Here is a 230,686-nt window from a genome sequence, read left to right as displayed (position 1 = left end):
GGGCGGCATGTATTTGGTTGAGAAGCCAGAAGATGTCGACAAGATGGTAGTGAAAGATCCAAGTCACTTGCACTATGTTAGCCAAACAACATTATCAGTAGACGAAACGGCTGATGTGATTGAAAGGCTGCGTGAAGTCTTCCCTGAAATCCAAGGCCCACGTAAAGACGATATTTGCTATGCAACCCAAAACCGTCAAGACGCGGTGCGCGAAATGGCTGAAACGGTCGATGTGATGATCGTGGTGGGCTCTAAGAATTCATCAAACTCAAACCGCTTGCGTGAATTAGCAGAAAAACTGGGGACACCAGGTTATTTAACCGACTGCCCAGAAGATGTGAATCCAGCATGGTTTGATGGTCAGAATAAAGTGGGTGTGACTGCGGGTGCATCGGCGCCTGAAGAGTTGGTGAATCAGATCATTGAACGCATTCAAGCGCTGACCCAAGCAAGCGTTGAAGAGCTATCTGGCCGAGAAGAAAATATGTTCTTTGAAGTGCCGCGTGAGCTGCAGGTAAAAAATATTACCGATTAATCGTAGTTTGATCTTACTGGACAAGCGATGAATAAATGAAAGCCCGAGCTATATAAAATATAACTCGGGCTTTTTGATCGTGATGCTAGTGAAAAGAGTCGTTAGTTCTGCTTGGCAATACCGCCCATATCCACTTTCTTCACTTTCTCGCGTACAGACTGAATTGCAAAATACAGCACTGGCGTCAGGATAGTGCCTACCACGACAGCCAAAGTCATGCCGCCAAAGACCGCATTGCCCAAGGCGCGTCGACTTCCTGCACCTGCACCACTGGCGACCACTAATGGCATTACACCTAATACAAACGAGAAGCCTGTCATGAGCACGGCACGGAAACGTAATCGTGCAGCTTTTACGGCAGAATCACGAATTGACAGACCCACTTCTTCGCGCTGCATTTTGGCAAACTCGACGATCAAAATGGCGTTCTTACTGGCTAGGCCTATCAGCAGGACTAAGCCGATTTGGGTGTAAAGATTGACATCACTGCCGAGTACCCACACAAACAAGAAGGCACCTAGAATCGCAATCGGTACTGAGAAAATGACTCCCAGTGGTACGGTCCAACTTTCGTATTGCGCCACTAAAAATAAGTAAGTAAAGACTAATGCCAGCGAGAAGATCAAAGGGGCTAAGTTACCTGCTTTGATTTCTTGATAGGTCATTCCTGTCCACGAGAAACTATAGCCATCGGGTAGACTTTCGGCCGCTCGCTCCATTGCTGCCACCGCTTCACCGGAACTAAAGCCAGGCACAGGGATCGCATTGATGGTGGCTGAGTTATAGAGGTTGTAACGGTCAACAACATCAGGACCCAACGATGGACGGGTGCTCACCAAGGTACTTAACGGTACCATTTGACCGCCAGTGCCACGGACATAGAAGTGTTGAATGCCTGCTTCGTTGGATCGATATTCCGTTTCTGCCTGCATCATGACACGGAAGTTTTTACCAAACTTGGTGAAGTCATTGACATACATTCCTCCTAACTGGGTTTGCAGGGTGAAGAAGATCTCATTAAGTGGTACCCCAAGCACCTTAGCTTTTTCACGGTCAATATCAGCAAAAATCTGCGGTACCTCAGCGGTGAAATTACTAAAGGCAAAGGCGATTTCGGGCTGCTCATTGGCTTTAATGATAAAGCCCCGCATGACAGAGGCGAGTTCTTGTGCTGAGCGCCCTCGGTTGTCTTGCAGGACAAACTCAACCCCTGCCACGCTACCGACACCAGGCAGTGGTGGTAGGGCGAAAGCTTGGGCGACCCCTTCAGGCAATTGATTATATTTCTGCTGAAGACGGGCGATGATTTGGTTTTGGTGCAAGTTTGGATCGCTGCGTTCTTCCCAGGTATCCAAACTCACAATCAATAGACCACTGTTAGATTTAAGTGAGCCAGATAAAATACTAAATCCACTGGCGTGAATGACGTTAGCCACACCTTCTTCATTACGGGTGATATCAACCAACTCCGCCATCACCTGCTCGGTACGATTAAGCGAAGAACCATCGGGCAGCGACACATCCACCATGAATGATTTTTTATCTTCGTCTGGAATGAAGCCACTTGGTAAGACTTTGGCTAAGAGACCTGTCCCTGCCAGCATCACCACAAACAGTACGCTGACGATCACCACGCGGCGGATCATAGTCGCGACCACGTTAGTATAGCGCTCGGTGATCTTGTCAAAAATACGGTTAAAAGCCGCATGGAAACCTTTTTCATGCTTTTTCGGTGGCTTAAGCAGTGAAGCACATAGCGCAGGCGAGAGGGTCAAAGCATTAATCGATGAAATCAGTACCGAGATACAAATGGTGATCGAAAATTGCGCATACATTTGCCCTGTAATACCCGGCATGACAGCGGTTGGTGCAAATACCGCTAACAGCACCAGCGTGGTTGCGATAACCGGGCCCGTGACTTCATCCATTGCTTTTAACGTAGCATCACGAGGACTTAGCCCTTCATCTTCCATGAGGCGGGTTACGTTTTCGATCACCACAATGGCATCATCGACCACGATCCCGATAGCGAGAATTAAGGCGAATAGCGAAACGGTATTGATGGTCATGCCGAAAATCAGCAAGAACACAAAAGTACCGACTAAAGATACGGGGATCGCAATGGCGGGAATTAAGGTTGAACGAAAATCTTGTAAGAAAATAAAGACGACTAAAACAACCAATACCACAGAGATAAAGAGGGTTTGTACGACCTCGTTAATTGAGGTTTCAACAAATTCAGTGGTGTCGTATAGCACCTTTTGTTCGAGATCTTCAGGGAAGCTCGACGCCAGTCGAACCATAGTGTCGCGAACACCTTGTGCCACTTCGAGTGCATTGGCATCTGGTGATTGATAAATCGCAATAATGGCGGAAGGTTGGCCATTAAGCTTGCCTTGAGCATCGTAAGTTTGTGAACCCAATTCAACCCGTGCGACGTCTTTGACGCGAAGCTTTCGACCATCTTGGGTGGCACGGATGATGATGTTCTTAAACTCATCGGCATCCACTAATCGGCCTTGGGTTTGTAGCGTGTACTGGAACTGTTGTTCGGGTGGTGTTGGTGATGCACCGATGCGACCCGCAGCAACTTGAATGTTTTGCTCTTTAATGGCTGCCAGCACATCTTGTGGGGTAACCCCTAGCGGCGCCATTTTATCTGGGTCAAGCCATATCCGCATGGCGTAGTCGAGTGAACCGATAATGTTCACTTTACTGACGCCAGGTACACGCGCTAACTCATCTTTCAGATTTAGGCTGGCATAGTTGGTAATGTAAAGTGCGTCGTAGCTGTCTTTAGGGGAGAACAGGTTCACCACCATCAAGATGCTGGAAGATTGCTTTTCTACTGCAATACCTTCACGTTTTACCTCTTCGGGTAAGCGTGAGGTAGCTTTTTGTACCCGATTTTGGACTTGGACTTGGGCATCATCAGCATTGGTACCAACAGCAAAGGTCACGGTAAGGTTATAGCTGCCGTCATTGGAGGATTTCGATGACATGTAGATCATGTTTTCGACCCCGTTGACCTCGCTTTCAACCACTTGGGCGACGGTGGCCTTGACCACTTCGGCATTGGCACCCGGGTAACTGGTACTCACACTAATACTGGGTGGCGCAACTTCAGGAAATTCTGCTACTGGTAAAACAGGAATGGCAAGCAAGCCGCAGAGTGTCAAAACAATCGCGATGACAAATGCGAACTTGGGCCGATAAACAAAAAAGCGACTGATCATAGCTGCTCTCCTTTACTGCTGATCGGCAAATGGTTTGATCTGTTGCACTTGAGGTTTCACCTCTGCACCAACACGCACTCGCTGTAAGCCTTGAATGATCACACGCTCATTAGGCATTAGGCCTGCATCAATGACCCAATAAATGCCTTGGCGGGTATGCACTTCTAGGTCGCGACGCTCCACAATGTTGTCGTTGTTCACGACCATTGCAAAGCGACCTTTTTGATCTTCTTGTACGGCAACTTGCGGGATCAATAAAGCCTCAATCGGATCAGATGAAGCAATGATGATATTCCCAAATTGGCCTGGTTGAAGGACGTGGTCTGGGTTAGGGAAGCTCGCTCGGATTTGTACTGTACCTGTGGTTGGATCAACGCGGTTATCAATAAAGTCAATTTTACCTTGTTGGTCATACAGGCTTTTGTTCGAAAGTTCTAAGCTAAGAGAGAGTTCATTTAAAGCGGGGACTTGGCCTGATTTTCTCAGTTCGTAGGCATCCAGAATTTGGGTTTCACTGGCATTAAAGATAACGTGCATCGGCTCTTGCTGCACCAGTGTTGCGAGTACCCCAGTTGATGGGTTAATTAAATCACCAATCGAGACATTCGAAGCCCCAATACGACCATCAATTGGGGCAAGAATTTGGGTGTAACCTTGATTTAGTTTTGCTGCATCCAGTGCTGCCTCAGCCTGAGCGACAGAGGCTTCTGCTGTGATTTTAGCTGTGGTGATTTCATCAAAATCGACGGCACTAATACTGCCTTTAGGAAGTAGTCTTTTACCGCGCTTATAGTTGATCAGTGAGACTTCATATTTGGCTTTTGCTTGTTTTAGTGCCGCTTCTTTTTGGCGCACTTCAGCAGCAAACGGTTTTGGGTCAAGCTCAAACAGCAAAGTCCCTTTCTTAACGTAATCCCCTTCATGAAATGGACGCGCCATTAAATAGCCTTCGACTCTAGCCTGCAAGGAAACATCTTCTACCGCTTCAATGCGGCCACTAAATTGGGTTGAAGGATTAATTTGTTGCTTGGAGATGGTTTCGACGATAACGCTAGGTGGTGGTGGCGCGACTTGCTGTTTGGCGGTTTCTTCACAGCCATTAAGTAAGCCAATGGACAGCAAAATAGCGGCACAAGTTGTGCTGTGTTTTAGAACCCATGTCATGATTTAACATCCTGTTTTCCAAATATAACATCAGTTGATTATGCGGACATTATTATTAACAGTAAATAAATTGCTTCTAATAACGAGAGTTGCTGTAACTTTTTTGTCGGGGTAGAGTGGTTTGTTATAACTTTTAGGCAAATAAGTGGAGTAAGCATGGTACGTATCGCGATAGCTGGCGCAGCTGGGCGCATGGGGCGTAATTTAATTAAAGCCGTTGAAGCATCAGAGTTTGCCACCTTAGGTGCGGCAAGCGAACGTCCAGAATCAAGCATGATAGGCGTCGATGCTGGCGAGTTAGCCGGTATTGGTAAGTGCGGTGTGGCTGTGGTTGATGATCTTGCTGCCGTTGCTGATGATTTTGATGTGGTGATTGATTTCACCGCTCCAGCACCAACATTAGTGAACTTGGCTCTGTGCCAGAAATATACGAAGCGTATTGTGATTGGTACAACAGGCTTTACTGAAGAAGAGCGCCAGACGATTGATGAAGCGGCGAAATCATTAGGGGTCGTGATGGCGCCTAATTACAGTGTTGGCGTTAACCTTGTCTTTAAGTTGCTTGAAAAAGCAGCCAAAGTCATGGGTGATTACTGTGATATTGAAGTGATTGAAGCGCACCATCGTCATAAAGTGGATGCCCCATCAGGCACTGCGATTGGTATGGGTGAGGCGATTGCGGGGGCGATGGGTAATAAGTTGAGTGATGTTGCGGTATATGCGCGTGAAGGGATCACGGGTGAGCGTAGCCGTGATGAAATTGGCTTTGCGACGATTCGGGCTGGCGATATTGTGGGTGAGCACACTGCGATGTTTGCCGATATTGGCGAACGAGTTGAAATCACGCACAAAGCGACGGATCGTATGACGTTTGCCAATGGTGCTGTGCGTGCTGCGTCTTGGTTAGCTCAACAATCGGCGGGTTTTTATACTATGCAAGATGTTCTTGGGCTTGATGAGCTGTAAGTAAGCATAAGCATTGTTTATGCATCACGCTTTGTTGATGCATAAACTAACACTTTTGACATGACCATTATCAATAATATTTTATCTTCGTTTCTCTCCTATCAAAAACACCACTTAACTTTAAATAAAGTAGCACTTGTCTGAAATTTAGGTTTAAACTTGCAAAAGTGGATCTATTCTTCTGGTTTATAATCGTTTGCTTATGGATTTGTCTTTATTAATCTCTGGTTACATTTTGGCAAACGATAAAATGAGATCGCCCACAACTTTAATGTGACAAATAATAGAGTTATCACTGTGTTTTGATGCTTTCGCTCAGTTTTGCTCCTCTGTTTGTTATAGTTTGCAGTTATTTTAAGGGTTTTATTGACAGAAAAATAAGCGCTCTATAGAATACGCGGAATTTGTCAAAAATCAGCTTTCGGCGGTTCTTGGCACAGTATTGAATGGGTAGTTGCAAATTTATCTGTTTTAAGTGCATTTTTATATTTTTTGGAGGTTGTCTTGAGCAAATCTGCGCTGTTAGTCCTTGAAGATGGGACAGTGTTCCGCGGCGTGTCCATTGGGGCAGATGGTTCGGCCGTTGGTGAAGTCGTTTTCAATACCTCGATGACGGGGTATCAAGAAATTCTCACTGACCCTTCTTATTCTCAACAGATAGTTACTCTTACTTACCCTCATATTGGCAACACCGGAACCAATTCCGAAGACGAAGAATCTACCGCGATCCATGCGCAAGGCCTGATAATTCGTGACCTCCCTCTTATTGCTTCAAACTTCCGCAGTGAACAAACCCTTTCTGATTACTTAAAATCACAAAACATTGTTGGTATCGCAGATATTGATACCCGTAAGCTGACGCGTATCTTGCGTGAAAAAGGTGCGCAAAATGGTTGTGTGATTGCGGGTAATAATCTAGATGAAGCGTTAGCACTGGCGAAAGCAAAAGAGTTCCCAGGTCTGAAAGGCATGGACTTAGCAAAAGAAGTGACTACGTCAGAATCTTACTTATGGAAACAAGGTTCTTGGACGCTAACGGGTGGATTACCTGAAGCGAAAGACGATAGCGAGTTGCCATACCATGTAGTGGCTTACGATTTCGGTGCAAAACGTAATATCTTACGCATGCTGGTTGACCGCGGTTGTCGTTTAACCGTCGTGCCTGCACAAACGTCTGCAGAAGAAGTGCTAGCACTTAACCCTGATGGCGTGTTTCTTTCAAATGGCCCTGGCGATCCAGAGCCATGTACTTATGCAATTGAAGCAACTAAGACTTTCCTTGAAAAAGGCCTACCAGTATTTGGTATCTGTCTTGGCCACCAAATTCTTGCTCTGGCAAGTGGCGCACAAACAGTAAAAATGAAATTTGGTCACCACGGTGCAAACCACCCAGTGAAAGACCTTGACCGTGATGTTGTGATGATCACAGCACAAAACCACGGTTTTGCCGTAGATGAAGCAAGTTTGCCTGAATACCTACGTGCAACTCACAAATCATTGTTTGATGGCTCACTACAAGGTATTCATCGTACAGACAAGCCAGCGTTTAGCTTCCAAGGTCACCCTGAAGCAAGCCCTGGCCCTCACGATGCAGCACCTTTGTTTGACCACTTTATTGAATTGCTAAAAAAGCACAGCGCCTAAGTTCGGAGTAGTAAAAGATGCCAAAACGTAATGATATTAAAAGTATTCTGATTCTAGGTGCTGGCCCGATTGTTATCGGTCAGGCTTGTGAATTTGACTACTCAGGTGCACAAGCGTGTAAAGCACTTCGTGAAGAAGGCTACCGTGTCATCCTAGTTAACTCGAATCCTGCAACAATCATGACTGACCCAGACATGGCTGATGCGACTTACATTGAACCTATTCACTGGGAAGTGGTTCGTAAGATTATTGAAAAAGAACGTCCAGATGCTGTGCTACCAACTATGGGTGGCCAAACAGCATTGAACTGTGCACTTGATTTAGAAAAGCACGGTGTACTGGAAGAGTTCGACGTAGAAATGATTGGTGCAACGGCTGATGCGATTGATAAAGCAGAAGATCGTTCTCGCTTTGATAAAGCAATGAAGTCAATTGGCCTTGAGTGTCCAACGGCTGATACCGCGAAAACAATGGAAGAAGCTTACAAAGTTTTAGACATGGTTGGCTTTCCTTGTATTATTCGCCCATCGTTCACTATGGGTGGTACGGGCGGTGGTATCGCGTACAACAAAGAAGAGTTTGACGAAATTTGTCGTCGCGGCTTAGACCTTTCGCCAACTAACGAGTTACTGATTGATGAGTCGTTAATTGGTTGGAAAGAGTACGAGATGGAAGTGGTTCGTGATAAAAACGACAACTGTATCATTGTATGTACGATTGAAAACTTTGACCCTATGGGTATTCACACTGGTGACTCAATCACAGTGGCACCTGCACAAACACTAACAGACAAAGAATACCAGTTGATGCGTAATGCATCGCTAGCGGTACTGCGTGAAATTGGTGTTGAAACGGGTGGTTCAAACGTACAGTTTGGTATCAATCCGAAAGATGGCCGCATGGTTATCATCGAGATGAACCCGCGTGTATCTCGCTCTTCAGCGTTAGCGTCGAAAGCGACAGGTTTCCCGATTGCAAAAATTGCGGCAAAACTAGCGGTTGGTTTCACCCTTGATGAGCTAATGAATGACATCACAGGTGGCGCAACACCTGCATCATTCGAACCAACAATCGATTACGTAGTAACGAAGATCCCTCGCTTTAACTTCGAGAAATTTGCAGGCGCGAATGACCGCCTAACCACGCAAATGAAGTCAGTGGGTGAAGTGATGGCGATTGGTCGTAACCAACAAGAATCACTACAAAAAGCACTTCGTGGCCTAGAAGTTGGCGCGAATGGTTTTGATGAAATGGTTGATCTAGATGCGCCAGACGCACTAACGACTATTCGTCACGAACTAAAAGATGCAGGCGCTGAGCGTATTTGGTACATCGCGGATGCCTTCCGCGCGGGTATGTCTGTTGATGGCGTGTTCAACCTAACCAATGTTGACCGTTGGTTCCTAGTACAAATCGAAGACTTAGTAAAAGCAGAACAAGCGGTTAAAGATGGTGGTTTTGCAGGCCTGAACGAAACGGTACTGCGCCAACTTAAGCGTAAAGGTTTTGCCGATGCTCGCCTTGCTAAACTACTGGGGGTAGCGGAAAGTGAGATTCGCCGTCTACGTGACCAGTACGACATCCACCCAGTATACAAGCGAGTTGATACCTGTGCGGCGGAATTCTCGTCTGACACGGCGTACATGTACTCATCATACGATGACGAGTGTGAAGCAAACCCGACAGCCAAAGATAAAATCATGATCCTAGGTGGCGGTCCAAACCGTATCGGCCAAGGTATTGAATTTGATTACTGTTGTGTACATGCATCACTTGCACTACGCGAAGACGGTTACGAAACCATTATGGTTAACTGTAACCCAGAGACAGTATCGACAGATTACGATACCTCTGACCGTCTATACTTCGAGCCAGTAACGCTGGAAGATGTCTTGGCTATCGCACGCGTTGAAAAGCCAAAAGGCGTAATTGTTCAGTACGGCGGCCAAACACCACTTAAACTGGCGCGCGCACTTGAGGCGGCAGGTGTACCAATTATCGGTACTAGCCCGGATGCCATCGACCGTGCGGAAGACCGTGAACGTTTCCAAGCGGCAGTAGAGCGTCTAGGCCTGCTTCAGCCTGAAAATGCGACAGTAACAACAATGGAGCAAGCGATTGAAAAGTCAAAAGATATCGGCTTCCCATTGGTTGTTCGCCCTTCTTATGTACTGGGTGGTCGTGCGATGGAAATCGTATACGATGAGCAAGACTTACGTCGCTACTTCAATGAAGCGGTTAGCGTATCGAATGAATCCCCCGTGCTTCTTGACCGCTTCCTAGATGACGCAGTTGAAGTGGATGTGGATGCGATTTGTGATGGTGAGCGCGTTGTTATCGGCGGCATCATGGAGCACATTGAACAAGCAGGCGTTCACTCAGGTGACTCAGCATGTTCACTGCCTGCTTATACGCTAAGTCAAGAAATCCAAGATGTGATGCGTCAGCAAGTTGAGAAACTAGCCTTTGAACTTGGTGTTCGCGGCCTGATGAATACCCAGTTTGCGGTTAAGGATAACGAAGTTTACCTTATCGAAGTGAACCCACGCGCAGCGCGTACCGTACCGTTTGTATCGAAAGCAACAGGTGCACCTCTTGCGAAAATTGCTGCACGTGTAATGGCGGGTCAGTCTCTTGAGTCACAAGGCTTTACCAAAGAGATTATTCCACCTTACTACTCGGTTAAAGAAGTGGTGCTGCCGTTCAATAAATTCCCTGGTGTTGACCCACTGTTAGGTCCAGAAATGCGCTCTACTGGTGAGGTGATGGGCGTGGGTGATACCTTCGCAGAAGCATTCGCCAAAGCAGAATTGGGTTGTAGCAAAGAGAAACAAGCAAGCGGTCGCGCGCTACTGTCTGTTCGTGAAAATGACAAACAGCGCGTGGTGGATCTAGCGTCTAAGCTAATCAAATTGGGCTACGAGCTAGATGCAACTCACGGTACTGCGGTTATTCTAGGCGAAGCGGGCATTAACCCTCGCCTAGTAAACAAAGTACATGAAGGCCGTCCTCACATTCTTGATCGTATCAAGAACAATGAATACACCTACATTGTGAATACAGCAGAAGGCCGTCAAGCGATTGAAGACTCAAAAGTACTTCGTCGTGGTGCATTAGCTGAGAAAGTGAACTACACCACAACGTTAAACGCGGCGTTCGCAACCTGCATGGCATGGACTGCAGATGACCGTAACAAGGTTACATCAGTTCAAGAATTACACGCGCGTATTAACAACGCGTAATTATGCCTGCGCATTAGCGTGAACATGTAAAAAACAAGCCCGCCGCGATGGCGGGCTTTTGTTTATCTGCATAGAAAATAGGATGGCTAGAGGCTTTATTCTACTTGGGTGCGCTATGACAAGTACTAGAAATATTTTGTGGCAAATTATTGGCTTAAATACCTTGCACGCATGAGTGAATCCCGTAGAATTACCACGTCGCACTACTGCGGCATTTTTTGGAGACGTAAATGAACGATACCGACCATCCCCCGAGTATGAAGGTGGAAAATCAAACCCGCTAACGGTGTCGGTCTCCTATTGTCCGGATCTTAGTAGGTTCGGAACGCATGTCTATTGCTATTAAGCCTACTTAATACGCAACCAATGTTTTTCCTCGATTTTCTTCCTTATATCTCAATGTTGAATTTGTCAGATAGCTGATAGTGCTTACGTGTGCCTTTTTATTGAATACAAATAAAAAGCATGGCGCAGCAATAGACTGATGAAACGATAAAGAACAGCCCTTAATTGTGGTTATCCACCGAGTGCGCCACGCAGTAACTGTCTCGTTTTGCTACGGCATAACGACTGATAGCTCGGGTTATTTATGGTGTTCATCAAGGTATCGCTGTACGTACTGGGCGTTAGCTAGGTTAATTCTGGTGGTCGTTACTGTTGGCTGAGTGACTGTTGTGCACTCAGTGCTTGCCAATCGGGAGATTCGCTATGGCGGTAATGAACTGTGCAGTGCAAACTGCAAACGAACAACTAGCACATAATGATGTGCTAGCAGCAAAAAATGCATTTTTGAAATACAACGCGCAAGAACAAGCGAAGTTATTGGTTGTTATGCCCATTTCTGAAGCCATTGCAGTATTACATGAATGCCCTCTGAGACACGTGCAATGCTTACTTGATCGCTTAGATGAGATGAATGAAGAAAAGCGCATGCGTCATTTGGCCAATGGCCTTGGCCTTATTTGTTCTGAAGCGGAACCTGCGGGACATTATTTACAAAACAGTGTGATGTCTCACGTACGTGAGCGTATCGGTTGGATTGTGAGTCTGGCCCTTTTGGGGATAGTTTCTGGCCTGATCATTTCGCATTACGAAGATACCCTCAGTCAGCTAGTGCTTTTGGCTATCTACATGCCGGTGATTGCGGCTGCAGGTGGTAACACGGGGTCGCAAGCTGCAACCTTGGTGGTACGAGCCTTAGCGATGGAAGAGATACGGTGTAAAGACTGGCTGGCCGTATTGTGGAAAGAATTTCGGGTTTCATTGGTTATCGCAGGTGTATTAGCTGGGGTGATCATCGCTCGCGTGATGTTGTTTAGTGATAGCTCGACATTACCTTTTGGGATTAATTTAGATGATATTGCGATTGCTATTGGTATGGCAATTTCAATTCAGGTTGTCATTTCGACCAGTATTGGTGGGGTATTACCTATGATTGCGCGCGCATGCCGATTGGACCCTGCTGTCTTGGTTAGTCCGGTACTGGCCTCTGTGGTTGATATTACCGGTATGATGATTTACTTCACGACAGTGAATTGGATGCTAGGGCTTGCTTAGCGTTTTGCTTCCATTATTACACTGCTCGTATCGAGTCTAACTGCTATCGATAAGCCCCAGAGTGAGATGCTCTGGGGCTTTTTCTTTACTGCGTGTTCTGCGGTTTTACAGCAAGTGTGTTGGTGTCTGCATAGTACAAGGTCTCATAGAAGGCTTTTTCAAACCGAGTAATAGCGGGGGTAATCGGCTTATCGTCCAATGGTTTAATCGGGTGATAGTTATTGATCAGCTGGATCACGATCAGTGACTGGCCGGATGCTGTTTTAAGCACGCCTGCAAGATTGTAAGCCCCGTATAGTGAGCCACTTTTTGCCGTTAAATTACCAGCCAATGGCAGTTTTCGTAAGCTGGGGCGGTAGCGCAAGGTACCACTTTTATTGGCAACGGGTAGGGCCGCTAAAAGGCCGAGTTGTTGATCGTGCGCAATCAAGTAATTCATGACATCGAGCAGTTGTTCCGCGGTTAAGCGGTTATTACGCGATAGGCCAGAGCCATCGACTAAGACGGCATTGTTAAGATCGATCCCTGCTTCATCGTTTAAAATCGCTTTAATCGCAGCAGTGCCGTTGGCGAAATTACCGGGTTGCTGGAAGTAGTAATGCCCCAGTGTTTTTGTCAGATTATCGGCAATAAGGTTGTCGGAATCTTTGAGCATGATGGCTAACAGTTCAGGCAATGGCGCGGATTGATGGCGAGCGATGCGTTGGCCATGATGGTTGTCACTATGCTTGATCTCCCCCGTGAACCGAATGCCTAAACGTTTGAGTTCAGCTAACAACACCTGCTGGGTGAAGGCTTTAGTATCTTGGACCGCAAAATTAAGAGGCAACGGCTTTTCGCGTTGTAATAGACAGCCATTTAATTGATAGCGGTTATCGGGTTGAGCATAAAGCTCTAAATCGCAAAATTGCGCTTTTTGCTGTGCTTTAGAAACAACGTGAGCCTGAGTTGTGACGGTAATAGGCTGGTGAGAAGGTACATTTACTCGAGTTAGTTGCCCTTCATGATTATTGCTATAAATAGCACCTTGCACACAGTTATGTTCAAGGCTGATGCTACTAGATGGCGCACTGTAGCAAACCCCTAAAATGTCCCACGGCCAGCCGACAGCACGCTCGTAGCCATTAAAAATACTGCCATCAAGGTAAATATTACCCTCTATGCGAGTAATGCCCTGCAGTTTCACTTTTCTCAGCAAAGCCGTGAGATCTTTTCGACTAAACAAAGGATCGCCGCTAAAGCGAATGATGAGATCTTGCTTACCATCTTTCGGTCCTAATTCTATATCGGTATTGAAGCTAAAATCTGAGGGGAGATAGAGTTTGGCCGCTAATGCAGTTAATAATTTTTGGGTGCTGGCTGGCGAGCGAAGTTGCTGCGGATTTTGTTGCCACATTATCGTCGGGCTTTTTTGTGGCGGTACGCCATGCTGCGCCACAATCACGCTGCTGCTATTGCCCGACGGTAAGAGAGCGAGCGCTTGAGTGATGTCCGCGTGCAAAGAGTTATCTGTTGTCGCTATGACTTGGTGAGAGAAAGTCGCAGCAAGCAGTAGGCATAAAGTGCGTTTTGAAAGCAGAGAGAGAGTCATGATACAGGCTTGAAGTGAAAGCATTTATTGCATCATAGCTGAATTATTTACCAGAATGTCAGAGTAATGGTTAATAAAACAAAAAAACGCAGACCGAAGTCTGCGTTTATCAGCATATTGCGCTTTTAATCCAAACGGGATTAGAAGTCGTAACGTGCACCGAATACGATTTCGTCTTTGTTACGCTCTTTCTTACCATTAACTTCAGTCTTAGCACGGTCTAGCTTGTAAGACGCGTAAGTACGGAAGTTGTTAGTGAAGAAGTAAGTTGCGTCAACAGCGTATGCGTTCACAGCTGCTTCTGCATTATCAACGTTACGTGGTTTTAGGTAGTTGAAAGTACCAGAGAATACTAGCTTGTCTAGTGTGTACTTAGCCGCAACTTCGTAGCCACGTGCTTTGTTAGAACCTTGACGAGCATCTTGGTAAAGACCTGCGAAGTAGAAATCACTGATTTCGTAAGAAACCGCAGCGAAAGCTTGCTTGTTAGCTTTATCAGTTTTTTCTGAGCCAGTTTCTTGTTGTGCGTAGCCTGCACCGAAACGTAGACCCATGTCTAGTGCGTAAGTAGCACCTAGCGCGTAACCGTCGTTTTTCTTCTCGCCTTCTTTAGCGTCTTTAAAACGGTAGTTAGCTTTAACTACTAGGTTGTCGAAAGAACCTGTGTACGCAAGGCTGTTAGACGCGCGGTCAGCCGCTTCGATTTTCTCACCAGCACCGTTACCGTGGAAAGCCATGATATCAGTGAAGTCAGTGATCATGCCTAGTGTACCGTCGATTTTACCGTACACTACTTGACCGTAGTCAGAACCAATACCAGCGTAAAGCTTACGGTTTTCGTCATCACCTTTGTTACCTTTGAATTCACGCTCAAAGAAACCAAGACCGTATACAGAATCAGTGATGTCTGATTTAGCGCCGATGTTTACACGTGTACGTGTTTTATCAGTTACTACGCTATCTTTAAGCGCTGCACGTGCTTCGATACGACCGCCAATTGCTAGGCTTGAAGTTTCGTCTGAGTATACTTCTGCCGCTTGTGCTGCACCAGAAAGAGTCGCTGCTGCTACTGCTAGAGCAATCAGGTTCTTGTTCATTGCTGAATCCTTTTAAAATATTTTTTTATTTGATGCACTTCAATATGTAAATGCATGGCGTTCTTTTTACTGGTTATAGGGAGCTAGCGTTAGTAAAAAAAGCTAAAAAAAATGTTTTTAGTGAAGAGTGGTTTGACGTGCTATCATGATTAGTCATTACTAAACAATAACTTAGTTGCTATACTGGAAGTTCAGTCAAAAATGTATTTTTTAGTATGTTTTAGAAAAATAACGTAAAGGTGTTGTGGTTATTTTCGTTTTCTTGTGACTCAAAATGTGACCATTCCAGCATTATTTTGTTGTTTAATCAGATATGTGGCGATTGATTATTTGATATGAGAACAAAAGCATCTAGATACAGCAATAGGTGACCTATCGATGATATTTGTTTAAAATAGACAACAATCTTTTGTGAATTAATGACACTCAGGTCGTTACTGAGTGGCTTTTATTTGTCTGAAATGCGCGGCATGAAGACATGAGGAAGTTGAAATGGATAAAGTACCAATGACAGTTAGCGGCGAAAAAAAGCTGCGTGAAGAACTGGATGTATTAATGAAGCGTCGCCCGATTATTTCGCAAGCGATTGGTGAGGCCCGTGAACTGGGTGACCTTAAAGAAAACGCAGAATATCATGCCGCTCGTGAAGAGCAGGGTATCTGTGAAGCGCAGATCCGCGATATCGAATACAAGTTGTCTGTGGCACAGGTGATTGATGTGACCAAAATGACCAACACGGGTAAAGTGATTTTCGGTACAACCGTTCATTTGATTGATGTTGAAACTGAAGATGAAGTGACTTACCAAATTGTTGGTGATGATGAAGCGAACATTAAAGCGGGCCGCATTTCTGTGAACTCGCCAATTGCGCGTGGTTTAATTGGCAAAGAAGAAGGTGATGAAGTGGTTATTTCTACACCTGGCGGCCAAAAAGAATTTGAAATCGAAAAGGTAGAGTACATTTAATCGCCGATTTTGAATTGGCGTGTGCTATTAATGTGTTAGAGAATGTAACTTTTTCGTTTTGCTAAAAGACAAAAAAGGCCGCATCGGCGGCCTTTTTTATTTGCGTGGAAGCTCGATTTTGCGCGCTTCGCTTTGGCGGTAAAGAACAAGCGTTTTACCAATTACTTGAACTTTTTCTGCTTTAGTTTCACGAACAATTGCATCTACGATCAATACTTTAGTTTCGCGATCTTCAGTTGCAACCTTCACTTTAATTAATTCGTGATGGTCAAGTGCAAGTTCGATCTCTGCCAGTACGGCTTCAGTTAAGCCGTTTGCACCCATAAGTACAACTGGTTTTAGGTTGTGAGCAAGGCCTTTTAGGAATTGCTTTTGTTTGGTGCTTAGATTCATGACGACTCTATTTTTTATTACTAGGGTTGAAAACGAGGTATTCTAACGCCATCTAGTCGAGAAGACTAATTTGTTTAGTGTGCATCGTGGTTAAATCGCAATGTATACTTAATAAGTAGCCAAACTCATTAGCTAAATCATGAGTAGAAAAAAATAATCTGGTAGCTCCAGACGTTGGCGGAAAGAACATTTTGATGATAAATATGTTCAGGAAGCATAAAAGAAAGGCTATCGCTCCCGTGTAATCTTCAATAGAAGAAATTCAAAACAAAGATAAACGGCTGAAACAGGGCATGACAGTTGTCGTTTTTTGCGCGGCACCTAGTGGTTGTTACAGTATGCGGCTGAAATTGTTGGTGATAGCGGGCAAGTGATTGCTTGTGACACCTTACCAATGGATTCACTGCTTAGTGTGAGTTTCTTATAGGGTGATTTTCGTGAAGAATCGGTACTTGATGCACTGTTAGAATACATTCAACCTGATATGGTTGATGTAGTGATGTCTGATATGGCACCCAATATGAGTGACACTTAGCATCAGATAAGCCTAGAGCTATGTATCTTGTTGAACTAGCATTAGATATGTGTCGACAGGTACTTGCGCCGAATAGCTGTTTTGCGGTAAAAGTTTTCCAAGGTGAAGGCTTCGACCAATATTTAGCTGAAATTCGTAGCATGTTCAAAGTGGTCAAAATTCGGAAACCTGACTCATCGCGAGATCGCTCGCATGAAGTCTACATAGTAGCTACAGGTTAAAAACTGTAGTAGTCTACATTCATCTATTAGTTATCGCGAGGTTAACACCTTGAGTGACATGGCAAAAAACTTGATTTTGTGGCTAGTTATCGCAGTTGTACTGATGTCTGTTTTTCAGAGTTTCGGTCCAGGGGATAATGCAGGCCGTCAAGTCGACTATACAACCTTTGTCCGTGAAATCGGTCAGGATCAGATTAGGGAAGTGCGATTCAATGATCGTGAAATCACTGTTTTCAAACGTGATAACACCCGATACCTTACATACCTGCCTGTATATCAAGATCAGAAGCTGTTAGACGACCTTATTAACGCAAATGTTAAAGTAATGGGTACACCACCTGAAGAGCCAAGCCTACTGGCTTCAATCTTCATCTCATGGTTCCCAATGCTTCTACTTATTGGTGTTTGGATATTCTTTATGCGTCAGATGCAGGGCGGCGGTGGCAAAGGTGCCATGTCGTTCGGTAAATCAAAAGCGCGCATGATGAGTGAAGACCAAATCAAAACCACGTTTGCTGACGTTGCTGGTTGTGACGAAGCGAAAGAAGACGTGAAAGAGTTGGTGGATTACTTACGTGATCCTAGCCGCTTCCAAAAATTGGGCGGTAAAATTCCAACGGGTGTTTTGATGGTTGGTCCTCCTGGTACAGGTAAAACGTTATTAGCGAAAGCCATTGCGGGTGAAGCTAAAGTACCTTTCTTTACAATCTCTGGTTCTGACTTTGTTGAAATGTTCGTTGGTGTGGGTGCATCCCGTGTTCGCGACATGTTTGAACAAGCGAAGAAAGCAGCACCTTGTATTATCTTCATCGATGAAATCGATGCAGTTGGTCGCCAACGTGGCGCAGGTGTAGGTGGTGGTCACGATGAACGTGAACAAACCCTAAACCAAATGCTGGTTGAAATGGATGGTTTTGAAGGTAACGAAGGTATCATCGTTATCGCGGCAACAAACCGCCCAGACGTACTTGACCCTGCACTACTTCGTCCTGGTCGTTTTGACCGTCAAGTAGTGGTTGGTCTACCAGACGTACGCGGTCGTGAACAGATCCTTAAAGTTCACATGCGTAAAGTACCGTTAGATAATGATGTCGAGCCTGCACTGATTGCACGTGGTACACCAGGTTTCTCTGGTGCTGACCTTGCTAACCTTGTTAACGAAGCGGCATTGTTTGCAGCTCGCGGTAACAAGCGCACTGTGTCTATGGTTGAATTTGAACTGGCGAAAGACAAAATCATGATGGGCGCAGAGCGTAAATCTATGGTGATGTCAGAAGAACAGAAAGAATCAACAGCATACCATGAAGCGGGTCACGCGATTATTGGTCGCTTAGTACCGGATCACGATCCAGTGTACAAAGTGTCGATTATTCCACGTGGACGTGCATTGGGTGTAACCATGTACTTGCCAGAGCAAGATCGTGTGAGCCACTCGCGTGAGTTCCTAGAATCTATGCTTTCAAGCCTTTACGGCGGCCGTTTAGCAGAAGAGCTAATCTACGGTGTTGATAAAGTGTCGACAGGTGCATCAAACGATATTGAACGTGCAACTGATATCGCACGTAAGATGGTTACTCAGTGGGGCTTCTCAGACAAAATGGGTCCTATTCTGTATGCAGAAGATGAAGGTGAAGTATTCCTTGGTCGCTCTGTAACGCAGACTAAGCATATGTCTGACGATACCGCACGCGCAATCGACAGTGAAGTACGTGCCGTTATCGACCGTAACTACGAGCGAGCGCGCGAAATTCTGTCGCAAAATATGGATATCATGCATGCAATGAAAGATGCACTGATGAAGTATGAAACGATTGATGCAGGCCAAATTGATGACTTGATGGATCGTAAAGCCGTTATCCGAGCGCCAAAAGGCTGGGGTGATACTGACGATACCTTAAAAGCATCAGATGAAGCGCCAAAAGCTGAATCAGCAAAAGCTGAAGATCAGTCAGAAGCAAAAGCTGATGACAACACTTCAGGTGTAGCGGATGAACCAGCACAAAAAACTAACGAAGATGATAAGCCTCAAGCATAACCTTGAGAGTTGATCGTAAAAACCCCGACAAGTTCGGGGTTTTTGTTTATCTGGATACCGACTTTTCAGCCTGGTAGAAATGGAAGATAGCCCATGATTTTGACAAGCAAAGACAAGTGCCTTGATTTGTCTTTTTCCCATGCGATGGGGATCTTAAATGTCACCCCAGATTCTTTTTCTGATGGTGGCCGCTTTAATCAATTTGATCATGCGATGCGCCATGTTGAAAACATGCTCGCAGCTGGTGTCAGTATTATTGATATTGGTGGTGAATCAACCCGCCCTGGTGCGGCGGATGTCTCGCTGGCTGAAGAGCTTGATCGTGTCGTGCCAGTGATTGAAGCGATTCGTGAGCGGTTTGATTGCTGGATCTCGATTGATACTAGCAAGGCGCAAGTGATGACAGCGGCGGTCAATGCTGGGGCTGATCTCATTAATGATGTTCGTGCATTGCAAGAGCCCGGCGCGCTTGCTGCGGCTGCCGCGGCAAATGTCCCTGTGTGCTTAATGCATATGCAAGGGCAACCACGTACAATGCAGCACCAACCAAGCTACGAAAACCTAATGACAGATGTCAGTCGTTTTCTAGCAGAACGTATTCAGGCGTGCGAACAAGCTGGTATTGCGAAAAATCAGCTATTGCTTGACCCTGGGTATGGTTTTGGCAAGACAATTGAGCATAATTATCAGTTGCTTGCACATTTAGAACAATTTCACCAATTCGGTTTACCTCTGCTTGTTGGCATGTCGCGTAAATCGATGGTTTTCAAATTATTAGATAAAAAACCTGCAGAATGCGTTGCTGGTAGCTTGGCATGTGCCGCTATTGCCGCAATGAAAGGTGCACAAATTATTCGAGTACACGACGTAGAAGAAACTGTTGATGTGCTTAAAGTGTGCCAAATGACAAAAATGCAGATGAATCAACGCTAGGAGCGAAAAATGGCTGAACGTAAGTATTTTGGTACCGATGGGATCCGTGGTCTTGTTGGCGAAGGCGCAATTACACCTGAGTTCGTATTAAAACTCGGTTGGGCGGCAGGTCGCGTATTATCACAACAAGGCACGAAAAAAGTCCTTATTGGTAAAGATACCCGTATTTCTGGCTACATGTTGGAATCTGCACTGGAAGCTGGTTTAGCCGCTGCAGGCCTACAAGCGGCGTTTACTGGCCCAATGCCAACGCCTGCGGTTGCTTACTTAACGCGTACTTTCCGTGCGGAAGCAGGTATCGTGATTTCTGCCTCGCACAACCCATACTATGATAACGGCATTAAGTTCTTCTCTGCGCAGGGTACTAAACTGCCAGATGCTATTGAATTAGCGATTGAAGCTGAATTAGATAAGCCGCTTACTTGCGTTGAATCAGCGCAGCTTGGTAAAGCATACCGAATTGATGACGCTGCGGGTCGCTATATCGAATTCTGTAAAGGGACTTTCCCATCTAAGTATGATTTGTCTAACTACAAGATTGTCGTGGATTGTGCACACGGTGCTACCTACCACATCGCTCCTGCTGTGTTTAAAGAACTTGGCGCAGAAGTGGTTACTTTAGGTTGCGAACCAAACGGTACCAACATTAACCATGAAGTGGGTGCAACGGATATTCGTGCACTGCAAGCTAAAGTGTTAGAAGAAAAAGCAGACTTTGGTATTGCATTAGATGGTGATGGCGACCGTGTGATCATGGTCGATGAAGAAGGCAATAAAGTTGATGGTGACCAAATTGCTTATATCATTGCCCGTGATGCGCTACGCCGTGGCGAACTAAAAGGTGGTGTAGTGGGTACGCTAATGACGAACCTAGGGATGGAAGTCGCGCTTAAAAACCTAGGTATTCCTTTTGTTCGCGCCAATGTGGGTGACCGCTACGTGATGGAAGAGCTGCAAAAGCACGATTGGCTGATCGGTGCTGAAAACTCAGGTCACGTTATTCTTCTTGATAAAGTGACCACGGGTGATGGCATTGTAGCGGGTCTGCAGGTTATGTCTTCTATCGTCGGTAGCAAGATGTCGCTTAAAGAGCTGTCTGATGGTATGACGATGTTCCCACAAGTACTGGAGAATGTTCGTTTTAAAGGTGAATCTAACCCACTAGAATCTGACGCTGTTATTGCTGCAACCAAAGCGGTGGAAGCTAAATTGGGTGAGGCTGGCCGTGTTTTATTACGTAAATCTGGCACAGAGCCTTTAATTCGCGTTATGGTCGAAGGTGAAAATGCGGAATTAGTACAAGCCTCTGCATTAGAAATCGCGCGTGCTGTGGAAGAAAACTGTTAACTGCTAGCAAGTTAACTGAGGGTGTTTCTGTAAACAGAGTGGCTGTTTGCAGAAACATCAAATAAAGCGTTAAGCTGTGAATCTCACTTTTGCTTATTTGTTGTGCAAGTGATGCATAATCGTGGGAAATCATCATTTTTTACTTGTCAGTCTTAGCTGCATTCGCTAGTATCTCTCCGCTCCCTTGTTGAGGGTGACTGCTGGTGTTGCTTTGCAAGGCTAGTTTAACCATATGGACCATAGGTGGAACCCATGTACGAAATTCTACTTGTGATTTATCTGTTGGCTGCACTTGGTGTTATTGGCCTAGTTTTGGTTCAACAAGGTAAAGGCGCAGATATGGGAGCCTCATTCGGGGCCGGTGCTTCTGGAACATTGTTCGGCGCTGGTGGCTCTGGAAACTTTTTAACTCGAATGACAGCAGTTTGTGCAACGATATTTTTCGTTATTAGTCTTGTTCTTGGTAACCTAAGCGCAAAACAATCTGCAGAAAAAAGCGGCTGGGAAGACCTAAGCGCGCCTGCAACTGAACAAGTTGTAGAAAAAACTGAGAATGCACCTGTAAACAGCGACATTCCTCAGTAATAAAGATTTAGCCGAGATGGTGAAATTGGTAGACACGCTAGCATGAGGTGCTAGTGCCGCAAGGTGTAGGGGTTCAAGTCCCCTTCTCGGCACCATTATTCTGGTTACTTGAAATAGTAACATCTGACGCGTATAATCGCCCTCAGATTCGGACGCGGGATGGAGCAGCATGGTAGCTCGTCGGGCTCATAACCCGAAGGTCGTTGGTTCAAATCCAGCTCCCGCAACCACTTTTCCGAAAATCAACTATTCTTACGAAAGGTTGTTTTTCTATCACAGCAGCGCTGTGATATCAGGGTCCAGTAATAAAAAACCCCGTATTCGGGGTTTTTTATTATCTGAAACATGACCATTCAGGTATTTACTGGGCTTTATGCCCTTTTTTTGTTTCCAGGGGGTTGTTTTGACAGCTTTAGAGATGCAATTAACCGAATTGCTTGAAGCACCAGTTGTTGCTTTGGGTTATGAGCTTGTTGGCTTGGAGTTTATTCGAGCTGGCGAGCATTCTACATTGCGTGTATTCATAGACCATGAAAACGGCATTTTTGTAGAGGACTGTGCGGAAGTTAGCCGTCAGATCAGCGCAGTAATGGACGTAGAAGATCCAATTACTATCGCTTACAACTTAGAAGTGTCTTCCCCTGGTATGGAAAGGCCGCTTTTTAAAGTTGCACATTACCAACAATTTATTGGCCACGAGGTCAGCCTGGTATTGAAGATGGCGATGGGTAACCGTCGTAAGTGGAAAGGTGACATCATTTCTGTTGAGGGTGAATTAGTCACTCTTAAAGTAGACGGTAATGATGAAACGTTTGCACTAAGCAATATTTCCAAGGCCAACCTGGTTCCAAAATTCTAACCGCTAAATTGGGGCATTAGAAATGAACAAAGAAATCTTGGCTGTCGTAGAAGCGGTATCCAACGAAAAAGCTGTTCCTCGTGAGCGTATCTTTGAAGCGCTTGAAATCGCACTAGCGACAGCAACAAAGAAAAAGCATGAAGCTGAAATCGAAGTTCGTGTAGAAATCGACCGTAAAACCGGTGAATTCGAAACGTTCCGTCGCTGGAAAGCAGTAGAAGAAGTGACTCAACCTACGCTTGAGATCACTTTAGAAGCGGCACAGTTTGACGATGAAACCATTCAGCTAGATGATTACGTTGAAGACGAAATCGAATCTGTAACGTTTGACCGTATTACGACCCAAACAGCGAAGCAAGTTATCGTACAAAAAGTACGTGAAGCTGAGCGCGCACAAATCGTTGAGCAATTCGTAGATAACGAAGGCGAACTGATTACTGGTGTTGTTAAGAAAGTTAACCGTGATGCAGTGATCGTTGACCTTGGTAACAACGCAGAAGCTGTTATCCAACGTGAAGATCAACTTCCTCGTGAAAATTTTCGCTCTGGTGACCGTGTTCGTGCACTACTGTACGCAGTACGCCCAGAAGCGCGTGGTTTCCAACTGTTCATGACGCGCTCTAAGTCAGAGATGCTATCTGAACTATTCCGCATTGAAGTGCCGGAAATCGCTGAAGAAGTGATTGAACTAATGGGCGCAGCACGCGATCCAGGTTCTCGCGCAAAAATCGCGGTTAAAACTAACGACAAGCGTATTGACCCAGTGGGTGCTTGTGTTGGTATGCGTGGCGCACGTGTTCAAGCTGTCTCTAGCGAACTAGGCGGTGAGCGTATCGATATCGTACTGTGGGATGAAAACCCTGCACAATACGTTATCAATGCAATGGCACCTGCAGAAGTTAGCTCTATCATCGTAGATGAAGACAACCACACTATGGACATTGCGGTTGAGCAGGATAACCTAGCTCAAGCGATTGGTCGTAGCGGTCAAAACGTACGTCTAGCATCTCAACTGACTGGTTGGGAACTAAACGTAATGACTGTTGCTGATCTACAGAAGAAACACCAAGAAGAAGCACAAGAGTCAATTGAAGCTTTCACTAAGCACCTTGATATCGACGCTGACTTTGCAACCGTTCTTGTTGAAGAAGGTTTCACAACGCTAGAAGAGATTGCTTACGTACCAGTAAGTGAACTACTTGATGTTGACGGCCTAGACGAAGAAACAGTTGAAGCTCTACGTGGTCGTGCGAAAGAAGCACTTACAACACTTGCTCTTGCGCAAGAAGAATCTTTAGATGGTGTTGAGCCAGCAGAAGATCTACTTGGCTTAGAGGGTCTTGAGCGTGAGATGGCGTTCAAACTAGCGGCGAAAGGTGTCGTGACACTGGAAGACCTAGCGGACCAAGGTACAGACGATTTGCTTGATATCGAAGGACTGGACGAAGTAAGTGCGGGTGCGCTGATCATGGCTGCTCGTAACATCTGCTGGTTCAGCGACGAAGCTTAAAACTTACTAGCAAGGGAGGCGCAACATGTCAGAGGTTACAGTTAAAGCATTAGCCGAGGAGATTGGTACACCAATCGATCGACTGCTTCAACAGTTTGCCGACGCTGGTATCAGCAAGAAAGCTGAAGATAGTGTTAATCAAAACGAAAAACAGGATCTACTTTCGCACCTGAAAAAGGAACACGGCGGAAGTGGTGATGATGCTGCTCCAACTCGCTTAACTTTGCAACGCAAGACTCGTAGCACACTTAGTGTGTCTGGTACGGGTGGTAAGAACAAAAATGTTCAGGTTGAGGTGCGCAAAAAGCGCACCTTTGTAAAACGTTCTGCTCTTGAAGAAGAGCAGCGTACCGCTGATGAAGCAGCTAACCGCGAAGCGGAAGAAGCAGCACAGCGTCAAGCGCAAGAACAAGCCCAACGCGAGGCAGAAGAGCAAGCGAAACGTGACGCTGAAGAAAAAGCGAAACGTGACGCTGAAGAGAAGCGTTTAGCTGAAGAAAAGGCGAAGCGTGAGGCAGACCAAAAAGCGACACAAGAAACCAAGGGTACGGTTGAAAGTGAAGCTGAAATTAAGCGCAAAGCCGAAGAAAAGGCAAAACGCGCCGCCGCTGATGAACAGGCTAAGAAAGAAGCTGAGGCGCTACAACGTCGCCGGGAAGAGGAAGCCAAGCGTAAAGCCGAAGAAGAGAGTCAGCGTCAGCTAGAAGAGGCACGCAAGATGGCAGAACAAAACGAAAAAAACTGGTCAAACACTGATCAGGCAACAGCAAACATGGAAAAATCTGATTACCACGTGACAACATCTACTCACGCTCGCGCTGCAGAAGATGAAGCTGACCGTAAAGAAGAAGGCGGTCGTCGTAAGAAGAAGAAACCAGCTGCAAAATCTGATGACCGTAACAAAGGTCGCGGTGGTCGTAACCAACGCGGTGGTCGTGGTGGTCGCAACAACAAACCACAAGTTAATGCACCTACGTCAATGCAACAAGGCTTTGATAAGTCAGCAACTGTTGCTAAATCTGACGTAGTGATTGGCGAAACAATCGTAGTATCTGAACTGGCTAACAAAATGTCAGTGAAAGCGACCGAAATCATCAAAGCGATGATGAAAATGGGCGCTATGGTTACGATTAACCAAGTTATCGACCAAGAAACAGCACAACTAGTTGCTGAAGAAATGGGTCACAAAGTTATCATTCGTAAAGAGAATGAGCTTGAAGAAGCGCTAATGTCAGATCGTGAAGATACGGCTGAAGCAGTTTCTCGTGCACCTGTTGTTACTATCATGGGTCACGTTGACCACGGTAAAACATCAACACTAGATTACATCCGTAAAGCGCACGTAGCTTCTGGCGAAGCTGGTGGTATTACACAGCACATCGGTGCATACCACGTAGAAACTGGCAACGGTATGATCACTTTCCTTGATACTCCTGGACACGCCGCGTTTACCGCAATGCGTGCTCGTGGTGCTCAAGCGACAGATATCGTTGTACTTGTTGTTGCTGCAGACGATGGTGTAATGCCACAAACAATCGAAGCGATTCAGCACGCAAAAGCGGCTGGTGTACCTCTGATTGTTGCTGTGAACAAGATCGATAAAGAAGATGCTAACCCAGACAACGTGAAGAACGAGCTGGCACAGTACGATGTTATCCCTGAAGAGTGGGGCGGTGAGAACATGTTTGTTCACATCTCTGCGAAACAAGGTACTAACATTGATGGTCTTCTAGAAGCAATCTTGCTTCAGTCTGAAATTCTTGAACTGAAAGCAGTTGAAGAAGGCATGGCGAGCGGTGTTGTTGTTGAATCACGCCTAGATAAAGGCCGTGGTCCAGTTGCAACTGTACTTGTTCAATCAGGTACGCTACGTAAGGGCGATATCGTTCTTTGTGGTCTAGAGCACGGCCGTGTTCGTGCTATGCGTGATGAACTAGGTAAAGACATCGAATCTGCGGGTCCTTCGATCCCAGTTGAGATCCTAGGTCTTTCAGGCGTTCCAGCATCGGGTGACGAAGCGACTGTTGTACGTGATGAGCGTAAAGCACGTGAAGTTGCACTTTACCGTCAAGGTAAATTCCGTGATGTTAAACTAGCACGTCAACAGAAAGCTAAGCTAGAGAACATGTTCTCTAACATGACTGCGGGCGATGTTGCTGAACTGAACGTAGTACTGAAAGCTGACGTACAAGGTTCTATCGAAGCAATCGCTGATTCACTTCTTAAACTGTCTACAGATGAAGTTAAAGTGAACGTTGTTGGTTCTGGTGTTGGTGGTATCACAGAAACTGATGCAGTACTTGCAGCAGCATCTAACGCTATCATCCTTGGTTTCAACGTACGTGCTGATGTTCCAGCGCGCCGTATGATCGAGAACGAAAACCTAGACCTACGTTACTACTCAATCATTTACCAATTGATTGACGAAGTTAAAGCAGCGATGGGCGGTATGCTTGCTCCTGAATTCCGTCAGGAAATCATCGGTCTTGCTGAAGTTCGCGATGTATTTAAGTCACCTAAGATCGGCGCAATCGCGGGTTCTATGGTTACTGAAGGTACAATTAAGCGTAACAACCCTATCCGCGTTCTACGTGATAACGTTGTAATCTACGAAGGTGAGCTAGAATCACTTCGTCGTTTCAAAGATGACGTTAACGAAGTTAAGAACGGCTACGAGTGTGGTATCGGCGTTAAGAACTACAACGATGTTCGCGTTGGTGACCAAATCGAAGTATTCGAGATTGTTGAAATTCAACGTACCCTTGACTAATAATCAGGTTGTTGATTTTTAAAAACATTCCAATGGGGAGCTTCGGCTCCCCATTCTTTCAACAGAGCATTCTTCATAGAAGAGTCCTCTTTTAGCGAGAGATAGCAAAATGGCAAAAGAGTTCAGCCGTACCCAGCGTGTAGCGCAACAGCTGCAAAAAGAGCTGGCGGTTATCCTGCAACGTGAGCTTAAAGACCCACGTATTGGTATGACAACCATTTCAAGCGTGGACGTTTCACGTGACATGGGTTATGCAAAAATTTACGTTACTTTCCTGACGATTGGTGAGCAAACACCAGAAGGCAGCCTAGAAGTACTACGTGAAATGGCACCGTATATTCGTTCGCTACTTGGTAAGCAGATCCGTCTACGTGTAACGCCAGAATTGACGTTCATCTACGACCAATCGCTAACGGAAGGTATGCGTATTTCTAACCTTGTATCGCAAGCAGTACGCGATGATGAAGATCGTCACGTAGACGAAGAAACAGGTTCAGAAAACAGCGCAGAAAAGGGCGAGGAATAATCTATGGCACGTCGTCGTAAAGGTCGTCCTATTGATGGAGTTATTTTACTCGACAAGCCAACGGGTATTTCTTCCAATGACACGCTGCAAAAAGTAAAGCGTATCTTCTTTGCGCAAAAAGCGGGTCACACCGGGGCGCTTGATCCACTAGCAACAGGCATGCTGCCAATTTGCTTTGGTGAAGCGACCAAGTTTTCTCAGTTCCTATTGGATTCTGACAAACGCTATCGTGTGATTGCTAAGCTCGGTGAGCGTACCGATACCTCAGACTCTGATGGTGAAGTAGTTCAGACGCGCGAAGTAAAGGTCGATCGTGGTCAACTTGAGCGCTGTATTGCTAAGTTCCGCGGTACAACCGATCAAATACCATCGATGTATTCAGCACTGAAATACCAAGGCCGTAAACTCTACGAGTATGCGCGTGAAGGTATTGAAGTACCGCGCGAGTCACGCAAAATCACTGTTTACTCAGTGGACTTGCTGCGCTTTAGCGACAATGAAGTTGAGATGGAATTGCACGTTTCCAAGGGCACTTACATTCGCACGATTGTCGATGACCTTGGCGAAATGCTTGGCTGTGGTGCGCACGTGACTTACCTTCGCCGTACGGGTGTTGCTAAGTATCCGATGGAACGTGTTGTGACGCTTGAGCAACTGCAAGCCTTGCTTGATCAGGCAAAAGAACAAGATATCGCCCCTGGTGATTTACTTGATCCTTTGCTTCTGCCAACGGATACCGCAGTACAGGACTTACCTGAAGTAAACATTACCCCAGCATCGGCGGTATATATTCTTAACGGTAATCCAGTACAAGCCGGCCCAGTACCAGCAGAAGGTACGATTGTTCGTATTACTGTGGCTGAAGCGCGTGAATTCATTGGTGTCGGTATTATCGATGCTGACGGCATGCTCGCGCCAAAGCGTGTTATGGCCAATCAACAAGCAGAATAAGCCCTGTTGTTGACCCTTGAAGATAGATAAAAGAGCGATTACTTAGGTAGTCGCTCTTTTTGCTTGTAGTCGGTAAAAGTGCCACGTATAATTCGCGGCTTGGGTGCGGCTGAATCAGAGATTGGCTGCACAAATTTTAAATTTAATGTATTAGGATAAAGTTATGTCTCTGAATGCAGAAACTAAAGCAGCAATCGTTGCTGAATACGCACAATGTGAAAACGACACTGGTTCTCCAGAGGTTCAAGTTGCTCTTCTAACAGCGCAAATCAACCACCTGCAAGGCCACTTTGCTGATCACAAACACGATCACCACAGCCGTCGCGGTCTACTACGTATGGTTTCTCGTCGTCGTAAACTTCTAGATTACCTAAAAGGTAAAAACCTAGATCGTTACCAAGACCTAATCAAGCGTCTAGGCCTACGTCGCTAAGATTGCTTATCAGAAAGGAGCCTATTGGCTCCTTTCTTTTTATGTTTCTTTGTTTATCACTTCCTCAATTGCAACGAAAGCGCTGACTTGTTGTCTTACATTTGGTTCTTTCTTAGTGTGTTTAAGTGACACGGCATAAGAAGCAAACACCCCAAGCTTTACAGTAATAACACGGTCGTTTTCGTCGACCATTAGGTCGCGGCTAATAACAGCTCTTTTCGATGCATGGCAGCAAGGCCTGAGCATCCAGGTTAAAGAGAACTGTCATTAGTCGCGATACGTGAAATTATCGTAAAGTGGGTTTCATCACATGACGCTTTTATTTATGTCGGATATACTTACCGACGAAAATAGAAAGCGGAATAAATTAAGGAAATTCACGTGAATCCTATCGTAAAGACTTTCCAGTACGGTAACCACACGGTTACTATCGAAACTGGTGTAATTGCACGTCAAGCTACTGCTGCTGTAATGGTTAGCATGGATGATACTTCTGTATTCGTATCTGTAGTTGGTAAGAAAACAGCGGTTGAAGGTCAAGACTTCTTCCCACTAACTGTTAACTACCAAGAGCGTACTTACGCTGCAGGTAAAATCCCTGGTGGTTTCTTCAAGCGTGAAGGCCGTCCATCAGAAGGCGAAACACTAACAGCTCGCCTGATTGACCGTCCAATTCGTCCGCTATTCCCAGATGATTTCAAAAACGAAGTACAAGTAATTGCTACGGTTGTTTCTATCAATCCAGACGTTAACCCAGATATCGTGACTATGATCGGTACGTCTGCGGCACTAGCTATCTCTGGTATTCCGTTCAACGGCCCTATCGGTGCAGCACGTGTTGGTTATGTTAATGACCAGTTCGTACTAAACCCAAGCAACACTGAACTAGAAGAAAGCCGTCTAGACCTAGTAGTTGCTGGTACTGAAGGCGCAGTATTGATGGTTGAGTCAGAAGCTGACCGTCTATCTGAAGAACAAATGCTACAAGCTGTTGTATTTGGTCACGACCAACAACAAACAGTTATCAATGCTATCAAAGAGTTCGCAGCAGAAGTTGCGACTCCAGCATGGGATTGGACTGCACCTGTAGTTAACACTGAGCTTAAAGCACTGGTTGCTGATAAAGCTGAAGCACGTCTAGCGACGGCTTACCAAATCACAGAAAAGATGGCGCGTTACGAGCAAGTTGGCGCAATCAAATCTGACGTAGTTGAATCACTACTAGCAGAAAACGAAGCACTAGATGAGCGCGAAATCCGCGACATGCTTGGTTCTCTAGAGAAGAACGTTGTACGTAGCCGCATCATCGCGGGTAACCCACGTATCGATGGTCGTGAAAAAGACATGGTTCGTGCGCTAGACGTACGCACTGGTGTACTTCCACGTACTCACGGTTCTTCACTATTTACACGTGGTGAAACTCAGGCGCTTGTTACTGCAACGCTTGGTACACAACGTGATGCACAAATCATCGATAGCCTAATGGGTGAGAAGAAAGATCACTTCCTTCTACACTACAACTTCCCTCCATACTGTGTAGGTGAAACGGGTTTTGTTGGTTCGCCTAAGCGTCGTGAAATTGGTCACGGTAAACTGGCTAAGCGTGGTATCGCTGCAGTAATGCCTTCTGTTGATGAATTCCCATACACAGTACGTGTTGTATCGGAAATCACTGAATCTAACGGTTCATCTTCAATGGCTTCTGTATGTGGTACTTCTCTAGCACTTATGGATGCTGGTGTGCCAATCAAAGCATCTGTTGCGGGTATCGCAATGGGTCTTGTGAAAGAAGGCGACGATTTCGTTGTTCTTTCTGACATCCTAGGCGACGAAGATCACCTTGGCGACATGGACTTTAAAGTAGCAGGTACTGACGACGGTATCACTGCACTTCAAATGGACATCAAGATCGAAGGTATCACCAAAGAGATCATGCAAATTGCGCTTAACCAAGCTAAAGGTGCACGTAAGCACATCCTTAGCGTAATGGATGAAGCAATTGGTTCTCACCGTGACGATATTTCTGAGTTTGCTCCACGCATTCACACAATGAAGATCAACTCAGATAAGATCAAAGACGTTATCGGTAAAGGTGGTGCAGTTATCCGTGCACTTACTGAAGAAACTGGTACTACGATCGAGATCGAAGACGACGGCACAATCAAGATTGCTGCAACTGAAGGTACAGCTGCGAAAGAAGCGATTCGTCGCATCGAAGAAATCACAGCAGACGTTGAAGTTGGTCGCATCTACACTGGTAAAGTAATGCGTATCGTAGATTTCGGTGCATTCGTATCAGTCATTGGCGCGAAAGAAGGTCTAGTACACATTTCTCAAATCGCTCAAGAGCGTGTAGAGAAAGTGACAGATCACCTTGAAATGGGTCAAGAAGTTCAAGTGAAAGTACTTGAAATCGACCGCCAAGGCCGTATCCGTCTAAGCATGAAAGAAGCAGTAGAAGCACCAGCGGCTCCTGCACAAGACGAACAGCCACAAGGCTAAGTCTGAATCATGTGACAAAAGGGGCTAATTAGCCCCTTTTTTATTGCGTGTCATTTATGACATTTTGATTGAGTCGTACTGACTCAAATCCGTATTATACTTGGTGGACTGGTTTATCTTGGCGTTATATCTGTCGTGAAAAGCGCATTTAGGCTATTGTAATAACGGTCAACTTAATTAAGATCAGCTGCTTAGCTAATGTAGATTATGAATAGGTGGTTGCTATAGGCACCACAACGACTGCCGAGACGTCCCTTGTTTTTAGGTTATTGTTTTCAGGCTATTGTATTCAGTCACCTCATCTATCTCAGGGAGAATGGTATTGATTGCTAACAGGTTAAAGCTAGCATGTCTTGCAGCCGTAATGATGCTAACGGGTTGTGCAACATCGACAAAAACGATGTGGACACATCCCCCGATGGCTATTCCCTTGCAGCCGACAATTCAACAGCAAATTCAATTAGCACGCATCGATCAATTGATGAAGCGTGATGATTTAGATAACGATACGCTGGCGCAGATGTTTTATGAGCGCGGCTTACTGAACGACAGTTTAGGTTTACGTGATTTAGCTCGGCTAGACTTTAATCAGTCGTTGGCGATGCGTCCGAACCAACCTGATGTGTTTAACATTTTAGGCGTTTATTTCACTCAAGGTGCCCATTTTGATGCGGCCTATGAAGCCTTCGACTCAACGTTAGAGCTTAACTTCCAACACCCGTTTGCTCAGCGTAATCGTGGTATTGCACTCTATTACGGTGGTCGTTTAGATCTGGCGCATGAAGATTTGCTTGTGCATTATCAGCAAAATGTTAACGATCCTTATCGTGTTATTTGGCTGTACTTAGTCGATGTAGAGCGCACGCCAGAGCAAGCGTTAGAGAAGCTAAGATTGCGCTACGATGCTAGTGATAAGCAAGACTGGGGTTGGCTGATGGTGCGTATGTACTTAGGTGATATCAGCGAAAGTGATTATCTGAAAGAGATCGCTAACGGCAGTGAAAGTAACGATCAACTGGCTGAACGTTTAACCGAAGGGTACTTCTACCTGGCTAAACGCTACCAGCAAGAAGAGAACTATTCTGCGGCGCTGATGCTATACAAGCTAACTTTAGCAGGTAACGTCTACGAATTTGTCGAACATCGCTTTGCGTTGTTAGAAACGGGTCGTGTGCTATCACAATACCAAGCGCAGCAACAAGCTGCATTGCAGGCACAAACGAATAAATAAACACAGTGATCTCATCGATCAAAAAAAGCCGCGAATTTTAAGTTCGCGGCTTTTTTATGCGTATCACTCCGTCACCAACTAGGAGGTGAGCGCAATATCGAGATTAACTTTCGATATTTAACCCCGCCACATTATGCCAATAGCCATTACAGTGGTGGCCATCTTTGAGTGGGTGACGCGTTTGGCCTTGCTCGTTATGCTTAAATGCAGTGACGAGTTCGAGTGTATCGACACCCTGTGGACTCAAACGTACCACATCAACAATATCGTGCATGGTTTTCAAATCGTTGATCAAGTTATAGCAGTAGCCTGATTGAGTTTGAATACCGTTTAGGTTAAACACGCTTTGGCCTTCTTGGCTGTGTACCTGAATACCGGTTGGGTATTTGATACAGCAGGTTTCACAGTCATCTTTGGCTTTATCTTCAGCACGGGCGGTAAAGCAACGGGCAGAGTAAGCCAAAGGTAAGTAGCCATAGCTGAACACTTCGGTTTCAAACTGACCACGAATGCCCAGCTTTTCACAATCAATTAATACATTCTGTAGCCATTCACGTGACAGTTCGACGGGCATACACCAACGTACCATGCCCTGCTTCAAGAACAGGTTCAGTGTTTGAGCGTTGTAGCAGTTCACTGCCGCCCCGACGACAAAAGGCACCTTACTTTGGTGCGCTAATTGAATCGCTGACACGTCGTTAGCTTCAATGATGAAATCACCGTTATCAACATACTTTTTCATGATGTTGACTTCACTAGGTGCTTCTAGCAATGCCATGGTGGATAGCACCACTTGCTTGCCTGAATCAGCCAGATCTTTGGCAATGTCAAACCAATGGGCAGGCTTCATCTCACGGCGCTTCGAGCACACGCTTTCGCCAAGATAAATAATGTCGCTATCAGACTCTTTAGCTTGCTGATAAAACGCTTCAACGTCGGTTTTAGGCCAAAAATAAAGTAGTGGGCCAAGAGAGTATTTCATTCGTTGGCTCCTTTATTGCCATTTACGGTGGTAAGCACCCAGTGTGGTTTGTTTGCCTTCAGAAACATTGCCTAAGCAAGCATTCCAAGCGGGTTCCACGCTGTAGCCTTCTGGGTTGGCTTTATAGCGATCAATCGCCGCGCGCCAAGTGCGGGTTACTTGCTCAACGTAGGCAGGGCTACGTTGACGGCCTTCAATCTTCACTGAAGCAATATTGGCTTTGAATAACTCAGGTAAAATCTCTAGCGTGTTTAAGCTGGTCGGCTCTTCTAACGCATGGTAACGACGGTTTTCACCACTGATATTGACATCAAAACGGCCTTTACACAGAGTCGGGTAGCCCGCGTTTTCGCCTTCAGCGTATTGATCAATCAGAATGTTATTAAGGCGAGATTCTAGGCCCGTTGCGGTTTCTTGCCAGCGCACGTATTTTGCTGGAGAACACGCGCCCACGGTATTAGGTGATTCACCTGTCATGTACGACGACAGGTAGCAGCGGCCTTCAGACATAATACATAGGCTACCAAAAGCAAACACTTCAAGATCCATATCGGTATTACGAGCGAGTTGCTTAACTTGATGGATCGACAATACGCGGGGTAACACGACACGCTTTACATTGAAGTTATTTTTATAAAAATCAATGGCGGCGGTATTGGTTGCAGATGCCTGCACTGAAAGGTGTAACTCAAGATCTGGGTATTGGGTTGCTGCGTATTCAAGTACCGCGATATCAGCCACAATTAGCGCATCGACGCCCATCGCTGCCGCGTTATCTACCGCTTTGGTCCAACGGTTGAAGCCGTCAGGGTGGGCGAAGGTATTAAGGGCAACATGCAGTTTCTTGTCGTGATCGCGCACGTACTCAACCGCTTTTTCTAATTTACGTCCTGTAAAGTTTAAACCAGCGAAGTGGCGGGCATTTGTATCGTCTTTAAAGCCGATGTAGACCGCATCTGCGCCATTATCGATGGCGGTTTTCAAGGCTGGAAGGTTACCAGCGGGGCAAAGCAGCTCCATATTATATTTATCTACCAGTGCTTGATGAATGAAGGTATATCAAGGCATACCATAAATACCCACAAAGTATTAATGGTTGTTGCTCAATATATGTTTTCAATTTTGATAGGCGAAATACTAGGGGGCTTAGCCTGCCTAAGTTTTGATTTCAGGCAGGTTTTTATTGATTTAGGACAATTTTTTGTGCGAATACAGGTGCGGATTATGCACTCTGACGGCTATTTTTCACTAAAACGGCTTCTAGCTCATGCTTTGGCTGTGGGCGGAAAAAGTGGAAACCTTGAATCGAGTCACAGTTAAGGTTTGATAATAGCGTTGCTTGCTGGTGGGTTTCGACGCCTTCGGCCACCACACTCATATTGAGTGATTTACCTAAATTAATGATGTTTTCAATTAAGGTCACTTGTTTGGGCACGGTTTCAATGTCTTTAATAAAGGCGCGATCGACTTTGAGTTCGTCAAGTGGGAAACGGGCTAAATAAGACAGTGACGAGTAGCCAGTACCAAAGTCATCAATAGAGAGAGCAAAGCCCAGCTTTTTGATCGCTTTTAGCATTTGAATGGCGTGCTCACCATCTGTCATCATTGCACTTTCGGTCAGCTCAAACGTAATGTCACTGGGATTGATCCCTGTGCTCTTACGTAATTTATCGATAAATAAAATTAGGTTTGGGTTACCAAATTGCTGGGGGGATAAATTAATCGCCACACGGCCTTGTAACAGCCCCTGTTTTTTCCACTCGCGCACTGTGGTGAAGACCTCACGCATCACCACACGCCCTAGCTGTTCAATCAAACCAGAACGCTCAGCGACTGGGATAAATTGAGCTGGGCTGATATAGCCTTCGACAGGGTGTTTCCAGCGTACTAAAGCTTCGGCACCGTCGATGGAAAAGTCTTTGGCGTTGACTTTCGGTTGATACCAGACTTCTAGCCCGTTTTTTTGCAGCGCTTTTTGCAGTTCGATTTCAAGCCATAGACGCATTCGCGCCTCTTTATTCATGCTTTCATCAAACTTGACGAAACGGTTACGACCACGGTTTTTGGCTTCGTACATTGCGGTATCGGCATTTTGCAGCAAAATGCGCGCATCATTACCGTTACCTGGGTAGTTCACTAGGCCAATAGAGCAGGCGATGTGTTTACTAAAGTGATGCAGGTTAAATGGCTGGCTCACCAGCGCGATGATTTGCTGTGACAGTAAATCACCAATACGTTCGTGCTCGGGGTTGAGCAGTAAGATACCAAACTCATCGCCACCGAGGTGGCCGATGATGGCATCATCAGGCAGCAGTTGTTTTAGCCGTTGGGCGATTTCTTGCAATACCCGATCACCAATATGGTGACCCAGTGAATCGTTAATGTTCTTGAAGTTATCGACATCGAGGTACAGCATCACCAAGGGGGTATTTGCGGTGATATTTTGTTCTAGTTTACGGGTAAAACCATGGCGGTTATATAGGCCAGTCAGTGCATCGGTTTGGACTAATTGGTCGATTTGTCCTTGCGGTAATCGGTTGTTGGTCGGGGTACGCAACAGCGCCAATTTAGCGGGTGAACCCAGCATGGTGACATCAGACAGTGACAATAAAAAGGTCGTGTCTTGTGTCGCTTCAGGGCCGATGTAGCAACGGCGAGACTCACTCGTTGGTTGATGGTTGAGCTGAGTGCCCAGAACACGCTGACTTTGGAAATCAAAAATAATGCGGCCAAGATCTTCCCCTAACAGATCTTTGGCAGAGCTAAACCCCAGCATAGTGGCAGCCCGTTGGTTGGCTGACAGCACGATACTGTTTTCAATCATGCAAATGCCATCGCTGCTACTTTCATGTAGCTGATTGAGTTGGTGCTCTAACTCTTCAAGGGATTTCACCAGCACTTGGCGCTCAGAGGTATCGGCAGAGTGCAGCACGATATATTGCACCTTCCCCGCATCGTCACGCAGTGGGGTGAGGCTAAAGTGCATCGAGGTATCGTGGCGATTGTCGTTGAGCACCACTTCACCTTCTACCGATTCACCATTAAAGGCTCGTTGGTAGTATGGCTGAAGCGTTTGGTAATAGGTGTGGCCTAAGATGTCTTTATCGCAGCAACCAACGAGTTCTTCACGGGTATAACCACTGAGTTCGCAGTAGCGATTATTCACAACAAGGTAGTTGTGCTCTTGATCGAGAACGGCAAAAAGAAACGGACTGTTGTCTGTTAGCAGTGGAAACCAATAAGTAAGCTGCTCTGTTGGCATCGTTCTGACGTCACCTATTTTGTTTGATTGGTTTAATGTTTCACAAGAGGTATAAGAAATGTGAAAAATAGGGCTCATTATACCTGCGGCTAGAAGTGAGCGCTAAACTTTCCCTTTGTAGAAGCCTTTTTTTTGACTCAAGGCATGATATTTATCAATCGGCCTGCTTACAATGATGATCAAACTTCGGGGAGGTTAACCTTTCTCCAACCCATATAGACATAAGTATAAATAGGAAACACATCGGTGATTGCTCAAATTCGTAAACACATGGTTCAGCATGGCCCAGCTTTGTTACGCATTCCTGCGAAGGTAATGCCTTTTGCAGTACAACAAAAAATGATGCTAGAAGGTTTGTCTCTAGTATTTAAAGAAGCATTGGACGATGGTGACTTTGAGTTTTTAGAAGATCGCTGGTTAAAAGTGGAAGTTCGAGATTTAGGTCTGCAGTGGTTTATCAGTTTCCAAAACGAGAAACTGGTGGTGTCTCAACATGTTGAGCAAGAAGACGTCAGCTTTAGCGGTGAATGTAACGATTTAGTGTTAATTGCTGCTCGTAAGGAAGACCCAGATACATTATTCTTCCAGCGTCGTCTTCGCATTGAAGGGGATACAGAATTAGGTTTGGAAGTGAAGAACTTGATGGATAGCATCGATCTTGACGCACTGCCAAAACCGTTAACATTTTTCCTGCAGCAGTCGGCAGACTTCATTCAACAAGGAATGAAAGATGCGGCGGCTGAGCAAGAGGTAGTGAATGCTCATTAGAACCGAGGCGCCCGTTGATATTCTTCCTGTCGACCGTTTATTGAAAAAAACGTTTGAGACAGACGCCGAAGCAAATCTTGTCATGGCGTTACGTGAAAATGGTAATCGTACATTGTCACTGGTGGCATGTAATGATGATGGTGAAGTTGTTGGCCACCTTTGTTTGAGCCCGGTAACGGTCGATGGCCAAGATAATGGCTGGCAAGGGTTAGCACCATTAACGATTTCGCCTGAATATCAGCGCCAAGGTATTGGGCTTGCATTGTTAGACGAAGCAAAAAATATTCTGGCTGAGCTGGGCTACCCAGTGGTTGTGGTATTAGGGGATCCTAATTATTACCAACGAGTTGGCTTTACCACCGCGGCTGATAAAGGTCTAAATTGCCGTTGGGACGTACCAGTAGAAGCATTTATGGTGATTGAATTATTGCCTGATACGTTAGCTGGCCATCAAGGCATAGTGGAATACAGCGCTGAGTTTGCAGCTTTGTAATCATAAGCTGGTTTTAACCTTGCACATCAACAAAACCACCTGCGGGTGGTTTTGTTTTATCATTAGCCAGAGAGTGCGAATTCACCTTGGTGGTGTTCGCTGAATTTGGTAGCATTGCCGCCCTTAATGGCAGCGGATAAGAGTAGAGTAGGCATGAAGCAACGAGATATTCAGGTGTTGCAAGAAATGGGGCTGACATATTGGCAGATCCGTAAGCCAGAATGTTTTCCTGCGCTTGAAGTGCCTGTCATCAACTTACCTGATGAGTGCAAGCTGCTTTTTATTACCGCAGAGACACTTACCGACCAGGATGCTTGGCTATTTGGCCGCATTTTGAAAAGTATGAAACTCACGCCAGAACAAGCATTAATGTTGCCACCAAGTGCATTAGAGCAACTTGGTCAGCATCAACTGGTATGGTGTTGGATCGCGGGCTGTACAATCGCCGCCCCTGTTGGGGTACAAGCGCTTCAGTCTGCGGCAATTTCAACTATGCATACGAATCCCGCAGCTAAAAAAGCCCTATGGCAGCAGATCTGTTCTTATGACAATTAATATCGTTTCGTTAGATACACAACATCTTGATGCCGTATGGCACATTGAGCAGGCTGCTCATGCCTTTCCTTGGGCGGAATCTATGGTTCGTGCCGAGCCGAGTAAGCGAGCCTATAATCTCGCCTTACTGGTTGATAATACGCTGGTGGGCTATTGTTTTGGCCAGCTGGTCGCAGGTGAAGCGACCTTGCTTAATATTGCAATTGATCCGCAAGCACAAGGTAAAGGCTATGGTAAAACCTTGCTTGATGGCTTTATGTCGCAGATGCGTGAGCAGGGTGCTGAAGATATCTGGCTTGAAGTCCGTGCCAGCAATACCCGCGCTTCACAATTGTACGAAGCACTGGGTTTTAATGAAATCAATCGACGCGAAGGGTACTACCCCGCAGAGAATGGTCGCGAAGACGCATTAATCATGACCTACATGGTAATGTAATCGGATCTTACGCGGGGTTATGACTGTTTCTTTGTGATGACTTTGCGTATAATTCCGCCACTTTTCTGCGCGATACGCGTTTTTCATTTTTGCATACCATGAGGTCGAGATGTAATTACCGAGGTCTGTTAATTATAACTCCCTGCTGTGCAGACAAATTATTCTAATTTTCGGGTGAATCATTGGGCTTAGCTCACATGGCTCACCGGTCAGTGAAATCTCTAACAGGATTATCAACGCTTATGTCTTTTCTACAAGAAGTGGGTAAACGCCGTACGTTTGCTATCATTTCTCACCCCGATGCGGGTAAAACAACAATCACTGAAAAAGTATTGTTATTCGGAAACGCGATTCAAAAAGCAGGTACAGTAAAAGGCCGTGGTTCTAACCAGCATGCTAAGTCTGACTGGATGGAAATGGAAAAAGAACGTGGTATCTCGGTAACAACATCCGTGATGCAGTTCCCATACAACGATTGCCTAGTAAACCTACTCGATACCCCTGGACACGAAGATTTCTCGGAAGATACTTACCGTACGCTTACCGCGGTTGACTCATGTCTAATGGTTATCGATGCCGCGAAAGGTGTCGAGGATCGTACCCGTAAGCTAATGGAAGTTACGCGTCTGCGTGATACGCCGATTGTCACCTTCATGAACAAATTGGACCGTGATGTTCGCGACCCAATGGAAGTGCTCGATGAAGTAGAAAGCGAGCTAGGTATGGCTTGTGCACCTATTTCATGGCCGATTGGTTGTGGTAAAGAATTTAAAGGTGTTTACCATATTCACCGCGATGAAACGATCTTGTATGAATCTGGCCACGGTCATGAAATTCAAGAAGTACGGATCATTAAAGGCCTAGACAACCCAGAGCTAAACGCAGCAGTGGGTGATGATCTAGCAGAAAGCGTGCGTGAAGAAATCGAACTCGTTGTTGGCGCATGCCCTGAGTTTGACCACGACCTGTTCCTAGCCGGTGAGCTAACGCCAGTCTACTTTGGTACTGCATTGGGTAACTTCGGTGTTGACCACATGCTAGACGGTCTTACTAAGTGGGCACCCGCGCCACAAACGCGTAAAGCGAACGAGCGTGATGTTGAAGCAAAAGAAGAGAAGTTCTCTGGCTTTGTATTCAAAATTCAAGCAAACATGGATCCTAAGCACCGTGACCGTATCGCCTTTATGCGTATTGTGTCGGGTACTTACAACCAAGGCATGAAAATGAACCACGTACGTACTGGCAAAAATGTCAGCATTTCGGACGCGGTAACTTTCATGGCGGGTGACCGTTCACGTGCAGAGCAAGCCTTTGCTGGTGATATTATTGGTTTGCACAACCACGGTACGATCCAAATTGGTGATACCTTTACGCAAGGCGAGAACCTGAAGTTTGCGGGTATTCCTAACTTTGCGCCTGAACTGTTCCGTCGTATTCGCCTAAAAGATCCACTGAAGCAAAAGCAATTGCTAAAAGGCCTAGTACAGCTTTCTGAAGAAGGTGCGGTACAGGTATTCCGTCCGCTACAAAACAACGACCTGATCGTTGGTGCGGTTGGTGTGCTGCAGTTTGATGTGGTGGTTGCGCGCTTGAAAGCAGAATACAACGTAGAAGCGATCTACGAAGGTGTTAACGTAGCAACGGCACGTTGGATTGAGTGTGATGACGTGAAGAAGTTAGAAGACTTCAAACGTAAGAACCAACAAAACCTCGCGCTAGATGGTGGTGATAACCTGAGTTACATCGCACCGACCATGGTTAACCTTAACCTGGCTCGTGAGCGTTTCCCAGAGGTTGATTTCCGCGCGACTCGCGAACACTAATCACGGTATTCTGGGCAATAAATTGCTAAAGCCGTCACTGATGTGACGGCTTTTTTTGTATCTGATAAAGGGAGGTATATAGTTGACGTAAATATGCAACTCGTTTGCTTTGCCTGGAGGCAATCATGGACGTGGCAAGTGTGGTAAAAATTAATGAACAACCCGCGCTAGCGAAAGAACAAGATATCTATTCATGGCCGGGTAAAGCCTATCCGTTAGGGGCATCGGTCAAGAAAGCTGGGGTGAATTTTAGCTTATACTCTAAGCATGCTACTCAAGTGGTACTACATCTATTTCATCACCGTAACGACAGCGAACCTTTCCTTTCTTTCGACCTCGATCCTTCTATTCATAAACGCGGCCATTACTGGTTTGTGTTTATTGCCAATATTAGCCATGGCCAAGTGTATGCCTTTCAAGTGGATGGTCCTTGGCAACCCGATAAAGGGCTGCGCTTTGATAAAGACAAAGTGCTGATCGACCCTTACAGCCACGCGATTTGTTTTAGTGATAATTACCAGCGCCAACGCGCCATTGACGCAGGCTCTAACATGGATGCTTGCATCAAAAGTGTGGTGGTTGATCATCAGACATTTGACTGGCAAGACAGTCAATCGCCGCGCCATTCGTTAACCGATACCGTGATCTATGAGATGCATGTGGCAGGGTTTACTCAGCACCCTAATTCAGGCGTAGCGCAAGCTAAGCGCGGCACCTATGCCGGTATTATCGAGAAAATTCCGTACTTGAAATCGCTTGGTGTCACTGCTGTTGAGTTGATGCCCATCCAGCAGTTTGATATTTCGGATGCCCCTGAGGGGCGTGATAATTATTGGGGCTATAGCCCGATTAATTTTTTCGCAGTGCATGCGGGTTACAGTATTGAACAAGATCCTTTAGCGGCCATTCATGAATTTAAGCTGTTAGTCCGCGAGCTACATAAAGCGGGGATCGAAGTGATCTTGGACGTGGTGTTCAACCACACCGCAGAAGGGGACGAAAATGGCCCGACCTTTTGTTTTAAAGGGCTGCAGAACCGCACTTATTATCTGACCGACAAAGAAACGGGTAAATACGCCAACTATAGCGGGTGTGGTAACACTTGTAATGCTAACCACAGCGTGTTGCGTCGGATGATCATTGATGCGCTCCATTTTTGGGTCACTGAAATGAAAGTGGATGGCTTCCGCTTTGATTTAGCCTCGGTGTTGGCGAGAGACAGCGACGGTAATCCCATGAAGCAGCCGCCGTTATTGTGGTCTATCGATTCCGATCCGATTCTAAGCAGCACCAAGATCATTGCAGAAGCGTGGGATGCAGCGGGTTTGTATCAAGTTGGTTCTTTTATTGGCGATCGTTGGAATGAATGGAACGGTAAGTACCGTGATGATGTACGTGCGTTTTGGCGCGGAGATGCCAATTGTATTAGTCGCTTTGCCTCTCGTATTTTAGGTTCACCCGATATTTACGGTAGTCAGCACCATTCCCCGCACCGTTCGGTGAACTTTATTTGTGCCCATGACGGCTTCACCTTGAATGATCTGGTGAGTTACAACGAAAAACATAATTGGGCTAACGGAGAAGATAACCGTGATGGTGATAACCATAATCTTTCGTGTAATTACGGTGTTGAAGGCCCAACCGATATTGCTGAGATTGAAAGCCTGCGTCATCGCCAATGTAAAAATATGCTGGCCACCCTGTTTCTGTCGTTAGGAACCCCGATGATTAATATGGGCGATGAAGTACGACGGACCCAGCAGGGCAACAATAATGCGTATTGTCAAAATAACGAGTTGAGTTGGTTTGATTGGACGCTGGTGGACAAGCATCCCGACTTACACCGCTTTGTGGCCTTATTGAGTCAACTGCGTAGCGCTGAGCCAACGCTTGAATGGAACATGCACCGTTCGTTGAATTCAGTGCTCGATTCAGTCGAAATATGCTGGCACGGTGTCGTACCGAACCAGCCAGATTGGGGGGAGCGTTCTCACTCGCTGGCCCTAACGGTTATCCACCCGCTGACTAATGATGAGCTATATATAGTGTGTAATGCGTACTGGGATCCACTGGAATTTATGGTTCCCGATTGTGATCAAAGCGATTGGCACTTAGTGATAGATACTTCAGCAGAAAGCCCCCATGATATTTATGCTATTGATGATGCGCCATGTTATCCGCACAATAGCATTTTAGTGAAAGGTCGAAGCATGGTGGTGATGGTTGCTAAAACGTCAGAGTAACCGTGTATGAGCCCAGCGGAAGTACCAATAGGAAGTAAAGGCTATGCTGCAACAAATAAAGCGGGGAATAGGGCGTGTAATTGCGCGTTATGATAACTGGTGCCAGCACATAGGGCTAACAGCGGAGAACCGTCGTTGCTGTGCGCCAGTGCGATATGATCATCATGATCCTCGCCACCCTAATTATGACAAGTGTGGCAAGCGTGATGATGTCGAGGCGAGTTGTAAACAATCTGTGCCTTGTGCCAAGGGGAAACCATGGTGCTGATTGATAGCCATTGCCATTTTGACTTTGCGCCCTTTACTCAAGATCCCGCCCACTTTCTTACCTTGGCGCAGCAACAGGGCGTTAAGAAGCTCATCGTGCCTGCGGTAGGCCAACGTAATTGGCAGCAAGTAACTAAGCTAGCGGCGCAGTTTTCTGACATTTACTTTGCCCTAGGGTTGCACCCCTTTTTTAGCGCTGAGCACAGCGACGATGCCTTAGGTTTACTTGATGTGGCTTTGAAGGAGCAACAAAATAATCACCAGTGCGTAGCGATAGGCGAATGCGGGCTAGACTTTGCCGTTGCCGATAAAGCCAGTGATCCTCAAGCGCAGCGTCAGCAGCAACAATTTTGGCTAGCCGCACAGCTAAAATTAGCGAATAAGTATCAGTTACCCGTGATACTGCATTGTCGGAAAGCTTTCCCTGAACTACTGAAATTATTGAGACAAAATCCACCCAAACGTGGTGGCGTGTATCACGCTTTTAGTGGCAGTTATCAGCAAGCAACTCAGCTACTTGATCTAGGTATCAAAATTGGGGTAGGCGGAACGATTACCTATAGTCGAGCGCATAAAACTCGCACTACAATGACTAAGTTGCCATTGGCAGCGTTACTGCTAGAAACTGATTCACCCGATATGCCCGTTGCTGGCTTTCAAGGACAGCCAAATCGTCCTGATCGTTTACGCAATGTATTGCAAAGCTTAGCTGCTCTCAGAACGGAATCTGAACAAGAAATAGCAAGGGAAACGAGCTTAACCACTGCTGAACTTTTCGCCATTCCTCTGTGAGTTAGATCTCAAAAGACAAACGTTTGCGTTAACCGATTGCGCAAATTGCCAGAGTCAGTGTGATCGCTGTCACGCTTAGCGTTAAACTTTCACATCCTTTCCTTAGAAAGTGTGAAGTTGGCATTACTTTATCAGCCCTAGCATCAGTATAATGCGCCCAACTCATTTATGAGCCTAATTGTCGAGACGCCCAATTTAACTAAAGGATGCCATAAACCATGAGCCTGTTTATGAGCCTGGTTGGGATGGCGGTATTGCTTGCAATCGCAGTACTGTTATCGGACAACCGCAAAGCTATTAATCTACGTACTGTTGGTGGCGCTTTTGCCATTCAATTCTTGTTAGGTGCATTTGTTCTGTATGTACCTGTTGGTCGTGATGTGCTTTACGGCATGTCACAAGCTGTAGCTAATGTAATTGGTTACGGTAATGACGGTATTAACTTCCTATTCGGTGGTTTAACGTCAGACAAAATGTTTGAAGTGTTCGGTGGCGGCGGTTTCGTATTCGCATTGCGTGTACTACCAGTTATCGTATTCTTCTCTGCATTGATCAGCGTACTTTACTACCTAGGTGTGATGCAGATTGTTATCAACGCACTAGGCGGTGGCTTACAGAAAGCACTAGGTACTTCTCGTGCGGAATCTATGTCTGCAACAGCGAACATCTTCGTTGGTCAAACGGAAGCACCATTGGTGATTCGTCCGTTCGTTCCTAAAATGACGCAATCTGAGCTGTTTGCCGTAATGTGTGGTGGTCTAGCATCTGTAGCGGGTGGTGTACTAGCCGGTTACGCATCAATGGGTGTACCACTAGAATACCTAATCGCAGCATCTTTCATGGCTGCACCAGGTGGTCTACTGTTTGCTAAAATCATCAAACCTGAAACTGAAGAGCCAATTGAGCAACTAGCTGGCGATGATGCACACGGTGATGATAAACCAGCTAACGTGATTGACGCAGCAGCGGCAGGCGCATCTTCTGGTATGCAACTAGCACTTAACGTAGGTGCAATGCTATTAGCATTCATCGGTTTGATTGCACTAATCAACGGTATGCTAGGTGGCATCGGTGGTTGGTTCGGTATGCCTGAACTAACACTAGAGCTTATTCTTGGTTACGTATTCTCTCCACTAGCATTCCTAATCGGTGTGCCATGGGAAGAAGCAACCATCGCTGGTTCTTTCATCGGTCAGAAACTGGTAGTGAACGAATTCGTTGCTTACCTAAACTTTGCCCCTTACCTAGGTGAAGCGGCTGAAGTGGTTCTTTCTGAGAAAACTAAAGCAATCATCTCATTCGCTCTATGTGGTTTTGCTAACCTTTCATCGGTAGCAATCCTACTAGGTGGCCTTGGTGGTCTTGCACCAAGCCGTCGTCATGACATCGCGCGTTTCGGTATGAAAGCCGTAGCTGCAGGTACATTATCTAACCTAATGTCTGCAACAATTGCTGGTCTATTCGTGACTATCAACGCAATGTAATACGACACCTCGTCGAATTGAAAAACGCCACGGCCTTGCTGTGGCGTTTTTGTCTCTGCTGATTTGCTACCTACCTCATTACAAGGCTTGTTTGCGATGCCCCAGCTTCTTTGTTTGGTTCTTTCCTGACTTCTCTTTTTGTTGTTTATTCTTTTCCATCCCCTATTGTCGACCTCCTATTTCGAATGAATAATTTCGTGTGTTTTATTCTTTCAACAATATTGGTAAAAACCACGATAAGGCTCAAAGTTAAAGCCATAAAATCGATTGCGTTCCCTTTTATGGTTATTCACTTTGCTAACATTAGTTGCATGAACAAGGTCGGATAAAGCGAGATAAGGTCTACACTCATAGTTGAATTTCACAGCGAAAGAGAGCTGTTATGGGTGAAGTATTATTATCTATCTTTGCTGGTTTTATTGTCGGTATGTTGTTTTCAGCGATAAAGCTACCCATCCCGGCGCCACCAGTATTATCTGGGGTGATGGGGATTGTGGGAGTCTACCTAGGTGGGATCTCGTATCAATGGATAATTGAACGATTTTTCACAGGGTGATGGTTAAGTTGTTTGTTTCAAGTTATTGAAAATAAACGGTTTGGTTTGAGTTTTGTAGGTAAACATATTGTCTACCCCTGGAAACACGACTTTGATGGTGGCATGAATCTTACCTTGGTATGATGGGGTTATCATCCGAATGCGATGAGTGCTTTAACAGCATTCCCCAACGTGATGGGAGATGTCACGTTTATGCTGTGAATGGCAAAAGCAAGGTACACCCTCTACCTTGCGCGGTGAAAAAGGATGTCGATTGAGTGCAATAATGAGATTGCCTCGATTCTTCAAGGAGCAAGTCCGCTCAGTGAGCAGCTCACGCTGTGTGAGCTGTTTGACTTAGTATTGATAATTGGACTCTGGAGATAGTCATGAGCGAATTAAAAACTGCTGCACTACGCGCACTAAAACTAATGGATCTTACCACTCTTAACGACGACGACACTGATGCAAAAGTGATCGAACTTTGTAAGAACGCGAAGACAGCCGTAGGCAACACAGCAGCAGTATGTATTTACCCACGTTTTATCCCAGCTGCTAAAAAGCAACTACGTGAGCAAGGTACACCTGATGTACGCATCGCAACAGTTACTAACTTCCCACACGGTAACGACGATATTGAAATTGCAGTAGCTGAAACAAAAGCAGCTGTTGCATACGGTGCAGACGAAGTGGATGTTGTATTCCCATACCGTGCACTGATCGCAGGCAACGAAGAAGTTGGCTTCGAGCTAGTTAAACAATGTAAAGCAGCATGTGGCGATATCTTACTGAAAGTAATTATCGAAACAGGTGAACTGAAAGAAGAAGCGCTAATCATTAAAGCGTCTGAAATCTCTATCAAAGCCGGTGCTGATTTCATCAAAACATCAACAGGTAAAGTGCCTGTAAACGCAACGCCAGAATCAGCAGAAATCATGCTGAACGTGATTAAAAACATGGGCGTAGCAAAAACTGTTGGCTTCAAGCCTGCAGGTGGTGTGCGTACAGCTGAAGACGCACAAACATACCTAGCAATGGCAGATCGCCTACTAGGTGCTGAGTGGGCTGACAACATGCACTACCGCTTTGGTGCATCAAGCCTACTAGCAAATCTGCTTCACACGTTAGGTGAAGGCGAAAAAGCTGCTGAAGGCGGCTACTAAGCCTGAACAATAAGGTGGCGTAAACCGCCACCTTTATTCCCCATACTTTGCCAAGGCTAGATGCTTATTCGTAAGCGTCCGACCTCTTACACTCAAAATACAGCAAAGTATGTACCCTACACCCAAGCTAACAGGGGCAGATAATGTACTTACCTCAAGAAATCATTCGTAAAAAACGCGATAACGTTATTCTAACGTCAGACGAAATTAACTTCTTTATTCAAGGCATTGCAAAAGAGACCGTATCTGAAGGTCAGATCGCTGCGTTTGCGATGGCTATTTACTTCAACGACATGACCATGGACGAGCGTGTAGCACTAACCTGTGCAATGCGTGATTCAGGCATGGTGATTGATTGGAGTCACATGGACTTCGGCGGTCCAATCGTTGATAAGCACTCAACGGGCGGCGTGGGCGATGTAACCTCACTAATGCTAGGCGCTATGGTAGCGGCATGTGGCGGCTTTGTTCCTATGATCTCTGGTCGTGGCTTGGGTCACACTGGCGGTACACTGGATAAGCTAGAAGCGATCCCTGGTTACAACATTACTCCAACCAATGATGTGTTTGGTAAAGTGACCAAAGAAGCTGGTGTGGCGATTATCGGCCAGACTGGCGACTTAGCACCAGCGGATAAGCGTGTATACGCAACCCGTGACGTGACGGCAACGGTTGATAATATCTCATTGATCACTGCCTCTATCTTGTCGAAGAAATTAGCAGCAGGTCTAGGTTCGTTAATCATGGACGTAAAAGTAGGTTCTGGTGCATTCATGCCAACTTACGACGCGTCTGAAGAGCTTGCAAAATCTATCGTCGCGGTAGCAAATGGTGCGGGTACGCGTACTACAGCATTGCTAACCGACATGAACCAAGTGTTGGCTTCAACAGCAGGTAATGCGTTAGAAGTGCGCGAAGCAGTGCAATTCTTAACCGGTGAATACCGTAACCCTCGCTTGTTTGAAGTGACCATGGCACTGTGTGCTGAAATGTTATTAATTAGTGGTTTAGCAAGCGACTTAGAGCAAGCGCGTACTAAGCTACAAGCAGTACTTGATAATGGCCAAGCCGCAGAGCGCTTTGGCAAAATGGTAGCCGGTCTTGGTGGCCCTGTAGATTTCATGGAAAACTACAACAACTACCTCGACACAGCAGAAATCGTGAAACCTGTGTTTGCTGACGCAGCACAACTTGCGGGCGCAACGAACTTTGCAACAGCAATGGATACACGTGGTTTGGGTATGGCTGTTGTTGGCATGGGCGGTGGTCGCCGTGTTGCTAGCGACACTATCGACTACGCAGTAGGCCTGAGCGATATGATCCGTCTAGGTGACGAAGTTTACGCTGATACCCCACTTGCTATGGTACATGCACGTAGCGAAGCACAGTGGGAAGAAGCAGCGAAAGCCGTTCGCCAAGCGATCAATGTGTCTGAGCAAAAACCAGAAGCTACCCCAGAAGTTTACCGTCGCGTTCGCGCGGAAGATGTTTAATTCGGAGTCAATATGAAACGTTCAATAATCCTAGTACTAGATTCATTCGGTATTGGTGCCACAGAAGATGCCGTCGATTTCGGTGATGTAGGCGCAAACACCATGGGTCACATTGCACAAGCTTGTGCACGCGGTGAAGCGGATAACGGTGAACGTAGTGGTCCTCTACACTTGCCTAACCTAAATAAACTGGGTTTGGGTAAAGCATGTGAAGAATCTTCAGGTTACTTCCCTGAAGGTTTGGATGCGAAGGTAGAAATCACTGGCGCTTACGGCCATGCGAAAGAGTTGTCTTCGGGTAAAGATACCCCGTCAGGCCACTGGGAAATCGCTGGCGTACCTGTTCTGTTTGATTGGGGTTACTTTACCGATCACAGCAACAGCTTCCCGCAAGAGTTACTAGATAGCATTGTTGAACGTGCCAACCTACCGGGTTACCTAGGTAACTGCCATGCATCAGGTACACAAGTACTGGATGACTTGGGTGAAGAGCACATGAAAACGGGCAAGCCTATTTTCTATACCTCGGCTGACTCGGTATTCCAAATTGCATGTCACGAAGAAACATACGGTTTAGATAACTTACTAGAACTATGTCAAATCGTGCGTGAAGAGTTGGAAGACTACAACATTGGTCGTGTTATTGCGCGTCCATTCGTTGGTGCAGGCAAAGGACAATTTGAACGTACGGGTAACCGTCGTGATCTGTCTGTTGAGCCACCAGCGCCAACGTTCTTACAAAAACTGGTTGAAGAGAAAAACGGTGACGTGATTTCAATCGGTAAGATCTCTGATATTTACGCAGGCTGCGGTATCACCAAAAAAGTGAAAGCAACAGGTATTCCAGATCTGTTTGACGCAACGCTTGAGCAAATTAAACAAGCGGGCGACAACAGCTTAGTATTCACTAACTTCGTCGATTTCGATTCAGCATACGGCCACCGCCGTAATGTTGCAGGCTATGCCGCGGCGCTAGAATACTTTGATAAGCGTCTACCTGAGGTGCTTGAACTACTGCAAGAAGACGATGTACTTATCTTAACGGCGGATCACGGTTGTGATCCAACGTGGGAAGGTACCGACCATACGCGTGAGCATATCCCTGTGATTGTTGCTGGTCCTAAAGTACCAGCTGGTTCGCTGGGTCGCCGTGAGACATTTGCCGATATTGGTCAAAGCCTTGCCGCGCACCACGGCCTTTCAGATATGGATTACGGTAAGTCTTTCTTGTAATGCAAAAAGACGGTTAATACTGAATCGCACGAGCTTGTAAGTACACAGATCAAAGTCAAATCGCTGTTTCTGGTTATGATGAATAAGAGGCAGAAACAGCGATCACTAATTATGATTTATCAACGAGTGCAATCCAAACGGACCCTTGTTGAAACGAAAAGGAAATAACCATGGCTACTCCACATATTAATGCTGAAATGGGTGATTTTGCAGACGTAGTACTAATGCCGGGTGACCCGCTACGCGCAAAATACATCGCAGAAACGTTCTTAGACGATGCCAAAGAAGTATGTAACGTTCGTAGCATGCTAGGTTTCACGGGTACCTACAAAGGCCGTAAGATCTCTGTAATGGGCCACGGTATGGGTATCCCATCGTGCTCAATTTACGCAACTGAGCTAATCAAAGATTTCGGCGTGAAGAAAATCATCCGTGTTGGTAGCTGTGGCGCGGTACGTGACGATGTAAACCTACGTGATGTTGTTATCGGTATGGGCGCATCGACAGATTCTAAAGTAAACCGTATTCGTTTTGGCGATCACGATTTTGCAGCACTAGCAGACTACGGCATGGTACAAAATGCCGTAGACGCAGCGAAAGCAAAAGGCGTTGACGTTAAAGTCGGTAACATTTTCTCGGCTGACTTATTCTACAACCCAGATTTCAGTTTCTTCCAAACAATGAAGAAATACGGCATCGTCGGTGTTGAAATGGAAGCGGCAGGTATCTACGGCCTAGCGGCTGAGTTTGGTGCGAAAGCACTGACTATCTGTACCGTATCTGATCACATCCTACGTGGTGAAGCGACAACATCTGAAGAGCGTCAACTAACGTTCAACGACATGATGGAAATCGCACTAGAGTCTGTACTTCTAGGTGATGCTGAATAAGTGTAATAGCCTTTAGGCATTACCTTTAAGCGATAAAAAAGACGACTACGAGTCGTCTTTTTTTTTACTTATTTGCGAGCGATTTAGATTTATATCAGCGCGCGGAAATGGAATTAATCTTTGGCGTTAGCTGTTAGTAAATAAGGGAAATGCCAAATATCTTTACGACGACCAAAGGTAAAGGCTAGCAAGAAACCGATAAAGAGTGCAGCTATCACCAGCCCGCGCACCGTGTTGGTCATGCTTTCAATTTGGCTATTGGCATTTTCAACCAGTTTGCCATGTTCAAGCGTAATACGTAAAAAACCGATGATTTGCTCACCAGACAGAATCGGTTCGATCACTTGCTGACGACCATAACTGGCAACGGCCAGCGGGGTGGATAGCCCTGTGACTTGCTCAATAGGCATCGACTCTTCGGTACGAGCAACGGTGAGCCCTTTGAGATCGTAAATGGTCGCATCTAGAATCAGCGGCTCTTGTGACAAACGCTGTACCAGCACTTGTAGCTTATCTTGGTTTTTATCTATCACATCGCTTGATGCGGTTTCAGCCGCTTGGCGCACTAAAATACGCGACAGTGTTTGGGTTTGTTCACTGAGCATTTGATAGTTACGATTATTGAGCTGCGAGCCGTACTCCAGCATCGCGACAATACCACCAAAACAGGCTAATAAGACAAAGACTTGCCAGAAGCGTTTGAGTCGCGCGGTTTTAAATTTCATCATAGTTCATGTCTTCCAAAAAACGCCCCAAGTGCATTGTCTTGTACTGTTGTTGTTCTCGTGCCTGCACGGGGGATTACTGAGTCGATTACCGAGCCTGTTGCATCGTATCCATCATTTTTGCCATAGTAGGGCGATGGCTTATTCTATGGTGTTCAGGTAGTTTGATGGTGCAGGGCAGTATACCAGTGTTTCTCTCAAGCGGTAAAAAACTCGATAATCCTCTTGTTAAAACGCTAGAGTAATAGAAGCGCCTCGCCATAAAATGATTTATGGCGACTCGGTATCACAGCTAGGTATCACTGCGGTACCACGGCTAAATATTACGAGTGTTTATACTCATGGCTGTTTCAGCCAACACCATGAGTATAACTACTTCAACAAGGATGATGAATTTTGCTGCGCATTAGAAAACACACATTGCTACAACAGCGATTTCCCGAAATTATTGCTATGCCGAACTTAGTGAAGCAAAAAGCCGCGACCTTGATTTATGGCCGCGCAGTCACACCGACCCAACTCGATGAAATCGGCGAGCAAGCAAATGAAATATTAGAGGTGGTCGCTGCTTGGAAAGTGGGTCATTACGATGCGGTATTGGTGAGTAACCCTTTGCAGCCGACATTATTGCAAGCCATCATAGACCATTCGCTCGATACCGTCGCAACTTCAGATTTACCGGATCTGTCTGAACCGGGTCTCGTGTTGATGGACATGGATTCCACAGCGATAGAGATCGAATGTATCGACGAAATCGCGAAACTGGCCGGGGTCGGTGAAGAAGTGGCAGCAGTAACCGAACGCGCTATGCAAGGGGAGTTAGACTTTGAAGCGAGTTTGCGCCAGCGGGTAGCTACGCTTAAAGGCGCAGATGAAGCGATTTTAGCGCAAGTCCGTGAGCACTTACCTATGATGCCCGAGCTCCGTCAGTTGGTGGCAAGCCTTCAACATTACGGCTGGAAAGTGGCGATTGCATCTGGCGGCTTTACTTATTTTTCTGATCACCTCAAAGATGAACTGGATTTAGTCCATGCCCACGCCAATACCTTGGACATTGTCGATGGTAAGTTAACAGGCAAAGTGTTGGGTGAGGTGGTGGATGCCCAAACCAAAGCGGATGTATTGGTTGAGCTGGCCGAGCATTTCGACATTCCGTATCACAATACGGTGGCGGTAGGTGATGGCGCCAATGATTTAGTCATGATGAGCACAGCAGGTCTAGGGATTGCGTACCATGCTAAACCGAAAGTGGAAGCTGAAGCGGATTCTGCCATTCGATTTGCCGATTTAGGTGGGGTGCTGTGTATTTTATCTGCATCGCTGATGCCACAAGGGATCCGTTGGTGATCCGCTCTTTTTAGACAACCCGTAACCGCAAATACGGGTAGCAAGAGATAAAACAACGCCAGTCACTGACTGGCGTTGTTGTTTGTTATGTGCAGTAGATTAATGGTGTCGTTAGCTTAATTCTAATCGCACTAAGACTTCGTCGGTGACATCGTAGATCTCGCCACAGCCAATCAAGGAGGTAAATTCAACCTCTAAGGCGCGTGCTCGGTGTAAAGTGAGCCGTGCTAATTCACCGAGCTCTTCACCGGTTAATGCCGTTAATGGATTCAGTACAGGCACGGCGGTAACGCGAATCGCGAAAAATTCCCCCTTGGCGCGAGCTTGCTGAATGAAACGGATACGGTGCTCAACGTTAATGAATTCTTCCACTAATTTGCTGCACATGCGCTCGACAACCCCGCCTTCGCGTTTAACCCACAAGTATATTTCATGGATGTAAGGGGCTTTCACTTCTACGGGGCGCATGGTTTCTGACAGCATCTTATTAACCCGATTTTGGAAAATCGGAGCGACAGAGAAAAGCGGGTTATTGGTTAACTGACTAAACAATTTAGGCAGTGGTGCCAGTGGGAAATTACAGCCAAGGGCTTTGATCTTGGCTTTATGATCGATCTTCTCAGCAAAATAAGGGGTGCTGTTTAATCGTGTTAGCAGCATTTGGTGCATGGCGAGTAAGAGCTCACCTTCAGGTAAGGACTCTTTGCACACTCGTAACCGCGCTTCATTATTTTTGATCAAGTGGCGCAGGAAGTTTTCACCGCGAGCGGCATCCCTACCACTGCCAGTGGTAAGCTGAATATTACACCGGTTTGGGCTGACACGTACCACGCGATAAGGCATGCAGTGTAAAGGGGCATTACGGTCGATTTTTTGCAAATCGTTGAACCGAATATTAACCAAATCATCCCGTTTTAAAGCGACAGGCTCGCTAAGTTGCAAGTTTAAACCGCGGGTTGAAAAGTCGATTGAAATCCCCACTTTTTTACCAAGCGTCGCATGAGTAAGCTCTAATGGGGTTTTAAACAGGTAACGCTCTTCACTGCGTTGGGGTTTAGGATCGAAATAAATCCCTTGCGCCTTAGCAATAGGATTGCGCGGGTGGCGAAACACTTGAAGTGCATTAGAGCTGAGCTGTGGCTTCGCAGGTAATAGGTAGTCGGCTTTAGCTTCTTGGTGGGTTAAGTCTTGTAAAATACCAATATGGGTCAGCGATTTTAACTGCTCTTGCATCTCTGGCGCGAGAGATTGTAAGTAATTTAAGTCCTCTTCGCCTAATGGGTGTACTGTTACTTTGGTGACCCGCCAGCTTGGGCGTGATGCGCCAATATGCCAAAACAAACGACGCTGTTCTTGGCTCATTTCAGGCAGCGCGGCAGAGTAAAAGTGTGTTTTGTTTTCGTGCTCGTGGGTAAAGCTATACAGTAAAGTACTGCATTGTTTTAGCCCTGCTTTGCCCAGTATCGCCATCCGATTTTCAGACAGTAGGTGATTAATAACAGATTGATTACGTTCATCATGCCAGTAATCCCAAATATGGCGGTTGTGATCCGTTAGCAAACCGTATTTCAGTTCACTGCCCGCAAAGAACAGCGGTATGTTGGCGGTGTGCTTCAAATAGCAGTGCTCGTAGCCAATGGTGCGGGTTTGGATCACCTTGTCTTCATGATCGTTACGGGAGCGATTCGGGTTTGCCGCTTGATAGCGCTCGAGTGCCGATTGGATACCTTCACTGTCTGATAGGGCGAGTAACCGTAGCCACTTGTAGCTGTCGTTATCTGGGTTATCGTCGATGCCTAATACCCGATAGGTGATTTCGGCATTTTTACGTAGATCGGGAAAGCTCTCGGCAATCTCAGGAAAAGTCACCTTGATGGTTTGACCGAGGTGGTAGTTAAACGCCGATGGTACTTTAATTTTGGCACCAGAGCAGGAAATATCAGACGTCATGCCGTGCACGCTTTGCCCAAGCGGTAAGCTTAAGTTAACCGGTGTAGACACTTGAGTCCGTTTTTCTCCACGCGTTAAGTAATGACCAAAGCGAATGGCATCGACGCTGAATTGAGCGTCGTGGCTAGTACTGGGGGCTGGTGTGGCATTGGGGCTAAATTTGCCTTGCTTGTGCAATACCCGAAAATTATTACGGGTATTCACTAATGCTTCGTAGACACCGACGCGGTATTGGTTACCGTATTGCTTATAGCGTTTGTGATAAGTATTGATGGCGACGTCATCAAGATAGTGTTTTAACCCATCCAGCGTATACTCACGGCATTCACCGTTGACGCGTCCACGCAGATCGACCGCTTTATGGCATCGCGCCATAACCCGGTTTAATTCCAATTTAATTTGTAAGCGCGTTGGCCCTGTTTCATCTTGAGTCATCATTTGGAAAACGTGATCAAAATCGCTGCTATCGTAAACAGGGATGAGTTGCTCAATCAGTCCTTTATAATCGTCTAGCTGCATGGGTTCTTCTGATAGTGTACGTCTTAAGATATTATCTGTATTTTGGCGTAAAAGTTTAGCCAAGAAAGGCAATAATTTGACAAAAAAGCCATTTTATTATGCTTTTTGCGAATGATGAATAAAATAGTAATAAAACTAGGGTAAAAAATGGCCAAAACAAAGCGTGCTTATGTATGTAGTGACTGTGGCGCTGACTTTCCAAGGTGGCAAGGACAATGCAGTGCTTGTGCTGCATGGAATACCATAACTGAGTTCACGATTCCGAAAACGAAAGCCGCAGTCGGTGTGGCAAGTGCAGCGAATAGTTATGCAGGTGCATCAACCAAGGTACAAAAGCTATCGGACGTTAAGGCAACAGATGTACCACGTTATAGCTCTGGCATCAGTGAGCTAGATCGTGTGCTCGGTGGCGGCATTGTGCCAGGCTCAGTTTTATTACTGTGTGGTGATCCCGGCGCGGGTAAATCAACGCTATTGCTGCAAAGCATAGGGGCGGTGGCTGAGCATAAATCAGCGTTATATGTATCAGGTGAGGAATCGATCAATCAGATCTCGCAACGTGCGGTGCGTTTGAAAACCCCTAACCTAGATAAAATCAACGTGGTTGCTGAAACGTCAGTCGAACAGATTTTAAACTTGGTTGCGCAGCAAAAAGCTGACTTTGTGATCATCGATTCGATCCAAACTATGACAGTGGCCCACAACGAGTCTGCTGCGGGTAGTCCAAGCCAAGTGAAAGAGTCGGCAGCGGCATTAACGCGTTACGCCAAAACCGAAGGTGTGACCTTCTTAATTATCGGCCACATCAACAAAGATTCGAATGTGGCAGGCCCGATGCAGCTGATCCACATTGTGGATGGCTTGTTTGCCTTATCGTCGACCTCTGACGAAAAGTTCCGCGTATTGCGTACTTCGAAAAACCGTTTTGGTGCCGATTCAGAATCGTGCTTTTTTGCCATGACCGAACAAGGCATGAAGCAAGTTAAAAATCCGTCGGCGATTTTCTTGAGTCGTTCTGATAAAAACCATGCGGGCTCAACCTGTACTACCTTATGGGAAGGGACACGGCCGCTGCTGGTGGAAATTCAAGCCTTGTGTAATACCTCGGTCACGGAAAACCCACGTCGCTTATCGGTAGGTTACGATCATAACCGTCTCGCCATGTCGATTGCGGTATTAGCGCGTCATGGTGGGGTGATGCTGACTGACATGGATATCTTCGTTAACTGTGTTGGCGGGATCAAGATTGAAGAAACCTCAGCCGATTTAGCGGTGCTGTTAGCGATTTTCTCTAGCTTTAAAAACGCACCTATTCCGCAAGATGTCTTAGTGTTTGGTGAAATTGGCTTGAACGCCGATATTCGCCCAGCCGCTAATGGGGTCGAGCGTATTCGTGAGGCGGCTAAACAAGGCTTTACCCGTGCGATTGTGCCAAAAGCCAATGCCAGTCGCCAAGTGAACGGCATTGAAATCATCGCGGTTGAAGATCTGCAAGAAGCGCTGGCGGCCTTTGATCGCGTCAGCTGATTGTGTGAGTTGAATGTTCCGGTATTTCGAATGCCAACAAAAAAGCGAGTATTTTTATACTCGCTTTTTTAATGGTTACGTTAGGCTGTGTAACGGCAAGCCAAGCTATAGTTGGCGCTGCTCCAATTGACGAGGTGCGGTATTGGCCGTTTTGATGGTCGACTCAAGCGACGGCGCTTGGGTAAGTTGCACTTGCATCGCGACCACGTTATTGATCATCTCGAGCATAGTAGCCCACTGCACCGATTTTTCTTTTTCAAATAACGAATCAAAGTTCTCTGGTGTCCACATCACAAAATTACGTGGATTAAGTGCGCGGCCCAAAAAGCGAATTTCGTAATGCAGGTGCGGGCCAGTGGATAAGCCAGAGTTACCCGTCCATCCTAATAAATCCCCTTTGCGAACAAACTGACCGCGTTTTACATTGAATTTCTTCATGTGGGAATAGGTCGACATAAAGCCAAAAGAGTGATTCAACTTGATGAAGTTGCCAGAACCTTTGTTACTCGGGCGGACGTTTTCAATCACCCCATCTGCTGGGGCATAGATAGGCGTGCCAATGTTAGCGGCAAAATCGAGCCCATTATGGCGTTTACGCTTGCCAGTAACAGGATGAATGCGGGTGCCAAAGCCTGATGACATCCGAATGTTAGGGGTTGGACTGCCGTTAGGGATCAGGCGAAATAAGGTGCCGCGCACCGCCGAGCTGATCGCAGCACTGTCGACGCGCTGTTCTAGCGGTACATGGCTATTTTCTGCCTGTAAACCAAGGATCGCTTCTACGTCATCAATTCGCTGTTCTAGCATCATGAGTTCGTTTTTCTTGTCTTCAAGCTCTTGGCTTAACACCAGGTTAGTGGCGTTTTCTTCCGACAGGGAATCACTGAGTTGTTCGGCTTGAACATTCAATTGGGTCAGCTGGACGTTGGAGACTTGGTTTTGTTGGTAAAGTTGGTAAATGTTTAAGCTACCGTAGCCCAACATACCGCCTAAAAATAAAACTAAAAAAGCCGCGTAGCGTTTTTTAAATCGGTTGATCAGATAATGGGATGTCCCACGACGGTGGGACACCGAGATACAAATAGTGTCAGACATGATGATTCGTTACAGTTAAGTGTTAGGTAAATCCGTGAGGTGTTCGAGTTCGCGATGTAACAGTTCATCAGTGCCGACGTTCAATTCGACGAGGCGTTTTAAATGACTAGCGCTATCGATATCGATGTGGTGGATATTCATACGAAGGTAATCTTCACAGTTATCCACTAATTGAGTTTCCATGCTCAATTCAATATCACACTCATGTAAACAAAAGGTGATGGTGTAAGTGTCATCTTTGCTTGGGTGCCACTCTTGTGGACGGGTGATTAAAATCCCTTGTAAAGATAAGTCTCTTACATCGGTCTGCCAGCTTCCATCTGCTTGATGCAAGGTGGCAGGTGCTTGATACATGATGCGTTTAAAATGACGACGTTCAACCATAATAATTTATTCTTATTAGTAATTATAAAGGGTCGTGAGACATAACAAGCTTTGTATAACAGTGTACGGTTAAATGGCTAAACACGCCAGTTAGATGATCACAAATTAAGCGTTTTATCAGCTAATTATACGGAAATAGCAATAATGTACTTACCGAAGAAGAGGCTGAGCGTATGGCACTCGGGACGGGGGTTGCTGCTAGATGATGAAGGGAAATCAGTGTGCCAATTATCGCCAGTGGGGCTTTATTATCGTGTTGGCACAAAAAAGGGCCGCCGAAGCAGCCCTAAGTACGATCTGTGTCTGACGTGTCAGACAGATCTATGCATTATTTAGCAATACGCTTGTATTTAATGCGGTGTGGTTCAGCCGCTTGTGCGCCCAATGTTTTCTTCAGCCACTCAGTGTATTCGGTGTAGTTACCTTCGTAGAAGTTAACTTGGCCTTCATCACGGTAGTCAAGAATGTGGGTTGCGATACGGTCTAGGAACCAACGGTCGTGCGAGATAACCATGGCACAGCCAGGGAACTCAAGCAGCGCTTCTTCCAATGCACGTAGTGTTTCTACGTCAAGGTCATTGGTTGGTTCATCGAGTAGCAGTACGTTACCGCCCGCTTTTAGCAGTTTCGCTAAGTGAACACGGTTACGCTCACCACCCGATAGATCGCCAATCAGTTTTTGTTGATCGCTACCACGGAAGTTAAAGCGCGACGCGTAGGCACGTGCTGGTACTTCGTAGTTGTTGATACGGATGATTTCCGCACCTTCAGAGATCTCTTGGTAAACCGTGTTGCTGTCGTTCATGCTGTCACGGAACTGATCAACCGATGCTAGGCTAACAGTTTCGCCCAGTTCAACAGTACCAGAATCGGGTTGCTCGACACCGCTCAGCATTTTAAATAGCGTTGATTTACCAGCACCATTGGCACCGATAATACCCACGATCGCACCTTTAGGCATGCTGAACGATAGGTTGTCGATCAATACGCGATCACCAAACGATTTAGTTAGGTTATTCACCTCAAGCACTTTATCACCTAGGCGTTCACCTGGCGGGATAAATAGCTCGTTGGTTTCGTTACGTTTTTGGTGGTCGTTATTGTTAAGTTCTTCAAAGCGCGCCATACGAGCTTTTGACTTAGATTGACGGCCTTTTGGATTTTGACGAACCCACTCCAGCTCTTTTGCGATCGTTTTTTGACGTGCATTTTCTTGTGCAGATTCTTGTTGTAAACGCGCGTCTTTTTGCTCAAGCCACGAGGTGTAGTTACCTTCCCATGGAATACCTTCACCACGGTCAAGTTCTAGGATCCAGCCTGCTGCATTGTCGAGGAAGTAACGGTCGTGCGTGATGGCGACCACAGTACCGCTGTAATCCACCAAGAAGTGCTCAAGCCAAGCCACAGATTCAGCATCCAAGTGGTTGGTTGGTTCATCAAGCAGTAGCATGTCTGGCTTATCAAGCAGTAAGCGACAAATTGCCACACGGCGACGTTCACCACCTGAAAGGAATTTAACTTTTGCATCCCACTCAGGAAGACGTAGGGCATCTGCTGCACGCTCTAGTTGCATCTCTAGGTTGTGACCATCTTTGGTCTCAATCAGTGCTTCTAGCTCGCCTTGCTCTTTTGCAAGTTTATCGAAATCTGCATCTTCTTCTGCGTATGCGGCATAAACGGCATCAAGACGGGTTAATGCGTCTTTTACATCAGCGACTGATTCTTCAACCACTTCGCGTACCGTTTTTTCTTCATCAAGTACAGGCTCTTGCGGTAGGTAGCCAACTTTTAAGCCAGCTTGAGGGCGCGCTTCACCCTCAATATCGGTATCGATACCAGCCATGATGCGAAGTAGGGTCGATTTACCCGAACCATTTAGACCTAAAACACCAATTTTGGCGCCAGGGAAGAAGCTTAATGAAATATCTTTTAAGATTTGACGCTTAGGTGGAACAATTTTGCCCACGCGCGACATGGTATAGACGTATTCAGCCATATCCGTTGCTATCTCTAATCGTAAAGGAAGGGGGTATTTTACTCGACCTTGACCTAAGTTTAACAGTAATGTTCATAATTAGTGTTTAGTATGAGTGATACCAAATCGAAATGGAGTTTTCTTGTGTCAATGACTGTCATGAAAAAGGTGCTATATGCCGCGTGTATCGGGCTGGGAGTTGGGGTTGCACCTGCATTACAGGCTGCCACACTCGATGAACAACGGGCATGGTACGAACAAGCACAAGATGCGCTTGAAGATAACGATGCCGAAAAATTCAGTCAGTTACGGAACAAATTGGATAAATATCCACTAACACCGTATTTAGACTACCGTGATTTTTCTCGCAGTTTAACAAACAAATCGCCAGAGGACGTTCACGCCTTTTTAACCCAATATAAAACACTACCGTTTCACCCTACCATTCAATACCGCTACGCCAGTTATTTAGCCATCGCCCAGCGCTGGGATGAGTTCCTTGCTTTCCAACCGACCAAACCGCGTGGTGAAGTGCTGCAATGCCAATACTATTACGCCAAATTGCAGCAAGGACAAAAAAAAGAAGCCTGGCAAGGGGCGGCGGAGATCTGGCAAAAAGGCAGTTCGATTGCCGACGAGTGTGACCCATTATTAGAAGCCTGGAACAAGGCGGGTAAACGCCATGATGAAGACATTCTTAATCGCATGTTGTTGGTGTATGGCAAAGGCAACAAACAGTTTCTGACCTATTTAAACAAGCAACTATCCACCTCGGGCCGTATCAGCGGTAACAAGGTGATCCAATTGCTTGAGAAGCCTGCCATGGTGGCGGATTTTGCCAAAGCCAGCAAAGTCACCCCATTTAATCAAAAGCTGACTGCGGCGGCGTATCAGCGCTTAGCCCGTAAAGATGTGAAAGAAGCAGTAGCACAATACACCCGCACCATGGATGGTCAGCATTACAGCAAAGCCAAACGCCAGCAATTGGCCGAGTTTGTCGCTTCGCGTTTGATGACCACAGATGATAGCGCGTTAATTGCTTGGCGCGATAAAGTGATCGCCAAAAGCACCAAGGTAAGCTTGTTAGAGCGCCGTATTCGCACCGCCATGCGTGAAGCCGATTGGCCAGCGGTGGATGTGTGGGTCAAGCGCTTACCCGCCAAAGCGAAAGAGACCACCCGTTGGACATTCTGGCAAGCGTATTTGCTCGCCCGTGACGGTAAGCAAGCACAAGCGAATAAGATCTATGAATCTTTACTTGGCCTGCGTGATTTCTACAGCGTGGCCGCAGCCACCATTTTGAAAAAGCCGATTGAATACCCTATCAGCAAAAGCAAATTGGTTGTCAAAGACACCGATGGCGATCGTGAAACGCTAAACCGCATTAAAGAGCTGGTGGCGGTCGATAAACTCTATGCTGCCCGTAGCGAATGGGCGTATTTACTGCGCGGTAAAAATCCCGACCAAGCCTTGAAGCTTGCCACCTATGCAGAGGCTAACCGTTGGCACCACCTTGCGGTGCAAGCCACTATTGCAGGGCGCTTATGGAGCTACCATGAACTACGCTTTCCTTTAGCGCATAAATGGTGGTTTGATTTCTTTAGCAAAGAACGTGATTTACCGACCACCACTATGATGGCCTTGGCGCGTCAAGAAAGTGCGTGGAACACCGAAGCGCAATCGCCAGTGGGGGCACGTGGTTTAATGCAGTTAATGCCAGCCACCGCCAAAGAAACAGCCAAAAAGCTAGAGCGTAATTACAAAGGCAAAGACAGCTTGTTCGATCCTGGGGTGAACATTCGCCTCGGCAGTGGTTATTTGAAGATGATGCTAGATCGCCATGATAATAACCGCGTTTACTCGTTTGCTGCCTACAATGCAGGCCCGAGTCGCGTCAGTCGCTGGCAGGATCAAACCGATGGTCAGCTGGATGTTTTCACTTTTATCGAGGCCATCCCGTTTAATGAAACCCGCGGTTATGTGCAGAACGTGCTGATGTTTGATGTGTATTACAGCAAACGTATGGGCCAGAAAAAGCCCCTGCTAACGCCCGAGGAATTACAAGCAAGCTATTAACTGCCCAGAGAAACAGGTAATATTTGCGCTAGAACGTAATGCCCAGAATGAGGTTTAAATGTCCACTACCACTGAAACACCGGAATTTACCGAGTGGCAACAGGTAATTGATTTGTTGCGTCAGGCATCGGATGAGCAAAAAGACGATGTATTGATGAAACTGTTACTGACGCCAGATGAACGTGATTCTTTATTATCTCGTGTGAATATTTTTCACGAACTGCTAAATGGCGAGCGTAGCCAGCGTAAAATCAGTGAATTACTGGGTGTTGGGGTAGCGACGATTACACGAGGCTCTAACGAGCTCAAGCATCATGATGCTGACGTGAAAGTCTGGTTAGCTGAATTGCTAAAAAAGCAGCTGTAACACAATTAAGAGTTACGTTAACCCGCAATTAAAACAGAAAGCCCGTGATATTGCCCCTAAGCTAAGGTCGATGTCATGGGCTTTTTTGTGATCAGCAATTAGGGACAGAGAACGGAACTAGTCTTGTGGAAAAAGCGCAGGGTTCAAAAATGGGATCAACGCCAAAATCAAGGCTTGTTGGTAGACAGAGCTGCGGCTGAGTTTATGGTTGGTCAGCATCGCAATCGCGCCACCTTTTTGCTTAATGTTGGTGTCATTAAACATGGTATCCATCACATCACCAAGCTCGATCCCTTGTTCTAGCTGTGCCAATGCTGCTGGTGGCAAAGGTAACGAGGCCGAACGCGCTTCGCCGCGCAACATACCACAATCGTGATTTCCACTTTCAATCACCATCCAGGCAAAAGTGTGCGAGCCATCTATGCCAGCTTCAAGCCCTACATAGTAATCAGCATGTGCCACTAAAGCGCGGGCATTTTTAACACGGTTACGCGCACCAAGTAAGGTTTCGTCAGCTGTCATGGGTTGATCACGCACTTCGCTTGCCACGCTGACACCTTCAAAATTAAACGTTAGGTGAGGCAGTGCTTCAGCAAAAGCATTTTCGACCGCAGAGATTTTAGCGGGGTTGGTTGAAGCAACAATGATCGTGGCCATGAACATAATCCGTTAAAGAATAAAGAGAGGCCATGATTGTACAAATACAAACAGACGCCGTGAAGTAATACCAATCTGGGTAAGTAAATGTTCAGGTGATTGCGCAGGAAAAAACACTGAGAACAAGGCGTAGATTGCAGATAGCTAGTTGTTCTATCTACAAAATCTATAACGCAGTTATCATTGATTTTAACCAGCAAGAACGATCAGTTACTTAGTTAGATTGGTATCATAGCGCCTATTTAACTGAGCAGGATAGTCGAATTATAGATTAACGATCGTAAGCCCAATCTGACTGAATAATGTAACCATGAATTTGGAACTCATCATTGTTCACAAATAGGTTAGGGAAGTCAGGTTGTGACGTCGAGAACACCACACCGTCTGCAAGTTGTGTCATGTGGTAGAAATCAGGTTCGCTGCCACGTACCGAAGCAAACACAGGTTGCTTAGGGCGGTAGCTGGCGGTGCGGGTTGCTAATGCATAGCTGCCTACTGGCGCACAAAGCGAGATATTTTCGTTATCGACAAACAGGCCCAGGCACTCATCACGATCTAGGTGAGCGGGGATTGCACGTTTGCTAACAACATCCACCGTTGCGCCTTGGCGAAACGAAGAGAAATCTTTACGGTGAATAACCGGAATGTAAGTGGCGGTAGAACCTTGGCTTACTTCGTTGTTAATGGTCGTTGTTGCTTGCGTGCCTGTGTCCACTTGGCCTGTTAGCAAGTAACTGATCGACGTGTTTAGCGTTGTCGCAATGGTTTCTAGCTCGCGCACTTCAATGCCGTATTTACCCGATAGTTTACGGCTCATGGTACCTTGCTGAAGGCTTAATGCTTCACCAAGTTGTTTTTGGCTAATGCCTTGAATTTTAGCTAATCGCTTAATTCTGTCTAAATATTCCATAATTTAGCTTCCTGCTCACTGTAGATTGGAATGCAAAAGGCATTCTTAAAAGTCATAACTTATTTTACTGATAACAAAATCAAAGGAATTATTGAGGTATAAAAAGTGCGATGGGTTTCGTTAAAGGAATATATTTCAAAAAGGTTATGGGTAAAAAAAGGGACAAAATTCGAGTTAAGAAATAAGCATGAGTCAAAAATGCGTCATTTTAGCGAGTGTTTTGGGAGGGAGGTCATGCTTTGGGTGTGCTTCTGGAGTTGAAATATATTCTTTATGTGATATCAAGTTGCATTATGACTCACCGCTCATAGTTTTGTTATGCGCTTTGTTGCTTTTTGTGACAAAAGTGACTTTCGTATAGCGTATATTGGGCAATTATTCCGAAATAAATTGTTTGTAATTAAATCTTGTTTTTACTCGAAAATTGTCGACTTTCACACATAAATACAGCAATTATGCGTTGAGCATTTGACTCGTTACATTGCAATGTTTTGATTGTAAACATATGATCACGCTTCACTCTTCCTTGATTGAATCGAGACCTCGTTTTGAATTTAGCACAAGCCCTCAGCATACTCTCGAAATCTTCACCCTATGCGGTAAGTACTGAGCGAGAACAAAGCCAAGATCTTTTATCGACATATAAAGAACATATATACATTGAAACTGACATAGAAGCAGATTTTAAGAAGGCGCTGACATCAGCTAAGCCGAATGAAATTATCTTTCTGTGTGGTAGCAGTGGTGACGGTAAGTCGGAAATTCTTACTCGTTATAGCCATGCATTTAAGTCGACAAGAGACTTTCACTTAGATGCCACTCATAGCTTTAACCCTAGCCAAACGGCGATTCAAGCGTTAGATGATCGATTTGCGAAATTCAAAGGAAATGATAAACCATTAGTTGTGGGTATCAACATTGGTATGTTGGGTAACTATGCTGAGGAAGGTGCTAGCCAACATAATGATGTAAAAGAGGCTATAAAGGCCTTTTTGTCTAATAACGAAGTCGAAATCCCAGCTAACTATAAGTTTTTGGACTTTGAACAATACCCTAAATTTACCCTCAGCCATGAGGGATGCACCTCTGACTTTGCTGCTAAATTTTTATCGCGCCTTACAGAGCCAACCCTCGATAATCCATTTTATGCGCTCTACGATAGTGAAGTGAAGAAGGTGGGGCATACGCCACTCACGGCTAACTTTGCTTTGCTCGGCTTAGAATCGGTTCAGAAAAATATTGTTTCCTTGTTACTTAAGGCTCGCTTGATTAAAGATCAGTTCTTAACCGCTCGTGCTTTACTGGATTTTATCTTTCAGTTATTAGCTATGGATAAGTATCTGTTTGATAACTTATTCTCTGGTTCAGATAATGAGCTTTTAACACATATAAAGAGCTTTGATCCTAGCAATATTCATACTCGTAGAGTGGATGAGTTTGTCCTACAGTTTGGTCTTGGCATTGAAGACGATGGCTTTTCCATCCTAAAAGAGCAAGTCAAAGCACTTGGTGTTTTCGACGTTTCCACGGCTTCTTCATATTTACGCATGGTGTATCTGCTTAAAGATGAAGCGAAGTTTGAAAACGAATACGTTAATGGCTTAAAAGCCGACTTTGAAAATACACTGATTAATCAATACGCATCTTTTTGGTTGTTGCATAAAGAGTTTGATGGCTCTGGTCGCCAGAAAAAAGAGTTAAACAAATTCTATAAAGATACTTTGATATCTGCCATTCATCGTTATTGTAATCGTAATGCGCCTCTTCTTGATAAAGATGCTTATTTCATTTCTGAATACAATGGTTTTAAAACAGCCGCTGAATTGGAAGTTAAGCCTGATTTCAATGCAATAAAAATGAACGGCGTCAGCAAAATCGGGGCTTTTAATGCTTATGTCCAGGTGGATGGGCAGTCACTGTTACCTATGCCAATTAGCATTAACTTATTGGAATTACTCGATAAGATTAACCAAGGCTATCGCCCTAATAAGCATGATAAGAATGCCGTGTTGTTGCTTGATGAAGTGATTGAACAAATCATCACTGTTGCGAATGAAAAAGATACTTTATTTATTTTGAAAAGCGAGAAACGCTACAAAATCGTAAATGAAGATGACGAGTACTTTGAAGTGAGTGGTATCTAAGATGTCGATGGATAAGTTTGTAACCCCTTTTAGCCCTGAACTACCCACTCAATCCGATAAGGTAGCGAGTATCAATAGCTTAAATAGCTACTTTCCTATTCGGACAAATGAAAAACCTTTTGATTGGGATGCAGTTATTGGCCTTCTCCTTCAAGGAGTGTTACGAAAGAAAATAGGTAAATACACAATTGATCTTTTTGAAGCAGATTGTCATAAAGTATTTGAAGATAAGTTAGGAGAAGAGGCTTTTTGGGAAGTCTTACGCGAGATGTACTTTGCAAAGAAGGATATCCTCAGGACTAGCCCAGAAATGTTGCTTTTTAAAGCTCATAAAGATGAATGCTCTCCAGTTGATGAGCGTGTAGCAAAAATGTTTGCCAATCTATTAATGAACTTGCAAGTTCAGAGCTTTAATACAAAGTCTAATTTTATTGAAAGGGAATTCTTATCTGTTCTTAATGGAAAATTAGAAAATGGTAAGCTAGAACCTCAGACTGAAATCCCATACCTTCCTGAGCTAACAGATGCTTTTCGTGAAGATTTTAAATTTTTATCTAAACGTCCAAAGTATTTACAAAGTGAGTTTGAGAATTTTCTTTCTTTTTATGCGTTCACATATACAGCTCAGTTAAGTTTATCGCTACCTGACTGGCGAACAGGACAAGAGCCTACAGCGAAGCCTCTCTACTTTATTATGGATCATGAACGGGCAAGTAAAGAGCGAACGCATATAAAAAACCATGGTTATCAGTTAATTAGCGAATCATTTGTTCGTATATTTCCAATGTTAACAATGTTAGAGATGCTTCAGCCTTGTAAAGGTGGGGAAGAAACACTAAAAGTCCCACTTTGGGAAATTTCACGCCGTATTCAACACTCTAATTTTGAAGACTTGGAAGATAAGTTGAAGCAATTTGCTTATGCCTTTAAAAATAAGCGCGGCTTGCATGCGGAAATGAAAAATGCCAACTCAGCATTAGATTGGCTAGGTAATGCGCTTTATTTAGCTGAAGCGCAATTTAAGTCAGGTGGTAAAAAAGGATTGGATGAAAAGTATGCTAGCTCTGTAGAGAAAATCATGGCAGCTCCTTTTATTCAAAGCCGAGGACGTAGTGGCCGAGTACTGGTTCTGAACCAAGATTACATTATTTTATTAACCAACCTTGTTGTTGGAGAAAAGGACAAACTCCGTTTCCACGAACTTATCGCAGCATTCAAACTTCGCGGTATTTTTGTCGATAAACAAACCGAACAAGAACTAATTAAATTCTATGAGCGCATCGGTAACGTTGAGCGTATGAGTGATAGTGGAGACGCAGTTTATGTCCGTAAAACAATTTGAGGCTTTTCTGGTAGAGCAGTTTTTAGCCAATGCCGAAACACATATTGAAGCTGGTTTCCGCTATCAGTTTAAATCACCAGATAGCGATAACAGCCTGCGTCTATATGCTGCAATGTTAGCGCATTCTCACGCGAGTATCGAAGCAATAAATGGTATTGAGTTGCCTTTTATTGAATCAGCTGGATGTAAAATTGTGCCAGTGATCCACACTGAAGATCCCAGTGTGCACCAAGGCTTTACTGAGAACTATATTTCTCATTTACGTGATGAAGTTGCAAGTCAATCAGGTTATTTAAAAGGTTGTGCCCTGGTTGTTATTCACAATAGCTTGCTTGATACATTGATCAACTCAGCGGAAGATTTAGCGCAAGCAGATCAAGTTTGGAGCCCATCTAAAATAAAGCAAGCACTTCAAGGTCTTATCGATCAGCAAGATAAAGGCAAAGATGTATCTTACTGCCTGCTTGATGATTGGTTTGATGCGATCCTTGAAGATGGTGCCACCATGTTTGGCTTTGATCCTTTGTATAACGCGGTTGAAGATGGTGATTTGCGCTTTAATGAACTCGATATGTTTGAAGATCCGCTTGTCGCAGAGATGAGTGGTAATCCTAAGCAAATCAAGAAGCGCCTTGAAGAAAATCGTTTGCTTTATGCAGAGCTTTCATTTGAAGTTGAGCACTTTGGTGATCAGCTGCAAGATCGCTTGAAGTCATTTGGTGAGAAGTTTATTAAAGAACATTTTGCAGAAACGGATGCGTGGAAAGACCTTGAATTTGAAGCATTCCTGCAGGAGAAAAAGCGCAATGCTCAGCAGCAGCTCGTTCTTGAAGAGGAGCAAGCTAGCGACGGTATGACAATTACTGCTCGTAACCGTGCCGAGACCAAAGCGGGCATGCGAGACCGCCACTTAATCATTGAGCTAGATGAAGGCGTGAATGAGTTTGAACTGAAGCTGATCTTCCAAGGTGCGAGTAATCTAGAGAAAAGCCAATTCAAAATTCAGCCAGCAAAAGCGCTTAATAACGAAGAAGTAATTACTACACTTAACGGTCTGAAAACGACACGAGCTAGCTTAAAAGGTACTTATAAGCATGAGCCGCTGTTCTTTAACTTGGCTTTGAAGCGTGAGAACAAATCTGAAGTGTATAACTTCCGTTGCTTGGTGGTCCGAAAGGGCGAGTTCTACATTGAGCCGTTTAAAAATATCTTCTTGGTAGAGCCTGCACCAGCTAAGCAGCGCTTAACCTTGAATATGGAAGAGAACAAACTGCAAATCAGAGCCAACGAAGGTAGCGCATGTTCACTGCTTGATGCTAAGCAGGTTGTTGATGTAGCTGACTACTCTATAGTGGATTTTGAAGCGCTAGCTAATGAAGCTGATGAAATTGATTTTGCAGTAAAATCGGGTGATAACCAGCTTAAATTTAACGTTGAGGGTGCAGTAGCGACTGATTCATTGAGCCTACCTTTGCTGCTCAATAGAGGCCGTTATCACAAGCTATTTAAAGACGAATACAACGGCGAGTTTTATTCTCAAAAAGGCAAAGTAGGCATAGATAATAGCGAGTTCGTTGTACCAGGCGTTCGCTTAAAACTACTTCGCTGGGAAGAAGAGTTCATTAACCAGAGAGTCGTGTCTATTGCAGATTCAGATTCGGTTAAGCTCGATGACCTGCTAGCGATTGATGACGCTATTCACTCTTCTTACGTTGATCTTTTTGATTACCTTGAGCAGCGCCGCAGTACGCCTTCATTGGCATCTTGGGGAGATGAGTTTACAGCGCTTGTCCAAAACACGGTTGACGCTTGTTTAGCATATTTTGAAGCGATCCCAACGGGTAGCATGCTGACGAAAGAGCAAAAATCAGCGCTGAAAATCGGTTTAGTACAGTCTGAAGGTGAAGAGTTCTACTCACCTTTCCACCCTCTTATTTTGGCTTACTACCTTAACCTAAGAAATGCGATTTGTGATGACCATAGTTTTTCAAAGCTTCCGGATGTCACTTTCGAGCGCTTGTCACCAAAAGGCTTGTTGCCATACGTTTACCATCCAAAGCATGAGTTCTCTTATAACCAGCAGGTGAAAGAGAACGCGTTCTGGATCAAGAGCGTGCCTCAAGAGAAAAGCTCTTTGACCTTCGTTCGTAAGTTAGTAAAAGAGAAAATCGACGAGTTCCAAACTGCATTCAGCCAACTGTTCACTGGCTCTGAGAAGAGCATTATCGTTAATGCGGTGAACCAAGACAGCGCTGAAGAACTATTCATGGGGCTGGTGGACTACATTCGCAGTAACCAAGAGCAGTCAGCATCGATTCATATCAACTTATATGACGATAAATTAGCGTTTAACGCGTTCGACCGATTCGCAGAAACAGCTAATTACGATGAATTGAAAGAGTGGCTAGAACTGAACAAAGGTAAAGTGCGTGAGGTTGCCGATACCATTATCGATATTCTTCGTACTCGCCTAACTTACAGTAAGTTCACCAATGCTCAGGCAGAAAAAGACGGCCAGTCTTACGCGCATCTTTCTTTCTTCCGTAATAATGATAAAGTTGATTGTTCAGATATTGCGATTGAAGACATGGCATCAGGTATTGCATGTGATGGTCTACTAACGGGTGACGCATCTGAAAGTAAATCAGGCTCGTACTTTACGGGCTTTGGCTTGAAGGGAACGGATTACCAAGACCACCCACACTTGATGATGGCGAAATATGTCGGTGCTCTATTAAAGCCAGCGCTGAAGCCAAATACTCAATATCATGGTGCGAATGCGGTTGCCCTAGCAGTCAGTGAAGACTTTAAAGGTCTACTGGAACGTTCATATGACAGCTCTATCTGGACGACCATTATTGATCCTAAGGTGACGCTGGACTTCTTCCACAGTAATGAAGACGTGGTACTGATTCATTATTCAGATCAGTACACCAGCTCTTCAAGCTACGATGCGATTACCGTAACGGCACAGCGTGGTTTGTTTGAAAAGGTTATCAAGCAAGGCGATGGCGGCCAAATCAATGAATTCAATGCGTTCAATGGTGATTGGCTGCTAAAAATGATGACTTGCGCGCCAACGATCAACAAAGAGCGTAAAGGTGTGATTGGTGCCTATAAGTTTGTGACTAGCCTAGTGCATGATTCAGACATTACATGGGTTCCGTTGTCTGTTGCTGAGATGATCCGTGTATCGGGTAATATTGGCCTGAAAATGTCCGACAGCGAGTTCTCCCGTAATGTTCAAGGGTACAAGAAAGGCGAGATTTCTGACGACGTACTACTGGTTGGCTTCAAAGGCCAAGACATGTACCTGCTACCTGTCGAAGTGAAAACAGGCTCGGTACCTAACTACAACAAAGCCGTTAAACAGTCGAAAGAACTACTACGTTACTTAAGCCAAGACTTGCTAGGTAATAACGACCTAGCGAGCAAGCTTTACCGTGGTCTGTTTATGCGCCAAGTATTAATGCAAGTCGACAAGTATCGTTTGTACAAGGTGTTTGCTGATAATTACTTCGACACTTTGCTTGCAAGCAAAGAAGAGTGGTTAAGAGGCGACTATTCACTAGGCCAAATTGCAGAGTACCCAGAAGGCTTTGTCGTTAGCCACCTTGAAGGTGCAGGCTGCTTACAACCCGACTACCAAATGATGGAAGGGGTGTTAAAAGTCGATCTACCAATGGGGCTGCTTCCACGCTTGGTGGAAACACCGCTGCAAGAGGTATTGAATGGGCTAGATGTCGTACAACTTTGTCATGTTCCAAGTGAGTATGTGCTGAATGGTGAAACTCGATTAGAGCAATTAGCCGAAGCTGTGCCACAACCACCTGTGGTGGTATCTGATGAGCCTGAAAGTCCAGAGTCAGTTGAACCTGTAGAGCCTGCTGTTGAAGAGGATCCTACGCCAGTCGTTGAAGCGTTGAAGGCTGAGTCTAACAGCAACCTAAACGTGCTATTTGGCCACAATGCGCTAACACAAGCACCATTGAATTGGGAGCCAACCAATACCGCCAAATTCATGAATACCAATACCGGTATTATCGGCACTATGGGTACAGGCAAAACACAGTTTACTAAGTCGGTGATCACACAGCTTTATCGCAACCAAGCTGATAATGTTGGAAGCTCGCCTATTGGTATGTTGATCTTCGACTATAAAGAAGATTATGTTGATTCAAACTTTTTGAATGAGACTAAAGCTCAAAGAGTCACTTTAGATCGATTACCGTTTAACCCGTTAAGTTTAGTTGGGGATAAGCCTAAGCTTCCTGTCCATACGGCGAGTTCATTTGCAAATACCATGGCAAAAGCATTTCGACTTGGTCCTAAACAACAAATGAAATTGAAGAATTTGGTCATTGAAGCTTATGAGGCAAAAGGTATTGACCGTTCAGACTCTTCTACGTGGAATATTCCTGCGCCAACAATCTCAGATGTGTGGGATATTTTTCTAGATCAAGAAAAAGTAGATGAAGACCTTCTTTATGTGGCATTAGACAGTCTTGTATCTTATGAAATTTTTGAACCTGATTCGAATAAAGTCAAAAGTTTGTTTGATTTACTAAATGGTATCACTGTTGTCGAGCTGAAAGGAAATGATGAGTCTGTCCAAAATCTTGTAGTCGCACTTACGCTAGATCTTTTCTACTCACAGATGCAAAAGACAGGTAAGCCAGAAGTACAGGGTGACTTCCGCCAAATTACTAAGATGATTTTGGTGGATGAAGCAGATAACTTCATGTCTCAGAACTTCCCTAGTTTGCGTAAGATCTTGAAGGAAGGTCGTGAGTATGGCGTGGGTGTTATCCTTTCTACCCAAGATATTACGCACTTCCAAACAGGTGAGAACGACTACTCAAGCTATGTGCTGACATGGGTAATTCACCGCGTTGCGAAGATTCGCCCACAAGAGCTAAAAGCCATGTTTGGTGTTAATGAAAAAGCTGAGCAAGAGAAGCTCATGGAAACCATCAATAAGCTAGAGAAGCACTACAGCTTATATATTGATGGAGCGAAGAAGATCGTCAAGATGCGAGATAAGGCATTTTGGGAGTTACTTCAGTAAATCATTGATTTACTGAATAAAAAGCACCTTTTTAGGTGCTTTTTTGTTATCTAGATCATGTGTAATGAAATTTGTGTATGTATAATTAGCCAGTCTTAACGGTAAATATGGGCATCATGGAATTATTAGGAAAAATACAGACGGTATCTCGTTGGCGACGAGGCGGCCAGTGTGCTCCCCATAAGCCGTTGATGCTTTTTTATGCTCTGTCTGAGTATAAAAAAGGGCATGAGCGACTTTTTCATTTCGAAAGTGAAGTTGATCAACAGATACAAGAGTTGTTGATTCAGTATTGATCTTCTTGTAAAGCTAATCGTCCTGAGTACCCATTGGGGAACTTTGTATATGTAAATGGTTCATTTTGCTAAATCAATAATGGTACGTGGTTGTTTGTAATAGCGGAAATCCATGTCTGGTGTAAGGCCAACAAAATAAGTTGATGGAATCCATCATTAAGCTAGAGAGCGGCAATAAAGTTATACACCAATGAAACCAAAAAGATGCTTAAAATGCGAGAAAAGTATTTGATAGCGATGAAATGTGTTTAGCTATAACAAATAAATGTCATGTAAATAAAATAAAGGGTAGATAATGAGTGGATTACTCGCAAAGGAATTATTAACTCAAGAGCTGGGTAGTGTTAAATCTAACATTGAAAGGATAATATCTAGTTATCGACATATTTGGGATATATATACAGAGCTTCTACAAAACTCAGGTGATGCCATTTTAGAGAAACACTCTGTCTTAGAGAAGGGTGTTATTGACCTATCTATTGATACAGTCAAAAGAACACTTGAAATAAGAGACAATGGCATTGGTATATCTCATGATGATATGCATAAAATACTAGTAACGGGTAAATCATTAAAAAGAGACTCGGGTAATGGAAAGTTTGGTTTTATGGGCTTTGGTTTTACCTTTGTTGCCTTTCAATCTTGCTTTCTAAAAATAGAATCTGTTCATGACGGCGTTTATGCCACAAGAACATACAAGAATTTGTATAAGTTTATATTTGATGATTATGAACTACCTTTGTCTGACGAAGAAGTTACCGGAGTAAAAAGCTTAGAAAGTACTGATGAGTCATATACAAAGATAGTGGTTCAATTTCCTCAAGAATTCCCCATCGAAGAAGTGGAAGCTTCATTGAAAAGCGCTTTTGAAATTCCTTTATGTCAAAAGTCTTTAGAGGTGATGCTAAGAACAAAAACTATAGTTGGAAGTTTGGATGTACTATTTGACCGCTCTAAGTTATTCAACTTCAACTTAACAGTTAATGGTTCTTCGATACCTGTCACTACCGGTTATCTATCTGGTCGTGAAGTATCCAAAAGAGCATTGAAAGATGAAGTGCAATTTTATGATATAGATACATACGAAAATTTCATAACAGCAACAGATGCTTTACCTGAGTCTTCAAAAGACATCTCTAGGCGTGCCAATATGCTGGATGCAAAAATTGAAAATATAGAAATAGGGTCAAGAAATAAACTTGTTGCTGATTTCTATATATCGGCAACAAGCAAAACTAATCTGACAAATTTCATGTCAGATAAAGAAAGTAACTATATCGAAGTTGAACATGGGCTTTGGTTGAGTATTTGTGGGATGCCTATAGGTATATGCTTGGATAGTTATGAGCATGCGTCAATGTTGCCATATACTGTAATAGTAGATATTAAAAATGATTCTTTGAGAAAGGATCTTGATGCAGGCCGAAAAGGGCTAAGTAGTTATCGACAAAAACAAATTGTAGAAGCTGCTTCAGAACTACTTTTAAAGTATAACTTTAGAAAATACAAAAAGTACATTACTGGAGCTTTTGATAGTAGAGTTAAGGATCCAACTTATGATCCTTTAGAGGAACTAAAAGTAAAGTATAAATCTAAAACTAGATATGATATAGATTTATTAAGCCCATACTTTCCATTACTTGAAGAACAGGAGGTTATTAGTACATTTATTGACCTTTGTTCGAAAAATATATTGTCTGGTTATTGTATTAAGGCTTTGTCCGGTTTCCAAGTTTATGATGCGATTTTAGATTATAGTCTGGAGTTTTCTGAATCAATTATATATGGTGAAGATAACACTATTGGTATATCTAAGGAAGTCCTTGCTCATTCTAGTAATTTAATTACGAAGAAAGATATATTGGTTGAATTTAAGATAGATATTGATGGTCTATTTAAAGATATTGATAGAAATAAAAAAGATGTTTCACATGTTAATGTTTTAGTTTGTTGGGATGCTAAATTCTGTAATGCAGAAAAATATTTAAGAGAAAGAGGGGATGTATTAAGGGTGAAAGATTCTTCTTTAAACATATATCACGGCGTTACACATGAGTTAGTCATTGCTGGAAGAAGTCAGCCATTACCCATTATTGAGTTAAACAAAGTAATTCAACAAACGTATGGAATATTTAGAAGTTAAGTTTCAATAAATAATAGCAGTTTATAACATGATTAATGTAATTATAAACTGCTATAAATTTTCTGATTCATAGACACCCGTTCAAATATTCTGGATGTATCTGACCAGAGAAATAGAAGTAACCTGCTACAAGTATGAAGCTTTCGTTGTACCGTTCAAAAATTCATAGATAGGATTAATATGGAAAAGAACTACCACAACATTAATGGTTTATAGTCTCAGTTTTAGGAAGGATTAGATGACAACAAGCTTAACCTGATAGCAAGCTATAAAAAGAGGTCACTATCAGATTAAACTTGGTTATGAGCGTTACAAGTTATTTGTAAAATCGAGCAGATTCTTATGATTTCTCAGCGCGGCAATCCCATCTTCAACATGCGCAGCCCATGCAGCCATAGTTTCTTTATCATCAAGGTCTGGGTAATTTTGTTTTAAAACTAGTTCTGTAACTAACTGTGTATCACCCAACCAAGTCACTTTATCAAGCACTAAACTACCATCGAGTTTTTTTGCTGTTTCAGCCGAATACTTAAATCCCGATTCAACAGAGCGGAAAAAAGCAATCCGTGAAGATACGTTAGGAGATATACCTGTATACCCCTTGAGTTTCTTCAATTGCTCTTCAGTTGTTTTTGATAAATTCATTCTATTAGGTAGCATCTTAATTTACCTCTGCAACTGTTTTTGTGTTCTGTTCCCAGAAGTAGCCTTCTTTCACTCTTGATGATTTGGTTGAACCATCAAACTGAATTTCAAAGGCATGAGAAATACTGAACTTGAAGTCAGAGCAATTAAAGTAGCTCTCATCAATCTCTGTATCAGTAGAAAGAATAATGACTTGATGGCTTGCTTCAGGGAAATAATGCTTAATAAGTTTATCTCGGTGTTTAGAATCTAAGCGGCCTAACGGTGTATCAATAATGATTGGTAATTGATTGCCGGAAGTACGGCCTAGCGCTTCCAGAATCGAGATAGCATAGATCTGTTTCTCACCTGCCGAGAGTGCTTTACGGCTTATTGTGTGGCCTTTTTCGTCAATCAACTCAACATCAAATGATTTCGTATTGATACGAGCCGATAGCTGTAAATCTTCTTTACGTGCTAGTTTCTGGTAGCTTTTAATAAACTCAGATTCAAGTTGTTTAACACGCACCTGTGTTAATTTTTCACTAAAATCGGCTAACATTATGTGTGCATTTTGGGCGTTAGCTAACGAAGCTTCTGCATTGTGCGCTACTTTATGTTTATCGTGCAGCTTTTGAATTTTACGTGCTAATTCAATTGCTTCACGGTACTTGCGTTTTGCATCTTCAGTCGTTGCTTTGTGCTCTAAAATTGCTTCAGTGCGTTTTTTTGTTAAAGATTTAATAGCGTGTAGCTGTGACTCAACTTGTTCTTGCTCAGGTGCGCGGGCAATATTGACAGAAAGGCTTGCTATTTCTTCTTCAACGATGCTTAAGCGTTTACGAGCAACATCAAAACGCGTGAACGATTCTGGTGCCTGAACGTTGACTTGAGAGTAAATCTGATTGAATTCACGATCGGAGATATCAAGTGAAATATCAGTCTCTTGTTGTGAAGCGCTACGCTCATTTAAGCAATCTTGAATGGTTTCTAATGCTGTATCCGAGTTAGCTAGGCGAAGGCTGAGCTGTTGGCTCAATTCTTTCATGAACCCTTTTAATTCAGTATTAAAGCTATGTACTTGCTTAGCAGATTTTTCTGCTTCAAGCTGATCAAATAGGCTTGTTAGTACTGTTGGTGCAAAGGAATAGGGAAGGTTTCCTTCAATTTCAGCGCGAAGTACTTTTTCTAACTCTTTACGTTCAGCTTCAAGTTCATTTTGCTTCGCTTTTTCTTGCTCTCGGCTACTTGCCCATGCACCACCACGGCTAGATAGTTCACCTTCGGCTTTATCGATATCAGCAGCAATTAGATCAATCTTTGCTTTACAAAGTACGGCTTCATTTGCCATTGCTTTAGCTGCGTTTTCCGCATCTACACGCTCATTCTCTAATTTTTCAATTTGAGATTTGATATTTGCAGGCATGGCAGCTGCATCGTTACGCTTTAAGTAAATCGCTAAATCGTTTCGCAGGCGCTCAACGACATCGATACCTAATAAACGTCTAACGGCTGTTTGTAGAACTTCCCCTGATTCATCTTCAGCAAGTTCTGCGATTTTCTCTCCATCAAAGAAGAATAAGTCAGCAATGCCTGAAGGAATGAGTTCATTAAGGAAACTCTGACATTGGTCGTAGTTCATTTGGCTTAGTTCTTCAGAGTCTTTCTCAAGAACTAAGCGATCTTTTTGGCCTTTTGACCAACCACGGGTAACTCTATATTCACTTTCAATACCGTTTTGGCTATGAGTAAATATAAGCTCGATAGAAGATTTCCCCTCACTAATTCCTACGCCTTTATGGATCAAAGCATCTAGTTGAGCTTGGTATTCTGCGGATGTCATGCCTCGACCAAAGGCAGCACGGCCATAAAGAGCAACACGAACAGCTGTTAGAATGGATGTTTTACCTGCGCCATTTAGACCGCCAAATAAAATTATTGGCGCTGGGGCATCATGGTATTCGCGGTTCTTTCGTGGCGCGAGGTCAATTTCATGAACACCACGAAATACGCGGAAGTTATTTACAACAAGGCTTTTAATGATCATTTATAGTTCCACCTTGGCTATACGATCCAGTTTGGCAATTTCTTCTTCATAGTGCTGTATTTGCCTTTTATGAATATCAAACTCAGCTTTACTCTGTAATTGTGCACGTCTTTCTTTTATATCTTCGAGTGAACCCCAGTCTCTCTTCAATAAACTACCTATTTTATCAAAGACCCCAGTGCGTCGGCTTAACCCCTCAAGAGAGACTTCAAGATCTAACAGCTTTTGAATCATTTCTGGCGCAATATTATGCTCAGCACCTAATTGTTGTAGGATCTGAGCTTCTACTTCACCAAAACTATTATTATCGTTAACCACCCAATCGAGATCTTTATTATAAACATCACGATAAATTTGGGGTAAAGAGTCAGCCCAATCAGGTTCGTTAGGGTCATTTAGCCATTCTTGACGAATAGCGTGGAGCTCAGGTTTTGTCACCAAGGTAACTTGATAGCCTGACTCATTAAATGTTTTTTCATGAGTTAGTAACTCTTTAAGCCATTGTTTACGGTACTTGAACCAATAAGGTCCAGGAATATATCTGAACCAACTCCATTGCTTACTATCAGAATTGTAAGTAGCCTCTTCAGATAAAACTCCATTTTCACTAATTATGACGGATTTTTTATTCTCTGAGATCTTAACTTCTTGATCTTTGAAAAGTTCAAGATCTATTGTTAAGTTATCTAAATCAAATTCAGAATCTACATTATTAATGTCAATATTAGCTTTATCTTCAAAGTCTTGAAGCATTAACATTTTTCTTATGTAGTCAACAACATCTCCTGCTGACTGAATTTTCTTATCAAGCTTTGAATCTTGGTAGTGTATGTTCCCAGACCTTCTTTTGAAGTTCCGAAAAATATCTTTATTAGATCGTTTATTAGTTTCAGCTAATTTATTTCTAAAATCTAATAACGGGCGCATCCACTCTTCACCGTTTTGGATCAAGCTTTCCATTGCACGGTCTTTTGTGACGACAGTACAAGTCCAGCAACCAAAACGTGAATTACCACAGGACGGTGTACTGTCATCAATAACCATAGGACATTCACCTTGGTCGGAAGAATCTTTGTACAAATTCCAGAGTGTTAGGTTTTTGCTACCCCATGGGTTTTCCCATTCAAGATCATAGTCATTTGACCATTTTTTACCGATACCCATCGGTGAAATAGTGACCTCTAAGCTACACGAGCGTAGAACTTTCCAGACATCATCCATGCTCCAAGTATCAATTGGCGTATAGATAAATGCGTTAGCTAAAGTTGTATGACGAGCTAATCGAGAATTCTCAATTTTATGTTTAGCGATAACTTGTGCACGCGATGCACTCTCTTGACTTCGAGAACCAAGTACAACAATAACCTCATCGAATTGAGCCACCTTGTCGGTAATAAAATCACTGACAGGATCAATTTTCATTCGCTCTGTACACCAGCGAAAACTTTTTGTTGGTGCAGGGTACCCCTTACCGAGTAGGCAAGACCAAAATGTTTCATGAGGTTTAGGTAATACTTTATGTGTCGTTATAGGTAGTCCATCACGACGGGCCTGATTACCAATAGACTCTAGTGACTTATTGACATGATCAACAACCAAAGGTGTCTCTACCAGCGTATCCGAGGCTACAACATAAACTTGCTTAGTGCGTTTCGTTTTATCTAAAGCAAGTAATGCTAAATAGATTAGTGTGACGACAGCTGAGGAGTCTTTACCACCGCTGTACCCAATAACCCACGGACGATTATCTGCACAGTAAACAGCTTGGATATCATCAATAAAGTGTTTAAGTACAAAGCCTTCATGCTTGTCGTGTTCACGTTGTAGCTCACGGCATAGGTTGGTACTGCTTACATTTCTTAATTCTTCATCTAAACCAGCGTAATGGGCTAACTTTTCAGGTAAAGATTCATGATTGCTGTAGCGTTTAAAGCCCGCAAAATATTCATTTTCGATGTATTCAATCTGTTCTTCGTCCAGACCATCGGCTTGATACAACTCAGCCATTTGAAGCCTCATTACTTGTAATATGTTGGTTTTCTAACGCTCTTTCATCGGGAGTTAGCGGTAGTGATAAAGCCTGCTTTAGCGCATTGGTAGTTAGCATGATATTGGTTGAAGCTTTGCTTAACTTGCCATGTAACATACTGCGATTCGCCCAGCTTGGATTAGATTTACGCCAATCGACATTTTTAAGCTGTTTTATGGTTTCTTGCCAGTCGGTCGGTTGGGCTGTGATTAAAGCACAACCAAGCGCTCCTAATGCATGAAGACCTACACCATGTGCATGGATGTAATCTTGGCGAAATTGTGATGGAGAAAGTTCTTTATTTAGAACCATTTGCCATTCTGGAGTCGCATTATAAACAGACTGCCAATAAGCATTTGCTAATGATTTTTCTTCTTCAGAAAAGCCATCTTTGCCTGTTTTACCAAGTAGTGCTTTATTCGCTTGTTTTAGGCTGCTTAATGTAAAAAGCTTTCCACTTTTTGAACTGATGCTGGATTTCTCCATTTCAGTAAAGCCTTTAAAGGGCGCGATATGCTGTGCTTGATAGCGTGCGAGCTCTGAGCTTTCATCACGGTGATCGTATAACGCACCAAGTGAAGGACTTGGTTTTACTGCATATTTGTTTAGATCTGCAAACATTTGCTGGCTACGTTTTAAACCTTCGTCGACAAAAAACAGCACAGGAATATTATCGTGAGCTAAATCTGGGTTTTCTTTTAGTGCAGCTTCAATAGCAGCACGACGATGTTGACCGTCGTTTATCAGAATCTGAGCATCCATAGGTACCTTTAATGTACCTAAATTCGGCGTGTTAACTTCATTGTTTTCAATAAATGAAACAGTTGACGCGACGGACACGGTTAAGGCTGAAAATACATAATCTTTAGGGTTTTCAACTAAGTATCTGACCATTTCAGGGATTCTAGATTTATTTAGGGTTCGTTGCGCTCTTAATTCTGGCGGAACTTCATCCTCATCAAAGACAAAAATCTTTGGAATGGTACTTAGTGGGCAGGTCGCAATGTAGAAAGGTTTTCCTGCTTGAAGGCCTCTTATCGCGGGAAAAGAGAAGCAGTATCCATCTTGTGCTTTATTCATAAATCACTCCTAACGTTAAATATGACGTTAATTTATTGTAGTTCACGTCAAATGGATACGTTAGTTTTTTGTTTTTAACGTTACCTTACTCACGTAAGGGGGCCTTATTTTAGAGCAGATAAGGTAGAAATGCACGTTGGATTTATATCTAAAAAAGTTGAGAAGAGATTGTTAGAGGGCTTAAGGGTTTAGCGTGTTTTTTGAGTAACTAACAGGAAAGTTGAGCATTTTTTACTAGGCGTTAGCTTTTTAGCTAGCCTCCCATCCACACTCAAATCCTTGTAACCCGGCCATATCGATAAGTGATTCGATTGTCTTATAAAACCTGTGTTCGAGTTGACTGGAATAGGTACTTAGCTCTATTTCAGTACATTGTAAGCCAATTAAATGATCTTCAATGACAGACTTTTTATTCGTACTAATGGCAAATTGAACTGCACTTTTTTGAATTTTGATAAAGTGCTTTAAGTACTGTTTAGCTGGTAAGTTATTGCTTTTGGAGCTGTTCGTTGTTGGATTAATAGGAATAAGATTCCACTGTTGATCGTGACCAACGAAGCTCCACGGAACAAAGTGATCGAGTTCATAATCATTTAAGTTGATTGGAGTGTTTGTAAAAATACATTTTAAACCAATGTGTTGGATATACTCGTTCCAAAATTTACGCTGCTTAGTTAGACACTCTCGTCTTACTGGTGGAGCTGTTTTGTTTGTTATTGCAGGTGTGTTGGGGTTTCTACGTTGAAGAAACTGAATCCAGTTTAGTTCGGCCCAACTTTCAACTATTTGATAGTTACTCTCAAAATACTTCAGCCACAATGGATGAATTTCAAGCTCAACATCTTTGCTTGTGTTTTCTATGAAGCGGTAGATAGGTTTGGATTGGTCAAACTCTTGGCCCGCCAATTTAAAAGTAAGGGAGTTTTTGTGGTGGTCTGCTTTGCCTTTCAGCTCTTTTGAAAAGAAAGGCTGCAGTAACCGAAAAGGTACGTATTTTTGTAAGTCAACGGCGCTTGATTGGTCAAAGTTATTTGCTATTAGTAGTTTTGCTGCTACGAGTGTTTTGTTATTTACTCTAGATGTATTAAATTTATCTAGTCCAATGGACTTTAGGTGGTGGCGCATCATATCTTGTGGGCCAAAGCTGAGTTTGAAGTAGTAGTTAGGGTAGAGGGACAAAAATAGCATTCGCTCACACAGTGCTCTTACTGCAATGCGCTGAGTGGAGTTAAACCCCCTTTCTTTGACTATTTCTAACAATGCTTTAAAGAAAAGTGGTTTATAAGAGGTGGTTGTGATGTCAAAAAGCCTTGCTAATGCATTTATATTTAGCTGGGGATCTACTGGTAGCACTGCTTAGTAATCACTTATTGTTCAATGTATTAGTTTTCTTAGCGTAACTCACAATAAATCTTATTAATAGCCTTAATATTATTGTTATTAGGTTGTCTATTACCGACTTAGCCATATTGTCTTAACTACCCACAACCCTAAAATTATTCACCTTCCTCTTCTCTTTCTCTAGTAATACATGATATTCCGTTGCTGTGAGTTGGCTTTCTTTGTCCGCGTCGTAGTCAAGCAGCTTAGCTAGCCGCATATCAAAGCGCTGTTGTTTGTTGTAGTTCACGTTATCACTTGAAAGGTATAGGCTCTTGTTCAGCAGCGGTGGCCTTCTGCTCTCATCTACATAATCAAAGAAGTCGATATCCTGATCGGCCATCTTGATTTTGATCCGCTCAACCAAAAATGGCACTGATTTTTCGAAGTCGTCATAAGCCGTTAAGGTGAGTTTGCCTGATGTGATGTGGATTTTGATAAGGTCAATATCATCATCAAGTTCACCGTACATCTGAAGCCCTGCGCCAACATAAACTCGAAGGAGTAGGGGAAGCGAATCTATATGGCTTTTATGGAAAATAAGTGAGTGCTCTTTATTTAACAGGCTTGCAGGTAACAAAGAGTGGGCTTTTTCGCATTGCTGATTGATGAGCTCTTTATCGGCGATAGCAAACAACAGTTCAGTCGCTAAGTTGTTTGCTGTTTTATAGTCAGTAAACAAGGCTTTAATGTCTCGTTTAAGTGATTCCGGCTGTTGGGTGTAGGGTTTACGCTTTTCAAATAGCCCCATTGAAAAGTACAGCATAAGATCTTCTTTTCTGGTTTTTTCTGCGAGTTCAAACTCTTTGGTATCGAACATTTCTTGCAGTAATCCAAATGCTTTTTTGTGCGAACCGATTAATTCTCTTACTTTATCCGACTGTGTGAATTCATCGTTTGCAGGGACTCGCCCAAGCTCTAGGCAGGTGTTCCAAAAGTCATCGAACAAGGTTTGGTGTTGCGTGATGATAAGCTTGGCTTTGTCTTTCGCTTCTACTGGCTCTGGCGAGGTAAGTTGCTGCCATTTGTGATGACGTTTGTACTTGCTTTGGAGGTACTGTTGTTCTTCAAGCTTGTCTTTGAAAATATAGAAAATGCCGGGAGCAACAGTAATAACATCTTCTTGTAGACTGCGCTCGATGTAGGCTTTTATTTCTGACTGGGCGTAGTATTTCTGAAAGGTATTACGAGAGGTGATGACCCCGTCTTTGTAGGGTGTAAATTGGGCGATGTAGTTTTCATTGGCTAACATGACAGACACAACCAGAAACTTCGTTGTTAGCTCCCACGCCCCTAGTAAGGCATCGAGTCGTTCATCTTGATCTTCAATCACATTGAGCACAAAACCTAGATTCACTATGTCTGAAGCTACTTTTTCATTGTCAGGTTGAAAGTTGGGATCCCACCCTAAAGCATCCAAACCGTGCGCTTCTAGCTCTCGTAAATCATCACCACGCCCGCAGCCATAATCGAAGATAGCGTAAGAACCTTCAAGGTAACCGTGCTTAATTAAGGTTTTCATTGGAGCTGAGAGTTCATGGCGCACAATCGCTGTTTTATGGCGATCTATACCGGCTTCATTAGCCGGTGTCATTACCGCTGAACTGCGAAAGAGTCGCCCATCTACAAGTTGATAACCATGTCGTGCAATGAGGTTTTCCCAAGAACGTTTAAAACCAATTAAACGACTATTTTCATACAAGCCTGCATTTTCACCTTCTTGAGTGAGCGAGATAAAGTGTTGATAGTACGCATTGTCTGCTAGCACCATGGTTTCTTTGCGATGAAGGATAGGCGGGTTGTCAGATTCTGCATAACAAGTGACTTTATGGCTTAGTTTTGATAAATCCACATTCAAGCTTTGTTTCAATGCAGGGTAAGAATCGGTATAAAAATCAGGGTAGTGGAGCAGTGATAACCGAAAGTCATGCTTGAATATCTTCACTAGATTCCAATCAGCGTCATCGAGCCGTAGAGCTTTAGCTACAGCAGGAATAAACGCGGCCAATGCATCGGGTATTGCAGAGAGTGCGTCTTTATGAAGGTATAAGGCGTCAGGTAGTTGTTTTCCGACTTTTATTTGTGTTGTGAGTTGCGAGAAAAGTTTGGCATCCATGTTTTAGCCTTCACTGTTGCTTTTTGATTATTATAAATCATCAAACAACGTTGCTGTGGCTGAACCTATCGCACTCTTTTTATTAACGCGAAGCCCATCACTGCGAGTATGCCGAATAAGTGCGTATCGGGCATTTTCAGGGCCAATACTGATGTGTATCGGTTTGTTTTTGCCGTAAAAGTAAAGTCGGTCGAAGGGGAGTGATTGCGTAATATACTTCGCCACTTCATCCATTCGATTTTCGTAGCTTGCCACTAGAATATCGCACGCTGCCCCATCACGTTTACAGATCCGGCTAGCTCTTGTATTTATTTCCATAGAGGCATGCTGATCTATGTCCGGAGCCATATCGCCAGGGCTATTTTTTAATATGTAACGTAAAAGGCTATGACTGGTAAAACCGTAAGTAACGTTAATAGCGCCGAGATGATTTTCTATTGGTATTAATAGCTTATCGCTAAGTAAAGCTAGCTGCTGGTACGAGAGTGAGTTGGCTTGGTTATCTAACGTATAATGTGGATGCTTGCGAAGGTGCCAATTTAAGAGTTGTTCAACCATAGATAACTCCCGCTGAGAATATAAAGTAAGTAACTAAGTAACTGAGTGCCTTTGCTGGTTTAAACAACAGATTACAACGTTATAGATTTGGTAGATAGAACAACGAGCAAACTGCAATCTTCTCTTTATCGATAGCTCTATGATTTGTTAAACAGATAAAGCTAGCCGCCCCACGGTTAGTGAACGGTTAGCTTTAGGTCGGATTGTTATTAATCACTAATGACAGAATAGCCACGGTAGTTATTAACATCGACGGTGTGCATTGCTTTGATCATCATGTCTGCATCTGCCCAGTGCCACAGGTAATCAGCATTGTTTGGATCGAGAATAAGCAGTGAATCGGTTTCTGCATCATAAGCGGCGACAGGTGCATAGTGGCCACCACCATTTTGTTGCATACCTACGCGAGAGTAGTTCACAACCAAGTATTGGTTAGGTGTTTTTAGTGCCTTGATCATATCTGCTTTAATCGCACCGATATCATCAATATTTGATAGCTCATGACTCGTGATTTTAGCACCGTTAGATTCAATTAATTGAGTAAACTGGTCTAATTGTAGGCCGTAATCTTTAAAGTCAGAGCCTTCTTTCGGTTTACCTAACATTTCAATTCGTGGTTTAGGCGAGTTAACCAGCACGGTATTTTGTGTGTAGCGATGGAACAATGGTGACCATACTTTGAATGTCTTATTAGAGTGTTCTGCCTTGCCACCATTATGCGGTAAGTAACCTCTCTCATGGGTCGCAAACTTTGTGGAATCTAGTGGGATTTCACTGCTTTTACTTTCAACGCGTAGTGCATTCAGAACGATAGCCGCCGATGCTACGCCACAAAACATCTTATTTTCTTGCGGTTGATAGTAAACCGACAGCAGTGGAAAATCGGCTTTGTATTCTGCTGTTGAAAGGCGTGAAATGGCCTCGGGTTCATTCCAGTAAACGGTATCGGCTAGAGCATTAAAACTACACGCTAAAGTAAGGGCGAGAGCTGAGGTTTTTAATAGTTTTTTCATTTTCTATCTCGTTGTTCTATGTTCTATGTAAGGCGGCTGTAGGCAATATTGACCAGCATTGAAGCTGAGCGCTGTATGCTGGTGTCATCAAAATCAAAACAACTGGTATGAAGATTCGAACCTTTAGTGCCGATCATGAACCAGCAAGACTCAACCACTTTATCCGTAACGAAAAATTGCATGTCTTCCCCCCCCGCAGAGGCAGGAACGCCAACAATCACGTTATCAGCGCCAAAGAGTTCATTGGCACACTCAATTACGCTATCTGTTGCTTGGTGAGTGTTGATGGTCGCCGGGCATAAAATGTCGAAATTAAGATCGTAAGAAGCGTCATATTTGTTACAAACAAGCTGGGCTATGCGGTGCATTTCGTCACGCATGTAATCAGCAACATGGGCCTCGAAGTAACGCATGGTGCCACTCGCAAAAGCTTGCTCTGGGATCCCGTTAGGCGTGCTACCCGATTTCATTGTGCAAGTTGCAATAATTGCCATGTCATCTTTATGAACGCCACTTGTGATGGTGTTCCATTGGCTAATAATTTCACTTGTGATGATAATAGGGTTAATACACTTGTGGGGGACTGAGCTATGGCCGCTTTTACCGATAACTTCTAATGTGTAAATCTCGCCAGCGCCCGTTGTCGCACCGTAGCGTAGCTGTACGGTTCCATCCTCAAGGCGAGGCATGTTATGAAAACCGTAAAGCTCAGTGTAGGGATGGTCATTATAGAGGCCATCTTTCATCATCGCTTTAGCACCTTGGCCTGTTTCTTCGTTAGGCTGGAATAAGATCTTAACTGTGCCGTTAAAACCGTTATTCTTCGTTAGGTGATAAATGGCCGCTAATGTCACTGCCATATGGCCGTCATGACCACAAGAATGTGCCACTCCCGTGTGTGTAGATGCCCACGTTTCCCCTGATTCATCGTCCATCGGTAAGGCATCCATATCACAACGAAATGCAATTGTTTTGCCCGCCGCTTTACCTTCAATAGTTACCACAATCCCTGTTGTTGCATAACCAAGGTCGTAACTGACGCCCCAAGAGGTTAATAGGTCGATTAAGTATTGCTGTGTTTTGTGTAAATCAAAGCGCAACTCAGGGATCATGTGTAAATCACGACGCCATTGCGTTGCAGCGCTGACCAGGTCCTCATCAATGATGGTTGTGGGTGTAGATACAAGCATTGTCATTACCTATTAATTAAGCGTTAGCAACTGAACGGTTTGTTTTACGGTTAGCAAAGAAGTACAGCGGTGAAATACAGACAACAAAACCAAGGCCGATAAGAATTTTCATTGGATCTTGGTCTGATAGCAGAGCAAGACAAACAAGTACTGCCGCAATAGGAAGAACGGATCCGAACGGTGCCTTAAATGATTGTTGAGCGGCTTTGTCGTTAGCGAAGCGCTTACGGAAAATAAGAATACTGATACAAGTTGGAATGTATTGCGCAAAGCGAGCAACAACAGAAAGCATGGCCAGTTCGGCGAATGAACCACTTAGCGCGATTGGCACTGTTACTAGGCCAGATGCGATGATAGCAACCGCAGGTACGCCTTTTGCTGTTTTCTTACCAAAGAAAGCTGGGATCATTTTATCGTCAGCAAGTGGAAGTAGAGCACGTGGAATATGGAATGATGCTGCCACGTTAATACCAGCAATCGAAATGATTGACCCGATAGTAATTAGCCAAAAACCAAAGTCACCAGAAACCACTTTCGCTGCGTCAGCGAGTGGAGTACCTGATTCCGCAACAGATTCGCCAAGAATACCAACCGTTACCGCCATGACGAGTGCGTAGAACATCATCACGATGCCAAGCGATAGACAGATAGCTTTAGGTAGGTTTTTTTTCGGGTTTTCCATATCTTCGGCAGCAGTACCGAATGTTTCAAATCCAGTAAAAGAGTAAAACGCTAAGATCAACGCTGAAATTACCGTTTCAGCACCTAATGCATAACGAGGATTTGGTGTTGCGTTCGGGATAATGTTGGATGGTTCTACATACCAAATGCCAACAACAATCAAGAAAATCAGCGGTAGCATTTTGGCTACGGTTGACACGTTGTTAACAATTTTTGTGGCGCTAACACCCATTAAATTGATGCCAGTCAGCAGCAGAACAATGCCAGCCACAATGGAGTTACATAGCAGGGCGTTATTGGCAAAGTCAAAGGTACTCGCAAGAATGTTTTTAAAGGCGACAGCCATTACCGCCCAAGCAATACACTGCATAAACCATTTTAAGAACCCCACTTCAAATCCAGCGAAATTGCCGAACGCCTCTTTGGTATAGACATAAGCGGCACCATTTTTACTGAAATAGCCGGCCGCTTCAGCAAAGCAAAGTGCGATAGTGGCAACGATAGCCCCTGTGATAAACACGATAGCGACTGACCAGTCACCAGCAAATTTGTATAGAGATGCAGGAAGTAAGAAAATCCCTGAACCGATTATTGAGTTAAAACCGAGAAGAACGATAGACCATAAGCCTAATTTCTTTTGATTATCTTTCATTTTAACAATCCAATTGTTTAGTAAGTTATACTCTCTCAAGGGTGCAAAATTAATTGCATCTTTGTTGTGTGGGCACAAAATAATATGCATGAAGAGATAATGAAAGGGGTGTTCGATATCGAATCTCAATAGTTTGATGTTGATCATGTGTGGTTTTTGGTTGTGTGATCTGACGCAAAAATATGCGATGGGTAAATGTAGATATTGGGACGGTTGCGAACTTTTTTCCGTTTTAGTTGGTTTTTGTTAGGTTTTAGCCCACCAGATCGAATGATAAATAGCCGCTTTTACCTTTTCTGATGATGTTAAATGGCATTTTTAAGCAAATCACAAAGGGTGTTTGATGTTGAGGTTCGCATGTTATTGTGTGTTTGTTTTCTGTTTGGGTTGGTATTGAAGTTGTGATGCCTTAGCTGCTGGTGATTGGTAATGTGAAAAGGTGGCAACATTTGTTGCAAGATTTGTGCAAATATATTTGCATGGTGCTGGTGTTGAAAGGCTTTACGATAGGAAATCAGATTGATGCTTAACAAGGGTTAGTCTTTGGTTTATTGCAGATACAAAAACGGGACACCCGAAGATGTCCCGTTTTCAAACGTTTGGTAGCGCTGGCGGGAGTTGAATGGTTGTCTCATTTGTATAGGATTCAATGGTTTAAAACGGTTGTTTGAATTTAGTGTTACATTGAATGTTACATGAAAATCCTACTTCAAAAGGAACTGAACCCCCGTCCAAATATAACTTTTAGCTATTACGGACTGGCGAAATTATAGCAAAATAATCTTAAAATTATCTGCGACCGTTAGCTATCAGTAGGTGATCAGTTATTATCGAGCAATGAGTTTAGCATACTCGATGAGGACGGGATTAGACCAACTTTTAGACCAAAAGGTTTGAAGACTTTATTCAATATATCTGTTTTGTAGTTACCACGATCATTCTCTATATCAGAGAGGGTTTTTCGGGACACATCTACGAGCCTTGCGTAAACATCTTGCTTTAAACCTAACACATTGATCCGAAGCTCTTTCAGTGCCTGACCTTGGGTTAGTTCGCCGAACAATAGTTGTTTAACTATTTGATTTACTATCCTGCTGCGTTCGGTTGCTTTTGGAGGTAGAGTCTTTTTTGATGCCCTTTGAGAAGTGCGACCTCCGAGGTTAACAGTATCAGCCTTTACGTTGACGTCACTGTTCGTATTGTGAGGACTAGAGACCTGTTTGCGATTATGTCGGAGACGATTAACGACATCATTTATAGACTCTTTAGATGACTTGTTATTATTGCTCATAACAGCCCCCATTTTTTCAATTTTTCAGGGATATGATTTAATCCAATAGCTGGCATTTTAATGATCTGCTCTGGAACCCCACGAGCAATCAGTCTTTCTTTAAGATCCAGACATTTTTCTGCGGTATCTTTAAGCTCGCTCAGTAAGAGCTCACTCGGCACAAGGTCAGACAGTGATTCTGCAATACCGATAAAATTGTAAGTGCCTCCAACTTCTAGTGGGGTTTTCCATTTTGTCGTTCTTGGAATACCTTCTGGATCGGCTTTCATTGGAGCAAAGTCGTAGATTGGGGCTAATTTAATATAACCATCACCTTTTAAGAATGAGGTGTTTCTACCGTGGTTGTCACTATTGCCAAATAGGATGTTGAGTAAGTCTCTCTTTACCCACTCTACAACAAAGCTCTGAACATCAAAGTCATACCCTTGATTTTGCACCATATGACTATGGGTGATTTTTTCAATTAACGTTCTAATCGTCGCTTCATGCTCTAGAGTAACGCCTGCACCTTTATTCAAAATGGAGTAGACAGACTCCATTCCGAACTTTTCAATCTGTTGCTTTTCGTTAAAACGAATATCAAACCTAGGCAACCATAAAGAAGGGTAGTTTAATCCTTCTTCTAATCGCATATTTTGGATTGTGATGGTATCAAAACCCATAGTGGTGAGTTCGTGATAATAATGGAACTCAGCTCGAAGAATATTGCAGTCAACAGTGCTTCTTGAGCCTCTAGGATACTTGACTAAATAGTGTAGATCTTGGTTGGTGTTATCATCTTGATAAGGATCGATCCATATCTTACTTGGCTCTGTGATTTCTTTAGAGCAACGCAAGATTAGTTTTGGAGCTTCACCTCCTGCGCCTGTCGCACCGCCAGCCGCAGCCCCTCTTTGTTGAGCGTAATCTAAAAAGTCACTTGCGCGATTTTTTACATCGTCTAGAGAAAAGTAGAGGGTATCTGACTCTTCATAACGTTCTGGTAGAGAGTCTTTTACTCGCAAGTTGCCGATAGGCGACATTGTGCCAAACTTTAGTAAGACATAGTCTTGTTCATCAATTGAAAGGTCTTCAATGTCTAGGTGTTTGACCCAATAGCGTCTGCTTGCTCCACTTGGCATGATGTCATCAAGAAAAGTTAGCCATCCAGGTCTCCCCATGTCGTCAAAGAAAAAAGATACAGGCAGGTTCATTGATACGGCGTGTAGGTCATCTTTTTCATGATGTTCTAATGCGTAGTCTCCGAGGTAATTGAGTTCAGTCACTCGGAAGTTGTTCTGTTCACTTTTCGGGAATGAAATGACAGCAATGTCTAGCCATTCACCTTTGATAAAGGCTTGTATGTTTAATTCTTCCATTGAGGACTCCACTCTATCTATGAGTAGTATAGTACTCATAATTCTTGGTTTTATCAATTAATGTGTAAGTTTTTACGCATAGTAGGTGAGAGAGCTTGTTTAGGCTTCTAGTTTAGAGATCCGCTCGTTGTTCAAATTAGCATGGTAGTGCGGAGCATACAGTATTGTGTCCTAGTGGTTGATTGGAAGGCGTATTTGCCACTAATGATACTTGAACTACTCATTATCTTGATTTTTCTTCATTTATGAAACCTTAACTACTCATTAGTTATTTAAAGAGCTTGAGCCTGAGAAACAAAAGCTGGGAGTATCAGGTTCTGTTCATTTTTTTAGTTTGTTCATAAAAAATGAACGGGGGAAGAAAATGAACACTTGATGTGTCTTTATCTCGAAGAGATTTCACTAGCATACAAATGACTATGACATTTGGGGCAGGTAGGTTGCCCTGGTAATGAAGCTTGCCATTGGCAGTTACACATGATGCATTCGAATGTTGCTGTTTTTTTTGGTATCGGTGGCGGAGGAGCTATCGGCTTGTTTCTTGGCATAAGCCAAGGGTCGCTGTGTAGAGAGGATGAACGGTCTCTAGAACTAGAGTGACTAGTTGTTGAGTGAGATTTGGGTTGATAGCTAGCGATAGCCGAGTTCAAACGTTGATATGCTGCTTTCTGCATTGACGCTTTTCGTGGATGAAATACCCAACTCTTAGACGACAGGTCATTCTGTAGAAAGTGCTTCAGCCTATCTAGCTGCCGAGTTCCAGTTCTATCTTCTTTGAACAAGTAATGTGTATCATCGAGTTTAATTTCTAGCACAGCACTTTTTTGGTTATTGGATACATCAAGCCCCGTAGGGAGTGGTCGACTTGGATGGGTAAAGTATATGACAAAAGAGAAGCCTTGAACCTTACCAACAATGTCGACAATACAATTTGAAAACGGTGCTTCCTTATGTACGTCTTCTAGTTCGATAGTTGTTTGTTTTGCTACCAGAAATTTTTCTTTGAACTGAGTTCCTTTAGCCTGACGAGCTACTGTGCACTTGTACTCTGGGAGAGCGATCCTAATACCTGTTTCGATAACTTGCCTTGCCATCATTCTGACGGAAACAAAGAAGGAAAAATCACACTCTTTATCGGTGTTATCTACTTTGCGGGTTGCATGAGCAAAGTGCCACTGTTTCTCCTCTCCTTGTCGGGCTATGAGTGGAGTGTGACAGGATGGGCAGATACAGCCACATCTCTTTCCGCGAACAACATCAGAGACATCCACGAAGGAACGGTCTCTGATTCTCAAACCAAAAGGAACGTGTTGCAGTGTCATGTGGCCCTTGTGCTTTAAATTTTTGGGATATTGGCATCATAATAAGTTAGAAAGCTTGGTCAATATGTTAGGCAGTTGGCAATAATGCTAATAGCTTGATATGTATTGATTTGTGTTGTCAGACCTGACGCTGGGACTAAATATGAATGAGCTTGAAAAGATTGAACAGCAGATCTTAGAGTTAAGGGCAAAGTTAAGCCACTTAGAACAGCGTCGTCAATCTTTGCTAGCTCAAGGCGATAGCGTCGTGGCGAGTGCCCCAAAGGAATATTCTCCAGATCAAAAGATCGCTTTATTTAAGAGCTACTTTAAAGGGAATGAAAAATGTTACGCGCATCGTTGGCAGAACAATAAAGGGAGAAGTGGTTATGCAGTTGCTTGCTTTAATGAATGGCAGCAAGGGCTCTGCAACAAACCTAAAGTAAAATGTTTGGAGTGTCCCAACCAGGCGTTTAAACCACTAGATGAAGAAGCACTCTACAATCACCTAGTAGGACAAGAAGTTATTGGCTTATACCCAATGCAACCAAACAACACATGTTGGTTGTTAGCTGTTGATTTCGACAAAAGCGATTGGCAATTAGCGTCAAAAGCCTATGTTGATGCATGCCAACAAAATGGAATTGATTGTCTACTAGAGCGATCAAGGTCAGGGAATGGGGCACACGTGTGGATTTTCTTCGAGCAAGCCATAGAAGCCAAGCTAGCTCGTCAGATGGGCTTTTTTCTATTAGATGAAGCGATGAAAATTCATGGGGCTTTATCTTTTGAGTCTTACGATAGGCTTTTTCCTAACCAAGATGTTCTGCCCGTAGGGGGGATCGGTAATCTAATAGCTTTGCCATTGCAAAAGCAATCACGTTCATGTGGAAACTCTACATTTGTTGATCAGTCCTTTGTTGCTTTTGTCGATCAATGGGCTGCTCTGTTTTCAACACAGCGTGTTCCACGTGTAAAAGTTGAAGCGCTTTTGAACAGTTATGAACACCAAGAGCAAACATCGGCTGACAGCAGCCAGCAAGTCCCCTGGGAGCGCTCGCTACCAACTAGAATTGTCATAGAGGATTGCCCTAAAGTGTTGCAAGTGGTCATCGCTAATAGACTCTATATTCCGCTGTCTAGTCTTCCTAACCCATTAATTGCTCAGTTAAAGAAAATCGCATCTTTCTCAAATCCTAAATTCTTCAAAGCTCAGGGATTGCGCTTATCGACAAATGGCATTGCTCGGTTTATTTGTCTAGCGGAGATAGACAGTGGCTACTTGAGTTTGCCTAGAGGGTGCTTGGATGATTTGGAGGATATCTGTTCTTCTTATGGTATGTCGTTACAGCTAGAAGATAAGAGAGTTAAAGGGAAGCAACTAGCGACTATCACATTTGTCGGTTCTCTGCGTTCTGCACAACGTAAAGCTGTCGATATACTTCTTCAATATGAGAATGGTGTGCTTCATGCGCCTACAGCGTTCGGCAAAACGATTACCGCGATTGGCCTGATATGCCAAAGGAAGGTTAATACTTTAGTGCTGGTTCACAATAAACAACTCGTCGAGCAGTGGGAAGAGAGATTAAAGGTCTTTGCTCAGGGTGTTGAGGTTGGTGTGTGGACTGGAAGCAAGAAGAAGCCCACGGGGCAGATCGATATTGCGACGTATCAAAGTTTGGTCAATAGAAGTGACAACAGCGTTAATAAATTGGTTCAGGGTTATGGGCAAATAATCGTCGATGAGTGCCATCATTTATCCGCACCTCAATTTGAACGAGTTTTATCTGAATCCCATGCCAAGTTTATTGTTGGTATAAGTGCTACCTTAGAGCGACGAGACGGGCATCAACCGATTATCTTCATGCAGGCGGGTAAGATTAGGCATAGCATCAAGTCCGATCAAGGAGCTCGGTTAGTCCAGCGATTGGAAAAGAAAGTCTTATCATTTGAAGTCCCTCTAAATTTGGTTTCTGATGAGCCTAAACCGCATATATCCGATGTATATCGCTGGTTGATGCTGCACTCTGAACGTAACAAGGTCATAGTTGATGACATCAAAAATGAAGTTGCTAAAGGAAAAGTTCCCATTGTATTAACAGAGCGAAGAGAGCACGCCAATATCATTTCTAGGATGTTAGAGGATACTGGACTTAACCACCAAATGCTTGTTGGAGCTATGAAAAAAAAGCAGCAAGCGGAAGTTATGGCAAAACTAGCAACCACCGAAGTACTTGTTGCTACTGGGCGCTTTATTGGAGAAGGCTTCGACTTACCTAGATTAGATACGCTGATATTGGCACTGCCAGTATCCTGGAAAGGTTCGCTTATTCAGTATGTGGGGCGAATTCAGCGTGAGTTTGAAGGGAAAGATGAAGTTAAAGTTATCGACTACGTCGACCCGAAAATCCCAATGTTGTCGAGGATGTTTAAGAAAAGAGAGAAAGGTTATCGTGCCTTGGGTTTTGAGGAGGCTCCAGAAGAGGGACTGTTAATATAGCTTATGCCCAAACTTTGTCGGTTTGAATTGGTCGAGTTAGTTTCATTACCGCTATCCGCAGCAAAAAAAGGAATGTTTCCTCATGATTGTAGGCTGACCATCCATGAAGAAACATTGATAATGGTTCGTAAAGTGCGGTTCGCAATTTACAAACAGGGACGTTTTTATCGCTTAAGCTTCAGTGACGCTCGTAAGTGGCAATCTCTGGAAAATACGCTAGCACACATACAACTAATACTAATACCTCCAAACCTTCAGTCATCGCCCCCCTTTAGGTGCTCAAGCAAATATTCTGTGTAGTACAAAGGCATGACAATATGTTTGGTTTCTGTTGCTGGTGAGCCTTGAGTGCCTGTAAGTTTGATCGTCTTGTGGGGCTTGCACTTTTCGATGTAAGACTGTAATGATTTTGCACGAGTTCGCTTACCGCTCTTTACTTCTACAGGCACAATACGACCTAGGTCATCAGCGATGACGAACTCTATCTCAGCCCTTGCATCTCCCCAAGAGAAACTTGGTTCAATACCTAGTGCGGTGATTTCCTGTTGAACATAGTTTTCTGCGACATATCCCTTGTATTCATAGCCTTGCTGTTTGATTTCACGGTATCCCGTGCCGAGCATATGGTTCAATAGCCCTACATCAAAGAGAAATAGTTTAACCGTATTTTCTTTCTGATAAGCAGCTAAGGGAGAGCGAGGTTGTCCTTCAATAGGGTGATTCTTTAGCGCAAGTCGACATTTGTGAAGCCATGTGATTGCACTTTCATATTCAGCATAACGAGATTTGCGTTCGTGAACTCCCTTGAATTTGAACCGTTTAACGGAGTCATCGAATACCGAAGATAACTGGGCTGGGATGCTTCTAAATACAGATTCGATGAGTTGCGCATCCACTTTTCCAGAGTATTTTCCGAAATCACGCATGTAGCCCTCAATTAAGTTTCGATGGACTTCAGAGACGGCTTCAATTCGGTCAATGATGCTGAGTTGAGAGTTTTCGAACCACGAGTTTACGGCTTCAGGCATGCCGCCAACGAAGTAATAATCGGTTAGTCGCTCGATTAACTTGGAATGAGCCGCAGAAGAATTCAGTTTTTGGTCAAACGCTTTTTGAAGTGCTTTTTCTCCAGATGCCCACAAAAACTCCCTGAAAGTCAGTGGCCTTAAGTTGTGTTGTTCAACTTTTCCAACAGGGAAGGAGGTGAGCAATCCGATATTGGAACCACTTGCAGCCACATAAGCTTTGGGAGCCTTTTCGGCAAAGTATTTAAGAGCGGTAACCGCTCTTGGGCATTCACCAATTTCATCTAAAATTAGAAGATCTGTAGATGGTTCGAAGATTTGTCCTGTTAAGAGTTCAATGTTGGTGATGATGTCATCAGGATTGAGAGAACCAGAAAAAGCTTCGATTAACTCAGGGCTTTCTAAAAAATCGATCCTTAGGACATTTTCGAATGTGCTTCCTAATAGCTCCTGCAATAAGAATGTTTTACCAGTTTGTCTAGCACCGTCAATTAGTAAAGGCTTCCTAGTTGGCTTGTCTTTCCAGGTGAGTAGATTCTCAAGCAGTGTTCGTTTCATCTGGCCACCTTAGTGATAGCGATTTCATGGTCGATGTTTATTACATAAAAACGCGCGATAAAATGCAAGGTTAAACTTTTTAATGCGCATAAAAGTGATTAATTTTACATTTTAATGCGCGTAAAAGTGTGTATTTTGGTGTGCGCATGATTATGTGGGGGAGCGAGTCGCGGTGATGAGATATCGCTATATCAACTTTCCTAGGAAAGTTGTTAATAAATGCCTTGTGCTGCTCTTCAATCATTTGATGGCTGACGTACTTTGTATCATTCATCAGTTCTGAGTACGCATCTATTAGTTCAGGCGAGTATGTGTGGATAGGAAACCAAAGAGTGCCACCATAAATGGTACATCCTTCTAAATCAATTGATTCATTATCCAGAAAAAACAAGTTCGCAGTTGTGTCACTGTGCACTTTAAGTTTTGCTATTGGGGAGTATCTATTGTCTGTGGAGCTTATTGAAGCTTGCCATTGGCAGTTACACATGATGCATTCGAATGTTGCTGTTCTTTTGGGTATCGGTGGCGGAGGCGCTATCGGTTTGTTTCTTTGCATAAGCCAAGGGGCGCTGTGTAGAGAGGATGAACGGTCTCTCGAACTCGAGTGACTCGTTGTTGAGTGAGGTTTGGGTTGATAGCTAGCGATAGCCGAGTAGTCATTTTGCTAGTGTGGGTACACTAAATTGGGTGCTAAAAGCAGTGTTCCTTGCTGTGTACCTAAAAAGCAAAGATACCTGAGGGGGCGTTATGCATACACTCGTTAAGTCTTTGGTTTATTGCAGATACAAAAACGGGACATCCGAAGATGTCCCGTTTCCAAACGTTTGGTGGAGCTGGCGGGATTTGAACCCGCGTCCAAAACCAGTCGAACCAGAGGCGCTACATGCTTAGTCTGTCTTTATTCTCGTACCCGACACTGCGAACAGACACGCTATGCGAATACATACCAGAATTCTATTTCGCGGTTCACCTCTCTAGTCAAAGGTTCCCTCGCTATCTTGTTTGGGTTTGAACCCCTGTTATTCCCCGTCTTACAAGCGGAAGCTAGGGCAGGAGCGCTCTTAGCAGGGTATTAAGCTGCTAGTGCGTAGTTTTCGTCGTTTGCGACTATTTTTTTGCGGCTTTTAACGTGGCAAACCGCCCCACGACATGCTCCCAAAGCCTTCGTGATCCTGTCGAATCCTAAATCAGCCCCAGAGGTGTTACGCGTTCGATACTAGCATACTTTATATATGCGTCAACATATTACGATGTGACTAAGTGTTTATGGATAAAAATCGAACACTTAGCCACAAGTTGACTATCTTGCGCTGTGTTTCATGATGCGCGCTTTATCACGCTGCCAATCACGATCTTTACTGTCACTACGCTTATCGTGCAATTTCTTGCCTCGCGCTGTGCCTATCTTAATTTTAACCCAAGATGCCTTCCAGTACATGGTTAATGCCACAATGGTTTCACCATCACGGTTAACCGCGTGCTCTAACTTCTGGATTTCACGGCGGTTAAGCAGTAGCTTACGTACGCGTGTTGGATCGGCAACAACGTGGGTAGAAGCGGCATTCAGTGGGGTAATGGTGACACCCGAGATAAAGGCTTCGCCGTTACGTAGGAACACGTAGCTCTCTGAGATGTTGATTTTACCGTCACGAATGGCTTTTACTTCCCAGCCTTGTAGCGATAGGCCCGCTTCGTATTCGTCTTCAATCGAAAACTCATGACGCGCGGAGCGGTTTTTGGCAATGGTATTGCTACCTGGTTTACTTGGTTTTTTCTTGGCCATAAATACTCTTTTTATTCTGTGTCCCGCCAGTTTTTGGGCGGTCGAAGGGGATACTGGCTTCATAAGGCTTACAAAGGTAAGCGATTATGCGCTGCATTCCCTATTTTGGCTGTTAGCGCAGTAATGGTATCATTACTTTCGTCTAAGGGTTAAGGAGAAACTATGCCTCAGATCACTCGCTCTGCGTTAGTCCCTTTTAGCGCCAAGCAAATGTTTGATTTAGTTAACGATGTTGAGTCTTATCCTGCCTTTTTGCCAGGCTGTTCGGGCTCTAAGATTATCGAAAGTTCAGATCTACATATGATGGCGTCAGTCGATGTGGCTAAGGCGGGGATCAAGAAAACGTTTGTTACCCGTAATCAGTTAACCAGCTTTCAAAATATTGAGATGCAGCTTGTTGAAGGGCCGTTTCAGAAGTTAGCTGGTGGTTGGAAGTTTATCGAGCTTGATGCCGAAGCTTGTAAAGTTGAGCTTAATCTTGATTTTGAATTTACCAATGCAATTGTAGAAATGGCATTTGGTAAAGTATTTAAAGAGTTAACCGGTAATATGGTTTCTGCTTTTACGCAACGAGCAAAAGAGATTTATGGCTTCTGACGACAAGTTAATTCATGTGGAGGTGGTGTATGCGCTGCCTTCTGCTCAGCGAGTGATTAAACTCGCCATTACGGCCGATACGCAAGTACAGGCGATTATCGAGCAATCGGGTGTATTAGAAATGTATCCCGACATTGACCTTAAAAAGAATAAGGTGGGTGTGTATAGCCGTAACGTGAAGTTAGATGCGACAGTGCGTGATGGGGATCGATTAGAGATCTACCGTCCGTTATTGGCCGATCCGAAAGAGATCCGCCGCAAGCGTGCCGAGCAAGCGAAGAAGGCGGCAGAAGCGAATAAATAACACGACTTATTGTTTGCTGCTTCAGACATAAAAAAAGCTCGCGATATGCGAGCTTTTTTGTCTCTGCCATTTGGTGATAATGCCAAGATGGAGGCGTTCACAGCCTAATTTTGATTAGTTCATGCCATCCATGAACTGAGCGCTTGGCTGGTAATCACCCGATAAGCCTATCAATTTGTTGTTTTTATCAAAGCTTAGCGTGAGGTCTTTTTGTTGTGGTTCATCATGACCTGGCTTGTGGTAGTAAACATAGTACCAAGTGTCAGGGTGGCCTTGCTCTACTAGCATTGGCGAACCTAATACATAGCGTACTTGTTCTTTATTCATACCAAATCGAAGTGTATCGACATCTTTTGCTTCCAAGAAGTTACCTTGGTTGATGTCAATACGGTAAACCAATCGTTCAACAACTGAACAGCCACCCAGTAGACTCAGTGCTAACGTAAGTGCGGCAATGTTTTTCCAACTCATAGCATCCCGGCGTATTCGCTTTAACTGCTGCGATAATAAACAAGCTCGAAGCAGAAGTAAAAAGGCAGATAAAAAACAGTGGATCTCAATCAATACGATACCTGCTTAGGTATTGATCAAGTATACAGACTGCCATTACTTTAATAAGTTGCATGGCAGTACTGGTTATTTTATCACGTTGTCGGGGCAGGCGCTGAAAATAGATTGTGATAAATCTTCGCTATGCCGCAATCAGTAATTCTTTTGCGTTGGCGAGGGTGCGCTCGGTGATTTCACTGCCGCCTAATAAGCGGGCCAGTTCTGCAATGCGGTCGTCTTGCTTGAGTGGACGCATGCTGGTTTCGGTTTGGCCTTTGCTGGCTGTTTTGGCGACAAACATTTGCTGATGGCCACAGCCTGCCACTTGCGGTAAGTGGGTAACACACATTACTTGGGTCGATTCGCCTAATGTGCGTAGCATTTTGCCGACAATCGCCGCTGTCGGGCCACTGATACCTACATCGACTTCATCGAAAATCAGGCTTGGTGTTTCTACTTTTTGCGCGGTGATCACTTGGATTGCCAGTGAAATACGTGACAGCTCACCACCCGATGCTACTTTACCAAGCGGCTGTAAAGGTTGGCCTGGGTTGGTTGATACCAAGAAAGTAATGGTGTCGAAACCCAGTGGACTTAACATGCCAGTGGCGTCGCTTTGGATATCGATATTGAAAATACCGTGTTCCATACTGAGTTGGTGCATGCTGTCGGAGATTTTCTTATCTAATTCTTTGGCGTAACGCTGGCGGCTCTTACTCAGTTTTTCTGCGCGGGCAATGAACTGTTGGCGTTTTACTTCTACTTCGTCGGCTAAGCCGTCTAGGCGCTCGTCGCTACAATCTAGATCGTCTAATTCTTTCAGTAATTCTTGGTGTTTCTGGTAAAGATCAGCAGGCATCACGTAATGCTTGCGCGCCAATGACATGATCTTGGCTAAGCGCTCTTCAAGGTAGACCAAGCGTTGTGGATCCATGTCCATCGCATCTAAGTAGCAGCGTAGCTCTTGGCTGGCTTCTTGCACTTGGATGATCGCTTCTTCCAGCATTTGTGGCACGGTATTTAGCTGGCTGTCTAGCTCGCCAAGGGCGCACACTTGCTGGCTGGCCATTTGCAGTAATTGCAGGGCGTTAGCATCGTCGTTATCGTACAAAATCGCTAGGGCACTTTGGCTCGACATTGCCAATTCGCCAGAGTTCGACAGGCGTTTGTGCTCTTCTTCGATTTCTTGGTATTCGTCTTCACCCAGTGCTAATTCATCCAACTCTTTTACTTGGTATTGGATTAATTGCTTTTGGGCTTCGTTTTCTTCTCGGCTTTGGCTTAAGCGTTTTAGCTCGTTACTTGCTTGGCGCCACACTTGGTAAGCTTGGCGTGTTTTATCCATTAATACGTGGTGACCTGCGTATTGATCCAGCATTTGTTGCTGATGATCAGCACGCATCAGTTGTTGGTGTGCGTGCTGGCCATGAATATTGATCAGCAGTTGGCCAAGCGCTTTTTGCTGGGAAGCGGGCACAGGGCTGCCGTTGATAAAACCTCGTGAACGACCTTCTTTGGTGATCACGCGGCGTAAAATACATTCGTCGCCATCACATAATTCATTGTCTTCTAACCAGCGACGAGCGGCTTGGTTATTGGCCAGTGAAAACGCGGCTGAAATTTCAGCTTTGTCTTCATTGGGGCGAACCATGCAAGCTTCGGCGCGATCACCAAGGCATAAGCCTAAGGCATCAATCGCAATGGATTTACCAGCACCTGTTTCACCAGTAATGGTGGTCATTCCTGGCTTTAGTTCAAATTCAAGACTTTTGACAATAGCAAAGTTAGAGATCGTCATATGAGCGAGCATGTGTTCACCTGTTTAAATCAACACCTGTGTTTTCATACAGTATATACTGTATCTACATACAGTAAAGATACCTGTGCATATTTTTGTGATGAAAGAAGCAGAGTGATTATTTTTTATCTAACTTAATGATAAGTAGTGAAATATTTGAGCGGGTAAAAATAAAAAAGCCAGCGCGATGGCTGGCTTCTCAATCATGAAGAAGGTGTTTTATTACTGTATACAGGTATTACGTGCGATTAGAACAGCTTACTCGACCAGCCTAACTTGCCGCGTAGGACTTCATAATAACTGTAGTTTTTCGGGTGGATCAGCTGCAAGCACTCAGGGCTTTGGTAAATGTGAATTTCATCACCAGGGCTGACTGGCAAAGAGACTTGGCCGTCGCAGCTCACCTCAAGGGTACTGCCGTTATCAGGTGATACCAACAACTTGATCCTACGATTCCCATCGACCACCAATGGGCGGCTAGAGAGGGTATGTGGGAACATAGGGACCAAGGTAATGGCGTTTAAGCTGGGTGATAAAATCGGGCCACCGCCAGACAGTGAATAGGCGGTTGAACCTGTTGGCGTGGCAATGATTAAGCCATCTGAGCGCTGTGAAAAGGCGAAGGCTTCATCGATGTAGACTTCAAACTCTATCATGTGCGCGACTTTGCCCGGGTGCAATACCGCTTCATTTAAGGCGGCGTTACGGCTTTTAATTTGGCCGTGACGGTGCACTTCGGCTTCCAATAAAAAGCGTTGCTCGGTAACAAATTCGCCTTGCAGTACAGCTTCTAATTCTTGATCGAAGGTATCGGGGTCGAGATCGGTTAAGAAGCCAAGATTGCCTCTATTTACCCCAATAACCGCAATGTCGAAGCGTGACAATACACGCGCTGCGCCCAACATGTTGCCGTCACCACCCACCACGATGGCAAGGTTGGCTTTATCGCCGATGGTGAGTAAATCACAAAAACAATCAGCTGGGATCTCGATATCGCTTTCAAGGCGGTGATCAACCAACACGTTATAATTTTTAGCCGTTAGCCAATCGTACAGTGCCTTGTGCGTTTGCAGGGCATCTGGATTTCTCGGTTTACCAATTAACGCGACAGTGTCAAAAATGCGCTTCATGTCCTTGATCCGACGAGTGATAGTGGAGGCAGTATAGCCTCTGGATGAGAAGAATGTCGCGCTTTGTGAACGATATCAGCTTGAATCATTGAAGTTCATCCCCATAATATGCGCAAGACTGTTTTTTGTGTGGGGCTTTGTGTTTCAATCCCACGCAATATTTTGAACTCAATATCTTGGCGGAGAAGCGAAAGCATGAGCAACGAAGAGAAAAAAGTACAGGACGAGCAACTACAGCAGGAAAACACTGTAGAAACGGCTGAGACTGTATCTGCTGAGGAAGAAGTTGTTGAAATGACAATGGAAGAACTTCAGGCAGCACGCATTGCTGAACTAGAAGCGGCATTGTTAGCAAGCGACGCGAAAGCGAAAGAAGCTGTTGATGCATCACTACGTGCACGCGCAGAAGGTGAAAACGTTCGTCGCCGTAGCGAGCAAGAAATTGATAAAGCACGTAAGTTCGCGCTTAACAAGTTTGCTGAAGAGTTACTGCCAGTTATCGATAACATGGAACGTGCTATCGAAATGACTGACAAGAACGATGAAGCACTGAAGCCAATGCTTGAAGGTGTTGAACTAACGCTGAAAACCATGACAAGCACGGTTGAGAAGTTTGGCCTTAAGCAAATCGACCCAATGGGCGAAGCGTTTAACCCAGAGTTCCACCAAGCGATGACTATTCAAGAAAGCGCGGATTTTGCTCCTAACTCAGTAATGCTAGTGATGCAGAAAGGTTACGAGCTAAACGGCCGTGTTATTCGTCCTGCGATGGTAATGGTATCTAAAGCCCCTGCGGGTAACATTGATACGCAAGCGTAATCGTTGCGAGCAAATGATGGAAAGCTCGCTTCGGCGGGCTTTTTAATTTTTTTGCATTTTTTTTCTTGGGTCCCCCTTGAAAAGCTGTCGGCTGACCTTATTTATTAGTCATACGACATCGTAAAGATATTTTTCGGGGAACATCCCCAATTGCTAGTGTCACTTTTGATGAGTGACTAGCCAGTACAATTAAACGAATTTCGGAGAGAGCCTGATGGGTAGAATCATTGGTATTGACTTGGGTACAACTAACTCTTGTGTAGCAGTACTTGATGGTGACAAACCACGTGTAATTGAAAATGCAGAAGGTGAGCGTACAACGGCATCTGTTATCGCTTACACTCAAGATGGTGAAACATTAGTTGGTCAACCAGCTAAGCGTCAGGCGGTAACAAACCCTGAGAACACTCTTTTCGCTATCAAGCGTCTTATCGGTCGTCGTTTTGAAGACGAAGAAGTACAGCGCGATATCGAAATCATGCCTTTCAAAATTGTTAAGGCTGACAACGGCGATGCATGGGTAGAAGCGAAAGGCCAAAAAATGGCTGCTCCTCAAGTATCTGCTGAAGTACTTAAGAAAATGAAGAAAACTGCAGAAGACTACCTTGGTGAGGCAGTAACTGGCGCAGTTGTAACCGTACCTGCTTACTTTAACGATGCACAGCGTCAAGCAACAAAAGATGCTGGCCGTATCGCAGGTCTAGATGTTAAACGTATCATCAACGAACCTACAGCAGCAGCACTAGCTTACGGTCTTGATAAGCAAGGCGGCGACCGCACTATCGCTGTTTACGACCTTGGTGGTGGTACATTCGATATCTCTATCATCGAAATCGATGAAGTTGAAGGCGAGAAAACATTTGAAGTTCTAGCAACTAACGGTGACACACACCTTGGTGGTGAAGACTTCGATAACCGCATGATCAACTACTTAGTAGACGAATTCAAAAAAGAGCAAGGCATCGATCTGAAGAACGATCCTCTTGCTATGCAACGTGTTAAAGAAGCAGCTGAAAAAGCGAAGATTGAACTATCTTCTGCACAGCAAACTGACGTAAACCTTCCTTACGTTACTGCTGATGCGACTGGTCCTAAGCACATGAACGTTAAAGTAACGCGTGCGAAACTAGAATCTCTAGTTGAAGACCTAGTTCAACGTTCTCTAGAGCCACTAAAAGTAGCACTAGCAGATGCAGACCTATCTGTAGGCGACATCACTGATGTTATCCTAGTGGGTGGTCAAACACGTATGCCTATGGTTCAAGCTAAAGTTACTGAGTTCTTCGGTAAAGAACCACGTAAAGACGTGAACCCAGATGAAGCAGTTGCAGTAGGTGCAGCGGTTCAAGGTGGTGTTCTAGCGGGCGACGTTAAAGACGTTCTTCTACTAGACGTTACTCCTCTATCTTTCGGTATCGAAACGATGGGCGGCGTGATGACTAAGCTAATCGAGAAAAACACAACTATCCCAACAAAAGCGGATCAAGTGTTCTCAACAGCTGAAGACAACCAAAGTGCGGTAACTATCCACGTACTTCAAGGTGAGCGTAAGCAAGCGACTTACAACAAGTCTCTAGGCCAATTCAACCTAGAAGGCATCCAAGCAGCACCACGTGGCATGCCACAAATCGAAGTTACTTTCGACCTTGATGCTGATGGTATCCTGAATGTGTCTGCGAAAGACAAGCAAACAGGTAAAGAGCAGAAGATCACTATCCAGGCATCTGGCGGTCTTTCTGAAGAAGAAATCGAAAAAATGGTTCAAGAAGCAGAAGCTAACAAAGAAGCGGACAAAAAGTTCGAAGAGTTAGTTACTGCACGTAACCAAGCTGACCAAATGATCCACGGCACTCGTAAGCAAATTGATGAAGCTGGTGAAGCTCTTCCTGCTGACGAGAAAGAGAAAATTGAAACAGCAATCAAAGAGCTAGAAGAAGTGAAAGGTGGCGAAGATAAAGAAGCTATCGACACTAAAGTTCAAGCACTTATGACTGCTGCTCAAAAGCTAATGGAAATCGCTCAGCAACAAGCTCAAGCACAACAGGCGCAAGCTGGTGGTGCAGAGCAAGCTCAACCACAAGATGACAACGTAGTTGACGCTGAATTCGAAGAAGTTAAAGACGAAAAAAAATAAGATAGTTAATTCATAATCTTATTTATGCACGGGCGTTAGAGTAAACCTCTCACGCCCGTAGCTGTATTAAAGGCGGGTGACTTTTAGTATGTCAAAACGTGATTTATATGAAGTTCTGGGTGTCGGTCGCGATGCCTCAGAGCGTGATATTAAAAAGGCGTATAAGCGTCTTGCCATGAAGTTCCACCCTGACCGTAATCAGGGTGATGACAGCGCGGCTGATAAATTCAAAGAAGTTAAGACAGCATACGAAATCTTAACGGATCCACAAAAGAAAGCAGCTTACGACCAGTACGGTCATGCAGCCTTTGAACAAGGCGGCATGGGTGGCGGCGGTGGCGGCTTCGGTGGTGGTGCTGACTTCGGCGATATCTTCGGCGATGTGTTTGGCGATATCTTTGGTGGCGGCGGTGGCCGACGTCAACAACAACGCCAACAGCGCGGTGCAGACCTACGCTACAACATGGAACTAACCTTAGAAGAAGCTGTACGTGGCTGTTCTAAAGAAATCCGTGTACCAACATTAGTAGCCTGTGATACGTGTGACGGCAGCGGTGCGAAGAAAGGTTCTTCTGCAACTACTTGTGGCACTTGTCATGGTCAAGGCCAAGTACAGATGCGTCAGGGTTTCTTTGCGGTTCAGCAAACCTGTCCACACTGTAATGGTCGCGGTAAGATCATCAAAGACCCTTGTGGTACTTGTCATGGTCATGGCCGTAAAGAAGAAACCAAAACGCTATCAGTTAAAATCCCTGCTGGGGTGGATACTGGCGACCGTATTCGTCTTTCTGGTGAAGGTGAAGCGGGCGAGTTTGGTGCACCAGCAGGTGACTTGTATGTACAAGTTCACGTCGCAGAGCACCATATCTTTGAGCGTGATGGTAACAACCTTTACTGTGAAGTACCGGTAAGCTTTACAATGGCAGCACTGGGTGGCGAAGTAGAAGTCCCTACCCTAGACGGCCGTGTAAACTTGAAAGTACCAACAGAAACGCAAACCGGCCGTATGTTCCGTATGCGTGGTAAAGGTGTGAAATCTGTACGTGGTGGCGCTATTGGTGATTTGATCTGCAAACTTGTTGTAGAAACACCGGTTAGCCTAAGCTCACGTCAGAAAGAGCTACTGCAAGAGCTTGAAGAAAGCTTTGGCGGTAAAGCGGCAAGCAAGCACAAGCCTAAATCAGAAGGTTTCTTCAACGGTGTGAAGAAGTTCTTTGATGATTTGACTGGCTAAGCGTTAAGCTCGCAAAGTTAAAGAAAAGCCGCCGTGTTTAGTAACTCGGCGGCTTTTTTGTGTCTGGCGAACAGCTAATTATTTACCAACAGCTACTATTGCCACTTGCGCTACCTATTCCAGCGGCATTGAGATTCAGCGTGCCACATTCATCTTTATTTTGCCCAGTCGTTGATTGTGGTGTGGCTTTAACGATATAAGTGCTAGCACCTGTGCCAGAGCTATCAATAGTCATTTTGTAGCGGTTAGTGTCTGTTTCACAAAATGCACATGTACCATTAGCGACTAAGGTGTAATCATAGCTGCCTGATTGATTATATTTTTCTTCCAGAGTTAATTGTATTTTCATCATGTCAGCCATCGCTTGGGTTCGATGGGATTTGAGCATGTGGTCGGCATAAGAGGGATAAGCAATAGCTGATAATATCCCTATAACGGCTACCACTATAAGTAGCTCGATCATGCTCACACCTTTTTGTATCTTCATTTTAAATATTCTCTTATAAAGTAGATGTAACCCTAAACTCGCTTTCATAAAATCTTCACTATTTTGCATTGGTGATAGCATGACAATCAATGTAATGAGATTAATTAGATTTGTTTATCGTAAGGATTGCGTTATGGATCGCGAATTAATGTTTATCATGGAGTGAGAGATGCATAAACATAAGCGAGTTATCGGGTTTTCTTTAATTGAGTTGTTGATTACCATTTCGGTAGTTATTATTTTTATGAGCTCAGCTGCTCCAGCATTTTCTAATTTAATCGAAAAAGAAAAATTAAAACGCTTAGCTACAGAAATCGAATGGCTATTTGTTTTATCTAAATCAGAATCAGTAATGCGCAGTAATGATGTTATTGTGGTTTTTTCAAACATTCCTAAAAAAGCCAGTGATAGCACATCGAAGTGGTCTATTACAGCTATGGATAAAACAACAAATGATATTATCGCTAATATTAATGGGACTGATTTTAACGGTGTCGTTGTCTCTCGTTCCTTTCAAAAAACAAGCGTGGATTTTAGCTCGTTAACTGGTCGCCCAAGACAAAATGGCAGTTTGATATTTAACACAAAAAACAATACTGAAAATATCAAAGTAAAAGTAAGTAACATTACTGGACGGATTTATACATGCTCTGAGCTTGGAGGCTATAACTATGGTATCTGCAGTTAAGAAAAATAGCGGGTATAGTTTAATCGAGTTAATGGTTGCATCAACAATTAGCTTGATAGCTTTAGGTTTTGTATCGTCGGTATTTTTATCTGGATATAAACTTAACTCTCAACGATCATTGGAATTAATGGTCGCTCAAGATTTAAATGACACATTAAAAATGATGAAAGAAGACATTGTTAGGGCGGGCTACAATGAAGGCATGGGCTCTAGCTTTGTGATCACAGGGACAGACCCATCGATGGTTGTGCATCTATCTCCATCACCGCCAGCCATCGCAAATTGTATTTCTTACGGTTATTACGATGGAACGAAAAAATATTATCGGTCGTATTATAAAAGTAATAATCGATTAAATGTTTTAACGTCTGAAACTTCAACCATTGACGTAAATGGTCTTTGCAAAAATGGCAAATCTATCTTTGATTATAAAAAAATCAATGTGAATGCTTTTGATATAAAAACAAAGATGATTACAAAAGGTGGTGTTACCAGTCAGCTAATTACGTTAGATATCGATGTATCTAGTGTCGGTAGCCAAATATCAAATAAAAAATCAGTCACTATCCAGACTAGGAATTGGGGATAATGAATAAGCAAAGAGGCGCAATCACCTTATTAGTAACATCAATGGTAGCAGTCGCATCGTTGCTGTTCTCACTAGCATCGTATAAAAACACTTACTATCAAATCAAGAGAACGCAAAATGAAGTATTAACCTCTCAAGCACATTGGAAAGCTGAGGGGGGATTAGAATGTGGTTATTCAACCATGAAAAATTCATCAAACCCTACCAATGCAGACATGTCTGGCTTCTTTCCCTCTGGTTGTAACTCTGAGTTAGGCATTACATTAAAAGCAACAAAAATACCTTCAAGTTCAGATTTTATCCTTTCTGCAAATCATGCTGGTCGTGCAAATAAAACGATAGAAAGAACTGTTGTTGTTAATTCTACTAATAACTCGTCGGGTGTTCTTCAGACTGGGTCTAATATGTACACCCATTCTTCTATAGAAATTAAGAAGCCAGATCCAGGTAAAGAAACAGGTGTTGGTTGGGAGTGTATTGCAGTTAAGTATCGTGGTGAGTTCAAACCTTTTGGTGCTTTTACAAATAGAGGTTTATCTCATATTAATAATGATGATTTTAACCGTAAAGGTAAAGATTGTTTATCGACTCATATGACAAATAGTGGGGGCGGAGATAACTTATTGCAAGATGTTGTTCATGATCCAAATATGAGCCCTTTTGCTGATTTTTTTGGTGTGAGTGATGTAGAACATAATAAAGTACGAGATGCAAAGTTTGATATAGTTTTATCTAAATCGTCACCCGGTACAGGAACTAATAAATACAATGGATTTAAGGGGTGTGGGGCTGCAATTAAGTCAGCAATGGACCAAGGACATGATTCTGTATGGGTTGAAGGGCATTGTGATATAACGGGTAAAGAATTTAATGAAATTATTGCTTTATCTAATTCGCCGTCTATCGATGGTGTAATGATAATGGTTCATGACGGATTATTCTCTATTTACCCCAATAATAATGCGCAAGTTGATAATAAATTTCAGGGTATAATTTTTCATTATAACCTTGATTATAAGGTTAACTTTAATGACTGGAAAGATAGCCAAGCTTATGCTCAATTAAGCCATATACCATCAAACTTTGGTGAAAATGTTAAGAAAGCAAGTTACTTTCAGCGTGGTTCATTATGGGTTAGTGGTGGCATCATATTGGATGCTAAACATATAGAAAATGGTAAATACACATCTCAAAATGCACTTTTAGAAACGTCATCAGTCATTAATTATAATGGAAAGCACTTCTCTAAATTTGGTGGCGGTAGTAGCGGTGAGGTTAAATGGTTAAAAGGATCATGGAATGACTTCTAATCAAAAAGGCTCGAGTTTAATAGAAGTGCTGTTGTCATTAGTTGTGATGTCTGTGGCTATACTGGGCCTCATTAAAATGCAGACCTATATGGATGTAAGGTCAGAAAATGCATTACATACATTAGATGCACTGCACTTCGCCGAAGAAAAGCTAGAGCTTTATCGTACGCGCTCTCAAAGCGCAGCGGGCGGTACTATTGCTTATGATTCGATTGTGAATGGCACAGATACTGTTTTGCTCGGCAATAAAAATGCTACGCGTACGGTTGTTGTAAAAGACAATTTGCCAGCCATTGGGATGAAGAAGGTTGAGGTTTCAGTTAGTTGGCAAGATCGTAGGGCTGAAAATCAAGCTGTTAAGTTAGAAACCATCATCTCGAAGTACAGTGAGTTTGATTAGCTATAAATTAACAGTAACGAGTATACAAACCATGTGATGAAGCTTTTGGGTTCCAATGCACCAAAAGCTGTACAAGCTAATATATATCAATAAATCAAAGTGTTAACTATGGCTTTCGATGTGCCATTTACTGCCGTAAAGAAGCGTTCAGCGATAAGTTGATTATCTCCATTTTCGCTGTACGCGCTATTTTCTACTTGCTGTTTTGATCTACGTCTCGCCTGATTTGATGCATCTCTGTATGATGAACATATTGATTCTTAAGTAATAGATCCTGTAATGACCACACAGCCTGAATCCTCCCATGTCGACAGTGACCAACTGACTGAAATTGCGATTGCTTACTACCAAGAAGGCGCGACCCAAGAAGAGATCTCTAAAAAGTTTGGGATGTCGCGTGCCAAAGTCGGCCGCTTATTACGCCGTGCACGTGATGAAGGTGTGGTCGAAATTACAGTGAAATACCACCCTGTGTTTAGTGAAAAACTGGAGCAGCAGTTGGTAGAACGCTTTGGTTTGAAGCGTGCCTTGATTGCGCTGGATCAACCCGATGACGAAAGCCAACGTCAGCAAGTGGCGAGCCTGATTTCAAGTTACCTGTCTTCAATCCTCACCGATGATATGGTGGTGACTGTGGGGCAAGGACGTAACATTGCGTCTATCGCCAACCATGTCGGTGTAGTGCCGCACCGTAAGTGTCGTTTTGTGTGTGGTATTGGTGGTACGCACCGTTCAGGTAATGCGATTAACGCCGATCATATCTGTCGTCAGCTGGCGAAGAAATACGATGGGATCAGTGAGACCTTATATGCCCCTGCCTATGTGGAAGATATAACGGTAAAAGAAGCCTTCATGAAAAATGGCACAGTCAAAGAAACCCTAGATCGTGCTCGCCGCGCCGATGTTGCTTTGGTTGGCGTGGGTGATATGAACGAGAACAGCCACATGGTTAAACTGGGCTGGTTTACACCACAAGAAATTGTTGAAGCACGGATCCGTAAAGGCGTGGTCGGCGATATTGCAGGTTATGATTTTTTTGATAGCCAAGGTAATAAAGCCGATACCATGATGAGCGATCGGGTGATTGGTCTTAGCATGGAAGAGCTACGTAACATTCCTACTGTGGTGGTGACGGCGGCAGAAAACAGTAAAGCGTTAGCCTTGTTAGGCGCGTTACGTTCTGGTGTTGTTGATGTGTTGGCAACCAGCGTGAGTAATGCCCTGACAATTTTGAACCTAGACCAACAAATGAAGTAATCCCCCTGAATTTATCGGATATTTTTTGAAGCTGCCTCGTGCAGCTTTTTTAATGGGCGCAAGTTAGGACTGCTATGCTATATCCAAGCGCCACGCTCAATTTGCGTGAACCATGGAGGGCGGCTTGTGTTTCGAATCGTGTTACTGTCATGCTTATTGTTCGGCTTTGGATTAATCTCTTTGCCAGTTGTAGCAAGCCCGTGGGAGAAAGTCAGCGAACCCAGCAAAGGTGATTCTGAGGCGATAGGAACTTACAGCAATGGCTGTATGGCAGGCGGTGAAGCGCTCCCCCTGCAAGGCGATGGTTATCAGGTGATCCGCTCTCATCGTGGTCGCTACTATGGCCATCAAGCGATGATAGTGTTTCTGCAACAGCTATCGAAACAAGTGAACGAACTGGAGCTTGGTAATTTACTGGTCGGCGATATTGCGATGCCGCGAGGTGGTCGCTTTTCTTCGGGTCATGCGAGTCACCAAACGGGCTTAGATGCCGATATTTGGTTAAAAATTACCGATAAGCCGCTCGATAAAAATGCCTTGGTTGAAGCGCAGCCATTGCCTATGGTTCACATCAAAGATTATAAAATTAATAAAGCGAACTGGAGTGATAAGCAAGCATTGCTGGTGCAGTTAGCGGCTGCGGATGAGCGGGTTGCGCGTGTTTTTGTTCACCCAGTGATCAAAGAGCAATTGTGTCAACGCGAGTGGAAACAGCGCGATTGGCTGCAAAAAGTCCGCCCGTGGTGGGGGCACTATTATCACTTTCATGTGCGTTTACATTGCCCCGAAGGCAGTGATAATTGTAAAGCGCAAAAAGCCCCGCCTGCGGGGGATGGTTGTGGGGCTGAGCTTGCGTCTTGGAAACCCAAACCGAAAGTGAAATCGGACAAGAATAAAACGACTGCGAAAAATACCACCAAGAAAAAGAAACCCGTTAAGATCCCGCCAGCGCAGTGCATGGCTTTATTAAAGTAGTGCCCTATTCTGGGGTAAGCTATTGATAAATAACTGATATAGCAGATACAAAAAAAGCGCCCAGCGGCGCTTTTTTATCGAATCTATTTGTGTTTAACCTTGTTGCTTAGCAAGGCGAGCTTTTAGGTTAACCCTTGGATAATCACAAACTTTTCGAGTAATTCATCGTCAGTCTCAACATGGTTAGGATCAACGATAATGCAGTTTGTGATAGGACACACCGACTGGCACGTTGGCTTGTCGTAGTGGCCTTTACACTCTGTACAAAGGTCGACATCAATCTCATAGATTGAGTCGCCCATGGTGATCGCTTCGTTAGGGCACTCAGGATCACACATGTCACAGTTAATGCATTTATCGGTAATGAATAACGCCATAACCTTGATTAACCGTTTTGTTGTGCGTGCGGGTTACGCGTGTCTTGACCTGAATTCAGGTTACGCATCAGTAGACCGAACTCAAGATCCATATCTTGCGGTACCGGGATGAAGACAAAGTGGCCGTTACCTTTTGCATCATCGATGACTTCAGACTTACGGTTTTCCATTGTTTCAAGGCTGAAGATAACGTTACCTTTTGGTGTCATTACTTCTAGGCTATCGCCAACAACGAATTTGTTCTTCACTTCAACTTCAGCTAGATCGCCACGGCGTTTACCTGTGAACTCACCCACAAACTGTTGAGAATCAGAAATTGAGTAGCCGTAGTCGTAGTTTTGGTATGCATCGTGAGTGTGACGACGAAGGAAACCTTCAGTGTAACCACGGTGTGCTAGGCTCTCTAGCGTACCCATTAGGCTAGCATCAAACTCTTTGCCTGCAACGGCATCGTCAATCGCTTTACGGTAAACCTGCGCAGTACGTGCACAGTAGTAGAAAGACTTAGTACGGCCTTCGATTTTCAGTGAATGAACACCCATCTTGGTCAAACGATCAACGTGCTGAACCGCGCGTAGGTCTTTTGAGTTCATGATGTAAGTGCCGTGCTCATCTTCAAATGCCGCCATTTTTTCTTCAGGGCGGTGGCTTTCGCTCAGTAGTACAACTTCATCTGTTGGTTTACCAAGACCAAGCGTGTTGTCTGGGCGCTCTTGTGCATCTTGCATTTGAACGGCAGCAGCGTCTTGTACTTCAACGATTTGACCAGCATCGTTTTCAGTCGCTTTTTCAGTTTTGTATTCCCAACGACAAGCGTTAGTACAAGTACCTTGGTTTGGATCGCGTTTGTTGATGTAACCAGAAAGCAGACAACGACCAGAGTACGCCATGCAAAGTGCACCGTGTACGAAAATCTCTAGCTCGGTATCTGGGCAGTTTTCGCGGATCTCTTCGATTTCTTCTAGTGATAATTCACGAGAAAGGATCACACGCTCAACGCCTTGAGTAGACCAGAATTTAACGGTTGCCCAGTTAACAGCATTCGCTTGAACAGATAGGTGAATAACAACGTCAGGGAAGTTTTCACGTACCATCATGATAAGACCAGGATCGGACATGATTAGGGCATCTGGGCCCATATCGACGATAGGCTTAAGATCGCGAATAAAGGTTTTTAGTTTCGAGTTATGCGGCTGAATGTTACATACCACGTAAAGCTTTTTGCCTTGAGCATGGGCTTCATCGATACCGATTTTTAGGTTTTCGTGGTTGAATTCGTTGTTACGAACACGAAGACTGTAACGTGGCTGGCCAGCGTAGACTGCATCTGCACCGTACGCGAATGCGTAGCGCATGTTTTTAAGACTACCGGCAGGGGATAACAATTCAGGTTTAAACATAGCTCTATAATTCTCTGTGTCTGATTGCAAATCAGGCCGCAATCACCTAGTGATGCGGAAGGAGGCGCGATTTTACTGTGAACTCGCCCACAAAGGCAATATAAGTATAGAAATGCGGCCAGATTTGGTGTGGTGTTGCGAAGTGTTATCAAGTAGAGGCGAGAGAGGAGGTTATTTGCGTGATTCACACCGTAAATAGAGAGCCGTTGTTTGGCTCTGAGGGGTTAGATAAAAAGAAGGCTACCACTGTGGGCAGCCTTGCTTAGAGATTGAACGTGGCGAGTGCCTTATTCTTTGGCTTCTAAACCGCCCAGTACTTCAAATAGGTTCGGTAAGAACGCCGAGAATTCACCGCACATCAGTGACAGATCAGCATCAATACGTGCTGCCACTTCTTCGCGGTCAATGTCTTCGTTTTCATCTTTTAATTCATCGCTGAATTTCAGACGTTTTACTGATAGATCGTCGCTAAGGATGAAGTCGATGCGATCTTGCCAGTTTAGCGCCAGCTTAGTTACCAGCTTGTCTGCTTCAATGTGTGCCAGAATTTCATCACAGCTCAAGTCTTGCTGTTTACAACGGATCACACCGCCTTCTTCTAGCATGGCTTTAAATTCAGCTTCTTCACCGATAGTGAAACCAGTTGGGCTTGCATTTGAACGTACCCATTCTGTTATGGTGAGTTCAGCTGGTTTTTCTGGTGTAACAGGCACAACAGGCAGGCTACCAATAGACTTACGTAGTAGTGCTAGCATGTCTTCTGCTTTTTTGAAGCTACCTGCATCCACAATCACATAGCCGAGCTTTGGCATGATCAGGGCGTAAGTTTGAGAGTGACGGCTGAAGGCGCGTGGCAACAAGTCCATCACGATTTCATCTTTGATGGTGTCTTTTTCTGTTTTCTTCAGCTTACGACCAAGATCTTTTTCTTGCATCTCGATCTTGTTGTTCATTGATTCTTTAATCACTGAAGCTGGCAGCATTTTTTCTTCTTTGCGTGCACAAATCAGAATGTTGTCACCTGCAACATGGGTAAACATATCACCGTGCTTACCTAACGCGTGCGCCCAGCCAAATTTGTGTTGGTCTTGGCTTCCACAAGGCGTGAAGCGGAATTCTTCCAACTGCTTTTCAAGTTGATCTGGATTAAGGTCGATTTCGCGAGTAAAGCGATAGGTCAGTATGTTTTTAAACCACATCATGGCTGCTTCAAATCCTAGGTTGGGCATTAGGTTGCCAATCTTATTGTATTTCTGATTTGTTTGCTGTGGTTTTTAGCAAATTCCTTGGCTTATCGCTTTGCTCTTAAAGCCAGTGGGTTACAATCGACAGCAGTAAATCACTGGGTAGCGTGAATAAAATTGTTATGAAAATCCTCCACACATCTGATTGGCATCTCGGCCATCAACTGCACGGGTATAGCCGTGATTATGAGCATCAAGCTTTTCTTGATTGGTTAGCTGATACCTTAGAGCAGCACCACATTGATGCCTTATTGGTGGCGGGAGATATTTTTGATACCGCAAACCCGCCTGCAAGTGCATGGCGGATGCTTTATCGTTTCTTGGCGCGCCTGGCGAAAAATATGCCGCAGCTTGATGTGGTCATGATCGGTGGTAACCATGATTCGCCAAGCAAACTGGATGCGCCTCATGAGTTGCTCAAAGCCTTTGATCTGCACATGGTCGGTGGGATCCATCGCCATGAAGATGGTGAACTAGATTGCGATCGTATGCTGGTGCCACTGACTAACCACAGTGGTGAGCAAACGGCTTGGGTGCTGGCAGTGCCATTTTTGCGCAGTGCCGATCTACGTACGGAAGCGCTAGAAGATGATGATGACCGCTTAATCAAAGGGGTTGAAACCTTATACGCCGAAATGACAGCGGCTGCCCGTGAGCGCTGTACCGATCAGCAAGCTTTGATTGGGATGGGGCATGCGTACATGGCGTCGGGCAAGTTGTCTGAAATGTCAGAGCGCCGCGTATTAGGTGGCAACCAGCATGCACTGCCTGCCTCTATTTTTGCCGATGATATTAGCTATGTCGCGTTGGGGCATTTACACCTAGCCCAGCGTGTTGCTAAGCAAGAGCATATTCGCTACAGCGGCTCGCCATTGCCATTATCCATGTCGGAACGTGACTATAAACACCAAGTGGTGATCACTGAACTATCGGGTTCACAGGTGAGTGATATTGAACAAATCTTTATCCCGCGTACGGTTGATATGCTCAAAGTACCCACCAAACCCGCCCCACTGGATGAGGTGATTAATGCCCTTAAAGCGCTTGAGGTTGACGCGCTACCACGTGAACAGCAACCCTTTTTAGAAGTGCATGTGCTGCTGGATCAACCACAAGCTTTGCTGCGAGAAAAAGTACTGCAAGCTTTAGATGGCAAAGCGGTACGTCTGGCCAAAATTACCCCGCATTATCAGCAAACCGAGCAGGAAAACCCGCTCAATCAGCGTCGATTGTCTGAAGTGTCGCCTCAGCAAGTGTTTGCGCTGAGCTGGGCGAAAAAGTATGAAGGTGAACCAAGCACTGCCATGACGGGGGCGTTTGAATCTTTGCTGGTACAAGTTGAAGAAAGCGATACGGCACAATAAGTAGGCTGGGAATTAAATAATGAAAATTTTAGCGTTACGTGGTGAGAACCTTGCCAGCCTTCAATCGAGCTTTGAGATTGATTTTGCCAATGGTCGTTTAGGCGACAGTGGCTTATTTGCGATCACTGGTAAAACAGGTTCGGGTAAATCCACCTTACTGGATGCCATTTGCTTAGCGATTTACGACCGTATTCCTCGCTTGCAAGCCAACAAGAAAAACGATGCCGAAATCGGCCGAGATAACGATAACAGCCGCATTAAAGCCAATGATGTCCGCAGTATTTTGTCGCGCGGCAAAGCGGAAGGTTTTGCCGAAGTGGACTTTGTCGCCAACGATGGCAGTTACTGGCGCGCCCACTGGCATGTACGTCGTGCGCGTGGCCGTGCTGATGGCCGTATTCAAGCCTCGGAGCAGTGGCTCGAAAACATCGAAACGGGTCAGCGCTTTGCAGGGAAGAAGCAAGAACTTCAAGTTGAAATAGAACGCTTGATTGGCCTGAGTTTCGAGCAGTTTCGTCGTGCCGTGATGTTGCCACAAGGGGAGTTTGCGGCTTTCCTAAAAGCGGGCGCTGATGAGCGTGCTGCGCTGTTAGAGCGTATGACGGGCGGTGAAATTTATGGCCGTTTGTCAGTCGCGGCATACGAGCGAGCGCGTGAAGAAAAACAGCAGTTAGAACAGCTTCAAAAACAGCTGGGTGATATTGCGCTGTTATCTGATGAAGACAAGCAAGCGTTAAACGAACAACTGGCCGCTTTAAAACAAGCGCTCACTCAACTGAACACGAATATTCAAGTATTCAAGCAGCATCAACAAGCTGTGGTGTCTGAACAGCAATTGACATCACGGGTGAGTGCCACCAAAGAGCAGTTATTGGCAGCGACAGAACAACAAGAGGCAGCCAAGCCGCGTTATCAGCAACTCGAACAGATAGAAAAAGCCCAACCCGCTCGCGGTGACTATGTCTTGCTGCAACAAGTACAGCAACGTATTACCACCTTGGTTTCCGCTTTGACTAAGGCAGAGCTGAGTGTGAGTGAGCAACAAGGTCATGCTGATACTGTGCTGACAACGGTTGAGCAAGCAAAGAAAGCGCTAGCGGATGTTGAACAAGCTTGGTTGCAACTTGAGCCGAAATTAAAAGAAGCGGCACGTTTTGATCAGCAGGTAGAGACACACCGCCAGCAACTAGCACAGCAACAAAAAGAGCAACAGCAACTTGCCAGTCAAGTGGCGGAGCAGCAGCAATTGTTGGGTGCTAATCAGCACCAGCAGCAAGAGTTGCAGCAGCGTCAGCAACAGTTGGCGATTTTCTTTGAGCAACAACAGATCATTAAGCAGGTATCGGCGCAATACGATGCGGTGCAGAGCAGTTTAAGCCAATATTTGGCCGCGCACCGTCAGTTGAGTAGTTTGAGTAAAGACAAACAGCAGATCGAAAAAGATCAGTTAGATCATCAAGCCCAGCAAGTGGCACTTGATCAGCAATTAACGGATCTTCAAGTGCAGCGCCAGCAAAGTGAAAGCCAATTAGCGGGGCTTGATTTTGATAAGCTAGCTGCCGAACAAGCGGCCGATCAGCAGCAATTACAGCACCATCAGCAGGCACTCGATGACGTGCGCAGCGGGATGGCAGCGCTGAGAGAAAGTGAAGGCTATCTGGCACAAATTGAAACGCGTTTTGATGAATACCAGCAGCAATGCCATGAACAGCAGAGTGCAGAGCAACGCTTAACGTTACTCCAGCCTGATATTGCAGGCTTGAAGCTCCGTCATCAAGAAGCTGAGACCATTTTGCAGCAAAGCCGCGCTGTCTTGAGCTTGAATGATTACCGCGCTCAGCTACAACCTGATGCCGCCTGCCCCTTGTGTGGTTCGCACGATCATCCATATGCCAGCGATGAGCCTTTGGTTGACAGTGTGCTCGCTGTGCAAACACAAAACGTCGCCGCCTTGCAGCAGCAGTTACAACAGCTGGAAAGTGAAGCCCATGCATTACAACTACAGCAACCGAAAATTCAGCAACGCATTAGTGAGTTAGGCAATGAGTTAACGCGTTTGCAGCCCTTGTTTATTACGCCACTGGTTAAGAATAATGAGCTGCTACAAGCATTAACCGCAGAGGGAGCCGTGCTGGCTTTACAGCAGTTTGAAGTCTTGAGTGAAGACCGCCCCAATCGTGCTGTGTTAACTGATCAGCAACAGCTGTGGCAACAGCAACTTGAAGGGCTACTTAGCGCTTACCAAGCCATACAGCAACAGTTAGATCAGCGCCAAATTCAAATGAATAAGGTGCGTCAACAGCAGCAAATATTGCAAAACATTCAGCAGCAAGAAAGTGCGCTAAAAGACACCCTAAGTCAGCACAACCAGCGTACGACTCAGTGGCAAGAACGTCTCAATTCACTGCAACAGCAAAGTGCCGTGCAGCAAGAAATCTTACACGCCCGTGATAGTGCGCTAAACCATGTTTATGGCAGCGATGAATGGCTACAACAACTGCGCCAGCATGGTGAAGCCCAGTACCTTGAGCAGTTGCAGCAGGCGGTGGAGCATTATCATCAGCAGGTGCAGGCACAGGAACAAGCTGAGAAACAGTTAAATGAACTCGCACCTATGCTTGCGACTCAAGCATTGGCGTTGAAACAAGTGCAGGATGAGCAGCAACAAGTTGAAAAAGTGCTGGAGCAGTGCAATCAGACGATAGCGCAGCTATGGCAACAGCGTTGTGCGCTGATTGGTGAACAAGCCATTGTGACATTGGAACAAAACCATAAATCATCACTCGAGCAGCAGCGTGCTCAACTGAGTCAGGTTGAAGCGCAATTACGTCAAGTCCAGGATGCATTAACCGCAGCCAATACTCATGTGGTAAATATCAAACAACAGCAGTTGGATGCAGATCAAGAGCTTCAAACCCATCAAGCCACATGGCTGCAATGGTTAGAAAAGTTGGTAGTTGATGAAGCCCAGTTGATTGAACTCTTAAATAAAGACGATGTGTGGCTCAGCCAAGAACGCACCGAGCTAAAAGCGATTGAGCAAGCGGTTTCGGCAGCGCAGACGTTATTGGTCGAACGTGAGCAAGCCTTGGTTGAGCACCAACCCGTGCTATTGGCGGCGAAAGCTTGGTTTAGCGAACATGAGTTTGCCGATGATCTTGCTCAGCAAGGCGAGCAACTTGCCGAGTGGGAAAGCGAGAAATCAGCGCAAGAAGAGCAGGTATTCCAGCTCCGCCAGCAGATTGATAATGCTGAAAAAGCCGAACAGCAAGTGGGGAGTTTGAAACAAAAACTGATCACTCAGCAAGAACAAGCCGAGCTGTGGCTACAAATGAACGAACTGATTGGTTCGGCGACCGGCAATAAGTTCCGCACCTTGGCACAAGGGTTAACTTTGCAGCAGCTGGTGGTATTGGCCAACGAACATTTGCACGATTTAGCGCCACGCTATGCGTTGCAGCCTGTGCCCAATAGTCCGCTGGCACTGCAAGTGATCGACCACGATATGGGCGATGAAGTCCGCAGTGTTGAATCCTTATCTGGCGGCGAAAGTTTCTTGGTCTCATTAGCCTTGGCATTAGCGCTGGCTTCACTGGCGGCGGATACCCGTCAGCTTGGTTCACTCTTCATTGATGAAGGCTTTGGTACGCTCGATCCTGATAGCCTTGAAATGGCATTGGCTTGCTTGGATGCGCTGCAAGCCGATGGTCGTCAGATTGGCGTGATTTCTCATGTCGGTACGCTGGTGGAACGTATCGGTGTGCAAGTGGCGGTGGAAGCCATGGGCGGCGGTCGCAGTCAGATTGCGATTCGAGGATAGTTGCGATTTATCGTCTCTAATTGATTGATTTGTAATGTAGCATTAGCATAGATGGCTGATGCTGCTTACATCATACAATGTTCATTGAGACCTTAATTAAAGCTTTCATCGTGACGATGACTTTTATTACAGTAGGTCACAAAAGTGTCATAATTAACCCTGATAATGACGCCGACGACAGCAAACGACAATTAGGTAATAGATCACTATGGTAAGACGGATTCTTGTTGTAGAAGACGAAGCGCCCATCCGCGAAATGCTGTGCTTTGTACTTGAGCAAAAAGGTTATCAAGCAATTGAAGCTGAAGACTACGACAGCGCGCTTGAAAAAATTTGTGAACCGTACCCTGAACTTATTCTGCTCGATTGGATGTTACCGGGTGGTTCGGGCATCAACCTCATCAAGCACCTCAAGCGTGATGAAATGACACGCCAGATCCCGGTTGTTATGTTAACAGCACGTGGTGAAGAAGAAGATAAAGTCCGTGGGTTAGAAGTCGGTGCCGACGACTACATCACTAAGCCTTTCTCACCGAAAGAGCTGATGGCACGTTTAAAAGCGGTAATGCGCCGAGTATCACCAACGTCCTTAGATGATGTGATTGATGTCCATGGCTTGAAACTGGATCCTGTCTCTCACCGTGTGACCTCGAATGAAGCACCGTTAGACATGGGCCCAACTGAATTTAAAATGCTGCATTTCTTTATGACGCACCAAGAGCGTGTTTATAGCCGCGAACAGTTGTTGAATAATGTGTGGGGCACCAATGTATACGTCGAAGATCGCACAGTAGATGTGCATATTCGTCGTTTACGTAAAGCGCTTGAGCCTGATGGTCACGATAAAATGGTACAGACGGTACGTGGTGCGGGTTACCGTTTTTCGACGCGTCTTTAGTTAATAATTACGAAGAGTAAATAGCCGCAAAGGGTAGATAGGGTTCAGTATTTATCTCGATGCGCGGTGTTGAGGTAAACATGGTTGAACGCTTGTCGTGGAAAAAAATGGTGTGGGAACTGCTGCTCATGTATTTGCCTTGGGTGGTACTCGGGCTGATTTTTGACTCCATTTCTATGTCATGGTTTCTACTGGTTGGTACATGGCTACAGCTGCTATGGCATTTTCATCATCAATTAAAAATGTCGAACTGGCTATGGAAAGAGCGCAGTTTAACCCCACCTTCTGGCTCGGGTAGCTGGGAGCCATTGTTCAATGGCATCTACCGTTTGCAGCAACGTAATCGTCGCCGCCGTAAAGAGCTCGCCACTATCATTCGCCGTTTCCGTAATGGTGCTGAATCGCTGCCAGATGCTGTGGTGGTGTTTCGCAGCGAAGGCAACATCGTGTGGTGTAATAAGCTTGCTCAGCACCTTTTAGGGTTTCGTTGGCCTGATGATGCGGGTCAACCGATCAGTAACTTATTGCGCAGCCCTGATTTTGTTCGTTACCTTGCCAAGCAAGAGTTTGAACAGCCGCTCGAAATTACCGCGCCGTTTAATTATGACCGCACTCTAGAGCTACGTATTATGCGCTACACCGAGGGTGAATACCTGATGGTCGTGCGTGATGTGTCTCAGGTAAAGCAACTTGAAGGCATGCGCCGTAACTTCTTCGCGAATGTTTCTCATGAATTGCGTACCCCAATGACGGTACTGCAAGGCTATCTTGAAATGTCGAAAGACCCTGAGATCTTGGCTGGACCTATGTGGGGTAAAGCACACGGGGTGATGACGGAACAGCTAGTTCGAATGAACTCGCTGGTGGAACAACTGCTTACGCTGTCTAAAATTGAAGCGGCACCAAACATTGAGCTTGAAGAAGTGGTTAATGTCCCTGCGATGCTCGAAATTTTAGAAAAAGAAGCGGTATCGTTAAGTGGTGATCGTGGCCATCAGTTCATTTTTGATGTGGATGATAAGCTGCATGTGTTTGGCGATGATGATCAGCTACGCAGTGCGATTTCTAACTTGGTTTACAATGCGGTAAAACACACACCTGATGATGCGGCGATTACCGTTCGCTGGTATCAATCGTCAGATGGGCCTCGTTTAGAGGTCACGGATAGCGGCGAGGGTATTGAACTGCAGCATATTCACCGCTTAACCGAGCGTTTTTATCGGGTAGACAAAGCGCGCTCGCGTGAGACCGGTGGCAGTGGCTTGGGCTTAGCGATTGTTAAACATGCCTTGAGTCACCACGACTCGCAGTTAGAGATCACCAGTGAAGTGGGAGAGGGCTCTACCTTTGCCTTTACTCTACCAAGTCGGTTGGCCTCACAGGCGGCATAGTCATTAGACCTAGGCACTAAAAATTAGGTACTAATAATTAGATACTAAAATTTAGCCGTCATCATAGAGCGATCACCCTGTGATCGCTTTTGTCGTTTCTTTGGAGAGGTTGGAGTTGAGTCATGCAATTAAAAGCGAAGACGCTTGTTAAGGTGATAACGCGCTCTGGTGTGATAGCGTGTTGCTGCATGGCGCAGGTAGTGAGTGCACACGCATCGACAGCAGAACAAACATCGATATCTACTCAACAAGCAGCCCCACCGCAGGTGAAAGATCTTGCTCAAAATCAGGCTCAAGATGCGGCTTTAGATCAAGCCGTTCGGCTGCAACAACTGCCACGCTATCAGCGCGTCACGGGAATTTCGGGGAATTTGTCATCGGTAGGATCAGACACACTTGCCAACTTAATGACCTATTGGACCGAAGAATATAAGCGTCTTTATCCTAATGTGAACATTCAAGTACAGGCCGCAGGTTCATCAACTGCCCCGACAGCGTTAACGGAAGCGACGGCGCAGCTAGGGCCAATGAGTCGGATGATGAAAGCACGTGAAGTGGAAGCTTTTGAGCAGGAATACGGTTATAAGCCGACTTCTATCCGCGTTGCCATTGATGCATTGGCGGTGTTTGTCCATGAAGATAATCCCTTAAAAGGCATTAATTTTGAACAGCTGGATGCCGTATATTCAAGAACCCTACGCTGCGGTGCGACGCAGCCTATCGAGCGTTGGTCCCAGCTTGGGTTAACAGGTCGCTGGGCGGACAGGCCTTTGCAATTGTTTGGTCGTAACTCGGTGTCGGGGACCTATGGCTATTTTAAAAAGCGCGCTCTATGCCACGGTGATTTTCGTAATAACGTCAATGAGCAGCCGGGCTCCGCATCTGTGGTGCAGTCGGTATCCACTTCGTTAAATGCGATTGGCTATTCAGGTATTGGTTATCAAACCACGGGGATTCGTGCTATTCCTGTTGCACGAGAGGGCACCCATTATGTCGAAGCCACGGTCGCAAATTCAGTTTCAGGGGCTTACCCGCTAGCCCGCTACCTGTATGTTTATGTTAATAAGCATCCGACCCAGCCATTGGCGCCGATGGAAGCGGAGTTTTTCCGCTTTATCTTGTCGCAGCAAGGGCAGCAAGTGGTGGAAAAAGACGGTTATATTCCAGTGCCTGCTCAGGTGGTGTTAGAGGATTTAGCACGGTTAGGCTTAGCACCTAAAACCTAAAACCTGATTAATACCTATCAATAAATACGTATAAATAACAACGCCAGCATCATGCTGACGTTGTTGTTTTGCAAGATAAGTCTTAATCATCAGCACTGTCAGGATCACCAGTGAGTGGTGTGATCGCTAATTCCCAGCCTACTTTCGTCCAATATTCTTGTTCTCTACGTAAATCCGCCGCCAGTAGCTTGTTGTCTTGCTCCCAGCCGTCTTCCAGTGTCAAAGTCCAAGCCTCTTTATTTGAGGCCACTGACATTTTGGGCAAGGGGATATCGGTGCGCTGGCCATTGAGGGCAACCGCAAGTCGTAGGGTTCGGATCAAAGGGTAAAGATGTTTACGCTTATAAATACTCAAAACGGGCATTTCTTCTAGCTTGAGTGATTTGCGCTGGAAGCGTACCAAGGTGGCCAGCACGGTTTGTTGCTCAAGGTTAAAACCTGGCATAGTGCTGTGACGAAGCAAATAAGCCGAATGGCGGTGAAAGCCGGGGTAACTAATACTCAGGCCAACTTCATGAAGTAATGCGCCCCAGCTCAGTAATGGCTGTAATTCTGATTTTGCTAAACCAGGGTGCGCTTCGATTTGGTCATAAATCGTTTCTGCGGTGTGCTTAACCCGTTCTGCTTGGGCGGTATCAATATGGTATTGCAGTGCCATTGCATCAGCGGTGCGGGTGCGAATATCGCTATGACGAAAGCGCGCTTCCATTTCGTATAGTAAGCCTTCGCGCAATGCCCCGTCAGAGAAAATCATCTCATCGATATTGAGTGATTTAAACACTCCACTGAGAATAGCAACGCCAGCTGCAAACACAGGTTTTCTGTCCTCACTGAGCCCTTCAAGCTCTATATCATCGTTATGCTTGAACGATAATAATTGATCTTCAAGCCATTGCAGGCGTTTCGCAGTGATCACGCCATCGTTATGCCCTTTGGCGATCAAGACTTCGCGAATGGCTTTGATGGTGCCTGAAGAACCTATGGCGGTTTGCCAGCCGCACTTTTGGTATTTGGTCGCAATACTTTCAATTTTTTGTTGAGCTGCAAGTTGAGCGGCATTGAAGTTTTTGGCGCTGATTTTGCCTTTTTTGAAGTAGTGCTGGTTATAGCTGACGCATCCCATGTGTTTGCTGTACGCCAATTGCGGGGTGAAGTTATCGCCTATGACCAATTCGGTACTACCACCACCAATATCAACGACTAACTTCTGACCGCTATCTGGTTGGGTATGGGCGACGCCTAAATAAATTAGACGGGCTTCCTCGGTACCGGGAATGATCTCAATCGGGTAGGGAATAATGGTTTCAGCACGCTTGAGAAAAATATGCACATTGCGTGCCTGACGCAGGGTGTAGGTGGCAGCAATGCGGACGTTCTCAGGCTCAAAGCCCTGTAGCCGTTCTGCAAACATGGCTAAGCAATTTAGGCCGCGTTGAATAGCGGCTTGATTTAAGTTTTGATGATCATCAAGCCCAGAAGCGAGATGAACCCGCTGTTTATGGCGGCTGATGATTTGCAAGCTTTGCCCGACGATACGAGCAACGACCATGTGAAAGCTGTTCGAGCCAATATCAATGGCGGCAATTTCACGCGGAGACGAGTGGTTGAGTGCTGTCATGCTTGATTATCGCTTTTTCTGCTTGTTTTTTGAGTTGCCGCTCGCTGTATTTCAAGTAGTTGTAAATGGCCATCTGAGAGCGAACCTTACGGCGGTTACCGCGGGCGACGTACTGATTACTCATGTCTTTATCAAGAATACGCGCTTTTACGGTATCAGTGAGTTGGATTTGGAGAATATCGATGATTTTTTTCTTCAATTTGGGATCATAAATCGGACAGCCGACCTCAATACGATTATCGATATTGCGTGTCATCCAGTCAGCCGAAGAGATAATCACATCGGGATCGCCATTGTTAGCAAACACGGCGACCCGCGGATGTTCTAAAAAACGATCGACGATGCTGATGGCGCGAATGTTCTCACTGATCCCTTTGATGCCGGGTACTAAGGTGCACATACCGCGTACAATTAAAGCTATCGATACGCCAGCATTACTGGCCTGATACAGCATATTGATGAGTCCTTTATCGACCAAATTATTTACCTTTAAAGTGATGCTGGCGGGTAACTGCTGTTTAGCATGCGCCATTTCGCGATCAATTAAATCGTACAAGCGGGCACGTGAGTTTTTAGGTGACACAATTAAGTGGTCAAATTCGATAGGACGATAGGGGTTTTCGATGTAGGCGAAGACTTGGCGAACTTCATTGGTGATGTTTTCATCGCAGGTAAACAAAGAAAGATCAGTGTAAATACGGGCGGTTTTTTCGTGGAAATTGCCTGTTCCAAGGTGAGCATAACGGACGAATTGCTCCCCCTCTTTACGCGTCACCAAGCATAATTTAGAGTGGATCTTAAGCCCTGGTACGCCAAATAAAACGTGTACGCCCGCTTCGCGAAGTTGGCGTGCCCATTCAATATTGGCTTCTTCATCAAAGCGCGCTTGCAGTTCAACCACGACAGTCACACGTTTACCGTTATTAGCGGCATCGATCATTGAATCAATAATTCGTGAGTTTTTAGCCACTCGGTAAATGTTGATTTTGATGCTGCGAACCTTTGGATCAAACGAGGCTTGGCGAACAAACTCTGTCATGTGGTTAAATGTGTGGTACGGGTAGTGCAGCAAAATATCTTGGGCTTTTATCGCATCAAAGCTATTGCGATATTGTGAAAAGTGCACGCTCTCTATTTGAGGTAGTGGTTTGTTTTCTAAATACTTTCGGCTTACGTTTGGAAAATCAATAAAGTCTTTGAAGTTATGGTAACGTCCACCAGGAATAATACTGTCGAAGTTGGAGACTTTGAGTAAATCACTGAGTACGTTAATCATATCGCTTGGCATATCACGTTGGTAAACAAAACGGACTGGCATGGCGGTTAAGCGTTGCTTTAAGCCTTCTGACATTTGTTCTAGTAAGCTTTGCTCGAATTCTTGCCCTAAATCATACTCGGCATCGCGGGTCATTTTCATGGAGTACGCGGCGAGGCTTTCGTATTCAAATAAGCCACAGAAAATATCATCAAGGAAAAAACGAATGATGTTATCAAGCAACATCAATGTTTTTCGGCGTTTGTCTTTGGTTTCGGGTAACTCAATAAAACGTGGTAACTGATCGGTCGGAATTTCGATCAGGGCGTAACGGGTGTGGTTATGGTGGCGCATTTCAATGGTTAGGTACGAATATTCATCTTTTAAAAATTGCAGTAAATCAATGCCATCGGTGATCAGGATCGGTGTGATATGCGGTAAGATATTGTGACGAAAATAGCGGCGCAGCCAAGGTTTTTGGTGATCATCGATTTGCTGTTCGTTGACCAAAAAAATATGGCGACGCGCCATCTCAAGTAATATCTCACTATAAAGCGCATCAAAATCTTGGTTCATTTTGAGGGCGCGGCTCTGAATCTTACTCAGCAGATGTTTAGCGCCGTCATCAATGCCTTGTTCTTGATTGATCAGGATCCGACGTTTGATGTCGGAAAAGCGGACTTTGTAAAACTCATCGGTATTGCTTGAGAAAATACCTAAAAAACGCACCCTCTCTATCAATGGAACTGATTTGTCAGCGGCTTCTTGTAACACGCGTTCGTTAAAAGAAAGCCAGCTCAGTTCTTTATCGAGATAGAGAGTGTCAGTGCTCATGGAGATCCTATGCTGTGGCTGATAATAAATACTGGTTAGCTGACGACAAGGCTTTCATCAAAATCGACCGTCAGATCATCGGCAAGATTTTCTAACTCTTGTTGCACTGTATCTAACCCGAGAGCGGGTGGTAGCTCTAAGTCGAAGTGGGCCGTAAAAATAGGATAGCCCCAATTGGGTGCACTTTGGGTGTTTGTTTCTAATTTGTCGATATTAACGCCGAGTTGGCTCAATAGGGTCGTGACATCGTTGACAATGCCTGGGCGATCATTGGCGGTAACACAGCAATGATGTAACTGTGCCGCAGCTTGGGTTTCATTTTGTTCTTCAACTATCTGGATCTGAAGTGCGTCGATTTGAGATAATGCAGCGCGTAACACGCCAAGGTGTTGTGAGGCGACTTCGATATGAAGGATCCCTGCAAATTGGCCTGCGAGTTTACTCAGGCTACTGCTCAACCAGTTACCGTGATTGCTATAGACGACATCGGAAAGTTGCTCAACTAAGCCTGGGCGATCTTTGCCAATCACGGTAATCACTAAATGCTTCATACGAATATCCTTCTTCGGTTAAAAAATGTACACGATCTCATTATCAGAGGCGAGTAAGGATCTGTCCAGAGTCGTTGAAGAAAGACACCATTTTCAGGTGATTAACTTGAGCATCAAAGTATATTTCGAAGGGTAAACGTCGGCTATTGCAATTTTATGCCAGCATAGTGGCATATAACCTGCTGAAAATGACAGACTTTATGCATCGCAGATTGACTTGTCACATAATTGTCATCTAAAAGAAATAGTATTCTATTACGTAAAACTAGGTTAGAGGTAAAAATGGCAGACGCCAGCACATTGTTCATCGGAGAAAGCCGCAGCCGTCGCGTAAAAGACAAGATGGTGCGTATAGGCGTAATCGCTGGTGGGATCTCTGTGTTACTGATGTTGGTATTGATTTTTTTCTACCTGCTGTATGTCATTTTACCTAGCTTTAAACCTGTAACTGTTGAACCACAAACGTCTTTTGTGGTGCCAACGCAAGATCGCACGTTAGCGGTCGGGATAGAAGAGCAGAATTTATTGGCTTATCGCTTTGGTAGCGAGGGGGAATTGCAATTTGTCTCTTTGCCATCTGCGTCATCAGATGTTCTGTCTGATTTACCGCCACAGAATTTATCCCCACAACATTTATTAATTGTTTCGCAGCCTACCGCTTTTGCCCATTCGTTACCGCGCGATCAGCTTTTTGCCTATGGTACTGCAAACGGTGGTGTGGTTGTGGTTACCCCTAATGTTAAAACGCATTTCACAGGCACAACCAAGCAGCAAGTGCCGAGTATTGATTATCCTCTTGGTAAAGCCGCGTTGCAGCTTGATCCTAATGGTCAGGCACTTGAGCTATTAGCACTGACCGTACAACGGCAACAAGGGATCATTGTTGGGGTAACTGATGATCGACGCTTGGTTGGATTACGCTTGTCTGCACCGCGAAATTCACTGCAAGAACAAGTCTCGCAATGGTCTGAGCAAGCGATAGATTTTTCAGCCATCCCAACTTACATCATTAACAATGTCCAGCGGATGGCACTAACGCCAGATGGCCGCACCTTATATCTGCAACTGGCTCAGCAATTGGCTGTGGTTGCACTCGATAAAGATGAAAATAATACCTTTGCACGTTTACGTGAGGTGGTGACTGTTACCGCGGATTCCGCCACCATTACAGATGTGAATTTACTGTCGGGGGCCAACTCCCTGCTAATCACGACGGACCATAAGCATGTATCACAATGGTTTGAAGTGCTGAATGACGGTAAGTGGTCACTCACTCATATCCGCGATTTTCCTTTGTCTGATAGCCCTGTGACTCAGGTAGCGCCTGAACATTTTCGTAAGAGCTTCTTTACTTGGCAGCAGAACGGTACGTTATCGGCATTCTATGCGACCGCGAAATCCCCTGTTTTTGAGTCAAAGAAAGTGGTGAACGCGTTTTCGCCTTCTTCGTCGGTGATGGCTATCTCTCCACGCGCAGATCGGCTTTTAGTGGTGGAAGATGATAATTGGCAAATCTTTGAGGTCGAAAACCCTCACCCTGAAATGAGCTTTGCATCCTTGTGGCAACAAGTGTGGTACGAGGGCTATCCAGAATCGGATTATGTGTGGCAATCAACTTCGGCCAGTGATGAGTTTGAACCCAAATTAAGCCTAGTGCCGATTGTATTTGGTACCTTGAAAGCGGCGCTATACGCGATGTTTTTTGCGATACCACTGGCACTGGCGGGCGCGATTTATACTGCGTATTTCATGTCATCGAAAATGCGTAGCATAGTAAAACCAACGGTTGAGATTATGGAAGCGCTTCCTACGGTGATCCTTGGTTTCTTGGCGGGTATTTGGCTCGCGCCCATCGTTGAGAGTAACTTGGTCGGCATTATGCTGAGTATAGTCATGTTCCCACTCATGATTTTTATGGTAGGCGCCTTATGGTCGGCATTACCCGATCGTTGGGTTAACGGTTTGCCCAACGGCCTGCATATTTTATTACTCATGCCCATTATTATTCTGACGGTGTATGGCTGTTTTGCACTTGGCCCTATGGTTGAAACTATTTGCTTTGCTGGTGATGCGCGCATTTTCTTAAGTAACGAATTGGGAATTGGCTACGATCAACGTAACGCTTTGGTGGTTGGTATCGCGATGGGCTTTGCGGTTATTCCGACTATTTTTTCGATCGCAGAAGATGCCATTTTTTCCGTACCAGGCCATTTAACCAGTGGTTCGTTGGCGCTGGGTGCGACCCATTGGCAGACCCTTACACGAGTGGTGTTACTCACGGCCAGTCCGGGGATCTTTTCAGCCATTATGATGGGGCTAGGGCGGGCGGTTGGCGAAACCATGATTGTATTAATGGCGACGGGTAATACGCCGATCATGGATTGGAATGTGCTGGAAGGGCTACGCACATTATCAGCCACAATTGCGATTGAAATGCCAGAATCTGAAGTAGGTAGCTCACATTACCGCGTGCTGTTCCTCGCCGCATTCGTGTTGTTTGTGTTTACTTTCTTTTTTAACACCATCGCAGAGCTGGTGCGCCAGCGTTTACGCGATAAATACAGTTCACTGTAAAACTAATAGAGTAAAGAAAGAGAATGAATGGGTAAGTGGTTTAAATCTGGCTCGCCGTGGATTTGGTTAACGGCTGGCGCAGTAAGCTTAAGCTTAATTGCGGTATTAGGACTATTGTTATTAATTGGCTGGAAGGGGCTTAGCTACTTCTGGCCTGCGCCTGTTTATCAGTTTGATATTAGCCTTGATGGCAAGCCACAAACCGTGATTGGTGAAGTGTACGAACGCAAAATGATCCCTGTTACTCAACTGCAAGATGCAGGGGTCGATACTTCTGCGATGACAGATACACACGAACCGCGCTATTTGATCAAAGTGGGGAACCGCGAGCGGGTTGGACTCGATTTCATGACCATTTTAGGTAGCCAGATCAAGCAGCAAAGCCTCGCGAATGATATAGCGGTGATTGATCGTGATAAAAACGGCAAATTTTATGGTTACCCTGTTAGCTATATTGATGATGGCAAAGTGCTGCCGATCAGTGCATTGACCGCAGGGCTGGCGCAAGCGGAATTGATTCGCCAAGAACTAGAGCGTATTAAGCAAGAAGAGTTTAGCCATATTAATTGGCAGCTTGAGAGTTTGCGGGTCGAAGAGCGTAAACAAGTACTCGCGAACACCATGACAGAGGCCGAACAAGCGCGCATTAACAGCGAACGTGATGCGCTAAATCAAGCGTATTTAGTGTTAGAAAAACACTTGTTTGCATTGCAGGCTCGCCTTGAAAGTGATGCTCTAGTGGTGCGGGATATGACAGGTGAAAATGTTACCTTGCCGCTTGAGCAGGTGTTGGATGTTTGGTATCCCAATAACCTCAGTTATGCTGGGAAGCTTGAACATTGGGGGCACCAAGTTGGTAAATTTTTGCGTGATGATCCGCGAGAAGCTAATACTGAAGGCGGTGTTTTTCCCGCTATTTTTGGCACTGTCTTTATGGTGATGCTAATGAGCGTGATTGTGACGCCGTTGGGGGTGATGGCGGCGATTTATCTTCACGAATACGCAGGCAAAAATGCGCTCACTAAAATTATTCGAGTCGCAGTGATCAACCTCGCGGGTGTGCCGTCGATTGTGTACGGCGTGTTTGGTTTGGGGTTCTTTGTTTACATGGTGGGTGGCACCATTGATGATGTGTTCTTCTCTGCCCAATTACCCGCCCCTACATTTGGTACGCCTGGCGTGCTGTGGTCAGCCTTGACCTTGGCGATCTTGACCTTGCCTGTGGTGATAGTCTCGACCGAAGAGGGCTTAGCCCGTATTCCTAACTCAGTGCGTCATGGCTCGTTAGCATTAGGCGCCACGCAAGCAGAAACACTGTGGCGGATTGTATTACCTATGGCCAGTCCTGCTATTATGACGGGCTTAATTTTGGCGGTTGCCCGTGCAGCTGGCGAGGTTGCACCTTTGATGTTAGTCGGGGTGGTGAAAATGGCACCGACATTGCCGATTGACGGTAACTTCCCGTACGTACACTTAGATCGTAAGTTCATGCACCTTGGCTATCATATTTATGATGTGGGTTTTCAAAGCCCGAATGTTGAAGCGGCGAGACCCTTGGTTTATGCCACCTCCTTTTTGTTAGTCACAGTGATCATTGGCTTGAACTTAACAGCGATTGGTATCCGTAATCACCTGCGTGAGAAATTCCGCTCTTTGGAGCAATAGCGAGAGAGATATGTTGTCAGTAAATCCAAGCATAGGCTTATTTGAGCCACTCGATTTAGCCTCGTTACCTGAAGAGCAAACAGCGCTATCGATTGAAAATCTTGACTTATACTATGGTCAAACGCAGGCGCTATTTAATATCAATATGCGGATTGCGAAAGGGCAAGTCACTGCCTTTATCGGCCCTTCTGGCTGCGGCAAGTCCACGTTATTGCGCTGTATTAATCGCATGAACGAGCTGGTGGAAGGCTGTCGTGTTGATGGGAAAGTGATCCTGCACAACCACAATATTTATGATAGCCGTGTCGATGTCGCTTCACTTCGTCGTCGTGTTGGTATGGTTTTCCAACGGCCAAACCCGTTCCCAAAATCCATCTATGAAAATGTGATTTATGGGCTGCGCCTACAAGGCATTAAAGATCGTCGGGTATTAGATGATGCGGTTGAAAATTCATTGCGTGGCGCCGCGTTATGGGATGAGGTGAAAGATCGCTTGCATGAAAATGCTTTTGGTTTATCGGGCGGTCAGCAACAACGACTCGTGATTGCGCGTGCGATTGCGATAGAGCCAGAAGTCTTGCTATTAGATGAACCTACCTCGGCGCTGGATCCAATTTCGACCCTGACAATTGAAGAGCTGATCAACGATCTAAAAACCAAATATACCGTTATTATCGTGACCCATAACATGCAACAAGCAGCGCGTGTTTCTGATCAGACCGCTTTTATGCACATGGGAGAGTTGGTGGAATACGCCAATACCAACGATATTTTTACAACACCAAAAGAAAAAAGTACCGAAGACTACATCACTGGACGCTACGGTTAAGGATCAATAAATGTTAGATAATTTTAGCCTTGGCCGTCATATTTCAGGCCAGTTTAATGCTGAGCTTGAGAGCATTCGCACCCATGTATTAGCCATGGGCGGCTTAGTTGAACAACAACTTGCCGATTCACTTAAGGCGCTGCACAAGCAAGATGTGGAATTAGCCAAGCGCGTGATCCGCGATGATCACAAAGTGAACTCTATGGAGGTGGCGATTGATGAAGCCTGTACCCGCATTATTGCCAAACGTCAGCCAACCGCTAGTGATTTACGTTTGGTGATCGCAATTATCAAAACCATTACCGATCTTGAGCGCATTGGTGATGTTGCTGAAAGCATTGCGAAGGTTGCGCTTGAGAACTTCACTAACAAACAATATAACCTGTTGGTATCGTTAGAAGCCTTGGGGCTGCATGCGGTGCGTATGCTGCACGAAGTACTCGATGCATTTGCACGAATGGATGTGAAAGCGGCGATTAAAGTGTATCAAGATGATGACCGTATTGATCGCGAATACGAAGCGGTAGTGCGCCAGTTGATGACCTATATGATGGAAGATCCTCGATCGATCCCTAACGTACTAAAAGTGATGTGGTCAGCCCGCTCTATCGAACGGGTCGGCGATCGCTGCCAGAATATTTGTGAGTACATTATTTACTTTGTAAAAGGCAAAGATGTGCGTCATACCTCGCCAGAAGAAATCGAAGATATTCTTAAGCTAGATTAGGCTAGTGTTAACGCTTATCTGCCCCTAAGTTGATTCTATTCTTAGGGGCTGCTAATTAAAATGTTTTTATCTAACTTATTGATTAAATTAATATTGATGGTTTAAAATTTATAGTTGGCACCAAAGTACATTGTACCTAGATCAGTTTTGTAGCCAAGTAAATCTGCCGTTGCAGCTTTAAGGCCTGTTCGTAGTGTGACATTGTTAGTGATGTCATAACCTACTTCAGTACCAAGTTGAAAAGCGTTATCTTTATCTTTTCCCCCCAGCTCTCTATTGCCAAGTTGCCACTTTTCTTCGTAGCTATAGCGATGAAAGCCAATGCTAGCGGCACCATAAAAATTTTCAGTGAAGTAGTACTTTGGTTTGATATTTAGGCCATAAGAAGAAGCTGATATTTCAGCACCAAGATGGATTCCAGCACTGGCATCAGAGGCACTATCATGGCCTAAATTTCGATATTCCCCTTCAACGCCGATAACAATATTTGGTGAGACTTGAAAATCGTAACCAGCGACGATACCAATGTTGCTATCAAGGTACATCGAACCAATAAAATTTGAGCCTATGTCGGCACCAATATACCCGCCTTGCTTAGAGGCATAAGCAGAAGATGAAAATAGAGTAATAAGAGATAGAGCAAAGATTGATTTTTTCATTTTTAACTCGCTGCAAAGATAGGTGATATGTATTGCTGAGCTATCCTTGCCAGCGAGTTAAATATTACTGGACAATGTTTTATTCGACTAATTAGTTTAGCTGATATCGGTTATTAGCCATCTTTATCACGCTGGTACTCAGGTAGTATTCTGTGTTTAAAGCCGTTGTTAGCTTTTATTTGGCAACCGTTCTTCGAGTAGTTCATTAATCATGGTCACAATCCACATGGTTAAGGGATCTTTGCTGTTTTTGTTCGGATAAAAAGCGATAAGTTTGTATTGGTTGGTGTAGTTATCAAGTTTGACTGAGATTTTTCTAAAGGCTGGATGAGAATTCGTAAAGAGATCATTCACACAGGGAAATAGCATGTTGGTTTCTTTAATAACCTCAAGTACAGTTTGCGCGGATGTTGAGCGAAAGCAAATATTCGCGGTTAAGCCATAAATCGAAAAGATTTTTTCGACATCGGTAATTTGCTCTGTTCTATCAGGGATGATGAGGCAAGCAAAACCATATTTTGTCGCTTCCTTAGGGGTAATAACTTTGCCGCTATAAGGGTGCTCTTTCCGTACAAAAACCAGCGCTTCTCCCTTCATGAGTTCTTTTCTGACTAACTCTTTACTCGTATTTTCGATATCGTAATTTATACCGAGTAGCGTTTCCCCTTGGTGAATATCTGATAATGTGGTTGTTGACCAGTTAATTATCTCAACCTGTAAGTTCGGCGCAGCATTATGAATTTTCAAAAAAAGTTCACTGCCAATAGAGGCGAGAAATTGTGGGGCGAGTGCAATACGTATTTTTCCATCAAGATCTGCAGGGGTGAACTCTAGGGTCGTATTCAGTGCTTTGGAGAGGCTGTCCATTGCAGGCAATAAGTGATGATAAAGCTCTTCTGCGTAGGGTGTTGCGGTTAACCCCTGCTTGGTTTTAAGAAAAAGCTGATCATCAAAATGGTTTCGCAGCCGTTGCAGTGCATGGCTAACAGCGGGTTGGGTGACAAACAGGCGCTCAGCCGCCTTACGCAAGTTTTGCTCTTGAGCAATAATAATGAAAGTGCGCAGTAGGTTTAAATCTAAATTAGCTGACAGATCCTTTGCCATGTTTTTCCTAACTATTCAGATGTGTTATTTCAAATTATCACAGTGGCTTAGGAATGCTAGCGTTATGGCTTGACGCTTTATTTTTTAAAGCGATCAGGCACAAAGGTTTGCTGATCGAGCGGGGCACGGACGTAACCGTCTTTGTTTACTTCGGGTAGGTCAATATCGGGGTAGGTCAGGGTTTGATACGGAATATGTGCTAAAAGGTGGGATATACAGTTGATACGGGCTTTCTTTTTACTGTCGGCATCTACCACCCACCATGGGCACTGTTTGGTATCTGTGTAGGCAAACATGCGATCTTTTGCTGCGGAATATTCGGCCCAGCGATTGCGTGATTCTAAATCCATAGGGCTGAACTTCCAGCGCTTAATTGGCGTATTGATGCGCTCTAGAAAACGTTTTTCTTGTTCTTCATCTGACACTGAAAACCAGTATTTCAGCAAAATAATCCCAGAACGTTGCAACATGCGTTCAAATTCAGGGCATGACCGTAAGAACTCCTCGTATTCCTCTTCGCTACAAAACCCCATGACTTTTTCAACCCCCGCGCGGTTGTACCAACTGCGATCAAATAGGGCGATTTCACCCGCAGCAGGAAGATGAGCAACATAGCGTTGAAAGTACCATTGGGTTTTTTCTTTTTCGGTTGGTTGAGGTAAAGCAACGACACGACAAATTCGAGGATTCAGCTTCTCGGTAATGCGTTTAATGACGCCACCTTTGCCAGCGGCATCTCTTCCCTCAAAAATAACCACCACCTTCATGCCTGAATGCTTGATCCATTCTTGAAGTTTGACCAGCTCAATCTGAAGCCGTTCGAGCTCAGTTGCGTAGTCTTTCTTTTTTAATTTATCAGCAGAATCGAGGAGAGCTGGGGTCATACATCTTTCCTTGGTCGCAACAGTAGGTGGCCTTATTTAGCTTAGCGCAATACTAACCTTTTGATGGGTTAAGCTTTTTGGATCTGCGCTACCACGGCTTGTATTTTTTCAGCTGAGGTAACGGGAATCACGAAATCATCTATATTGACGTTTCCCATATGTGCAGAGGCATCAATATGTTGCATTAAGCTTGGGCGGGTGCTTTTTCCCGATAGGTGAATTTCACGCACGCCCGTTTGTTTGATGATTGAGGCTGCGTTATCGGCGGTTACACCAGCGCCTGGCATGATACTGAATCGCTCACCAGCACAGTGATCGACCATGCGTTTTATCATGGTGATACCTTCAGGCGCACTGGGTGCCAGCCCTGAGGTAAGTACACGCTCACAGCCTGCTTGCATGACGGTATCAAGTGCGGCAAAGGGATCGGCACATTGGTCGATGGCGCGGTGGAAAGTGACGCCCAGCGTCCCTGCTTGCTTCATTAAGGCATTAAGAATATCGCGATCAACATGGCCATTAGCGGTTAACGCGCCCACCACAATGCCTTGTAGTTGCGCGTGCTTAGCGGCATGAATGTCGGCTAGCATGATTTCTACGTCATCGCTTGAGAATAGAAAATCCCCTTGGCGTGGGCGGATCATGGCATAGACAGGAATTGTGGCATGTTTCGCGGCGAGGTGCATGAATCCAGCACTGGGGGTTAACCCGCCAAGCGCGAGTGATGAGCAAAGTTCAATACGAGTAGCGCCACCTTGTTGGGCGTAGTGTAGGGATTCTAAATTATCAATACAGACTTCGAGTTGCATAGTGATCTATCAGCAAAGGATGGAGGACACTAGAGTCTAATATAAATAGTGTACGTAAGCTGAATTTGTGGGTGTTTTTGCGGAGCTAGAAACGAAAAAGGGCCCGGTGTGTCCGGGCCTCATTCTATTTTTGCCTATTGGCTGACTTTGGCTTTACGCTATTGCGTTTGTTGCCTAATTAACACCGTGAGCGTGGTGTTAAGTGGTAATTACTTACCTAGGTCTGCAGTGTGCTCAGATAGGTAATCTGCAACACCTTTTGGTGATGCGTCCATACCTGCTTTGCCTTCTTCCCACTGTGCTGGACAAACTTCACCGTTCTTCTGGTGGAAGTTTAGTGCATCAACCATACGTAGCATTTCGTCGATGTTACGGCCTAGTGGAAGGTCGTTAACGACTTGGTGACGTACTGCACCGTCTTCGTCGATTAGGAAAGAACCACGGAAAGCAACGCCTGCTTCTGGGTGCTCTACGTCGTACGCTTTACAGATTTCGTGCTTAACGTCAGCAACTAGTGGGTATTTAACTTGACCGATACCGCCGTCTTCAACAGCAGTGTTACGCCATGCGTTGTGAGAGAATTGAGAATCGATTGAAACACCGATTACTTCAACGCCTTTCGCTTGGAAATCTTCAAAACGCTTATCGAATGCGATTAGTTCTGATGGGCAAACAAAAGTGAAGTCTAGTGGGTAGAAGAAAACTACCGCTTTTTTACCTTTGGTAAATTCTGCGAAGTTGAAGTTATCAACGATTTCACCGTTACCTAGAACAGCTGCAGCAGTAAAATCTGGTGCTTGACGACCTACTAGTACCATTTTGGTGCTCCTAATAAAATTCAATGCGGTGCTACTCTTTGAAGCAGCTCCCTGTTTGGACGAGACAAACTATAACGAAACTGGTAGATTCAAAAAAGCGGAATAAATAGATTGATGTAATCGAAAAATACGATGAACAAGTTTCCTTCCTTAAAACAACTTAACTATATAGTCACATTGTCAGAAACGCGTCACTTCGGCGATGCGGCCAAACTATGCTTTGTGAGTCAGTCAACTTTAAGTTCAGGTATCCAGAATCTAGAAGAGTTAATTGGTTGCCAGTTAATTGAACGTGATAATAAAAACAAATCGTTAGTTTTTACCTCTATGGGCGAAGAGGTGGTCACTCGAGCTCGGGAGTTATTAGCGCGTTCGCGTGATTTAATGGAACTATCTAACTGCACCGGGGATGGTATGGAAGGGCAGCTGCGAATTGGCTGTATTCCGACTATTGCGCCTTTTTTACTGTGTGATTTAGTCCAAGAGGTGAATTTACGGTTCCCGAAACTTGATTTACTTTTGCGTGAAGATACTACGGCTAACTTACTAACCGCGTTGCGGAACGGTGAGATGGATGTGCTTATTTTGGCATTGCCGATGGAAATCAACGGTATGCAAAGTAAAATTGTTGGTCGCGATGCCTTTAAAATGGTGATCAGTAAAAAACAAGCGAACACTGTGCGAGTACCGATCCGTTATGATGATTTGCCTGATGCTTCGGTGTTCTTACTTGAGCGAGAGCACTGTTTGACGGACCATGCCGTGTCGGCATGTCAGCTTACCACCAAAGATAAGATTAACCCGTTTTCAGCAACCAGTTTGCACACCTTAGTTCAAATGGTGGCAAATGGTATGGGGATGACCTTTATTCCTCAAATGGCCATCGACCATGGACTGCTTGATAACCAAAATCTTGTGGTGGTTGAACCACCTGGCCATGAAGCTTACCGTGAAATTGGTCTCGTCTGGCGTCCGACTTCCAGCCGAGTGCATACCTTTGACCAATTGGCTGATGTTGTGAAAGGGCTTCTTTAACGGCTGTGACTTCCTAATTTGGCTGCAAATTCCCATCTTTTTCACATTATCTTTATAGCGCTGGCATAAAAATCAATATGTCAGCACATTCCTCTAGTTTTGTCCTGAAATTCAGATATAACGCCATTAATGCTTTAGTAGTAACTCACTGCTATTTGTAGGTTTATTATGTTTCGCTTTAGAAATAAATGAAACTAAGTGAGTATTTTCATATGCGGTCAGCGTATGAAAATGGTGCCGATGGTGCACTTATCTGTATGTTATTTAACCACATATCCATCTCTTACTTCTCTTGCTCTGTTTAAAACGCTTTTCATTATTAATATATTTGCAATTATTTATGTAATTCAATTACGTAATTAAATCCAAAAGTGACATTTTTTAAGTCTTAGATTAAGAACCGAATTTTTAACTGGAAAATGTTTTAATTTAGTGTTTTGAGTTTTAACTCTATTTTGCACAACTCTTTGAAATAAAAGGAAACAACGTGATTTTCATTGGCGGCTTTAGAAATGGATAACTTGCAATTGTACGTTTGTTAATGCAACGTAAATAGGGCGTTAAGCAGTTTGGGTTGCAACAGCGCCTTATCAGTCATCATTGATAAAAGTGGTGATAAAGTTACAAATGGAATTGTAGGAGATAGCCATGTCCACCGATAACATTCTTTCTTCCCATCATGTAAAGCTATCGCTTCAAAAAGCGCTATCTCCAGAGCAGCAAGAGATTGTCAGTGATGAAGCATTGGCTTTTTTAGAGCGTTTGGTTGAACGTTTTGCTGACCGAGTACCAAGTTTACTCAGCGCGAGGGATGAACGACAACAGCGTATTGATGCAGGTGAATTGCCTGACTTCTTAACTGAAACCGCCAATATTCGCGAAGGGAACTGGTCGATTCAAAATATTCCCGCTGATTTACAAGATCGCCGAGTTGAGATCACGGGCCCTGTCGAACGTAAGATGGTCATCAATGCGTTAAATGCCAACGTAAAAGTGTTCATGGCTGACTTTGAAGATTCTTTTTCACCAGCCTGGGATGAAGTGGTTGCTGGACAGCGTAACTTGCGTGATGCGGTGAATGGTACTATCAGCTATACCAATCCAAATAACGGCAAGCAATATCACCTTAACGATGATCCCGCGGTATTAATCTGTCGTGTGCGCGGTCTTCACCTGCCAGAGAAGCATTTACTATGGCAAGGCGTACCGATTCCTGGTGCTTTGTTTGATTTTGCTTTGTATTTTTTCCACAACTACAAGCAGCTACTTGCAAAAGGCAGTGGCCCATATTTTTACTTGCCTAAACTGCAAGCGCACCAAGAAGCGGCATGGTGGAGTGATGTCTTTAGCTTTGCAGAAGATGAAATGGGGTTATCACGCGGCACTATTAAAGCGACAGTCTTGATAGAAACCCTACCCGCTGTGTTTGAGATGGATGAAATCCTCTACAGCTTGCAAGAGCACATTGTGGGTTTGAACTGCGGCCGCTGGGACTACATCTTTAGTTATATTAAAACCCTACGTAATTACCCAGATCGCATTTTGCCCGATCGCCAAGTTGTTACCATGGAGAAGCCTTTCCTAAATGCTTACTCGCGATTGCTGGTACGTACCTGTCACCGCCGTGGCGCTTTCGCCATGGGAGGCATGGCAGCCTTCATTCCATCGAAAGATGCCGAGCAAAATGCTTGGGTACTCAATAAGATCCAAACCGATAAATCACTAGAGGCTAACAATGGCCACGATGGCACTTGGGTTGCTCATCCTGGTTTGGCTGATACGGCCTGCGCGGTTTTCAATGAAACATTGGGTAGCCGTCATAACCAACTTGATGTGAGCCGCAGTGAGGATGCACCAATTACCGCCGCAGAGTTGCTTGCGCCGTGTGATGGTGAGCGAACCGAAGAGGGGATGCGTCATAACATTCGTGTCGCGGTGCAATACATTGAAGCGTGGATCACCGGCAATGGTTGCGTACCGATTTACGGTTTGATGGAAGATGCAGCAACGGCCGAAATTTCACGAGCGTCGATTTGGCAATGGATTAAGCACGGTAAAGAGTTGAGTAATGGCAAAGTAGTCACTGCTGCTTTGTTTGAACAGATGCTTGCAGAAGAAATGCAGGTGTTAGCGCAAGAATTGGGAAGTGAAGTGTTCGCTGCTGGGCAATACCAAGAAGCCGCTGAATTAATGGCGCGATTAACCACTAGCGATGAGCTAATGAATTTCTTAACGGTGCCAGGGTACGAGTACTTACCATAGTACCAAACTTAAATATCAAGTAACTGGATGAAAAGTAAAGAATTACAGACTAAAGCGGATTAACAATGACGTTATACCGATTATCGCCAAATGAACGAGGGACATCATTATGACACTGACTCGCCAACAACAAATTGAAGCAATTGAGAAAGATTGGGCTGAGAACCCACGTTGGAAACACGTCAAACGTACTTACACTGCAGAAGAAGTGATTAATCTACGTGGTTCGTTTGCTCCCGCGAATACGATTGCCCAACGCGGTGCCGACAAACTGTGGGATCTTGTGAATGGTTCGGCGAAAAAAGGATACGTCAATTGTCTTGGTGCGCTAACGGGTGGGCAAGCGGTACAGCAAGCTAAGGCCGGTATTGAAGCGGTTTATCTGTCTGGTTGGCAGGTGGCGGCGGATAACAATACTGCCTCAACCATGTACCCAGATCAGTCGCTTTATCCGGTTGACTCGGTGCCTGCGGTGGTAACGCGCATTAATAATTCATTCCGTCGTGCCGACCAAATCCAATGGGCGAATGGCAGTAACCCAGAAGAAGGGATTGATTACTTCCTACCGATTGTTGCTGATGCCGAAGCGGGTTTTGGTGGCGTACTCAATGCGTACGAGTTAATGCGCAATATGATTGATGCAGGCGCGGCAGGTGTGCACTTTGAAGATCAGCTAGCCTCAGTGAAAAAATGTGGTCACATGGGCGGTAAAGTTTTAGTGCCGACTCAAGAAGCGGTGCAAAAACTGGTCGCGGCACGTTTAGCGGCTGATGTGGCGGGCACAACAACCTTGGTGATCGCCCGTACCGATGCTAACGCAGCCGATCTGTTGACGTCTGATTGCGACCCATATGATCGTGACTTCATTGAAGGCGAACGTACTCAAGAAGGCTTCTACAAAGTACGTGCGGGTATCGACCAAGCCATTTCTCGTGGTCTGGCTTATGCGCCATATGCGGATCTTATTTGGTGTGAAACCGCGAAACCATGCTTAGAAGAAGCGCGTAAATTTGCCGAAGCGATTCATGCACAATACCCAGATCAGCTTCTGGCGTATAACTGTTCGCCATCGTTTAACTGGGAGAAAAACCTAGATTCAGAGACGATTGCGAAATTCCAGCAAGAGTTGTCAGACATGGGCTATAAGTACCAGTTTATTACCTTAGCGGGTATTCATAACATGTGGTTTAACATGTTTGAATTGGCACACTCTTACGCACAAGGCGAAGGTATGCGCCATTATGTTGAGAAAGTACAGCGTCCTGAGTTTGCTGCAGCTGAAAAAGGTTATACCTTCGTGGCACACCAACAAGAAGTGGGTACAGGCTACTTTGATAAGATGACTAACACGATTCAAGGTGGTAATTCATCGGTCACTGCACTGACGGGGTCTACCGAAGAAGATCAATTCTAGCAAAACAATCGCGCTATCTATCAGGCTGGTGATATACCAGCCTGAGATGAGCTGAGCTGTAATATCCCCCAATCCTAGTAATGGCTGTTAAAAGCCACATTTGTAACATGTAAACCTTGTTATCGCCGGAGCACTTTGAGTGCTCCTTTTTTTGTTTTTGACAAAGGTGGTTGGTGTTACCAGCTATGAATCTTTAGCTTGCTGCTGGCGATAGCCTAACGCGGCTTGTTGGATCTGCGGGTAAATCGCGTGAAATGTGGTTTCGAGTTGTTGGTAGTGGGTGAAAATGTCTGTCGGAGTATTGGCCAGTTGATGCAGCTTAGGACGGCGGATAGCCATACGAATGAGGGCGATTTCTAGCGTTGAAGCTTCTTGATACTGAATGAGCCACTGTTGCTGCCACATACGGGCGCTCATTTGCTGGTAGCTTTGAGGTAAGTTGTATTGGTAGCGTTCAACGTCTTGTTGGGCTTGGCTGACAAACTCGAGCAGAGGGCGTGAGTGATAGCTGAGCCAATGCTTGGCTAAGAAATGATCCCAAGTAAGGTCTAGGGCGATACCACTGACACGACGCGTCTCTGGTCTAAACAAACGCTGACATTGTTTAACCTGTGGCATGGCATCGATATACCCATCAATAAAGCGATGTAGTTTGATACCGTCAGCTGCCGCTTTGGTATGTTGCTTGTAGGGATCGCCTCGGACAAAATCAGCCAGCAAGTTGCCTGCCAAATGACTTTGGCAAAAATCAGCGAGATCCAAGTGCGCTAAAAAATTCACGAATCCCTTTACAGGCTATGCTTCGATTTCCGTTGGATCAATTTCATCTTGTATTTCCAGCAAGGTAATGGCGATAGAGACAAAATCGCTATCGGTAATAATCCCGACTAAGACTTTCTCTTCAACCACGGGTAAGCAGCCAATTTTATGCTTTTGCATATACAGCGCGGCTTCTTTTAAGCCTGCATGACAATCCACACTCATTAAAGAGCGATTCATACATTTATTTAACTGAATGTCGAGTGCTGACATAAAGTTACTTTGGGTGATCATCTCTAAGCTTGACTCTTGCGCTGACAGTACATCGCGCTGGGTGACTAAGCCGAGCAGGTGGTGGTTTTCATCAATAACAGGAACGTGGCGAATCGAGTGTTTTTCCATTAAATCTTTCGCATCAGCCAAGGTGCTAAAAGGGCCTAAAGCGTATGGGTTTTGAGTCATCATATCTGCGACAGTGAACATACTTGCCTCCATTAACGGGGTAACAAATCCCTGTCTCTTGAATGTAGCGAATATATAGCTAACTACCTATGACCACAGTCAAAAATTTACAAAATTATCTATAGCCCTTTTCTCGTGCTTTTTCGGGTAAAGCCTTGGATGTGGCATATACTAAATAAATCAATATGCTTATTTGGTATTAAAAATAGATTAAATATTCATATTGATTGTCAAATCAATAAGAATAGGTAGAGTTATGGCTAGGTATATTGTTCTACTGCTGTTGTGCTGCATAAGCTTACCTGTATTGGCATCATCCCCTGTTGCTTCTCCTCGCATTATTGGCGGTGTGACTAGTCAAAATGAAGAGCTCCCTTGGCAAGTCTATCTCAATATTTCTTTTACGGATGGCACCTATGTCTGTGGTGGTGTGCTGGTGGCGCAAGATGTTGTGCTAACGGCGGCTCACTGTTTACAAAATGGTGGTTTAACGGCGGCAGCGGCTGACATTAAAGTTTGGGCGGGGATCTCAAGCATATTTAGTGCGACATCGCGTAATGCATTATCTGTCAGAAGTCGCACCATTAATGCTAACTACAACCCATCTCGCTTTTCCAATGATATTGCAGTGCTCAAGTTGACTTCTTCTGCACCTGATAGCGCTAAGCCGATAATCATGGCCAACCAAGAGCAAAGAGACCGTGCTAATACCGCTTTCGAGACCCGTTATACCCAAGGTGGAAATAACCCTGCAAATTTACTGGTGTCTGGATGGGGAAGTACCAGCGTGAATGGTTCTTCTGGCTCGACAGATTTACAGCAAACCTTGCTGACAGGTGTGCCTGATAATACGTGTAATAACCAATGGGGGTCAGGGGTAACGAGTAGTGAGGCGAATATTTTTGTTTGTGCCATTTCTCCTTCCTCATCAGTGGTGCGCGATAGTTGCTTTGGTGACTCAGGAGGGCCCTTAGTGTGGCAAGATCCTCTTCGTGTTAATGATGCCGATTTTGGTTTGCGTTTATTAGGGTTGGTGAGCTTTGGTGATGGCTGTGCCAGTGCCTTACCTGGGGTATATACCGAAGTGGTTAACTTTTTTGGCTGGATTAATGGTTTAACGGGTAATAGCTTATTATTTGTGAATACGCCAAAGCTAAGTGTGAACCCGTTTACGAGAGACTACAGTAACGCTGGAACTGATATTGCAGTGCCCAGTGTCGACAATGTAACAGGAGGGGATAGCGGCGGGGGCAACATAGGTATTGTGGTGCTTTTATGTTTATTAGGGGTTGCTGCGAAGCGTCCATAATCACGCACTTCACATCGCATCATCTCGAACTTTCCTTGATATTGCAGTTTGGCAGCCTATACTAGCTGCCTCTGTTTTTTGAGGCGCGACAAAATGCAAGTTTCTGATTTTCACTTTGACCTACCTGATGAGCTAATTGCTCGTTACCCACAACCTGAGCGTACTGCTAGTCGACTACTTCAGTTGACGGGAAACACTGGCGAACTACAGCATAAAGGCTTTAAAGATATGCTGGACTTGGTTGAGCCGGGTGATTTACTCGTGTTCAACAATACCCGAGTGATCCCTGCTCGTGTATTTGGCCGTAAAGAGTCAGGTGGCAAAATTGAAGTGTTAGTAGAACGTATGCTGGATGATAAAAGCATCCTTGCTCATGTTCGTGCTTCTAAATCACCAAAACCGGGTAATGTTCTGTTTTTAGGTGATAACGATGAACACCAAGCTGAAATGGTGGCACGTCACGATACCTTATTTGAAATCCGCTTTACGGGTGACAAAACGGTACTAGAAGTATTGGAAGAAGTGGGTCACATGCCGCTGCCACCATACATAGATCGCCCAGACGAAGATGCAGATAAAGAGCGTTACCAAACGGTTTACAATGCCAAACCGGGCGCGGTTGCAGCACCAACCGCAGGGCTTCATTTTGATGATGAACTGCTGGCTGCAATTAAAGCGAAAGGCGCTGACTTTGCGTTTGTCACTTTGCACGTAGGTGCGGGTACTTTCCAACCTGTTCGTGTAGATGATATTAACGATCACCACATGCACTCTGAATATGTTGAAGTGCCACAAGAGGTGGTTGATGCGGTGCTTGCCACTAAGGCCAATGGCGGTCGTGTGATTGCAGTGGGTACAACATCAGTACGTTCACTTGAGTCAGCGGCGCAAGATGCACTGAAAAACGGTACAGAATTAGTCCCTTTCTTTGGTGATACCGATATCTTCATCTACCCAGGTGGCTATGAATTCCAACTGGTTGATGCGTTGGTGACAAACTTCCACTTGCCTGAATCTACCTTGATCATGCTAGTGAGCACGTTTGCAGGTTACGACCATACTATGCATGCTTATCAAGTGGCGGTTGAAAACCAATATCGCTTCTTTAGTTACGGTGATGCGATGTTTATTACGCGTCGTACCCAAGGCTAAGGGTGTTTTCGCTGACAAGTGTATTTGTTGATTTTCGTTGTAGGAATGAACAAATGCATAGAGAGACAGGTCTAATTAGCGACTTACTCAGCTAAGTCAGTGTCATGTAAGGCTGCATTTGATAAAATTGCAGCCTTTCTTGCGCTAAGCGCACCAGAATTTGGTCGTTATGGTTATCATAATGGCCTGTATTGGCGATAAACCGCCGATATCGTCGCTAAAATACATTAGGTATTCCGCCATTTGTATTTGCTCTGATAGATGGGGTGATTATTCACCGTTATAACTATCAGGTTGTTATGTCAGATTGTTTCTCTGGCTTTTGGAGGTTGTGTGAAATTTGAATTAGATAAAACGCAGGGTCGTGCTCGTCGCGGTCGTTTGCAGTTCGAACGTGGTACGGTTGAAACCCCTGCGTTCATGCCAGTAGGTACTTACGGTACTGTTAAAGGTATGACACCTGAAGAAGTAAAAGACACAGGTGCACAAATCCTATTGGGTAATACGTTCCACCTATGGTTGCGCCCTGGTCAAGAAGTAATGAAGTTGCACGGTGACTTGCATGACTTCATGCAATGGCAAGGTCCGATCCTGACCGATTCAGGCGGCTTCCAAGTATTCAGTCTTGGCGCAATGCGTAAAATCACTGAAGAGGGTGTTCACTTCCGTAACCCTGTAAACGGTGACAAAATTTTCATGGACGCTGAAAAGTCGATGGAAATTCAATACGATTTAGGTTCTGACATCGTAATGATCTTCGACGAGTGTACGCCATACCCAGCGACACACGACGAAGCGAAAAAATCGATGGAAATGTCGCTACGTTGGGCACAACGCAGCCGTAACCATTTCGACAAACAAGAAAACCCGAATGCACTCTTTGGTATTGTGCAGGGTGGTGTGTATGAAGATCTGCGTGATGTCTCGGTTGAAGGTCTAACAAACATTGGCTTCGACGGTTACGCAGTAGGCGGCCTTGCAGTCGGTGAGCCGAAAGAAGACATGCACCGCATTCTTGAGCATACGTGTCCACAATTACCTCAAGATAAGCCGCGTTACCTAATGGGCGTAGGCAAACCAGAAGATTTAGTAGAAGGTGTTCGTCGCGGTATCGATATGTTCGACTGTGTAATGCCTACTCGAAATGCCCGAAATGGCCACCTATTTGTGACCGGCGGTGTGATCAAGATCCGTAATGCGAAACATAAAACAGACACAACGCCTCTAGATCCGCATTGTGACTGTTACACTTGTCGTAATTACTCTAAGGCGTATTTATACCACTTAGATAAATGTAACGAGATTCTTGGTTCACGTCTGAATACAATTCATAACTTGCGTTACTACCAACGTTTGATGGAAAGTATTCGTAAGGCGATTGACGAAGATCGTTTCGATGCGTTTGTAGAAGAATTCTATGCGCGTCGTGACCGTGAAGTTCCACCACTAAAAAATGCTTAACAATTAACGAGGACGTTATTAAATGAGTCTTTTCATTTCTCAGGCACATGCCGCAGCTGAAGGTGCACCACAAGGCGGTAGCATGCAGCTTTTCATCATGCTTGGTCTGTTTGCTGTAATTTTTTACTTCATGATTTATCGTCCACAGGCGAAACGTGCGAAAGAGCATAAAGATCTAATGTCTTCGATGGGCAAAGGTGATGAAGTGCTAACAAACGGCGGCCTACTAGGTAAGATCTCTAAAGTATCTGAAGAGAACGACTACATTGTTATCGCGCTTAACGACAGCACTGAAGTAACTATCAAGAAAGACTTCGTGACTGCTGTTCTGCCAAAAGGCACGATGAAGTCTCTATAATTATTCGCTTTGAAGGATCATAGCAGTGCTAAACCGTTACCCTTTGTGGAAGAACCTGATGGTAGTGTTCGCACTACTCATCGGTTTGCTTTATGCACTTCCCAACATATACGGTGAAGATCCAGCGATTCAAATCTCCGGGGCGCGTGGCGCCTCGGTAGATATGTCTGCTCTGGATGTTGTCACCGAAGACCTAGAAAAAAGTAAAATCTCCTACAAATCTGTCGCGTTCGAAAACGGTGCTGTCCTGGTCCGCTTCAATGACACTGATACGCAAATCAGTGCTCGCGATATTCTCAACGATGAACTCGGTGAAGACTACGTTGTAGCCTTAAACCTTGCACCTGCCACCCCTAGCTGGCTTGAATCAATTGGTGCTTCACCGATGAAACTCGGCCTCGATCTACGCGGTGGTGTTCACTTCTTAATGGAAGTGGATATGGACGCAGCAATGGAAAAACTGCTGGGTCAGCAAGAAGAGACATTCCGTACCGAACTACGAGAAGCCAAGATTCGCTATCGTGCGATCAGTAAAACGGATACTGCGGTCGAAGTGCGCTTACGTGATGCAGAGCAAATGGCTCAAGCAGAACGTGAACTTGCTAAACTTCACCCAGATATGATCTTTAGCGATAGCACCAATAATGGTCGCTTCGTGGTTAGTGCTGCATTCTCTGAAGAGCGCTTAAAAGAGATCCGTAACTATGCGGTAGACCAAAACATCACCATTCTTCGTAACCGTGTGAATGAGCTAGGTGTTGCTGAACCTTTGGTACAGCGTCAAGGTGCTAACCGTATCGTTGTTGAATTACCGGGTGTTCAAGACACTGCGCGCGCTAAAGAAATTTTAGGTGCGACAGCCACACTTGAATTCCGTGAAGTGGATAGCAGTGCTGATTTAGCGGCAGCAATGGCGGGTCGTGTACCTGCTGGCAGTGAAGTGAAAACAACACGTGATGGCCGCCCTGCGGTTCTGAAAAAACGTGTCATCCTAACGGGTTCTCACATCACAGATGCAAGCTCAAGTGCTGATGAATACGGTCGTCCGCAAGTTAACATCTCGCTTGATAGCGAAGGTGGTAGCAAGATGACAGCCTTCTCACGTAATAACGTTGGTAAGCTTATGGCTACCATGTTCACTGAATACAAAGACAGTGGCGAGCGTGATGAAAATGGCAAAGTGATCCTTGAGAAGCACGAAGAAGTCATCAACCAAGCAACGATCCAAACTGCGCTTGGCCGTAACTTCCGTATTACAGGCATCGATTCTGCGGCTGAAGCGCACAACCTTGCCTTGCTACTACGTGCGGGTGCATTGATTGCGCCTATCTCTATCGTTGAAGAGCGTACGATCGGTCCATCAATGGGTCAGCAAAACATCGACATGGGTATTCAGGCGTGTCTATGGGGTATGCTAGCCGTAATGTTATTTACGCTATTGTATTACCGTAAGTTTGGCTTGATTGCCAACATGGCACTGATGATGAACCTAGTGATGATTATCGGCATCATGTCGATGATCCCTGGTGCAACCATGACCTTACCGGGTATTGCCGGTATCGTATTAACCGTAGGTATGGCTGTTGATGCCAACGTGCTGATATTCGAACGTATTCGTGAAGAACTACGTGAAGGTCGAAGCCCACAACATGCTATCCAGCAAGGTTATGCGAACGCATTCAGTACCATTGCCGATGCGAACATTACCACGCTGATCACTGCAATCATCTTGTTTGCTGTGGGTACAGGTGCGATTAAAGGTTTCGCTGTAACGCTATCGATTGGTATTTTGACCTCGATGTTCACAGCTATCGTGGGTACGCGTGCTGTAGTTAACTTTGTCTACGGCGGTAAGCGCGTAGATAAGCTATCGATCTAAGGGGACGCTAGAATGTATCAATTAATGCAAACGGGTAAAGCCATTGACTTTATGCGTTGGTCAAAAGTGGCCTTCTTTGTATCACTGGTGATGATTGCAGTAGCAATTGGCACGGTTGCGACTAAGAAGCTTAACTGGGGCCTTGATTTCACTGGCGGTACCTTGATTGAAGTGGGCTTTGAACAGCCTGCTGATTTAGGTTTGATCCGTGAGTCGCTTGAAAAAGCGGGCTTTGGTGATGCGATTGTTCAAAACTTCGGTACAGCACGTGATGTACTTGTACGTCTTCAGCCTCGTGAAACCTTAAAAGGTGAGAAGCTGGGTCTACAAATCATTGATGCGCTGAAAGTGGGAACAGAGCAAAACGTAGAAATGCGTCGTATTGAGTTCGTTGGTCCAAATGTGGGTGATGAGCTAGCAGAAGCGGGCGGCCTAGCCATTATCGCTTCATTGCTTTGTATCTTACTGTACGTTTCTATGCGTTTTGAATGGCGTCTGGCAGCGGGTGCGGTACTTGCACTGGCGCACGATATCATCATCACTATTGGTATCTTTTCGTTCTTACAAATTGAAGTGGATTTAACCATAGTTGCAGCCTTGCTGACTGTGGTCGGTTACTCGCTCAACGATACCATCGTTGTCTTTGACCGAATCCGTGAAAACTTCCGTAAGATGCGTAAAGGTGATTCTGCTGATGTTATGAATAACTCGATCACTCAAACACTCAGTCGTACCTTGATTACCTCAGGTACTACTTTGTTTGTGGTTATCGCGCTATTCCTGCAAGGCGGTACTATGATCCACGGCTTTGCGACAGCATTGCTGATTGGTATCGTGGTAGGTACTTACTCGTCTATTTACGTGGCTTCTGCACTTGCTCTGAAACTAGGTATTGTTCGTGAACACCTAATGCCACCGCAAGTTGAGAAAGAAGGTGAAGAGTTTGAATCCATGCCTTAGTGGTGTGTGATGCTGACTGATAAAAACGGTGCCCAGGTGGCACCGTTTTTTTTGTCTGTATGACAATGTAGATATGACTTAGCTTAGTTAGCCCACTCACTGGCAGGGCGTTGCTTGCCACCATTCATTTTATTCCCTTGTTCAATTAAGGTCGTTAGTTTGGTGTTGTGGCTGAGATCTAATTCAGTGAGTTCATTGTCCATCACATTCAGTAGTTCAAGTTCGGTCGCTGTGCTTAAATCCAAAGTTGTGAGCTCGTTGGAGGGTAGCGCAAGGCGTGTTAAACGACTTTTTTTACTCAACACGACACGCTCTAAGTGATTATTGCCTGCCAGTAATTTTTCTAACTTAGGGTTAGCGCTAATATCGAGCGTTTCTAGTTCGTTTTCTGTGATAACCAGACGGCGTAAGTTTTCATTTTCACTCAGATCTAATGTTTGAATTTCATTATCCGCTAGGTTTACTACACGTAATTCTGGGTTGTTGCTTAGGTTGACAGCCGTTAGCTGGTTATCTTTCAGTGAGAGTACACGTAAGTTTTCGAAGTACTTCAGCTCATCGACAGATTTAATATCGCTGTTATCACAATCAAGCTCGGTAATATCCTCGGAATACTGTTCGTCGGCTTCTAATACACAGCTACGGAAGTGTTGATCAGCAAAAGGAATTGCATCTACGGTTTCGTAATGTTTATCGCAGCCGCTTAATAGTGAAGTGCAAATAATAGCGATAGAAGAAAGGGGCAGGGTGCGCGAGAAAAGTGATGGCATAACAGTAACCTACAGAAACATGAAATAAGCGCATATTCTACATAATCAGTATGATGTTTTATAAGTGCTAGATCAGGTTATCTATAGTGTCGTTACTGTAATTGTTCAATTAAGAGCAAAAAAAAGCCCCGCACAATGTGCAGGGCTTCGAATTTTGTGAGTAATCAAAGATTACTTAGTCAGTGCATCGCTACCGTGTTCACGGATTTTAGCAAGCATTGGCTTAACTACACGTGCGTTACCAGCAACGATGTTGCCAGACGTGATGTAGTTAGTGTTACCAGTGAAGTCTGTACAGATAGCACCAGATTCGCGAGCGATTAGTTCGCCAGCAGCAATTTCCCAAGGCTTAAGGCCTAGTTTGAAAACGCCATCAACACGGCCAGCAGCTAGGTAACATAGATCTAGAGCACTTGAACCCATTTGACGCATATCGTCACACTCAACGAATAGAGCGCTTTGGATTTTCAGGTAGCTTTCAGAATGTTGCTTAGCAGCAAACGGTAGACCAGTTGCAAGGATAGTACCTGCAAGGTTACGCGGTTGAGTTGCACGTAGACGTTGGCTGTTCAATTGAGCGCCAGAACCACGTGTAGCTGTGAATAGTTCGTTACGAGCTGGGTCGTAAACGGCAGCTACTTCAGTACGGCCACGCATGCGTAGTGCTACTGAGATAGCGAAGTGAGGCAAACCTCGTGCGAAGTTTTTGGTGCCATCCACTGGGTCAATGATCCACTGACATTCTTTGTCACGGCCTTCTTTAGTACCAGTCTCTGCACCAATGATGCAGTGATCAGGGTAAGACTTAAGAATTGTTTCGATGATGAGAGCTTCAGCTTCAAGATCGATATTGGTAACTACGTCATTACCTTTTTCAGCAACCTCAATTGATTGAGGCTTCTCTAGTGATTTCATGACATGGTCACCGGCCTTTCGTGCAGCACGAATGGCGATGTTTAGCATCGGATGCATAGGATCTTCCCAACGGATGTTAAAGAACTAAAAAGCGGCGGCGAGTATAACAGAGCCGTGCGAAAATGGAAGTGGTTATTTTTTATTCGGTCTATGTGCGTGCTAAAAGCAGAAAAGGAATATAGCAGCAGGGATTAATGCATAATTCTGATAATAATGTTGATTGAATCTACATGTTTTCCCCACTTTCAAAATGGCTGTGCTAAAATCCCTCGGCTTTAACAAAACGTCGGAAAATTGCTACGCCATGTTAGATAAAATCAGCGTTGTTTTAATTGGTACATCCCACCCTGGAAATATTGGTTCTGCTGCCAGAGCGATGAAGGTGATGGGCTTAACAAATCTTGTCCTTGTCGATCCTGCTTGTGAGATCGATGAGAAGTCTATTGCCCTTGCTGCAGGGGCGGCGGATATTGTTGAGAACGCCAGAATCGTCAACACCCTTGATGAAGCAATCGCCGATTGTGGTTTAGTGATTGGCTCAAGTGCTCGCTCACGTACATTGGAATGGCCTCAGCTAGATCCACGTGAGTGTGGTATCAAGACGATTGAAGAAACGAATTCACACCCTGTTGCTATTCTATTTGGCCGTGAACGTACCGGCCTGACCAACGAAGAACTTCAGAAATGTCACTGTCATGTCTACATTCCTGCAAATCCTGAATACAGCTCACTGAATTTAGCGATGGCGGTGCAGACAATTAGCTACGAGGTTCGCATGGCGCACCTAGAAGCTGAAAAATACAAAGGTGAAACGCAAGAGGTTGAATACCCTCGTGCGAAAGAACTCGAAATGTTCTATGAACACCTTGAAAAAGTGACTCGTCAAACTCGATTTATCAATAAAAACCATCCTGGTATGGTGATGAATAAATTACGCCGTTTATTTAACCGTGCTCGCCCTGAGCAGCAAGAGTTAAATATCCTGCGTGGTATCCTTTCTTCAGTTGAGAAATCGTTAGCTTCTCGCGAAAAGTAGACCTACATAGCAAAGGGTTAAATACCTGACTGAATTGGTCGGGTATATACTTGACTGTTTTAGTCAGGTATGCAAAACTGCTCCCATATACATGAGTGGGTAGCGGTGTGTTATGAGATTGACTTCAAAAGGAAGATATGCAGTAACAGCGATGCTTGATGTCGCCTTGCATTCCCAAGATAGCCCAGTGCCTTTGGCTGATATTTCAGAGCGCCAAGGTATCTCGCTGTCATATTTAGAACAGCTTTTTTCACGGTTGCGTAAAGCCGGTTTAGTCGCAAGTGTTCGTGGTCCCGGTGGTGGTTACCGCCTTGGTGAAGAAGCGAACAACATTGCTATCGGTATGGTTATCGCGGCTGTTGATGAGTCAGTAGATGCGACTAAGTGTCACGGTAAAGGTGGCTGTCAGGGCGGAGCCCGCTGTTTAACCCACACGTTATGGCACGATTTAAGTTCACGCATTAGTGGCTTTTTAAACAACATCACGCTCGGTGAGCTGATGAAAGACAACGATGTTCAAGCTATCTCTGACCGTCAAGATCAGTATTTACAAAACACCGTTGCGAAGTCGAATTTAGTAAATAAAAAACAACACGATAACGCCACCATTGGTGTCGATGTCCGCTCCTAGAGACTAGCTGTCCGTGTTTTCGGAGATGAAAATGAAATTGCCTATATATTTAGATTATTCCGCTACTTGTCCTGTTGATCCACGTGTTGCCGAAAAGATGGTGCAGTGCATGACAATGGACGGCTGCTTTGGTAACCCAGCTTCGCGCTCTCACCGTTACGGTTGGCAGGCAGAAGAAGCGGTAGACAACGCGCGTGAACAAATTGCGGATCTTCTAAATGCTGACCCTCGTGAAATTGTTATCACGTCGGGTGCAACTGAGTCTGATAACTTAGCAATTAAAGGTGTTGCGCACTTTTATCATAAAAAAGGCAAGCACATCATTACGTGTAAAACAGAGCACAAAGCTGTTTTAGATCCATGTCGCCAACTAGAGCGTGAAGGTTTTGAGGTGACATACCTTGAGCCGGAAGAAAACGGCCTGATCGACATGGCGAAATTGCGTGATGCACTGCGTGAAGACACCATCCTAGTGTCTATCATGCACGTGAATAACGAAATTGGTGTGATCCAAGACATCACAGCAATTGGCGAATTATGTCGCGAACGTAAAATTGTCTTCCACGTTGATGCAGCACAATCTGCGGGTAAATTGCCAATCGACGTGCAAGAAATGAAAGTTGATTTAATTTCGATGTCTGCGCACAAATTGTACGGCCCTAAGGGGATTGGTGCATTGTACGTACGTCGTAAGCCGCGTATTCGCCTAGAAGCGCAAATGCACGGTGGCGGCCATGAACGTGGTATGCGTTCAGGTACGCTAGCAACGCATCAAATCGTGGGTATGGGTGAAGCATGCCGTATTGCAAAAGAAGAGATGGAGCAGGATCGTGCTCACGCTGCTGCAATGCGTCAACGCTTACTTGATGGCATCAAAGACATCGAAGCAACAACAATTAATGGTGACTTAGAGCAACGCGTTGCAAACAACTTAAACGTAAGTTTTGCATTCGTTGAAGGTGAATCACTGCTAATGGCGCTAAAAGACCTAGCGGTATCATCGGGTTCTGCATGTACATCTGCAAGCCTAGAGCCTTCGTACGTACTACGTGCACTTGGCTTGAACGATGAGTTAGCTCACAGCTCAATCCGTTTCTCTTTTGGTCGTTTCACGACAGCAGAAGAAATTGATTACGCAGTAAATCAAATCAGCACTGCAGTTGAAAAACTGCGTGAGATGTCGCCTCTTTGGGACATGTACAAAGAAGGTGTAGATTTAGATACTGTTGAGTGGGCACACCACTAATCTTTGCGGTCATATAGCATTCGAGGAAATTATCATGGCATATAGTGAAAAAGTCATCGATCATTATGAGAACCCGCGTAACGTGGGCTCATTTGATAAAAACGATAAAAGCGTTGGTAGCGGCATGGTGGGTGCACCAGCTTGTGGCGACGTAATGAAGCTACAAATTAAAGTTACTGATGAAGGCATCATCGAAGATGCGAAGTTCAAAACATACGGTTGTGGCTCTGCAATTGCTTCTAGCTCACTGATTACTGAGTGGGTTAAAGGTAAAACACTAGACGAAGCTGCATCAATCAAGAACTCAGCGATTGCTGAAGAACTTGAGTTACCGCCTGTAAAAGTTCACTGCTCAATTCTTGCAGAAGATGCAATTAAAGCAGCTGTAACTGATTACAAAAAGAAACACGAAGAAAATTAATTCCGTTGAGGGTTGTTGTACATGGCCATTACTATTACTGAAGCGGCAGCAAGTCGCGTAGCTACTTTCTTAGAAAACCGTGGTAAAGGCATTGGCCTTCGTCTCGGCGTCCGAACTTCAGGATGTTCAGGAATGGCCTATGTGCTCGAATTCGTTGATGAACTCGATGAAGGCGATCAAGTGTTTGAACAGCAAGGGGTTAAAGTGATCATCGATCCTAAGAGCCTTGTTTACCTTGATGGTACTGAGCTAGATTTTGCCAAAGAAGGCTTAAATGAAGGCTTCCAGTTCAACAACCCGAACGTATCGAGCGAATGCGGTTGTGGCGAGAGTTTCAACGTATAATCGCCTTTTCTATGCGTAGTACAAAGTGTGAATCATCCCACTTTTTACTGCGCATTTTACTGATACTAGATGCGATATGAATCATTTCGAATTATTTGGGCTACCTTTCCAGTTTGACTTGGATGGTAGCCTTCTTTCACACCAGTTCCGCGAACTACAGCGTCGTTTCCATCCTGATAACTTTGCTACGGCTTCAGAGCGCGATCGCCTGATGTCAGTACAAAAAGCCGCTCAAATTAACGATGCATTCCAAACACTCAAGCAACCAATTTCTCGTGCAGAGTACATGCTTTCCGAGCGCGGTGTCGATATCCGTGGCGAGCATAAAACCTTGCAAGATCCCACGTTTCTAATGCAGCAAATGGAACTGCGTGAAGAGCTTGAAGAGATCCCAGAGGCCAGCAACCCTATTGATGCTTTATTTGATTTTGAGCAGCAGACTAAAAAGCTCTATAAAGCACAGTTGGCCCAACTGGAGACGTTATTGTCTGAGAGTAATTGGAATGACGCGGCGGATGCCGTGCGAAAGCTTAAGTTTATTGATAAGCTTCGTGATGAAGTTGAGCGTCTGGAAGAGACGTTACTAGATTAAAAACAGGAATCACCATGGCACTGTTACAGATTGCTGAACCAGGTCAAAGCGCTGCACCGCATCAACACCGTCTTGCGGTGGGTATTGATCTGGGTACGACAAATTCATTAGTTGCTGCGGTTCGCAGCGGTGAACCCACAACACTTGTGGATGAAAACGGCCGAGCATTACTGCCGTCAATTGTTCATTACGCAGAGCAAGCAGCATTAGTGGGTCATGAAGCGAAAGCATTCGCTCAACAAGATCCAGAGAACACTATCATTTCGGTAAAACGCATGATGGGTCGTTCTTTGGCGGATATTGAGCAACGTTACCCACATTTACCTTATCAGTTCACTGCAACTGATAACGGTTTACCACAGTTGGTAACGCGTCATGGTGTGGTTAACCCAATTCAGGTTTCTGCTGAAATTCTTAAGACACTAACCGAGCGTGCAAAACAAACACTTGGCGGTGATCTTGAAGGCGTGGTGATCACTGTACCTGCTTATTTTGATGATGCGCAACGAGCGGGCACCAAAGATGCAGCGCAACTGGCGGGTTTGAATGTATTACGCTTACTGAACGAGCCAACAGCCGCTGCGATTGCGTACGGCTTAGATTCTGGCCAAGAAGGCGTGATTGCTGTTTATGACTTAGGTGGTGGTACTTTTGATATTTCGATCTTACGCCTATCAAAAGGTGTGTTTGAAGTATTAGCCACAGGCGGTGACTCGGCACTCGGTGGTGATGATTTTGATCACCTATTGGCAGAGTGGATTGTTACTCAAGCAAACTTGGGTGAAGACCTAACTGCACAGCAACGTCGTATCTTGCAAGATGCAGCTACTGACGCCAAGATTGCATTATCAGCGAGCGATAGCGTTGCGATTGATGTCCTTGGTTGGCAGGGTGAAATCTCACGCGAGCAGTTTGATGAGCTTATTCGACCATTAGTGAAAAAGACCCTAATGGCTTGCCGCCGTGCACTGCGTGATGCCGACGTTGAAAGTGAAGACGTGATTGAAACGGTAATGGTTGGCGGGTCTACTCGTGTGCCATTGGTGCGTGACATGGTGGGTGACTACTTTGGTAAAACACCACTGACAACCATTGACCCTGATAAAGTGGTTGCGATTGGTGCCTCTATTCAAGCTGATATTTTAGCGGGTAATAAGCCTGACACTGAAATGCTGTTATTGGATGTGATCCCACTGTCGCTGGGTATTGAAACCATGGGCGGTATGGTTGAAAAAATCATCCCTCGTAATACAACAATCCCTGTGGCACGTGCGCAAGAATTTACCACGTTCAAAGATGGTCAGACAGCGATGTCAGTGCATACCGTACAAGGTGAACGTGAAATGGTGAGCGATTGCCGTTCATTAGCACGTTTTACATTACGTGGTATTCCTGCAATGGCGGCTGGTGCTGCTCATATCCGTGTGACGTACCAAGTAGATGCTGATGGCTTACTGTCAGTCACTGCGATGGAAAAGAGCAGCGGTGTACAATCTTCTATTCAAGTTAAGCCGTCTTACGGTTTAAGTGATGATGAAATCGCGACTATGATTCGTGATTCAATGACCTACGCACAAGACGATAAAGATGCACGAGCGCTCGCGGAACAACAAGTTGAAGCGGATCGTGTATTAGAAGGACTTATCGCAGCCTTGGCTCAAGACGGTGATACGTTACTGTCGAAGGAAGAGCGTGATGCGTTGGAAGCTGTGATGATGGAATTGGTTCAATTGCGCCAAGGTACTGATGTACGTGCAATTGAAAATGGTATTAAGAAAACAGACAAAGCTAGCCAAGAATTTGCTTCACGCCGAATGGACCAATCTATTCGTCAGGCATTGGCTGGTCAATCTATTGATGAGGTTTAGGCATGCCTAAAATTGTTGTATTACCCCACGAAGATCTTTGCCCTGAAGGCGCAGTACTGGAAGCTGAAGAAGGCCAAACGGTACTGGATGTAGCACTGAAGAACGGTATTGCAATTGAGCATGCGTGTGAAAAGTCATGTGCATGTACAACTTGCCACGTGATTGTGCGTGAAGGCTTTGATTCGTTGGATGAAAGTGATGAACTAGAAGATGACATGCTAGATAAAGCATGGGGTCTTGAGCCTGAATCACGCTTAGGCTGCCAAGCGAAAGTTGCCCAAGAAGACTTGGTTGTGGAAATTCCGAAATACACGCTAAACCTAGCATCGGAACAACACTAATCACAAAATCTGCTTTAGCAGACAAAGTGACAATGAATATAGCCCTCCTGTTAACTGTTGCACAGCAATAGTCTGATAGGGGGGCTATATTTTTATCTAGCGTAGTCATACCTATCTAACCTGCGTAATAACCTCAATACTGACTTATCCAGATTGGTATAAAGAAACAAGGAGTGAAGATGAGTTTGAAATGGATAGATTCGCTTGAAATTGCGATTGCACTTTGTGAACAATACCCAGAGCAAGACCCCCATACGGTACGTTTTACTGACTTGTGCGAGTGGATCATGGCACTTGATGAGTTCGATGATGATCCTAGCCATTGCAATGAACGCGTATTAGAAGCGGTCCAAATGTATTGGATTGAAGAAGCAGATTAACCTTACTTATCTGAAGTTTAACAAGTCGATCTTGCTCTTAGTTTCATGGCTCTAACTTGTTTATCTTCAGTAGACAGGGCAAAGTATCGACAAATTTGATAGAAAGCGGGCCTTTGGTCCGCTTTGTTGTATCTAAATATTTTTTCATCTTGCAAACCTGCGCTAACAGCCCCATAACATACGTAATGACGTTACCGCGCTGAATCTATTGCGCTATCTACTAGATTGGAACAGAACCCAAGGAGTTTTACATGTCTGCCAATATGCTTGTTTTCTTATCTCAAGAGCCCGCTGATGCAAAGTGGGGGGGTAACGCTCTAGTATCATTTGATGCTGAAGGGACCACCATACATGTACCAGACGATAACCAACTGGCAGCAGTACAACGTGCTGGCCGTAAGCTTGATGGGCAAGGGATCAAACAAGTAACCCTTTCTGGCGAAGGCTGGGAACTAGAAAGCATTTGGGCGTTTGTTCAAGGTCACCGTAACTCTAAATCGACTAGCGAAGTGCAATGGCCGACGTTAGAACAAGCTGATGAGGCTGAACTGCAAGCCCGTATTCAAGCGACTAACTGGGTACGCGAAGTGATTAACCAGTCTGCGGAAGTGGTACGTCCATCTCAATTAGCATCACGCGCTGGTGAGTTCATTAAATCATTGGCACCAGATCACGTGACTTACAAAATCGTGAAAGGCAACGATTTGATTGATGAAGGCTGGATGGGTACTTACACCGTAGGCCGTGGTTCCGAACGTTCACCTGCGATGCTTCGTCTCGACTACAACCCAACCGGTGATGCAGACGCACCTGTTCATACCTGCATTGTGGGTAAAGGCATTACATTTGATTCAGGCGGTTACAGCTTGAAACCATCGGGCGGCATGTCTGCAATGAAAGCCGATATGGGTGGGGCGGCAATGGCGACAGGTGGCTTAGCACTTGCGATTGCGCGTGGTACCAACAAGCGTATTAAACTGATCCTATGTTGTGCTGAAAATATGATCTCAGGTCGTGCTTTTAAATTGGGCGATGTGATCACTTACAAAAATGGCAAAACAGTCGAGATTCTAAATACCGATGCGGAAGGTCGCTTAGTGTTGGCAGATGGCCTTATCTATGCGAGCTCACAAAAACCTGAAATGATCATCGACTGTGCAACCCTAACGGGTGCAGCGAAAAACGCACTGGGCAATGATTACCACGCACTATTTAGTTTTGACCATGATCTGGCTCAGCGTGCACTTATGGCAGCAAGCGAAGAAATGGAAGGCCTATGGCCACTGCCATTGGCTGAAATGCACCGTAACATGATGCCATCTAACTTTGCTGACTTGTCGAATATCTCACAAGGTGATTTCTTGCCTGGTGCAAGTACAGCTGCGGCATTCTTATCTTACTTTGTTGAAGATTACCAAAACGGTTGGATGCACATTGACTGTAGCGGTACTTACCGTAAGAGCGCGAACGACAAGTGGTCTGCGGGCGCAACGGGTATGGGTGTACGTACACTGGCTAACATCTTAGGTGATGACGAGCGAGTAGAACAAACGGCAGAATAATCGCCGCTATAAAATACACATTGTGGGGCTGTACAGTCATGACGGTATATTGCTGTACAGCCTAAAACGCAAGCCGCTACCCAGTGTAGAAATAGAAAGTAGAGACAGCACATTATGTTAAGGATTACATTATCATCTGATACCTATTCAGGTGCTTGGGGTGACAACGCGCTTGTTGCCTTTCAAAGCGAAGGTGCCGCGATTCACTTCGCAGGCGATTACCCTCTTCGTCGCATTCAACAAGCCGGTCGTACTTTACAAGCGCAAGGGGCAACCCAAGTGGCACTTGAAGGTGAAGGCTGGAGCTACGAGCGGCAATGGGCATTTTACTGTGGCTTTGCAGCAACCTCTAAGCCTATTGAGCTGAAATGGGCCTCGGTTGATGAAGACGAACTTGAATTATTGAATGCGCGTCGTCGCAGTGCGGATTGGGTACGTCAGGTTGTAAACGCAACCCCAGAAGATATGTACCCAGAGAAACTGGCCAATGATGCGATTGAATTCCTGAATCAGATCGATGGCGATAACATTAGCCATCAGCTTGTCGTTGGTGATGAGCTGCTTGAAAAAGGCTGGATTGGCACCCACAGTGTTGGTCGTGCAAGTAGCCGTCCACCTGTGATGCTAACGCTAGATTTCAACCCAACGGGTAACCCAGATGCACCTGTATCTGCATGCTTAGTGGGTAAAGGCATTACCTTTGATTCAGGTGGTTACAGTATCAAGCCGAGCGCGGGTATGGTTGCCATGAAGTGCGACATGGGCGGTGCTGCAACAGTGACAGCGGCATTAGGGTATGCGATTGAGCAAGGTTTGAGTCAACGTGTGAAGTTGATCTTATGTTGCGCCGAAAACTTAATTGCAGGCGATGCCTATAAGCTTGGTGATGTGTTAACGTACAAGAACGGCGTAACCGTTGAAGTAGTGAATACTGATGCAGAAGGACGTTTGGTTCTTGCAGATGGTTTGATTGCTGCCAATGAAACCAAAGCGCCATTAGTGATTGATGCGGCTACCTTAACCGGCGCAGCTATGATGGCTGTTGGCAGTGATTACAATGCAATTTTCGGTTTAGATAAATCACTACTGGCGAAAGCTCAGCAGCTTTCGGAGTTGGTTAACGAGCCTGCATGGCCTCTGCCTCTGGAGAAATGGCATCAAAGTCAGTGCCCATCTCACTATGCTGATACGGCGAACAGTCGGGTACAAAAAGGTGGTGGTATGGGCGGCGCATCGAATGCCGCAGGTTTCTTATCTCGTTTTGTTGATAACGAGAATACAAGCTGGATCCACTTCGACTTAGCAGCCTGCTTCAACGACAGTCCGAATGCCCGCTGGGCCGCAGGTGCGACAGGATTAGGGGTTGCGAATATCGCAGCATTACTGTTGTAGTACGACAACAGGATTAAGTAGTTTCAAAAGGAAGAATAATAATGACAATTCAAAGAACATTCTCAATCGTAAAGCCAGATGCAGTTAAGCGTAACTTAATTGGCGCAATCTATAATCGTATTGAAAAAGCGGGTTTTAAGATTGTTGCTGCTAAAATGTTGCACCTAACAGAAGAGCAAGCTCAAGGCTTTTATGCCGAGCATCAAGAAAAACCTTTCTTTGCTGATCTTGTCGCCTTTATGACATCAGGCCCTGTCATGGTACAGGTGCTTGAAGGTGAGCAAGCTGTTGAACGTTACCGTGAATTGATGGGTAAAACCAACCCAGAAGAAGCTGCTTGCGGTACTATTCGTGCGGACTACGCACTTAGCCTACGCCACAACTCGATTCATGGCGCTGATAGCCCTGAATCAGCAGCGCGTGAGATTGCTTATTTCTTCGCGGAAGATGAGGTTTACCCTCGCAGCTAACAGCATAGTTAATGTGATTGGAAAAACGGGAGGCTATTTTAGCCTCCCGTTTTCTTTTTACGCTTATCCTTAAAATAGGGAGCCATAGAAGGGGCAAGAGCAGCAGGGTGTGAAAGCTATTAAGTGGAAACCCAGTAATAAAGCCTGTACAATTTCGCGCCTTAAACAATGTCCTGTCGCACACTACTGATATTTTATTTTTAAGTGGGTGCTCAAGGCGCAGAATTCGTCATGAATTATATGAGGCAACAACCGATGACAACTGTTAAAACTAATCTACTGGATTTCGATCGCAAAGGTCTGCGTAAATATTTTGCTGAAGAGCTTGGCGAAAAAGCATTCCGTGCAGATCAAGTAATGAAGTGGATGTACCATTTCGGTTGTGATGACTTCGACGATATGACGAACATCAACAAGAAGCTACGTGAGAAGTTAAAGGCGCGAGCTGAAGTGCGTGCCCCTGTGGTTTCTGAAGCGCAACATTCAAGCGATGGCACCATTAAATGGGCGATGCGTGTTGGTGATCAAGACGTTGAAACGGTTTATATCCCAGATGAAGATCGTGCAACGCTATGTGTTTCTTCTCAAGTGGGTTGTGCATTGGAATGCAAATTCTGTTCAACGGCACAGCAAGGTTTCAACCGTAACTTACGCGTATCTGAAATTATTGGTCAGGTATGGCGTGCAGCGAAAGAAATCGGTATCGAGAAAGAAACCGGCCGTCGCCCAATTACCAACATCGTAATGATGGGTATGGGTGAGCCGTTGTTGAACATGAAAAACCTGATCCCAGCATTAGAAATCATGCTAGATGATTTAGGCTTTGGTCTGTCTAAGCGCCGTGTCACCGTATCGACATCGGGTGTTGTGTCCGGTCTTGATCAAATGACGGGTAACATTGATGTTGCATTGGCAATTTCTTTGCACGCGCCGACTGATGAACTACGTTCAAGCATCATGCCAATCAACGATCGTTACAATATTGAAACCTTCCTTGAGTCGGTTCACCGCTACATTGAATCATCCAATGCAAACCGTGGCCGTGTGACTATCGAATACGTATTGCTTGATCATGTTAATGATGACATGGATCACGCACGTCAGTTGGGCGAGTTACTGAAAAATACCCCATCAAAGATTAACCTGATCCCATTTAACCCATACCCAGGTTCACCTTACAAAAAGCCGAGCAATTCTCGTATTGATCGCTTTATGAAAACGCTAATGGAATACGGCTTTACGGTTACTGTGCGTAAAACGCGTGGTGACGATATCGACGCAGCATGTGGTCAGCTTGTTGGTGATGTGATTGACCGCACAAAACGTACCCAAGGTAAAGCGCAAAAAGGTGAACAAATTCCAGTAAAAGCAGTCTAAAACTGTAATCTAATGTGTTTATCGAGCTAAGTCAGATACCATCACCTGACAACAGTTATCGCCTGATACTATTGGCCTTTTTTCGTTATTGATAGACTTAAAGGGCCATTAGTGGACACAGAGTACCCTGCTTGTGTGCCAACTGTTCTCAACATGGACGTGAGTAGGATGATATTATGGCTCGATTAACATTAGCACTTGTATTGTGTGGTTTTCTTGTTGGCTGCGTTACCGTTGATCCGAAGAAAAGCTCTGGCGAAAAAGCGTTTGATAGCATTGAAGCATCAGAAGCACGGATCGCACTAGGGTTAAGCTATCTAGAGGTAGGCCAGTGGCAGCGAGCTCGAAAAAATCTTGAGCAAGCGTTAACCTATGCCCCTAAGTATTACCGCGCGCAGAATGCGATGGCGTATTACTATCAAAAAGTGGATGAAGGTGACAAAGCTGAAGCCATGTACAAGCGAGCCCTCAAAGATTCACCAAAAAATGGCGATGTCCGTAATAACTATGGTGTATTCTTGTGTGGACAAGGGCGTTATGATGAAGCCATTGATGCATTTGAACGTGCAATCAAACAGCCTTATTATTATTTAACGTCAGCAAGTTACGAAAATGCGGGTTTGTGTCGCCTGAAACAAGGTGAAGATGAAAAAGCGAGGTTTTACTTTGAACGCGCTTTAGCACACGACCCACAACGAGCCAGATCATTACTACAGCTTGCGCAATTGAATATTGCATCGAAGAATTACAAAGATGCGCGAGTGTTGTTATTTACGTTTAACAAGAGATATGGGTACAAAGCCGATAGCTTATCGTTACTCATTCAGCTAGAGCAACAGTCGGGAAGGCTGACTCAAGCTGAAAAATATGCCGATTTGCTACAAGAGCAGTTTCCAGACTCTCAGCAATATCAGAACTATCTAGCCAATGAAGACTGAACAGAACGAAACGCAAAAAAATGAAGAAGTAATGCGTCCAGGGGATGTACTGCGTCAGGCTCGTGAGGAGCAAGGCTACTCACAAAAAGATATTGCCAGTCGCTTACGTTTACGCCAGACGGTTATCGATGATATCGAGAACAACAACTTTGAAGCTGCACAATCGGCCACGTTTACACGTGGCTATGTTCGTTCATACGCGAAATTTGTGGGCTTAAACGAAGATGAATTACTGGGCCAGCTTGATAAGCTGGGCCACGCGCAACCGAAAGAGCAAGAAATGCAAAGTTTTTCACGTCGCACTAAACGTGAGAAGCATGATAACCGCATCATGAGCCTAACATGGGTGCTGGGCACCGTATTTGTTGGGCTAACAGCATGGTGGTGGTGGCAAAGCCAACAAATCAGCCAAGAAGCTGAGATTGTATCGGTGACTTCTACAGCACAACCGCTGGATGAGTCGCTGGCTAATGCGAATACACTCATGCCGCCAGCTAATTCAACGCCAGCATCTGATGCCTCTGCGGCCAATAATTCAGCTTTATTGCCTGAAACCAGCCAAGCAACTACGGTTCAAACGACAGCTGCGTCATCATTACCGTCTTCTGTTACTGAGCCTGCAACCCTCCCTGAGCTTAAAGCGACGTTCTCGCCAGAACCTGTGATTGCACAAGCCCCAGACATGGCAGAAGAAGTATTAGAAGAAGTGACGCTTGAGGATGATGCAACATCACAAGTGGCGCCAGATACTGATCTCGCCCTAACATTCAGTGGGGATTGCTGGATTGATATTCGTGATGCCAAAGGTAAGCGTTTAGAGACTGGCATTAAAAAGGCGGGTGAAACCCTGAATTTGAATGGCACAGCCCCGTATAAGATAGTGCTAGGTGCGCCTGGTGTTGTTAAAATGCACTATAAAGGCGAGCAGGTAGATTTAAGTATTTATCCTGCTGGTAAAGTCGCACGATTGAAACTGCCGCAGTAATAGAGTAAGAGCAATGCATAACGAATCTCCGATTAAACGTCGTCAGTCCACACGTATTTATGTGGGCGACGTACCCATTGGTGACGGTGCTCCAATCGCCGTTCAATCGATGACAAACACCCGTACTACCGATGTAGACGCGACCGTTGCACAAATTAAAGCACTTGAAAAGGTGGGTGCAGACATCGTTCGTGTGTCTGTTCCGACGATGGATGCGGCTGAAGCATTCAAGTTGATTAAACAGCAAGTGAATGTTCCTCTAGTGGCCGATATTCACTTTGATTACCGTATCGCGCTTCAAGTTGCAGAGTACGGTGTGGATTGTCTTCGTATTAACCCAGGTAATATCGGTAATGAAAGCCGAATTCGTTCTGTGGTTGATTGTGCGCGTGATAAAAACATTCCAATTCGAATCGGTATTAATGGTGGCTCGTTAGAGAAAGAGATCCAACAGAAATACCGAGAGCCAACACCTGATGCGCTGGTCGAATCTGCGATGCGTCATGTTGATATTCTTGACCGCCTTAACTTTGATCAATTCAAAGTCAGTGTGAAAGCCTCTGATGTTTTCCTCGCGGTAGACTCTTACCGTAAATTAGCCGCTCAAATTCAGCAGCCTCTTCACTTAGGCATTACTGAAGCGGGTGGTGCGCGAGCCGGTTCCGTCAAATCAGCTGTCGGCCTTGGCATGCTATTGTCTGAAGGTATTGGCGATACATTACGTATTTCGCTTGCAGCCGATCCAGTGGAAGAAATCAAAGTCGGCTTTGATATCTTAAAATCATTGCGTATCCGTTCTCGCGGCATTAACTTCATTGCTTGTCCAACCTGTTCACGTCAAGAGTTTGATGTGATTGGTACAGTGAATGAACTTGAGCAGCGCTTAGAAGACATCACCATTCCTATGGATGTGTCTGTGATTGGTTGTGTGGTTAACGGCCCAGGTGAAGCAGAAGTGTCTCACCTTGGGGTTGCGGGTAGTAATCGTAAGAGTGCTTTTTATGAAGACGGCCTTCGTCAAAAAGAGCGTTTTGATAACGACAATATCATCGACCAGCTAGAAAATAAGATCCGTGCAAAAGCAGCAATTTTAGACGTTAATAACCGTATTAACGTTCAAGAAGTCGAGAAATAAGCTAAAACGCCTGCTGTAATGCGGCAGGCGGTTCACTATTTCCTTCAATACCTATATATTCGATTCAATTCCCCATCGGTTAACGAGAATAAACGTGGCGAAACAAATTCAAGCAATTCGAGGCATGAACGACTGCCTACCTACACAATCTCCACTTTGGCACAAAGTGGAAGATACGATTAAACGCGTAGTAAGTGCATACGGTTACAACGAAATCCGCATGCCTATCGTAGAATCGACGCATCTATTTAAGCGTGCTATCGGTGAAGTGACCGATGTTGTTGAAAAAGAGATGTACACTTTTGACGACCGCAATGGCGATAGCCTGACACTGCGCCCTGAAGGTACAGCGGGTTGTGTACGTGCAGGCATTCAAAATGGCCTGCTATACAACCAAGAACAGCGTCTGTGGTACACAGGCCCAATGTTCCGCCATGAGCGTCCACAAAAAGGTCGCTACCGCCAATTCCACCAATTTGGTGTTGAAGTGTTTGGCCTAAACGGCCCAGACATTGACGCAGAATTGATCATGATGATGGCGCGTTTCTGGCGTGAGCTAGGTATTTTTGAACATGTACGTCTAGAACTGAACTCGATTGGTTCCCTACAAGATCGTGCTGAATACCGCACGGCATTAGTGGCATTCCTAGAACAGCATATTGATGTTCTTGATGATGACTGTAAGCGTCGCATGCACACTAACCCACTACGTGTGCTAGACACTAAAAACCCAGACGTTCAAGCGATCTTGGTAGACGCACCTAAGCTATCTGAATACTTAGGTGAAGAATCTAAAGAACATTTTGCTGGTTTGTGTGAACTATTAGACGCTGCTGGCATCGAATACCAAGTAAATGAGCGACTTGTACGTGGTTTAGATTATTATAACCGTACTGTATTTGAGTGGGTGACTGAAAGCCTAGGTGCACAAGGCACTGTGTGTGCTGGTGGTCGCTACGACGGTCTGGTTGAACAGTTAGGTGGTAAAGCTACCCCTGCTGTTGGTTTTGCTATGGGTATTGAGCGCCTTGTTCTACTAATGGAAACACTTGAGCTGACAGATGTTCGTCGTTCAGTGGATGCTTATGTAGTAACTATGGGCGACGGTGCTCGTATGGCTGGTATGAAGCTAGCTGAACAATTACGCGAAGAAGTGCACGGCCTACGAGTGATGACTCACTTTGGTGGCGGTAACTTTAAGAAGCAATTTAAACGTGCCGATAATGTCGGTGCAGCTGTTGCGCTTGTGCTGGGCGAAAATGAAATGACCAGCAACACGGTTGTAGTCAAAGATCTACGCGGTGGCGAGCAAGTAACAATGGCACAGAATGAAGTCGCTGCGAAGCTTGCAGAATTGATTTAAGAGAGGACAGGAAGTGGACGTCTACGAGACCGAGGAACAACAGGTTGAAGCGATTAAATCGTGGTGGAAAGAAAACGGTAAAGCCGTTGTTCTAGGTGCTGTGATTGGTCTGGGTGGTCTTTACGGCTGGCGTTTTTACCAAGGTGAAATCCAAGCAGGTAAAGAGCAAGCCTCTGATGCGTATACGCAAGCGATGACAGCGCTAGAAAGTGGTAACGATTCAGCCGTTGCTGACGTTAAAGCTTTCATTGCGGGTCACGAAAGTAGCCAATATTCAGTACTGGCTTCGTTACAGCTAGCAAAAGCTCAAGTTCAAAAAGGTGAGCTTGATGCCGCAGCAGAACAGCTAAACTGGGCTATCGCACAAACGTCAGATGAAGCTATTCTTCCTCTAGCGCAAACTCGTCTTGCTCGCATTTATGCTGAGCAGCAAAAATTTGCTCAAGCGATGGCAGAGCTAGATAAAGTCACAGCAGAAAGCTGGAAAGCGAAAGTTGAAGAGCTTCGCGGTGACATTCTTTTACAACAAGGTGACTCTGCTGCTGCGCGTGAAGCGTATGTTCAAGCACAGCAATTGGGTACATCACCTGTTGTACAAATGAAGCTAGACGATTTAGCGCAGTAAAGGCGGAATTGTATGCAGAAGGTGTTCAAGCAAGCAGTTACCATCGCACTGACGTTAGGTGTGCTTGCGGGCTGTGCAGGTGAAGAAGAATCGATTCAAAAGGCACCGCTTCCTGTTGTCGAAAGCAATTTCACCCCAGTGAAAGTATGGGGACATAAAGTGGGTAGTGGCGTTGGTCAGTACTTTTCTAAATTGTCACCTGCGGTGGGCTACGGCAAAATTTTTGTTGCAGATCGAGACGGTATTGTCCAAGCACTTGAGCCTGATACAGGCAAAGTGATTTGGTCACAAGATCTTGAATCTGACATTACAGCGAAAATTTCAGGTGGTATCACGGTATCGTACAGCAAAGTCTTCCTTGGTACTGAAAACGCAGAAGTGATTGCGTTAGATGAAGAGACCGGTGAAGAGCTTTGGCGTACCAGTGTTGAAGGCGAAGTACTTGCTGCTCCGTTAGTTGATGAAGGTCTTGTCATTGTTAACACGAGCCGTGGTGTCCTTGAAGCGCTAGATGCTGATACCGGTGAAGACAAGTGGCGTTTAAGTGGTGAAGTACCAACGCTAACGCTACGTGGTGACAGCGCGCCTGTTGCTATTTCTGGTGGTGTTTTCTGGGGCCAAGCAAACGGACGTTTAGCGGGCGCACTCATGGGCACGGGCCAAATGTTATGGCAACAACCGATTGGTTCGCCAAAAGGTTCGACTGAAATCGATCGCCTAGTGGATGTTGACGCATCACCTGTTATTGCTGGCGAACGCCTGTTTGCCGTTGGCTATAATGGCAACTTGGTATCTATCGATTTGCGTACAGGTCAGCCAGCGTGGAAACGCAGCTATTCATCGGCGAACAACTTTATTGTTGCGGGTAATCAGGTTTACCTGATCACCGACAAAGATCATGTTGTTGCTGTGGATGCACGAAGTGGTACCGAGATTTGGCAAAACAAAGATCTGGAATATCGCTTGCTGAGTTCACCTGTTGTGATTGATGGCAGTGTCGTTGTAGGTGATAGCGAAGGCTACCTGCATTGGCTTGACCCATACACGGGTGAGTTTACTGCGCAGCAAAAAGTTGATGACAGTGGTATTGCTATTCCACCAGTAAAAGTCAGTGATGGCTACTTGGTGGTAACAAGAGACGGTCAGATCAATAAAATGCAAATGCCGTAAGCTCTGCTATAATACCGCGTAATATTAAGTCGGCTCCTGCTGTTTTAGACAGTCAGGAGCCGTTATTTATAGTAATTTAGCGTAAACTAATAGATAAGAAACGTTAGTTTCAAGCTGGATTCCGTTCCTAGATTATTGTCGTGAAGAGATAAAAATATAGGAATTAGCATGATTAAGACTATGAAAAGTAAGAGGTACTTATGATTCCTGTTGTTGCCCTTGTCGGGCGCCCTAACGTGGGTAAATCGACGTTATTCAACCGTCTTACCCGCACAAGGGATGCGCTGGTAGCTGATTTTCCTGGCCTAACAAGGGATCGTAAATACGGTAGAGCTCAGTTAGAAGAGCACGAATTTATTGTTATCGATACCGGCGGTATTGATGGCACAGAAGAAGGCGTAGAAACAAAAATGGCTGAACAATCGCTAGCCGCGATTGAAGAAGCTGATGTTGTTTTATTCATGGTTGATGGCCGTGCGGGTCTAACTTCATCTGATGAAGCGATTGCTGCGCACCTTCGTAGCCGTGAAAAACCAACCTTCTTGGTAGTAAATAAAATTGATGGTATCGATGCAGATAGCGCATGTGCTGACTTCTGGAAGCTTGGCGTTGATGCAATGTACCAAATCGCAGCGGCACAAAACCGTGGCGTAACGGCCTTGATGGAGCGTGCGTTAGCACCGTTTGCTGATTCTTTGAATGAGAGCGAAGGCGAAGATGGCGAGTTAGTTGATCTAACCGAGCTGAACTCTGCTGAAGAGATCGAAAAAGCGAACCTATCTGAAGAAGATGCAGAAGCTGCGTACAAGCGCCTTCAAGAACAACCGATTAAGATGGCGATCATTGGCCGTCCTAACGTTGGTAAATCAACACTGACTAACCGTATTCTTGGTGAAGAGCGTGTGGTTGTTTACGATATGCCGGGAACAACACGTGACTCTATCTACATTCCAATGGAACGTGATGGTCAAGAATACGTATTGATTGATACCGCAGGTGTTCGTCGTCGTAAGAACATGAGCATGGCGGTTGAGAAGTTCTCAGTGATTCAAACGCTTAAAGCGATTGAAGATGCTAACGTTGTGTTGCTGATTATCGATGCGCGTGAAAACATCTCAGATCAAGATTTAAGCTTGCTTGGTTTTGCACTGAACTCTGGTCGTTCGCTAGTGATTGCTGTGAACAAGTGGGATGGTTTGGATAACGACGTAAAAGATCGTGTTAAATCTGAATTAGACCGCCGTTTAGGTTTCGTTGATTTCGCACGTATTCACTTCATCTCTGCACTACACGGCACAGGTGTTGGTCACTTATACGAATCTGTTATTGAAGCTTACCAGTCTGCAACTAAGCGTATCAGCACGTCATTGCTGACACGTATTATGCAAATGGCGCAAGATGATCACCAGCCACCAATGATCCGTGGCCGTCGTGTGAAACTAAAATATGCGCACGCTGGTGGTTATAACCCTCCAATCGTGGTTATTCACGGTAACCAAGTCAATGAACTCCCGGGTTCGTACAAACGTTACTTGATGAACTACTACCGTAAGTCTTTAGAATTAATGGGTACACCAATTCGTATTCTATTCCAAAGCAGCGATAACCCATTTGAAGGTAAAACGCAGAAACTGACGATCTCGCAAGAGCGTCAACGTAAGCGCCTAACTTCAGCTTTGAAGAACCGTGATCGTGACTAATCACAGTGAGAAAGCATAAAATGAAACCCAGCCCTCGTGCTGGGTTTTTTTTATTCAAATATTTATAACAGGAACAGCATGACTTTAATTCACCCGACTGTAGTTGTTTTTCCGCAAAAACAGACTCAGCTAAACGCATTAGTACAACTCTGTCTGCCAGCAACACCATCAGGCACTTGGCTGGTTACGGATCAAACCCCGTTTCATCCAGTGAGCCATATTTGGCCAGATCATCCAGCGGATCGTGGCACGGTTACAGTTAATGACACCAACCATGAAGTAATAGCTTGTCAGGTTGGCGCAGTTGAATTAGCGACTAATCAGTTGTTTGTAGGGCAGGATATTCCCGTAAAGCGTGATACTGAAGGCTGGGCATTTGTTGTCGTGCATTGTCTTGCGAATATTGTCGCACTAGAGCAAGGTTGTGTGGTTGAGTTAACTGTTGATGCGGATCATCAGCAGGCTCTTAGCCGTGGTCACAGTGCTGGTCACCTATCATCACTGGCAATCAATAAAGTACTGCACCATGATTTCTGGCGCAAAGAACCCACGCGTTGTGACGAATTGGGCTATTTTGATTTTCACAGCTACGCGCAAACTAAAAGTATTGTGTCACCAGATTGCAGTACTGATACGTACCGTCTTGGCAAAACGCTACGCAAACGCGGTTTAAATAGCGCAGACTTTGTTAACCAGCTCGATGAGGTGGCAGAGAAAGTGAATCAGCAACTGGAACTATGGCGTGTAAATGGCCCTGCTGTCGTGATGCGTAAAGAAGGTGAAGCACTTACTGATTCACGCTACTGGCAGTGTGACTTAGGTGAAGAAGCTGGCTTAATTGAAATTCCGTGTGGTGGTACGCATATCAATTCGCTATCTGAGTATGCTCAGCTCACTGTGAGTTTTGAACTCGTGTCGGATCAAGAACTGGTGATGGTGACATCTGTTGTCCCAGCAAAATAACTAGCGATACATACTGTCTTTGAAGGACAGAGAATGTCGTAATAGATGCAGAGAATACTCGTTTTTTATCGCACTATATTGGAATTAGAACGAGATTATCGTACCGCATAAGCCAAGATCTGTATTTGGTATCTATTGGATCCTCTATTACATTTGCATCTCTGCAGTATTATATGTCGTGTGAAATCCAAAAACAGCACATGTAACTTATGCTTTCGGGAAGTGTATTGATAAATGTTCTTTTGGTGGGTGATCGCTGATCAAGATGGCTTTTGGTTGTGATCACCATAAAGATCCTTGATCATGTCGCTTGATCTCATCGGATATTGCCCGTTTTGTATTCAGTTGATTATTTGGGGTGGTTAAATTGGATGCGTTTTCTCGGAAGCATGAAAACAATATGGCTTAATTACGGTGTTGAAGGCGGAAACGTTGCGCTATAGCGCTGGCGTCATGCTTGTTATAGAAGCTTTGTGATAGATCAAGCCAGTGCAGGATCGATTTAGCCACAGTAAGTAAAGTATTGATATCATGAGCAGGTTAAAAGGAGATAACCGATGACAACTGAAAATGTATGCCCAACTTGCCATAACGAACTCGCTTGGCAAGCCAATCAATATAGCTGCGAATCATGCCAGATAACTCTGGTGAAACAGGCGTTTTGTCCCGATTGTGATGCTGAGTTAGAAAAGCTACAAGCCTGTGGTTCTGCCAGCTACTTCTGTAATACGTGCAATGAGTTAAAATCGAAATCTCGAGTACGTATCGCTTTTACTCCGACGGAGTAATCGTTGTACTACCCCCATTAATTATCTCCATGGCAACGCTGCCATGGATTTACTTCATCCTGCCTATTCACTAGCGAAAAGCATACTTAGAGTACGGCTTTCGCTATATTTTCGAGTGCAAGTTCCCAAACGAATAGATTTTTAGACTGGAGCTTTATTCTTACTTGTGATAATAATTATCAATTGCAATTATTGTTACTGATAAGGATATTAGTATGGCTGTGCAGCATCCATTGTTAGAAGTAAGTGATCTTTCTGTCTCCTTTAAGATGGAAGATGAATGTTTTGATGCCGTTAAGAATATTTCATTCACGCTAGAAAAAGGCCAAACATTGGCACTGGTGGGTGAATCGGGATCTGGCAAGTCGGTATCATCGAGTAGCATCATGGGGCTATTGCCTAACAATGCACGCATTGGCGAGCAAAGTGCTATTCGTTTTCAAGGACAGAATTTGCTCGGCATAGATGAAAAGGCATTTCGCAATATTCGAGGTGATCGTATTGCAATGATCTTCCAAGAGCCGATGACCTCTCTGAATCCGTATATGCCTGTGGGCGAGCAAGTCGCCGAAGCCATTATTCATCATCGTGGTGTCTCAAAACGCGAAGCGATGGAACAAACGCTGGCATTATTTGAAAAAGTCCACCTTCCCGAGCCGAGTAAAAGGCTTAACCATTATCCTCACGAATTTTCTGGCGGTCAGCTGCAACGCATTATGATTGCGATGGCGCTCGCTAATACCCCTGATATTTTGGTTGCCGATGAACCAACCACTGCACTTGATGTGACCGTACAGGCTGAAGTACTGAATCTGCTAAAAGAAATCCAAGCTGAAATGGGTATGGCTATTTTGTTTATTACCCATGATCTGGGTGTGGTGCGCCATTTTGCTGATGATGTGGTGGTGATGTGTAAAGGTGAGGTGGTAGAAACAGGTACAGTCGAAGGGGTATTTACAGCACCAAAGCACGACTATACCAAAATGCTGTTAGATGCAGAGCCTAAGCCAGGTATGCATGAGACGGATCTTTCCTCGCCCAATATCCTCGAAGTGCGGGATTTAAGAGTGAACTATGTGCTTAAAAATAACTGGCTAGGTCAACCTACAGAGCTGCTCCAAGCGGTCAAAGGTATCGACTTAACATTAAAACAAGGTCAAACCGTTGGGATTGTTGGGGAGTCAGGTTCAGGTAAGTCCACCATGGGCCGCGCCATTATGCAGCTGCTGGACTCACAAGGTGATATTACTTTTCAAGGAAAACGCTTTAGTGATATGACCAATCAGCAACGCTTTGAGCTAAAACGCAATATGCAGATGGTATTCCAAGATCCGTTTGGGTCTTTATCACCCCGTATGACAGTCGGTGAGATAATCACGGAACCATTGACGGTTTTTACTGATTTAAATCATCAAGAGCGGTTAGCAAAAGCTAAAAAAGCGTTGGAAGAAGTACGCTTGGATCCTACGAGCATTAACCGTTATCCCCATGAGTTTTCAGGTGGGCAACGTCAACGTATCGCGATTGCGCGTGCTCTTATCTTAGAGCCTCAGTTTATTCTACTTGATGAGCCAACATCAGCGCTTGATCGTTCGGTACAGCTGACAGTCCTAGAGTTGCTGAAAGATATTCAGCAGCGTCGCAACATAGCTTATTTGTTTATTAGCCATGATTTGTCGGTAGTACGAGCGATTTCAGACGAAGTGATTGTGATGCAAAAAGGTGCAGTGGTAGAGCGAGGGACACCAGAGCAGATCTTTGATAACCCACAAGAAGCTTATACTAAGAGCTTGATCAGTGCCTGTATGCTGATTGATGAAGGTGCTGCCGCGTAATACCGATATCGTGACATAGATTAAAAAAGAGCGATGATTCGCTCTTTTTATTGTTCTCAAAATTATTTTTCAAAACACTCTTTTCAAAAATAGTTCTCTAAATCCAGCTATCTAACAACCTCAGATCTAGTGACTAGCAGCTTGCTAGAGTGGCTGTTTTAGCGCCTTGATAAAGGTATCGATATCTTCACGTGTAACGTTTAGGTGAGTCACTAAACGCATTGGACTATAACTAGGTGAAAATAAGATTCCTTGTGATTTCAAACGTGTCGCAATAGCTGCAAGGTCGATTTTTCTATCAACATTGGCGTAGACAATATTGGTTTGAGTTGGAAAGTCTGCGGTATTAAAGCCGTCGAGCTGGCCTAACTGCTGTGCTAAATAACGAGCATTAGCATGATCATCTGCCAGCCTAGCTACATTTTCTGTCAGAGCAATTTTGCCTGCCGCAGCTAAAATACCTGCTTGCCGCATGCCACCGCCGACCATCTTTCTGAGCCTTCTCGCGCGCTCAATATAGGCTTTTGAGCCTAACAGTAGCGAACCAATCGGTGCACCTAACCCTTTTGATAAGCAAATGGTCATTGAATCAAAGTATTGACTGATTTCGGTAACATCGACGTTGAGTGCGACGGCTGCGTTGTATACGCGTGCGCCATCAAGGTGTAGCAGTAAGTTATGTTGGTCGACGAACTTACGGGCTTTAGCCAGATAATCCAGAGGAAGAACTTTACCACCTATGGTGTTTTCTAAACTTAATAATTTGGTTTGAGCAAAGTGAATGTCATCAGGCTTGATGGCTGCAGCTAGCTTTTCAAAACACAAGGTGCCATCAGGATTGTTTTCGATAGGTTGCGGTTGTACCGAGCCTAAAATCGCCGCACCGCCGGCTTCGTATTTATAATTATGGGCTTGCTGACCACATAAATATTCATCGCCACGTTGGCAGTGGGCAAGAATACCCAATAGGTTGGCTTGGGTACCAGAAGAGGTGAATAGGGCGGCTTCAAAACCATGACGCTGGGCGGTCCATGCTTCAAGCTCATTCACGGTAGGATCGTCACCATAAACATCATCACCTACAGGTGCCTTTGCCATGGCTTCACGCATGTAGGGGCTAGGCTGTGTGACTGTGTCAGATCGAAAATCTATCATTCCTTGGTTTCCTCTTCCTGCTGAATGTACCTTGTATCTGTCTATTTGCTCGACTTATACCAATCTAACTAAGTAACTGATCATCCTTGCTGGTTAAAATCAATGATAACTGCGTTATAGATTTTGTAGATAGAACAACTAGCTATCTGCAATCTACGCCTTGTTTTCAGTGCTTTTTCCTGCGCAATCACCTGAACATTTACTTACCCAGATTGGTATTAGCTATTAGAGAGACTACTCCGCATTCGGTATGAGAAAAACCATTATTTGGAAGATTTAGTTATATTTTGAAGATAGTCATGCACTCGTTTATACGAGTGCATGGAAGCAGAAAATGAGTTGGGGCTATTGGTGGTTTTTTGAAACGACCGATTGGATTTCACCGTTGGCCACTTTGGTCGTGATGGTATCACCATGACTTACTTGGTCAGTATCACGGATCACCTTGCCTTTACTGTCGCGGGTAATTGAATAACCACGGCCAAGCGTCGCAAGTGGGCTGACTGTTTCCAGTTTTTCCGCTGCCATTGCAAGCTGATGGCGTGCGGTGAGTAAGCGTCTATCCATGGCATCATGTAAGCGGCTCTCAACACGTTCTAAACGGTTTGCTTGTTGTTTTAGCGTTTGCACGGGTGAGTGCAGAGCCAGCTTGTGCTCGTTGCGGTTAAGGTGTTGGCGATGTTGAACAATATAGTTGTTCATCGCGCGTTCTAAACGGCTGCTGACATCATCAAGTCGCTGACTTTGTTGGTTTAACCTCAGCTGTGGGTGTTGACGCTCTAATCTGTGTTGCAACTGGGTTAAGTGACGACGACGATCAGACAAATACTGACGAACGCTGTGGGTCAGTTGCTGGGTTTTTTGACTAATTTTTTGCGTTTGGTGGCTGTTATCACGGCTTACCAATTCTGCTGCGGCTGAAGGTGTTGGCGCGCGCATATCAGCGACGAAATCGGCAATCGTTACATCCACTTCGTGGCCAACCGCACTGATAATCGGGATCTGGCTGGCGGCAATCGTACGGGCAACGATTTCTTCGTTAAATGCCCACAGATCTTCAAGCGAACCACCGCCACGACCGACAATCAATACATCACATTCTTGGCGTGCGTTGGCGCGGCCAATGGCTTGGGCAATTGAAATAGCAGAACCTTCGCCCTGTACCATGGTTGGGTAAATCACTACTGGTAGGCTAGGGTCGCGACGCTGTAAAACGTTCAAAATATCGTGCAGCGCAGCCCCTGTTTTTGAGGTGATGATACCGACACGTTTAGGTTGCTCTGGCAGCGGTTTTTTCAGTGACTGAGCAAACAAGCCTTCAGCCGCCAAATTCATTTTAAGTTGTTCAAATTGCTGCTGTAAGCGACCATCACCTTCCGGCTGCATGCTTTCGATGATCAGCTGATAATCACCACGAGGCTCGTACAGTGATAAGCGTGCTTTGACCAAGACTTGCGTGCCATTGGCTGGCTTAAAGGTTACCCGACGGTTGTTGCCACGAAACATGGCACACTTTACTTGGGCACGTGAATCTTTGAGCGTGAAATACCAATGCCCTGAGACTGGCATGGATAAGTTCGACAGTTCACCCACAAGCCAGACAATGCCCATTTCATTTTCGAGCAATAAGCGAACTTCTGCGTTGAGGCTTGAAACAGTAAAGATACGATCGTTGGATTGAGTTTGAGCGAATAGAGTCACGAGGTGAGGCACCTGTTATCGAAGGCTAGGTAATGTGCGGAAAGAGTAAAAAACATACAGGCAGATCTATAGACAGATCTTGGCCTTACATGCGAGACCGCAGCACCGGAAACTTAACCGAAATATATTACGTATCAAGCAAAAAGAGTCAATAAAAAAATATAATTTTTTTGTAGCCAAACGATTGCATCATACGTATAATTCGTTCGCAATATTTTATCCTCCTTTAAACCTTAACTCGGTGTGAGATATTGCAATGTTACGTATCAAACAAGAAGCTTTAACTTTTGATGATGTTCTGCTGGTTCCAGCACACTCTACGGTTCTCCCTAACACTGCCGATCTGCGCACCCAACTAACGAAAAAGATTTCGCTAAACGTTCCAATGGTTTCTGCTGCAATGGACACAGTTACCGAGGGCCGCTTTGCTATCGCGTTAGCTCAAGAAGGTGGTATTGGCTTCATTCACAAAAACATGTCTATCGAACAACAAGCTAACCAAGTTCGTATGGTTAAGAAGTTCGAAGCGGGTGTTGTGTCTGAACCTGTGACAGTAAAACCATCAGCAACGATTGCTGATGTTAAAGACCTTACCATTGAAAATGGCTTTGCTGGTTACCCAGTAGTGACTGATAACAACGAACTTGTTGGTATCATCACAGGTCGTGACGTTCGTTTTGTTACCGACCTTTCAATGAAAGTTGAAGACGTGATGACGCCAAAAACAAAATTGGCGGCAGCAAAAGAAGGCGCTTCTCGTGAAGAAGTTGAAGCTATCATGCAAGAGCACCGTGTAGAAAAAGTGCTACTGGTAAATGATGACTTCCAACTGAAAGGCATGATCACCGCAAAAGATTTCCAAAAAGCAGAACGTAAACCTAATGCATGTAAAGACGAACGTGGTCGTCTACGTGTAGGTGCGGCGGTTGGTGCTGGTGCTGGTAACGAAGAGCGTGTTAAAGCGCTAGTTGAAGCTGGTGTTGATGTGCTACTTATCGATTCTTCTCACGGCCACTCTGAAGGCGTGCTACAACGTATTCGTGAAACCCGTGCAGCATTCCCTGAACTACAAATTGTTGGTGGTAACGTTGCAACGGCTGAAGGTGCACGTGCACTTATCGAAGCGGGCGTTGATGCAGTTAAAGTGGGTATCGGCCCTGGTTCAATTTGTACGACTCGTATCGTAACAGGCGTGGGTGTTCCTCAACTTACCGCTATTTCTAATGCTGCAGACGCAGCAGCAGAATTTGGTGTACCAGTTATTGCCGATGGCGGTATCCGCTTCTCTGGTGACATGTGTAAAGCGATTGTGGCTGGCGCATCGTGTGTAATGGTGGGCTCTATGTTCGCTGGTACTGAAGAAGCACCGGGTGAAGTTGAGCTTTACCAAGGCCGTGCATACAAATCTTACCGTGGCATGGGCTCCTTAGGCGCGATGTCTCAAGGTTCTTCTGACCGTTACTTCCAAACCGATAACGCAGCAGACAAATTAGTGCCAGAAGGCATTGAAGGTCGCGTTGCTTACAAAGGTCACATCAAAGAAATCGTTCATCAACAGATGGGTGGCTTGCGTTCAAGCATGGGCCTAACCGGTTCAGCAACGATTGAAGATCTACGTACTAAAGCTGAGTTTGTTCGTATCTCTGGTGCGGGTATTAAAGAGTCACACGTTCATGATGTGACCATTACAAAAGAAGCACCAAACTACCGTCTAGGTTAATTTGACCTAACGTGTATTGATTAGGCGAAAACGTTTGCCTAATGATGAAACTTCTATAAGATCGGGGGCGCTTTAAAGCCCCCCACTATTATTCAATTATTTTTGAGACTTCTCGATAATGACTACATCTACAAATATTCATGACCAGCGCATCCTTATTTTGGATTTTGGTTCTCAATATACTCAGCTAATTGCTCGTCGTATTCGTGAAATCGGTGTTTACTGTGAGTTATGGAGCTGGGATGTCGATGAAGCCGACATTCGTGACTTCAACCCGAACGGCATTATTCTTTCTGGTGGCCCAGAAAGTGTTACGGAAGCGGGTTCTCCACGTGCACCACAGTACGTATTTGAAGCTGGCGTACCTGTATTTGGTGTATGTTACGGCATGCAAACCATGTCAGAGCAGCTTGGCGGTAAAGTAGCTGGCTCAAATGAGCGTGAATTTGGCTACGCACAAGTTAAAGTTGTTGAGCCAACAGGTTTATTCAAAAATATTGAAGATGCTATCGCAGAAGACGGTGCACCATTACTTGACGTATGGATGAGCCACGGCGATAAAGTTGTTGAAATTCCATCTGATTTCGTAAAAGTAGCCGAGACAGAAACTTGTCCGTTTGCTGCAATGGCGAATGAAGAAAAACGTTTTTACGGTGTACAGTTCCACCCAGAAGTAACACACACGCGCCAAGGCATGCGTATGATCGAGAACTTTGTTCTTGAAGTGTGTGGCTGTGAGAAACTGTGGACCTCTGCCAACATCATTGAAGATGCAGTTGCAAACATAAAGGCACAAGTGGGTGACGACGAAGTTATCCTTGGCCTATCTGGCGGTGTGGATTCATCGGTTGTAGCTATGCTTATTCACCGTGCGATTGGTGACAAGCTAACATGTGTATTTGTTGATAACGGTTTACTTCGTTTAAACGAAGGTGAGCAGGTTATGGACATGTTCGGCGACCACTTCGGTCTGAACATTGTGCACGTTAAAGCGGAAGACCGTTTCCTTTCTGCATTAGCTGGTGAGAACGATCCTGAAGCTAAGCGTAAGATCATCGGTCACGTATTTATCGATGTATTCGATGAAGAATCGAAGAAGCTGAAAAATGCAAAATGGTTAGCGCAAGGTACAATTTACCCTGATGTTATCGAATCGGCAGCATCGAAGAACGGTAAAGCACACGTTATTAAATCTCACCACAATGTGGGTGGCCTTCCTGATGATATGGAAATGGGTCTTGTAGAGCCGTTGCGTGAGCTATTCAAAGATGAAGTACGTAAGATTGGCCTAGAGCTTGGCCTGCCTTACAACATGCTTTACCGTCACCCGTTCCCTGGGCCTGGTCTTGGTGTACGTGTTCTTGGTGAAATCAAGAAAGAGTACTGTGACTTACTTCGCCGTGCCGATGCCATCTTTATTGAAGAACTGCACAAAGCGGATCTTTACAATAAAGTATCGCAAGCATTTACGGTTTTCCTACCAGTACGCTCAGTTGGCGTTATGGGTGATGGTCGTAAATACGATTGGGTTGTCTCGCTACGTGCGGTAGAAACCATCGACTTTATGACAGCGCATTGGGCACACCTTCCATACGACTTTCTGGGTAAGGTTTCTAACCGTATCATCAACGAAGTGGATGGCATCTCACGTGTTGTTTACGATATTTCTGGTAAACCACCAGCAACGATCGAGTGGGAATAATACCTGCTAGGTATCGCTAATTTGCACGATTAAAAAGACACCTTCGGGTGTCTTTTTTTCGTTTAGAAGGATGGCTAAGGAGAGGCTTGTTGGCTAAGACGGCTCAATCAAGTTATCAGTTTGAGTGGATTTGGTGCTTTATTTGTTAGGGGAATGTTTTCTGTTAATCTCTATTTACAATATTAATAAGTACAACTTGTCTGTTCCTTGGTCTAACGCGCTTTTTTAGGCGGCATTTACATTACAATTTCTTGAAATTTTTCTCCTAGTTTGAGAAAAACGATGACCAACGGGCGTATAAGAAGTACAGCAAAATAATTCGCCGCAAACCAACACTACACATCCATGGAGTTCCCATGAGTAATCAAGCAGTAAAAACAGCACCGGAAGCGTCATCTGGTGGTATGAATAAGTTCTTAAACTTTATCGAACGAGCAGGAAACAAGATCCCAGATCCTGCATTGTTATTCTTCTGGGGACTACTGATTGTATGGGCATTATCAGCATTGCTATCGCAAGTTGATTTCGGCTTTATTCATCCAGTAACGGGACAAGCCGTTGAAGTGAAAAACCTGCTAACAGGTGAGTCTTTCGCAAGCTTCTTAGCGAACATGGTGAAAAACTTCACTGGTTTTGCACCACTAGGTATTGTACTGGTTGCTATGTTGGGTGTGGGTGTTGCTGAAGCGTCTGGCTTTATTAATACCGGCCTGAAGAAGATGCTTAACTTCACGCCAGCAAAACTACTGACACCGATGCTGATTTTGGTGGCGATTGTCTCGCACACAGCAGCAGATGCAGGCTACGTACTGGTTATTCCACTGGGCGGTATTATCTTCCACGCCGCAGGCCGTCACCCTCTTGCGGGTATTGCAGCCGCTTTTGCTGGTGTCTCTGGTGGTTTCTCTGCCAACTTTATTCCTTCAGGTATCGATCCACTTCTTGCTGGCTTTACGCAATCAGCAGCACAAATTTTAGATCCTGAATACATTGTTAACCCTCTGTCTAACTTAATGTTCACTGGCCTATCGTCAATCCTAGTGATTGCTATTGGTTGGTATGTAACAGAGAAGATCATCGAGCCACGCCTTGCGAATACGCCGATTGATGAAGATGCTGAAGAAGCTCCGGATATGGGGTCGTTCACTGAGATCGAAAGTAAAGCTTTCTCACGTGCTGGCTGGGCAATGATTGCAGGTATTGTGGTACTGGTTGCTTCAGTATTCCCTGAAACATCACCGCTTCGCTCACCTGATGGTGAAATCACTGCGTTCTCTGCACCTCTGATGCAGTCGATTGTACCGCTGATCTTTATCCTGTTTGTTATTCCAGGTGTGGTTTACGGTAAAGTGGCAGGCACATTTAAAGCTAGCGATGATGTGATTAAAGCAATGTCAGCGACCATGAGTAGCATGGGTAGCTTTATGGTAATGGCGTTCTTTATTGCTCAATTCCTTGTTGCTTTCACCCAATCTAACCTAGGTACGCTACTGGCGCTATCTGGTGCCGAATTGCTACATGCAATGAATTTACCGGGTCAGGTAACGATTGTTGGTATGATCCTGCTGACCGCATTCGTTAACTTGTTAGTCGGCTCTGCATCGGCGAAGTGGGCACTTATTGGTCCAATTCTGGTGCCTATGCTAATGGCTGTGGGCATTTCGCCTGAGCTGACTCAAGCGGCTTACCGTGTGGGTGATTCCGTTTCTAATATTATCTCACCGATGATGGTGTTCTTCCCGCTGGTAGTTGTTTACATGCAGCGTTACGTGAAAACATCGGGCATTGGTTCTCTGGCGTCTATGATGATGCCTTACTCAATTGCTATGCTGATTGGTTGGACTATCTTCCTACTAGCATACTGGGCATTGGGTATCCCTCTAGGTATTCAAGCGCCATACACATACACAATGTAATGCCTAATAGCTCTTAAGCTAGTTCATTATGCTAAAGCCTCGCAATTGCGAGGCTTTTTTATGGCTGAAATATAACTTCAGTACATTGTGTTGCAGCTATGTTTTATCGGACTTAAATAGTAAGCGGTTGCTTATGTAATAAGAGGGGGTTGCAGTTTATTGATAAGAATAAAGACTATAACCACATGATAAAAAAGCCGTTATGTTAATGTTTTGGGTCGAATTTATATCATATATCGATAATTGTAAAAAAACTGAAATTATATGCTAAAGATTTTAATGCTAATTGATTCTAATTAATTAGTGAAATGGTCTAATACCTAGTTGCGCTGTGGCGCGATTACCTTTTGAGACTTGCTGTTATGGATATTAAAGCTAAGAAAGCTCATTTAACCCTGTTTTACTCTATAAAGTGGCTTTGCTAGGGTGTTTTGCACAACATCATAGATAACTCGATCGATAAAATAGGAAGTACGATAATGAGTGAAGCGTTTAGCCCCCCTCCGAGGCAGTCGGGCCTGATTGGATTTATTGAACGTGCGGGCAAAAAGATCCCGGATCCAATTATTATTTTCATGTTTCTTTTTACTTTTTCCCTTTTCTTAACGGCGGCGATTGGCGGCCTGACCTTCCAAACGGTAGGCGCAGGCGGTGAAGCGGTCGATTACACCTTAAAGAACATGTTAGCTACGGATAATGTTCGCTGGATCTTTGATAATGCACTATTGAAAAACTGGTTATCATTCGGCCACGGTGTATTAGGTATTATCCTGATCGTGATGCTGGGTGTGGGTATTGCTGAGAACTCAGGTTTACTGACGGCGGTAATAAAAAAAGTTGGTTTAAGTATCAGCGACCGCTGGTTACCACTTTTGGTTGTTTTCCTTGGCATCATGAGTTCGATTGCAACCGATGCAGGTTACTTGGTACTTATTCCCCTTGCTGGTTTACTGTATGCCGGATTGGGTAAAAACCCATTAATTGGAATGGCGGCGGCGTTTGCTGGCGTATCGGCAGGTTTTAGCGCTAACTTGATCCCCGCGACACCAGTGGATGTGGTACTGGGTGCCAATGCACGTATCTTCGCTGAAGCACAGGGTGTACCTTTTGAGACAGCAAAAGGTGAAGAGCTTAACCCTGCGACCATGCACTACTTCTTCATTTTTGTATCGACTTTCTTGCTGGCAGGTTTAGGTGCGTGGGTAACCAAACGCTTTGTGGCACCACGTTTAGATAAAATGTCGTATGTGATCCCTGAAGACATGAACTTGGATGATTTCCAAGTGAGCGATAAAGAACAAAAAGGACTGCGCTGGGCGGGGCTCGGTCTCATTGTTGCTTTGTTGGCGGTATATGGGTTAGCGGTTGGTCCGCTTGCGACATACACCAATGATGCTGGACGCGAAGTAACACCTTATCTTGATAATGTGATCTTATTGATTGCGATGGTCTTTGCGATTGTCGGTATCAGCTTTGGTTACGCCACAGGTAAATTCAAGAAAGTGCAAGATGTTGTAAAAGCCATGGTGACACAGATGAACACCATGGGTTACATCCTAGTGTTGACCTTCTTCTGTTATAACTTCTTGGCGCTACTGAGTTACTCAGGTTTAGGGACTTATATTACTTACCTAGGTGCAACGTTGCTTGAGTCTATGCACCTGCAAAATTACCCAATTGCATTGATCATTGGCTTTGTCCTAACAACCGCGTTAATTAACCTGTTTGTCGGTGGCTTAACCTCTAAGTGGATGCTATTAGGTCCGATCTTCGTGCCGATGCTGTACCAAGTAAACCCGAACATGACACCCGATTTGGTCGCCGCGGCATACCGTATTGCGGATTCATCTACCAATATCATCACCCCTATGATGAGTTACGCAGGTGTTATTCTTGCCTTCATGCGTAAGTATAAGCCAGAGCTCACTTTTGGTGATGTGATCGCAATGATGGTGCCATACTCGCTAGCTTTCTTATCAGTATGGACAACCGTACTGGTCTGTTTCTTTGCGTTTGAGATCCCACTGGGTTTCTAAGCAAAAAGGCATGACCGATTAAGCCGAGATAGATACAAAATAGCCCAGCATTTGCTGGGCTATTTTTTTTGCATAGGGCGCTACGGGCTATAAACCTAGGTGTTTCGCGTGGAAACGTAGGTGATCATCAATAAAACTCGAGATAAAGTAATAGCTGTGATCAAAACCTTCTTGTAAGCGTAGCTCTAGTGGGTAATCCACTTGTTCTGCGGCATCTAGCAAGGCTTGTGGTTTTAATTGCTCTGCTAAGAAATTATCTTGTGTGCCTTGATCCACCAAAGCGGGTAGGTGCACTTGACTGGTCTTCATTAGCTCAGTGGTGTCGTATTGTGCCCAATCTTCTTGGCTGGTACCCAAGTAGCCAGTAAAGGCTTTTTGTCCCCAAGGGCAGTTGATTGGATTAGTGATAGGGCTAAACGCAGAGATAGAAGAATAACGTTCTGGGTTTTTCAAGCCGATCATTAATGCCCCGTGTCCACCCATAGAGTGACCACTGATTGCACGTTGGCTTGTCACTGGGAAATTAGCTTCAATAAGCGCAGGCAGCTCAGAGACCACATATTCATACATGCGGTAATGGCGGTGCCACGGTGCTTTTGTTGCGTTGACATAAAACCCAGCACCTAAGCCAAAATCGTAGCTGCCATCAGCATCATCAGGTACCCCTTCACCGCGTGGGCTGGTGTCTGGTGCCACAATGGCCATACCTAATTCAGCGGCGAGACGTTGTGCGCCTGCTTTTTGCATGAAGTTTTCATCGGTACAGGTTAAGCCTGATAGCCAGTAGAGGACTGGAACTTGCTGACCTTGTGCAATTTGTGGTGGCAAGAAAATAGCAAAACGCATATCACAGTTTAGCGCCGTTGAGCGGTGAGTATATTGCTTGTGCCAGCCGCCAAAGCTTTTATTGGCACTGATGTTTTCTAATGTCATGGTCGGCTCTCAATGTTGAAGTGCTGATACGAAAAATAAAAAGAAATAAGTGGTTAAACTAAATATAAAGAACAAACAGCACTGCAATAGCAGTGCTGGATGAATATCGGGAACGAGGAGGAGCGGTTACTTATCGTAGTGGATAACGCTACGAATACTCTTACCTTCGTGCATTAGGTCAAAGGCATGGTTGATGTCTTCAAGGCCCATAGTGTGAGTGATGAAATCATTCAATGCGAATTCACCAGCCATGTAACGTTCAACAATCTCAGGCAGTTCAGAGCGGCCTTTAACACCACCGAATGCAGAACCACGCCATACGCGACCAGTTACTAATTGGAATGGACGCGTAGAGATCTCTTGGCCTGCACCTGCAACACCGATGATCACTGATTCGCCCCAGCCTTTATGGCAACACTCTAGTGCAGAGCGCATAACGTTAACGTTACCAATACACTCGAACGAGAAGTCTACACCGCCGTCTGTCATCTCAACGATCACTTCTTGGATTGGCTTGTCGTAGTCGTTCGGGTTGATGCAATCTGTTGCGCCAAGTTTCTTCGCAAGCTCATATTTACTTTCGTTGATATCAACGCCAATGATGCGGCTAGCGCCAGACATGGTTGCACCAATAATGGCAGATAGACCAATACCACCAAGGCCGAAGATAGCTACAGTATCGCCTTTTTGTACTTTAGCCGTTTTAAGGACTGCACCCATGCCTGTTGTGACACCACAACCAAGTAGGCACACTTCTTCTAGTGGTGCTTCTTTGCTGACTTTAGCCAGTGAAATTTCAGGCAGTACAGTGTACTCAGAGAAAGTTGAACAGCCCATGTAGTGGTAAATTGGCTGACCATCTTTGTAGAAACGTGTTGTACCGTCAGGCATTAGGCCCTTACCTTGTGTTTCGCGTACTGCGCCACAAAGGTTGGTTTTACCTGATTTACAGAATTTACATTCGCCACATTCAGCGGTGTAAAGTGGGATAACATGATCGCCCACTTGCACGCTTGTTACGCCTTCACCGACTTGTTCAACAATACCGCCACCTTCATGGCCTAGTACTGCTGGGAAAATACCTTCAGGATCGTCACCTGAAAGGGTGAATGCATCGGTATGGCAAACACCTGTTGCGATGATACGTACCAGTACTTCACCAGCACGTGGCAACATCACGTCAATTTCTTCAACAGATAATGGTTGGTTAGGGCCCCAAGCAATGGCTGCTTTTGATTTAATAAATTGGTCAGACATTTTCATTCTCTCTTTAAGACGCTAGGTCTGTTGTTATGAGTCACACTCAGCTTCGTACTAATAGACAGTAGAAGATAAAAGTGAGAACAACGAAGGTTTTAATCACTATTCGTGAAAGCGCTATCGTTTGTTTTGATGAGGCTATTGTATTTATTTCTACATGAATGATAATTACCCTAATTATCAAATTACTTTTACTCAGGTGTAATAATGTTTCTGTGGGAAGGTGTAATGGAGTTTGTGGCCGTTGCTGAGCGTGAAAGCTTTACCAGTGCCGCTAAGCAGCTTGGTATTTCAACGGCCCAAGTGAGTCGTCAGATCAGCGCACTCGAAGGCCGGCTTAGTACTAAGTTGTTTTATCGCACCACGCGTAAAGTATCGTTAACGGAAGAAGGGGCGATTTATTATCGTCATTGTCGTCAAGTGTTAGATGGCTTGGAAGAAGCGGAGCGGGCGATCACTAGCCTGCGAGACAAGCCCCAAGGGCTGGTTAAACTCACGGCTCCAGTTACTTACGGCGAACAATTTATCATGCCGCTGATTAATGACTTTCAGCAGCTTTATCCTGATGTTTCCATTAATGTGGATTTAACCAACCAGCAAATCGATTTGGTGGAAGCAGGCTACGACTTGGCGATTCGCCTTGGCCGATTATCCAGTTCGACTATGATGGCGAAACGCCTAACTACACGGACTCAGTTTGTGTGTGGCTCACCGGACTATTTAGCGAAGTACGGTATACCGCACTCGTTATCTGAATTGCACCAGCATAACTGTTTAGTGGGGAATCACGATCATTGGCGTTTTCAAGATCAAGGTAAAGAGAAGTCGATCAAAGTGGATGGTAGCCTACGGTGTAATAGTGGTTATGGCTTGTTAGATGCTGTGTGCAAAGGGCTCGGGCTTACCCAACTACCTGATTATTACGTGAGTGATGATCTAGCTAAAGGCAATTTAGTGGCGGTACTGACGCAGTACCAAGAGCCCGAAGAAGGAATCTGGGCACTCTATCCACATAACCGTCACCTTTCACCGAAAGTACGGATGTTAGTGGATTACCTCGCGCAACAGCTGGGTTAATTATATAATCCTGCTCCCCAAATGATGCTTGTAAGATGAGAGAGACAGTGACTGAGCAAGAACCTAACCAGCCCCCGATTCAGGATGAATTAGACGAGCAGTACATGCGTCGCGCTATTGAACTTGCAGGTAACGCTGAAGCCGAAGGGGAAGTGCCTGTTGGGGCGGTGGTTGTGCTCGATGGTCAGGTGATTGGCGAAGGCTGGAATCGATCTATCGGCCAGCATGATGCGACAGCCCATGCTGAGATCATGGCATTGCGTCAAGCCGGCAAAGTTGTACAAAACTACCGTCTGCTCGATGCAGTTATGTATGTCACCTTAGAGCCGTGCCCTATGTGTGCAGGCGCGATGGTGCATTGCAGAATTGGTAAGGTGGTGTACGGCGCCCCCGATCTTAAAACTGGCGCTGCGGGTAGTATTATGAATTTACTGAGCTACGAGCAAGTCAATCATCATGTAATGTGTGAATCGGGTTTGTTAGAGCAAGAATGCCGAGCGCAGTTACAAGCTTTTTTTAAGCGTCGTCGTGCGGAAAAGAAAGCAGAAAAACAAGCGCGTCGCGCATTAGATGCAGATAAAAAACTGTTATAACAAGTGATTGGTACTGGCTATCAATGCGCTATCATTAAGCTCAGTTTGATCATCAAACTGAGCTTTTTTTTAATACTGGTTTCGATACTGTGCATTACAGTTGTGGTTAACTTAGGTGATTTCAGTCACCCCATAAAGACACGCCTGTGATTACATTACTTCGCCTAATTGAACTAATGAGTAACTACGCTGGCGCCATAACACTTTGCGACGCACATTAATACTAAGGCGTTTACGGCGCGTCGCTGCAGAGGTGATCTTTTTCTGTAATGCAGAGTTGGCTGATTTCCGTTTAAATAATTTCATTTTGTCTCCCTATGCCGCGCATATCGTATCTTGTTTAATTTTACTCTGTCGTACGTAACAAGAGACGATAAGGATCGAAAAGCCTAGTGTTAGCTCTCATTATTTATCACACTGAGTGTGAGGTTGCTGCTAAATTGAGCGATGTGTTTTGAAAGAAAATGGCGCTTATTATCTTGGTTGCAATAAAAAAGCCTGTTGGTCTAACAGGCTTTTGGCGATCGTGGATTTAGTATGATTTATCCGCTACTGGGTAGGAGTGCCGCTAGTTGTTGGCGACTCTGAAGCTGTATTTTCATTTAGCACCCCTGCTTGTTTCTGGGGCACTTGAATGATTTGTAAACCATCGACATTTGCAACACCTTTACCTTGCACGGGTTGGCTGTGTGCTTGTTCGTAACCAATGATACTTTGGTAGTAACGACGAATGTTTTCAACATAGTTGAGCGCTTCATCACCACGAGCATAACCATAGCGTGTTTGGCTGTAGTATTTGCGTTGACGCAGCAGTGGCAGGCGTTGCTTCACATCACTCCATGCATCAGGGTTACCGCCTTGCTTTTTGGTTAAGCGGCGAGCATCCATCATATGGCCAAAACCGACATTGTATGAGGCAAGGGCAAACCACACTTTCTCATGCTCTTCGATGCTGTCAGGGACACGGGCAATCATCTTGCGCAAATAGGCACTGCCACCGCGAATGCTCTGTTCTGGATCTAAGCGATTATTAACCCCAACCGATTTGGCCGTTGGCAGTGTTAACATCATCATGCCGCGAACACCGGTTGGTGATACTGCACGTGGATTCCAGTGTGATTCCTGGTAAGACAGTGCCGCTAACAAGCGCCAATCAAACTCGTTGGCATATTGCTTAAATAACGCTTCCCACCGTGGCAGTTTCTTCTCAATCGCCCGTAAAAATGCACGGGTGTCGACATAATCAAAAGAATCAACATGGCCGAAGTATTTCTCTTCTAGGTTGGCCAATTCGCCGCTTTGTTGGATCTCGCCAAAAAACTCAATCAACAGTGCATATAGGTTGTCGTTAGGCGATTGATTGACAAACCAAGCAATGGGTTCATCTTCGGTTAGCTCCATTGCAATCGCGATATCAGGGTGAATGCGCTGAAGTAAAGCGACATCAACAGAGTCAGCGACCGTAAAGTTCAACTCCCCCGTTGCAACTAATCGCAGCAGTTCATCACTGTCGGTATCATCAGAGGCTTCCCAGGTTAAATCGGGGTAGAGCTCTTTTAATTGCAGTAAGCGTTTTTCGTGGCTAGAGCCTGCAACAATTTTTAAGCTGCCTTTATTGAGTGCCAGATCGCTGGGTTTACGTGGGCGCCAATTGCCTTTTTTGTACACCACGACTTGACTTGCAAAGTAATAAGCTGGCGCTGATTTGAATGCCTCGATACGATCGGGTGTGATAGTGAGTCCAGCCGCGATGATATCAACATCATGACGCTTTAAAGCAGGGAAAAGCCCAGAGAGGGTGAACATAGGTTGCATTTCAAGCTTAACCCCCAGCTTTTTGGCAAAGCGCTGGGCGAGTTCGTAATCAAGGCCTGTCGGGCCATCACTACCTATATAGTAAGAAAGCTGATTATTCAGCGTGCCAACACGAAGAACACCACTTTCGCGGATGCGTTCTAAATCGTCCTGAGGTTGGCTTTGCCATTTACATCCGCTGAGTCCGAGGCAGGCTAGGGTAATTAGCAGCAAGGTCTTAAAGCGGATATTGAATGAATGACTGTTCAAATATACATGCTCATCGTTATAGTTTGGTGTTCTTTATACCAAATGACGGCGGATCCTCAAAGTAACCTGATAGTAATCATGTGCTCAATATAGCAATTGAGCTAATCAACAAAGTGTATATTGCTGGTCAGTTTTGTGGCAATAATGCTATGGAAGTGATCGAAAAATGCTGTTTTTATGCTGAAACTGAGGATGATTGAAAAAAAAACACGCAAACGGTTGCGTCAAGTGTTACGTCGCCAAACAATTTCCCTTATACTACGGCCAATACATGAGCCATACACCTTGAAACTGAAGTCGTGTAAGTGCTGAAAAAGGTGACATTGATGTGGTTATTGCGCCAATAGGGCTGAAATAACTAGATCAATATCACCTTCATTCAACTGCTAATCGAGAGTCGTTCGCACATGGAAATTTTGCGTGGTTCACCCGCACTATCTGAGTTTCGCGTTAATAAGCTATTAGAGCGTTGTCGCGAATTAGGTCTGCCTGTGACTGGCATCTATGCCGAGTTCATGCACTTCGCTGATTTATCAGCGCCTCTTACTGCTGACGAGCAAAGCAAGCTTGCGAGCCTGCTGACCTACGGTCCAACGATTGCCGAGCATGAGCCAGTTGGCACCTTGCTGCTGGTAACGCCACGCCCTGGCACTATCTCGCCATGGTCTTCTAAATCTACCGATATCGCCCGCAACTGTGGCTTAACACATGTTAAGCGTTTAGAGCGTGGTACGGCATATTACGTAGAAGCCACTGCAACATTAACCGATGAACACCTTGCAGAGCTAAAAGGCTTGATCCACGACCGTATGATGGAAGTGGTTTTCGGTGAGTTTGAAGCCGCACAAGCTTTATTTGTTCAAGCTGAACCTGCGCCTGTAAAATCTGTTGATATCCTTGCTGGTGGCCGCAAAGCCCTAGAAGAAGCCAACGTAACGCTAGGCTTGGCATTAGCAGAAGACGAAATTGACTACTTAGTGGAAAACTTCACTAAGTTAGGTCGTAACCCAAATGACATTGAACTGATGATGTTTGCTCAAGCGAACTCAGAGCACTGTCGTCATAAAATCTTTAATGCTGACTGGACGATTGACGGTGTCGATCAAGAAAAGTCATTGTTTAAGATGATCAAAAACACTTACGAGAAGAACCACGAGCACGTGCTGTCTGCTTACAAAGATAATGCAGCGGTAATGGAAGGCTCGGAAGTGGGGCGTTTCTTCCCGAATCCAGAATCTCGTCAATATAACTACCATCAAGAAGCGGCACACATCTTGATGAAAGTCGAAACGCATAACCACCCAACGGCTATTTCACCTTGGCCGGGCGCATCAACAGGTTCAGGCGGCGAAATCCGTGATGAAGGTGCAACGGGGATTGGTGGTAAACCTAAAGCGGGTCTGGTTGGCTTTACCGTTTCTAACTTGCGTGTTCCTGGCTTTGAACAGCCTTGGGAAACCGATTTTGGTAAGCCTGGCCGTATCGTTAATGCGTTAGATATTATGCTAGAAGGCCCGCTAGGTGGCGCGGCATTCAATAACGAATTTGGTCGTCCAAACCTATTGGGTTACTTCCGTACTTACGAAGAAAAAGTGACGTCACACAACGGTGAAGAAGTACGTGGTTACCACAAACCAATCATGATTGCGGGCGGTATGGGTAATATCCGTGCCGAGCATGTTCAGAAGAAAGAGATCCCTGTTGGTGCGAAGCTTATCGTACTGGGCGGTCCTGCAATGAACATCGGTTTGGGTGGCGGTGCGGCTTCATCAATGGCATCGGGCCAGTCGGCTGAAGATTTAGACTTTGCTTCAGTACAACGTGAAAACCCAGAAATGGAACGTCGTTGTCAGGAAGTGATCGACCGTTGTTGGCAGATGGGGGAAAACAACCCAATCGCCTTTATCCACGATGTGGGTGCAGGTGGTATCTCAAATGCATTGCCTGAACTGGTTGATGATGGTGAGCGTGGCGGTAAATTCCAGCTACGTGATGTGCCTAATGACGAACCAGGCATGAGCCCACTAGAGATCTGGTGTAACGAATCGCAAGAGCGCTATGTGATGGCCATCGCGCCCGAAAACATGGCTGCTTTCGATGCAATTTGTAAGCGTGAGCGCGCGCCGTACGCCGTAGTTGGTGAAGCGACGGAAGAGCGTCACCTAACGCTAGAAGATAGCCATTTCGACGATACGCCAATTGATATGCCAATGGATATCCTATTGGGCAAAGCGCCGAAAATGCACCGTGATGTGAAAACGCAAAAAGTGCAAGGCCAAGCTATTGACCGCTCAGGTATTGATTTAGAAGAAGCGACTCAACGCGTACTTCGTCTACCTGCTGTAGCCGAGAAAACATTCCTTATTACCATTGGTGACCGTACTGTTACTGGCCTAGTGGCTCGTGACCAAATGGTGGGTCCATGGCAGGTACCTGTTGCTAACTGTGCAGTAACAGCGGCAAGTTACGATACTTACCATGGTGAAGCGATGTCGATGGGTGAGCGTACTCCTGTTGCATTGCTTGATTTTGGTGCATCAGCGCGTTTAGCGGTAGGTGAAGCGATTACTAACATCGCAAGTGCCGATATTGGCGACATGAAGCGCATTAACCTATCAGCTAACTGGATGTCACCAGCGGGCCACCCAGGTGAAGATGCAGGTCTGTACGAAGCGGTGAAAGCGATTGGTGAAGAGCTGTGTCCTGCACTTGGCTTAACCATTCCTGTGGGTAAAGACTCGATGTCGATGAAAACCCAGTGGGAACAAGACGGTGAGCACAAAGAAGTGACGTCACCGCTATCGCTAGTGATTACTGCTTTTGGTCGTGTTGAAGATGTACGTAAAACAGTTACGCCTCAGCTGCGTACCGATAAAGGCGATTCAAGCCTAGTGCTTATCGATTTAGGTTGTGGTCAAAACCGCCTAGGTGCGACAGCACTGGCGCAAGTTTACAAGCAGCTTGGTGATAAGCCAGCAGACGTTGATAGCCCTGAATTACTGAAAGGCTTCTTCACTGCTGTTCAACAACTAGTACGTGATGAGCAAGTGTTGGCTTACCATGACCGTGGTGATGGTGGTTTATACGTGACGCTAGCAGAAATGGCGTTTGCGGGTCACACTGGTGTTGAAGTTGATTTGAACACCACAGACGGTGATGCGTGTGAAGATGTGCTAGCAACCTTATTCAACGAAGAGTTGGGTGCGGTGCTACAGGTTCGCACTGAAGATCTAGAAGCAGTACTCGCTGTGTTGGCTGCAAATGGCTTAGAAGCATGTAGCCACATCATAGGTACTGTGGTTGATGAAGACATTGTTCGTATTTGGAACGGTAACGACCAAGTGCTAGAGCAAAGCCGTACTGAACTTCGTACTATTTGGGCTGAAACAACGTACCAAATGCAAGCGATGCGTGATAATCCAGCAGGAGCATTGCAAGAGTTTGAAGCGAAGAAAGACAACAGCGACCCAGGTCTAAACACCAAGCTAACATTTGACATTAACGAAGATGTGGCTGCACCGTTTATTGCGCCTGCTATTAACCTGGGCGCGAAACCACAAATGGCTATTTTGCGTGAGCAGGGTGTCAACTCACACGTTGAAATGGCTGCTGCGTTTGACCGTGCTGGCTTTGAAGCAAAAGACGTTCACATGAGCGATATCTTATCGGGTGATGTGAAGCTCGATGGTTTCAATGGCCTAGTTGCATGTGGTGGTTTCTCGTACGGTGATGTCTTGGGTGCGGGTGAAGGTTGGGCGAAGTCTATCTTGTTCAACAACATGGCACGTGACCAATTTGAAGCCTTCTTCCATCGTAACGACACCCTAGCCTTAGGTGTGTGTAACGGTTGTCAGATGATGTCAAACCTACGTGATTTGATCCCTGGCGCAGAGCTATGGCCACGTTTCGTACGCAATGAGTCTGAGCGTTTTGAAGCGCGCTTTAGCTTAGTTGAAGTGCAGAAGAGTGATTCTTTGTTCTTCAATGAAATGACGGGTTCTCGTATGCCGATTGCTGTCTCCCATGGTGAAGGTCGTGTTGAAGTTCGTAATGCTGAGCACCTTGCTGCGATTGAACAATCAGGCACAGTGGCACTGCGTTACCTTGATAACTTTGGTAATGTGACGCAAAACTACCCGGCTAACCCGAATGGTTCGCCAAACGGTATTACAGGCCTGACAACCCAAGATGGCCGCGTAACTATCATGATGCCGCACCCTGAGCGTGTATTCCGCACGGTTGCTAACTCATGGCACCCAGATGACTGGAGTGAAAACAGCCCGTGGATGCGTATGTTCCGTAACGCACGCGTTAACATTGGCTAATTAGCTGGTTATCACGAAACCAATAAAAACCGCAGCTTAGCTGCGGTTTTTTTGTTTTAAAGCAAAAAAAAGTGTGAGAATTATTGGAAAAGTTGAGCAGTTGCCCAAATTGTTGAGTTTGGTGTTGAGTCATTATTATGTTCCTCTTAAAATGCACGGCTTATCATTTAGCGTTATGTACACGGATCACAGTCTGTATCACATGGAGTTGGTGGTTTCAGGCTGCAGTTGTACTTTCAAGGATGAAATACGCATTGGATACCGTAAAACAATATACATCCACACTGGCACTACGTGTGTTGGGCTGCATTGTTACCGTTTGTTTGCTACGCAATATCGACGCGTTTATTTTGGCGTTTAGCTATAATCAATTGGGTATCGTACCTGTGGTAATTGCCGTCTTGGTACTGATGTCTGGCATTCTGGCCTGTGTTGGTTTATTGAATGGCCGTCATTGGGGCTTTTTGCCGCTGTATTTTTTTATACCCGCCGCGACCATGTTTTTTAGTATTAGCTTAGTGCCATTTGTGCCGTTATTCTTTCCTGTTGAAATAAGAGCTTATATCGTGCTTGCCCTTAATATCGGTATTTTGTTCTATGCTGTCTTTTTACTATTGAAAAAAATGGACTCACCGGTTGATCTTAACTCGCATTGACGGTGATCCTTTGTGATCTAAGTGCTTAAATACATTGAGGCACAGTAGGCGTTTCTGAGATAATCACTGTATTAGCCTCCGCTCAAAAAGGACGACGAGAAAATGAAAAAAATCGAAGCCATTATTAAGCCATTTAAGCTCGATGATGTACGTGAAGCTTTGGCCGAAGTTGGCATCACTGGGATGACAGTCTCTGAAGTGAAAGGTTTTGGGCGTCAAAAAGGCCACACCGAGCTTTACCGTGGTGCAGAATACATGGTCGACTTTCTACCGAAAGTGAAGCTTGAGATTGTTGTAGCAGATGAAGTGGCAGAGCAATGCATAGAAACTATTATCGAAATCGCCCAAACAGGCAAAATCGGTGACGGTAAGATCTTCATGTTTGATGTAGAGCGCGTTGTTCGTATTCGTACCGGTGAAGAGGACGAAGACGCGATCTAAATCTGGCGTCGTTGTTTCATCCTCTGGCTGTATCGGAAGTGCTCATTTATGCTTATAAACTCCGCGCTTCCTCTTTGCCAGAGAATGAAACACCTTATCCACAGGTGATTTGAACGCTATAAAACCCGCGCTCTTGAACGAAATCTTCCAACTATTTTCAAGAAGTGTTTCCAATCGAAAGTGATTGATAAAGGTGGCGGTTACACCACCTTATTATCATTGTCCTAATGTAGCTTTTAGTCTGGAAGACGCTTTTTGTTGTAAATAGTCTTTCATCAAAACTCTTGCCCCTTCATAACTCAAGTGATTGTTATCATTGTAGAGTGGGACGCCATCAAGCTTACTTTTACAAATATCACCATCACATAAGACTGATTGTGTGTTGATGATAATGATTTCAGGGTACTGTTTCGCTAATTGATTCAATATCTCTTTGTGTACTTTCTGTCTTTTATTGACATCTTCCTGAAGGATATTGCAATTTTCATGATTAAAAGAGTCGTATATCGATTTTTTTAACCAGCAATTACTTGGGTTAAAGTTGTATGCAGGAACTTGATCAAAAATGATCGGTACTTTCCCATTTTCAATCAGAAACTTAACCGTAGCTTCTAAACTCTTAGAGAATGTATGGCGACTATTTTCAATGCTTTCTGAATAGTCATCGCCCATACCTAGATATACACGAGCCCCTCTTTCCCCTACTGCTCGTGTTGTTTCGGTATACATCGACCAGCGCCCTGCGAGAAATACATATTTCACAGTTGATTGTGCGATGACTTTAGCTAATTCATCATTATTATCGGTACATAGTGTTTCTGGTCTTCCACCTTTTAATAAGCTAGCCCCCAGTAGAGGAGGGCATCCGCCGAGGCCACCATACAAGGCTGAAAAGCCATATTCTTTCCCCAGAATATCAACGGCACTTCTGAAGTGTCCGCCATGAGAGTCTCCCCAAAGAAAGGCATTTAAGTTTTGTTGTCCGTTAGATTGAGTACCAAGTAATGTTGGTTGAAAGGGGGCCTCACTCTCCAAAATTTTATATTCATCTTTGTGGAACTTAAATTCATCCAGTGATACTTGGTAAAATTCGACGACGTCATTGGGAAATCTATCGGCATAGCCTTTATTTCCAACGATATTTTTGGCGATAGAAATCGACAGGATGATAGGTAAAACTAAATAAAATAAGACTACCCAGCGTGACTGTATTTTTGTATGACGGAGTGGTTTTTCAACAAACTTCCAAGAGAGTAACGAAAGCACAATTATTAGAGTAATGCATAGCAACATGTCGCTATAGGTAAAAGAGTTATAAAAGTAACGATAAAAGGCCAGTACAGGCCAATGCCATAGATAAAGTGAGTAAGATAAAGTACCAACAAAAACCACTTTACGATGACTTAATAGCTGAAATACTCGACTATCCTGACGTTCGCCAGAGAAGATCACTAAGCAGGTAACTAATACAACCCAGAGAGCTGAAAACCCAGGGAAAATCATCCCTTTATGGTACGTAATAAACATCGCGATTATAGACGTAAAACCAATAATGCCGACGAGGTTGTGAGTGAATGGCGAAAAGTGAATATTACGCTCACGTTTTAATATGCTAGCTATGGCTAATATTGCACCACCAAGTAGCTCAAAGCCACGGCTTTGTAATAAATAATATGCTGATGAAGAGGACATCAGGGTTGAGTATTGCGAATAACAGACTAAGCCAATAAATGAGGCGACTAATATTTTTAACAGGTGCTGTTTAGGCAGGAGTTTTGTACAGCACAATAAGAGTATCGGCCATATAAAGTAAAACTGCTCTTCCAGTGATAAAGACCATATATGCAACAGTGGCAGTGAGTCGGAAGCAGGCGCAAAGTACCCTGATTGTTTTTCAAAGTAGATATTTGCGATGAATCCGCTCGCATACCTCATGCTATTAGCATAGTTTATGAGGTCATTTGGCAAGAAAAAAATATAGGCGATAACCAAGCTAGAAAAGACGACCAGGTAAAATAAAGGCAGTATTCTCTTAATTCTCTTGAGATAAAAATCAGAAAAAGAAAAAACATTGGAATCAATATTTGGGTATAGCGATGTCGTTATGATAAAGCCAGAGATAACAAAAAAGATATCGACACCAACAAACCCGCCAGGCAACCATGCTGGGTTTAAATGAAAGATAATAACGGCGATGACAGCGACAGCTCTCAACCCGTCGACATCTGCCCTATACTTAATAGGTTGCATACTTCAGTTCCAAAAAATACAGAAGCTGACGATTATAATGTTTTAACTATTAATTACACTCATAGATCGTAGTTAGTTGGTAGATTAAGATGGGTCAAGCAACCTCACTCAAGTGAGGCGTTGCTTATCGTATTATAAGGAAGCTTGATTTATTCTATAATACAATCACAAAAAAAGAGGTCGTGCGCAGCGACCTCTTTTTTACATTTCCGATTGTATAGCCCTGTAAACCAGAAGCGCTAAGATTAACTTGCTTGTGCTTTTAGCTCACTGCTATAGCGACCTGGCTTGTGGTTCATTGCTAATACTAAATTTAGCATGAAGGCGCCGACTACTGAGAACAGCAGGATCATTGGGCTAACAAGGAAGAAAGAGGCAACCAGTATGCTGAAATCAATACCCATTTGCAGTTTTCCTGCTGACCAGCCCATCTTTTCTTGTAGAAACAACACCAGCACATTAAAACCACCTAGGCTGGTTTTATGACGAAATAGGATTAACATCCCTAATCCCATTAACACGCCTCCGATCAAAGCACAGTAAAGCGGTTCAAGACGGCTGATTTCCAGTACATGGTGAAGGTTGTCGGTAATAATTGATACCAAGCCCCCAGATAACACACTCGTAATTGCAAAGCCGCGCCCCATACGGAACCAAGCCATTAAATAGAAAGGACAGTTCATCATAAAGTACAACTGGCCAAACGATAGGTCGATAAATTGGCTCGCTAGCAAGGCAAGACCCGTTGTACCACCTGTCAGTAAATCGGCTTGTTGAAGAAAGAATACGCCCTGGGCAACGACGAAAGTACCAGTAAGAATCGCAATGATGTTTTCTAAAATAGAATGCTTGTTACTGCTCAAAAATAGCTCCTTGGATCACCGTATTCAGTTGATGCTGATTAAGGCTTACTGCGCGGCAGGATAGGTGAAAATGTATGATGTATTGGGGCGCATCATATAGTCATTTATGACAAGAAAGAAGAGGGTGGCAGTAGGAGGTTTTTATGAGGTGTAACGATATTTATACGGAGTTGTAAATATTAATTTTGATGGCTTTCTTGATAAATCTCTTTCTTTGATATTGCTTCTTTTGACTTAAATTGTAACCAATATGAAAAGAATTCATGGTGACATTGAAAATAAACATGAAGAAATGCAATAAAAAGTAATTTGAAGGGTATCTGATTTAGATCAATTTATGTAAAATGTGGCATCAGTTACTGGTTAGACGAAAACGTTTGCGTCCGCATGGTTACTCGCTTTGCGTGAATCCAGTTTTTGTTAGAATTTTGTGGTTATACCTATCTGAGTCAGGAGATACAGATGCTAAAGCGCGACATGAATATTGCCGATTACGACGCTGAACTATTTGCAGCTATTCAGGAAGAAACTGCACGTCAAGAAGAGCACATCGAGTTGATTGCTTCTGAAAACTACACAAGCCCACGTGTAATGGAAGCACAAGGTTCTCAGCTAACTAACAAATATGCTGAAGGTTACCCTGGCAAGCGTTACTACGGCGGTTGTGAGTTCGTAGATAAAGCAGAGCAGCTTGCTATCGATCGTGCATGTCAGCTGTTTGGTGCAGAGTACGCAAACGTACAGCCTCACTCAGGTTCTCAAGCGAACAACGCTGTTTACATGGCACTGCTTAATGCTGGCGATACCGTTCTAGGCATGAGCCTTGCGCACGGTGGTCACCTCACCCACGGTTCACCTGTTAACTTCTCTGGTAAGCTTTACAACATTATCCCTTACGGTATTGATGAAGCGGGTCAGATTGATTACGAAGAAATGGAAGCTCTGGCTGTAGAGCATAAGCCAAAAATGATCATCGGTGGTTTCTCGGCATACTCTCAAGTGTGTGATTGGGCGCGTATGCGTGAAATCGCAGACAAAGTTGGCGCGTACTTCTTCGTTGATATGGCACACGTTGCTGGCCTAATTGCCGCGGGTGTTTACCCGAACCCAGTACCGCATGCGCACGTTGTTACAACAACAACCCACAAAACGCTTGCAGGTCCACGTGGTGGTCTTATTCTTTCTTCTGAAGGCGAAGACCTATACAAGAAACTGAACTCGGCAGTTTTCCCTGGTGGTCAAGGTGGCCCACTGATGCACGTTATTGCTGCAAAAGCGGTAGCGTTCAAAGAAGCCATGGAACCTGAGTTTAAAGAATACCAAGCGCGCGTTGTTGAAAATGCAAAAGTAATGGTTGGTGAGTTCTTAGAGCGTGGTTACAACATCGTTTCGGGTAGTACAGAGAATCACCTGTTCCTTGTTGATCTAATCGATAAGAACATCACAGGTAAAGAAGCTGATGCTGCACTAGGTGCTGCAAATATTACGGTGAACAAGAACAGCGTACCAAACGATCCACGTAGCCCGTTTGTTACATCGGGTATCCGTATCGGTACGCCTTCTATCACACGTCGCGGCTTCTCGGCTGAAGATACTAAACAACTTGCGGGTTGGATTTGTGACATTCTTGACGATATCGAGAACCCTGCCGTGATTGAAGCTACGAAAGCGAAAGTATTAGACATTTGTAAGCGTCTTCCTGTTTACGCTTAATTTCATATCTCGCGTATAAATAAACGGCACCTTTAAGGTGCCGTTTTGCGTTGAGGAATGATAAGGCAGTAAATAAGCATAAAAACCGCGGATATATACTCAATAAACGTTTGAAATGCGGTACACTGATTCGACGAAAATGAGGAGGCACGATGCACTGTCCTTTTTGTGGTGCGAATGACACCAAAGTAATCGATTCTCGCTTGGTTGCTGATGGCCACCAAGTACGTCGTCGTCGTCAATGTTTAGCTTGTAACGAACGTTATACAACGTTTGAAACGGCTGAGTTGGTGATGCCGCGTGTAATAAAAACTAACGGTAACCGTGATCCATTCAACGAAGATAAGTTGCGTGGTGGTATTCAACGTGCGTTAGAAAAACGCCCTGTAAGCGCCGATGATATTGAAAAAGCAATCAATACCATTAAGTCTCAACTGCGTGCGACAGGGGAGCGTGAAGTGCCGTCTGACATGATAGGTAATTTAGTCATGGAAGCGTTAAAGGAGCTTGATAAAGTGGCATATATTCGTTTTGCCTCTGTATATCGTAGCTTTGAAGATATTCGAGAGTTTGGCGAAGAAATCGCTAAATTAGAAAAGTAGCCACGCATGTTTTCTTCTCTAGATCATTCCATGATGTTACACGCTTTGCGCTTAGCAAAGCGTGGTCGTTTTACCACGGCCCCTAACCCCAATGTTGGCTGTGTGATTGCTCACGGTGATCGCATTGTTGGGCAAGGTTATCACTATCAAGCAGGGCAACCCCATGCTGAGGTCTTTGCACTTCGCGAGGCGGGTGAGCATGCCAAAGGTGCAACGGCTTATGTCACGCTTGAACCCTGTTCTCACTATGGTCGAACTCCACCTTGCGCTGAAGCATTAGTCAAAGCCAATGTTGCGCGGGTTGTCTGTGCCATGGTGGATCCTAACCCGAAAGTTGCAGGTAGAGGCATCGCCATTTTAGAAGCGGCGGGCATTGAAGTGCAAACAGGTCTGCTGGAAGCCGACGCTGCTGCTTTAAATCCTGGCTTCATCAAGCGGATGCAAACTGGGTTGCCGTTTGTGCAATTAAAGTTAGCGGCAAGCCTTGATGGACGAACAGCGTTAGCCAATGGTGAGAGTAAGTGGATCACCAGTCCGCATGCACGCGCTGATGTGCAAGCTTACCGCGCCCAAGCTGGCGCGATTTTATCAACCAGTGCGACAGTGCTTGCTGATGACCCATCACTGAATGTCCGTTGGTCAGAATTAAGCGCTGATATTCAAACGGATTATCCTCAAGCCAATTTGCGTCAACCGACGCGCATTATCATCGATAGCCAAAATCGCATTTCCCCAACTTGCCGCCTTGCTCAATTATCAGGGCAGACATTGATTGCGCGTCGTCAGCGTGACCAGCGCGTTTGGCCTGAATCTGTTTTGCAGATCATAGTGCCGAGCGCAGATACCGAGAGTAATGACACCACGAACACCGGCACCTCGAGTACAGGTTCCACCCAGATAGATCTTAATGCGCTGATGAAACAGCTAGTGCGTGACCATGACATCAATCATATTTGGGTTGAAGCAGGTGCAGGCTTGGCGGGGGCATTAATTAAAGCCAATTTGGTCGATGAGCTTATCTTGTATCAAGCCCCTAAACTTATGGGCTCTGATAGCCGTGGTCTCATTGATTTATTAGGCTTAACATCAATGGCCCAAGTGCCAGAATTAACGATTTCAGATGTACGTACCGTAGGCCCAGATATTCGCATAACAGCAGGCGTATCACGGCAGGTTTAACACCGTAATCTGCGGAAAGGAAAAATAGTTATGTTTACAGGTATTATTGAAGCAGTCGGCACCATTACGGCACTAACCCCGAAAGGCGAAGACATTTCGGTAACCGTTGCATCAGGTGACTTAGATTTAGGTGATGTAAAGTTAGGCGACAGTATTGCAACTAACGGTGTTTGCCTGACTGTGGTGCAGTTAACGGGTCATGGTTATGTTGCCGATTTATCGCTCGAAACATTAAAGCGCACTGCATTTGTCGATTATAAAGCTGGTCAAGTAGTTAACCTAGAGAAAGCCATGCTGCCAACAACACGTTTTGGTGGCCATATGGTTTCAGGCCATGTTGATAACGTTGGTGAGATCATCGAACGTCAGCATACCGGCCGTGCTATCGAGTTTTGGGTGAGCGCCCCTGATCATCTTGCGAAATATTTAGCTGAAAAAGGTTCAGTGGCGATTGATGGTATCAGTTTGACTATCAATGCTATTCGCGGCAATGAATTTAAGCTTACCATTGTGCCGCACACCGCGGCAGAAACAACAATGGAAGCTTTTAAAGTTGGCCGTAAGGTGAACTTAGAAGTAGATGTGATTGCTCGTTATCTTGAGCGTCTAATGTTAGGTGACAAAGCAGCAGATAAGCAGTCAGAAGTTACTATGGATCTGCTCGCGCGTAGCGGCTTTTTAGGTTAAGCGGCTTTCTAAGTTAAGGAGATTAAGATGGCTTTAAGCAGCGCAAAAGAAATTATTGATGACATTCGCCAAGGTAAAATGGTTATCTTGATGGATGATGAAGATCGCGAGAATGAAGGTGATCTGATTATTGCAGCGGAAAAAATCACCCCAGAAGCAATCAACTTCATGGCAACCAATGGCCGTGGCTTGATTTGTCTTACGCTTACTCAAGCGCGTTGTCAGCAGCTTAACTTGCCATTGATGGTTCAAGAGAATACAGAGCAATTTAGCACTAACTTCACAGTATCGATTGAAGCTGCGCAAGGCGTGACAACGGGGATCTCAGCCGCAGATCGCTCACGTACGGTTGAAGCGGCAGTAGCTGCCAATGCTTCTGCTGCTGATATTGTGATGCCTGGCCATATTTTCCCATTAATGGCGCAAGCGGGTGGCGTATTGTCACGTGCTGGCCATACCGAGGCGGGTTGCGATATCGCACGCCTTGCTGGCCTTGAACCATCGAGTGTGATCGTTGAAATTCTTAATGAAGATGGCACCATGGCGCGTCGCCCTCAACTTGAAGTGTTTGCTGAAAAGCACGGCTTAAAACTGGGCACGATTGCGGATCTGATTGAATACCGTAATAACAACGAAACCACCATTGAGCGTATTGCTGAGTGTAAGCTACCGACCGAATTCGGTGAGTTCGATATGATCACTTACCGTGATACTATCGATAACCAAGTACACTACGCATTGCGTAAAGGTGATGTACAAGCCGATCAACCAACAGTGGTTCGTGTTCACCTACAAGATACGTTTAAAGATATCCTTCACTCAGGTGCAACCCAATGGACGCTACCAAGTGCAATGCAACGTATTGCCAAAGAAGGTGGTGTTTTAGTGGTGCTGAGTAAGCAAGAAAGCCAAGAAGCTGTTATTGCGAAAGTGAAGAGTTTATCAGCCGACAGCGCAGGCCAACCAAAAGTGAAATTGAATCCAAAAGATCAATCTCGTCAGGTGGGGGTGGGTTCGCAGATTTTATCTGATCTAGGTGTATCTAAGATGCGTCTGCTATCATCAAGCACACAACGTTACCACTCGCTATCTGGCTTTGGCTTAGAAGCAGTCGAGTACATTTGTGAGTAACCTTCACCATTAAGGTTATGGCCTTATTGAGTAAATAATTGTTTTACTCAGTGAGGCCGTTAAGTTTATTGGTTCCTTTGTTTGTAGAGAACCAATAACAAATTTTCATCAATAATGAGATTCCACCGTTTGACCGTAGCGACCTTGCTACGAAGTGTGGTAGACTCCCGCGGTTTCTCAAACCGGAAAGACATAGTCACAGGAAGGCCCATGAAGGTAATTGAAGGCGCCATCGCGGCACCAAATGCAAAAGTTGCTATTGTAATCGCTCGCTTCAACAGCTTTATTAACGAAAGCCTACTTTCAGGCGCATTAGATGCACTGAAGCGTCAAGGTCAAGTTAGCGAAGACAATATCACTGTTGTTCGTTGCCCTGGTGCATACGAACTACCATTGGTTGCACAGCAAGTTGCTAAAAGCGATCGTTACGACGCGATTATCGCGTTAGGCTCTGTGATCCGTGGTGGAACCCCACACTTCGATTATGTTGCCGGTGAGTGTAATAAAGGTTTAGCGCAAGTCGCTCTTGAGTTTAATACTCCAGTTGCGTTTGGCGTTCTAACTGTCGATTCTATCGAACAAGCCATCGAGCGTGCCGGTACCAAGGCTGGTAATAAAGGGGCAGAGGCTGCACTTAGCGCGCTTGAAATGGTAAATGTTCTGTCCCAAATTGAATCCTAATGGGGGTTAATGTGAAACCAGCCGCACGTCGTAATGCACGTCAGTTTGCTGTGCAAGCTATTTATTCTTGGCAGATTACTAAAGGTAATGTTGCTGATATCGAACTTCATTTCCTATCTGGCGATAAGTTTGAAGAAGAAGAACATCAAGCAGAGGCGCCAGTACTTGCTGCACCACACAGTGATGTAGAATACTTCCGCGACCTACTAACAGGTGTTGTTCTTAACCATCAAGAACTTGATAGCAAAATGCGACCATACCTATCTCGTCCATTACAAGATTTGGACCAGATGGAACTCGCATTGCTTCGTCTATCTATGTACGAAATGGTTAAGCGTGAAGACGTACCTTTTAAAGTGGTTATCAACGAAGCTATCGAACTTGCAAAAATGTTTGGTGCTGAAGATAGCCATAAATTTGTGAACGGTGTACTTGATAAAGCGGCACCAAGCCTTCGCAAAAACAAATAATCGATTCTGATTATAAGAGGCCAGCTTAGCTGGCCTTTTTTCTTTCTAAGTGATTGTATTATGGCTGGAAATGAATTTGATTTGATCGCTCGTTATTTCGAGAAACAAGCGGTTGAGCGTCGTGACGTCGACCTTGCCATTGGCGATGATTGCGCGTTACTCACAGTGCCAGAAGGTTGCCAACTCGCCGTTAGCACCGATTCTTTAGTGGCAGGCACCCACTTTCTTGCTGGTGCAGATCCTAAATGGGTCGCTCATAAAGCATTAGCATCTAACCTGAGTGATTTAGCGGCAATGGGGGCTACCCCTGCTTGGGTGTCGTTGGCCCTGACTATGCCTGAGCCTGATGAAACTTGGCTCGATGGCTTTTGCCAAGGGTTCTTCGCGTTGGCTGAATATTTCAATGTTCAGTTGGTGGGCGGCGATACTACCAAAGGCCCACTGAGTATTACCCTAACCGTTCATGGTTTTATTCCCCAAGGCCAAGCTTTAACCCGTAGTGGTGCGAAAAGTGGTGACTGGGTATATGTGACGGGTAACTTGGGGGATAGTGCGGCAGGGCTGGCGTATATTCTCGGAGAGCGTGAAGATGCAGGTTCAGCATTAGCCGAGACTTTAATTGAGCGCCATTACTTGGCTCAACCCCGCGTTCTTGCTGGCCAAGCGTTGCGCGGTATTGCTTCGGCTGCACTCGATATTTCTGATGGGGTGGTGTCTGATTTAGGCCATATTCTTAAGCGCTCTGGCCTTGGGGCTATCATTAATGTTGAGCAACTGCCATTGTCTGATGCCTTGCTTCAATTTGAGCCCGACTTGGCGAAAGCTCAACAGTTAGCGTTAACCAGTGGCGAAGAGTATGAACTCTGTTTTACCGTACCAGAAGCCAATCGCGGTGCGGTGGATGTCGCACTTGCACATACTGGTGTTACAGCAACTTGCATTGGTCAGCTTTATACGGGACGTAATGTTACGTTACAATCAGCAGGTGAAGCCATTGATTGGCAGTTACACGGTTATGATCATTTTGCGGAGTAAAGTTTGACCAACCCAAAAGAACACATTCAGTTACGTAACCCGTGGCACTTACTAGCAACAGGTTTTGGCAGCGGCCTTTCACCTGTTGTGCCTGGTACTATGGGTACAGTCGCAGCGATCCCTTTTTATATGCTAATGACCCAGCTTCCTTTTGCGGTGTATTTAGCGATCACCTTTATCGCTGCGATTGTTGGTATTACGATTTGTCAGAAAACCTCAGACGATATGAAAGTCCACGATCATGGCAGTATTGTGTGGGATGAATTTGTGGGCTTTTGGATCACCATGGCAATCGCACCAGCATTAAGCTGGGAGTGGGTGTTGACGGGGTTTGTGCTATTTCGCTTTTTTGACATGATCAAGCCTTGGCCGATCAGCTGGTTGGATAAACATGTCCATGGCGGTTTTGGCATAATGGTTGATGATGTATTAGCTGGCTTTATGGCGATGATTTCGTTATGGGGCGTAGGGCATTGGCTCGGCTGGTAAGTATTCACAATACACACTATTTCAGAGGCCGCTTATTGTTGTAAGCGGCTTTTTTATTATTTACAACAGTATAAGTCATTGTTCGTCTAAGCTTAATTCTATGCCTGCCTTATTTTGAGCGAGGTGGGTGTTTTGATATAAGGCAGAGTGCAATGACGAAAAATGGGTTCGCGGTTGTAGTAAGTCTTGTCGGTTTAATAAGTGCAATTGCGCAGGCGCAAGTTTATCCCTCGACAGGCACCGGTTGGGTGTTACCTGGTAGCTGGGAAGCACCTTTAACTACATCAAAATTCGATACGCTTGCCGATGTGAAGCGCTGGGAAGCGCAGCATGCTGATATCGTGTTTGGCAGCATGCAAAATAAAACCATCAATCAACAGCTGATCAGTATGGGGTATATGTATAGCCAGAAGCTGGATTGTAAGCCGAGTAAGCCATCATCATGGCTCAGTCAGCATGCGCAACTGGCTGGGTTGGAGTTCGAAGACCTCTTTTTGCATTTCGCTGAAGACACGCAACTTGAAGCCACTTCAATTAGCCAAGGGCTAAATTATTTACTTGAGGGGCAAGCCTTTCATCTTATTCTTATTCGAAATGGCAATTATGCTACGGCGCGCTTACCGCTGAATTTGCAGCCTAATGATGAGCTGGTGGTGATCTCGTCATACCCTTCAAACTCGCTTGTCATTGAAGCTGATATCGCACCTAGAGTGGAGCAAGCCATTGCATTACCCAGTCCAAGTGAAGGGATCGCCCAGTGGCAAGCGGTTCATAGTGATTGGCAACGCGTACAAGGTACGTGGCTAGGCTCAGTTGAGGTTCAACACCCTTGGCAAAGTGCCTCGGCAAGGATTGAAGGGCGAGAACTGAATACCGGTAAAAAAGCCCTTAGCGGCGGTTTGCAAGTGTGGATGCTGAAACTGAACTGGCAAGCAGAGAGTAAGGTGGAGAAAGTTGCGTTTAAACCTTGGCTTGATTATCAAGATCAACGCTTGGTGATACCGGGCTGGGATGCAGAAAATGATCGTAACCAAGATGGGTTTGTCAGCGATCAAGAATTTTACTCACGTAAAAACTTTAAGGCCAGTGCGCGTTTTCGTCATCAAGCGCGCTTGATCCCTGCGGGACATATGTGGCCGGGCACTTGTTGGTATCGCGTGAATTTTGGCAATAAATTGCTCAATGATTTGCATGCTAAGTGGTATCGCTATGATTGGGAGCTGCAAGGTCTAAGCGGTGCTTATAATGACGATATGGCAAAGCTGCTGGGCAGTAATCAATTTACTGTCGATGCGGGGGGGCAGCTGCAAGAGTTACCATTCAAGGCGGGGAATGATGAAGCGTCGTTGTATTACGCCAAGCAAATGGCCGCTTTTTTAAAGCAGGTGAAAACCCTGACTCAAACCCATTGGTTAGCGGCAAATATCTCGGAGCTAAATTTATGGCATTACGATGGCTGGCCAAAAGAACTGCGTAATGTTGTTGATGTCTGGCTGCGAGAGCATTATTTAACGCCGGCGATGGGCTTAGATCGACTCTATCGCTATTGGGACAGTTTTGCTCTGGCTAAGCTTGGAGATAAAAGCCTAATCATGGCCTCGATGAAAGGTGGTCGAATTCAGATTGCGCCATTATTGCCCGCGGCTTGGCACCAAGATATCGAAACAGGCCTGGCGCTCTATTATCTTTTCAATATCCCTCAGCAGACTTACTATCACAGTTGGAATGCGGGTTTCTATTACGGTAGTGGTAATACCGATGATAAAAACTGGTATCGCCAAGGCGTGCCTAAAAATTGGGTTTATCAGCCAAGTGCGATGTTAGAGGTCGATATTGGTCAACCAAGCCTCGTACCGAAAGGCCACCGAGTTGTTTATTGGCGCAATAAGACCAAAGATATTGATATTAAGGCGAAAACATCCAGTGCTATGCTTGGCGATATTGGCGTAGTACCCGCTAACTGGTTTTGGTTATACCGCTCAGGCTGGGGTAGCAACTTTCCTCGTCATGGTGTGATTGCACGGCAATATACAAAAGGACTCGTGGTTTATCGTGCCATGGACGAGCCCAATAATTCTGCCTTTATGCAGACCGAGCCATTAAGGGTATCGTTGCCAGGGGATTATCGTCGCGTGATGTCTGATGGTACCTTAGGAGAGCCGATACGTTATATTGAACTTGGTGGTTATGAAGGGGCTGTGCTTAAAAAAGTAGAGTAATTTTATATAGCAGATATAAAAACGGACTTCAGCGAAGTCCGTTTTTTAATACTATGTAGCAAGCATGTGCATACCAGCTAGATAGCAAACTAGGCGATCAATTTGATGATCAAGCCATGTATTCACGAATTTGACGTTCTATGCCTTGGCCATCAATACCCAATAGTGCATGCAATTCATGCTGGGTACCTTGTTCGACAAAGCGATCGGGTAGGCCAATGTTTAATACAGGTTTCAAGCATTTTGCTTTCATCATGTACTCAAGCACACCGCTACCGGCACCGCCTGCAATAGCATTTTCTTCAACCGTCACAAGAACATCGTGAGTAGCTGCAAGCTCTTGAATTAAGGTTTCATCAAGGGGCTTAACAAAACGCATATCGGCAACGGTGGCATTTAAGTTTTCTGCCGCTTCTAGGGCATAGCTTAACGTGGTACCGAAGTTTAGAATTGCAATTTTCTCGCCTTGGCGACGAACAATCCCTTTACCAATTTCCAGTGCCGTCATCGCTTTTTCTGGAGCAATCCCCGTACCACTACCGCGAGGGTAGCGCACCGCACTTGGTCCTTGATGTAAGTGACCAGTGTAGAGCATTTGGCGACATTCATTTTCGTCACTTGGGGTCATGATGGTCATATTTGGAATACAACGCATGAAGCTCAAATCAAATGCACCTTGGTGAGTCTGACCATCGGCACCGACTAAACCGCCACGGTCGATAGCAAACATCACGGGAAGATCCATAATGGCCACATCGTGGATCAGTTGATCATAGCCACGCTGTAAGAAGGTCGAGTAGATTGCAACTACTGGATTATAGCCACCAATTGCCATGCCCGTAGCGAGCGTTACCGCATGTTGCTCAGCAATCGCCACATCAAAGTATTGGCTTGGGTACTCTTTCGAGAAGCGTACCATACCTGAACCTTCACGCATCGCAGGCGTAATCGCCATAAGCTTGTCATCTTGCTCTGCCATATCACACAGCCAGTCACCAAAGATATTGGAGAATGTCGGCTTAGCATTTTTGGCTTTTGGTAGCGGATTCTTAGTTAGATCAAACTTAGGCACGGCGTGATAGTTGATTGGATCCGCTTCCGCAGGTGCATAACCTTTGCCTTTTTTGGTCATAATATGAAGGAACTGCGGCCCTTTAAGGTTACGCATGTTTTTCAATGTTTTGACCAGCTCTTCGACATCGTGACCATCGATAGGGCCAATGTAGTTAAAGCCGAGCTCTTCAAATAAGGTGCCAGGAACAACCATGCCCTTGATGTGCTCTTCTGCGCGTTTCACCAATTCTTTAATCGGTGGCGCACCCGATAGCACTTTCTTTCCGCCTTCACGGATGGTGCTGTAAAGATTGCCAGACAGTACACGTGCCAGGTGATTGTTTAATGCACCTACGTTTTCTGAAATTGACATCTCATTGTCATTGAGTACCACTAGCATATCGGAATGCACATCACCGGCGTGGTTCATGGCTTCAAACGCCATACCTGCCGTAATAGCACCGTCACCAATAACGCTGACCACTTTGCGGCCTTGACCTTCTTTTTCAGCAGCAATTGCCATACCTAGGCCAGCGCTGATGGAGGTTGAAGAGTGACCGACAGACAAGACGTCGTATTCACTTTCTTCGCGCCATGGGAACGGGTGAACCCCACCTTTTTGGCGGATAGTCGACATTTGGTCACGGCGACCCGTCAAGATTTTGTGCGGGTATGCTTGGTGGCCCACATCCCAGATCAAGTGATCAAATGGGGTATTGTAGACATAGTGTAGGGCGACAGTCAGTTCAACTGCGCCAAGACCAGAAGCAAAGTGGCCGCTGGTTTGGCTTACTGAGTTCAGTAAGTAGGTGCGTAGTTCGTTACATACCGCAGGCAAGCTGTCTTGCGGTAATAAGCGAAGCTCATCGGGCGTGTTCGCTAGAGCCAGATGAGGGTATTTTGAAATATCCAGTGTCATAACAGTTCGGCGCTTTTACTGATTTTAGTTATTGCGCTCGATGACATATCGGGCAAAAACTTCTAATTGTTCTGTATTGTAGGGGATCGCGTCCAGCGCGTGTAGCGCTTCTTGATAAAGTTGTTGTGCTTTTTCTTGTGCACCAGCTAAACCAAGTAAAGCAGGATAAGTGCTTTTTTCCAGCTCAAGATCAGAACCTTGTGGTTTACCTAACGTTTCAGTATCACCAATTACATCAAGAATGTCGTCTTGTACTTGGAATGCTAACCCTACAGCTTCGGCGTATTTGTTCAGTTGTGGCAAAATAGCCACGCCTTTTTCACCCGCGGCCAATGCGCCTAGGCGAATGGCGCAGCGAATTAACGCACCAGTTTTCTTCTTGTGAATGGTCTCAAGTTGCGCTAAATCAACGCGTTGACCTTCGGCTTCAAGATCCAGCGACTGGCCCAAACACATACCTGCTGCGCCAGAAGCGCGCGCAAGTTCTTTGACCATAGTAATACGTTGTGGCTCTGCATTTGGATTTAATTGACCATCAGCCAAAATTTCAAAGGCCAAGGTTTGCAGTGCGTCGCCTGCTAAAATCGCAATGGCTTCGTCAAATTCGATATGACAGGTCGGCTGGCCACGACGGAGTTCATCATCGTCCATCGCGGGTAAATCGTCGTGGATCAATGAATAGGCGTGGATACATTCAACAGCCGCAGCTGGTGCATCAAGATCGTCAAGCGAAGTGCCAAGCATTTCCCCTGTCACATAGGTCAGGAAAGGGCGCGCGCGCTTTCCACCCAGTAACGTTCCATGTTTCATCGCTTTAAGGAGCGATTGATCTGAATGGGGTTGAGCCGCTAGCCACGAAGCTAGTTGCTGATTACTTCGTTCTTGAAAGAACGTCAGAGACTGTGACAGAGAAAAAGTGTTATTCATTATGGGTATCAAATTCGGTCAGAGGCGCTTCGTCATCAGCTTGAAGCAAAATATCGACACGTTGTTCTGCTTGAGTCAGTTTTTGTTGGCTATTACGGGCAAGGGCAATACCACGTTCAAACTTTTTTAGCGCATTTTCAAGTGAAATGTCGCCAGATTCGAGTTCAGCGACAATCGAATCAAGTTCATCAAGTGCGTCTTCAAACGCCATATTTTCGGGTTTTTTAGCTGCCATAAGAGTTTCACTATTTTGAAAGTGCAGGAAAAATAACGTAGTGACTGGGTAGCGTCAAATTATCGCACATCAATGTGTGTGTCAGAACAGTAATTTTCACCTTTTCACTTATCTGCGCTAAATCAATTTTGGAGGGTGCCGATACAGTAGTTGTTCGGTAGAATACATTGGTTTTTAGCAACGCGTCGTAAGTTGGAGAGTTTCTGGTGGATTTGGCAACCCTTATAGGCTTAATCGGGTCTTTTGCTTTTATTATAATGGCAATGGTACTCGGTGGCAGCATCGGTATGTTCATAGATACACAGTCAATTTTGATTGTTTTCTGTGGTTCTTTGTTCGTGGTATTGATGCAATACAGTATTGGACAATTTTTTGGGGCAACCAAGATTGCTGGCAAAGCCTTCATGTTCAAAACTGACGTGCCTGAAGATCTGATTGCTAAAATCGTTGAAATGGCGGATGCCGCCCGTAAAGGGGGATTCCTTGCATTAGAAGAAATGCAGGTCGAAAACTCTTTTTTACGTAAAGGGGTAGACTTGCTGGTGGATGGCCATGATGCCGACGTCGTGCGTTCTGCCCTGCAAAAAGACATAGTGCTTACCAATGAACGTCACGAACAAGGTATCGGCATCTTCAAAGCGCTAGGTGATGTTGCACCTGCGATGGGGATGATCGGTACACTGATCGGTCTGGTTGCCATGCTATCAAACATGGATGATCCCAAATCTATCGGTCCAGCGATGGCCGTTGCACTTTTGACAACGCTATACGGTGCGGTATTTGCCAACATGGTCAGCCTGCCTATTGCCGCCAAACTGACGTTGCGTAAAGACCAAGAAAAGCTAAATAAAATGTTAATTTTGGATGGCGTACTCGCGATCCAAGATGGCCAAAATCCACGTGTTATCGACGGTTACCTGAAAAACTACCTCAATGAGAAGAAACGCTCATTTGATCCTGAAGGGTAAAAGGGACGCAAGATGGAAGAAGAATGCAAATGTCCCCCCCCGGGGTTACCAGCATGGATGGGCACCTTCGCTGACTTGATGTCATTGTTGATGTGCTTCTTCGTACTGCTGCTGTCGTTCTCTGAAATGGATGTGCTGAAGTTCAAACAGATAGCGGGCTCAATGAAGTTCGCATTTGGTGTTCAGAACATGCTTGAAGTGAAAGACATCCCAAAAGGCACCAGTGTTATTGCCCAAGAGTTTCGTCCTGGTCGCCCCGAGCCAACACCGATTGAAGTGATCATGCAGCAAACCATAGACATGACGCAGCGCTCGCTTGATTTTCACGAAGGTGAATCTGATCGTGCGGGCGGTACTCAGCGTGATGCAGGTAAGCTGACCGGTGGTCAGACGGCTGAGAAAGCGACGCAAGATAACCAAAACAGTGAATCTGAAGAAAGCCCATCACAAGCGCAATTACTTGAAATGCTCAAGCAAGCACTTGATCGCGAAATTGATGATGGGGCGATTGAAGTGGAAAACTTTGGTCAACAAGTGGTGATTCGTATTAAAGAAAAAGGGGCATTTCCTGCGGGCTCCGCGTTTTTACAACCTAAGTTCCGACCTTTAGTGCGCCAAGTTGCTGATTTGGTTCGTGATATACCTGGCGTGATCCGTGTCTCAGGCCATACCGATAATCAGAAATTGGACTCTGAGCTATATCGCTCTAATTGGGACTTATCTGCCCAGCGTGCTGTGTCGGTTGCGCAGGAGATGGAAAAAGTGGAAGGCTTTGATCATAAACGCCTGCGTGTGGTGGGCTTAGCCGATACCGCGCCACTGAACAAAAACAAAACCGAAGAAGAACGTCGCGCCAACCGTCGAGTCGAAATTTCGGTCATGCAAGGTAAGCCGCATTATTCAGATGCAGTTTCGAGTGTTCCCCAGCCCCAACCATAGCCCCAACCATAGCCCCAACCATAGCCCCAACTATCACTCTCACGTCATCAACTTGATGGCGTGAGGTTGAACCCCTAGATAATCCTTACTAAGGTATTACTACCATTGCTGACAACGTGGTGCCGTATGAGGCTGCTTTAGGTCGTCTTGTTCGGTTTGCCCCCACTTTGATAGCGGTCACATTCTTGAATGCAGCTCAACAATCTTTAAATCAATGGATTATTCGTTGAGTAACCGTCTCTGCTGGTTTCAGCGACAGCGAGCTTGCTGTATAATTCGCGCCTTTAGTTTGGCCCTGTGTAGCGAAGCGTGTTATGAAATTTATCGTAAAACCCCATCCAGAGATTTTTGTAAAGAGTGAGTCTATTCGTAAGCGCTTTACTAAAATCCTAGACAGCAACATTCGCATTATCCTTTTGCGTTTGACTGATACTGTATCGGTTGTCAATCGCCGTACTTACATTGAAGTCACGGTAAAAGACGAGACGATTCGCGAGCAGGTACTTGCAGCGTTAACGCAAACCTCTGGCATCCACCATGTATTAGAAGTGAATCAAACTGAATTCACCGATATGCATGATATCTACGAGAAAACGTTAAAGTTAGTGCGCGAAGACCTTGAAGGTAAAACCTTCTGTGTACGTGCAAAACGTGTAGGTAAGCATGACTTTACCTCGATCGAACTTGAACGTTATGTCGGCGGTGGTTTAAATCAAGCCATTGAATCGGCAAAAGTTAAGCTGAAAAAACCCGATGTTACAGTCAACATCGAAGTTGAAAACAATATTCTTAACCAAGTGCTTGCGCGTCATAAAGGCCTTGGTGGTTTCCCTATGGGAACGCAAGAGGATGTATTAAGCCTTATCTCTGGTGGTTTCGACTCAGGCGTATCTAGCTACTTGCACATCAAGCGCGGTAGTAAAGTGCATTACTGTTTCTTTAACCTTGGTGGCCCTGCACACGAAATTGGTGTTAAGCAGGTTTCACACTTCTTGTGGAAAAAGTACGGTTCTTCAGCCAAAGTGAAATTTATCTCGATAGATTTTGAACCTGTAGTGGGCGAGATTTTAGAGAAAGTTGAAAATGGCCAAATGGGCGTGGTACTGAAGCGTATGTTCATGCGTGCCGCAGGCCAAGTCGCTGAACGTTTTGGTATTCAAGCGCTAGTAACAGGTGAAGCATTAGGTCAGGTATCAAGCCAGACGCTGACTAACCTGCGTATGATCGATAACGTGACAGATACCTTGATTCTTCGTCCGCTGATCAACTGGGACAAAGAAGACATTATCAATGTTGCGCGTGATATCGGCACGGAAGAATTCGCGAAAACCATGCCAGAATTTTGTGGTGTGATCTCGAAGAACCCAACCGTTAAAGCATCAAAAGCTAAGCTTGAAGTCGAAGAAGCGAAATTTGATTTCACGATTTTAGATCGTGTGGTGACTGAGGCGCGTGTCATGGATATTCGTGATATTGAAAAAGAAAGCCAAGAACAAGCACCTGAAATTGAATTAGTCGATCAAATCGATAAAGGCGCGATTGTCCTTGATATTCGTAGCCCAGACGAAGAAGACGAAAGCCCGCTTGTGATTGAAGGTGTTGAAGTTCAGCACTTACCTTTCTATAAACTAGCGACTAAGTTTGGTGATCTACCACAAGATAAAACCTACTTGCTGTACTGTGATCGCGGTGTAATGAGTCGTCTGCAAGCACTGTACTTACAAGAAAATGGCTTTGCTAACGTGAAAGTATATCGCCCTTAACGGTAGGCTGTTCGATGAGTTAATTGCGACTTAGCGAGCGACTTAGTGGTTATGATAAGCAAATAAAAAGAAACCCAGCAACTTGCTGGGTTTTTTATTGCCTGGGCTTTAGTAAGCGATGATTGCTACTGGGCCTGCAATCGAATAAGACAAGGTCGCTAAAGCGGATGGTAGATTTGGGGGTTAGACGGCTTCTTTAACGGCTTCGTTTTTTAACTCACGTAAGTAGCGATAGACAGTATCTCGAGAAACATTCAACGAGCGAGCAGTGATAATAATAGCGTCTTTGATACTAAATACACCGTTATCAAACAGTTGTTCAACGATCACGCGGTTACGCTTGCTGGTTGGAATAGTTTGATTTTCCATGGTCGCGTTGATGATCCGCGCAATAGAGTCATTAAGCATTTCATCTGGGCATTTGGCAAAGGTTTCAGGTGAGGTAATAGGTTGCTCTAAAGAGTTACTGTTTGGGAGCATAGAGCCTAAGAATGAATGAATGGGCGCATCCATGTCTGAATTGATACAAAGTAAACCAATTGCGGTGCCAATATCGTTACGAATAATGGTGGTTACAGAGCGCAGTAATTTGCCCTGTGGCCCTTTACTGAAATAAGGCTCTGACACATCAGCCCCAGATTTCAGCTTTTCCAATGCTAAATTGGTGATTGGTGCACCGATATCACGACCTGTTACGTCACCGTTGGCAATTTTTATAATTGATGGATTTTCAATGTCAAGGCTATGAAGAGCAACTTCAGTGTGCTGTCCATACATGGCTGCTATACCATCTACAACGTTAAACGTTGCGTTTAAAATTAGTTTGTCGCTAAGTGATAATGTGACCAACATATCCCATTTCCTAAATTCGCAAACGAAAGCATTTTCATAGGACAGTAAGAAAACATTTTCGTTTCACGCGGCAGTAAAATAATCGCCATCCCTGATAAGATGGCGATTATGACCTTTATACTGACATGATTTCAATAATTTCTTTGTCAGTTTCTAGCATGCCTGTACTCACCATGCGACCTACATTACGAATTGTATGTTCAATGTCGTTCGCAATCACACCTTGTTTATTTGCAGTATGGTTGTTCATCGCAAGAAGCATAGATTTAACTGCTGCTTGTGAAGAGCTACCTACCTTCATAGCACAAGTTGCTTTTGCACCATCGCAAACCATACCCGTGGTGTCACTCAATACGTTTTGGATTGCAAAACATGATTGTGTAAAGTCACCACCACGCAGGTAAACCATGGCCATTGCAGCCGCTGAACTGGTTGCTGTGTTGCCACAGAATGCAGATAGCGGTGGGTAGTAAGACTTAATATATACCGCACCTAGGTGGCTCATAATAAGGGCACGTGCCAGTGTTTCGTCATTCGCACCAACAAATTCGGCCGTTTTAACGACAGGAACCGTCGCAGCAATACCTTGGTTACCACTACCATAGTTGCTCATTGCTGGCAGGGTTGCACCACCCATGCGCGCATCTGAGGCTGCTGATGTGTACATCAGAATTTCGTTAGATAGGCATTTGCCCATCATGCCTTCTTCCATGCTGCTATCCATCGTACGACCAATTTGTAGGCCGTAAGGGTTATCCATCCCTTCTTGTGATAGGGCGATGTTAAGGTTTTTAGCTTCTAGGATGAACGCAATGTCAGCGAAGTCAGCTTGAGTTGCAAAGTCGTAAATGCCACGAATGCTAATATCTACGCCATCACAAATAGAGGCCGTTGACGCTGAGCTTTCTTCTTTGTTTGCTGCAAATGTCACTTCATCGTTAAAGCGTTGTTCAACGATAAGTGTGTGGCCACCGCTAATGGTTACTTCTGCAGTATCTGTACCTTTGGTTGCAATCACGCGGCAGAAAATGAATTCACTGGTGTTGTAACGTGATACTTCGACATTACCTGCATCGATCAAGGCTTGTGCTTGCGCGACATCTTCAGGGGTAATTTTAGCTAGCACCTCTAGATCGGCGTCAGCATCACCACCGACAGCACCCGCTGCTGAAGCGATATGTAGACCAATTTTGCCAGTACCAGGAACAAATACACCCATGGAGTTTTTGTAAAGGTTATCTGAAACAAAAACTTTCAGTGTTTCTGGTGTACCGCCAAGCATCTTTGCAACAGTTGCAGACGCATAAGCGGCAGAGATTGGCTCAGTACAACCCAGTGCAGGTTTAACGACTGAGTTGATGATATCGATGTACTGTTTCCATTGTGCTTTCATGACTTACCCCTTATTTCGCGTGTGCAATTGCTTCAACTTCAACTAAAACGCCTAATGGCAGATCTTTAACTGCGAAGCAGCTACGTGCTGGGCAGTCAGTTTCAAAAACTGTTTTGTACACTTCATTAAATGCAGCGAAATCCGAGATGTTCGCTAAGTAACAGGTTGTTTTTAGAATGGTATTTACATCGCCACCACCTGCTTCAACCACACTGATAAGGTTTTTAAGTGATTGAATCGATTGTGCGGTAATGCCACCTTCAGCGACTTGACTAGTTGCTGCATCAACCGGTAATTGACCTGAAGTAAAGATCAGGTTGTTGTAAGCCGTCCCGTGAGAATAAGGACCGATTGCAGCTGGAGCATTATCTGAAGTGACGATGGTTTTCATGTTTTCTACCTTTGATGAGATATTCATTTTGCAGGTGTTGGTTATCAAACCTAACTTTTTCTCTGCAATGTAATTTGCAGCTAGAATACAAAAATATTTGCAAAACTCAAGAGTGGTTTTACATTAAATTTGATCTTAATCATCATTTTTCTGTGGTTTTTGCGGGTTGTTGGTCTTTTTATGATCAAGATCTACTTTCAAATAAATTTGCATTATTAAGTCTTGATGAATCATTTTACGTCGAATATATTTGCACCTGAAAATAAATTTGATGTTTTTCTTATTAAGAGTTGAAGCGATGAAAAAACAATTAATGAGTGCGGGACTAAAAGCCATCGCACCCTTGTGTATTGGTGCTTTTCCATTTTCCTTTATTGTGGGTGCGGTTAGTATCCAAGCGGGAATGGATATTATGCAGAGTACATTATGGGCGTTTACGGTATTTGCAGGCTCTGCACAAATGGTAGCGCTTGGCTTATTTCAGTCTGGAGCAAGCATGGCGGTGATCATGCTGACGACCTTTATCATTAATTTACGTCATGTACTTTATAGTGCTTCGTTATCCGAGCACGCCAAGGAATACCCGCTGCATATTCGTATGCTGATGGCTTATGGACTCACGGATGAAGTGTACGCCTCTACAATCACAGAGGTACGTAAAGAAAAAGAGGGTCGCCACTGGTTCTATTTAGCCGCAATGTTTGGTTTCTGGGGAAACTGGGTGCTAGCAAACTTAATGGGGGCACTGGTTGGGTCATCTTTCCCTGATATTGCAAACTACGGGTTAGAGTTTGCAATGGTTGCAGCCTTTATCGCAATTGTTATTCCACAAGTGAAGAGCCGTGAATGTATCGTGGCTGCTGTCGTGGCAACGATCTCCGGTATTTTACTATCAGGTCTACCACACTCGTTAGGGTTAGTAATTGCAGCTGCAATCGGTGTACTTGCCGGTTACCAAATGGATCTGGCGACAGAGAAAGAGCTACGTAAACAACAAGAAGCAAACCAAGCAACTGAAGTAGAAGGTGCATAACATGGACATGACTACATTTTTAATCTTTACCTTAGGTATGGCTGCGGTGACTTTCGCGATTCGCTTTTCAGTGATCGGTATGGCAGGTTCATTTGAAATGTCTGAGCGTATGAAGCGTACGCTGCGTTTTGTTCCTGTTACCGTTTTACCAGCAATTATTGCGGTTGAGATCCTTGGTGCGGGTTCGAGCATGGTCTTTAGCCTAGAAAACCCACGCGTGCTTGCGGCTATCGTTTGTACCATTGTGAGTCTGCGTTTTGACTTAGTATGGGTGGTATTAAGCGGTATGGGTTCACTATTGTTGTTCCAAAGCCTACTGGGTTAATAGCGAGAACAGCAGGTTGTAAAATTTGTACACTAGCTAGAAAAAACGCAGCGAATTCGCTGCGTTTTGTGTTTCTGGCATTTATTCAAAATCGTCGTCACGCTATTTTTGAGGTAACACGTCGTAATGCATGTTTGGCCATACCACCATAGGCCCCGCCACTTCTGCTGCGCGTTCTTTGCCTGTAAGTTGTACCACAATATCTAATGCAAACTCTTGTGCAGTCCCTGGACCTTGGCTGGTGAGTAGGTTGTGGTTGGTATCAAAAAATACCCGTTTTACTTTTCGCTTATTAGCGGGGATTTGTTCCATCACTGAAGGATGTGCCGTCATGTACGCTTCAGGGTACATATCGTGATGTTGCAACAAGATAGCGGGTGTTGCACAGATGGCAGCGACTAACTTACCGTCGTAGCGGTGTTGATTGACAAACTCGACTAGTAATGGACTATCACGGAAACATTCAGCCCCACCTAAACCGCCTGGCAGTACCACACAATCAAATTCAATATCGGCAACTTCAACTAATGCGATGTCAGCAACCAGCTTGATGCCGCGAGAGCCTTCAACGATTAGTGCACCATCAGATGCGACACTGGCAATTGTCACATCGAAATTAGCACGACGCAGGATATCAATAGCGGTAATCGCTTCCATCTCTTCGGTGCCTGGGGCGATACAAACTGCAATCTTCGGAGTGGAAGTGGGTAGAAGTGTCATGAGGCGTTTTGCTCCATTGTTTTAATCTGTTGCCATAGCTCGGCGTTAAAAGGAGTACGTATGTTGTAGTCTTGACCACGTCGCACAATATGCCCAGTAATATAGTCGATTTCTGTCTGGCGGTGGTGACAAACATCTTGGTTCATTGAAGAAAGGTTGTTAGCGGTAGCATGAATAACCTTATCAACCTGAGCTTTAAGAGTGTTTGCTGTGGTGAGGTAGCCTTCTGCACACATAATTTCAGCCACTTCTTGGCAAATGTTGCTGAGTGCGGCTTGGTATTGTGGTTGGGCGAGTTCGCCATTTTTGCATTGGTGCAGCGCGGTTAACGGGTTAATGGCGCAGTTAATGGCCAGCTTTTGCCACAGGGGGTGTTGAATATCTACGTGCCATTGACAGGGGGCGAGCACCTTATTGAACGTATCCGCTAAGAACTGTAACGGCTGCGCGGCAGGATTAATTGCCCCTATCCATGTTTGGCCTATGCCAGTGTGTTGAACATGATCTGCCTGTGGCTTGAAGGCCGCTTGTGACGTAGTGGCATACAAAATAGGATTATGCGGCAGTTTTTGCAATGCGGCTGCTTGGCTACCCATACCATTGTGCATGATAACAACTGGTGTAGCAGGTGATAGCCAAGGTTGAATGGCTTCAATCGCTTGTTCTACATGGAAGGCCTTTACAGTAATAAGCACGCAATCACTTTGTTGCAGTAACTTTGTTTGATTACTTGGAAGGTTGAAGGCTGTCGATGTTTCAGCGGCAGAGTCAGGCGCTAAGGGAGTGAAAGCAAATACGCTATTCGGCTGAGCGTGTCGTGTCCATAGATGAACCGAGTGAGCTTTAGCGAGTGAGGCCGCCCAAAGACAACCAATGGCACCAGCGCCAACAATAGTGAATAGCATGAATGTTGTTCCTTAGCTAGGTAGGGTAATTATCCTAAAGGCTAGGGTAGCATTTTGGCTGTTGATGGTGAATTTAGCGCAAAGAAAAAGGCGCACAATGCGCCTTGATATAAGAGAGCAAAACGCTCTTCATTGACTATTTTTTTAGATCGCGTAAATAACGGTAAACCGTATCGCGTGAGACACCCAAAGATTCAGCGGTGATCACAATGGCATCTTTAATGTTGAACACACCATTTTCAAACAGTTGCTCAACAATCACGCGGCTACGTTTGTGGGTTGGAATTGAGCGATCTTCCATGGTCGCGTGTTTGACGCGCTCAATAGAGTCGTTCAGCATTTCGTCAGGGTTTTTAGCAAACGTTTCTGGTGATAGCGATGCTGAGTCGAGTGGTAGCGTATTGGGGAGCATCGAGCTCAAAAATGAATGAATAGGAGCATCCATATCTGCATTAATGCAGAGCAGAGCGATTGCCGTGCCAACATCATTACGAATGATAGTGGTGACAGAGCGAATCAATTTACCTTTAGAGCAGCGGCTGAAATAAGGCTCTGAAATATCAGCACCCGATTTTAACTTCTCAAGGGCGAGGTTAGTAATGGGGGCACCAATATCGCGGCCAGTTACATGGCCATTAGCGATTTTGATTATAGATGGATTTTCAATGTCTAAGCTGTGAAGCGCAACTTCTGTGTGTTGGCCATACATTGCCGCGATACCATCGACGACATTACACATCGCATCGAGGATTAATTTATCGCTCACTGATAAGGTGACTAGCATTTTCCATTTCCTTTCAAAGCAAACGAAAACATTCTGACGTGCTGCATGCTTTTCCGTGTTTCACACTGGATTATGAATAGGCATGCAAGTGAAACTGCTTTCGTTTGCAACTGTGATAGTGTGGGGGGAATATAATCGCCACCCGATATAGGTGGCGATTATGGACTTTAAACAGACATGATTTCAATGATTTCTTTGTCTGTTTGTCCCATTCCCGCGCTAACCATACGGCCAACATTGCGGATGGTTTTTTCAACATCGCGTGAAATAACGCCCTGCATTGCTGCAGCGTGGTTGTTCATCGCAAGTAGCATCGACTTAACAGCGGCTTGAGAAGAACTGCCCACTTTCATCGCACAGGTTGCTTTTGCACCATCACAAACCATACCTGTGGTGTCACTCAGTACGTTTTGAATAGCAAAACAAGATTGCGCAAAGTCACCGCCACGTAGGTAAACCATCGCCATTGCTGCTGCAGAGCTGGTGGCCGTGTTACCACAAAATGCAGATAGCGGTGGGTAATGAGACTTGATGTAAACCGCACCTAAGTGACTCATGATTAACGCGCGTGCTAATGTTTCATCATTTGCACCAACGAACTCAGCGGTTTTTACAACAGGCACAGTCGCTGCGATACCTTGGTTACCACTGCCGTAGTTACTCATTGCAGGTAAACTTGCACCACCCATGCGCGCATCGGATGCTGCTGATGTGTACATTAGGATTTCGTTCGATAGGCATTTGCCCATCATGCCGTCTGCCATGCTGCTGTCCATGGTACGACCAATTTGTAGGCCGTACTCATGATCCATCCCTTCTTGCGAAAGTGCACTGTTTAGCTTTTTCGCCTCAAGGATAAATTCGATATCAGCAAAGTCGGCTTGAGTTGCGAAATCGTAGATGTCACGAATGCTGATTTCTACGCCATCACAAATAGAAGCGGTTGATGCCGCGCCTTCTTCTTTATCTGCAGAGAAGATCACTTCGTCGTTAAAGCGTTTTTCTGCGATACGGGTATGGCCACCACTGATGGTGATCTCGGCCGTATCCTTACCTTTAGTTGCAATCACGCGGCAGAAGATAAACTCACTGGTGTTGTAGCGAGAAACATCAACATTACCTGCATCGATCAATGCTTGCGCTTGTTCGACATCGCTTGGTGTGATTTTCGCAAGCACTTCAAGGCCCGCATCAAAATCACCCGCCACAGCACCCGCTGCTGACGCAATGTGCAAGCCGATTTTGCCTGTACCTGGTACAAATACACCCATTGAGTTTTTGTAAAGGTTGTCAGAAACAAACACTTTTAATGTCTCAGGTGTGCCACCTAGCATGCTGGCAACGGCTGATGAGGCGTAAGCAGCTGAAATTGGCTCAGTACAACCCAGTGCAGGTTTAACGACTGAGTTGATGATGCCGATGTACTGCTTCCATTGTGCTTTCATGACTCGCCCCTTATTTCGCGTGCGCGATTGCTTCAACTTCAACTAAAACGCCTAATGGCAGATCTTTAACTGCGAAGCAGCTACGCGCTGGGCAATCGGTTTCAAAAACTGTTTTGTACACTTCATTAAATGCAGCGAAATCAGCGATGTTAGCTAAGTAACAGGTTGTTTTTAGAATGGTATTTACATCACCGCCGCCTGCTTCAACAACGCTAACCAGGTTTTTTAGTGATTGGATGGATTGCGCGGTAATCCCCCCTTCGGCTACTTGGCTAGTTGCAGCATCAACAGGTAGTTGACCAGAAGTGAAGATTAAATTGTTGTACGCAGTACCGTGAGAGTATGGACCGATAGCAGCTGGTGCATTTTCAGAAGTTACAACAGTTTTCATGGATTTAGCCTTTGTCGTTAATACGAGTGCAGCGTTATGGGGATAATCCGTAGCTGCAATTTAATTTGCACTTATGATACAAAATAATTTGCAACTTGCAATTGGTAATTTGAAATTAAAGAGACTTTTTATGTGTGGTCCCAGCATGATATGTGACTTTTGTCTTGTTTAATCGCGGTTTGGTATGCCTTTTTTGATCTAGTTAACACTTTTTGGTTATTTGCGATTAATCGCTTGTTGAAAGTGAACGCCTCCAATATATTTGCATCTGCAAATAATTTTGAAGTTTCTTTTTGAAGAGTTGAAGCAATGAAAAAACAATTAATGAGCGCTGGTTTTAAAGCGATTGCGCCTTTGTGTATAGGGGCATTTCCATTCTCATTCATCGTGGGTGCTGTTAGTATCCAAGCGGGAATGGACATTATGCAGAGTACGCTATGGGCATTTACTGTTTTTGCAGGTTCTGCACAGATGGTAGCGCTTGGCTTATTCCAATCTGGCGCCAGTATGGCGGTGATTATGTTGACCACCTTCATCATTAATTTACGTCATGTGTTATACAGCGCATCGTTATCAGAGCATGCCAAAGAATACCCGCTGCATATTCGTATGCTGATGTCATACGGTTTAACAGATGAAGTGTATGCTTCAACCATTACTGAATTTCGTAAAGAAAAAGAAGGTCGCCATTGGTTTTACTTAGCGGCAATGTTCGGGTTCTGGGGCAACTGGGTACTGGCTAACTTGATGGGCGCGTTAGTGGGATCGTCTTTCCCTGATATTGCGAACTACGGCTTAGAATTTGCGATGGTTGCTGCCTTTATTGCGATTGTTATTCCACAAGTAAAAAGCCGCGAATGTATTGTTGCTGCTGTGGTTGCCACTATCTCTGGTATTTTGCTATCGGGCTTACCGCACTCTTTAGGCCTTGTGATTGCCGCTGCAATTGGTGTGCTTGCCGGCTACCAAATGGATCTTGCGACAGAAAAAGAACAGCGTAAACAACAACAAGAAAACCAAGTAACTGAAGTAGAAGGCGCATAACATGGACATGACTACATTTTTAATCTTTACCTTAGGTATGGCAGCGGTGACTTTCGCGATTCGCTTTTCAGTGATTGGTATGGCAGGTTCATTTGAAATGTCTGAGCGAATGAAGCGTACGCTGCGTTTTGTTCCTGTTACCGTTTTACCAGCAATTATCGCAGTTGAGATTCTTGGTGCTGGCTCAAGCATGGTGTTTAGCCTTGAAAACCCACGCGTACTGGCAGCGATTGTATGTACCATTGTGAGTTTACGCTTTGACTTAGTATGGGTGGTATTAAGTGGTATGGGCTCACTGTTGTTGTTTCAAAGCCTACTAGGATAAGTTTAAACATACATATTGTTTTCCTCGACTAAATTTCCCCCTTTATTTGATAAAAAACGCTATTGGTGACAATAGCGTTTTTTTATTATTGAAGTCAGGTAAATAAGGTTAAACTTGCTGCATATTAAAGTATAATGCCCGCCACCAAGGGATTGTTATTAACATGTATGAGTAGTTATCCAAATAAATATATTCTGGCTATTGTTAGTTGCCTACTAATTTTTATTCTTATGTATGTGCTTCGCCCTCTACCATTATCTGGTGTTGCTAGCAAATCACAACTTTCTTCTTTTTTGCCCGATCAAATTATTTTAGAACAACCGAATGGCCGAGACGTTTTATCGCTTCGTGATTTATCTCGGTATGATCCCGAACAATCCTTAGATAAATTAAATCAGCTTAAAGCTAAGGGCGTTTTCAACAATAAAGAGCTATTCGCGTACCAATTGATGATTGAGGTAAATATTGCCTTACATATTCAAGATACAGATAAAGTAGTGGCACTTATGCAACAACTAAAAGTACTGGCGAATAAGTATGATTTAGAATGGTTGAGAGCCGATTCCTTGGTAGAGCTTGCCATTGAAAATATTCGTGCGGGAAAACTACAAGCAGCGAAAGAACAAGTAAATAAAGCTATCAAACTTGCAGAGGCTATACATTATGACGCTTTATTGATTAAGGCGTACAATACAGCAGGTGTTATCGCTAATATTAGTGGTGATTTATTGCAAGCGCAATCTTACTTTCATCAAGGGGTTGAACTTGGTAAAGCCTTCCCTAATCATATTTACAATGCAAAGCTTTTAGCCAATCTTGGCTTAATTTATATTTACTTAGAAGATTGGGAAAAAGCACTCGATTTTATTGTTAGGGGCAAAGCTCGCTATAAAGAAAGTAAGCTTAATGAAAAAGGTTTGCTAGAAGTTCTCTATATTAATGAGTCATATATTTATGTCAGCCTAAAACAAGCAACGAATGCGCGGAAGTCACTTGAAATAGCGCAAAGCTATGTTGATAAGAATACATCTACTAGGCTTAAACTTATTGCGTTAAAAAGTGAAATTGATGTATTGCGATTAGAAGGTGATTACCAACAGGCGTTGGTTGTTGCGAACCAGTGTTTGAATTATCCGAATGGTTCACTATACCCCTTACAGTATGGCCAATGTTTGATGGGGCGCGCACTATCGAATATTGAATTAGGTCAACCTCATCAAGTGATCGATGATTTATTTAAAGCGAAGACATTGTTTGAGCAAGTTAATGCGCAAAATTTCCAAACTCACCTAAATAAAGCCTTATCTGAAGCTTACGATTTATTAGGCAATCATCAAGCAGCTTTAGAATATTTCCGACTATATTCTAAAGCCAACAAAACCCAGCTATTTGATAGAAGACAAAGTGAGTTATTTCAGGTTCAGCAGTTACTTGAAACGCAGTCGCTAAGACAAAAAGTTGAACTAGCGACCACCGAAAAGCAATTAGCTGATAGCTTGTTAGAGCAGCAAGTGCTTCGTCATCGAGTGATTGTTGTGATGGTTTTATTCTTGGTGTTAGGGATCGTGATTATTTATCGCCATAGTAATAGGATGCATGTCCTTAATGTTGAATTAGAGCGATTACATGGCCAGGATCCATTGACCAAGCTGGGTAACCGACGCTTTTTTGAAGCGTATATTGCAGGCTATTCCGATAATGATCGCGATATACGCAAAGCGCTAGCAATTATTGATTTAGATAACTTTAAAGGAATTAATGACACTTACGGTCATAGCGTGGGTGATCAAGTATTAATTGAGTCAGCGGCACGTTTGCAGTCGGTCCTTGCCTCTACTGGCATTATTGTACGCTGGGGTGGGGAAGAGTTTGTCTGTTTACTCGAAGATGATGGTAATGTGGAGGCTGTCTTTCAGCACATGAATCAAGCGTTGGCGGATTCGCCATTTAAGACTGATGCGGGAGAGTTAACGATTACAGCGTCGATTGGAGTAAGCACTGGCCTGACGATATGGCAGGTAAAAAACAGACTAGATCAAAAGCTTAATCTAGCGGATGAAGCGCTCTATAACGCGAAAGCGACAGGGAAAAATCGCGTTGTTTTGGCGATGCCATAATATGATGTTACTTAACGAAATGAGTTTACGTTTTCAGGCAATAAAAAAGGCGCTCTAGGCGCCTTTTTTGAATCAGTCTGATT

The 230,686-nt window shown here is 44.8% G+C and carries 188 protein-coding genes, 2 tRNA genes, 1 other RNA gene and 3 pseudogenes (1 of these 194 running past the window's edge); 124 read left to right on the top strand and 70 right to left on the bottom strand.

Features of this window, described 5'->3' with window-relative positions; all coding sequences use genetic code 11:
• Positions 1–535, top strand: partial view of a 4-hydroxy-3-methylbut-2-enyl diphosphate reductase gene (gene ispH, locus L4C35_RS09260; protein WP_428462608.1) — the 3' portion only. 413 nt of this gene lie to the left of the window's left edge; the window shows 535 of its 948 coding nt (coding positions 414–948); the start codon falls outside the window, past its left edge; the stop codon is at positions 533–535.
• A 101-nt stretch (positions 536–636) separates the two neighbouring features.
• Here the strand turns inward: ispH and L4C35_RS09255 are convergent, their stop codons facing one another.
• Both L4C35_RS09255 and L4C35_RS09250 read right to left on the bottom strand, forming a co-directional pair.
• A complete protein-coding gene (locus tag L4C35_RS09255) occupies positions 637–3,771 on the bottom strand; it encodes an efflux RND transporter permease subunit (RefSeq protein ID WP_428462607.1) in 3,135 nt (1,044 codons plus the stop codon).
• Between the two features lie 12 nt (positions 3,772–3,783).
• Positions 3,784–4,935 (bottom strand): efflux RND transporter periplasmic adaptor subunit, encoded by a 1,152-nt coding sequence (locus L4C35_RS09250; protein WP_428462606.1) that lies wholly within the window; start codon positions 4,933–4,935, stop codon positions 3,784–3,786.
• A gap of 156 nt (positions 4,936–5,091) precedes the next feature.
• Here L4C35_RS09250 and dapB point away from each other — a divergent pair, with 156 nt between their 5' ends.
• The 4 genes from dapB to L4C35_RS09230 all read left to right on the top strand — a co-directional run bounded on the left by dapB (position 5,092) and on the right by L4C35_RS09230 (position 12,344).
• Entirely contained in the window at positions 5,092–5,901 is an 810-nt protein-coding gene (gene dapB / locus L4C35_RS09245; protein ID WP_428462605.1) for a 4-hydroxy-tetrahydrodipicolinate reductase, read from the top strand.
• A gap of 504 nt (positions 5,902–6,405) precedes the next feature.
• Positions 6,406–7,545 (top strand): glutamine-hydrolyzing carbamoyl-phosphate synthase small subunit, encoded by a 1,140-nt coding sequence (carA, locus tag L4C35_RS09240; RefSeq protein ID WP_428462604.1) that lies wholly within the window; start codon positions 6,406–6,408, stop codon positions 7,543–7,545.
• 17 nt (positions 7,546–7,562) lie between these two features.
• The gene (carB, locus tag L4C35_RS09235; RefSeq protein ID WP_428462603.1) at positions 7,563–10,787 is read left to right on the top strand and encodes a carbamoyl-phosphate synthase large subunit; all 3,225 of its coding nucleotides are present in this window, start codon (positions 7,563–7,565) and stop codon (positions 10,785–10,787) included.
• A gap of 708 nt (positions 10,788–11,495) precedes the next feature.
• A complete protein-coding gene (locus L4C35_RS09230; RefSeq protein ID WP_428462602.1) occupies positions 11,496–12,344 on the top strand; it encodes a magnesium transporter in 849 nt (282 codons plus the stop codon).
• Positions 12,345–12,429: 85 nt separating this feature from the next.
• On the opposite strand, the gene dacB is transcribed toward L4C35_RS09230, so the two are convergent.
• Together dacB and L4C35_RS09220 are read right to left on the bottom strand one after the other, a co-directional pair.
• Positions 12,430–13,935, bottom strand: coding sequence for a serine-type D-Ala-D-Ala carboxypeptidase (gene dacB, locus L4C35_RS09225; RefSeq protein ID WP_428462601.1), 1,506 nt, complete (start codon positions 13,933–13,935; stop codon positions 12,430–12,432).
• 140 nt (positions 13,936–14,075) lie between these two features.
• A complete protein-coding gene (locus L4C35_RS09220; protein ID WP_428462600.1) occupies positions 14,076–15,032 on the bottom strand; it encodes a porin in 957 nt (318 codons plus the stop codon).
• 492 nt (positions 15,033–15,524) lie between these two features.
• Between L4C35_RS09220 and greA the strand changes: the two genes are divergently transcribed.
• Positions 15,525–15,998, top strand: coding sequence for a transcription elongation factor GreA (greA, locus tag L4C35_RS09215; protein ID WP_428462599.1), 474 nt, complete (start codon positions 15,525–15,527; stop codon positions 15,996–15,998).
• A gap of 96 nt (positions 15,999–16,094) precedes the next feature.
• Here the strand turns inward: greA and yhbY are convergent, their stop codons facing one another.
• Positions 16,095–16,391, bottom strand: coding sequence for a ribosome assembly RNA-binding protein YhbY (gene yhbY, locus L4C35_RS09210; RefSeq protein WP_048898011.1), 297 nt, complete (start codon positions 16,389–16,391; stop codon positions 16,095–16,097).
• Between the two features lie 139 nt (positions 16,392–16,530).
• Between yhbY and rlmE the strand changes: the two are divergent.
• The 15 genes and pseudogenes from rlmE (at position 16,531) to nlpI (ending at position 32,829) form a co-directional block, all read left to right on the top strand.
• Positions 16,531–17,147, top strand: a pseudogene (rlmE, locus tag L4C35_RS09205) (23S rRNA (uridine(2552)-2'-O)-methyltransferase RlmE).
• Positions 17,148–17,205: 58 nt separating this feature from the next.
• Positions 17,206–19,182 carry an ATP-dependent zinc metalloprotease FtsH gene (ftsH, locus tag L4C35_RS09200; RefSeq protein ID WP_428462629.1) on the top strand — a complete coding sequence of 659 codons (1,977 nt, stop codon included), beginning with the start codon at positions 17,206–17,208 and terminating at the stop codon, positions 19,180–19,182.
• Between the two features lie 93 nt (positions 19,183–19,275).
• Complete coding sequence (folP, locus tag L4C35_RS09195) at positions 19,276–20,115, top strand: dihydropteroate synthase (RefSeq protein ID WP_428462598.1); 840 nt, start codon at positions 19,276–19,278, stop codon at positions 20,113–20,115.
• Positions 20,116–20,124: 9 nt separating this feature from the next.
• Positions 20,125–21,462, top strand: a complete 1,338-nt coding sequence (glmM, locus tag L4C35_RS09190; RefSeq protein ID WP_428462597.1) for a phosphoglucosamine mutase — start codon at positions 20,125–20,127, stop codon at positions 21,460–21,462.
• Positions 21,463–21,714: 252 nt separating this feature from the next.
• Positions 21,715–22,047: a preprotein translocase subunit SecG gene (gene secG / locus L4C35_RS09185; protein ID WP_428462596.1), complete on the top strand. Its 333-nt coding sequence runs from the start codon at positions 21,715–21,717 to the stop codon at positions 22,045–22,047.
• Between the two features lie 10 nt (positions 22,048–22,057).
• A tRNA-Leu gene (locus L4C35_RS09180) sits at positions 22,058–22,142 on the top strand.
• Positions 22,143–22,200: 58 nt separating this feature from the next.
• Positions 22,201–22,277 (top strand) — tRNA-Met (locus L4C35_RS09175).
• A gap of 173 nt (positions 22,278–22,450) precedes the next feature.
• Complete coding sequence (gene rimP, locus L4C35_RS09170) at positions 22,451–22,906, top strand: ribosome maturation factor RimP (RefSeq protein WP_428462595.1); 456 nt, start codon at positions 22,451–22,453, stop codon at positions 22,904–22,906.
• 22 nt (positions 22,907–22,928) lie between these two features.
• The gene (gene nusA / locus L4C35_RS09165) at positions 22,929–24,416 is read left to right on the top strand and encodes a transcription termination factor NusA (RefSeq protein ID WP_428462594.1); all 1,488 of its coding nucleotides are present in this window, start codon (positions 22,929–22,931) and stop codon (positions 24,414–24,416) included.
• Between the two features lie 25 nt (positions 24,417–24,441).
• Positions 24,442–27,186, top strand: a complete 2,745-nt coding sequence (infB, locus tag L4C35_RS09160; RefSeq protein WP_428462593.1) for a translation initiation factor IF-2 — start codon at positions 24,442–24,444, stop codon at positions 27,184–27,186.
• A 109-nt stretch (positions 27,187–27,295) separates the two neighbouring features.
• On the top strand, positions 27,296–27,712 hold the full coding sequence (gene rbfA / locus L4C35_RS09155; protein WP_428462592.1) for a 30S ribosome-binding factor RbfA: 417 nt from the start codon (positions 27,296–27,298) through the stop codon (positions 27,710–27,712).
• A gap of 3 nt (positions 27,713–27,715) precedes the next feature.
• Positions 27,716–28,663, top strand: coding sequence for a tRNA pseudouridine(55) synthase TruB (gene truB / locus L4C35_RS09150; RefSeq protein ID WP_428462591.1), 948 nt, complete (start codon positions 27,716–27,718; stop codon positions 28,661–28,663).
• A gap of 163 nt (positions 28,664–28,826) precedes the next feature.
• On the top strand, positions 28,827–29,096 hold the full coding sequence (gene rpsO / locus L4C35_RS09145) for a 30S ribosomal protein S15 (RefSeq protein WP_048898018.1): 270 nt from the start codon (positions 28,827–28,829) through the stop codon (positions 29,094–29,096).
• 381 nt (positions 29,097–29,477) lie between these two features.
• Positions 29,478–31,598 (top strand): polyribonucleotide nucleotidyltransferase, encoded by a 2,121-nt coding sequence (gene pnp / locus L4C35_RS09140; protein ID WP_428462590.1) that lies wholly within the window; start codon positions 29,478–29,480, stop codon positions 31,596–31,598.
• A gap of 322 nt (positions 31,599–31,920) precedes the next feature.
• On the top strand, positions 31,921–32,829 hold the full coding sequence (gene nlpI / locus L4C35_RS09135) for a lipoprotein NlpI (protein ID WP_428462589.1): 909 nt from the start codon (positions 31,921–31,923) through the stop codon (positions 32,827–32,829).
• Between the two features lie 103 nt (positions 32,830–32,932).
• Here the strand turns inward: nlpI and L4C35_RS09130 are convergent, their stop codons facing one another.
• The 3 genes from L4C35_RS09130 to L4C35_RS09120 all read right to left on the bottom strand — a co-directional run bounded on the left by L4C35_RS09130 (position 32,933) and on the right by L4C35_RS09120 (position 37,073).
• The gene (locus tag L4C35_RS09130; protein ID WP_428462588.1) at positions 32,933–33,811 is read right to left on the bottom strand and encodes a U32 family peptidase; all 879 of its coding nucleotides are present in this window, start codon (positions 33,809–33,811) and stop codon (positions 32,933–32,935) included.
• 12 nt (positions 33,812–33,823) lie between these two features.
• Positions 33,824–34,831 (bottom strand): ubiquinone anaerobic biosynthesis protein UbiU, encoded by a 1,008-nt coding sequence (ubiU, locus tag L4C35_RS09125; RefSeq protein ID WP_428462587.1) that lies wholly within the window; start codon positions 34,829–34,831, stop codon positions 33,824–33,826.
• A 202-nt stretch (positions 34,832–35,033) separates the two neighbouring features.
• The gene (locus tag L4C35_RS09120; protein WP_428462628.1) at positions 35,034–37,073 is read right to left on the bottom strand and encodes a sensor domain-containing protein; all 2,040 of its coding nucleotides are present in this window, start codon (positions 37,071–37,073) and stop codon (positions 35,034–35,036) included.
• Between the two features lie 246 nt (positions 37,074–37,319).
• On the opposite strand from L4C35_RS09120, the gene ubiT reads away from it, so the two are divergent.
• The 14 genes from ubiT (at position 37,320) to deoD (ending at position 51,248) form a co-directional block, all read left to right on the top strand.
• Complete coding sequence (gene ubiT, locus L4C35_RS09115; RefSeq protein WP_428462586.1) at positions 37,320–37,841, top strand: ubiquinone anaerobic biosynthesis accessory factor UbiT; 522 nt, start codon at positions 37,320–37,322, stop codon at positions 37,839–37,841.
• Positions 37,831–38,334: a GNAT family N-acetyltransferase gene (locus L4C35_RS09110; RefSeq protein WP_428462585.1), complete on the top strand. Its 504-nt coding sequence runs from the start codon at positions 37,831–37,833 to the stop codon at positions 38,332–38,334. The genes ubiT and L4C35_RS09110 overlap by 11 nt, the downstream gene beginning before the upstream one ends.
• Before the next feature lie 153 nt (positions 38,335–38,487).
• Positions 38,488–38,889, top strand: a complete 402-nt coding sequence (locus L4C35_RS09105; protein WP_428462584.1) for a DNA polymerase III subunit psi — start codon at positions 38,488–38,490, stop codon at positions 38,887–38,889.
• A complete protein-coding gene (gene rimI / locus L4C35_RS09100; protein WP_428462583.1) occupies positions 38,879–39,325 on the top strand; it encodes a ribosomal protein S18-alanine N-acetyltransferase in 447 nt (148 codons plus the stop codon). The genes L4C35_RS09105 and rimI overlap by 11 nt, the downstream gene beginning before the upstream one ends.
• Before the next feature lie 242 nt (positions 39,326–39,567).
• Positions 39,568–41,148, top strand: a complete 1,581-nt coding sequence (gene prfC, locus L4C35_RS09095; protein ID WP_428462582.1) for a peptide chain release factor 3 — start codon at positions 39,568–39,570, stop codon at positions 41,146–41,148.
• A gap of 125 nt (positions 41,149–41,273) precedes the next feature.
• Positions 41,274–43,391 (top strand): glycogen debranching protein GlgX, encoded by a 2,118-nt coding sequence (gene glgX / locus L4C35_RS09090; protein WP_428462581.1) that lies wholly within the window; start codon positions 41,274–41,276, stop codon positions 43,389–43,391.
• 43 nt (positions 43,392–43,434) lie between these two features.
• Positions 43,435–43,659, top strand: a complete 225-nt coding sequence (locus tag L4C35_RS23245; RefSeq protein ID WP_489685845.1) for a DUF5363 family protein — start codon at positions 43,435–43,437, stop codon at positions 43,657–43,659.
• Positions 43,650–44,450 carry a TatD family hydrolase gene (locus L4C35_RS09085; RefSeq protein WP_428462580.1) on the top strand — a complete coding sequence of 267 codons (801 nt, stop codon included), beginning with the start codon at positions 43,650–43,652 and terminating at the stop codon, positions 44,448–44,450. The genes L4C35_RS23245 and L4C35_RS09085 overlap by 10 nt, the downstream gene beginning before the upstream one ends.
• A gap of 218 nt (positions 44,451–44,668) precedes the next feature.
• Complete coding sequence (locus L4C35_RS09080; protein ID WP_428462579.1) at positions 44,669–45,934, top strand: NupC/NupG family nucleoside CNT transporter; 1,266 nt, start codon at positions 44,669–44,671, stop codon at positions 45,932–45,934.
• A gap of 382 nt (positions 45,935–46,316) precedes the next feature.
• Positions 46,317–46,490: a XapX domain-containing protein gene (locus L4C35_RS09075; RefSeq protein WP_428462578.1), complete on the top strand. Its 174-nt coding sequence runs from the start codon at positions 46,317–46,319 to the stop codon at positions 46,488–46,490.
• A 368-nt stretch (positions 46,491–46,858) separates the two neighbouring features.
• On the top strand, positions 46,859–47,632 hold the full coding sequence (gene deoC, locus L4C35_RS09070) for a deoxyribose-phosphate aldolase (protein WP_428462577.1): 774 nt from the start codon (positions 46,859–46,861) through the stop codon (positions 47,630–47,632).
• A gap of 143 nt (positions 47,633–47,775) precedes the next feature.
• Positions 47,776–49,125: a thymidine phosphorylase gene (deoA, locus tag L4C35_RS09065; protein WP_428462576.1), complete on the top strand. Its 1,350-nt coding sequence runs from the start codon at positions 47,776–47,778 to the stop codon at positions 49,123–49,125.
• A gap of 12 nt (positions 49,126–49,137) precedes the next feature.
• A complete protein-coding gene (locus tag L4C35_RS09060) occupies positions 49,138–50,358 on the top strand; it encodes a phosphopentomutase (RefSeq protein WP_428462575.1) in 1,221 nt (406 codons plus the stop codon).
• 170 nt (positions 50,359–50,528) lie between these two features.
• Positions 50,529–51,248, top strand: coding sequence for a purine-nucleoside phosphorylase (deoD, locus tag L4C35_RS09055; protein WP_094955717.1), 720 nt, complete (start codon positions 50,529–50,531; stop codon positions 51,246–51,248).
• Positions 51,249–51,361: 113 nt separating this feature from the next.
• Here deoD and L4C35_RS09050 read toward each other — a convergent pair whose 3' ends face one another.
• Complete coding sequence (locus tag L4C35_RS09050; RefSeq protein WP_428462574.1) at positions 51,362–51,976, bottom strand: YtjB family periplasmic protein; 615 nt, start codon at positions 51,974–51,976, stop codon at positions 51,362–51,364.
• A gap of 450 nt (positions 51,977–52,426) precedes the next feature.
• Here L4C35_RS09050 and serB point away from each other — a divergent pair, with 450 nt between their 5' ends.
• Positions 52,427–53,320: a phosphoserine phosphatase gene (gene serB / locus L4C35_RS09045; protein ID WP_428462627.1), complete on the top strand. Its 894-nt coding sequence runs from the start codon at positions 52,427–52,429 to the stop codon at positions 53,318–53,320.
• A gap of 111 nt (positions 53,321–53,431) precedes the next feature.
• Here serB and L4C35_RS09040 read toward each other — a convergent pair whose 3' ends face one another.
• A complete protein-coding gene (locus tag L4C35_RS09040; protein ID WP_428462573.1) occupies positions 53,432–55,789 on the bottom strand; it encodes a PilZ domain-containing protein in 2,358 nt (785 codons plus the stop codon).
• A 147-nt stretch (positions 55,790–55,936) separates the two neighbouring features.
• Here L4C35_RS09040 and radA point away from each other — a divergent pair, with 147 nt between their 5' ends.
• Positions 55,937–57,316, top strand: a complete 1,380-nt coding sequence (gene radA, locus L4C35_RS09035; protein WP_428462572.1) for a DNA repair protein RadA — start codon at positions 55,937–55,939, stop codon at positions 57,314–57,316.
• Between the two features lie 105 nt (positions 57,317–57,421).
• Here radA and L4C35_RS09030 read toward each other — a convergent pair whose 3' ends face one another.
• From L4C35_RS09030 to ettA, 3 genes are all read right to left on the bottom strand, one after another.
• A complete protein-coding gene (locus tag L4C35_RS09030) occupies positions 57,422–58,411 on the bottom strand; it encodes a M23 family metallopeptidase (RefSeq protein WP_428462571.1) in 990 nt (329 codons plus the stop codon).
• A 15-nt stretch (positions 58,412–58,426) separates the two neighbouring features.
• The gene (locus L4C35_RS09025) at positions 58,427–58,795 is read right to left on the bottom strand and encodes a PilZ domain-containing protein (RefSeq protein WP_428462570.1); all 369 of its coding nucleotides are present in this window, start codon (positions 58,793–58,795) and stop codon (positions 58,427–58,429) included.
• Between the two features lie 328 nt (positions 58,796–59,123).
• Positions 59,124–60,791, bottom strand: coding sequence for an energy-dependent translational throttle protein EttA (gene ettA / locus L4C35_RS09020; protein WP_428462569.1), 1,668 nt, complete (start codon positions 60,789–60,791; stop codon positions 59,124–59,126).
• Positions 60,792–60,920: 129 nt separating this feature from the next.
• Between ettA and sltY the strand changes: the two genes are divergently transcribed.
• Both sltY and trpR read left to right on the top strand, forming a co-directional pair.
• The gene (sltY, locus tag L4C35_RS09015; protein WP_428462626.1) at positions 60,921–62,846 is read left to right on the top strand and encodes a murein transglycosylase; all 1,926 of its coding nucleotides are present in this window, start codon (positions 60,921–60,923) and stop codon (positions 62,844–62,846) included.
• A gap of 58 nt (positions 62,847–62,904) precedes the next feature.
• Positions 62,905–63,213 (top strand): trp operon repressor, encoded by a 309-nt coding sequence (gene trpR / locus L4C35_RS09010; RefSeq protein ID WP_048898040.1) that lies wholly within the window; start codon positions 62,905–62,907, stop codon positions 63,211–63,213.
• A 117-nt stretch (positions 63,214–63,330) separates the two neighbouring features.
• Here trpR and yjjX read toward each other — a convergent pair whose 3' ends face one another.
• Together yjjX and L4C35_RS09000 are read right to left on the bottom strand one after the other, a co-directional pair.
• Positions 63,331–63,870 carry an inosine/xanthosine triphosphatase gene (gene yjjX / locus L4C35_RS09005; RefSeq protein ID WP_428462568.1) on the bottom strand — a complete coding sequence of 180 codons (540 nt, stop codon included), beginning with the start codon at positions 63,868–63,870 and terminating at the stop codon, positions 63,331–63,333.
• Positions 63,871–64,141: 271 nt separating this feature from the next.
• A complete protein-coding gene (locus L4C35_RS09000; RefSeq protein WP_428462567.1) occupies positions 64,142–64,780 on the bottom strand; it encodes a helix-turn-helix domain-containing protein in 639 nt (212 codons plus the stop codon).
• Positions 64,781–65,328: 548 nt separating this feature from the next.
• Here L4C35_RS09000 and dptF point away from each other — a divergent pair.
• The 5 genes and pseudogenes from dptF (at position 65,329) to L4C35_RS08975 (ending at position 75,773) form a co-directional block, all read left to right on the top strand.
• Positions 65,329–66,924: a DNA phosphorothioation-dependent restriction protein DptF gene (gene dptF / locus L4C35_RS08995; protein ID WP_428462566.1), complete on the top strand. Its 1,596-nt coding sequence runs from the start codon at positions 65,329–65,331 to the stop codon at positions 66,922–66,924.
• 1 nt (position 66,925) lies between these two features.
• The gene (gene dptG, locus L4C35_RS08990) at positions 66,926–68,266 is read left to right on the top strand and encodes a DNA phosphorothioation-dependent restriction protein DptG (protein WP_428462565.1); all 1,341 of its coding nucleotides are present in this window, start codon (positions 66,926–66,928) and stop codon (positions 68,264–68,266) included.
• Positions 68,247–73,334: a DNA phosphorothioation-dependent restriction protein DptH gene (gene dptH, locus L4C35_RS08985; RefSeq protein WP_428462564.1), complete on the top strand. Its 5,088-nt coding sequence runs from the start codon at positions 68,247–68,249 to the stop codon at positions 73,332–73,334. Before dptG ends, dptH begins: the two co-directional genes overlap by 20 nt.
• Before the next feature lie 116 nt (positions 73,335–73,450).
• A pseudogene (locus L4C35_RS08980) lies at positions 73,451–73,627 on the top strand (phosphorothioated DNA-binding restriction endonuclease family protein); the annotation flags it as partial.
• 298 nt (positions 73,628–73,925) lie between these two features.
• A complete protein-coding gene (locus tag L4C35_RS08975; RefSeq protein WP_428462563.1) occupies positions 73,926–75,773 on the top strand; it encodes an ATP-binding protein in 1,848 nt (615 codons plus the stop codon).
• Positions 75,774–76,082: 309 nt separating this feature from the next.
• On the opposite strand, the gene dndE is transcribed toward L4C35_RS08975, so the two are convergent.
• The 13 genes from dndE to L4C35_RS08910 all read right to left on the bottom strand — a co-directional run bounded on the left by dndE (position 76,083) and on the right by L4C35_RS08910 (position 93,114).
• Positions 76,083–76,433: a DNA sulfur modification protein DndE gene (gene dndE / locus L4C35_RS08970; RefSeq protein ID WP_428462562.1), complete on the bottom strand. Its 351-nt coding sequence runs from the start codon at positions 76,431–76,433 to the stop codon at positions 76,083–76,085.
• Between the two features lies 1 nt (position 76,434).
• Positions 76,435–78,444: a DNA sulfur modification protein DndD gene (gene dndD, locus L4C35_RS08965; RefSeq protein ID WP_428462561.1), complete on the bottom strand. Its 2,010-nt coding sequence runs from the start codon at positions 78,442–78,444 to the stop codon at positions 76,435–76,437.
• Positions 78,445–80,451, bottom strand: coding sequence for a DNA phosphorothioation system sulfurtransferase DndC (locus L4C35_RS08960; RefSeq protein WP_428462560.1), 2,007 nt, complete (start codon positions 80,449–80,451; stop codon positions 78,445–78,447).
• The gene (gene dndB, locus L4C35_RS08955) at positions 80,444–81,553 is read right to left on the bottom strand and encodes a DNA sulfur modification protein DndB (RefSeq protein WP_372021047.1); all 1,110 of its coding nucleotides are present in this window, start codon (positions 81,551–81,553) and stop codon (positions 80,444–80,446) included. Before dndB ends, L4C35_RS08960 begins: the two co-directional genes overlap by 8 nt.
• A gap of 249 nt (positions 81,554–81,802) precedes the next feature.
• A complete protein-coding gene (locus tag L4C35_RS08950; protein ID WP_428462559.1) occupies positions 81,803–82,906 on the bottom strand; it encodes an HNH endonuclease domain-containing protein in 1,104 nt (367 codons plus the stop codon).
• A gap of 121 nt (positions 82,907–83,027) precedes the next feature.
• Positions 83,028–85,049 carry a DNA phosphorothioation-associated putative methyltransferase gene (locus L4C35_RS08945; protein WP_428462558.1) on the bottom strand — a complete coding sequence of 674 codons (2,022 nt, stop codon included), beginning with the start codon at positions 85,047–85,049 and terminating at the stop codon, positions 83,028–83,030.
• A 30-nt stretch (positions 85,050–85,079) separates the two neighbouring features.
• Entirely contained in the window at positions 85,080–85,607 is a 528-nt protein-coding gene (locus L4C35_RS08940; protein ID WP_428462557.1) for a hypothetical protein, read from the bottom strand.
• A gap of 209 nt (positions 85,608–85,816) precedes the next feature.
• A complete protein-coding gene (locus L4C35_RS08935; RefSeq protein ID WP_428462556.1) occupies positions 85,817–86,620 on the bottom strand; it encodes a phytochelatin synthase family protein in 804 nt (267 codons plus the stop codon).
• Between the two features lie 23 nt (positions 86,621–86,643).
• Positions 86,644–87,810: a M20 metallopeptidase family protein gene (locus L4C35_RS08930; RefSeq protein ID WP_428462555.1), complete on the bottom strand. Its 1,167-nt coding sequence runs from the start codon at positions 87,808–87,810 to the stop codon at positions 86,644–86,646.
• Positions 87,811–87,826: 16 nt separating this feature from the next.
• Positions 87,827–89,143 (bottom strand): APC family permease, encoded by a 1,317-nt coding sequence (locus tag L4C35_RS08925; protein ID WP_428462554.1) that lies wholly within the window; start codon positions 89,141–89,143, stop codon positions 87,827–87,829.
• Between the two features lie 820 nt (positions 89,144–89,963).
• On the bottom strand, positions 89,964–90,446 hold the full coding sequence (locus L4C35_RS08920; RefSeq protein ID WP_428462553.1) for a helix-turn-helix transcriptional regulator: 483 nt from the start codon (positions 90,444–90,446) through the stop codon (positions 89,964–89,966).
• On the bottom strand, positions 90,431–91,792 hold the full coding sequence (locus tag L4C35_RS08915) for a type II toxin-antitoxin system HipA family toxin (RefSeq protein ID WP_428462552.1): 1,362 nt from the start codon (positions 91,790–91,792) through the stop codon (positions 90,431–90,433). The genes L4C35_RS08920 and L4C35_RS08915 overlap by 16 nt, the downstream gene beginning before the upstream one ends.
• 383 nt (positions 91,793–92,175) lie before the next feature.
• A complete protein-coding gene (locus tag L4C35_RS08910) occupies positions 92,176–93,114 on the bottom strand; it encodes a competence protein CoiA family protein (protein WP_428462551.1) in 939 nt (312 codons plus the stop codon).
• A gap of 142 nt (positions 93,115–93,256) precedes the next feature.
• Here L4C35_RS08910 and L4C35_RS08905 point away from each other — a divergent pair, with 142 nt between their 5' ends.
• Positions 93,257–95,593 carry a TOTE conflict system archaeo-eukaryotic primase domain-containing protein gene (locus L4C35_RS08905; protein WP_428462550.1) on the top strand — a complete coding sequence of 779 codons (2,337 nt, stop codon included), beginning with the start codon at positions 93,257–93,259 and terminating at the stop codon, positions 95,591–95,593.
• 254 nt (positions 95,594–95,847) lie between these two features.
• Here the strand turns inward: L4C35_RS08905 and L4C35_RS08900 are convergent, their stop codons facing one another.
• The 4 genes and pseudogenes from L4C35_RS08900 to smpB form a co-directional block, all read right to left on the bottom strand.
• Positions 95,848–97,176, bottom strand: coding sequence for an ATP-binding protein (locus L4C35_RS08900; RefSeq protein WP_428462549.1), 1,329 nt, complete (start codon positions 97,174–97,176; stop codon positions 95,848–95,850).
• Positions 97,177–97,339: 163 nt separating this feature from the next.
• Positions 97,340–97,624, bottom strand: a pseudogene (locus tag L4C35_RS08895) (metallophosphoesterase); the annotation flags it as partial.
• Positions 97,625–98,001: 377 nt separating this feature from the next.
• Positions 98,002–98,371: a transfer-messenger RNA gene (gene ssrA, locus L4C35_RS08890) on the bottom strand.
• 105 nt (positions 98,372–98,476) lie between these two features.
• Positions 98,477–98,959, bottom strand: a complete 483-nt coding sequence (smpB, locus tag L4C35_RS08885) for an SsrA-binding protein SmpB (RefSeq protein ID WP_428462548.1) — start codon at positions 98,957–98,959, stop codon at positions 98,477–98,479.
• Positions 98,960–99,121: 162 nt separating this feature from the next.
• Between smpB and L4C35_RS08880 the strand changes: the two genes are divergently transcribed.
• Both L4C35_RS08880 and L4C35_RS08875 read left to right on the top strand, forming a co-directional pair.
• Positions 99,122–99,556 carry an SRPBCC family protein gene (locus tag L4C35_RS08880; RefSeq protein ID WP_428462547.1) on the top strand — a complete coding sequence of 145 codons (435 nt, stop codon included), beginning with the start codon at positions 99,122–99,124 and terminating at the stop codon, positions 99,554–99,556.
• Complete coding sequence (locus L4C35_RS08875; protein WP_428462546.1) at positions 99,546–99,860, top strand: RnfH family protein; 315 nt, start codon at positions 99,546–99,548, stop codon at positions 99,858–99,860. The genes L4C35_RS08880 and L4C35_RS08875 overlap by 11 nt, the downstream gene beginning before the upstream one ends.
• 114 nt (positions 99,861–99,974) lie before the next feature.
• Here L4C35_RS08875 and bamE read toward each other — a convergent pair whose 3' ends face one another.
• The 3 genes from bamE to nadK all read right to left on the bottom strand — a co-directional run bounded on the left by bamE (position 99,975) and on the right by nadK (position 103,346).
• Positions 99,975–100,331 carry an outer membrane protein assembly factor BamE gene (bamE, locus tag L4C35_RS08870; RefSeq protein ID WP_428462545.1) on the bottom strand — a complete coding sequence of 119 codons (357 nt, stop codon included), beginning with the start codon at positions 100,329–100,331 and terminating at the stop codon, positions 99,975–99,977.
• Positions 100,332–100,551: 220 nt separating this feature from the next.
• Entirely contained in the window at positions 100,552–102,219 is a 1,668-nt protein-coding gene (recN, locus tag L4C35_RS08865; RefSeq protein WP_428462544.1) for a DNA repair protein RecN, read from the bottom strand.
• Between the two features lie 236 nt (positions 102,220–102,455).
• Positions 102,456–103,346: an NAD(+) kinase gene (nadK, locus tag L4C35_RS08860; RefSeq protein ID WP_428462625.1), complete on the bottom strand. Its 891-nt coding sequence runs from the start codon at positions 103,344–103,346 to the stop codon at positions 102,456–102,458.
• A gap of 186 nt (positions 103,347–103,532) precedes the next feature.
• Between nadK and grpE the strand changes: the two genes are divergently transcribed.
• The 3 genes from grpE to dnaJ all read left to right on the top strand — a co-directional run bounded on the left by grpE (position 103,533) and on the right by dnaJ (position 107,524).
• Positions 103,533–104,156, top strand: coding sequence for a nucleotide exchange factor GrpE (gene grpE, locus L4C35_RS08855; protein ID WP_428462543.1), 624 nt, complete (start codon positions 103,533–103,535; stop codon positions 104,154–104,156).
• A gap of 214 nt (positions 104,157–104,370) precedes the next feature.
• Entirely contained in the window at positions 104,371–106,290 is a 1,920-nt protein-coding gene (gene dnaK, locus L4C35_RS08850) for a molecular chaperone DnaK (protein WP_428462542.1), read from the top strand.
• An 88-nt stretch (positions 106,291–106,378) separates the two neighbouring features.
• Entirely contained in the window at positions 106,379–107,524 is a 1,146-nt protein-coding gene (gene dnaJ, locus L4C35_RS08845; protein ID WP_428462541.1) for a molecular chaperone DnaJ, read from the top strand.
• An 82-nt stretch (positions 107,525–107,606) separates the two neighbouring features.
• On the opposite strand, the gene L4C35_RS08840 is transcribed toward dnaJ, so the two are convergent.
• Positions 107,607–108,080: a type IV pilin protein gene (locus L4C35_RS08840; RefSeq protein WP_428462540.1), complete on the bottom strand. Its 474-nt coding sequence runs from the start codon at positions 108,078–108,080 to the stop codon at positions 107,607–107,609.
• A 100-nt stretch (positions 108,081–108,180) separates the two neighbouring features.
• On the opposite strand from L4C35_RS08840, the gene L4C35_RS08835 reads away from it, so the two are divergent.
• From L4C35_RS08835 to mepA, 6 genes are all read left to right on the top strand, one after another.
• Positions 108,181–108,699, top strand: coding sequence for a pilus assembly FimT family protein (locus L4C35_RS08835; RefSeq protein ID WP_428462539.1), 519 nt, complete (start codon positions 108,181–108,183; stop codon positions 108,697–108,699).
• Positions 108,683–109,288 carry a PilW family protein gene (locus L4C35_RS08830; protein WP_428462538.1) on the top strand — a complete coding sequence of 202 codons (606 nt, stop codon included), beginning with the start codon at positions 108,683–108,685 and terminating at the stop codon, positions 109,286–109,288. Before L4C35_RS08835 ends, L4C35_RS08830 begins: the two co-directional genes overlap by 17 nt.
• Positions 109,288–110,598: a hypothetical protein gene (locus L4C35_RS08825; RefSeq protein WP_428462537.1), complete on the top strand. Its 1,311-nt coding sequence runs from the start codon at positions 109,288–109,290 to the stop codon at positions 110,596–110,598. Before L4C35_RS08830 ends, L4C35_RS08825 begins: the two co-directional genes overlap by 1 nt.
• Entirely contained in the window at positions 110,588–110,998 is a 411-nt protein-coding gene (locus L4C35_RS08820) for a type IV pilus modification PilV family protein (protein WP_428462536.1), read from the top strand. Before L4C35_RS08825 ends, L4C35_RS08820 begins: the two co-directional genes overlap by 11 nt.
• A 279-nt stretch (positions 110,999–111,277) precedes the next feature.
• Positions 111,278–112,255, top strand: coding sequence for a sugar-binding transcriptional regulator (locus tag L4C35_RS08815; protein ID WP_048898072.1), 978 nt, complete (start codon positions 111,278–111,280; stop codon positions 112,253–112,255).
• Between the two features lie 126 nt (positions 112,256–112,381).
• Positions 112,382–113,230, top strand: a complete 849-nt coding sequence (mepA, locus tag L4C35_RS08810; RefSeq protein ID WP_428462535.1) for a penicillin-insensitive murein endopeptidase — start codon at positions 112,382–112,384, stop codon at positions 113,228–113,230.
• 122 nt (positions 113,231–113,352) lie between these two features.
• Here the strand turns inward: mepA and L4C35_RS08805 are convergent, their stop codons facing one another.
• The 3 genes from L4C35_RS08805 to rdgC form a co-directional block, all read right to left on the bottom strand.
• Positions 113,353–113,607, bottom strand: a complete 255-nt coding sequence (locus L4C35_RS08805) for a YfhL family 4Fe-4S dicluster ferredoxin (RefSeq protein ID WP_428462534.1) — start codon at positions 113,605–113,607, stop codon at positions 113,353–113,355.
• An 8-nt stretch (positions 113,608–113,615) separates the two neighbouring features.
• Positions 113,616–115,007, bottom strand: coding sequence for a prephenate-dependent tRNA uridine(34) hydroxylase TrhP (trhP, locus tag L4C35_RS08800; protein ID WP_428462533.1), 1,392 nt, complete (start codon positions 115,005–115,007; stop codon positions 113,616–113,618).
• A 287-nt stretch (positions 115,008–115,294) separates the two neighbouring features.
• The gene (rdgC, locus tag L4C35_RS08795) at positions 115,295–116,206 is read right to left on the bottom strand and encodes a recombination-associated protein RdgC (protein WP_428462624.1); all 912 of its coding nucleotides are present in this window, start codon (positions 116,204–116,206) and stop codon (positions 115,295–115,297) included.
• 167 nt (positions 116,207–116,373) lie between these two features.
• On the opposite strand from rdgC, the gene L4C35_RS08790 reads away from it, so the two are divergent.
• The 5 genes from L4C35_RS08790 to L4C35_RS08770 all read left to right on the top strand — a co-directional run bounded on the left by L4C35_RS08790 (position 116,374) and on the right by L4C35_RS08770 (position 124,950).
• Positions 116,374–117,615: an exonuclease SbcCD subunit D C-terminal domain-containing protein gene (locus L4C35_RS08790; RefSeq protein ID WP_428462532.1), complete on the top strand. Its 1,242-nt coding sequence runs from the start codon at positions 116,374–116,376 to the stop codon at positions 117,613–117,615.
• Positions 117,616–117,634: 19 nt separating this feature from the next.
• Positions 117,635–121,435 carry an AAA family ATPase gene (locus tag L4C35_RS08785; RefSeq protein ID WP_428462531.1) on the top strand — a complete coding sequence of 1,267 codons (3,801 nt, stop codon included), beginning with the start codon at positions 117,635–117,637 and terminating at the stop codon, positions 121,433–121,435.
• Positions 121,436–121,643: 208 nt separating this feature from the next.
• Entirely contained in the window at positions 121,644–122,333 is a 690-nt protein-coding gene (gene phoB, locus L4C35_RS08780) for a phosphate regulon transcriptional regulator PhoB (protein ID WP_048898076.1), read from the top strand.
• A gap of 80 nt (positions 122,334–122,413) precedes the next feature.
• Positions 122,414–123,724, top strand: coding sequence for a phosphate regulon sensor histidine kinase PhoR (gene phoR, locus L4C35_RS08775; protein WP_428462623.1), 1,311 nt, complete (start codon positions 122,414–122,416; stop codon positions 123,722–123,724).
• Positions 123,725–123,846: 122 nt separating this feature from the next.
• A complete protein-coding gene (locus L4C35_RS08770) occupies positions 123,847–124,950 on the top strand; it encodes a PstS family phosphate ABC transporter substrate-binding protein (RefSeq protein ID WP_428462530.1) in 1,104 nt (367 codons plus the stop codon).
• Positions 124,951–125,032: 82 nt separating this feature from the next.
• Here L4C35_RS08770 and ppx read toward each other — a convergent pair whose 3' ends face one another.
• From ppx to L4C35_RS08755, 3 genes are read right to left on the bottom strand one after another with little or no spacing between them, the layout of a single operon-like run.
• Positions 125,033–126,568 (bottom strand): exopolyphosphatase, encoded by a 1,536-nt coding sequence (gene ppx, locus L4C35_RS08765; protein WP_428462529.1) that lies wholly within the window; start codon positions 126,566–126,568, stop codon positions 125,033–125,035.
• Positions 126,537–128,657, bottom strand: a complete 2,121-nt coding sequence (ppk1, locus tag L4C35_RS08760; RefSeq protein WP_428462528.1) for a polyphosphate kinase 1 — start codon at positions 128,655–128,657, stop codon at positions 126,537–126,539. Before ppk1 ends, ppx begins: the two co-directional genes overlap by 32 nt.
• 35 nt (positions 128,658–128,692) lie before the next feature.
• Positions 128,693–129,208 carry a glycine cleavage system transcriptional repressor gene (locus L4C35_RS08755; RefSeq protein ID WP_428462527.1) on the bottom strand — a complete coding sequence of 172 codons (516 nt, stop codon included), beginning with the start codon at positions 129,206–129,208 and terminating at the stop codon, positions 128,693–128,695.
• A gap of 282 nt (positions 129,209–129,490) precedes the next feature.
• Between L4C35_RS08755 and L4C35_RS08750 the strand changes: the two genes are divergently transcribed.
• From L4C35_RS08750 to phoU, 4 genes are read left to right on the top strand one after another with little or no spacing between them, the layout of a single operon-like run.
• Positions 129,491–131,782, top strand: a complete 2,292-nt coding sequence (locus tag L4C35_RS08750; protein WP_428462526.1) for an ABC transporter permease subunit — start codon at positions 129,491–129,493, stop codon at positions 131,780–131,782.
• Positions 131,783–131,809: 27 nt separating this feature from the next.
• The gene (pstA, locus tag L4C35_RS08745; protein WP_428462525.1) at positions 131,810–133,447 is read left to right on the top strand and encodes a phosphate ABC transporter permease PstA; all 1,638 of its coding nucleotides are present in this window, start codon (positions 131,810–131,812) and stop codon (positions 133,445–133,447) included.
• 10 nt (positions 133,448–133,457) lie between these two features.
• Positions 133,458–134,276 (top strand): phosphate ABC transporter ATP-binding protein PstB, encoded by an 819-nt coding sequence (pstB, locus tag L4C35_RS08740; protein ID WP_428462524.1) that lies wholly within the window; start codon positions 133,458–133,460, stop codon positions 134,274–134,276.
• Positions 134,277–134,286: 10 nt separating this feature from the next.
• Positions 134,287–135,003, top strand: coding sequence for a phosphate signaling complex protein PhoU (gene phoU / locus L4C35_RS08735; protein ID WP_428462523.1), 717 nt, complete (start codon positions 134,287–134,289; stop codon positions 135,001–135,003).
• 101 nt (positions 135,004–135,104) lie between these two features.
• Here phoU and L4C35_RS08730 read toward each other — a convergent pair whose 3' ends face one another.
• The 5 genes from L4C35_RS08730 to L4C35_RS08710 form a co-directional block, all read right to left on the bottom strand.
• On the bottom strand, positions 135,105–135,662 hold the full coding sequence (locus L4C35_RS08730) for an outer membrane protein (protein ID WP_428462522.1): 558 nt from the start codon (positions 135,660–135,662) through the stop codon (positions 135,105–135,107).
• 168 nt (positions 135,663–135,830) lie between these two features.
• Positions 135,831–136,766, bottom strand: a complete 936-nt coding sequence (locus L4C35_RS08725; RefSeq protein ID WP_428462521.1) for a LysR family transcriptional regulator — start codon at positions 136,764–136,766, stop codon at positions 135,831–135,833.
• A 77-nt stretch (positions 136,767–136,843) separates the two neighbouring features.
• Positions 136,844–137,650: a polyphosphate kinase 2 gene (gene ppk2, locus L4C35_RS08720; RefSeq protein WP_428462520.1), complete on the bottom strand. Its 807-nt coding sequence runs from the start codon at positions 137,648–137,650 to the stop codon at positions 136,844–136,846.
• A gap of 68 nt (positions 137,651–137,718) precedes the next feature.
• Positions 137,719–138,465 (bottom strand): copper homeostasis protein CutC, encoded by a 747-nt coding sequence (locus tag L4C35_RS08715; RefSeq protein ID WP_428462622.1) that lies wholly within the window; start codon positions 138,463–138,465, stop codon positions 137,719–137,721.
• A gap of 203 nt (positions 138,466–138,668) precedes the next feature.
• On the bottom strand, positions 138,669–139,277 hold the full coding sequence (locus L4C35_RS08710) for a peroxiredoxin C (RefSeq protein ID WP_261857382.1): 609 nt from the start codon (positions 139,275–139,277) through the stop codon (positions 138,669–138,671).
• 132 nt (positions 139,278–139,409) lie between these two features.
• Between L4C35_RS08710 and L4C35_RS08705 the strand changes: the two genes are divergently transcribed.
• The 3 genes from L4C35_RS08705 (at position 139,410) to aceA (ending at position 143,988) form a co-directional block, all read left to right on the top strand.
• A complete protein-coding gene (locus tag L4C35_RS08705) occupies positions 139,410–140,312 on the top strand; it encodes a hydrogen peroxide-inducible genes activator (protein WP_428462519.1) in 903 nt (300 codons plus the stop codon).
• A 648-nt stretch (positions 140,313–140,960) separates the two neighbouring features.
• Entirely contained in the window at positions 140,961–142,574 is a 1,614-nt protein-coding gene (gene aceB / locus L4C35_RS08700; RefSeq protein WP_428462518.1) for a malate synthase A, read from the top strand.
• 109 nt (positions 142,575–142,683) lie between these two features.
• A complete protein-coding gene (aceA, locus tag L4C35_RS08695) occupies positions 142,684–143,988 on the top strand; it encodes an isocitrate lyase (protein ID WP_428462517.1) in 1,305 nt (434 codons plus the stop codon).
• A gap of 183 nt (positions 143,989–144,171) precedes the next feature.
• Here aceA and L4C35_RS08690 read toward each other — a convergent pair whose 3' ends face one another.
• Both L4C35_RS08690 and L4C35_RS08685 read right to left on the bottom strand, forming a co-directional pair.
• Entirely contained in the window at positions 144,172–144,768 is a 597-nt protein-coding gene (locus L4C35_RS08690) for an acyl carrier protein phosphodiesterase (RefSeq protein WP_428462516.1), read from the bottom strand.
• A 15-nt stretch (positions 144,769–144,783) separates the two neighbouring features.
• A complete protein-coding gene (locus tag L4C35_RS08685) occupies positions 144,784–145,230 on the bottom strand; it encodes a CBS domain-containing protein (RefSeq protein ID WP_428462515.1) in 447 nt (148 codons plus the stop codon).
• Between the two features lie 235 nt (positions 145,231–145,465).
• Between L4C35_RS08685 and L4C35_RS08680 the strand changes: the two genes are divergently transcribed.
• The 6 genes from L4C35_RS08680 to secF all read left to right on the top strand — a co-directional run bounded on the left by L4C35_RS08680 (position 145,466) and on the right by secF (position 152,328).
• Complete coding sequence (locus L4C35_RS08680; protein WP_428462514.1) at positions 145,466–146,518, top strand: S1 family serine peptidase; 1,053 nt, start codon at positions 145,466–145,468, stop codon at positions 146,516–146,518.
• 93 nt (positions 146,519–146,611) lie between these two features.
• Positions 146,612–147,670, top strand: coding sequence for a tRNA preQ1(34) S-adenosylmethionine ribosyltransferase-isomerase QueA (gene queA, locus L4C35_RS08675; protein WP_428462513.1), 1,059 nt, complete (start codon positions 146,612–146,614; stop codon positions 147,668–147,670).
• Between the two features lie 333 nt (positions 147,671–148,003).
• Positions 148,004–149,131, top strand: a complete 1,128-nt coding sequence (tgt, locus tag L4C35_RS08670; protein ID WP_428462512.1) for a tRNA guanosine(34) transglycosylase Tgt — start codon at positions 148,004–148,006, stop codon at positions 149,129–149,131.
• Between the two features lie 22 nt (positions 149,132–149,153).
• On the top strand, positions 149,154–149,489 hold the full coding sequence (gene yajC, locus L4C35_RS08665; protein ID WP_428462511.1) for a preprotein translocase subunit YajC: 336 nt from the start codon (positions 149,154–149,156) through the stop codon (positions 149,487–149,489).
• A 25-nt stretch (positions 149,490–149,514) separates the two neighbouring features.
• The gene (gene secD / locus L4C35_RS08660; protein WP_428462510.1) at positions 149,515–151,368 is read left to right on the top strand and encodes a protein translocase subunit SecD; all 1,854 of its coding nucleotides are present in this window, start codon (positions 149,515–149,517) and stop codon (positions 151,366–151,368) included.
• Between the two features lie 12 nt (positions 151,369–151,380).
• Entirely contained in the window at positions 151,381–152,328 is a 948-nt protein-coding gene (gene secF / locus L4C35_RS08655) for a protein translocase subunit SecF (RefSeq protein ID WP_428462509.1), read from the top strand.
• An 83-nt stretch (positions 152,329–152,411) separates the two neighbouring features.
• On the opposite strand, the gene L4C35_RS08650 is transcribed toward secF, so the two are convergent.
• Complete coding sequence (locus L4C35_RS08650; RefSeq protein ID WP_428462508.1) at positions 152,412–153,098, bottom strand: leucine-rich repeat domain-containing protein; 687 nt, start codon at positions 153,096–153,098, stop codon at positions 152,412–152,414.
• Positions 153,099–153,269: 171 nt separating this feature from the next.
• Entirely contained in the window at positions 153,270–154,070 is an 801-nt protein-coding gene (suhB, locus tag L4C35_RS08645; RefSeq protein ID WP_428462507.1) for an inositol-1-monophosphatase, read from the bottom strand.
• A gap of 247 nt (positions 154,071–154,317) precedes the next feature.
• Between suhB and trmJ the strand changes: the two genes are divergently transcribed.
• The 23 genes from trmJ to L4C35_RS08530 all read left to right on the top strand — a co-directional run bounded on the left by trmJ (position 154,318) and on the right by L4C35_RS08530 (position 177,176).
• Positions 154,318–155,049 (top strand): tRNA (cytosine(32)/uridine(32)-2'-O)-methyltransferase TrmJ, encoded by a 732-nt coding sequence (gene trmJ, locus L4C35_RS08640; RefSeq protein WP_428462506.1) that lies wholly within the window; start codon positions 154,318–154,320, stop codon positions 155,047–155,049.
• Between the two features lie 112 nt (positions 155,050–155,161).
• Entirely contained in the window at positions 155,162–155,680 is a 519-nt protein-coding gene (gene iscR, locus L4C35_RS08635) for a Fe-S cluster assembly transcriptional regulator IscR (protein ID WP_428462505.1), read from the top strand.
• Positions 155,681–155,711: 31 nt separating this feature from the next.
• Positions 155,712–156,926, top strand: coding sequence for an IscS subfamily cysteine desulfurase (locus L4C35_RS08630; RefSeq protein WP_048898098.1), 1,215 nt, complete (start codon positions 155,712–155,714; stop codon positions 156,924–156,926).
• 34 nt (positions 156,927–156,960) lie between these two features.
• On the top strand, positions 156,961–157,347 hold the full coding sequence (iscU, locus tag L4C35_RS08625; RefSeq protein WP_428462504.1) for a Fe-S cluster assembly scaffold IscU: 387 nt from the start codon (positions 156,961–156,963) through the stop codon (positions 157,345–157,347).
• Positions 157,348–157,368: 21 nt separating this feature from the next.
• Positions 157,369–157,692 (top strand): iron-sulfur cluster assembly protein IscA, encoded by a 324-nt coding sequence (iscA, locus tag L4C35_RS08620; protein WP_048898100.1) that lies wholly within the window; start codon positions 157,369–157,371, stop codon positions 157,690–157,692.
• Between the two features lie 76 nt (positions 157,693–157,768).
• Positions 157,769–158,284 carry a co-chaperone HscB gene (gene hscB / locus L4C35_RS08615; RefSeq protein ID WP_428462503.1) on the top strand — a complete coding sequence of 172 codons (516 nt, stop codon included), beginning with the start codon at positions 157,769–157,771 and terminating at the stop codon, positions 158,282–158,284.
• 14 nt (positions 158,285–158,298) lie between these two features.
• Complete coding sequence (gene hscA / locus L4C35_RS08610) at positions 158,299–160,152, top strand: Fe-S protein assembly chaperone HscA (protein ID WP_428462502.1); 1,854 nt, start codon at positions 158,299–158,301, stop codon at positions 160,150–160,152.
• A gap of 2 nt (positions 160,153–160,154) precedes the next feature.
• Positions 160,155–160,493 (top strand): ISC system 2Fe-2S type ferredoxin, encoded by a 339-nt coding sequence (fdx, locus tag L4C35_RS08605; RefSeq protein ID WP_048898103.1) that lies wholly within the window; start codon positions 160,155–160,157, stop codon positions 160,491–160,493.
• Positions 160,494–160,672: 179 nt separating this feature from the next.
• Positions 160,673–160,873 (top strand): Fe-S cluster assembly protein IscX, encoded by a 201-nt coding sequence (gene iscX / locus L4C35_RS08600; protein ID WP_428462501.1) that lies wholly within the window; start codon positions 160,673–160,675, stop codon positions 160,871–160,873.
• Positions 160,874–161,124: 251 nt separating this feature from the next.
• Positions 161,125–162,435 (top strand): aminopeptidase PepB, encoded by a 1,311-nt coding sequence (pepB, locus tag L4C35_RS08595; protein WP_428462500.1) that lies wholly within the window; start codon positions 161,125–161,127, stop codon positions 162,433–162,435.
• A 114-nt stretch (positions 162,436–162,549) separates the two neighbouring features.
• Complete coding sequence (gene pepB / locus L4C35_RS08590) at positions 162,550–163,827, top strand: aminopeptidase PepB (protein WP_428462499.1); 1,278 nt, start codon at positions 162,550–162,552, stop codon at positions 163,825–163,827.
• Positions 163,828–163,868: 41 nt separating this feature from the next.
• On the top strand, positions 163,869–164,297 hold the full coding sequence (gene ndk / locus L4C35_RS08585) for a nucleoside-diphosphate kinase (RefSeq protein WP_428462498.1): 429 nt from the start codon (positions 163,869–163,871) through the stop codon (positions 164,295–164,297).
• 255 nt (positions 164,298–164,552) lie between these two features.
• Complete coding sequence (gene rlmN, locus L4C35_RS08580; protein ID WP_428462497.1) at positions 164,553–165,674, top strand: dual-specificity RNA methyltransferase RlmN; 1,122 nt, start codon at positions 164,553–164,555, stop codon at positions 165,672–165,674.
• A gap of 176 nt (positions 165,675–165,850) precedes the next feature.
• Complete coding sequence (gene pilW, locus L4C35_RS08575; RefSeq protein WP_428462496.1) at positions 165,851–166,612, top strand: type IV pilus biogenesis/stability protein PilW; 762 nt, start codon at positions 165,851–165,853, stop codon at positions 166,610–166,612.
• Positions 166,602–167,597, top strand: a complete 996-nt coding sequence (gene rodZ / locus L4C35_RS08570; protein ID WP_428462495.1) for a cytoskeleton protein RodZ — start codon at positions 166,602–166,604, stop codon at positions 167,595–167,597. Before pilW ends, rodZ begins: the two co-directional genes overlap by 11 nt.
• 13 nt (positions 167,598–167,610) lie before the next feature.
• Positions 167,611–168,732, top strand: coding sequence for a flavodoxin-dependent (E)-4-hydroxy-3-methylbut-2-enyl-diphosphate synthase (ispG, locus tag L4C35_RS08565; protein WP_428462494.1), 1,122 nt, complete (start codon positions 167,611–167,613; stop codon positions 168,730–168,732).
• Between the two features lie 94 nt (positions 168,733–168,826).
• On the top strand, positions 168,827–170,095 hold the full coding sequence (gene hisS / locus L4C35_RS08560) for a histidine--tRNA ligase (RefSeq protein ID WP_428462493.1): 1,269 nt from the start codon (positions 168,827–168,829) through the stop codon (positions 170,093–170,095).
• 13 nt (positions 170,096–170,108) lie between these two features.
• Positions 170,109–170,720, top strand: coding sequence for a YfgM family protein (locus tag L4C35_RS08555; protein ID WP_428462492.1), 612 nt, complete (start codon positions 170,109–170,111; stop codon positions 170,718–170,720).
• A gap of 12 nt (positions 170,721–170,732) precedes the next feature.
• Positions 170,733–171,890: an outer membrane protein assembly factor BamB gene (bamB, locus tag L4C35_RS08550; protein WP_428462491.1), complete on the top strand. Its 1,158-nt coding sequence runs from the start codon at positions 170,733–170,735 to the stop codon at positions 171,888–171,890.
• A gap of 200 nt (positions 171,891–172,090) precedes the next feature.
• Entirely contained in the window at positions 172,091–173,590 is a 1,500-nt protein-coding gene (der, locus tag L4C35_RS08545; RefSeq protein ID WP_428462490.1) for a ribosome biogenesis GTPase Der, read from the top strand.
• Between the two features lie 78 nt (positions 173,591–173,668).
• On the top strand, positions 173,669–174,553 hold the full coding sequence (locus L4C35_RS08540; protein WP_428462489.1) for an alanyl-tRNA editing protein: 885 nt from the start codon (positions 173,669–173,671) through the stop codon (positions 174,551–174,553).
• Positions 174,554–175,110: 557 nt separating this feature from the next.
• The gene (locus tag L4C35_RS08535; RefSeq protein ID WP_428462488.1) at positions 175,111–175,341 is read left to right on the top strand and encodes a zinc ribbon domain-containing protein; all 231 of its coding nucleotides are present in this window, start codon (positions 175,111–175,113) and stop codon (positions 175,339–175,341) included.
• A 215-nt stretch (positions 175,342–175,556) separates the two neighbouring features.
• Complete coding sequence (locus L4C35_RS08530) at positions 175,557–177,176, top strand: ABC transporter ATP-binding protein (RefSeq protein WP_428462487.1); 1,620 nt, start codon at positions 175,557–175,559, stop codon at positions 177,174–177,176.
• 144 nt (positions 177,177–177,320) lie between these two features.
• Here L4C35_RS08530 and ltaE read toward each other — a convergent pair whose 3' ends face one another.
• Both ltaE and xseA read right to left on the bottom strand, forming a co-directional pair.
• A complete protein-coding gene (gene ltaE, locus L4C35_RS08525; protein ID WP_428462486.1) occupies positions 177,321–178,331 on the bottom strand; it encodes a low-specificity L-threonine aldolase in 1,011 nt (336 codons plus the stop codon).
• A gap of 345 nt (positions 178,332–178,676) precedes the next feature.
• On the bottom strand, positions 178,677–180,032 hold the full coding sequence (gene xseA, locus L4C35_RS08520) for an exodeoxyribonuclease VII large subunit (protein ID WP_428462485.1): 1,356 nt from the start codon (positions 180,030–180,032) through the stop codon (positions 178,677–178,679).
• Between the two features lie 256 nt (positions 180,033–180,288).
• Between xseA and guaB the strand changes: the two genes are divergently transcribed.
• The 4 genes from guaB (at position 180,289) to L4C35_RS08500 (ending at position 187,406) form a co-directional block, all read left to right on the top strand.
• Positions 180,289–181,752 carry an IMP dehydrogenase gene (gene guaB / locus L4C35_RS08515; RefSeq protein WP_428462484.1) on the top strand — a complete coding sequence of 488 codons (1,464 nt, stop codon included), beginning with the start codon at positions 180,289–180,291 and terminating at the stop codon, positions 181,750–181,752.
• A gap of 118 nt (positions 181,753–181,870) precedes the next feature.
• Complete coding sequence (guaA, locus tag L4C35_RS08510) at positions 181,871–183,454, top strand: glutamine-hydrolyzing GMP synthase (RefSeq protein WP_428462483.1); 1,584 nt, start codon at positions 181,871–181,873, stop codon at positions 183,452–183,454.
• Positions 183,455–183,810: 356 nt separating this feature from the next.
• Positions 183,811–185,370 (top strand): AbgT family transporter, encoded by a 1,560-nt coding sequence (locus L4C35_RS08505; RefSeq protein WP_428462482.1) that lies wholly within the window; start codon positions 183,811–183,813, stop codon positions 185,368–185,370.
• Positions 185,371–185,849: 479 nt separating this feature from the next.
• On the top strand, positions 185,850–187,406 hold the full coding sequence (locus L4C35_RS08500; RefSeq protein WP_428462481.1) for an AbgT family transporter: 1,557 nt from the start codon (positions 185,850–185,852) through the stop codon (positions 187,404–187,406).
• An 87-nt stretch (positions 187,407–187,493) separates the two neighbouring features.
• Here the strand turns inward: L4C35_RS08500 and fghA are convergent, their stop codons facing one another.
• Positions 187,494–188,339 (bottom strand): S-formylglutathione hydrolase, encoded by an 846-nt coding sequence (fghA, locus tag L4C35_RS08495; RefSeq protein ID WP_428462480.1) that lies wholly within the window; start codon positions 188,337–188,339, stop codon positions 187,494–187,496.
• Between the two features lie 126 nt (positions 188,340–188,465).
• Positions 188,466–189,596 (bottom strand): S-(hydroxymethyl)glutathione dehydrogenase/class III alcohol dehydrogenase, encoded by a 1,131-nt coding sequence (locus tag L4C35_RS08490; protein ID WP_428462479.1) that lies wholly within the window; start codon positions 189,594–189,596, stop codon positions 188,466–188,468.
• 210 nt (positions 189,597–189,806) lie between these two features.
• Between L4C35_RS08490 and L4C35_RS08485 the strand changes: the two genes are divergently transcribed.
• Together L4C35_RS08485 and tadA are read left to right on the top strand one after the other, a co-directional pair.
• Positions 189,807–190,676, top strand: coding sequence for a LysR substrate-binding domain-containing protein (locus L4C35_RS08485; protein ID WP_428462478.1), 870 nt, complete (start codon positions 189,807–189,809; stop codon positions 190,674–190,676).
• A 47-nt stretch (positions 190,677–190,723) separates the two neighbouring features.
• Positions 190,724–191,269 (top strand): tRNA adenosine(34) deaminase TadA, encoded by a 546-nt coding sequence (tadA, locus tag L4C35_RS08480; RefSeq protein WP_428462477.1) that lies wholly within the window; start codon positions 190,724–190,726, stop codon positions 191,267–191,269.
• Between the two features lie 150 nt (positions 191,270–191,419).
• Here tadA and L4C35_RS08475 read toward each other — a convergent pair whose 3' ends face one another.
• Together L4C35_RS08475 and mltF are read right to left on the bottom strand one after the other, a co-directional pair.
• Entirely contained in the window at positions 191,420–191,575 is a 156-nt protein-coding gene (locus L4C35_RS08475) for a hypothetical protein (RefSeq protein WP_428462476.1), read from the bottom strand.
• Between the two features lie 243 nt (positions 191,576–191,818).
• Positions 191,819–193,333 (bottom strand): membrane-bound lytic murein transglycosylase MltF, encoded by a 1,515-nt coding sequence (gene mltF / locus L4C35_RS08470; protein ID WP_428462475.1) that lies wholly within the window; start codon positions 193,331–193,333, stop codon positions 191,819–191,821.
• Between the two features lie 407 nt (positions 193,334–193,740).
• On the opposite strand from mltF, the gene purL reads away from it, so the two are divergent.
• From purL to glnB, 3 genes are all read left to right on the top strand, one after another.
• On the top strand, positions 193,741–197,658 hold the full coding sequence (gene purL / locus L4C35_RS08465; RefSeq protein WP_428462474.1) for a phosphoribosylformylglycinamidine synthase: 3,918 nt from the start codon (positions 193,741–193,743) through the stop codon (positions 197,656–197,658).
• Between the two features lie 254 nt (positions 197,659–197,912).
• Positions 197,913–198,314, top strand: coding sequence for a hypothetical protein (locus L4C35_RS08460; protein ID WP_428462473.1), 402 nt, complete (start codon positions 197,913–197,915; stop codon positions 198,312–198,314).
• Positions 198,315–198,416: 102 nt separating this feature from the next.
• Positions 198,417–198,755 (top strand): nitrogen regulatory protein P-II, encoded by a 339-nt coding sequence (glnB, locus tag L4C35_RS08455; RefSeq protein ID WP_048898126.1) that lies wholly within the window; start codon positions 198,417–198,419, stop codon positions 198,753–198,755.
• A 216-nt stretch (positions 198,756–198,971) separates the two neighbouring features.
• Here the strand turns inward: glnB and L4C35_RS08450 are convergent, their stop codons facing one another.
• Both L4C35_RS08450 and L4C35_RS08445 read right to left on the bottom strand, forming a co-directional pair.
• Positions 198,972–201,005, bottom strand: coding sequence for an acyltransferase family protein (locus tag L4C35_RS08450; RefSeq protein ID WP_428462472.1), 2,034 nt, complete (start codon positions 201,003–201,005; stop codon positions 198,972–198,974).
• A gap of 245 nt (positions 201,006–201,250) precedes the next feature.
• Positions 201,251–201,868, bottom strand: coding sequence for a YitT family protein (locus tag L4C35_RS08445; protein WP_428462471.1), 618 nt, complete (start codon positions 201,866–201,868; stop codon positions 201,251–201,253).
• A gap of 462 nt (positions 201,869–202,330) precedes the next feature.
• Here L4C35_RS08445 and glyA point away from each other — a divergent pair, with 462 nt between their 5' ends.
• The 10 genes from glyA to L4C35_RS08395 all read left to right on the top strand — a co-directional run bounded on the left by glyA (position 202,331) and on the right by L4C35_RS08395 (position 212,074).
• The gene (gene glyA, locus L4C35_RS08440; protein ID WP_428462470.1) at positions 202,331–203,581 is read left to right on the top strand and encodes a serine hydroxymethyltransferase; all 1,251 of its coding nucleotides are present in this window, start codon (positions 202,331–202,333) and stop codon (positions 203,579–203,581) included.
• A gap of 152 nt (positions 203,582–203,733) precedes the next feature.
• On the top strand, positions 203,734–204,183 hold the full coding sequence (gene nrdR / locus L4C35_RS08435; RefSeq protein ID WP_428462469.1) for a transcriptional regulator NrdR: 450 nt from the start codon (positions 203,734–203,736) through the stop codon (positions 204,181–204,183).
• A gap of 6 nt (positions 204,184–204,189) precedes the next feature.
• Positions 204,190–205,362, top strand: coding sequence for a bifunctional diaminohydroxyphosphoribosylaminopyrimidine deaminase/5-amino-6-(5-phosphoribosylamino)uracil reductase RibD (ribD, locus tag L4C35_RS08430; RefSeq protein WP_428462468.1), 1,173 nt, complete (start codon positions 204,190–204,192; stop codon positions 205,360–205,362).
• Between the two features lie 30 nt (positions 205,363–205,392).
• Positions 205,393–206,049: a riboflavin synthase gene (locus L4C35_RS08425; RefSeq protein ID WP_428462467.1), complete on the top strand. Its 657-nt coding sequence runs from the start codon at positions 205,393–205,395 to the stop codon at positions 206,047–206,049.
• Positions 206,050–206,076: 27 nt separating this feature from the next.
• Positions 206,077–207,180, top strand: a complete 1,104-nt coding sequence (gene ribBA / locus L4C35_RS08420; RefSeq protein ID WP_428462466.1) for a bifunctional 3,4-dihydroxy-2-butanone-4-phosphate synthase/GTP cyclohydrolase II — start codon at positions 206,077–206,079, stop codon at positions 207,178–207,180.
• 210 nt (positions 207,181–207,390) lie between these two features.
• Positions 207,391–207,861, top strand: a complete 471-nt coding sequence (gene ribH / locus L4C35_RS08415; protein WP_062691029.1) for a 6,7-dimethyl-8-ribityllumazine synthase — start codon at positions 207,391–207,393, stop codon at positions 207,859–207,861.
• Complete coding sequence (gene nusB / locus L4C35_RS08410; protein ID WP_428462465.1) at positions 207,861–208,331, top strand: transcription antitermination factor NusB; 471 nt, start codon at positions 207,861–207,863, stop codon at positions 208,329–208,331. Before ribH ends, nusB begins: the two co-directional genes overlap by 1 nt.
• Positions 208,332–208,391: 60 nt before the next feature.
• Positions 208,392–209,366 carry a thiamine-phosphate kinase gene (thiL, locus tag L4C35_RS08405; protein WP_428462464.1) on the top strand — a complete coding sequence of 325 codons (975 nt, stop codon included), beginning with the start codon at positions 208,392–208,394 and terminating at the stop codon, positions 209,364–209,366.
• 3 nt (positions 209,367–209,369) lie between these two features.
• Positions 209,370–209,855: a phosphatidylglycerophosphatase A gene (pgpA, locus tag L4C35_RS08400; protein WP_428462463.1), complete on the top strand. Its 486-nt coding sequence runs from the start codon at positions 209,370–209,372 to the stop codon at positions 209,853–209,855.
• Positions 209,856–210,007: 152 nt separating this feature from the next.
• Complete coding sequence (locus tag L4C35_RS08395; protein ID WP_428462462.1) at positions 210,008–212,074, top strand: hypothetical protein; 2,067 nt, start codon at positions 210,008–210,010, stop codon at positions 212,072–212,074.
• 109 nt (positions 212,075–212,183) lie between these two features.
• Here the strand turns inward: L4C35_RS08395 and dxs are convergent, their stop codons facing one another.
• The 3 genes from dxs to xseB are packed head-to-tail and all read right to left on the bottom strand — an operon-like array spanning position 212,184 to position 215,208.
• On the bottom strand, positions 212,184–214,046 hold the full coding sequence (gene dxs, locus L4C35_RS08390; protein ID WP_428462461.1) for a 1-deoxy-D-xylulose-5-phosphate synthase: 1,863 nt from the start codon (positions 214,044–214,046) through the stop codon (positions 212,184–212,186).
• Between the two features lie 24 nt (positions 214,047–214,070).
• Positions 214,071–214,973 (bottom strand): (2E,6E)-farnesyl diphosphate synthase, encoded by a 903-nt coding sequence (gene ispA, locus L4C35_RS08385; RefSeq protein ID WP_428462460.1) that lies wholly within the window; start codon positions 214,971–214,973, stop codon positions 214,071–214,073.
• Positions 214,966–215,208 (bottom strand): exodeoxyribonuclease VII small subunit, encoded by a 243-nt coding sequence (gene xseB / locus L4C35_RS08380; protein WP_048898139.1) that lies wholly within the window; start codon positions 215,206–215,208, stop codon positions 214,966–214,968. Before xseB ends, ispA begins: the two co-directional genes overlap by 8 nt.
• A gap of 206 nt (positions 215,209–215,414) precedes the next feature.
• Here xseB and pomA point away from each other — a divergent pair, with 206 nt between their 5' ends.
• The 3 genes from pomA (at position 215,415) to thiI (ending at position 218,878) form a co-directional block, all read left to right on the top strand.
• Complete coding sequence (gene pomA, locus L4C35_RS08375; RefSeq protein WP_428462459.1) at positions 215,415–216,176, top strand: flagellar motor protein PomA; 762 nt, start codon at positions 215,415–215,417, stop codon at positions 216,174–216,176.
• Between the two features lie 12 nt (positions 216,177–216,188).
• The gene (locus L4C35_RS08370; RefSeq protein ID WP_428462458.1) at positions 216,189–217,115 is read left to right on the top strand and encodes a flagellar motor protein MotB; all 927 of its coding nucleotides are present in this window, start codon (positions 216,189–216,191) and stop codon (positions 217,113–217,115) included.
• A 314-nt stretch (positions 217,116–217,429) separates the two neighbouring features.
• Positions 217,430–218,878 (top strand): tRNA uracil 4-sulfurtransferase ThiI, encoded by a 1,449-nt coding sequence (gene thiI, locus L4C35_RS08365; RefSeq protein WP_428462457.1) that lies wholly within the window; start codon positions 217,430–217,432, stop codon positions 218,876–218,878.
• 183 nt (positions 218,879–219,061) lie between these two features.
• On the opposite strand, the gene L4C35_RS08360 is transcribed toward thiI, so the two are convergent.
• The 3 genes from L4C35_RS08360 to L4C35_RS08350 all read right to left on the bottom strand — a co-directional run bounded on the left by L4C35_RS08360 (position 219,062) and on the right by L4C35_RS08350 (position 221,514).
• Positions 219,062–219,730 (bottom strand): helix-turn-helix transcriptional regulator, encoded by a 669-nt coding sequence (locus L4C35_RS08360; protein ID WP_428462456.1) that lies wholly within the window; start codon positions 219,728–219,730, stop codon positions 219,062–219,064.
• A gap of 115 nt (positions 219,731–219,845) precedes the next feature.
• On the bottom strand, positions 219,846–221,123 hold the full coding sequence (locus L4C35_RS08355) for an L-cysteine desulfidase family protein (protein WP_428462455.1): 1,278 nt from the start codon (positions 221,121–221,123) through the stop codon (positions 219,846–219,848).
• Between the two features lie 10 nt (positions 221,124–221,133).
• Entirely contained in the window at positions 221,134–221,514 is a 381-nt protein-coding gene (locus L4C35_RS08350; RefSeq protein WP_428462454.1) for a Rid family detoxifying hydrolase, read from the bottom strand.
• Between the two features lie 298 nt (positions 221,515–221,812).
• Here L4C35_RS08350 and L4C35_RS08345 point away from each other — a divergent pair, with 298 nt between their 5' ends.
• A complete protein-coding gene (locus L4C35_RS08345) occupies positions 221,813–222,547 on the top strand; it encodes an AzlC family ABC transporter permease (protein WP_428462453.1) in 735 nt (244 codons plus the stop codon).
• A 1-nt stretch (position 222,548) separates the two neighbouring features.
• On the top strand, positions 222,549–222,872 hold the full coding sequence (locus L4C35_RS08340; RefSeq protein WP_428462446.1) for an AzlD domain-containing protein: 324 nt from the start codon (positions 222,549–222,551) through the stop codon (positions 222,870–222,872).
• A 102-nt stretch (positions 222,873–222,974) separates the two neighbouring features.
• On the opposite strand, the gene L4C35_RS08335 is transcribed toward L4C35_RS08340, so the two are convergent.
• The 5 genes from L4C35_RS08335 to L4C35_RS08315 all read right to left on the bottom strand — a co-directional run bounded on the left by L4C35_RS08335 (position 222,975) and on the right by L4C35_RS08315 (position 227,117).
• Positions 222,975–223,592 (bottom strand): DJ-1 family glyoxalase III, encoded by a 618-nt coding sequence (locus tag L4C35_RS08335; RefSeq protein WP_428462452.1) that lies wholly within the window; start codon positions 223,590–223,592, stop codon positions 222,975–222,977.
• Complete coding sequence (panE, locus tag L4C35_RS08330) at positions 223,589–224,497, bottom strand: 2-dehydropantoate 2-reductase (RefSeq protein WP_428462451.1); 909 nt, start codon at positions 224,495–224,497, stop codon at positions 223,589–223,591. Before panE ends, L4C35_RS08335 begins: the two co-directional genes overlap by 4 nt.
• A gap of 136 nt (positions 224,498–224,633) precedes the next feature.
• Entirely contained in the window at positions 224,634–225,281 is a 648-nt protein-coding gene (locus L4C35_RS08325) for a helix-turn-helix transcriptional regulator (RefSeq protein WP_428462450.1), read from the bottom strand.
• Between the two features lie 167 nt (positions 225,282–225,448).
• Positions 225,449–226,726: an L-cysteine desulfidase family protein gene (locus L4C35_RS08320; RefSeq protein WP_428462449.1), complete on the bottom strand. Its 1,278-nt coding sequence runs from the start codon at positions 226,724–226,726 to the stop codon at positions 225,449–225,451.
• 10 nt (positions 226,727–226,736) lie between these two features.
• Complete coding sequence (locus L4C35_RS08315) at positions 226,737–227,117, bottom strand: Rid family detoxifying hydrolase (protein ID WP_428462448.1); 381 nt, start codon at positions 227,115–227,117, stop codon at positions 226,737–226,739.
• A 309-nt stretch (positions 227,118–227,426) separates the two neighbouring features.
• Between L4C35_RS08315 and L4C35_RS08310 the strand changes: the two genes are divergently transcribed.
• The 3 genes from L4C35_RS08310 (at position 227,427) to L4C35_RS08300 (ending at position 230,603) form a co-directional block, all read left to right on the top strand.
• Positions 227,427–228,161, top strand: coding sequence for an AzlC family ABC transporter permease (locus L4C35_RS08310; RefSeq protein WP_428462447.1), 735 nt, complete (start codon positions 227,427–227,429; stop codon positions 228,159–228,161).
• A gap of 1 nt (position 228,162) precedes the next feature.
• Positions 228,163–228,486, top strand: a complete 324-nt coding sequence (locus tag L4C35_RS08305) for an AzlD domain-containing protein (RefSeq protein ID WP_428462446.1) — start codon at positions 228,163–228,165, stop codon at positions 228,484–228,486.
• A 167-nt stretch (positions 228,487–228,653) separates the two neighbouring features.
• Positions 228,654–230,603, top strand: a complete 1,950-nt coding sequence (locus tag L4C35_RS08300; protein WP_428462445.1) for a tetratricopeptide repeat-containing diguanylate cyclase — start codon at positions 228,654–228,656, stop codon at positions 230,601–230,603.
• Positions 230,604–230,686: the final 83 nt, after the last annotated feature.

Source organism: Photobacterium kagoshimensis, assembly GCF_050337045.1.
Classification (GTDB): Bacteria; Pseudomonadota; Gammaproteobacteria; order Enterobacterales; family Vibrionaceae; genus Photobacterium; species Photobacterium kagoshimensis.
The sequence above is the reverse complement of the archived record's forward strand: the minus strand, read 5'-3'. Positions and strand labels throughout refer to the sequence as shown.

Excerpts from the sequence above, each read along its gene's own strand:
- folP (WP_428462598.1), top strand. The coding sequence starts at position 19,276 with ATGATTTTGACAAGCAAAGACAAGTGCCTTGATTTGTCTTTTTCCCAT.
- L4C35_RS09230 (WP_428462602.1), top strand. The coding sequence starts at position 11,496 with ATGGCGGTAATGAACTGTGCAGTGCAAACTGCAAACGAACAACTAGCA.
- L4C35_RS09025 (WP_428462570.1), bottom strand. The coding sequence starts at position 58,795 with ATGGTTGAACGTCGTCATTTTAAACGCATCATGTATCAAGCACCTGCC.
- L4C35_RS23245 (WP_489685845.1), top strand. The coding sequence starts at position 43,435 with ATGCTGCAACAAATAAAGCGGGGAATAGGGCGTGTAATTGCGCGTTAT.
- trhP (WP_428462533.1), bottom strand. The coding sequence starts at position 115,007 with ATGTTTAAACCTGAATTGTTATCCCCTGCCGGTAGTCTTAAAAACATG.
- ispG (WP_428462494.1), top strand. The coding sequence starts at position 167,611 with ATGCATAACGAATCTCCGATTAAACGTCGTCAGTCCACACGTATTTAT.
- phoR (WP_428462623.1), top strand. The coding sequence starts at position 122,414 with ATGGTTGAACGCTTGTCGTGGAAAAAAATGGTGTGGGAACTGCTGCTC.
- L4C35_RS08335 (WP_428462452.1), bottom strand. The coding sequence starts at position 223,592 with ATGACACTTCTACCCACTTCCACTCCGAAGATTGCAGTTTGTATCGCC.
- L4C35_RS08925 (WP_428462554.1), bottom strand. The coding sequence starts at position 89,143 with ATGAAAGATAATCAAAAGAAATTAGGCTTATGGTCTATCGTTCTTCTC.
- L4C35_RS09110 (WP_428462585.1), top strand. The coding sequence starts at position 37,831 with ATGCTCATTAGAACCGAGGCGCCCGTTGATATTCTTCCTGTCGACCGT.
- rodZ (WP_428462495.1), top strand. The coding sequence starts at position 166,602 with ATGAAGACTGAACAGAACGAAACGCAAAAAAATGAAGAAGTAATGCGT.
- L4C35_RS08360 (WP_428462456.1), bottom strand. The coding sequence starts at position 219,730 with ATGTTGGTCACATTATCACTTAGCGACAAACTAATTTTAAACGCAACG.
- secG (WP_428462596.1), top strand. The coding sequence starts at position 21,715 with ATGTACGAAATTCTACTTGTGATTTATCTGTTGGCTGCACTTGGTGTT.
- pstA (WP_428462525.1), top strand. The coding sequence starts at position 131,810 with ATGGGTAAGTGGTTTAAATCTGGCTCGCCGTGGATTTGGTTAACGGCT.
- L4C35_RS08310 (WP_428462447.1), top strand. The coding sequence starts at position 227,427 with ATGAAAAAACAATTAATGAGCGCTGGTTTTAAAGCGATTGCGCCTTTG.
- rimI (WP_428462583.1), top strand. The coding sequence starts at position 38,879 with ATGACAATTAATATCGTTTCGTTAGATACACAACATCTTGATGCCGTA.
- L4C35_RS08340 (WP_428462446.1), top strand. The coding sequence starts at position 222,549 with ATGGACATGACTACATTTTTAATCTTTACCTTAGGTATGGCTGCGGTG.
- L4C35_RS08725 (WP_428462521.1), bottom strand. The coding sequence starts at position 136,766 with ATGGCAAAGGATCTGTCAGCTAATTTAGATTTAAACCTACTGCGCACT.
- dptG (WP_428462565.1), top strand. The coding sequence starts at position 66,926 with ATGTCGATGGATAAGTTTGTAACCCCTTTTAGCCCTGAACTACCCACT.
- ribBA (WP_428462466.1), top strand. The coding sequence starts at position 206,077 with ATGGCTTTAAGCAGCGCAAAAGAAATTATTGATGACATTCGCCAAGGT.
- L4C35_RS08325 (WP_428462450.1), bottom strand. The coding sequence starts at position 225,281 with ATGCTAGTCACCTTATCAGTGAGCGATAAATTAATCCTCGATGCGATG.
- ltaE (WP_428462486.1), bottom strand. The coding sequence starts at position 178,331 with ATGATAGATTTTCGATCTGACACAGTCACACAGCCTAGCCCCTACATG.
- L4C35_RS09080 (WP_428462579.1), top strand. The coding sequence starts at position 44,669 with ATGAGCCTGTTTATGAGCCTGGTTGGGATGGCGGTATTGCTTGCAATC.
- L4C35_RS08500 (WP_428462481.1), top strand. The coding sequence starts at position 185,850 with ATGAGTGAAGCGTTTAGCCCCCCTCCGAGGCAGTCGGGCCTGATTGGA.
- L4C35_RS08785 (WP_428462531.1), top strand. The coding sequence starts at position 117,635 with ATGAAAATTTTAGCGTTACGTGGTGAGAACCTTGCCAGCCTTCAATCG.
- fdx (WP_048898103.1), top strand. The coding sequence starts at position 160,155 with ATGCCTAAAATTGTTGTATTACCCCACGAAGATCTTTGCCCTGAAGGC.
- L4C35_RS08315 (WP_428462448.1), bottom strand. The coding sequence starts at position 227,117 with ATGAAAACTGTTGTAACTTCTGAAAATGCACCAGCTGCTATCGGTCCA.
- L4C35_RS08345 (WP_428462453.1), top strand. The coding sequence starts at position 221,813 with ATGAAAAAACAATTAATGAGTGCGGGACTAAAAGCCATCGCACCCTTG.
- glgX (WP_428462581.1), top strand. The coding sequence starts at position 41,274 with ATGGACGTGGCAAGTGTGGTAAAAATTAATGAACAACCCGCGCTAGCG.
- bamB (WP_428462491.1), top strand. The coding sequence starts at position 170,733 with ATGCAGAAGGTGTTCAAGCAAGCAGTTACCATCGCACTGACGTTAGGT.
- dndB (WP_372021047.1), bottom strand. The coding sequence starts at position 81,553 with ATGAATAAAGCACAAGATGGATACTGCTTCTCTTTTCCCGCGATAAGA.
- fghA (WP_428462480.1), bottom strand. The coding sequence starts at position 188,339 with ATGACATTAGAAAACATCAGTGCCAATAAAAGCTTTGGCGGCTGGCAC.
- dacB (WP_428462601.1), bottom strand. The coding sequence starts at position 13,935 with ATGACTCTCTCTCTGCTTTCAAAACGCACTTTATGCCTACTGCTTGCT.
- L4C35_RS09255 (WP_428462607.1), bottom strand. The coding sequence starts at position 3,771 with ATGATCAGTCGCTTTTTTGTTTATCGGCCCAAGTTCGCATTTGTCATC.
- L4C35_RS08505 (WP_428462482.1), top strand. The coding sequence starts at position 183,811 with ATGAGTAATCAAGCAGTAAAAACAGCACCGGAAGCGTCATCTGGTGGT.
- L4C35_RS08300 (WP_428462445.1), top strand. The coding sequence starts at position 228,654 with ATGAGTAGTTATCCAAATAAATATATTCTGGCTATTGTTAGTTGCCTA.
- L4C35_RS08350 (WP_428462454.1), bottom strand. The coding sequence starts at position 221,514 with ATGAAAACCATCGTCACTTCAGATAATGCTCCAGCTGCAATCGGTCCT.
- recN (WP_428462544.1), bottom strand. The coding sequence starts at position 102,219 with ATGCTCGCTCATATGACGATCTCTAACTTTGCTATTGTCAAAAGTCTT.
- hscA (WP_428462502.1), top strand. The coding sequence starts at position 158,299 with ATGGCACTGTTACAGATTGCTGAACCAGGTCAAAGCGCTGCACCGCAT.
- deoA (WP_428462576.1), top strand. The coding sequence starts at position 47,776 with ATGTACTTACCTCAAGAAATCATTCGTAAAAAACGCGATAACGTTATT.
- L4C35_RS08770 (WP_428462530.1), top strand. The coding sequence starts at position 123,847 with ATGCAATTAAAAGCGAAGACGCTTGTTAAGGTGATAACGCGCTCTGGT.
- L4C35_RS09250 (WP_428462606.1), bottom strand. The coding sequence starts at position 4,935 with ATGACATGGGTTCTAAAACACAGCACAACTTGTGCCGCTATTTTGCTG.
- deoD (WP_094955717.1), top strand. The coding sequence starts at position 50,529 with ATGGCTACTCCACATATTAATGCTGAAATGGGTGATTTTGCAGACGTA.
- L4C35_RS08910 (WP_428462551.1), bottom strand. The coding sequence starts at position 93,114 with ATGACACTGCAACACGTTCCTTTTGGTTTGAGAATCAGAGACCGTTCC.
- pepB (WP_428462500.1), top strand. The coding sequence starts at position 161,125 with ATGTCTGCCAATATGCTTGTTTTCTTATCTCAAGAGCCCGCTGATGCA.
- L4C35_RS08805 (WP_428462534.1), bottom strand. The coding sequence starts at position 113,607 with ATGGCGTTATTCATTACCGATAAATGCATTAACTGTGACATGTGTGAT.
- L4C35_RS08905 (WP_428462550.1), top strand. The coding sequence starts at position 93,257 with ATGAATGAGCTTGAAAAGATTGAACAGCAGATCTTAGAGTTAAGGGCA.
- dxs (WP_428462461.1), bottom strand. The coding sequence starts at position 214,046 with ATGACACTGGATATTTCAAAATACCCTCATCTGGCTCTAGCGAACACG.
- L4C35_RS08450 (WP_428462472.1), bottom strand. The coding sequence starts at position 201,005 with ATGCAACCTATTAAGTATAGGGCAGATGTCGACGGGTTGAGAGCTGTC.
- guaA (WP_428462483.1), top strand. The coding sequence starts at position 181,871 with ATGACTACATCTACAAATATTCATGACCAGCGCATCCTTATTTTGGAT.
- L4C35_RS08790 (WP_428462532.1), top strand. The coding sequence starts at position 116,374 with ATGAAAATCCTCCACACATCTGATTGGCATCTCGGCCATCAACTGCAC.
- L4C35_RS09060 (WP_428462575.1), top strand. The coding sequence starts at position 49,138 with ATGAAACGTTCAATAATCCTAGTACTAGATTCATTCGGTATTGGTGCC.
- rlmN (WP_428462497.1), top strand. The coding sequence starts at position 164,553 with ATGACAACTGTTAAAACTAATCTACTGGATTTCGATCGCAAAGGTCTG.
- dnaJ (WP_428462541.1), top strand. The coding sequence starts at position 106,379 with ATGTCAAAACGTGATTTATATGAAGTTCTGGGTGTCGGTCGCGATGCC.
- L4C35_RS08835 (WP_428462539.1), top strand. The coding sequence starts at position 108,181 with ATGCATAAACATAAGCGAGTTATCGGGTTTTCTTTAATTGAGTTGTTG.
- grpE (WP_428462543.1), top strand. The coding sequence starts at position 103,533 with ATGAGCAACGAAGAGAAAAAAGTACAGGACGAGCAACTACAGCAGGAA.
- pilW (WP_428462496.1), top strand. The coding sequence starts at position 165,851 with ATGGCTCGATTAACATTAGCACTTGTATTGTGTGGTTTTCTTGTTGGC.
- smpB (WP_428462548.1), bottom strand. The coding sequence starts at position 98,959 with ATGGCCAAGAAAAAACCAAGTAAACCAGGTAGCAATACCATTGCCAAA.
- L4C35_RS08940 (WP_428462557.1), bottom strand. The coding sequence starts at position 85,607 with ATGGTTGAACAACTCTTAAATTGGCACCTTCGCAAGCATCCACATTAT.
- iscX (WP_428462501.1), top strand. The coding sequence starts at position 160,673 with ATGAGTTTGAAATGGATAGATTCGCTTGAAATTGCGATTGCACTTTGT.
- L4C35_RS09040 (WP_428462573.1), bottom strand. The coding sequence starts at position 55,789 with ATGCAGCTAGACGATTATAAAGGACTGATTGAGCAACTCATCCCTGTT.
- dptH (WP_428462564.1), top strand. The coding sequence starts at position 68,247 with ATGTCCGTAAAACAATTTGAGGCTTTTCTGGTAGAGCAGTTTTTAGCC.
- rdgC (WP_428462624.1), bottom strand. The coding sequence starts at position 116,206 with ATGTGGTTTAAAAACATACTGACCTATCGCTTTACTCGCGAAATCGAC.
- L4C35_RS09000 (WP_428462567.1), bottom strand. The coding sequence starts at position 64,780 with ATGGAATATTTAGACAGAATTAAGCGATTAGCTAAAATTCAAGGCATT.
- L4C35_RS08880 (WP_428462547.1), top strand. The coding sequence starts at position 99,122 with ATGCCTCAGATCACTCGCTCTGCGTTAGTCCCTTTTAGCGCCAAGCAA.
- iscU (WP_428462504.1), top strand. The coding sequence starts at position 156,961 with ATGGCATATAGTGAAAAAGTCATCGATCATTATGAGAACCCGCGTAAC.
- deoC (WP_428462577.1), top strand. The coding sequence starts at position 46,859 with ATGAGCGAATTAAAAACTGCTGCACTACGCGCACTAAAACTAATGGAT.
- L4C35_RS08820 (WP_428462536.1), top strand. The coding sequence starts at position 110,588 with ATGACTTCTAATCAAAAAGGCTCGAGTTTAATAGAAGTGCTGTTGTCA.
- ribD (WP_428462468.1), top strand. The coding sequence starts at position 204,190 with ATGTTTTCTTCTCTAGATCATTCCATGATGTTACACGCTTTGCGCTTA.
- truB (WP_428462591.1), top strand. The coding sequence starts at position 27,716 with ATGGCACGTCGTCGTAAAGGTCGTCCTATTGATGGAGTTATTTTACTC.
- phoU (WP_428462523.1), top strand. The coding sequence starts at position 134,287 with ATGTTAGATAATTTTAGCCTTGGCCGTCATATTTCAGGCCAGTTTAAT.
- glnB (WP_048898126.1), top strand. The coding sequence starts at position 198,417 with ATGAAAAAAATCGAAGCCATTATTAAGCCATTTAAGCTCGATGATGTA.
- ribH (WP_062691029.1), top strand. The coding sequence starts at position 207,391 with ATGAAGGTAATTGAAGGCGCCATCGCGGCACCAAATGCAAAAGTTGCT.
- secF (WP_428462509.1), top strand. The coding sequence starts at position 151,381 with ATGTATCAATTAATGCAAACGGGTAAAGCCATTGACTTTATGCGTTGG.
- ppk1 (WP_428462528.1), bottom strand. The coding sequence starts at position 128,657 with ATGAGCACTGACACTCTCTATCTCGATAAAGAACTGAGCTGGCTTTCT.
- L4C35_RS08750 (WP_428462526.1), top strand. The coding sequence starts at position 129,491 with ATGGCAGACGCCAGCACATTGTTCATCGGAGAAAGCCGCAGCCGTCGC.
- L4C35_RS08900 (WP_428462549.1), bottom strand. The coding sequence starts at position 97,176 with ATGAAACGAACACTGCTTGAGAATCTACTCACCTGGAAAGACAAGCCA.
- serB (WP_428462627.1), top strand. The coding sequence starts at position 52,427 with ATGCCGAACTTAGTGAAGCAAAAAGCCGCGACCTTGATTTATGGCCGC.
- prfC (WP_428462582.1), top strand. The coding sequence starts at position 39,568 with ATGTCTTTTCTACAAGAAGTGGGTAAACGCCGTACGTTTGCTATCATT.
- L4C35_RS08475 (WP_428462476.1), bottom strand. The coding sequence starts at position 191,575 with ATGAAATTATTTAAACGGAAATCAGCCAACTCTGCATTACAGAAAAAG.
- ftsH (WP_428462629.1), top strand. The coding sequence starts at position 17,206 with ATGGCAAAAAACTTGATTTTGTGGCTAGTTATCGCAGTTGTACTGATG.
- L4C35_RS09085 (WP_428462580.1), top strand. The coding sequence starts at position 43,650 with ATGGTGCTGATTGATAGCCATTGCCATTTTGACTTTGCGCCCTTTACT.
- L4C35_RS08425 (WP_428462467.1), top strand. The coding sequence starts at position 205,393 with ATGTTTACAGGTATTATTGAAGCAGTCGGCACCATTACGGCACTAACC.
- ubiU (WP_428462587.1), bottom strand. The coding sequence starts at position 34,831 with ATGGAGCTGCTTTGCCCCGCTGGTAACCTTCCAGCCTTGAAAACCGCC.
- xseB (WP_048898139.1), bottom strand. The coding sequence starts at position 215,208 with ATGGCAGCTAAAAAACCCGAAAATATGGCGTTTGAAGACGCACTTGAT.
- rpsO (WP_048898018.1), top strand. The coding sequence starts at position 28,827 with ATGTCTCTGAATGCAGAAACTAAAGCAGCAATCGTTGCTGAATACGCA.
- L4C35_RS08960 (WP_428462560.1), bottom strand. The coding sequence starts at position 80,451 with ATGGCTGAGTTGTATCAAGCCGATGGTCTGGACGAAGAACAGATTGAA.
- queA (WP_428462513.1), top strand. The coding sequence starts at position 146,612 with ATGCAAGTTTCTGATTTTCACTTTGACCTACCTGATGAGCTAATTGCT.
- L4C35_RS08915 (WP_428462552.1), bottom strand. The coding sequence starts at position 91,792 with ATGGAAGAATTAAACATACAAGCCTTTATCAAAGGTGAATGGCTAGAC.
- phoB (WP_048898076.1), top strand. The coding sequence starts at position 121,644 with ATGGTAAGACGGATTCTTGTTGTAGAAGACGAAGCGCCCATCCGCGAA.
- pstB (WP_428462524.1), top strand. The coding sequence starts at position 133,458 with ATGTTGTCAGTAAATCCAAGCATAGGCTTATTTGAGCCACTCGATTTA.
- nrdR (WP_428462469.1), top strand. The coding sequence starts at position 203,734 with ATGCACTGTCCTTTTTGTGGTGCGAATGACACCAAAGTAATCGATTCT.
- glmM (WP_428462597.1), top strand. The coding sequence starts at position 20,125 with ATGGCTGAACGTAAGTATTTTGGTACCGATGGGATCCGTGGTCTTGTT.
- yhbY (WP_048898011.1), bottom strand. The coding sequence starts at position 16,391 with ATGAATCTAAGCACCAAACAAAAGCAATTCCTAAAAGGCCTTGCTCAC.
- L4C35_RS08650 (WP_428462508.1), bottom strand. The coding sequence starts at position 153,098 with ATGCCATCACTTTTCTCGCGCACCCTGCCCCTTTCTTCTATCGCTATT.
- hscB (WP_428462503.1), top strand. The coding sequence starts at position 157,769 with ATGAATCATTTCGAATTATTTGGGCTACCTTTCCAGTTTGACTTGGAT.
- thiI (WP_428462457.1), top strand. The coding sequence starts at position 217,430 with ATGAAATTTATCGTAAAACCCCATCCAGAGATTTTTGTAAAGAGTGAG.
- guaB (WP_428462484.1), top strand. The coding sequence starts at position 180,289 with ATGTTACGTATCAAACAAGAAGCTTTAACTTTTGATGATGTTCTGCTG.
- bamE (WP_428462545.1), bottom strand. The coding sequence starts at position 100,331 with ATGAGTTGGAAAAACATTGCCGCACTTACGTTAGCACTGAGTCTACTG.
- L4C35_RS08355 (WP_428462455.1), bottom strand. The coding sequence starts at position 221,123 with ATGAAAGCACAATGGAAACAGTACATCGATATCATCAACTCAGTCGTT.
- ispA (WP_428462460.1), bottom strand. The coding sequence starts at position 214,973 with ATGAATAACACTTTTTCTCTGTCACAGTCTCTGACGTTCTTTCAAGAA.
- sltY (WP_428462626.1), top strand. The coding sequence starts at position 60,921 with ATGACTGTCATGAAAAAGGTGCTATATGCCGCGTGTATCGGGCTGGGA.
- L4C35_RS08370 (WP_428462458.1), top strand. The coding sequence starts at position 216,189 with ATGGAAGAAGAATGCAAATGTCCCCCCCCGGGGTTACCAGCATGGATG.
- dndE (WP_428462562.1), bottom strand. The coding sequence starts at position 76,433 with ATGCTACCTAATAGAATGAATTTATCAAAAACAACTGAAGAGCAATTG.
- ndk (WP_428462498.1), top strand. The coding sequence starts at position 163,869 with ATGACAATTCAAAGAACATTCTCAATCGTAAAGCCAGATGCAGTTAAG.
- L4C35_RS08830 (WP_428462538.1), top strand. The coding sequence starts at position 108,683 with ATGGTATCTGCAGTTAAGAAAAATAGCGGGTATAGTTTAATCGAGTTA.
- L4C35_RS08945 (WP_428462558.1), bottom strand. The coding sequence starts at position 85,049 with ATGGATGCCAAACTTTTCTCGCAACTCACAACACAAATAAAAGTCGGA.
- yjjX (WP_428462568.1), bottom strand. The coding sequence starts at position 63,870 with ATGGCCACGATCATTGTTGCTTCAACCAACCCCGCTAAAATCTCTGCG.
- der (WP_428462490.1), top strand. The coding sequence starts at position 172,091 with ATGATTCCTGTTGTTGCCCTTGTCGGGCGCCCTAACGTGGGTAAATCG.
- ppx (WP_428462529.1), bottom strand. The coding sequence starts at position 126,568 with ATGACAGCACTCAACCACTCGTCTCCGCGTGAAATTGCCGCCATTGAT.
- L4C35_RS08630 (WP_048898098.1), top strand. The coding sequence starts at position 155,712 with ATGAAATTGCCTATATATTTAGATTATTCCGCTACTTGTCCTGTTGAT.
- trpR (WP_048898040.1), top strand. The coding sequence starts at position 62,905 with ATGTCCACTACCACTGAAACACCGGAATTTACCGAGTGGCAACAGGTA.
- L4C35_RS08490 (WP_428462479.1), bottom strand. The coding sequence starts at position 189,596 with ATGTCTGACCAATTTATTAAATCAAAAGCAGCCATTGCTTGGGGCCCT.
- L4C35_RS08755 (WP_428462527.1), bottom strand. The coding sequence starts at position 129,208 with ATGAAGCATTTAGTGATTACCGTGATTGGCAAAGATCGCCCAGGCTTA.
- L4C35_RS08395 (WP_428462462.1), top strand. The coding sequence starts at position 210,008 with ATGACGAAAAATGGGTTCGCGGTTGTAGTAAGTCTTGTCGGTTTAATA.
- L4C35_RS08920 (WP_428462553.1), bottom strand. The coding sequence starts at position 90,446 with ATGGGGGCTGTTATGAGCAATAATAACAAGTCATCTAAAGAGTCTATA.
- L4C35_RS08530 (WP_428462487.1), top strand. The coding sequence starts at position 175,557 with ATGGCTGTGCAGCATCCATTGTTAGAAGTAAGTGATCTTTCTGTCTCC.
- L4C35_RS08710 (WP_261857382.1), bottom strand. The coding sequence starts at position 139,277 with ATGGTACTAGTAGGTCGTCAAGCACCAGATTTTACTGCTGCAGCTGTT.
- ettA (WP_428462569.1), bottom strand. The coding sequence starts at position 60,791 with ATGGCTGAATACGTCTATACCATGTCGCGCGTGGGCAAAATTGTTCCA.
- aceA (WP_428462517.1), top strand. The coding sequence starts at position 142,684 with ATGACACTGACTCGCCAACAACAAATTGAAGCAATTGAGAAAGATTGG.
- suhB (WP_428462507.1), bottom strand. The coding sequence starts at position 154,070 with ATGCATCCGATGCTAAACATCGCCATTCGTGCTGCACGAAAGGCCGGT.
- L4C35_RS08935 (WP_428462556.1), bottom strand. The coding sequence starts at position 86,620 with ATGAAAAAACTATTAAAAACCTCAGCTCTCGCCCTTACTTTAGCGTGT.
- thiL (WP_428462464.1), top strand. The coding sequence starts at position 208,392 with ATGGCTGGAAATGAATTTGATTTGATCGCTCGTTATTTCGAGAAACAA.
- radA (WP_428462572.1), top strand. The coding sequence starts at position 55,937 with ATGGCCAAAACAAAGCGTGCTTATGTATGTAGTGACTGTGGCGCTGAC.
- L4C35_RS08705 (WP_428462519.1), top strand. The coding sequence starts at position 139,410 with ATGAACAAGTTTCCTTCCTTAAAACAACTTAACTATATAGTCACATTG.
- dndD (WP_428462561.1), bottom strand. The coding sequence starts at position 78,444 with ATGATCATTAAAAGCCTTGTTGTAAATAACTTCCGCGTATTTCGTGGT.
- yajC (WP_428462511.1), top strand. The coding sequence starts at position 149,154 with ATGAGTCTTTTCATTTCTCAGGCACATGCCGCAGCTGAAGGTGCACCA.
- ppk2 (WP_428462520.1), bottom strand. The coding sequence starts at position 137,650 with ATGACCCCAGCTCTCCTCGATTCTGCTGATAAATTAAAAAAGAAAGAC.
- L4C35_RS08305 (WP_428462446.1), top strand. The coding sequence starts at position 228,163 with ATGGACATGACTACATTTTTAATCTTTACCTTAGGTATGGCAGCGGTG.
- L4C35_RS08825 (WP_428462537.1), top strand. The coding sequence starts at position 109,288 with ATGAATAAGCAAAGAGGCGCAATCACCTTATTAGTAACATCAATGGTA.
- L4C35_RS08975 (WP_428462563.1), top strand. The coding sequence starts at position 73,926 with ATGAGTGGATTACTCGCAAAGGAATTATTAACTCAAGAGCTGGGTAGT.
- L4C35_RS08730 (WP_428462522.1), bottom strand. The coding sequence starts at position 135,662 with ATGAAAAAATCAATCTTTGCTCTATCTCTTATTACTCTATTTTCATCT.
- greA (WP_428462599.1), top strand. The coding sequence starts at position 15,525 with ATGGATAAAGTACCAATGACAGTTAGCGGCGAAAAAAAGCTGCGTGAA.
- L4C35_RS08485 (WP_428462478.1), top strand. The coding sequence starts at position 189,807 with ATGTTTCTGTGGGAAGGTGTAATGGAGTTTGTGGCCGTTGCTGAGCGT.
- trmJ (WP_428462506.1), top strand. The coding sequence starts at position 154,318 with ATGTTAGATAAAATCAGCGTTGTTTTAATTGGTACATCCCACCCTGGA.
- L4C35_RS09075 (WP_428462578.1), top strand. The coding sequence starts at position 46,317 with ATGGGTGAAGTATTATTATCTATCTTTGCTGGTTTTATTGTCGGTATG.
- L4C35_RS08875 (WP_428462546.1), top strand. The coding sequence starts at position 99,546 with ATGGCTTCTGACGACAAGTTAATTCATGTGGAGGTGGTGTATGCGCTG.
- pepB (WP_428462499.1), top strand. The coding sequence starts at position 162,550 with ATGTTAAGGATTACATTATCATCTGATACCTATTCAGGTGCTTGGGGT.
- dnaK (WP_428462542.1), top strand. The coding sequence starts at position 104,371 with ATGGGTAGAATCATTGGTATTGACTTGGGTACAACTAACTCTTGTGTA.
- L4C35_RS08680 (WP_428462514.1), top strand. The coding sequence starts at position 145,466 with ATGGCTAGGTATATTGTTCTACTGCTGTTGTGCTGCATAAGCTTACCT.
- iscA (WP_048898100.1), top strand. The coding sequence starts at position 157,369 with ATGGCCATTACTATTACTGAAGCGGCAGCAAGTCGCGTAGCTACTTTC.
- L4C35_RS09030 (WP_428462571.1), bottom strand. The coding sequence starts at position 58,411 with ATGTCTGACACTATTTGTATCTCGGTGTCCCACCGTCGTGGGACATCC.
- purL (WP_428462474.1), top strand. The coding sequence starts at position 193,741 with ATGGAAATTTTGCGTGGTTCACCCGCACTATCTGAGTTTCGCGTTAAT.
- L4C35_RS09050 (WP_428462574.1), bottom strand. The coding sequence starts at position 51,976 with ATGATGAAATTTAAAACCGCGCGACTCAAACGCTTCTGGCAAGTCTTT.
- glyA (WP_428462470.1), top strand. The coding sequence starts at position 202,331 with ATGCTAAAGCGCGACATGAATATTGCCGATTACGACGCTGAACTATTT.
- L4C35_RS08540 (WP_428462489.1), top strand. The coding sequence starts at position 173,669 with ATGACTTTAATTCACCCGACTGTAGTTGTTTTTCCGCAAAAACAGACT.
- L4C35_RS08535 (WP_428462488.1), top strand. The coding sequence starts at position 175,111 with ATGACAACTGAAAATGTATGCCCAACTTGCCATAACGAACTCGCTTGG.
- nusA (WP_428462594.1), top strand. The coding sequence starts at position 22,929 with ATGAACAAAGAAATCTTGGCTGTCGTAGAAGCGGTATCCAACGAAAAA.
- L4C35_RS08685 (WP_428462515.1), bottom strand. The coding sequence starts at position 145,230 with ATGTTCACTGTCGCAGATATGATGACTCAAAACCCATACGCTTTAGGC.
- nusB (WP_428462465.1), top strand. The coding sequence starts at position 207,861 with ATGGGGGTTAATGTGAAACCAGCCGCACGTCGTAATGCACGTCAGTTT.
- L4C35_RS08815 (WP_048898072.1), top strand. The coding sequence starts at position 111,278 with ATGACCACACAGCCTGAATCCTCCCATGTCGACAGTGACCAACTGACT.
- L4C35_RS08930 (WP_428462555.1), bottom strand. The coding sequence starts at position 87,810 with ATGCTTGTATCTACACCCACAACCATCATTGATGAGGACCTGGTCAGC.
- L4C35_RS08840 (WP_428462540.1), bottom strand. The coding sequence starts at position 108,080 with ATGCAAAATAGTGAAGATTTTATGAAAGCGAGTTTAGGGTTACATCTA.
- infB (WP_428462593.1), top strand. The coding sequence starts at position 24,442 with ATGTCAGAGGTTACAGTTAAAGCATTAGCCGAGGAGATTGGTACACCA.
- iscR (WP_428462505.1), top strand. The coding sequence starts at position 155,162 with ATGAGATTGACTTCAAAAGGAAGATATGCAGTAACAGCGATGCTTGAT.
- rbfA (WP_428462592.1), top strand. The coding sequence starts at position 27,296 with ATGGCAAAAGAGTTCAGCCGTACCCAGCGTGTAGCGCAACAGCTGCAA.
- L4C35_RS08320 (WP_428462449.1), bottom strand. The coding sequence starts at position 226,726 with ATGAAAGCACAATGGAAGCAGTACATCGGCATCATCAACTCAGTCGTT.
- panE (WP_428462451.1), bottom strand. The coding sequence starts at position 224,497 with ATGCTATTCACTATTGTTGGCGCTGGTGCCATTGGTTGTCTTTGGGCG.
- dapB (WP_428462605.1), top strand. The coding sequence starts at position 5,092 with ATGGTACGTATCGCGATAGCTGGCGCAGCTGGGCGCATGGGGCGTAAT.
- L4C35_RS09130 (WP_428462588.1), bottom strand. The coding sequence starts at position 33,811 with ATGAAATACTCTCTTGGCCCACTACTTTATTTTTGGCCTAAAACCGAC.
- aceB (WP_428462518.1), top strand. The coding sequence starts at position 140,961 with ATGTCCACCGATAACATTCTTTCTTCCCATCATGTAAAGCTATCGCTT.
- carB (WP_428462603.1), top strand. The coding sequence starts at position 7,563 with ATGCCAAAACGTAATGATATTAAAAGTATTCTGATTCTAGGTGCTGGC.
- L4C35_RS09105 (WP_428462584.1), top strand. The coding sequence starts at position 38,488 with ATGAAGCAACGAGATATTCAGGTGTTGCAAGAAATGGGGCTGACATAT.
- L4C35_RS09120 (WP_428462628.1), bottom strand. The coding sequence starts at position 37,073 with ATGCCAACAGAGCAGCTTACTTATTGGTTTCCACTGCTAACAGACAAC.
- L4C35_RS09220 (WP_428462600.1), bottom strand. The coding sequence starts at position 15,032 with ATGAACAAGAACCTGATTGCTCTAGCAGTAGCAGCAGCGACTCTTTCT.